The 230,686-nt window shown below is 64.2% G+C and carries 194 protein-coding genes, 1 tRNA gene and 6 pseudogenes (2 of these 201 cut by a window edge); 110 read left to right on the top strand and 91 right to left on the bottom strand.

Annotated features, from left to right (window positions below):
* Window positions 1-472, bottom strand: the beginning of a protein-coding gene (locus VF716_RS10005; RefSeq protein ID WP_440552627.1) for an HD-GYP domain-containing protein. It extends 746 nt beyond the left edge of the window; the window shows 472 of its 1,218 coding nt (coding positions 1-472); its start codon is at window positions 470-472; the stop codon falls past the left edge of the window.
* Between the two features lie 204 nt (window positions 473-676).
* Here VF716_RS10005 and VF716_RS10000 point away from each other — a divergent pair, with 204 nt between their 5' ends.
* Both VF716_RS10000 and VF716_RS09995 read left to right on the top strand, forming a co-directional pair.
* Window positions 677-2,440 (top strand): sensor histidine kinase, encoded by a 1,764-nt coding sequence (locus VF716_RS10000; RefSeq protein ID WP_434757610.1) that lies wholly within the window; start codon window positions 677-679, stop codon window positions 2,438-2,440.
* A gap of 31 nt (window positions 2,441-2,471) precedes the next feature.
* Entirely contained in the window at window positions 2,472-3,815 is a 1,344-nt protein-coding gene (locus tag VF716_RS09995; RefSeq protein ID WP_108241262.1) for a sigma-54-dependent transcriptional regulator, read from the top strand.
* Window positions 3,816-3,943: 128 nt separating this feature from the next.
* Here the strand turns inward: VF716_RS09995 and VF716_RS09990 are convergent, their stop codons facing one another.
* From VF716_RS09990 to VF716_RS09980, 3 genes are all read right to left on the bottom strand, one after another.
* Window positions 3,944-5,185, bottom strand: coding sequence for an RNA polymerase sigma factor (locus VF716_RS09990; protein ID WP_014595457.1), 1,242 nt, complete (start codon window positions 5,183-5,185; stop codon window positions 3,944-3,946).
* A 2-nt stretch (window positions 5,186-5,187) separates the two neighbouring features.
* The gene (locus VF716_RS09985) at window positions 5,188-5,544 is read right to left on the bottom strand and encodes a YciI family protein (RefSeq protein ID WP_011911395.1); all 357 of its coding nucleotides are present in this window, start codon (window positions 5,542-5,544) and stop codon (window positions 5,188-5,190) included.
* 85 nt (window positions 5,545-5,629) lie between these two features.
* Window positions 5,630-6,091, bottom strand: coding sequence for a YybH family protein (locus tag VF716_RS09980; protein WP_125460254.1), 462 nt, complete (start codon window positions 6,089-6,091; stop codon window positions 5,630-5,632).
* A 293-nt stretch (window positions 6,092-6,384) separates the two neighbouring features.
* Between VF716_RS09980 and VF716_RS09975 the strand changes: the two genes are divergently transcribed.
* Genes VF716_RS09975 through VF716_RS09965 form a run of 3 tightly spaced genes read left to right on the top strand, consistent with a single transcriptional unit; the run spans window position 6,385 to window position 9,970 of the window.
* On the top strand, window positions 6,385-8,625 hold the full coding sequence (locus VF716_RS09975; protein ID WP_440552624.1) for a TonB-dependent receptor: 2,241 nt from the start codon (window positions 6,385-6,387) through the stop codon (window positions 8,623-8,625).
* Window positions 8,625-9,752 (top strand): PepSY-associated TM helix domain-containing protein, encoded by a 1,128-nt coding sequence (locus tag VF716_RS09970; protein ID WP_017245917.1) that lies wholly within the window; start codon window positions 8,625-8,627, stop codon window positions 9,750-9,752. The genes VF716_RS09975 and VF716_RS09970 overlap by 1 nt, the downstream gene beginning before the upstream one ends.
* Window positions 9,749-9,970 (top strand): hypothetical protein, encoded by a 222-nt coding sequence (locus VF716_RS09965; protein ID WP_037005031.1) that lies wholly within the window; start codon window positions 9,749-9,751, stop codon window positions 9,968-9,970. The genes VF716_RS09970 and VF716_RS09965 overlap by 4 nt, the downstream gene beginning before the upstream one ends.
* Here the strand turns inward: VF716_RS09965 and VF716_RS09960 are convergent.
* A complete protein-coding gene (locus VF716_RS09960; RefSeq protein ID WP_440552622.1) occupies window positions 9,933-12,719 on the bottom strand; it encodes a response regulator in 2,787 nt (928 codons plus the stop codon). The two genes, VF716_RS09965 and VF716_RS09960, sit on opposite strands and share 38 nt — an antisense overlap.
* Window positions 12,716-13,873 (bottom strand): acyl-CoA dehydrogenase family protein, encoded by a 1,158-nt coding sequence (locus VF716_RS09955; RefSeq protein WP_019407411.1) that lies wholly within the window; start codon window positions 13,871-13,873, stop codon window positions 12,716-12,718. Before VF716_RS09955 ends, VF716_RS09960 begins: the two co-directional genes overlap by 4 nt.
* 158 nt (window positions 13,874-14,031) lie before the next feature.
* Here VF716_RS09955 and VF716_RS09950 point away from each other — a divergent pair, with 158 nt between their 5' ends.
* Window positions 14,032-15,195, top strand: coding sequence for a lactonase family protein (locus VF716_RS09950; protein WP_440552620.1), 1,164 nt, complete (start codon window positions 14,032-14,034; stop codon window positions 15,193-15,195).
* Window positions 15,196-15,310: 115 nt separating this feature from the next.
* Here the strand turns inward: VF716_RS09950 and VF716_RS09945 are convergent, their stop codons facing one another.
* The gene (locus VF716_RS09945; RefSeq protein WP_440552619.1) at window positions 15,311-15,526 is read right to left on the bottom strand and encodes a hypothetical protein; all 216 of its coding nucleotides are present in this window, start codon (window positions 15,524-15,526) and stop codon (window positions 15,311-15,313) included.
* 187 nt (window positions 15,527-15,713) lie between these two features.
* Here VF716_RS09945 and VF716_RS09940 point away from each other — a divergent pair, with 187 nt between their 5' ends.
* Both VF716_RS09940 and VF716_RS09935 read left to right on the top strand, forming a co-directional pair.
* A complete protein-coding gene (locus VF716_RS09940) occupies window positions 15,714-17,135 on the top strand; it encodes an iron-containing redox enzyme family protein (RefSeq protein WP_440552617.1) in 1,422 nt (473 codons plus the stop codon).
* 23 nt (window positions 17,136-17,158) lie between these two features.
* Window positions 17,159-18,106, top strand: coding sequence for a methyltransferase (locus tag VF716_RS09935; RefSeq protein ID WP_440552615.1), 948 nt, complete (start codon window positions 17,159-17,161; stop codon window positions 18,104-18,106).
* Between the two features lie 70 nt (window positions 18,107-18,176).
* Here the strand turns inward: VF716_RS09935 and VF716_RS09930 are convergent, their stop codons facing one another.
* From VF716_RS09930 to VF716_RS09915, 4 genes are all read right to left on the bottom strand, one after another.
* Window positions 18,177-19,109 (bottom strand): AEC family transporter, encoded by a 933-nt coding sequence (locus VF716_RS09930; RefSeq protein WP_061373710.1) that lies wholly within the window; start codon window positions 19,107-19,109, stop codon window positions 18,177-18,179.
* A 118-nt stretch (window positions 19,110-19,227) separates the two neighbouring features.
* Complete coding sequence (locus VF716_RS09925; RefSeq protein ID WP_013981338.1) at window positions 19,228-19,746, bottom strand: hypothetical protein; 519 nt, start codon at window positions 19,744-19,746, stop codon at window positions 19,228-19,230.
* 59 nt (window positions 19,747-19,805) lie between these two features.
* Window positions 19,806-20,978, bottom strand: a complete 1,173-nt coding sequence (locus VF716_RS09920) for a zinc-dependent alcohol dehydrogenase (RefSeq protein ID WP_011911384.1) — start codon at window positions 20,976-20,978, stop codon at window positions 19,806-19,808.
* 183 nt (window positions 20,979-21,161) lie between these two features.
* Window positions 21,162-22,022, bottom strand: coding sequence for an NAD-dependent epimerase/dehydratase family protein (locus VF716_RS09915; protein ID WP_011911383.1), 861 nt, complete (start codon window positions 22,020-22,022; stop codon window positions 21,162-21,164).
* A gap of 131 nt (window positions 22,023-22,153) precedes the next feature.
* Between VF716_RS09915 and VF716_RS09910 the strand changes: the two genes are divergently transcribed.
* The 3 genes from VF716_RS09910 to VF716_RS09900 all read left to right on the top strand — a co-directional run bounded on the left by VF716_RS09910 (window position 22,154) and on the right by VF716_RS09900 (window position 26,630).
* Window positions 22,154-23,074 (top strand): hydrogen peroxide-inducible genes activator, encoded by a 921-nt coding sequence (locus tag VF716_RS09910; protein WP_013981335.1) that lies wholly within the window; start codon window positions 22,154-22,156, stop codon window positions 23,072-23,074.
* A 4-nt stretch (window positions 23,075-23,078) separates the two neighbouring features.
* A complete protein-coding gene (gene recG, locus VF716_RS09905) occupies window positions 23,079-25,151 on the top strand; it encodes an ATP-dependent DNA helicase RecG (protein ID WP_213918413.1) in 2,073 nt (690 codons plus the stop codon).
* A 75-nt stretch (window positions 25,152-25,226) separates the two neighbouring features.
* The gene (locus tag VF716_RS09900; protein ID WP_011911380.1) at window positions 25,227-26,630 is read left to right on the top strand and encodes an aminoacyl-tRNA deacylase and HDOD domain-containing protein; all 1,404 of its coding nucleotides are present in this window, start codon (window positions 25,227-25,229) and stop codon (window positions 26,628-26,630) included.
* Between the two features lie 37 nt (window positions 26,631-26,667).
* Here the strand turns inward: VF716_RS09900 and VF716_RS09895 are convergent, their stop codons facing one another.
* From VF716_RS09895 to VF716_RS09850, 10 genes are all read right to left on the bottom strand, one after another.
* Window positions 26,668-27,186, bottom strand: coding sequence for a type II secretion system protein M (locus VF716_RS09895; protein WP_019407387.1), 519 nt, complete (start codon window positions 27,184-27,186; stop codon window positions 26,668-26,670).
* A complete protein-coding gene (gene gspL / locus VF716_RS09890; RefSeq protein ID WP_095460378.1) occupies window positions 27,186-28,316 on the bottom strand; it encodes a type II secretion system protein GspL in 1,131 nt (376 codons plus the stop codon). The genes VF716_RS09895 and gspL overlap by 1 nt, the downstream gene beginning before the upstream one ends.
* Before the next feature lie 2 nt (window positions 28,317-28,318).
* Window positions 28,319-29,308, bottom strand: a complete 990-nt coding sequence (gene gspK, locus VF716_RS09885) for a type II secretion system minor pseudopilin GspK (protein WP_440552610.1) — start codon at window positions 29,306-29,308, stop codon at window positions 28,319-28,321.
* Complete coding sequence (gspJ, locus tag VF716_RS09880; RefSeq protein ID WP_045158146.1) at window positions 29,305-30,018, bottom strand: type II secretion system minor pseudopilin GspJ; 714 nt, start codon at window positions 30,016-30,018, stop codon at window positions 29,305-29,307. The genes gspK and gspJ overlap by 4 nt, the downstream gene beginning before the upstream one ends.
* Entirely contained in the window at window positions 30,018-30,434 is a 417-nt protein-coding gene (gene gspI / locus VF716_RS09875; RefSeq protein WP_108241249.1) for a type II secretion system minor pseudopilin GspI, read from the bottom strand. Before gspI ends, gspJ begins: the two co-directional genes overlap by 1 nt.
* Window positions 30,431-31,000: a type II secretion system minor pseudopilin GspH gene (gene gspH, locus VF716_RS09870; protein WP_108241248.1), complete on the bottom strand. Its 570-nt coding sequence runs from the start codon at window positions 30,998-31,000 to the stop codon at window positions 30,431-30,433. Before gspH ends, gspI begins: the two co-directional genes overlap by 4 nt.
* A 3-nt stretch (window positions 31,001-31,003) precedes the next feature.
* Entirely contained in the window at window positions 31,004-31,444 is a 441-nt protein-coding gene (gene gspG / locus VF716_RS09865) for a type II secretion system major pseudopilin GspG (RefSeq protein WP_011911373.1), read from the bottom strand.
* 5 nt (window positions 31,445-31,449) lie between these two features.
* The gene (gene xcpS / locus VF716_RS09860; RefSeq protein WP_017245880.1) at window positions 31,450-32,664 is read right to left on the bottom strand and encodes a GspF family T2SS innner membrane protein variant XcpS; all 1,215 of its coding nucleotides are present in this window, start codon (window positions 32,662-32,664) and stop codon (window positions 31,450-31,452) included.
* Between the two features lie 150 nt (window positions 32,665-32,814).
* Entirely contained in the window at window positions 32,815-34,329 is a 1,515-nt protein-coding gene (gene gspE, locus VF716_RS09855) for a type II secretion system ATPase GspE (protein ID WP_197861183.1), read from the bottom strand.
* Window positions 34,330-34,687: 358 nt separating this feature from the next.
* A complete protein-coding gene (locus VF716_RS09850; RefSeq protein ID WP_157786446.1) occupies window positions 34,688-34,855 on the bottom strand; it encodes a hypothetical protein in 168 nt (55 codons plus the stop codon).
* On the opposite strand from VF716_RS09850, the gene VF716_RS09845 reads away from it, so the two are divergent.
* The 3 genes from VF716_RS09845 to VF716_RS09835 are packed head-to-tail and all read left to right on the top strand — an operon-like array spanning window position 34,848 to window position 37,740.
* Window positions 34,848-35,969, top strand: coding sequence for a Re/Si-specific NAD(P)(+) transhydrogenase subunit alpha (locus VF716_RS09845; protein WP_014595403.1), 1,122 nt, complete (start codon window positions 34,848-34,850; stop codon window positions 35,967-35,969). The two genes, VF716_RS09850 and VF716_RS09845, sit on opposite strands and share 8 nt — an antisense overlap.
* 13 nt (window positions 35,970-35,982) lie before the next feature.
* Window positions 35,983-36,300: an NAD(P) transhydrogenase subunit alpha gene (locus VF716_RS09840; protein ID WP_003284152.1), complete on the top strand. Its 318-nt coding sequence runs from the start codon at window positions 35,983-35,985 to the stop codon at window positions 36,298-36,300.
* Between the two features lie 3 nt (window positions 36,301-36,303).
* On the top strand, window positions 36,304-37,740 hold the full coding sequence (locus VF716_RS09835; protein ID WP_020308015.1) for an NAD(P)(+) transhydrogenase (Re/Si-specific) subunit beta: 1,437 nt from the start codon (window positions 36,304-36,306) through the stop codon (window positions 37,738-37,740).
* Window positions 37,741-37,809: 69 nt separating this feature from the next.
* Here VF716_RS09835 and VF716_RS09830 read toward each other — a convergent pair whose 3' ends face one another.
* Both VF716_RS09830 and VF716_RS09825 read right to left on the bottom strand, forming a co-directional pair.
* On the bottom strand, window positions 37,810-38,400 hold the full coding sequence (locus tag VF716_RS09830; protein ID WP_011911368.1) for an NAD(P)H-dependent oxidoreductase: 591 nt from the start codon (window positions 38,398-38,400) through the stop codon (window positions 37,810-37,812).
* Between the two features lie 121 nt (window positions 38,401-38,521).
* The gene (locus VF716_RS09825) at window positions 38,522-39,511 is read right to left on the bottom strand and encodes a bile acid:sodium symporter family protein (RefSeq protein ID WP_011911367.1); all 990 of its coding nucleotides are present in this window, start codon (window positions 39,509-39,511) and stop codon (window positions 38,522-38,524) included.
* 88 nt (window positions 39,512-39,599) lie between these two features.
* Here VF716_RS09825 and VF716_RS09820 point away from each other — a divergent pair, with 88 nt between their 5' ends.
* From VF716_RS09820 to VF716_RS09795, 6 genes are all read left to right on the top strand, one after another.
* Window positions 39,600-40,400 (top strand): AraC family transcriptional regulator, encoded by an 801-nt coding sequence (locus VF716_RS09820; protein WP_026012600.1) that lies wholly within the window; start codon window positions 39,600-39,602, stop codon window positions 40,398-40,400.
* A gap of 153 nt (window positions 40,401-40,553) precedes the next feature.
* Window positions 40,554-40,754 (top strand): DUF1127 domain-containing protein, encoded by a 201-nt coding sequence (locus VF716_RS09815; RefSeq protein WP_013981321.1) that lies wholly within the window; start codon window positions 40,554-40,556, stop codon window positions 40,752-40,754.
* A gap of 106 nt (window positions 40,755-40,860) precedes the next feature.
* Window positions 40,861-41,178: a DUF2388 domain-containing protein gene (locus tag VF716_RS09810; RefSeq protein ID WP_011911365.1), complete on the top strand. Its 318-nt coding sequence runs from the start codon at window positions 40,861-40,863 to the stop codon at window positions 41,176-41,178.
* A gap of 108 nt (window positions 41,179-41,286) precedes the next feature.
* On the top strand, window positions 41,287-41,583 hold the full coding sequence (locus VF716_RS09805; protein WP_011911364.1) for a DUF2388 domain-containing protein: 297 nt from the start codon (window positions 41,287-41,289) through the stop codon (window positions 41,581-41,583).
* Between the two features lie 42 nt (window positions 41,584-41,625).
* Window positions 41,626-41,946, top strand: a complete 321-nt coding sequence (locus VF716_RS09800; protein WP_013981319.1) for a DUF2388 domain-containing protein — start codon at window positions 41,626-41,628, stop codon at window positions 41,944-41,946.
* Complete coding sequence (locus tag VF716_RS09795; RefSeq protein WP_440552603.1) at window positions 41,943-43,895, top strand: DUF7844 domain-containing protein; 1,953 nt, start codon at window positions 41,943-41,945, stop codon at window positions 43,893-43,895. The genes VF716_RS09800 and VF716_RS09795 overlap by 4 nt, the downstream gene beginning before the upstream one ends.
* A gap of 501 nt (window positions 43,896-44,396) precedes the next feature.
* On the opposite strand, the gene VF716_RS09790 is transcribed toward VF716_RS09795, so the two are convergent.
* The 7 genes from VF716_RS09790 to polA form a co-directional block, all read right to left on the bottom strand.
* The gene (locus tag VF716_RS09790; protein WP_125921071.1) at window positions 44,397-45,170 is read right to left on the bottom strand and encodes a hypothetical protein; all 774 of its coding nucleotides are present in this window, start codon (window positions 45,168-45,170) and stop codon (window positions 44,397-44,399) included.
* A gap of 90 nt (window positions 45,171-45,260) precedes the next feature.
* Window positions 45,261-46,019, bottom strand: coding sequence for a hypothetical protein (locus tag VF716_RS09785; RefSeq protein ID WP_125870888.1), 759 nt, complete (start codon window positions 46,017-46,019; stop codon window positions 45,261-45,263).
* Window positions 46,020-46,037: 18 nt separating this feature from the next.
* Entirely contained in the window at window positions 46,038-49,475 is a 3,438-nt protein-coding gene (locus tag VF716_RS09780; RefSeq protein ID WP_125870887.1) for a T6SS effector BTH_I2691 family protein, read from the bottom strand.
* A gap of 14 nt (window positions 49,476-49,489) precedes the next feature.
* The gene (locus VF716_RS09775) at window positions 49,490-50,338 is read right to left on the bottom strand and encodes a DUF4123 domain-containing protein (RefSeq protein WP_020308023.1); all 849 of its coding nucleotides are present in this window, start codon (window positions 50,336-50,338) and stop codon (window positions 49,490-49,492) included.
* A complete protein-coding gene (gene tssI / locus VF716_RS09770; protein WP_125921072.1) occupies window positions 50,335-52,374 on the bottom strand; it encodes a type VI secretion system Vgr family protein in 2,040 nt (679 codons plus the stop codon). The genes VF716_RS09775 and tssI (VF716_RS09770) overlap by 4 nt, the downstream gene beginning before the upstream one ends.
* A gap of 184 nt (window positions 52,375-52,558) precedes the next feature.
* Complete coding sequence (locus tag VF716_RS09765) at window positions 52,559-53,077, bottom strand: Hcp family type VI secretion system effector (protein ID WP_003286458.1); 519 nt, start codon at window positions 53,075-53,077, stop codon at window positions 52,559-52,561.
* Window positions 53,078-53,604: 527 nt separating this feature from the next.
* On the bottom strand, window positions 53,605-56,349 hold the full coding sequence (gene polA, locus VF716_RS09760; protein WP_125850970.1) for a DNA polymerase I: 2,745 nt from the start codon (window positions 56,347-56,349) through the stop codon (window positions 53,605-53,607).
* Window positions 56,350-56,425: 76 nt separating this feature from the next.
* Between polA and VF716_RS09755 the strand changes: the two genes are divergently transcribed.
* The 3 genes from VF716_RS09755 to ppnN all read left to right on the top strand — a co-directional run bounded on the left by VF716_RS09755 (window position 56,426) and on the right by ppnN (window position 59,303).
* On the top strand, window positions 56,426-56,710 hold the full coding sequence (locus VF716_RS09755) for a DUF2782 domain-containing protein (RefSeq protein WP_013981312.1): 285 nt from the start codon (window positions 56,426-56,428) through the stop codon (window positions 56,708-56,710).
* Window positions 56,711-56,734: 24 nt separating this feature from the next.
* Entirely contained in the window at window positions 56,735-57,688 is a 954-nt protein-coding gene (locus VF716_RS09750) for a homoserine kinase (protein ID WP_011911359.1), read from the top strand.
* Between the two features lie 241 nt (window positions 57,689-57,929).
* A complete protein-coding gene (gene ppnN, locus VF716_RS09745; RefSeq protein WP_111481798.1) occupies window positions 57,930-59,303 on the top strand; it encodes a nucleotide 5'-monophosphate nucleosidase PpnN in 1,374 nt (457 codons plus the stop codon).
* Between the two features lie 74 nt (window positions 59,304-59,377).
* Here the strand turns inward: ppnN and VF716_RS09740 are convergent, their stop codons facing one another.
* From VF716_RS09740 to VF716_RS09720, 5 genes are all read right to left on the bottom strand, one after another.
* A complete protein-coding gene (locus VF716_RS09740; RefSeq protein WP_011911357.1) occupies window positions 59,378-60,085 on the bottom strand; it encodes a TSCPD domain-containing protein in 708 nt (235 codons plus the stop codon).
* A gap of 58 nt (window positions 60,086-60,143) precedes the next feature.
* Entirely contained in the window at window positions 60,144-62,294 is a 2,151-nt protein-coding gene (locus tag VF716_RS09735; RefSeq protein WP_111481799.1) for an adenosylcobalamin-dependent ribonucleoside-diphosphate reductase, read from the bottom strand.
* Between the two features lie 181 nt (window positions 62,295-62,475).
* On the bottom strand, window positions 62,476-62,631 hold the full coding sequence (gene rpmG, locus VF716_RS09730) for a 50S ribosomal protein L33 (protein WP_003284185.1): 156 nt from the start codon (window positions 62,629-62,631) through the stop codon (window positions 62,476-62,478).
* A gap of 11 nt (window positions 62,632-62,642) precedes the next feature.
* Window positions 62,643-62,879 (bottom strand): 50S ribosomal protein L28, encoded by a 237-nt coding sequence (gene rpmB, locus VF716_RS09725; RefSeq protein ID WP_003242523.1) that lies wholly within the window; start codon window positions 62,877-62,879, stop codon window positions 62,643-62,645.
* Window positions 62,880-63,175: 296 nt separating this feature from the next.
* Window positions 63,176-64,795, bottom strand: a complete 1,620-nt coding sequence (locus VF716_RS09720; RefSeq protein WP_125875796.1) for an AMP-binding protein — start codon at window positions 64,793-64,795, stop codon at window positions 63,176-63,178.
* A 169-nt stretch (window positions 64,796-64,964) separates the two neighbouring features.
* Here VF716_RS09720 and VF716_RS09715 point away from each other — a divergent pair, with 169 nt between their 5' ends.
* Entirely contained in the window at window positions 64,965-65,750 is a 786-nt protein-coding gene (locus VF716_RS09715) for an IclR family transcriptional regulator (RefSeq protein ID WP_049341657.1), read from the top strand.
* 13 nt (window positions 65,751-65,763) lie between these two features.
* Here VF716_RS09715 and VF716_RS09710 read toward each other — a convergent pair whose 3' ends face one another.
* Window positions 65,764-66,342 carry a TetR/AcrR family transcriptional regulator gene (locus VF716_RS09710; protein WP_014595393.1) on the bottom strand — a complete coding sequence of 193 codons (579 nt, stop codon included), beginning with the start codon at window positions 66,340-66,342 and terminating at the stop codon, window positions 65,764-65,766.
* Window positions 66,343-66,440: 98 nt separating this feature from the next.
* Here VF716_RS09710 and VF716_RS09705 point away from each other — a divergent pair, with 98 nt between their 5' ends.
* Window positions 66,441-67,325, top strand: coding sequence for an alpha/beta hydrolase family protein (locus VF716_RS09705; RefSeq protein ID WP_053527745.1), 885 nt, complete (start codon window positions 66,441-66,443; stop codon window positions 67,323-67,325).
* A 141-nt stretch (window positions 67,326-67,466) separates the two neighbouring features.
* Entirely contained in the window at window positions 67,467-68,825 is a 1,359-nt protein-coding gene (locus tag VF716_RS09700) for a spinster family MFS transporter (protein ID WP_011911351.1), read from the top strand.
* A 166-nt stretch (window positions 68,826-68,991) separates the two neighbouring features.
* Here VF716_RS09700 and VF716_RS09695 read toward each other — a convergent pair whose 3' ends face one another.
* The 5 genes and pseudogenes from VF716_RS09695 to gabD all read right to left on the bottom strand — a co-directional run bounded on the left by VF716_RS09695 (window position 68,992) and on the right by gabD (window position 76,523).
* Window positions 68,992-70,134: an acyl-CoA dehydrogenase family protein gene (locus tag VF716_RS09695; RefSeq protein ID WP_020309044.1), complete on the bottom strand. Its 1,143-nt coding sequence runs from the start codon at window positions 70,132-70,134 to the stop codon at window positions 68,992-68,994.
* Between the two features lie 12 nt (window positions 70,135-70,146).
* Window positions 70,147-71,343, bottom strand: coding sequence for an acyl-CoA dehydrogenase family protein (locus VF716_RS09690; protein ID WP_197861210.1), 1,197 nt, complete (start codon window positions 71,341-71,343; stop codon window positions 70,147-70,149).
* 43 nt (window positions 71,344-71,386) lie between these two features.
* The gene (locus VF716_RS09685) at window positions 71,387-73,492 is read right to left on the bottom strand and encodes a 3-hydroxyacyl-CoA dehydrogenase NAD-binding domain-containing protein (RefSeq protein ID WP_197861209.1); all 2,106 of its coding nucleotides are present in this window, start codon (window positions 73,490-73,492) and stop codon (window positions 71,387-71,389) included.
* Window positions 73,493-73,714: 222 nt separating this feature from the next.
* Window positions 73,715-74,925 (bottom strand): annotated as a pseudogene (locus tag VF716_RS09680) (HDOD domain-containing protein).
* A gap of 149 nt (window positions 74,926-75,074) precedes the next feature.
* Window positions 75,075-76,523, bottom strand: a complete 1,449-nt coding sequence (gene gabD / locus VF716_RS09675) for an NADP-dependent succinate-semialdehyde dehydrogenase (RefSeq protein ID WP_017245864.1) — start codon at window positions 76,521-76,523, stop codon at window positions 75,075-75,077.
* A 312-nt stretch (window positions 76,524-76,835) separates the two neighbouring features.
* Between gabD and VF716_RS09670 the strand changes: the two genes are divergently transcribed.
* Window positions 76,836-77,288 (top strand): c-type cytochrome, encoded by a 453-nt coding sequence (locus VF716_RS09670; protein WP_017245863.1) that lies wholly within the window; start codon window positions 76,836-76,838, stop codon window positions 77,286-77,288.
* A 37-nt stretch (window positions 77,289-77,325) separates the two neighbouring features.
* On the opposite strand, the gene VF716_RS09665 is transcribed toward VF716_RS09670, so the two are convergent.
* Window positions 77,326-78,027, bottom strand: coding sequence for a cytochrome b/b6 domain-containing protein (locus VF716_RS09665; RefSeq protein WP_017245862.1), 702 nt, complete (start codon window positions 78,025-78,027; stop codon window positions 77,326-77,328).
* Between the two features lie 264 nt (window positions 78,028-78,291).
* Between VF716_RS09665 and VF716_RS09660 the strand changes: the two genes are divergently transcribed.
* From VF716_RS09660 to VF716_RS09650, 3 genes are all read left to right on the top strand, one after another.
* Window positions 78,292-78,368: transfer RNA gene (locus tag VF716_RS09660), tRNA-Arg, on the top strand.
* Between the two features lie 670 nt (window positions 78,369-79,038).
* Entirely contained in the window at window positions 79,039-80,004 is a 966-nt protein-coding gene (locus VF716_RS09655) for a hypothetical protein (RefSeq protein WP_440552596.1), read from the top strand.
* 125 nt (window positions 80,005-80,129) lie between these two features.
* Window positions 80,130-81,995, top strand: coding sequence for a polysaccharide deacetylase family protein (locus VF716_RS09650; protein ID WP_043884803.1), 1,866 nt, complete (start codon window positions 80,130-80,132; stop codon window positions 81,993-81,995).
* 363 nt (window positions 81,996-82,358) lie between these two features.
* Here VF716_RS09650 and VF716_RS09645 read toward each other — a convergent pair whose 3' ends face one another.
* From VF716_RS09645 to VF716_RS09630, 4 genes and pseudogenes are all read right to left on the bottom strand, one after another.
* Entirely contained in the window at window positions 82,359-82,865 is a 507-nt protein-coding gene (locus VF716_RS09645; RefSeq protein ID WP_196456986.1) for an acyloxyacyl hydrolase, read from the bottom strand.
* A 27-nt stretch (window positions 82,866-82,892) separates the two neighbouring features.
* A pseudogene (locus VF716_RS09640) lies at window positions 82,893-83,999 on the bottom strand (efflux transporter outer membrane subunit); the annotation flags it as partial.
* Window positions 83,963-84,106 (bottom strand): annotated as a pseudogene (locus VF716_RS09635) (RES domain-containing protein); the annotation flags it as partial. The pseudogenes VF716_RS09635 and VF716_RS09640, both read right to left, overlap by 37 nt.
* Window positions 84,103-84,573 carry an antitoxin Xre/MbcA/ParS toxin-binding domain-containing protein gene (locus VF716_RS09630; RefSeq protein WP_037045105.1) on the bottom strand — a complete coding sequence of 157 codons (471 nt, stop codon included), beginning with the start codon at window positions 84,571-84,573 and terminating at the stop codon, window positions 84,103-84,105. The gene VF716_RS09630 and the pseudogene VF716_RS09635, both read right to left, overlap by 4 nt.
* A gap of 323 nt (window positions 84,574-84,896) precedes the next feature.
* Here VF716_RS09630 and VF716_RS09625 point away from each other — a divergent pair, with 323 nt between their 5' ends.
* The 32 genes from VF716_RS09625 (at window position 84,897) to dctM (ending at window position 124,520) form a co-directional block, all read left to right on the top strand.
* Window positions 84,897-85,142 carry a hypothetical protein gene (locus tag VF716_RS09625; protein WP_037045104.1) on the top strand — a complete coding sequence of 82 codons (246 nt, stop codon included), beginning with the start codon at window positions 84,897-84,899 and terminating at the stop codon, window positions 85,140-85,142.
* A gap of 899 nt (window positions 85,143-86,041) precedes the next feature.
* The gene (locus tag VF716_RS09620) at window positions 86,042-86,143 is read left to right on the top strand and encodes a type VI secretion protein (RefSeq protein WP_419185018.1); all 102 of its coding nucleotides are present in this window, start codon (window positions 86,042-86,044) and stop codon (window positions 86,141-86,143) included.
* Window positions 86,144-86,163: 20 nt separating this feature from the next.
* A complete protein-coding gene (tagH, locus tag VF716_RS09615; RefSeq protein ID WP_256069313.1) occupies window positions 86,164-87,360 on the top strand; it encodes a type VI secretion system-associated FHA domain protein TagH in 1,197 nt (398 codons plus the stop codon).
* Between the two features lie 4 nt (window positions 87,361-87,364).
* Window positions 87,365-87,847, top strand: coding sequence for a type VI secretion system lipoprotein TssJ (gene tssJ, locus VF716_RS09610; RefSeq protein WP_014595380.1), 483 nt, complete (start codon window positions 87,365-87,367; stop codon window positions 87,845-87,847).
* 2 nt (window positions 87,848-87,849) lie between these two features.
* Complete coding sequence (gene tssK / locus VF716_RS09605; protein WP_197861507.1) at window positions 87,850-89,181, top strand: type VI secretion system baseplate subunit TssK; 1,332 nt, start codon at window positions 87,850-87,852, stop codon at window positions 89,179-89,181.
* A 5-nt stretch (window positions 89,182-89,186) separates the two neighbouring features.
* Window positions 89,187-90,068, top strand: coding sequence for a type IVB secretion system protein IcmH/DotU (icmH, locus tag VF716_RS09600; RefSeq protein WP_440552591.1), 882 nt, complete (start codon window positions 89,187-89,189; stop codon window positions 90,066-90,068).
* 1 nt (window position 90,069) lies between these two features.
* Window positions 90,070-93,609: a type VI secretion system membrane subunit TssM gene (tssM, locus tag VF716_RS09595; protein ID WP_440552589.1), complete on the top strand. Its 3,540-nt coding sequence runs from the start codon at window positions 90,070-90,072 to the stop codon at window positions 93,607-93,609.
* Window positions 93,609-94,340: a PP2C family protein-serine/threonine phosphatase gene (locus tag VF716_RS09590; RefSeq protein WP_020309032.1), complete on the top strand. Its 732-nt coding sequence runs from the start codon at window positions 93,609-93,611 to the stop codon at window positions 94,338-94,340. Before tssM ends, VF716_RS09590 begins: the two co-directional genes overlap by 1 nt.
* Complete coding sequence (locus VF716_RS09585; protein WP_020309031.1) at window positions 94,337-95,308, top strand: serine/threonine-protein kinase; 972 nt, start codon at window positions 94,337-94,339, stop codon at window positions 95,306-95,308. The genes VF716_RS09590 and VF716_RS09585 overlap by 4 nt, the downstream gene beginning before the upstream one ends.
* 21 nt (window positions 95,309-95,329) lie before the next feature.
* Complete coding sequence (gene tssI, locus VF716_RS09580; protein ID WP_440552587.1) at window positions 95,330-97,357, top strand: type VI secretion system tip protein TssI/VgrG; 2,028 nt, start codon at window positions 95,330-95,332, stop codon at window positions 97,355-97,357.
* A gap of 48 nt (window positions 97,358-97,405) precedes the next feature.
* Window positions 97,406-99,724, top strand: coding sequence for a hypothetical protein (locus VF716_RS09575; RefSeq protein WP_427755665.1), 2,319 nt, complete (start codon window positions 97,406-97,408; stop codon window positions 99,722-99,724).
* A complete protein-coding gene (locus VF716_RS09570) occupies window positions 99,721-100,581 on the top strand; it encodes an XAC2610-related protein (RefSeq protein ID WP_125912527.1) in 861 nt (286 codons plus the stop codon). Before VF716_RS09575 ends, VF716_RS09570 begins: the two co-directional genes overlap by 4 nt.
* 169 nt (window positions 100,582-100,750) lie before the next feature.
* Window positions 100,751-101,050, top strand: coding sequence for a hypothetical protein (locus VF716_RS09565; RefSeq protein ID WP_185749836.1), 300 nt, complete (start codon window positions 100,751-100,753; stop codon window positions 101,048-101,050).
* Entirely contained in the window at window positions 101,047-101,808 is a 762-nt protein-coding gene (locus VF716_RS09560; RefSeq protein ID WP_020309182.1) for a hypothetical protein, read from the top strand. Before VF716_RS09565 ends, VF716_RS09560 begins: the two co-directional genes overlap by 4 nt.
* Before the next feature lie 584 nt (window positions 101,809-102,392).
* Window positions 102,393-104,264 carry a di-heme-cytochrome C peroxidase gene (locus VF716_RS09555; RefSeq protein ID WP_440552585.1) on the top strand — a complete coding sequence of 624 codons (1,872 nt, stop codon included), beginning with the start codon at window positions 102,393-102,395 and terminating at the stop codon, window positions 104,262-104,264.
* A 27-nt stretch (window positions 104,265-104,291) separates the two neighbouring features.
* Window positions 104,292-105,428 (top strand): catalase family protein, encoded by a 1,137-nt coding sequence (locus VF716_RS09550; RefSeq protein ID WP_019407368.1) that lies wholly within the window; start codon window positions 104,292-104,294, stop codon window positions 105,426-105,428.
* Between the two features lie 144 nt (window positions 105,429-105,572).
* The gene (locus VF716_RS09545) at window positions 105,573-106,721 is read left to right on the top strand and encodes an ABC transporter permease (RefSeq protein ID WP_125871966.1); all 1,149 of its coding nucleotides are present in this window, start codon (window positions 105,573-105,575) and stop codon (window positions 106,719-106,721) included.
* Complete coding sequence (locus VF716_RS09540; protein WP_020309178.1) at window positions 106,718-107,503, top strand: ABC transporter ATP-binding protein; 786 nt, start codon at window positions 106,718-106,720, stop codon at window positions 107,501-107,503. The genes VF716_RS09545 and VF716_RS09540 overlap by 4 nt, the downstream gene beginning before the upstream one ends.
* Window positions 107,504-107,505: 2 nt before the next feature.
* The gene (locus VF716_RS09535) at window positions 107,506-108,444 is read left to right on the top strand and encodes an MlaD family protein (RefSeq protein ID WP_020309177.1); all 939 of its coding nucleotides are present in this window, start codon (window positions 107,506-107,508) and stop codon (window positions 108,442-108,444) included.
* Window positions 108,441-109,067: an ABC-type transport auxiliary lipoprotein family protein gene (locus VF716_RS09530; protein WP_003282446.1), complete on the top strand. Its 627-nt coding sequence runs from the start codon at window positions 108,441-108,443 to the stop codon at window positions 109,065-109,067. Before VF716_RS09535 ends, VF716_RS09530 begins: the two co-directional genes overlap by 4 nt.
* 116 nt (window positions 109,068-109,183) lie before the next feature.
* Window positions 109,184-110,260 (top strand): HlyD family secretion protein, encoded by a 1,077-nt coding sequence (locus VF716_RS09525; protein ID WP_020309175.1) that lies wholly within the window; start codon window positions 109,184-109,186, stop codon window positions 110,258-110,260.
* Window positions 110,257-113,001, top strand: a complete 2,745-nt coding sequence (gene rbbA, locus VF716_RS09520) for a ribosome-associated ATPase/putative transporter RbbA (protein ID WP_108241237.1) — start codon at window positions 110,257-110,259, stop codon at window positions 112,999-113,001. Before VF716_RS09525 ends, rbbA begins: the two co-directional genes overlap by 4 nt.
* A 1-nt stretch (window position 113,002) precedes the next feature.
* Window positions 113,003-114,118 (top strand): ABC transporter permease, encoded by a 1,116-nt coding sequence (locus VF716_RS09515; RefSeq protein WP_111481808.1) that lies wholly within the window; start codon window positions 113,003-113,005, stop codon window positions 114,116-114,118.
* Window positions 114,119-114,313: 195 nt separating this feature from the next.
* Window positions 114,314-115,384, top strand: coding sequence for a dTDP-glucose 4,6-dehydratase (gene rfbB / locus VF716_RS09510; protein WP_111481809.1), 1,071 nt, complete (start codon window positions 114,314-114,316; stop codon window positions 115,382-115,384).
* A complete protein-coding gene (rfbA, locus tag VF716_RS09505) occupies window positions 115,381-116,253 on the top strand; it encodes a glucose-1-phosphate thymidylyltransferase RfbA (protein WP_440552580.1) in 873 nt (290 codons plus the stop codon). Before rfbB ends, rfbA begins: the two co-directional genes overlap by 4 nt.
* Window positions 116,250-116,795: a dTDP-4-dehydrorhamnose 3,5-epimerase gene (rfbC, locus tag VF716_RS09500; protein ID WP_014595362.1), complete on the top strand. Its 546-nt coding sequence runs from the start codon at window positions 116,250-116,252 to the stop codon at window positions 116,793-116,795. Before rfbA ends, rfbC begins: the two co-directional genes overlap by 4 nt.
* Window positions 116,792-117,706 (top strand): dTDP-4-dehydrorhamnose reductase, encoded by a 915-nt coding sequence (gene rfbD, locus VF716_RS09495; RefSeq protein ID WP_440552579.1) that lies wholly within the window; start codon window positions 116,792-116,794, stop codon window positions 117,704-117,706. The genes rfbC and rfbD overlap by 4 nt, the downstream gene beginning before the upstream one ends.
* A gap of 105 nt (window positions 117,707-117,811) precedes the next feature.
* Window positions 117,812-119,617, top strand: coding sequence for a sensor histidine kinase (locus VF716_RS09490; protein ID WP_011911330.1), 1,806 nt, complete (start codon window positions 117,812-117,814; stop codon window positions 119,615-119,617).
* Window positions 119,614-121,032 (top strand): sigma-54-dependent transcriptional regulator, encoded by a 1,419-nt coding sequence (locus VF716_RS09485; RefSeq protein ID WP_440552577.1) that lies wholly within the window; start codon window positions 119,614-119,616, stop codon window positions 121,030-121,032. The genes VF716_RS09490 and VF716_RS09485 overlap by 4 nt, the downstream gene beginning before the upstream one ends.
* 320 nt (window positions 121,033-121,352) lie before the next feature.
* Window positions 121,353-122,348, top strand: coding sequence for a C4-dicarboxylate TRAP substrate-binding protein DctP (dctP, locus tag VF716_RS09480; RefSeq protein WP_020309161.1), 996 nt, complete (start codon window positions 121,353-121,355; stop codon window positions 122,346-122,348).
* 265 nt (window positions 122,349-122,613) lie between these two features.
* Window positions 122,614-123,243 (top strand): TRAP transporter small permease, encoded by a 630-nt coding sequence (locus tag VF716_RS09475; protein WP_011911327.1) that lies wholly within the window; start codon window positions 122,614-122,616, stop codon window positions 123,241-123,243.
* A complete protein-coding gene (dctM, locus tag VF716_RS09470; protein WP_011911326.1) occupies window positions 123,240-124,520 on the top strand; it encodes a C4-dicarboxylate TRAP transporter large permease protein DctM in 1,281 nt (426 codons plus the stop codon). Before VF716_RS09475 ends, dctM begins: the two co-directional genes overlap by 4 nt.
* Before the next feature lie 81 nt (window positions 124,521-124,601).
* On the opposite strand, the gene VF716_RS09465 is transcribed toward dctM, so the two are convergent.
* The gene (locus VF716_RS09465; RefSeq protein WP_014595358.1) at window positions 124,602-125,210 is read right to left on the bottom strand and encodes a 2OG-Fe(II) oxygenase; all 609 of its coding nucleotides are present in this window, start codon (window positions 125,208-125,210) and stop codon (window positions 124,602-124,604) included.
* A 155-nt stretch (window positions 125,211-125,365) separates the two neighbouring features.
* Here VF716_RS09465 and VF716_RS09460 point away from each other — a divergent pair, with 155 nt between their 5' ends.
* Window positions 125,366-126,130 carry a DUF2059 domain-containing protein gene (locus tag VF716_RS09460; protein WP_125460276.1) on the top strand — a complete coding sequence of 255 codons (765 nt, stop codon included), beginning with the start codon at window positions 125,366-125,368 and terminating at the stop codon, window positions 126,128-126,130.
* A gap of 13 nt (window positions 126,131-126,143) precedes the next feature.
* On the opposite strand, the gene VF716_RS09455 is transcribed toward VF716_RS09460, so the two are convergent.
* Window positions 126,144-127,082, bottom strand: coding sequence for an alpha/beta hydrolase (locus VF716_RS09455; RefSeq protein ID WP_279642499.1), 939 nt, complete (start codon window positions 127,080-127,082; stop codon window positions 126,144-126,146).
* A gap of 85 nt (window positions 127,083-127,167) precedes the next feature.
* On the opposite strand from VF716_RS09455, the gene VF716_RS09450 reads away from it, so the two are divergent.
* A complete protein-coding gene (locus VF716_RS09450) occupies window positions 127,168-127,737 on the top strand; it encodes a DUF6436 domain-containing protein (protein ID WP_013981236.1) in 570 nt (189 codons plus the stop codon).
* Window positions 127,738-127,821: 84 nt separating this feature from the next.
* Here the strand turns inward: VF716_RS09450 and VF716_RS09445 are convergent, their stop codons facing one another.
* The 4 genes from VF716_RS09445 to VF716_RS09430 all read right to left on the bottom strand — a co-directional run bounded on the left by VF716_RS09445 (window position 127,822) and on the right by VF716_RS09430 (window position 131,998).
* Window positions 127,822-128,724: an ABC transporter permease subunit gene (locus tag VF716_RS09445; protein ID WP_011911321.1), complete on the bottom strand. Its 903-nt coding sequence runs from the start codon at window positions 128,722-128,724 to the stop codon at window positions 127,822-127,824.
* The gene (locus VF716_RS09440; protein WP_169917855.1) at window positions 128,721-129,602 is read right to left on the bottom strand and encodes an ABC transporter permease subunit; all 882 of its coding nucleotides are present in this window, start codon (window positions 129,600-129,602) and stop codon (window positions 128,721-128,723) included. Before VF716_RS09440 ends, VF716_RS09445 begins: the two co-directional genes overlap by 4 nt.
* 11 nt (window positions 129,603-129,613) lie before the next feature.
* A complete protein-coding gene (potA, locus tag VF716_RS09435; RefSeq protein WP_011911319.1) occupies window positions 129,614-130,765 on the bottom strand; it encodes a polyamine ABC transporter ATP-binding protein in 1,152 nt (383 codons plus the stop codon).
* 147 nt (window positions 130,766-130,912) lie between these two features.
* Window positions 130,913-131,998 (bottom strand): polyamine ABC transporter substrate-binding protein, encoded by a 1,086-nt coding sequence (locus VF716_RS09430; RefSeq protein WP_011911318.1) that lies wholly within the window; start codon window positions 131,996-131,998, stop codon window positions 130,913-130,915.
* 3 nt (window positions 131,999-132,001) lie between these two features.
* On the opposite strand from VF716_RS09430, the gene VF716_RS09425 reads away from it, so the two are divergent.
* Entirely contained in the window at window positions 132,002-132,292 is a 291-nt protein-coding gene (locus VF716_RS09425; RefSeq protein ID WP_236082320.1) for a hypothetical protein, read from the top strand.
* Here VF716_RS09425 and VF716_RS09420 read toward each other — a convergent pair.
* The 4 genes from VF716_RS09420 to VF716_RS09405 form a co-directional block, all read right to left on the bottom strand.
* Complete coding sequence (locus VF716_RS09420) at window positions 132,276-133,373, bottom strand: polyamine ABC transporter substrate-binding protein (RefSeq protein WP_011911317.1); 1,098 nt, start codon at window positions 133,371-133,373, stop codon at window positions 132,276-132,278. The two genes, VF716_RS09425 and VF716_RS09420, sit on opposite strands and share 17 nt — an antisense overlap.
* A 216-nt stretch (window positions 133,374-133,589) precedes the next feature.
* On the bottom strand, window positions 133,590-134,948 hold the full coding sequence (locus VF716_RS09415) for an aspartate aminotransferase family protein (RefSeq protein WP_125851197.1): 1,359 nt from the start codon (window positions 134,946-134,948) through the stop codon (window positions 133,590-133,592).
* Between the two features lie 67 nt (window positions 134,949-135,015).
* Window positions 135,016-136,374: a glutamine synthetase family protein gene (locus tag VF716_RS09410; protein WP_011911315.1), complete on the bottom strand. Its 1,359-nt coding sequence runs from the start codon at window positions 136,372-136,374 to the stop codon at window positions 135,016-135,018.
* 42 nt (window positions 136,375-136,416) lie between these two features.
* Entirely contained in the window at window positions 136,417-137,163 is a 747-nt protein-coding gene (locus VF716_RS09405) for a gamma-glutamyl-gamma-aminobutyrate hydrolase family protein (RefSeq protein ID WP_017245996.1), read from the bottom strand.
* 240 nt (window positions 137,164-137,403) lie between these two features.
* Between VF716_RS09405 and VF716_RS09400 the strand changes: the two genes are divergently transcribed.
* The 5 genes from VF716_RS09400 to VF716_RS09380 all read left to right on the top strand — a co-directional run bounded on the left by VF716_RS09400 (window position 137,404) and on the right by VF716_RS09380 (window position 142,166).
* Entirely contained in the window at window positions 137,404-138,777 is a 1,374-nt protein-coding gene (locus VF716_RS09400) for a glutamine synthetase family protein (RefSeq protein ID WP_011911313.1), read from the top strand.
* A 74-nt stretch (window positions 138,778-138,851) separates the two neighbouring features.
* The gene (locus tag VF716_RS09395; protein WP_011911312.1) at window positions 138,852-139,502 is read left to right on the top strand and encodes a TetR/AcrR family transcriptional regulator; all 651 of its coding nucleotides are present in this window, start codon (window positions 138,852-138,854) and stop codon (window positions 139,500-139,502) included.
* A 124-nt stretch (window positions 139,503-139,626) separates the two neighbouring features.
* Window positions 139,627-140,508 (top strand): N-carbamoylputrescine amidase, encoded by an 882-nt coding sequence (gene aguB, locus VF716_RS09390; protein ID WP_125851199.1) that lies wholly within the window; start codon window positions 139,627-139,629, stop codon window positions 140,506-140,508.
* A gap of 100 nt (window positions 140,509-140,608) precedes the next feature.
* Entirely contained in the window at window positions 140,609-141,715 is a 1,107-nt protein-coding gene (gene aguA / locus VF716_RS09385; RefSeq protein WP_095460359.1) for an agmatine deiminase, read from the top strand.
* 46 nt (window positions 141,716-141,761) lie between these two features.
* Window positions 141,762-142,166 (top strand): VOC family protein, encoded by a 405-nt coding sequence (locus VF716_RS09380; protein ID WP_061374479.1) that lies wholly within the window; start codon window positions 141,762-141,764, stop codon window positions 142,164-142,166.
* A 21-nt stretch (window positions 142,167-142,187) separates the two neighbouring features.
* Here VF716_RS09380 and VF716_RS09375 read toward each other — a convergent pair whose 3' ends face one another.
* Window positions 142,188-143,186 (bottom strand): GGDEF domain-containing protein, encoded by a 999-nt coding sequence (locus VF716_RS09375; RefSeq protein WP_013981226.1) that lies wholly within the window; start codon window positions 143,184-143,186, stop codon window positions 142,188-142,190.
* Window positions 143,187-143,314: 128 nt separating this feature from the next.
* The gene (gene desA / locus VF716_RS09370) at window positions 143,315-144,505 is read right to left on the bottom strand and encodes a delta-9 fatty acid desaturase DesA (RefSeq protein ID WP_013981225.1); all 1,191 of its coding nucleotides are present in this window, start codon (window positions 144,503-144,505) and stop codon (window positions 143,315-143,317) included.
* A 304-nt stretch (window positions 144,506-144,809) separates the two neighbouring features.
* On the opposite strand from desA, the gene VF716_RS09365 reads away from it, so the two are divergent.
* The 11 genes and pseudogenes from VF716_RS09365 to VF716_RS09315 all read left to right on the top strand — a co-directional run bounded on the left by VF716_RS09365 (window position 144,810) and on the right by VF716_RS09315 (window position 159,752).
* A complete protein-coding gene (locus tag VF716_RS09365; protein ID WP_218650911.1) occupies window positions 144,810-147,782 on the top strand; it encodes a PAS domain S-box protein in 2,973 nt (990 codons plus the stop codon).
* 50 nt (window positions 147,783-147,832) lie between these two features.
* Complete coding sequence (locus VF716_RS09360) at window positions 147,833-148,219, top strand: response regulator (RefSeq protein ID WP_218650910.1); 387 nt, start codon at window positions 147,833-147,835, stop codon at window positions 148,217-148,219.
* 76 nt (window positions 148,220-148,295) lie between these two features.
* Window positions 148,296-148,706 (top strand): annotated as a pseudogene (locus VF716_RS09355) (GAF domain-containing protein); the annotation flags it as partial.
* A 64-nt stretch (window positions 148,707-148,770) separates the two neighbouring features.
* Window positions 148,771-150,695: pseudogene (locus tag VF716_RS09350) on the top strand (PAS domain-containing sensor histidine kinase).
* A complete protein-coding gene (locus tag VF716_RS09345; RefSeq protein WP_003282388.1) occupies window positions 150,692-151,081 on the top strand; it encodes a response regulator in 390 nt (129 codons plus the stop codon). Before VF716_RS09350 ends, VF716_RS09345 begins: the two are co-directional and overlap by 4 nt.
* Complete coding sequence (locus VF716_RS09340) at window positions 151,074-152,714, top strand: diguanylate cyclase (protein WP_440552569.1); 1,641 nt, start codon at window positions 151,074-151,076, stop codon at window positions 152,712-152,714. The genes VF716_RS09345 and VF716_RS09340 overlap by 8 nt, the downstream gene beginning before the upstream one ends.
* 127 nt (window positions 152,715-152,841) lie before the next feature.
* Window positions 152,842-155,719 (top strand): annotated as a pseudogene (locus VF716_RS09335) (CHASE3 domain-containing protein).
* The gene (locus VF716_RS09330) at window positions 155,716-156,105 is read left to right on the top strand and encodes a response regulator transcription factor (RefSeq protein ID WP_011911301.1); all 390 of its coding nucleotides are present in this window, start codon (window positions 155,716-155,718) and stop codon (window positions 156,103-156,105) included. The pseudogene VF716_RS09335 and the gene VF716_RS09330 overlap by 4 nt, the downstream one beginning before the upstream one ends.
* Window positions 156,102-157,238, top strand: a complete 1,137-nt coding sequence (locus VF716_RS09325; protein ID WP_218650906.1) for a YaiO family outer membrane beta-barrel protein — start codon at window positions 156,102-156,104, stop codon at window positions 157,236-157,238. Before VF716_RS09330 ends, VF716_RS09325 begins: the two co-directional genes overlap by 4 nt.
* Window positions 157,228-158,352, top strand: a complete 1,125-nt coding sequence (locus VF716_RS09320) for a HEAT repeat domain-containing protein (protein WP_017245987.1) — start codon at window positions 157,228-157,230, stop codon at window positions 158,350-158,352. The genes VF716_RS09325 and VF716_RS09320 overlap by 11 nt, the downstream gene beginning before the upstream one ends.
* Complete coding sequence (locus VF716_RS09315) at window positions 158,349-159,752, top strand: glycosyltransferase family 2 protein (protein WP_218650905.1); 1,404 nt, start codon at window positions 158,349-158,351, stop codon at window positions 159,750-159,752. Before VF716_RS09320 ends, VF716_RS09315 begins: the two co-directional genes overlap by 4 nt.
* Window positions 159,753-159,853: 101 nt before the next feature.
* Here VF716_RS09315 and VF716_RS09310 read toward each other — a convergent pair whose 3' ends face one another.
* Entirely contained in the window at window positions 159,854-161,347 is a 1,494-nt protein-coding gene (locus tag VF716_RS09310) for an aldehyde dehydrogenase (RefSeq protein ID WP_218650904.1), read from the bottom strand.
* 186 nt (window positions 161,348-161,533) lie between these two features.
* Between VF716_RS09310 and VF716_RS09305 the strand changes: the two genes are divergently transcribed.
* Window positions 161,534-162,853 (top strand): aspartate aminotransferase family protein, encoded by a 1,320-nt coding sequence (locus VF716_RS09305; protein WP_125851209.1) that lies wholly within the window; start codon window positions 161,534-161,536, stop codon window positions 162,851-162,853.
* Window positions 162,854-162,991: 138 nt separating this feature from the next.
* Here the strand turns inward: VF716_RS09305 and znuA are convergent, their stop codons facing one another.
* On the bottom strand, window positions 162,992-163,975 hold the full coding sequence (gene znuA, locus VF716_RS09300; protein WP_440552566.1) for a zinc ABC transporter substrate-binding protein ZnuA: 984 nt from the start codon (window positions 163,973-163,975) through the stop codon (window positions 162,992-162,994).
* A 64-nt stretch (window positions 163,976-164,039) separates the two neighbouring features.
* Here znuA and zur point away from each other — a divergent pair, with 64 nt between their 5' ends.
* The 4 genes from zur to VF716_RS09280 are packed head-to-tail and all read left to right on the top strand — an operon-like array spanning window position 164,040 to window position 166,599.
* Window positions 164,040-164,525 carry a zinc uptake transcriptional repressor Zur gene (gene zur, locus VF716_RS09295; protein WP_045159565.1) on the top strand — a complete coding sequence of 162 codons (486 nt, stop codon included), beginning with the start codon at window positions 164,040-164,042 and terminating at the stop codon, window positions 164,523-164,525.
* Complete coding sequence (gene znuC, locus VF716_RS09290) at window positions 164,522-165,292, top strand: zinc ABC transporter ATP-binding protein ZnuC (protein ID WP_013981213.1); 771 nt, start codon at window positions 164,522-164,524, stop codon at window positions 165,290-165,292. Before zur ends, znuC begins: the two co-directional genes overlap by 4 nt.
* Window positions 165,293-165,304: 12 nt before the next feature.
* Window positions 165,305-166,090, top strand: coding sequence for a zinc ABC transporter permease subunit ZnuB (znuB, locus tag VF716_RS09285; RefSeq protein WP_014595334.1), 786 nt, complete (start codon window positions 165,305-165,307; stop codon window positions 166,088-166,090).
* Window positions 166,087-166,599 (top strand): YgjP-like metallopeptidase domain-containing protein, encoded by a 513-nt coding sequence (locus tag VF716_RS09280; protein WP_440552564.1) that lies wholly within the window; start codon window positions 166,087-166,089, stop codon window positions 166,597-166,599. Before znuB ends, VF716_RS09280 begins: the two co-directional genes overlap by 4 nt.
* A 42-nt stretch (window positions 166,600-166,641) precedes the next feature.
* Here VF716_RS09280 and VF716_RS09275 read toward each other — a convergent pair whose 3' ends face one another.
* The gene (locus tag VF716_RS09275) at window positions 166,642-168,126 is read right to left on the bottom strand and encodes a DASS family sodium-coupled anion symporter (protein ID WP_440552562.1); all 1,485 of its coding nucleotides are present in this window, start codon (window positions 168,124-168,126) and stop codon (window positions 166,642-166,644) included.
* Between the two features lie 201 nt (window positions 168,127-168,327).
* Window positions 168,328-170,502: a catalase HPII gene (gene katE / locus VF716_RS09270; RefSeq protein ID WP_440552676.1), complete on the bottom strand. Its 2,175-nt coding sequence runs from the start codon at window positions 170,500-170,502 to the stop codon at window positions 168,328-168,330.
* A gap of 225 nt (window positions 170,503-170,727) precedes the next feature.
* On the opposite strand from katE, the gene VF716_RS09265 reads away from it, so the two are divergent.
* The 3 genes from VF716_RS09265 to VF716_RS09255 are packed head-to-tail and all read left to right on the top strand — an operon-like array spanning window position 170,728 to window position 173,244.
* Window positions 170,728-171,735, top strand: coding sequence for a methionine ABC transporter ATP-binding protein (locus VF716_RS09265; RefSeq protein WP_013981209.1), 1,008 nt, complete (start codon window positions 170,728-170,730; stop codon window positions 171,733-171,735).
* A complete protein-coding gene (locus VF716_RS09260; RefSeq protein ID WP_011911288.1) occupies window positions 171,735-172,412 on the top strand; it encodes a methionine ABC transporter permease in 678 nt (225 codons plus the stop codon). Before VF716_RS09265 ends, VF716_RS09260 begins: the two co-directional genes overlap by 1 nt.
* Window positions 172,413-172,470: 58 nt before the next feature.
* Entirely contained in the window at window positions 172,471-173,244 is a 774-nt protein-coding gene (locus VF716_RS09255; RefSeq protein WP_019407339.1) for a MetQ/NlpA family ABC transporter substrate-binding protein, read from the top strand.
* A 112-nt stretch (window positions 173,245-173,356) separates the two neighbouring features.
* Here VF716_RS09255 and VF716_RS09250 read toward each other — a convergent pair whose 3' ends face one another.
* Together VF716_RS09250 and treS are read right to left on the bottom strand one after the other, a co-directional pair.
* On the bottom strand, window positions 173,357-173,962 hold the full coding sequence (locus VF716_RS09250; RefSeq protein ID WP_125856675.1) for an eCIS core domain-containing protein: 606 nt from the start codon (window positions 173,960-173,962) through the stop codon (window positions 173,357-173,359).
* A gap of 83 nt (window positions 173,963-174,045) precedes the next feature.
* Window positions 174,046-176,115 carry a maltose alpha-D-glucosyltransferase gene (gene treS / locus VF716_RS09245; protein WP_125856676.1) on the bottom strand — a complete coding sequence of 690 codons (2,070 nt, stop codon included), beginning with the start codon at window positions 176,113-176,115 and terminating at the stop codon, window positions 174,046-174,048.
* 165 nt (window positions 176,116-176,280) lie between these two features.
* On the opposite strand from treS, the gene VF716_RS09240 reads away from it, so the two are divergent.
* Entirely contained in the window at window positions 176,281-177,984 is a 1,704-nt protein-coding gene (locus tag VF716_RS09240; protein ID WP_045159562.1) for an alpha/beta hydrolase, read from the top strand.
* On the opposite strand, the gene VF716_RS09235 is transcribed toward VF716_RS09240, so the two are convergent.
* From VF716_RS09235 to pbpG, 4 genes are all read right to left on the bottom strand, one after another.
* On the bottom strand, window positions 177,963-179,480 hold the full coding sequence (locus VF716_RS09235; protein WP_440552558.1) for a PepSY domain-containing protein: 1,518 nt from the start codon (window positions 179,478-179,480) through the stop codon (window positions 177,963-177,965). The genes VF716_RS09240 and VF716_RS09235 overlap by 22 nt on opposite strands.
* Before the next feature lie 5 nt (window positions 179,481-179,485).
* A complete protein-coding gene (locus tag VF716_RS09230; RefSeq protein WP_440552556.1) occupies window positions 179,486-181,525 on the bottom strand; it encodes a TonB-dependent receptor in 2,040 nt (679 codons plus the stop codon).
* Between the two features lie 123 nt (window positions 181,526-181,648).
* Window positions 181,649-182,044, bottom strand: coding sequence for a DUF2946 domain-containing protein (locus tag VF716_RS09225; RefSeq protein ID WP_125873005.1), 396 nt, complete (start codon window positions 182,042-182,044; stop codon window positions 181,649-181,651).
* A 144-nt stretch (window positions 182,045-182,188) separates the two neighbouring features.
* Window positions 182,189-183,127, bottom strand: coding sequence for a D-alanyl-D-alanine endopeptidase (gene pbpG / locus VF716_RS09220; RefSeq protein WP_013981200.1), 939 nt, complete (start codon window positions 183,125-183,127; stop codon window positions 182,189-182,191).
* Between the two features lie 260 nt (window positions 183,128-183,387).
* On the opposite strand from pbpG, the gene VF716_RS09215 reads away from it, so the two are divergent.
* Both VF716_RS09215 and VF716_RS09210 read left to right on the top strand, forming a co-directional pair.
* On the top strand, window positions 183,388-183,693 hold the full coding sequence (locus VF716_RS09215; RefSeq protein ID WP_011911280.1) for a DUF883 family protein: 306 nt from the start codon (window positions 183,388-183,390) through the stop codon (window positions 183,691-183,693).
* 6 nt (window positions 183,694-183,699) lie between these two features.
* The gene (locus VF716_RS09210) at window positions 183,700-184,311 is read left to right on the top strand and encodes an NAD(P)-dependent oxidoreductase (protein ID WP_014595322.1); all 612 of its coding nucleotides are present in this window, start codon (window positions 183,700-183,702) and stop codon (window positions 184,309-184,311) included.
* 90 nt (window positions 184,312-184,401) lie between these two features.
* On the opposite strand, the gene aroE is transcribed toward VF716_RS09210, so the two are convergent.
* Both aroE and hemF read right to left on the bottom strand, forming a co-directional pair.
* Window positions 184,402-185,214: a shikimate dehydrogenase gene (gene aroE, locus VF716_RS09205; protein ID WP_440552553.1), complete on the bottom strand. Its 813-nt coding sequence runs from the start codon at window positions 185,212-185,214 to the stop codon at window positions 184,402-184,404.
* An 89-nt stretch (window positions 185,215-185,303) separates the two neighbouring features.
* Window positions 185,304-186,224, bottom strand: a complete 921-nt coding sequence (gene hemF, locus VF716_RS09200) for an oxygen-dependent coproporphyrinogen oxidase (RefSeq protein ID WP_011911277.1) — start codon at window positions 186,222-186,224, stop codon at window positions 185,304-185,306.
* A gap of 154 nt (window positions 186,225-186,378) precedes the next feature.
* On the opposite strand from hemF, the gene VF716_RS09195 reads away from it, so the two are divergent.
* Window positions 186,379-187,356 (top strand): NADPH:quinone reductase, encoded by a 978-nt coding sequence (locus VF716_RS09195; RefSeq protein ID WP_440552551.1) that lies wholly within the window; start codon window positions 186,379-186,381, stop codon window positions 187,354-187,356.
* A gap of 54 nt (window positions 187,357-187,410) precedes the next feature.
* Here the strand turns inward: VF716_RS09195 and VF716_RS09190 are convergent, their stop codons facing one another.
* From VF716_RS09190 to VF716_RS09180, 3 genes are all read right to left on the bottom strand, one after another.
* Window positions 187,411-187,968 (bottom strand): L-threonylcarbamoyladenylate synthase, encoded by a 558-nt coding sequence (locus VF716_RS09190; RefSeq protein ID WP_017245970.1) that lies wholly within the window; start codon window positions 187,966-187,968, stop codon window positions 187,411-187,413.
* A gap of 137 nt (window positions 187,969-188,105) precedes the next feature.
* On the bottom strand, window positions 188,106-189,203 hold the full coding sequence (dprA, locus tag VF716_RS09185; RefSeq protein ID WP_095460348.1) for a DNA-processing protein DprA: 1,098 nt from the start codon (window positions 189,201-189,203) through the stop codon (window positions 188,106-188,108).
* A gap of 86 nt (window positions 189,204-189,289) precedes the next feature.
* Window positions 189,290-190,315 carry a LysM peptidoglycan-binding domain-containing protein gene (locus tag VF716_RS09180; protein ID WP_013981193.1) on the bottom strand — a complete coding sequence of 342 codons (1,026 nt, stop codon included), beginning with the start codon at window positions 190,313-190,315 and terminating at the stop codon, window positions 189,290-189,292.
* 147 nt (window positions 190,316-190,462) lie between these two features.
* On the opposite strand from VF716_RS09180, the gene def reads away from it, so the two are divergent.
* From def to VF716_RS09135, 9 genes are all read left to right on the top strand, one after another.
* The gene (gene def / locus VF716_RS09175) at window positions 190,463-190,969 is read left to right on the top strand and encodes a peptide deformylase (RefSeq protein WP_011911272.1); all 507 of its coding nucleotides are present in this window, start codon (window positions 190,463-190,465) and stop codon (window positions 190,967-190,969) included.
* Window positions 190,970-191,021: 52 nt separating this feature from the next.
* Window positions 191,022-191,966, top strand: a complete 945-nt coding sequence (fmt, locus tag VF716_RS09170; RefSeq protein ID WP_427757083.1) for a methionyl-tRNA formyltransferase — start codon at window positions 191,022-191,024, stop codon at window positions 191,964-191,966.
* Window positions 191,963-193,285, top strand: coding sequence for a 16S rRNA (cytosine(967)-C(5))-methyltransferase RsmB (gene rsmB / locus VF716_RS09165; RefSeq protein ID WP_011911270.1), 1,323 nt, complete (start codon window positions 191,963-191,965; stop codon window positions 193,283-193,285). Before fmt ends, rsmB begins: the two co-directional genes overlap by 4 nt.
* Before the next feature lie 74 nt (window positions 193,286-193,359).
* Window positions 193,360-194,733 carry a Trk system potassium transporter TrkA gene (gene trkA, locus VF716_RS09160; protein WP_011911269.1) on the top strand — a complete coding sequence of 458 codons (1,374 nt, stop codon included), beginning with the start codon at window positions 193,360-193,362 and terminating at the stop codon, window positions 194,731-194,733.
* A gap of 339 nt (window positions 194,734-195,072) precedes the next feature.
* Window positions 195,073-195,930 (top strand): ectoine/hydroxyectoine ABC transporter substrate-binding protein EhuB, encoded by an 858-nt coding sequence (gene ehuB, locus VF716_RS09155; protein ID WP_440552546.1) that lies wholly within the window; start codon window positions 195,073-195,075, stop codon window positions 195,928-195,930.
* Window positions 195,931-196,051: 121 nt separating this feature from the next.
* Complete coding sequence (gene ehuC, locus VF716_RS09150; protein ID WP_125871017.1) at window positions 196,052-196,711, top strand: ectoine/hydroxyectoine ABC transporter permease subunit EhuC; 660 nt, start codon at window positions 196,052-196,054, stop codon at window positions 196,709-196,711.
* Complete coding sequence (gene ehuD / locus VF716_RS09145; RefSeq protein ID WP_102839122.1) at window positions 196,708-197,367, top strand: ectoine/hydroxyectoine ABC transporter permease subunit EhuD; 660 nt, start codon at window positions 196,708-196,710, stop codon at window positions 197,365-197,367. The genes ehuC and ehuD overlap by 4 nt, the downstream gene beginning before the upstream one ends.
* Entirely contained in the window at window positions 197,364-198,200 is an 837-nt protein-coding gene (gene ehuA, locus VF716_RS09140) for an ectoine/hydroxyectoine ABC transporter ATP-binding protein EhuA (RefSeq protein WP_440552544.1), read from the top strand. Before ehuD ends, ehuA begins: the two co-directional genes overlap by 4 nt.
* 147 nt (window positions 198,201-198,347) lie before the next feature.
* Window positions 198,348-198,665 (top strand): tetratricopeptide repeat protein, encoded by a 318-nt coding sequence (locus VF716_RS09135; protein WP_013981188.1) that lies wholly within the window; start codon window positions 198,348-198,350, stop codon window positions 198,663-198,665.
* A gap of 7 nt (window positions 198,666-198,672) precedes the next feature.
* Here the strand turns inward: VF716_RS09135 and VF716_RS09130 are convergent, their stop codons facing one another.
* From VF716_RS09130 to VF716_RS09120, 3 genes are all read right to left on the bottom strand, one after another.
* Window positions 198,673-198,939, bottom strand: a complete 267-nt coding sequence (locus VF716_RS09130) for a PilZ domain-containing protein (protein WP_014595314.1) — start codon at window positions 198,937-198,939, stop codon at window positions 198,673-198,675.
* Window positions 198,940-198,973: 34 nt separating this feature from the next.
* Window positions 198,974-199,861, bottom strand: coding sequence for a lysophospholipid acyltransferase (locus tag VF716_RS09125; protein WP_125460308.1), 888 nt, complete (start codon window positions 199,859-199,861; stop codon window positions 198,974-198,976).
* Between the two features lie 99 nt (window positions 199,862-199,960).
* Window positions 199,961-200,518, bottom strand: a complete 558-nt coding sequence (locus VF716_RS09120; RefSeq protein ID WP_048328015.1) for a DNA-3-methyladenine glycosylase I — start codon at window positions 200,516-200,518, stop codon at window positions 199,961-199,963.
* Window positions 200,519-200,625: 107 nt separating this feature from the next.
* Here VF716_RS09120 and glyQ point away from each other — a divergent pair, with 107 nt between their 5' ends.
* From glyQ to VF716_RS09095, 5 genes are read left to right on the top strand one after another with little or no spacing between them, the layout of a single operon-like run.
* Window positions 200,626-201,573, top strand: coding sequence for a glycine--tRNA ligase subunit alpha (gene glyQ / locus VF716_RS09115; protein ID WP_003284253.1), 948 nt, complete (start codon window positions 200,626-200,628; stop codon window positions 201,571-201,573).
* Complete coding sequence (gene glyS, locus VF716_RS09110) at window positions 201,570-203,624, top strand: glycine--tRNA ligase subunit beta (RefSeq protein ID WP_440552541.1); 2,055 nt, start codon at window positions 201,570-201,572, stop codon at window positions 203,622-203,624. Before glyQ ends, glyS begins: the two co-directional genes overlap by 4 nt.
* 4 nt (window positions 203,625-203,628) lie before the next feature.
* Window positions 203,629-204,171 (top strand): D-glycero-beta-D-manno-heptose 1,7-bisphosphate 7-phosphatase, encoded by a 543-nt coding sequence (gene gmhB, locus VF716_RS09105; RefSeq protein WP_440552674.1) that lies wholly within the window; start codon window positions 203,629-203,631, stop codon window positions 204,169-204,171.
* Window positions 204,168-204,917 (top strand): lysophospholipid acyltransferase family protein, encoded by a 750-nt coding sequence (locus tag VF716_RS09100; RefSeq protein WP_106442579.1) that lies wholly within the window; start codon window positions 204,168-204,170, stop codon window positions 204,915-204,917. The genes gmhB and VF716_RS09100 overlap by 4 nt, the downstream gene beginning before the upstream one ends.
* Window positions 204,918-204,964: 47 nt before the next feature.
* Window positions 204,965-206,335 carry a GGDEF domain-containing protein gene (locus VF716_RS09095; protein ID WP_014595308.1) on the top strand — a complete coding sequence of 457 codons (1,371 nt, stop codon included), beginning with the start codon at window positions 204,965-204,967 and terminating at the stop codon, window positions 206,333-206,335.
* A gap of 73 nt (window positions 206,336-206,408) precedes the next feature.
* Here the strand turns inward: VF716_RS09095 and ahpF are convergent, their stop codons facing one another.
* From ahpF to VF716_RS09065, 6 genes are all read right to left on the bottom strand, one after another.
* Window positions 206,409-207,971: an alkyl hydroperoxide reductase subunit F gene (ahpF, locus tag VF716_RS09090; RefSeq protein WP_279640683.1), complete on the bottom strand. Its 1,563-nt coding sequence runs from the start codon at window positions 207,969-207,971 to the stop codon at window positions 206,409-206,411.
* Window positions 207,972-208,506: 535 nt separating this feature from the next.
* A complete protein-coding gene (locus VF716_RS09085) occupies window positions 208,507-210,894 on the bottom strand; it encodes a TOTE conflict system archaeo-eukaryotic primase domain-containing protein (RefSeq protein ID WP_020308336.1) in 2,388 nt (795 codons plus the stop codon).
* 44 nt (window positions 210,895-210,938) lie between these two features.
* Window positions 210,939-211,226 (bottom strand): type II toxin-antitoxin system RelE family toxin, encoded by a 288-nt coding sequence (locus VF716_RS09080; protein WP_014818489.1) that lies wholly within the window; start codon window positions 211,224-211,226, stop codon window positions 210,939-210,941.
* Window positions 211,216-211,455 carry a type II toxin-antitoxin system RelB/DinJ family antitoxin gene (locus VF716_RS09075; RefSeq protein WP_003284884.1) on the bottom strand — a complete coding sequence of 80 codons (240 nt, stop codon included), beginning with the start codon at window positions 211,453-211,455 and terminating at the stop codon, window positions 211,216-211,218. The genes VF716_RS09080 and VF716_RS09075 overlap by 11 nt, the downstream gene beginning before the upstream one ends.
* A gap of 455 nt (window positions 211,456-211,910) precedes the next feature.
* Entirely contained in the window at window positions 211,911-212,705 is a 795-nt protein-coding gene (locus VF716_RS09070) for an NYN domain-containing protein (protein WP_014818488.1), read from the bottom strand.
* Window positions 212,702-212,896, bottom strand: a complete 195-nt coding sequence (locus tag VF716_RS09065) for a hypothetical protein (RefSeq protein ID WP_193748144.1) — start codon at window positions 212,894-212,896, stop codon at window positions 212,702-212,704. Before VF716_RS09065 ends, VF716_RS09070 begins: the two co-directional genes overlap by 4 nt.
* A gap of 72 nt (window positions 212,897-212,968) precedes the next feature.
* On the opposite strand from VF716_RS09065, the gene VF716_RS09060 reads away from it, so the two are divergent.
* From VF716_RS09060 to VF716_RS09050, 3 genes are all read left to right on the top strand, one after another.
* Window positions 212,969-213,331: a histone-like nucleoid-structuring protein, MvaT/MvaU family gene (locus VF716_RS09060; RefSeq protein WP_020308339.1), complete on the top strand. Its 363-nt coding sequence runs from the start codon at window positions 212,969-212,971 to the stop codon at window positions 213,329-213,331.
* A 107-nt stretch (window positions 213,332-213,438) separates the two neighbouring features.
* Window positions 213,439-213,606 (top strand): hypothetical protein, encoded by a 168-nt coding sequence (locus VF716_RS09055; RefSeq protein ID WP_170915849.1) that lies wholly within the window; start codon window positions 213,439-213,441, stop codon window positions 213,604-213,606.
* A gap of 81 nt (window positions 213,607-213,687) precedes the next feature.
* Entirely contained in the window at window positions 213,688-213,990 is a 303-nt protein-coding gene (locus VF716_RS09050) for a hypothetical protein (protein WP_020308341.1), read from the top strand.
* A 67-nt stretch (window positions 213,991-214,057) separates the two neighbouring features.
* On the opposite strand, the gene VF716_RS09045 is transcribed toward VF716_RS09050, so the two are convergent.
* From VF716_RS09045 to dnaA, 9 genes are all read right to left on the bottom strand, one after another.
* Window positions 214,058-216,898: an ATP-binding protein gene (locus VF716_RS09045; protein ID WP_279640682.1), complete on the bottom strand. Its 2,841-nt coding sequence runs from the start codon at window positions 216,896-216,898 to the stop codon at window positions 214,058-214,060.
* 136 nt (window positions 216,899-217,034) lie between these two features.
* Window positions 217,035-217,691: an AbiU2 domain-containing protein gene (locus VF716_RS09040; protein WP_213918361.1), complete on the bottom strand. Its 657-nt coding sequence runs from the start codon at window positions 217,689-217,691 to the stop codon at window positions 217,035-217,037.
* A gap of 11 nt (window positions 217,692-217,702) precedes the next feature.
* Window positions 217,703-220,600: a DUF1156 domain-containing protein gene (locus tag VF716_RS09035; protein WP_213918362.1), complete on the bottom strand. Its 2,898-nt coding sequence runs from the start codon at window positions 220,598-220,600 to the stop codon at window positions 217,703-217,705.
* A gap of 10 nt (window positions 220,601-220,610) precedes the next feature.
* Complete coding sequence (locus VF716_RS09030) at window positions 220,611-221,231, bottom strand: NYN domain-containing protein (RefSeq protein ID WP_213918364.1); 621 nt, start codon at window positions 221,229-221,231, stop codon at window positions 220,611-220,613.
* Between the two features lie 157 nt (window positions 221,232-221,388).
* Window positions 221,389-224,925 (bottom strand): helicase-related protein, encoded by a 3,537-nt coding sequence (locus tag VF716_RS09025; protein WP_213918366.1) that lies wholly within the window; start codon window positions 224,923-224,925, stop codon window positions 221,389-221,391.
* Window positions 224,926-225,200: 275 nt separating this feature from the next.
* The gene (gyrB, locus tag VF716_RS09020) at window positions 225,201-227,615 is read right to left on the bottom strand and encodes a DNA topoisomerase (ATP-hydrolyzing) subunit B (protein ID WP_013981175.1); all 2,415 of its coding nucleotides are present in this window, start codon (window positions 227,613-227,615) and stop codon (window positions 225,201-225,203) included.
* Window positions 227,612-228,724 (bottom strand): DNA replication/repair protein RecF, encoded by a 1,113-nt coding sequence (gene recF / locus VF716_RS09015; protein ID WP_049325718.1) that lies wholly within the window; start codon window positions 228,722-228,724, stop codon window positions 227,612-227,614. Before recF ends, gyrB begins: the two co-directional genes overlap by 4 nt.
* 9 nt (window positions 228,725-228,733) lie before the next feature.
* Complete coding sequence (gene dnaN / locus VF716_RS09010) at window positions 228,734-229,837, bottom strand: DNA polymerase III subunit beta (RefSeq protein ID WP_011911253.1); 1,104 nt, start codon at window positions 229,835-229,837, stop codon at window positions 228,734-228,736.
* Between the two features lie 33 nt (window positions 229,838-229,870).
* On the bottom strand, window positions 229,871-230,686 hold the 3' portion of the coding sequence (dnaA, locus tag VF716_RS09005; protein WP_049325719.1) for a chromosomal replication initiator protein DnaA. The gene runs 645 nt beyond the window's last position; only the last 816 of its 1,461 coding nucleotides appear in the window; the start codon falls outside the window, past its right edge — the gene reads right to left on this strand; it ends in the stop codon at window positions 229,871-229,873.

Below are 230,686 nucleotides of genomic sequence, written 5' to 3'. Positions count from 1 at the left end.
TCAGGCGCGCCAGGCTCAGCAGCGCCGAACCGTTGCGCGCCAGCGAGGCGGATATCTGCTCCACCAGGGGCTGGCACTGTTGCGGATCGACGGCTTTGCCCAGACGAGCCTCGTTGAACATCGAGGTCACCTGCTCCTTGGAGCGCTTGAGCAGCCGGCTCGCGCGCTGCAACTCGTCATCCACGCTGCACTGCTGCGTCGAGGTGGTGGCGTCCGACGGCAGGCTGGAGGGCTCCGGTGGTTGCACCAGCGGTGGCGCATCGGCGGCGGCCGGCGTTGCCGTTTCGACATCCACGCCCTTCTCCACGTCGATCCACAGCGCCTTGACGCCACTGCCGCGCAGCGTCTGCAGGTCGGCGGGATCGGTCAGCAGGAACTTGCTGCGCCAGAACGGATGGTCGAACCAGCTGCCCTCCAGAGCGTGTACGTACATGCCGAAGCGAAGCTGACTGACAAGGATTTTTCTGAGCAAGGCGCACCTCGATTCGTGAGCGGCGCTGGTAGCCGCGCAAGCGTTCCATGCTCGCCACTACAAGAACTCCCCACAGTATATGTGTGATGGCACTTTGCCTCTACATGTCTGGATCAAGACTTTGGTGTCGATCGGCTCGCCGGTCGGTCCACAGGGACGACGGCTTTCGCTTACCATCGTCGCGTCCTTTCGCGAGCGTCGCCAATGCCTGTCATCTCCAACCGCAGCCGCGTCAGCCTGATCGTGGCGTTGATCCTCGTCGGTCTGCTGCTCAGCATGTACTGGGCCGGGCGGCTGGCCGAGCAGCGCGCCTGGGCCGAGCGCGGGCAAGAATCGCAGGGGCAGCTGGAGCTCTATGCGCAGGCCATCCACACCCAGGTCGAGCGCTTCCGATCGGTGCCGGCGTTGCTGGCGCTGGACAGCGACATCCAGGCATTACTCGCCGACCCGGGCAACCGCCAGCTGCGCGGCCAGCTCAACCAGCGGCTTGAGCAGCAGAACCACGCCGCGGGCTCCTCGGTGCTGTACCTGCTGGATCGTAACGGCGAGACCATCGCAGCCAGCAACTGGCGTGACTGGAGCAGCTTCGTCGGCAACAACTATGCCTTTCGCCCCTATTTCCGCGACGCCGTGGCCAATGGCAGCGGGCGTTACTTCGCGGTCGGCGTGACCACCGGCATTCCCGGCTATTTCCTTTCAAGTTCGGTGAAGAACACTGCCGGCGAGCTGCTCGGCGTACTGGTGGTCAAGCTCGAACTGGAGGACATGCAGCGCGACTGGGTCGGCCAGCCGGGTATCCTGCTGATCGCCGACTCGCTGGACATCGTCATCCTCACCAACCGCCCGGCCTGGCGCTTTCGCTACCTGCGCCCGCTGAGCGACGAGGTGCGCAGCCGGTTGGTGGATGTGCGCCGCTATGCCGAGCAGACCCTGCAGCCGCTGCAGAGCAGCCGGGTGCAGCAGCTCGACGAGGGCAGCGAGCGCCGCCTGGTGGACGGCCCGGATGGGCGCCGCGAGTACCTCTGGCAGCGCCTGGCGTTGCCCGAGGAAGACTGGACCCTGCACCTGCTGCATGACCCGCAGTCGATCGCCGCCAGTGTGCGCAGCTATCGTCTGGCCGCGGCCGGCGTATGGATGACGCTGGCGTTCCTGTTGCTCTACCTGGCACAGCGACGCAAGACCCGCCGCCTCGAACTGCGCAGCCGCAGTGAGCTGGAGCGCCTGGTGCAGGAACGCACCCGCGAGCTGCACACCGCCCAGGACGAGCTGGTGCATGCTGCGCGCATGGCGGCACTGGGGCAGATGTCCGCCGCGCTGGCCCACGAAATCAACCAGCCGCTTACCGCCCTGCGCATGCAGCTGGCCAGCCTGCGCCTGCTGCTCGACAACGGCCGCGAGGGCGAAGTGCGCGAAGGGCTCGGGCACGTGGAAGGCCTGCTCGAGCGCATGGCCGCGCTGACTGGCCATCTGAAGACCTTTGCCCGCAAGAGCCCTGCCGGCCTGCAACAGCACCTGGCGCTGGCCGATGTGCTGGAACAGGCGCTGCAGCTGCTGTCGCCGCGCATTCGCAGCGAGCAGGTGGAGGTATTCCGCCAGGTGCCGGCCGAGGCCACGGTGCGTGGCGATGCGATCCGCCTGGAGCAGGTGCTGATCAATCTGCTGCACAACGCGCTGGACGCCATGGCCGAGCGACCGCAACGGCGCCTGCGCATCCTCTGTCGGCGCGTCGGCGACGCCTGGCAGCTCAGCGTTGCCGACAATGGCGGCGGCATTGCCAGCGAGCATCTGGATCAGGTGTTCGAGCCCTTCTTCACCACCAAGCCGGTCGGTCAGGGCCTGGGCCTGGGCCTGGCGGTGTCCTACGGCATCGTGCGCGACATGGGCGGCACCCTGGAGGTGAGCAACGACGAACAGGGCGCGGTGTTCACCCTGACGCTGCCGGCTGCCGAAGTGCACGCCGCCGAGTAAACTGCGGCGACGCGAGCGCGAGGAGCTGGCAATGAGCGGGCAGGTAATCTTCATCGATGACGAGGCGGCGATCCGTCAGGCCGTGCAGCAATGGCTGGAGCTCTCCGGCTTCCAGGTGCGCACCTTTTCCCGCGCGCGGGAAGCGCTGTCGGTACTGGATCGCGACTTTCCCGGTGTGCTGATCAGCGACGTGCGCATGCCAGACCTCGACGGCCTCGGCCTGCTCGAACGGCTGATCGAACTGGATGTCGACCTGCCGGTGATCATGGTCACCGGCCACGGTGACGTGCCCATGGCCGTGCAGGCGCTGCGTCAGGGCGCCTACGACTTCATCGAGAAGCCCTTCACCCCCGAGCGCCTGCTGGACAGCGTGCGCCGCGCGATGGACAAGCGCCGGCTGGTCTGCGAGAACCGTCAGCTGCGCGAGCAGTTCGCCCGCAAGGGGCGTATCGAATCGCAGCTGCTGGGCGTGTCCCGCGCCATGGATAACCTGCGACGCCAGGTGCTTGAGCTGGCCGGGACCGACGTCAACGTGCTGATCCGCGGCGAAACCGGCAGCGGCAAGGAGCAGGTGGCGCGCTGCCTGCACGACTTCAGCCCGCGCGCCGGCGGGCCGTTCGTGGCGCTGAACTGCGCGGCGATCCCGGAAACCATCTTCGAGAGCGAGCTGTTCGGCCATGAAAGCGGCGCCTTCACCGGCGCCCAGGGCAAGCGCATCGGCCGCATCGAACACGCCGCCGGCGGCACGCTGTTCCTCGACGAGATCGAAAGCATGCCGCTGGCACAGCAGGTCAAGCTGCTGCGCGTGCTGCAGGAGAAGACCCTGGAGCGGTTGGGCTCCAACCGCAGCATCGAGGTCGACCTGCGGGTGATCAGCGCGGCCAAGCCGGATTTGCTGGAAGAGGTGCGTGGCGGGCGCTTCCGTGAGGACCTGCTGTACCGGCTGAACGTCGCCGAGCTGCATATCCCGCCGCTGCGCGAGAGGCGCGAGGACATTCCGCTGCTATTCGAACACTTCGCCAGCCAGGCCGCCCAGCGCCACGGCCGTGCCGCGCCACCGGTGACGCCCGGCGAACTGGCGCAGCTGCTCGCCCACGACTGGCCGGGCAACGTGCGCGAACTGATCAACGCCGCCGAACGCCACGCCCTCGGCCTCAGCGCGCCGGCCCCGGCGAGCAGCGGCGGACAGTCGCTGGCCGAGCAGATGGAAGCCTTCGAGGCGCAGTGCCTGCACAATGCGTTGCAGCAATGCAAAGGCAACATTGCCGAGGTGATGACCCTGCTGCAGCTGCCGCGCCGAACCCTCAACGAAAAGATGCAGCGCCACGGCTTGAGCCGCAGTGACTATTTGCCGGCCGGAAGTTGCGACAACTGATCACGGCGCCGCCCTCGTCGCCTCTGCAAACCGTCGCAGCGCGACGCCATGTAGCATAGGTCGTCAGCTCCGAATGGGAGCCTTGCGGGCGTTGAGCGCACGCATCCGCAAGCGTCGAGCCCGTCGAGTCAACTGTCCAGCCCATCCAGCTGCCTCTGCAGAAAACGGCGCTCCGGCTCCAGCTGCACCAGCCGCAAGGCGCTGCGGTACGCCTCGCGAGCCTCGTCGAGGCGCGCCAGCTGGCGCAGCAGGTCGGCGCGGGTGGCGTGGCTGAGGTGATAGTCCTGCAGGTGCCCCTGGGCCAACAGCGCATCCACCAGCAGTAATCCCGCTTCGGCGCCGTCGCGCATGGCTACGGCCACCGCGCGGTTCAGCTCCACCACGGCTGACGGGCTGAACTGCAGCAACACATCGTAGAGCCGCACGATCTGCGTCCAGTCCGTCTGCGCGGCGCTCGGCGCCTCGGCATGCACGGCAACGATGGCTGCCTGCAATGCGTAGGGGCCGAAGGCACGCGTGCTCAGGGCACGCTGCACCAGCAATGCGCCTTCGGCGATCTGCTGCCGATCCCACAGGCTGCGATCCTGCTCGTCCAGCCGCACCAGCTCGCCGGAGGCATCCGTGCGTGCGGCGCGCCGGGCATCATGCAGCAGCATCAGCGCCAGCAGCCCGGCGACCTCCACGTCGGGCAGCAGCTCGTAGAGCAGGCGACCCAGCCGAATGGCCTCGGCGCAGAGGTCGGCGCGGGTCAACGATGCCCCGGCCGATGCCGAATACCCTTCGTTGAACACCAGGTAGATCACCCGCAGCACGCTCTCCAGGCGTGCCGGCAGTTCCGCGCGCTCCGGCACCCGATAGGGCAGCTGGGCATCGCGGATCTTCGCCTTGGCTCGCACGATGCGCTGGGCGATGGTGCTGGGCGGCGCCAGAAAGGCCCGGGCGATCTCCTCGGTGGTCAGATCGCAGACCTCACGCAGGGTCAGCGCCACGCGACCATCGGCCGGCAAGGCCGGATGGCAGCAGGTGAAGATCAGCCGCAGACGGTCGTCTTCCATCTCGTCCACCTCCGCCGCCTCGGCTGCGTCTTCCAGCTGCTCGGCCAGCAACCGCAGCGAGGCATCGAAGCGCGCCCGCCGGCGCAGGGCATCGATGGCCTTGAAGCGACCGGTGGACACCAGCCAGGCGCGCGGGTTGTCCGGGACGCCATCGCGTGGCCATTGCTGCAGCGCGGCGGCGAAGGCGTCTTGCAGTGCTTCCTCGGCACGATCGAAATCACCCAGCAGGCGGATCAGCGTGGCCAGGACCCGACGCGATTCGCGGCGGTAGACCGCCTCGACCTGCGCCGCCGCAATGGCTCCAGTGAGCGGCATGCTCAGCGCTGCGGCAGCTGGCGCAAAGGCCGGACCTCGACACAACCGAGGCTGGCTGGCGGAATCTTCGCCGCGATGGCCTCTGCCTCCCGCTGGTCAGCCGCCTCGATCAGGTAGAAGCCGGCCAGCTGCTCGCGGGTTTCGGCAAAAGGACCATCGACCACCGAAGTGATGCCATCGCGCACGCGCACCGTGCGAGCCGTACGCACCGACTGCAGCGGTTCCCCGGCGAGCATATGCCCGCTGGCACGCAGCTCCTCGCCACAGCTCAGGCAGCGCGCAACCAGCGCCTGCCACTGTTCATCGGTCAGCGCATCCACGCGCTGCTCGTCGTAATAGATCAGACACAGGTATTTCATGGCGAGGCTCCGGCTGCTGGGGACGCAGAAAAGCTAGCAGCCGGGAGCAAAGCCTGCCCGATCGAACGACGAAGCTCCGCAGCGCTCAACCGGCCTGCTGCGCCGCCGGAGGTGTCGACGACATGCATACCTGGCCGGTCTCCATGTCGAAGGGCATCGAGAAGTGCTCGTGAATCACTTTCCATTCGCCGTCGCGCCGCGCCCAGACCCGCGTGCCGCGCATCCACGCTGTCTGCATCTCGCCTTCGGCGTTCGGCCCGCCGCAATGGGTGAGCATGCGGCTACAGGCCAACTCGCCGCCGACGTCCACGTGCAGCTCGTGAGTCTCGAAGAAGCCTTCGCCCTGGCAGAACTCGAAGCAGCGCTGCCAGTGCGCGCGGTACTCGGCCACGCCCTTGAACTGCAACGCGCCCACAGCATCGAAGGCGACCACCTCCGGCGCGTACTGCGCCATGATCCGGTCGAGATCCTTGGCGCCAATGGCCTGCTCGAAGTCTTCGTGCAGCTGGCGAATGGCGGTTTCATCCTGGCGGGTTTCGGTGCTCATGTCCGTCTCCTGTGATCGGGTTGAACGGGTGGGTTCAGCCAGTAGTCGTTCGGCGCGCACATGGATCGACAGGCCGGGCGAATCTTTTTTTTTCAGAAGACCGACAGGCGACGGGCCGCGGGCCAGACGCCTTGGCATACCTAGCGCGCCGCCATGACACGGCACCGCCAAGCGGAATACAGTTGCGAATTGTTATCCTTTATATACGATAGTGGCTCTCAGATGGCACAGGCTCGCATCGCCAGCCGAGCCGTCCTCCGCCACCTACAGTTCAATGCCCGGTCAGGTCCGTCATGCCCACTCTTCGCTTCTCGCGTAAAACCGCACTGCTGCCCGTTTGCCTTGCCGCCAGCTTCGCTGGCTCGCCGCTCATGGCCCAGGAACAACTCGAAGAGGGAGCACAGAGCAGTGCGGCCGAGCCGGTCGAGCTGCAATCGGTGGAGATCACCGCCAGCGCCGACGCCTCTGCAGACGGGCTGACCCAACCCTACGCCGGCGAACAGGTCGCCCGCGGCGGGCGCGTGGGTATTCTCGGCAACCAGGACTATATGGAGACGCCGTTCACCTCAACCGCATACACCTCCAAGCTGATTCAAGATCAGCAGGCGCGTAGCGTGTCGGACATCGTACAGAACGATCCGTCGGTGCGTGTGGCACGGGGCTTCGGCAACATGCAGGAGCTGTACGTCGTGCGCGGCTTCACGCTGTTTTCCGACGATATTTCATACAACGGGCTTTACGGCTTGCTGCCGCGTCAGTACGTAGCGGCCGAATTCATTGAGCGCGCCGAAGTCTTCCGTGGCGCCAGCGCCTTTCTTAATGGTGCGGCACCGGGAGGCTCAGGTGTTGGCGGCATGATCAACCTCGTACCCAAGCGTGCTCCGAATGAGCCGCTCACGAGACTGACAGTGGGTGCCGAAAATGGCGGTCAAGGTTCGGCAGCCGTCGATCTGGGCCGCCGCTTCGGTGAAGAGGAGCGCTTCGGCTTGCGTCTTAACGCTGCCAAGCATGCCGGCGAGACGTCAGTCGACAACGAAGACCGTACTCTGGATATGTTCGCCCTCGGCCTCGACTATCAGGGCGACAACTTCCGCCTATCTGCTGATATCGGTCATCAATACCACTTCATAGATGCGCCTCGCCCCAGCGTGAGCATCGCCACCGGTATACCGCTACCAAGCGCACCAGCCGCCAAAGATAACTTTGCTCAGCCATGGACGTTCTCCAAGGAAATGCAGACGTTTGGCACCGTCCGGGGCGAATATGACTTTTCTGACTCGGTCACGGGCTGGCTAGCCGTAGGCGCGCGCCGCGGAGAGGAAGAAAACCGCTTGGCCAACCCGACTTACGTCGGCGCCGACACCACGACTGCATATCGCTTCGATAACCGACGCAAGGAAGAAATATCTACAGGTGAAATTGGCCTGCGCGGCCGTGCATTGACCGGGCAGGTCTCACATCAATGGGTAATGTCTGCCGCGACCTTTCGGGCCGAGGAACGCAATGCGTTCGGTGGATCAGCTTACGACAACCTTTTGGCCGGTAGCCTCGATAACCCGTATGACGTCCCTATCCCCGACTTGCTGCCGAAAAACATCAACGGTTCGTTTTCCGATCCCAATGTGATTGGCCGCACCTCCACTCAGAGTCTGGCGATCGCAGACACGCTTGGGTTCATGGAAGATCGGCTACTTGTAACCCTGGGCGCACGTCGACAAGGGATCGAGACCAAGAACTACTCTGCAGCGACTGGAGATCGCGATTCACGAATCAACCGCTACGAGACCACTCCAGTTGGTGGTGTGCTCTACAAGCTGACCGATGACGTATCGATCTATGCCAACTACATCGAAGGACTCGCCAAAGGTGACACCGCCCCATGGACCACCAGGCGGCCAGACGGAACGATCGAGGCAGTTAGCAACGCCGGGCAGACGCTGGCACCACACATCGCCAAGCAAACCGAGATCGGCTTGAAGTACGACAGCATCAACCTGGGCGGCAGCCTGGCGGTGTTCCGCACCGAACGCCCTATCGGCGTAGTGACCGACTCCGTCTTCCGCGAAGGAGGCGATCAGATCAATCGCGGGATCGAACTGTTGCTGTTCGGCGAACCGGCCTCCGGGATCCGTCTGCTGGGCGGCGTCACCCTCCTCGATACCGAGCTGAGCGACACCAACAATGGCGATTACGACGGTAACCACGCTATCGGAGTGCCTAAGACCCAAGCCAACGTTGGCGGAGAATGGGATGTGCCCGGGTTTGCCGGCCTCACGCTGACCAGTCGCGTCGTCTATACCGGCAGCCAGTACACCGATATCGACAATGACCGGGAAATCCCGTCCTGGACTCGTCTGGACCTCGGCGCGCGCTACGGGATGAAAGTGCAGGACCGCGACGTGACGCTCCGCGCCCGTCTCGACAACGCCACTGGCCGTGACTACTGGGCCTCTGCCGGCGGCTATCCGGGCGCCAACTACCTCGTCCTCGGCGCCCCGCGCACGCTGTCGGTCAGCGCCACGGTCGACTTCTGATGCAGGCAGCCACGCTTCGTCGCTGGGGCTGGGTCCACAAGTGGTCCAGTCTGGTCTGCACGCTGTTTATCCTGATGCTGTGCCTGACCGGCCTGCCGTTGATCTTCTCGCATGAGATCGATCACCTGACCGGCAACGAGATCGAGGCGCCGGCGATGCCCGAAGGCACGCCGCGCGCTCCGGTCGATCAGGTGGCCGCCAAGGCGGTCGAGGCCTATCCGGGGCTGGTGCCGCTGTATTTCTTCGCCGAAGAAGACGATCCGGATGTCTGGTACGTCAAACTCGATACCCGCGTCGACACCGATGAAAGCGGGTCGACGCTGATCCTCTCCGACGCCCGCACGGCCGAGGTACTGGGCGCGCCGAACTTCGACGAGGGGTTCATGAGCGTCATGTACCGCCTGCACGTCGACCTCTACGCGGGGCTGGCGGGCAAGCTGTTCCTCGGCTTCATGGGCCTGCTGCTGATGGTGGCGATCATCTCCGGCGTGGTGCTCTACGCGCCCTTCATGCGCAAGCTGCGCTTCGGCGAAGTGCGTCAGGAACGCACCGCCCGCACCCGCTGGCTGGACCTGCACAACCTGCTTGGCATCGTCACTCTGGTCTGGGCGCTGGCGGTGGGCTTCACCGGGGTGATCAACACCTGGGCGGACCTGATCTTCCAGGCCTGGCAGGCCGAACAGGTCGCCGCCCTGCAGGCCGGCAAGACCCGCGTGTTGCTGCCGAAGGACGCCAGTGATGCACCGGCCGCGGACGGCTCGCTGCAGACCGCGGTGGATCGCGTGCTGGCCGCCGCGCCGGGCATGGCGGTGGCAATGATCGCCTACCCCGGTACCCTGCGCGCCACGCCGGAGCATGTCGCGGTGATGCTGCACGGCGACACGCCGCTAACCTCGCGCCTGAGCCAGGCGCTGCTGGTCGACCCCGCCAACGGCGAGGTGCTGGAGGCCAGCGCGCGGCCCTGGTACGTCACCGCGCTGCAGCTGTCCGAGCCGCTGCACTTCGGCGACTACGGCGGCCTGCCGCTGAAGGTGCTCTGGGCGCTGCTGGATATTCTCACCATCGTCGTGCTGGGCAGCGGCCTGTACCTCTGGCTCAAGCGCGGCGCGACCGAGGTGCGGACATGATGCGCATCTGGTTGTGGCCGGTGGTGATCGCCGTGTTGTCCGCCGCCGGACTGATCGCCGGCCTGGTTTCCGAAGGCGCCGGCGACTGGCTGAGCTGGCTGGCCCTGGCAGCACCGGTCGCCGTCGGCGTGCATGGCCTGACCCGCTGCGGCGCCCGGGCTCAGGCGCGCAGCAACGATTTCAGGGGCGCAGCACCTCGGCGAGCTGATCGAAGCTGAACGGCTTGGGTAACGAACGCGCCGGCAGGCGGCTGTCGATACGGCCCTCGCCGGAGACGAAGACCAGTCGCAGCCACGGCTGGGTCTTCAGCGCCTCGGCTGCGAATTCCGGGCCCGAGCGACCGGGCAGGTTGACGTCCAGCAGCAGCTGGTCGAAACGCTGCTCGTGCAGCGCCTTTGCCGCCGTTTCCGCGTCCGGATAGCCGCGCACGCCGTAACCCAGCTCCTCGACCATCTCGCAGGTCAGCGTCAGCAGCTGCGGCTGGTCCTCCACGACCATCACCCACTGCCGCGGCGCGGTCTTGTCGTCCCCAAGCTGGGCACCCAGCAGCTGACGCACCTTGCGCGCCAGGTCTTCCTGCCGGTAGGGCTTGCTCAGCAGCTCCACGCCCGGGTCCAGGCGCCCGCCATGAACCACCGCATTGCGCGTGTAGCCGGACGTGAACAGCACCGCGACGTCCGGCTGCAGCAGCCGTGCCTGGCGCGCCAGTTCGGTGCTGCTCAGCGGCCCGGGCATGACCACATCGGTGAACAGCAGGTCGATACCGATGCCGCTCTGCAGGATGCTCAGGGCGCTCTGCGCATCGTTGGCACGCAACACCGAATAGCCGAGACCAGTGAGCAGTTCGATCACCGTGGCCTGTACGGGCAGGTCGTCCTCCACCACCAGAATGGTTTCGCTGCCGCCCACCACCGGGCCGACGGTGGCTGGCAGCGCCTGTACTTCGGGCTGCTCGGTACGCGGCAGGTAGAGCTTGACCGTGGTACCCGAGCCCGGCTCGCTGTAGAGGCGGATATGCCCGCCACTCTGCTTGGCGAAACCGTAAGCCATGCTCAGGCCCAGGCCGGTACCGTGGCCTTCCGGCTTGGTGGTGAAAAAGGGTTCGAAGGCCTGCTCGATGATCTCGGCAGGCATGCCGATGCCAGTGTCGGACACCGCCAGCAGCACGTACTGACCGGGCGTCACATCGGCCTGGGTGCCCGCATAGAGTTCGTCGAGCATGGCGTTGCCCAATTCCAGGGTCAGCTTGCCGCCCTCGGGCATGGCATCGCGGGCATTGATCGCCAGGTTGAGCACCACCTGCTCGAGCTGATGCGGATCGACCATGGTGGTCCACAGGCCGCCGGCGACCACGGTTTCGATCTCGATGTGCTCGCCGATGGCCTGGCGCAGCAGCTCGTCGAGATCGCGCAATAGCCGGCCAAGGTTGGTCGGTTGCGGCCGCAGCGGCTGGCGACGGGCAAAGGCCAGCAGCTGGCGCGCCAGCTTGGCACCGCGTTCGACTGCCGAGCTGGCAGCATCGACGCGCTTGGCCGCGCTGCGGTGCTCCTCCACCAGCGGCTGCAGCAACTGCAGATTGCCGGCGATTACCTGCAGCACGTTGTTGAAATCATGGGCCACGCCGCCCGTGAGCTTGCCGATGGCCTCGAGCTTCTGCGACTGGTACAACGCCTGCCGGCTCAGCTCCAGTTCGCGAGTGCGTTCCTCGACCAGTTCCTGCAGCCGCTCGCTGGAGCGCTGCAAGGCCTGCTGCGCCAGCACCTGGGCGGTGACGTCATGACCCTGGCAGAAAATACCGGTGACCCGCTCGTCCTCGCTGAATACCGGCTGGAAAACGAAGTTGAGGTAGCGTCGCTCGGCCTTGCCACCGGTCTGCGGGCGCACGCGCACGGCGAGGTCACGGCCGAGATAGGGCCGCCCGGTAACGTAGACCTGCTGCAGCAGCTCGGACAGCGCACGGCTCTCCAGCTGCGGAAAGGCCTTGAATGCCGGGCGGCCGAGCAGTTCGCGGGCACCAACCAGCTGATGGAAGGCGCGGTTGGCGATCTTCAGTTCGTGGCGCGGCCCTTCGGTGATGGCGATGAAGCCCGGTGCCTGGTCGAACAGCCGCTGCAGATGCGCGCGCTCCTCGTCGAGTCGGCGCCCGTGCAGCTCGCTGGCGCGGCGCTCGGCCACCAGTGCCGACACATCGCGCAGGGTCAGGGCAGCGCCCACCACGGCACCATCCGCCGCACAGACCGCGGCCACGACGATCTCCAGGGCGCGGCCGCTGACGGCGTCCTCGTGCTGCAGCGTCTGCGTCGTGTCGCAGTCCAGCGCGCGTGCCAGCGCCTGGCCCAGCTCCGGGCTCCAGAACGGCAGACCACTCGCGGTACGACCCAGCACCTCGGCGCGCGCAAGGCCGAACAGCTCGGCCGCGCCGGCACTCCAGTAGAGCACCGCGCCGGCCCGGTCGAGGCCGACGATCGCATCGCGCGCGGCATCGATGAAGTGATGCAGATAGAGCTCCGCCGTTGGCAGCGGCCGCCTGCTCGACTGACTGCCGTGCACCGTGGCATTGGCCCGGTCCAGCGTGGTCCGCAGACGCGCCCGTCGCCGCACGCTGGCCAGCGCCTGATCGAGCTGCTGCTGTGGATTGGCACCCAGGTTGACGATGGACCAGTGGGGTCCAAGCAAGGGCGCCGGGCCCTGCGCGCGGTGCAGCGCGTCGGCTTCGCCATCCTCGCTGAGAAAGAGGATCTGCGCGGTTTTCCAGTGGTTGCGCAGCTGTCGCGCCAGGGTCACCGGGCGCGGCAGGGCGGCCGCCAACAGCACCAGCGCCGGCTGTTCGTCGTCCGGCGGCAATGCACCTGCATCCAGACGGCTCAGCTGCAGGCCGTGCGCCGCCGCCCACCGGGCGACCTGCTCATGCAGGCCGCTGTCATCGGCCTCCAGCAGCGCGACCCGATCGAGCAGCAGGGCGCTCATAGCAGCGGCACCCCCAGCAGACTGCGGCCTGTCCAGAGTTTGAGCAGACCGGTGGTGGGCGTCATCACGTGGCCGGCGCGGGCATCCCGCAGCAGCCGGGCAGCACGGCTGTTTTCCCGATAGGCCGCGCCACCGCAAAGCGTCATCGCCTCGTTGGCCAGCTGCACTGCGGTTTCCGCCGCATCCGCCTTGCACGCCAGGATGAACGACAGCGCCTCGGGATGCGCGCCATCGCCGCGCCGTGCCGCTTCGCGCACCAGCGCGCGGCTCTTGACCAGGGCGGTCCAGAGTTCGCCGTACCGCACCTGCAGGCTTTCCACGTCGCGCAGGGCCTCGCCGGAATGGCTGTAGCGGCGCGAACGCAGATGCACACTCGCCTCGTCCAGCGCCGCCTGGGCGATACCCAGGTAGGTGCCGGCCATGGCCATGAGAAAGAACGGTGCCACCACCTCGAAGACATACCAGACCTGGTCGCCAGGCTCGCCCAGCAGGTTGCGCGCCGGCACCCGTACCCGATCGAGCTGCAGCGGTCGCGACGAGTTGCCGCGCATGCCGAAACCGGCCCAGGCATCCAGCCAGTGCATACCCTCCCCGCCCTTGTCGACGATCAGGCAGCTGAAATCCCCGGCTTCGGCGCCGGCCGCCACGGTGGATACCACGTAGGAATCGGCATGCCCGCCATTGGTGACGAACTGCTTGGTGCCCTCGACGATGAAATCCTCGCCATTGGCATCCAGGCGGGTCTCCGGCAGATAGAAATGCGCACCGGTGCCCTGCTCGGACAGCGCCAGGGTGGTGACATGCCGGCCCGCGGCAATTTCCTTCAGGTAGTGCTCGCGCTGATGGTCGGTGGCCTTGGCGGCGATCACCGCAGTGGCCACGCAATGCATGCCATAGCACAAGGCAGAGGACGGACAGGCACGGGCAATGGCTTCGGTGAGCACGCACAGGCCCAGCAGTCCCTGACCCAGCCCGCCCTGATCCACCGGAACCTGCAGGCCGAGCAGGCCGGCCTCGGCGAGCGCGCGCATGGAATGGGCCGGCCAGCGACACTCGGCGTCGACCTCGGCGGCCAGGGGCGCGATGACATTTTCTGCCAGATCGGTGGCGATGCTCTGCAATTCGACCAGCTGAACGGGGAGCAAATGGTCCATGAGTCTTCCTGGAATCTTGGGGAGGCCGGCATCCACCCAGCCGAATATCTGACCGTTTTGGTCGGATCTTGTTCGAACGCGGCGGCTCCATGTGGGGAGCGCCACGTGAGATTGGCGGTCATAGTGGCATGACTTCTTCGACAAAGGGCAAGCGACCCATGCGCCTTCGACTCGCACTGGCTCTGCTGGCCGGGGCATTGCTGGCCAATGGCGCCCAGGCCGAGAGCAACGACATGCATATCCTGATCGGCAGCTACACGCATGACAGCGACAGCCCCGGCGTGCTGCGCCTGCGCTTCGACCCCTCGCAGGGACGGCTCGAGCCGGAGCCGCTGCAGGCGCTGACGAGCCACAACCCCTCCTGGCTGGTGCTGGACGAGCGACGCGGGCGGCTCTATGCCACCCATGAGAACGGCCCGGCCCATGCCGATCCGGTCGGTCGCGTCGGCGCCTGGCAGCGCGACGCCAAGGGCGACTACCAGCCCATCGGCCAGGCCATCAGCCTCGGCGATGAGCCCACCCACGCCAGCCTGAGCGCCGATGGCCGCTACCTGTTCGTCAGCAACTATGGCTCGCGACCCAACCCCGGCGGCAGCCTGGCGGTGCTGCCGCTGGACGAGGATGGCCGCCCCTTGCCGGTCACGCAGATCGCTGCGCATCAGGCCAGCGGCGTGCACCCCGAACGCCAGGCATCGCCTCACGTGCATTCGGCGGTGCCCAGCCCGGACGGCACGCGCCTTCTGGTCAGCGACCTGGGCGCCGACCGGGTGTTCGTCTACCGCTACGACCCGAGCCATGCCGAACGCCCGCTGCGGCCGGATGAGCCAGCCAGCATCGAGCTGCCCGCGGGCAGCGGCCCGCGCCATCTGGTGTTCCATCCCAATGGCAAACACGCCTACCTCGCCCTTGAACTGAGCGCCCAGGTGGCTGGCTTCGATTACACCAATGGCACCTTGACCCGCCGGCAACTGCTGGACCTCAAAGAGGCCGATAGCGAAGTGCGTCATTCACCCGGCGCGATCCACACCTCGGCCGATGGCCGCTTTCTCTATGTCAGCGACCGCGGCGACTACAACCACATCATCGTCTTCGCCATCGAGGCCGACGGCACGCTGCGCGAAATCCAGCGCCGCCCGAGCGAAGGCCGCGAACCGCGGGAGTTCGCCATCACGCCGGACGGTCGCTTCATGCTGATAGCCAATCAGCTTAGCGATGCGCTGGTGGTGATCCGCCGCGACCCGGAGAGCGGGAAGCTCGGCGAGACGTTGCAGACCCTGGCGGTCGGGCGGCCTTCGGATATCAAGCTGCTCACGCCGAACTGATCCGCGCCATTTCAGGACAGCCAGCAGGCGACCCGATCGCGCCGTGAATTAAGCCGATGGCGGCATCAACGCCCGGCAAATGCGTCGAGCGTGACGTCGATCACTCCGCGCGCGTTCAGCGCTCCGGCTGCTCGCCATCGGGCAGTGCCTCTTCGTCGCTCACCTCCTCGGCCATACCCGACGGCACGTTGTAGGCGCCGCCCGGCACGTCGCTTTCGCTACCGCCGGCGACATCGCCATGAGTGGTGGTGGTTTCGGGATTCTGTTCGTGGGCATCGCCGCTCTGATCGATGGACTCGATGCTCTCGCGGCCCGGTTCGCTCTGGCTCATCAGCGGTTCCTCGTTCGTCGCCGCACCCCGGCCGATCCGGAGCGCCATGGTTTTTAGGATGGCGGGGCCGGCAGAAGGTGCAGGGCCGTAAGGCCATTTCTGGACCAATGGCCGCTCGGCGGCGCAGCTGAACTAATCCAGTGGCGGGGCAGCCAAAACTCAACTGGAACTGCCATAGAACAGAATCATGCAACTGACTTCCCGCAGCCTGCCGATCACCCCTGCCATCACCCCGGAGCCGGATCAGCCGTCACGGGCGCTGTATTTCGCCCTCGTCCGCGAGGTCGACGAGCACGCGCGGGAGAACGCCGCCGATTACCTGCGCACGCAGCTCGAAGCGGCCGCTGCCCTGCCCTGCGACCTGCCGGCGGACCCCGCCGATCTGGACGCCTGGGTGCTGCAGCGTACCGAGGCGGTCGGCCATCAGTACCAGGCCTACCTGGAACAGCGCCGGGCCGGCGGGCCGCGCCGCTATTTCCCGAGCAAGGCCCATGCGCTGCACTTTCTGCGTGGCGTGGCGCCGACCAAGCTGGTGGACGGTGCCTGGCTCTACGGCCTGTTGCAGCGGTGGGACGATGTGCGTTTCACCGCGCTGATCCAGACCTACCTGGAGGAGCTCGGCGACGGGCTGCCGGAGAAGAACCACGTGGTGCTCTACCGCAAGCTGCTGGCGAGTCAGGGTTGCGACGACTGGCAGGAGCTGGACGACGAACACTTCGTCCAGGGTGCCATCCAGCTGGCGCTGGCCGAGCACGCCGAGCAGTTCCTGCCGGAAATCATCGGCTTCAATCTCGGTTACGAGCAGCTGCCACTGCACCTGCTGATCACCTCCTATGAGCTGACCGAACTGGGCGTCGACCCCTACTACTTCACCCTGCACGTCACCGTCGACAACGCCGACAACGGCCACGCGAAGAAAGCCGTGCAAGGTCTGCTGGATGCCTGGCCGCAGGTGGGCGACAGCGCCGAGTTCTATCGCCGCGTGCGCGATGGCTATCGCCTCAACGACCTGGGCGCCAGCACCGTCTCGGTGATCGGCAACTTCGACCTCGGCCGCGAGGTGCAGCGCATCTTCGAGAAGAAGGCCGCGGTCGGCCAGTTCGTCCATTCCGACTACTGCCGCTTCGAAGGCCGCACGGTCAACCAGTGGCTCGGTGACGACGTCGAGCAGTTCCTCGCGGTGCTGGACAAGCGCGGCTGGATCAAGCGCGGCCACGACCCGCAGGAAAGTCGTTTCTGGCAACTCATCGTCGGCGAACAGGCGCCCATGTTCGGAGTGTTCAGCGCCTACGAACAGCAGATGATCCATGACTGGATCGCCGCCGACTGGCAGGCCGAGGGCAAGCGCAGCCCGCGCGGTGCGCTGCTGCAACGCCAGGCGGCGTTCAACGCACGGCGCGCCGCGCCTGCGCCGGCCATGCCGCAACCCGCCGAGCACGCCAGTGGCAACGATTTTGATGAGGAGTTGCAGCTGCTGGAGCAGCAAGTCGCCCGTCTGCCCGACCGCGCCGCGCGCATGCGCCTGCTGCTGCCACTGCTGGCACCGCAGCGCCACCATAGCGCCGCCGGCCTGCTGGCCACGCGGCTGTTCAACGGACTGTTCAACTGACGAGATCGATCAAGGAAAGCACCATGACCATGGAAACTGCGCAGGACCGCGCATTGCTGCACCTGGGCCAGGCCCTGCGCGATCGCGGCTATCACTTCATCACGCCCACCCCGCTGACCCACGAACGGGTCAACCAGCGCCCGGAGAACGCGCTGGCCGACGACCTGCACGGGGTGTTCGGCTGGAGCCGGCCCTTCCAGCACGAGCTGTTGCCGGGCGCGTTGTTCAGTCTGATGGACCAGGCGCAGGTACTGGAAGCCTGCGGTTCGCGCTGGCGCTCGAAGGTGCGGCTGTCGAGCCTCGACGGCCAGCTGTTCCTGCACTCGGCATTTCCCACCAGCGCCAGCGACGCGGTGTTCTTCGGCCCGGATACCTACCGTTTCGCCAACGCCATCCGCTGCCATCTGAACCAGCACACCGGGATGATCCGCCGCGCGGTGGACATTGGCTGCGGCTCCGGCGCCGGGGCGATTCTCACCGCGCTGGCGCGGCCGCAGGCCGAGGTACTGGCGGTGGACATCAACCCCGAGGCGCTGCGCCTGACGCACATCAACGCGGCGCTGGCCGGTGCCGACAACCTGCGCGCCCTGCACAGCGACCTGCTGAGCGCGGTGGACGGCGAGTTCGACCTGATCCTGGCCAACCCGCCCTATCTGATCGACGCCGACCAGCGCGCCTATCGCCACGGCGGTGGACCGCTGGGCGCCGGGCTGTCGCTGGCGATCCTCGATGCGGCGCTGCAGCGCCTGGCGCCGGGCGGCACGCTGCTGCTGTATACCGGCGTGGCAATGCTGGACAACCAGGACCCCTTCCTCGCCGAGGTGCGCCGGCGCCTGCAGGGCGGCGCCTTCAGCTGGACCTATCGCGAAGTGGACCCGGACGTGTTCGGCGAGGAGCTGCTCGGCGGCGCCTACATCAAATGCGACCGCATCGCCGCCGTGGTGCTGGAAGTGACGCGACCAGCGTGCTGACAGCAGGGCGAAGGGTGGCCCGTGGATAACCCCGCCAGGCTTATCCACGCAACAAGCAAACGCACGCAGTTCAGACCGGCAACAGCAGCAGGATCAGCGACAGGGTCAGCAGCGAGCCGAGCGTCGAGTACAGCACCACCCGCGATACCCGCGAGCCCTCGCGGCCATAGAACTCGGCAAGCATGTACGGCCCGGTGCCGGTCGGTAGCGCACTCAGCAGCAGCGCCGAATAGGCCCACAGGGTCGGTAGTTCGAACACCTGAAACGCCAGGTACCAGGTGATCAGCGGCTGTACCACCAGCTTCAACCCCACCAGCGGCCAGACGCCCTGCACCCGACCGGCCGGCTGCGGCTGGGCGAGGAACAGGCCCAGCGAGACCAGCGCGCAGGGCGCCGCCGCTGCGCCCAACAACTTGAGCAGGGTGGCCAGCGGCACCGGCAGCTGTAGACCGCTGGCAGCCCATAGCGCGCCGAGCATGGGCGCGATCACCAGGGGGTTGCGCACCAGCGCCCCGCTCACCTTGCCCAGCGTGCGCAGCAGGCCCTGGCCTGCGTGCAGCCCGGTCTCCACGCAGGCCAGGGCGATGGCGAACAGCACGCAGACGACAATGATCGAAGCGACCATCGCCGGCTGCAGTGCCTCGTCGCCGAGCACCAGCATGCATAGCGGAATCCCGACATAGCCGGTATTGGCATAGGACGCGCCCAGCGCATCCAGGCTGGCATCGACCAGCGGCTGCTTCTGCAGCAGGCGATACGCAAGAGTGAAGGCGAACACGCCGAGGCAGCCGATGGCGAAGGCGGCGATGAACCCCGGTTGCCAGAGCTGCTCCCAGGTGGAGGTGGCGACGACGCTGAACAGCAGCGCCGGCAGGCCCAGCCAGACCACGAAACGGTTGAGTTCCGAAGCGCCGGTCGGCCCCATGCGCCCACTGCGGCGGCACAGGTAGCCGAGCAGGATCAGGGCGAAGACGGGCAGGACAACGTTGATGACCGAAGACATGGGCTCTCATCTGAAGCGTCGTCGCTGAGCCCAGCGGGCGGACGACCGGAACGGCCGGCCACCTTAACAAAAACTTCGCCGAACCGAGAGCGCAGGCGCCCCGGCTCGGCGCAGTACGTCAGTGCAGCGAGGGCGAGTAGCCGTTGGGTTCGGCGCGGGCCGCAGCGAATTCCGCCTCGACGCAGCCGCGAGCCTGCTGCGTGCCTGCGGGAAAACCGCTGCGATCGCTGTAGTCCCACTCGACCGCTGGCACCCGTTCGGCATCCAGACCCTTGGCGCAGCTCAGGTCCAGTGCGGTGATGCCGGCCACCGCCCCGGCGGCAATGGCCGCATTAGCCGGCTCGTTGCCGTGTTCGATGCTCCAGCCGAGGCCGGCCAGGTCCAGCGCGTCACCGCCGATACGGCCGTAGATCCAGGGCTTGGGATCATCCGCCAGCAGAATGCCGACGCCGGTGGCGATTTCGCGCAGACCGCAGGCACGGATCACTCCATCGCTGCCGGGCATGCCGATGAAACGCGCGACCTGACGCGGCGCCACCAGCTGGACGACGCCCAGGCCGATGCTGAACCAGCCCAGTCCCCGCGCCAGCGAGCGCGCCGAATGGTTGGGCCGGGTGACTTGACGTGGAATGCTCATAAGACTCCTCGCTCGATATCGTGGCTCGGCCGATCCCTACTGCAGGATCGGCGACCGGTTCATGGCTTCAGGACCACCTTGATGCAGCCGTCATGCTTGTCGCGGAAGGTCTTGTACATCTCCGGGCCCTGCTCGAGGCTGACGCTGTGGGTGATGACGAAGCTCGGATCGATCTGCCCCTCCTGGATGCGGTTGAGCAGGTCGTCGGTCCAGCGGTTGACATGGGTCTGGCCCATGCGGAAGGTCAGGCCCTTGTTCATCGCGGCACCGAACGGAATCTTGTCGATCAGCCCGCCGTAGACGCCGGGAATCGAGATGATCCCGGCCGGGCGGCAGACGTAGATCATTTCGCGCAGCACGTGCGGCCGGTCGCTCTCGAGCATCAGCGCCTGCTTGGCGCGGTCGTACATCGAATCGATCGAACGCGCCGCGTGCGCCTCCATGCCCACCGAGTCGATGCACTTCTCCGGACCCTTGCCGCGGGTCAGCTCCTTGAGCCGCTCGAGCACGCTTTCCTCGTCGAAGTTGATGGTGATGGCGCCGCCGGCGCGGGCCATGGACAGCCGCTCGGGCACGTTGTCGATGCAGATGACCTGCTCGGCGCCCATCATGATCGCGCTGCGGATGGCGAACTGGCCGACCGGGCCGGCGCCCCATATCGCCACCGTGTCGGTGGGCTGGATATCGCACTGCGCCGCGGCCTGCCAGCCGGTGGGCAGGATGTCGCCGAGAAACAGCACCTGCTCGTCGGTCAGGCCATTGGGGATCACCACCGGGCCGACATCGGCGTAGGGCACGCGCACATACTCGGCCTGGCCGCCGGCATAGCCGCCGGTGAGATGGGTATAACCATAGAGCCCGGCGGTGGTATGGCCGAACACCTTGTCGGCGATGTCCTTGTTGCGGTTGGTACGCTCGCAGACCGAGAAATTGCCGCGCCGACACTGGTCGCATTCGCCGCAGACGATGGTGAAGGGCACCACCACGCGGTCGCCGACCTTCAGCTTCTTGTTCGCCGAGCCGACCTCCATCACTTCGCCCATGAACTCGTGGCCCATGATGTCGCCGTGCTGCATGCCGGGCATGAAGCCGTCGTACAGGTGCAGGTCGGAGCCGCAGATGGCGCAGGAACTGACCTTGATGATGGCGTCGCGCGGGTCCTCGATGGAGGGATCGGGGACGTGGTTGTCGCAGCGGATGTCGTGCTTGCCGTGCCAGCGAAGGGCTCTCATGGACAATCTCCTGTCGGGTTTCGGAAACGCCGTCTCGGTGATTCTCCTTCTGCCTCGCTGTTGCTCCTCTGTCGGTGCGGCGTGCTGTCAAGGTTTTAGTAAGCAGCGCCGCACGAGAGTGCCCGGTTACCGACGGGATGCATGCCCGCCGCACCGCCAGAACACGAGCGCAACGGCGGCTGACTAGTGCCGATTGCGCCCGAGCGAGGCATAGCCGTCGCGGTAACTGGCGAACCTCGGCTTCCAGCCCAGCGCGCGGGCGCGGGCATTGCTGCAGCGCTTGCTGCCGGCGCGTCGGGTCATGCTCTGCTCGGCCCAGTGGGTGACACCCAGCCGCTCGCGCAGCCAGTCGACCACCTCGTGCAGCGGCGCCGGCTCGTCGTCGACCCCCAGGTAGCAGGACTGCAACGCGGTGCCGCTGGCGTCCGCCTGCAGCAGGAAGGAAAGAAGCGCGGCGGCATCGTCGCGGTGAATGCGGTTGCTGTACTGCGGCGGATCGCGCTCGACCCGCAGGCCGGCACGCACCTGGTTCTGCAGCCAGGGGCGACTCGGGTCGTACAGCCCGCCCATGCGCACGCAGGTGGCCGGCAGGCCGCAGCCGAGGGCCAGTTGCTCGGCCTCGAGCATGACCTGCCCGGTGAAGCCGGTCGGCTCGGTGGGCGAATCCTCGTCGATCCATTCGCCGTCGCGCTGGGCATAGACGCCGGTGCTGGAAACGAACAGCAGACGGCGCGGCTGCTGTTCGTGCTGTCGCAGCCAGCGAAGCACGTTGCGCAGCCCCTCGACATAGGCCTGGCGATAGCCGGCCTCATCATGCTCGGTGGCGGATGCGGCATACACCAGATAATCCAGCCCGCCGTTGGGCCAGCAGCGCGGACAGGTGGGATCGGTCAGGTCGCCCTTGACCGGCAGGATCGGCACCGGCAGCTCGGCGGCGTTGCGCCGCAGACCGTACACCCGCCAGCCGTCACGGCCGAGCTGCAGGCCCAGACGACTGCCCACGTCGCCGCAACCGGCGATCAATACGCTAAGGCGCTTGCCCATCTTCTGCTCCCTCAGTGGTACCCGAACGCGGGCCGTATGCATTGGAGTGTACCGGCTTTCCACGCATGCCACTGGTTGGTTAAGGGCTACGCAAAAGGCTATGCTTGCCGGCAATCTGATGGATGCTGACTATGACTCTGACCGAACTGCGCTACATCGTCACCCTCGCCCAGGAACAGCACTTCGGCCGTGCCGCCGAGCGCTGCCACGTCAGTCAGCCGACCCTTTCGGTTGGCGTGAAGAAGCTCGAGGACGAGCTGGGTGTACTGATCTTCGAACGCACCAAGAGCGCCGTGCGCCTGACCCCCGTGGGCGAAGGCATCGTCACCCAGGCGCAGAAGGTGCTGGAGCAGGCGCAGAGCATTCGCGAGCTGGCCCAGGTCGGCAAGAACCAGCTGGCCGCACCGCTCAAGGTCGGTGCCATCTATACCGTCGGCCCCTACATGTTCCCGCACCTGATCCCGCAGCTGCACCGCGTGGCGCCGGACATGCCGCTGTACATCGAAGAGAACTTCACCCACGTCCTGCGCGACAAGCTGCGCACCGGCGAGCTGGACGCGATCATCATCGCGCTGCCGTTCCAGGAAGCCGATGTGCTGACCAAGCCGCTGTATGACGAGCCGTTCTACGTGCTGATGCCCGCCGACCATCCCTGGACCGCCAAGGAAACCATCGACGCGGAGATGCTCAACGACAAGAGCCTGCTGCTGCTCGGCGAGGGGCACTGCTTCCGCGACCAGGTGCTCGAGGCCTGCCCGACCGTGCGCAAGGGCGAAGCGGCCAGCCATACCACGGTGGAATCCAGCTCGCTGGAAACCATCCGCCACATGGTCGCCTCGGGCCTGGGTGTGTCGATCCTGCCGTTGTCGGCGGTAGAGAGCCATCACTACTCCCCCGGCGTGCTGGAGATCCGCCCGCTGACGCCGCCGGTGCCGTTCCGCACCGTGGCGATCGCCTGGCGTGCCAGCTTCCCGCGGCCCAAGGCCATCGAGATCCTCGCCGACTCGATCCGCCTGTGTTCGGTAGGCAAGCCGCCGTCGGCGAAAGCCTGAGGCCATGAGCGAACTGGCGACCATTCCGGTCACCGCACTCAAGGGCGTCGGCGCCGCGCTGGCAGAAAAGCTGGCCAGGGTCGGCCTGGAAACCCTGCAGGACGTGCTTTTCCACCTGCCGCTGCGCTACCAGGACCGCACCCGCGTGGTGCCCATCGGCTCGCTGAGACCGGGGCAGGACGCGGTGATCGAAGGCATCGTCGCCGGCGCGGATATCGTCATGGGCCGTCGGCGCAGCCTGCTGGTGCGCCTGCAGGACGGCAGCGGCACGCTGAGCCTGCGCTTCTATCACTTCAGTCAGGCGCAAAAGGAAGCGATGAAGCGCGGCACCCAGCTGCGCTGCTACGGCGAAGCCCGTCCCGGGGCCTCGGGACTGGAGATCTACCATCCCGAATACCGCGCGCTGACCGGCGAGCCGGCGCCGGTGGAACAGACCCTGACGCCGATCTACCCGACCACCGAGGGCCTGACCCAACAGCGCCTGCGCAACCTCAGCGAGCAGGCGCTGAGCCGACTCGGCCCGCACAGTCTGCCGGACTGGCTGCCGGCGGAGCTGGCCCGCGAGTACCGGCTCGGCCCGCTGGATCAGGCCCTGCGCTACCTGCACCGGCCGCCACCGGACGCCGATCTGGAGGAGCTCGCCGAGGGCCGCCACTGGGCCCAGCATCGCCTGGCCTTCGAAGAGCTGCTGACCCATCAGCTGTCGCTGCAGCGCCTGCGCGAGCGGGTACGCGCCCAGCAGGCACCACAACTGCCGCCGGCGAAAAGGCTGCCGCAGCGCTTTCTCGCCAACCTCGGCTTCAGCCCCACTGGCGCGCAGCAGCGCGTCGGCGCCGAGATCGCCTATGACCTGGCCCAGGACGAACCCATGCTGCGCCTGGTGCAGGGCGACGTCGGTGCCGGCAAGACCGTGGTCGCCGCCCTTGCTGCGCTGCAGGCATTGGAAGCCGGCTATCAGGTGGCGCTGATGGCGCCCACGGAAATCCTCGCCGAGCAGCACTTTCTCAACTTCAGCAAGTGGCTGGAACCGCTTGGCATCGAGGTCGCCTGGCTGGCCGGCAAGCTCAAGGGCAAGGCCCGCGCCGCGGCGCTGGAGCAGATCGCCGGCGGCTGCCCGATGGTGGTCGGCACCCATGCGCTGTTCCAGGACGAGGTGGTCTTCAAGCGCCTGGCCCTGGTGATCATCGACGAGCAGCACCGCTTCGGCGTGCAGCAGCGCCTGGCCCTGCGCCAGAAGGGCATCGACGGCCGGCTCTGCCCGCATCAGCTGATCATGACCGCCACGCCTATTCCTCGCACCCTGGCGATGAGCGCCTATGCCGACCTCGATACCTCGATCCTCGACGAGCTGCCGCCGGGACGTACGCCGGTGAACACCCTGGTGATCGCCGACAGCCGGCGCCTGGAAGTCATCGAGCGGGTGCGCATCGCCTGCAACGAGGGCCGCCAGGCCTACTGGGTATGCACGCTGATCGAGGAATCCGAGGAACTCACCTGCCAGGCCGCGGAAACCACGTTCGAGGACCTTTCCGCAGCGCTCATCGGGCTGCGCGTGGGGCTGATCCACGGGCGCATGAAGCCGGCCGAGAAGGCCGCGGTGATGGAGCAGTTCAAGCGCGGCGAACTGCAGCTGCTGGTGGCCACCACCGTCATCGAGGTGGGCGTCGACGTGCCCAACGCCAGCCTGATGATCATCGAGAACCCCGAACGCCTGGGCCTGGCGCAGCTGCACCAGCTGCGCGGGCGGGTCGGCCGCGGCAGCGCGGCGAGCCACTGCGTGCTGCTCTACCACCCGCCGCTGTCGCAGCTGGGCCGCGAACGCCTGGCGATCATGCGCGAAACCTGCGACGGCTTCCTGATTGCCGAAAAGGACCTGGAGCTGCGCGGCCCCGGCGAGATGCTCGGTACTCGTCAGACCGGCCTCCTGCAGTTCAAGGTCGCCGACCTGATGCGCGACGCCGAGCTGCTACCGGCGGTGCGCGACGCCGCCCAGACACTGCTGGCACGCTGGCCGCAGCACGTCAGCCCACTGCTCGAGCGCTGGCTGCGTCACGGCCAGGAATACGGCCAGGTATGACAACCATCCGTCGCCGCAGCGTCCACGCGTGACGGCTTCGCTATACTCCGGCAGGTCACTACAACAGGTCCGCTTATGAATACTGCTGTCGACACCGAAAGCTGCTCCGAACTGCCCCTGCTGATCACCAAGCTGTTGAAAGACCTCGGTGTGGACTACCAGATCCAGCGCGACCGCCCCAATATTCCGGCGGCCCAGCGGGTCCAGGCAGTGCTGCTGGATGACAGCATCGGCGCCATGCTGGTGCTGTTCCCCCAGGACCATCTGCTCGATCTCACCCGCCTGACCGAGCTCACCGGCCGCGAGCTGGCGGCGGTCAAGCCGGAGCGACTGGCGCGCATGCTCGCCAAGCACGAGCTGAGCCGCCTGCCCGGCCTGCCGCCGCTGACCAGCTCGCCCTGCCTGTACGAAGAACGCCTGCTGCAGCAGCCGCGGCTGCTGGTCGAGTCCGGTCAGCCCGGCCTGCTGGTGGAAGTCGCCGGCGCCGACTTCAAGCGCCTGCTGAGCAAGGCCAGCGCCGGCAACTTCGCCGTGCCGCTGAGCGACATCCGGCCGAACCTGGACCGCCCGCACGACGACCGTGCGGAAATCACTCAGGCCGTGCAGAGCTTCACTGCGCGGCGCATCCAGAAGCGTCTGGAAGAAACCATCGAGATTCCGCCGCTGCCGCATACGGCGCAAAAGATCATCAAGCTGCGAGTCAACCCGGAAGCCACGGTCGACGACATCACCGGCGTGGTGGAAACCGACCCGGCACTGGCGGCGCAGGTGATCAGCTGGGCCGCCTCGCCCTACTACGCCGCGCCCGGGCGCATCCGCTCGGTGGAAGACGCCATTGTCCGCGTGCTCGGCTTCGACCTGGTGATCAACCTCGCCCTCGGCCTGGCGCTGGGCAAGACCATCAGCCTGCCGAACGACAAGCCGCAGGACGCCACGCCCTACTGGCAACAGGCGATCTACACCGCCGCGGTGATCGAAGGGCTGACCCGCGCCATCCCCCGCGAGCAGCGTCCAGAGCCGGGCCTGAGCTACCTCGCCGGGCTGCTGCACAACTTCGGCTATCTGGTGCTGGCGCACGTCTTCCCGCCGCATTTCTCGCTGATCTGCCGCCACCTGGAAGCCAACCCGCACCTTTCGCACGGCCATGTCGAGCAGCATCTGCTGGGCATCACCCGCGAACAGATCGGCGCCTGGCTGATGCGCCTGTGGGGCATGCCCGAAGAACTGGCGGCCGCCCTGCGCTTCCAGAACGACCCGGGCTATGACGGCGAGGATGCGGCCTATCCGAACCTGGTCTGCCTGGCGGTGCGCATGCTGCGCAACCGCGGTATCGGCAGCGGGCCGGACGCCGAGGTGCCGCAGCAGCTGTTCGATCGCCTGGGTATCACCCGCGAGAAGGCCAACGACGCCATCGCCAAGGTGCTCGCCGCCGAAGCCGCACTACGCGCGCTGGCCATGCAGTTCAACCCCTCGCACTGACCGGCTACCCGCGCGCAGGCGCCGCTGCCCCGCGGCCTCAACCGTTGCCGGCACGAAAGCTCACCCGCGCGTTGACCAGCCCCTCGCCGGCGCGCTCCAGGCTGACCTCGGTGACGCTCACCCCCTGCCCCTGCAGGGTGTCGAACCAGCGCAGCAGCAAGGCATAGGAGGCCCCGGGCAGGCTCACCTGCAGGCTGCCGTCGCTGCCGTTGTCGAAGCTTTCGATGGACAGGTTGCCCTGCTGCGCGCTTTCGGTGATCACGCCCTGCAGCTGCTCGGGCGCCAGTTCGACCTGATTGCTGCGCTCCATCTGCCGCGCCAGTTCGGTGTTCTGCTCCATGTAGGCGTGCAGCTCGCGCTGCGCCTGATAGTAGTCGCGCGCCGCGGCCGCCTGGCGCTGCGCCGGCAGCCACAGCCAGAGGTAGAACAGCACGGCGAGCAGAAAGGCGCCGAGCAGGCTCAGCGAGGTGCGCTCGCGCGGCGCCAGGCGTTGCCAGCGCTGCCACAGCGGCGAGTCGGCAAGACGTACGGCCAGTTGCTGCTTGAGATTCATCATCAGCCTCCGATCACCACGCGCGCACTGACGCCATCACCTTCGCGGCTAGCCGAGCCCAGCTGCACACTCTGCCCCGCATCGCCCAGGCGCCGGCGCAGGGTTTCCAGGGTGGCGAAGTCCATCGCCTGCACCTGCAGCGCCAGATCACCGCGGTCCTGGTTGTAGTCGAGCTGGCCGATGGTCACCGGAATGCCGTCTTCCAGTGCCGCGGCGGCGTGATCGAGCAGGCGCAGAAAGCCCGCCTGTCCACCGCTGCCGCGAGCCAGATGATCATCGAACTGGGCGCGCATGTTGACGATGCGGATGTCCTCCGGGAACAGCTCGCGATACAGCGCCAGGCTGGCCTCGGCGTAGGCGTCGCCCTGGCGCTGGAAGTACCAGGCCTGGCCCAGGTTGAAGCCCAGCTGCACCAGCAGGATCAGCCCGGCGACGGCGAACAGCGGTTTCCAGTAACCGAGGCCGGTATTGCCGACCTCCACCGCGAAATCACCCTGGGCGAGGTTGAGTGCCGCCGCACGCTGCGCGGCGAGAAAGGCATAGGGGTCGTCCAGCTGGCGATAGTCGTCCAGTGCCAGCGGCGGCTCGGCCACGTTGCCCTGGGCGTGCCAGGGTGCCGGGCAGAGCGTGGCGAGCTGCGGCCAGTCCACGGCGGCGAAGGCCAGCCGGGTCTCGCCTTCGCCACCGAGCAGGCCGCGCTCGCCGATGAATAGCAGCTGCGTCGCCTCGCGCGGCAACAGGTCGGCGTCGACATGGATCGCCACGATCATCAGCCCCAGTTCGCGCAACTGCTCCAGCCAGCCGGCCAGCAGCTGGCGGCGGATCGCCACGACGCGCTGGCGGCCATCCGGGAGCGTCTCGCCCACGGCCAGATGCAGCTCGTCGACGTTCTCGGCCAGCAGTTCCTCGGCGGCATAGGCCAGCGCCTGCTGCATCCAGCGCGCCTTGCGGGTCGGCAGGCTGATGGCGAAGAAGCTGCAGACCTCCGTCGGCAGGATCAGGCTGATGGCGCCGGCCGCGCTGCAGTCGCCCAGCGCTTGCCAGCGCCCGGGCTCGTCCTTGGGCAGCCAGTACACGCGGGTCTCGGCGTCGAGCCGGGCCGGGCAATCGGCGGGCAGGAAAAGGCAATCCATGGTTAGGGTCTGCTCCGGTTCGGTGAGGCCAGCCGGGCGGGCTGACCGAGGTTTCGCGCGAGCACGCGGACGCTGCCGTCCTGCTCGCGTTGCAGCAGGCTGACCAGCGCCAGCCGGCGGTCGCCCAGGCGCACTTCGCTGGTGGCCTGGAAGAATTGACTGCCAACCGCCAGCGCAGTGCCCTGCAGCGTGGTTCCGGCCATGGCCGGCTGCGCGAGGAAGGCGGCGCTGTTGCGAAACGGCGCGCTGCGCCGCAGCTCGACCAGCGACTCGGCGGCACCCAGGCTGAGGTTGTCGCTGAGGCTGGAGAGCACCATCGCGCTGGCGGTGTTGACGTTCAGTGGCACGCCACTCGGCAGCACGGCCACGTAGGGCGCCAGACGCTGGAAATCTTCCTCGCGCATGTCCAGCAGCAGGCGCAGCTCGGAGAGGTCGTGGAGCCGGCGTCCGGCGCTGCGATACGGCGGGTCGAGGCTGAGGTAGGCGTTGTCTTCGGCGCCCAGCTCGCCACTGGGCTGCTGGTCGGGGTCGAGCCAGTCGAGCAGGCGCTCCGGATAGGGCGCGCTGATCTGCAGGCGCAGCAGCAGCCGGCGGAACTGCTCGACGGCGGCGGGATTGGGCTGCTGATCGCGCAGCAGGTCGTTGAGGTTGAAGCGTCCGGCCAGATCCTCGATGCGCACCAGAATCTCGCCCTGATCGATCTCGAACGCCGGCAGCGGCTGGGCCCAGGGTTCCAGCAAATGATCGACGGCCGCTGCCTCACCACCGGGGCCCGGGTCAGCACCGGCGGCGGACCGCAGGTCACGGGCCAGGATGGCCTGCGCCAGCGCCTCGCCGCCCAGCGCGTAATGCCAGGCCTGACGCGCCTGCAACTGATTGCTGGTAGCGCGGATGCTCAGCTGCTGGCGCGCCACCATTGCCGCGCTGACCACGGTGACGATGGCCACCACCAGCAGCACGGTGACCAGCGCCACGCCGCGCTGGCGACTCATTGTGGCAGCTCCCCTTCGAACGGCTCGGGCACACCCTCGGCGCCGGGCAATGCCTGCTGCATCGTCTGCTCGGCGGCATCGGGCAGGCGCAGCAGACGGGTGATGCGGCCGTAGCGGGCGTGATCGACACTCAGCTCCACGGCGACCGGCAGGCGTTCGGCGGCGTTCTCCGGGCTGCCGCGGCCGAAATCGAACGGCGGCCATTCCTCGTGCCACACGGCCTCCTCGTCGAGGTAGCGCAGCTGCAGGCCCTGGACGTTGTCCAGCACGCGCTGCACGCGCGGTTCGCTGTCGATGTCGCGGTCCAGCACCACCCAGTAGACGCGCTCGAGGTTGTCGCCGGCCAGTCGCCAGCGCACCCGCTGCAGATTGGCACGGCGCAGGCCGGTGGGGTTGCGCCAGCCGGCGCGGGTCAACTCCAGTACCGGCGCGCCATCCTCACCACCCAGCTGGCCGATCAAGGCACTGCGCTCGTCGCCGAAACCGTCGCGGATCGGCCGCCCGACCACCTGCTGCAGGTCACGTTCGAAGGCCCACACCGCCCGGCTCAGCTCACGCAGCTGCAGTTCCTGCGCACGCACCGCCTCGTCGCTCTGCAACACCGCTTCGAGCATGCGATAGGTGCCCAGCCCCAGCAGCGCGAACAGGGCGATGGCGATCAGCAGTTCCAGCAGGGTGAAGCCGGCGTCGGCGCGCATGCGATCGATCATCAGGGCGCGGCTCCCGGCTCGACGCCGATGAAGCCGGTCAGGCTGGTGACCGCGCGCTCGGCCGGCGAGCCGCTGCGAGCGCGCGGTGTCTGCAGCGCGACCCAGACGGTGACGCGCAGCAGGCCCGGGTCGGCGCTGGCCTCGACTTCGCTGAGGGTCTGCCACTGGCGGCCGCCGAACTCCAGTTCCCGTGTCTCGCGGCCGATGGCAGGCGGAACCTGTTGCAACTGCAGTTCGCTGATGCGGTTGTCGGCGATCCAGCCGGCCAGGGTCAGTTCTTCCAGGCGTCCGGCATTGCTCAGGCTGCGCCCGGCGGCGGTGAGCACCACCGCCGAAACGCTGGCAAAGATTGCCAGCGCCACCAGCACTTCGAGCAGGGTGAAACCGCGGCCGGCCCTGGCCAGAGATGCTCTCATCGCCTGTCTCCGAGCGGCTCGGCCTCGGGCAGGCGGAAGCCGTCGCTGGCGATCAGCCAGGCGTCGCCGCCCGGCTTGCGCTCGGACAGGCGCAGACTGAACGGCGACAGCTCGCCGCTGGACAGTATCAGCAACTGAGGCTCCAGTTGCGGTGCGCGCCGTTCAGTCCGCTCGCCCTCGCGCGACAGCCCTGCACGGTCGTCCTCACGCCGGGTCGGCGCCACCAGTTCAAGCGGCGTGCCGTCCAGTTCCAGATCCAGACGCATCCACGCCGGCACCTTGTGCGTCTTGCGCCGCTCGACCTCCAACCAGCGCATGGCCGTCTCGTCATAGCGCAGCACGCGATACCCCTCGCTGTTGATCAGCAGACCGTACTCGCGGCTGTCGAGCACCGCCTCGTCGCTCATCACGCCGATCAGCGCCGCCAGCCGCCGCGCCTCGTCACGCAGTTCGCGCGAGGTACTGGAGCCACCGACGCTGAGCACCGCCACGCTGACCAGAATGCCCAGCAGGACGATCACCACCAGCAGCTCGATCAGCGTGAAGGCGCGGGCGCGCTGCCGCATCGGTTACAGGTCCCAGTTCCCGATATCGGCGTTGAGATCGCTGCCGCCGGGCTTGCCGTCGGCACCGAAGGAATACAGGTCGAACTGACCCTGGGTGCCCGGCGACAGGTACTGGTAGTCGTTGCCCCATGGGTCCTTCGGCAGACGCTTGAGGTAACCGTCGCGGTTCCAGTTCTTCGGCTGCGGGTTGCCGGAAGGCTTCTTCACCAATGCATCCAGCCCCTGCTGGGTGCTCGGGTAGGCGAAATTGTCCAGCTTGTACATGTCCAGCGCGGCGGCGATGGCCTTGATGTCGCCCTTGGCCACGGTGACCTTGGCCTGGTCCGGCCGGCTCATCACCTGCGGCACCACCAGCGCGGCGAGGATACCGAGGATGACCACCACCACCATGATCTCGATAAGGGTGAAACCGCCCTGGGTGCGGCGCTGCAGTCTTGTTGTCATGGTCGTTAACCCACCAGTTGGTTGAGAGAGAGGATCGGCATCAGGATGGCCAGCACGATGACCAGCACCACCGCCCCCATGAACACCAGCATGAACGGCTCGAACAGGCCGACCAGCAGAGACACCTGGGCGGCCAGGTCGTTCTCCTGATTGCGCGCGGTTCGCGCCAGCATCTGATCCAGCTCACCGGATTTCTCCCCGCTGGCGATCATGTGCAGCATCATCGGCGGAAATTCCCCGGTGGCATCCAGCGCACGGGTCAGGCTGCTGCCCTCGCGCACCTTCTGCGCCGCCTCGACCACCCGCTCGCGGATGCGCAGGTTGGCGATCACCGCAGCGGCGATGGACAGCGCTTCCACCAGCGGCACGCCGCTGCGCGTCAGGATCGCCAGGGTGGAGGCGAAGCGCGCGGTATTGGTCGCCCGGCTCAGCCGACCGATCAGCGGTATCCGCAGGATGAACGCATGCCAGCGCAGGCGCAGCGCCGGGTCGCGCAGGGCCGCACGCATGGCCAGGAAGGCGCCGATAAGGCCGAGCACGATCAGCCAGCCCCAGTTCTTCACCACGTCGCTGGTGGCGATCAGGCCGCGGGTCAGCGCCGGCAGTTCCTGCCCGGTGTTGACGAATACCTTGACCACGTCCGGCACCACGTAGCCGAGCAGCAGCACGACGATGGCGAGCGAGGCGACCATCAGGATCACCGGATAGAGCAGCGCCAGCTGGATCTTCTGCCGCGATTGCTGACGCTGGTCGGTGTAGTCGGCCAGCTGGTCGAGCACCAGCCCGAGATGGCCGGCGTGCTCCCCGGCCGCCACGGTGGCGCGGTAAAGCTCGGGAAAGGCCGACGGATATTCGCGCAGTGCCGCGGCCAGGCTGTGGCCTTCCATCACCCGCGCGCGCACCGCCAGCAGCATCGACTTGATCTTCGCCGAGGTGGACTGCGCGGCCGCCGCGCGCAGCGCTTCCTCGATGGGCAGCGCGGCCTGCACCAGCGTCGCCAGCTGCCGGGTGACCAATGCCAGATCACGCGCCGACAGGCCGCGGCCGAAACTGAAGCCGCCACGGCTGACGTCTTCCTTGGACTTGGCCTGCTTCACCTCCAGCGGCGCCCACTGCTTCTCGCGCAGCAACTGCCGCGCCTGACGCGGGCTGTCGGCCTCGATCAGGCCCTTCTGCTCACGGCCACGGGGGTCGAGGGCGAGGTATTCGAAGGCAGCCATCAGGCGGTCTCCAACAGCGGCGATCCGCGCTCGAGAGCGCCTCTACACAGATACCGCACAGCCGAGGGAGCGGCCGCGAATGGCGCCACCATGCGACGTCGGTCAGGCTGCGGATGCCTCTGCAGGCGCGTCGGAAGCAACCTCATCCCCTCACTCCTCACGCGTCACCCTCAGCACTTCCTCGATGGTGGTCACCCCCTCGCGCACCTTGCGCAGCCCGTCCTCGCGGATGCTCGGGCCCAGTACCCGGGCATGGCGCAGCATGTCCTGCTCGCTGGCACGGGTGTGCACCATGGTGCGCAGGGTGTCGTCGAACAGCACCAGCTCATAGATGCCGGTACGCCCGCGGTAACCGAGGCCACGGCATTGCTCGCAGCCTTCGGCGTGGTACAGCGTCGGCGCCTCGGCTGGGCTGACGCCGAGCAGCTCGCACTCGGCGGCATCGGCGATGTAGGCGCGTTTGCAGTCATTACACAGCACCCGCACGAGGCGCTGGGCCAGCACGCCGAGCAGCGACGAGGAGATCAGAAACGGCTCGACGCCCATGTCCACTAGGCGCGTGACGGCGCCGATGGCGCTGTTGGTGTGCAGCGTGGAGAGCACCAGGTGACCGGTGAGCGAGGCCTGCACGGCCATGTCGGCGGTTTCCTGGTCGCGGATCTCGCCGACCATCACTACGTCCGGGTCCTGACGCAGGATGGCACGCAGGCCGCGGGCGAAGGTCATGTCGACCTTGGTGTTGACCTGGGTCTGACCGATGCCCTCGAGGTGGTACTCGATGGGGTCCTCGACGGTGAGGATGTTGCGGGTACGGTCGTTGAGGGTGGTCAGCGCGGCATACAGCGTGGTGGTCTTGCCCGAACCGGTGGGCCCGGTGACCAGGATGATGCCGTGGGGCTTCTTCACCGCCTGCTCCAGCTGGCGGCGGTCCTGCTCGTTCATGCCGAGATGACGCAGGGTCAGGCGCCCGGCCTGCTTGTCCAGCAGGCGCAGTACCACCCGCTCGCCATTGGCCGAGGGCAGCGTGGACACGCGGATGTCCACCTCGCGACCGCCGACCCGCAGCGAAATACGCCCGTCCTGCGGAATGCGCTTCTCGGCGATGTCCAGCTTGGCCATGACCTTGATCCGCGAGACCAGCAGCGCCGCCAGCTCGCGCTTGGGCTGCACCACTTCGCGGAGGATGCCGTCGACGCGAAAGCGGATCACCAGGCGCTTTTCGAAGGTTTCGATATGGATATCCGAGGCGTTCTCGGCAATTGCCTCGCCGAGGATCGCGTTGATCAGACGAATGATCGGCGCGTCGTCCTCCTGCTCCAGCAGGTCCTCGGTTTCCTGGATCTGGTCGGCCAGACTGGCCAGGTCGAGGTCGTTGCCCAGCCCCTCGACCATCAGCATCGCCGCCGACGAATCATGCTGGTACGCCGCACCGAGCGCCTGGTCGAAATCCGCCTGGGCCAGCCACTGCATGGGCAAGCGCATGCCGACCACCCGCTGCGCCTCCTGCACCGCCGTCAGTGCGGCGCCCTCGCGCAGGCCGAGGCGCAGCTCGCCGCCGCGCTCGAGCAGCAGCACGCCGTGGCGACGAGCGAAGGCGAACGGCAGGCGGCGTTGCGCGGGCTGCTCGAGCAGCGTGGTCACGTCGTTTACATCGAGTTCGGGCATCGTGAGCTCCACCGGCGATACGCAACGACCCGACGTCGCCGCGCTCGAAACACTCCAATCGGGTCCAACCAGCCTAGTTGGACTACAAGGATTGGATGACATTTCAACGTGCGTGCGTTTTTCCTGATTAGCCGACTTAACCCGGCACCAAGGTCGCAGACGCCCGGCACCGCTGACGAATACCACGTCAATGGCGCGTCATTCATGATGCGGCCGCTTCGTCTGCCTGACAGAGGCTGACCAAGGCTGCGCAGAGCCAAACAGGACGCAATCTGCAGCGAAGCGCGGAAAACAGGCAGTCATCCTGCGACCGATGCGTCAAATACAATCGTTTGATTGAAACAGTTGTTTGATTTTTTCAGGGCTTGCAGAATGCCGCGCCGGGCAGTTCGTTTTCGGGCCGTCCGGCCTGCTCCATCCGGTCCAACCCCGTCCGCCAGAGCAGCGGGTGGGTGAAAAACACGTCGGTGCGCGGTCCGCCGCAGCACCGGTCATGATCACGCAGGAGAACAACAACAATGCACATCGGTGTTCCTCTCGAAACCCACTCCGGGGAAACGCGCGTCGCCGCGACCCCGGAAACCGTCAAGAAACTGATCGGCCAAGGGCACCGGGTGACGCTGCAAAGCGGCGCCGGGTTGCTTTCCAGCGTGCCGGACAGCGCCTATGAAGCGGTCGGCGCGACCATCGGCGATGCGGCCGCGGCATTTGCCGCCGAGCTGGTGCTGAAGGTCAATGCGCCGGACGAGGCCGAACTGGCGCAGATGCAGTCCGGCAGCGTGCTGCTGGGCATGCTCAACCCGTTCGACAATGACTGCATCGCGCGCATGGCTGCCCGCGGTATCACCGCCTTCGCCCTGGAGGCCGCGCCGCGTACGTCCCGTGCACAGAGCCTGGACGTGCTCTCGTCGCAGGCCAACATCGCCGGCTACAAGGCGGTGCTGGTCGGTGCCCATCACTACCCGCGCTTCATGCCGATGCTGATGACCGCCGCCGGTACGGTGAAGGCCGCGCGCGTGCTGATCCTCGGCGCCGGCGTCGCCGGGCTGCAGGCCATCGCCACGGCCAAGCGCCTGGGTGCGGTGGTCGAGGCTTCGGACGTGCGCCCGGCGGTGAAGGAGCAGATCGAATCGCTCGGCGCCAAGTTCGTCGACGTGCCGCTGGAGACCGACGAGGAGCGCGAATGCGCCGAAGGCGTCGGCGGCTATGCGCGGCCGATGCCGGCCTCGTGGATGGCGCGTCAGGCGCAGGCGGTGCACGAGCGCGCGCTGCAGTCGGACATCGTCATCACCACCGCGCTGATCCCGGGCCGCAAGGCGCCGACACTGCTGCAGGAAGCCACCGTCGAGCAGATGAAGCCCGGCTCGGTGATCGTCGACCTGGCGGCCGGGCATGGCGGTAACTGCCCGCTGACCGAGATCGACCAGGTGGTGGTGCGCCACGGCGTGACCATCGTCGGCCACGCCAACCTGGCGACGCTGGTGCCGGCCGACGCCTCGGCGCTGTACGCCCGCAACCTGCTGGATTTCCTCAAGCTGGTCATCGACAAGGACGGCCAGTTCCAGCTCAACCTCGAAGACGACATCGTCGCCGCGTGCCTGATGTGCCGCGACGGCCAGGTCGTGCGGACCAACGGTTAAGGGAGACGCGAACATGGATCTGATTTCGGACGGCATCTACAACCTGATCATCTTCGTGCTGGCGATCTACGTCGGCTACCACGTGGTCTGGAACGTCACCCCGGCCCTGCACACGCCGCTGATGGCGGTCACCAACGCGATCTCGGCAATCGTCATCGTCGGCGCCATGCTGGCCGCCGCGCTCACCGTTACCCCGCTGGGCAAGGCCATGGGCACGCTCGCCGTGGCGCTGGCCGCGGTCAACGTGTTCGGGGGCTTCCTGGTCACCCGTCGCATGCTGGAAATGTTCAAGAAGAAGGACCGCAGCGCGGCCAAGGCGGAGGGCAAGTAAGCCATGAGCATGAACCTGATCACCCTGCTCTATCTGGTCGCCTCGGTGTGCTTCATCCAGGCGCTGAAGGGCCTCTCCCACCCCACCACCTCACGCCGCGGCAACCTGTTCGGCATGATCGGCATGGGCATCGCGGTGCTCACCACCGTGGGCCTGATCTTCAAGCTCGGCAGCGAGCTGGCCACCGCCGGCATCGGCTACGTGATCGTCGGTCTGCTGATCGGCGGCAGCGTCGGCACCGTCATGGCCAAGCGCGTCGAGATGACCAAGATGCCCGAGCTGGTCGCCTTCATGCACAGCATGATCGGCCTGGCCGCGGTGTTCATCGCCATCGCGGCGGTGGTCGAGCCGCAGTCGCTGGGCATCGTCGAGCACATGGGCTACGCCATTCCGGTGGGCAACCGCCTGGAGCTGTTCCTCGGTGCGGCCATCGGCGCCATCACCTTCTCCGGTTCGGTGATCGCCTTCGGCAAGCTGTCCGGCAAGTACAAGTTCCGCCTGTTCCAGGGCGCTCCGGTGGTGTTCAAGGGCCAGCACATGGTCAACCTGGCCGTGGGCCTGGCGATCGTCGGCCTGGGCCTGGTCTACACCTTCACCGGCAACCTCGGCGCCTTCGCCATCCTGGTGGCGCTGGCCTTCGTCATCGGCGTGCTGATCATCATCCCCATCGGCGGTGCGGACATGCCGGTGGTGGTGTCGATGCTCAACTCGTATTCGGGCTGGGCGGCCGCCGGTATCGGCTTCTCGCTGAACAACTCGATGCTGATCATCGCCGGTTCGCTGGTAGGCTCGAGCGGCGCGATCCTCTCGTACATCATGTGCAAGGCGATGAACCGCTCGTTTTTCAATGTGATCCTCGGCGGCTTTGGCGCCGACGCGGATGCCGGCGGCCCGGCGGGCGCACAGCTGGAGCGCAACGTGAAGTCCGGTTCGGCCGACGACGCCGCCTTCCTGCTGACCAACGCCGACACCGTGATCATCGTGCCCGGCTACGGCCTGGCGGTGGCCCGCGCGCAGCATGCGCTGATGGAGCTGGCCGAGAAGCTGACGCACATGGGCGTGACCGTGAAGTACGCGATCCACCCGGTCGCCGGCCGCATGCCGGGGCACATGAACGTGCTGCTGGCCGAAGCCGAGGTGCCCTACGAGCAGGTCTTCGAGATGGAGGACATCAACTCCGAGTTCGGCCAGGCCGACGTGGTGCTGGTGCTCGGCGCCAACGACGTGGTCAACCCGGCGGCCAAGAACGATCCGAAGTCGCCGATCGCCGGCATGCCGATCCTCGAGGCGTACAAGGCCAAGACGGTCATCGTCAACAAGCGCTCCATGGCCAGCGGCTACGCCGGCCTGGACAACGAGCTGTTCTACATGGACAAGACCATGATGGTCTTCGGCGACGCCAAGAAGGTCGTCGAGGACATGGTCAAGGCCGTGGACTGATCGCCTCGTACTGAAACGAAAAACCCCTCCCGGCCATGCCGCGAGGGGTTTTTCTTTGCCGGTCGAAGGTCAGACGCTGAAGCCGAACACCTCACCCAGGTGCCGGCGATAGCGCTCGACATCCGCCTCGACCTGCGGCCGCTTCATCACGTCGACACACAGGAAGGTCGGCAGACCCTGCATGCCGAGAAACTCGTTGGCCTTGTGAAACGGCAGGTAGACGGAATCCACGCCCTTGCCGGCGAAGAAATCGCTGGGGTCGTCGAAGGCCTGCTGCGGCGCATTCCAGGTGGCGGAGATCATGTAGCGTTTGCCCTGAAGCAGACCGCCGCTGCCGTACTTCTGCGAGGCGTCGGAGCGGGTGCGGCCGTCGTTGGCGTAAAGACTGCCGTGGCCGGCGGTGAACACCTCGTCCAGGTATTTCTTCACCGTCCAGGGTGCGCCCATCCACCAGCCGGGCATCTGATAGATCAGCGCGTCGGCCCAGAGGATCTTTTCGACCTCCTGCTGCACGTCGTAACCGGCATCGATCTCGGTGGTGCGCACCTCGAAGCCGGCAGCCATGAGGGTTTCGATGGCTGCCTGGTGCAGCGTTGCGTTGTACTGGCCGGCGGAATGGGCGAAGGCCTTGCCGCCGTTGAGTAGCAGAATCTTCTTCATGGGAACGCCTCAGCAACAGAATGGCGCGCAGCTTAGCCACGCCTGCGCACCGCACCCAGCCCCTGACAGGCAAATCATCTTTGCTCACCGGTCACGAATCTGTCACTGATTTGCTTCGGGTTCAGCCGGCTTTTGCGACCGTTGCTGTCTCCGGTCGCGATGCATAGCGCTGCGCTAGTACCGCGCAGACCATCAGCTGGATCTGGTGGAACAGCATCAACGGCAGGATCAGCGTGCCCAGCGCGCCGCCGGCGAACAGCACCTGCGCCATGGGGATGCCGGTGGCGAGGCTCTTCTTCGAGCCGGCGAAGAGGATGGTGATGCGGTCTTCCAGGTCGAAGCCCAGCCAGCGGGCGATCAACCAGGTGCTGAGCAACGCCAGCGCCAGCAGCAGACAGCAGGCCAGCACCAGGCCCAGCAGCTGCGGCAGCGGCACCTGCTGCCAGATGCCCTCGACCACCGCATGGCTGAAGGCGGTATAGACCACCAGCAGGATGGAACTCTGATCGACGTTCTTCAGCCAGCCCTTGTTGCGCGCCACCCAGTCACCAATCCAGCGCCGCGCGATCTGCCCGGCTATGAACGGCAGCAGCAGCTGCACGACGATCTTGCCGATGGCATCCAGCGTCGAGCCGCCTTCGCCCTGGGCGCCCATCAGCAGCAGCACCAGCAGCGGCGTGAGGAAGATGCCAATGAGGCTCGAAGCCGCCGCGCTGCATACCGCCGCCGGGATATTGCCGCGCGCCAGCGATGTGAAGGCGATGGCCGACTGCACCGTGGCCGGCAGCGCGCATAGGTAGAGCATGCCCAGGTAGAGCTCGGCGCCGATCATCGGCGTCAGCAGCGGGCGCAGCGCCAGGCCGAGCAGCGGGAACAGCACGAACGTGCAGCTGAAAACCAAAAGATGCAGGCGCCAGTGCCCCATGCCGGCGAGAATCGCGCTGCCCGACAGCTTGGCGCCATGCATGAAGAACAGCAGGCCAATGGCCAGATTGGTGATCCACTCGAACACCACCACGCCCTGCCCGCGCGCCGGCAGCAGCGTGGCGATGGCCACTGCGCCGAGCAGCGCGAGGGTGAAATTGTCCGGTAGCAGGCGGGGTCTGGCCATGGGTGCTCCTGATGCGTGTGGCTTGCAGCGAATGGCTCTGGAGTCTACTGTCGGCTTGAACATCCGACTAACGCCATTGGCCAGACAAATGTCGAGAAAAGGACAGGCCAGCCTCGCCCAGCGCAGCATCCCGGTCATGGATGCGCTGCCGCGACCGCTGTTCGCACGCAGTGAATCCCTCGCCGAACGGACCACCACACCGCGCCACAGCCATCCCTGGGCACAGCTGTCCTACGCCATCAGCGGCGTGCTGCGCGTGCATACCGAGCGCGGGCGTTTTCTCGCCCCGCCGCAGCGCGCCATCCTGATTCCGCCGGGCCTGCTGCATGAGGTAATCAGTTCGCCGCAGACCGAGATGCGCAGCCTGTACATCGACCAGCGCGCCATGCCCTGGGCGCCTGCGCATTGCCAGGTGCTGGCGGTGAGTCCGTTGCTGCGCGAACTGATCCGAGCATTCGGCACGCTGCCGGTGGACTACGACGAACAGGGCGCAGATGGCCGTCTGGCCGCCGTCATCCTCGACCAGTTACGCGCCGCCCCGGAGCTCGGCTACTCGCTGCCCTGGCCCGATGACGTACGCCTGCGCGGCATCTGCGAGGCACTGTATGAACAGCCGGACCTGTCCTTCAGCCTGGCGCAGTGGAGCGAGCAACTGCACATATCCGAGAAGACCCTGACCCGCCAGTTCCAGCGCGACACCGGCCTCAGCTTCCGCGCCTGGCGCCAGCGTTTGCGCCTGCTCAGCGCGCTGCCGTTGCTGGAGCGGGGCCAACCGGTCACCGACGTCGCTCTGGCCTGCGGCTACGACTCCACTTCGGCGTTCATCGCCGCATTCGGCCAACAGTTCGGCACTACGCCGGGTGCGCTGGCGAGGTCGCCGCGCCCGTAAGCGAACAGTTGCTCGTCGCGCGAGCAGTACAGTTACGCTCGCCATCAAACTGCACCGGCACAATTGACTTCCCCTGTGGCTGTAACAGCCGCTGGCCGCGCGCGATCCTGTCTGCCCATAACCCGCACCCGCTTGCCGGGAAGGAACGCGCTCATGGACCGCTCGCTGACCCGTCCATATCAGGCCACCCTCCATAGCCGCAGCTGGCAGCAACTGTTGCGGCTGCTGCAGCGCTGGCAACGCAACTACCGTACCCGCCAGCAACTGGCGCAGCTCGATGACCGCCAGCTCGCCGATGTCGGCATCAGTCACAGCGAGCGCGCCGCCGAACTGGACAAGCCGTTCTGGCGCTGAAGCGGTTCGCGCTCTAGAGTCTGTCGCCTAGCCTGACCGGCACTGCCCTGGCGGCGGAACGCAACGCCCATGGCACGGTCTAGAGCCTCATTACTGGAGATCTGCCATGTCCCGAATCCTGCTTCCCTTCCTCGCCGCCGGCCTGCTGCTGAGTGGCGCTGCTTCGGCGGCCAGCTTCACCGCCACCACCGACGTGGTGGTCGGAGGCCTGATCAATACCGTCGATGCCACCTCGGACCTCACTTCATCCCTGCGTGACGACAAGCTGGTGCTCGACGCCCGTGACGACGCCGCACGCTTTGTCGCCAGCCGTGGCGATCTGCGCGGCGCCCATCTCGAGGCGGCGCTGCAGCACATTCGCAGCCAGCAGCCGCAATTGCAGGCCAGCGATCTGCAGCTGGCCGAGGCGATACTCGCCCTTTGACGAGCCCGGCAGCGGACGCTGCCGAAACCTGCGGATGCAACCGGGCACTGGCTCTGGGGCAGGCGTTTCGCTAGCCTTGGCGCCGTTTTTCCCGGCTACAGGTTGCCCATGCGTTCGTTTTCCATCGCCCTTCTGCTGTTCGGCTGCAGCGCCGGCTCCGCCATGGCGTTCGATGTCACCACCGCCGCCGTCGTGCGTACCAGCTACGTCAGCAGCCAGCTCACCAGCGCTCCCTTCGACAACAAGCTGATCGCCGAGGCCCGTGAAGATGCGGCGGGCTTCGTAGCCAGCGAGGGGCAGCTCGTTGCGGCACGCCTGCAGGCCGCCCTGTCGCGTCTGCGCCAGGAACATCCGGAGCTTGCCGCCAGCGACCTGGAACTGGCCGAAGCCATCCTCGTCCAATAACCGCACCGCCTGCCGGTGCCCAGACCCGTGAGAGATTCATCGATGAACAAGCTATTGCTCGCCGCCCCGCTGGCGCTGGCCGTCGCCGCGGGCGCAGCCCAGGCGCAGACCCTCGTGGCCACCAGCAACATCGTCGTGCGTGCCCTGGACCGCAGCATCAACTTCACCTCCGACGTGACCAGCCGCATCAGTGACATGAAGGTCGTCGTCGAGGCCCGCGAAGACGCCGCCAGCTTCGTCGCCAGCGCCGGCGAGATCCGCGGTGCCCATCTGGAAGCGGCGATCGGCACCCTGCGCAGCGAGTTCCCCGCGGCGCGCAACGCCAGCGATCTGCAACTGGCCGAAGCCATCCTCGCGCTGTGACCCGCCTCGGCGCCTGGCTGCTGGCGAGCGGCCTGAGCCTGGCCAGCATCGCGGCTCATGCCGAGCTGCGCCTGGTTCTCGACTCACGCACGCTGGACGCCGAGCAACGCGCCGCCAGCCAGGCGCTGCTGGACGAAGCCATGGCCGCACTGCCCCCGCGCCTGGTGCAGAGCCTCGATCGCGAGGTGCGCGTGCAATGGCGCGACAACCTGCCGGAACAGGCCTATGGCCGCGCCGGCGGCAAGCGCCTGGAACTCAACCGCCGCTTGCTGCCGGCGCTCACCGACGGCAGCGCTGCCGAGGAAAAGACCAATCGTCCCCACGGCACGGTACGCCGCGAGCTGCTCGCCACCGTCATTCATGAAGTGGCGCATCTGTACGATCGCGCGCGCCTGTGGTCGCCGGATCAACACCTGCTGCAGGGCCATTGCCGTCAGCGCGCCAGCAATCTCGGGCAGATCGGCCTGCCGGACGACTGCCGCGGGCAGACCGACCGCCGCTTCACCCTCAGCGATGACCCGCGCCTGCTCGACCTGGCCGGCTGGCCGCAACGGGTCGGCAAGCGCGGCCTGCGCGAACAGGACAACGCGCAGCTGGCGCGCAGTCCCGACCCGTACGAGCTGACCAGCCCGCTGGAGTTCGTCGCGGTGAACCTCGAGTACTTCCTGCTCGACCCCAGCTACGCCTGCCGCCGCCCATCCCTGCACCGCTATTTCAGCGAGCACTTCGGCTGGGCACCGGAGCCTGCGGACTGCACGCCGGGCTACCCCTTCCTCAACGCCGGTCGCGAGTTCGGCCGCACGCCCCTGCTGAGCCTTGACCCTGCGCGTGTCTACGAGGTCGACTACCTGTTCGCCGAAGCCAACGACGCCTGGGTAAGCCGCTGGGGCCATAGCATGCTGCGCCTGGTCATCTGCGCGCCCGGCCGCGAGCCCGGCCCCGCTTGTCGACTGGATCTGGACCACCATCTGGTGTTGTCCTTCCGCGCCTTCGTCGATGACGTTCAGCTCTCCAGCTGGGACGGCCTCACCGGCGTCTACCCCTCGCGGCTGTTCATTCTGCCGCTGGGCCAGGTGATCGACGAATACACCAAGGTGGAGCTGCGCGGGCTGGCCTCGGTGCCCTTGAGACTGCACCCCGAAGAGATTCGCCAGCTGGTCGAGCGCAGCGCCGAACTGCACTGGAGCTACGACGGCGACTACTACTTCCTGTCCAACAACTGCGCGGTGGAAACCCTGAAACTGCTGCGCAGCGGCACGGCACGCAGTGATCTGGTCGCACTGGACAGCATCATGCCCAACGGGCTGCTGGAAGTGCTGATCCACCGCGGCCTGGCCGACGCCAGCGTGCTCGACGACGCCCGCGAGGCGCTGCGCCTGGGCTACCGCTTCGACTCCTACCGCGACCGCTACCAGGCCATGTTCGCCGTGCTCAAGGAACGCCTGGGCCTACCACAGCACAGTGTCGAGCAGTGGCTCGAGCTCGACGCGGCCGAACGCCAGCCATGGATCGACCGCGCCGACCTGCGTGCCGCCGCCGCCCTGCTGCTGGTCGAACAGGCCGCCCTGCGCCGCCAGCTGCTCCTGGCCCAGGACGAGCTGAAGAACCGCTACCTCGGCGGCCGCGGCCGCGACGCCAGCCTGAACAAGGCTGACGGCGCGCTGCAGGAAATCCTCGCCAGCAGCGGCTACCTCAGCCGCCCGGCCGAACTGCTCGACGGCGACGGCTACGGCCTGCCCCAAACCCGCGAATGGACCCGCCTGGAACGCGAAAGCGAACAACGCCAACTGCACCTGAATCAGCTGACCGAAGAGCTGGACCAGGAAGTCCGGGTGCTGCTGGGCGATGAGCGCCGCGAGGAACTCGAAGCGATCGAAGTGAACCTGGCGCAGATCGGCGAGCGACTGCGCGGGTTGCACAAGGCTGGGGGTGGGTTGGAGTTGCCGTGAGAAGTGACTCTGCAATGGTAATACGATTAGCCAAGGTCGTTCTCGCACCCAGGGAGTGATTGAGTGCTTCGTGAAGAAAGCAAAAGCACTGTTTTATTCTGAATCTAGAATTGCAGCACTGAGACGCTCTCTTCTTTTAGGGGGGAGCTCTTTTAGCCGTTCTCGGATGAGAGCGACGTGTTTCTCGAAGTTGCGTTTTGTCCGAGAAAATATAGACCGGCGAATCCACATATTCATTTGAGTGCGGGCTGAGCCAAAGCGCCTCAAGGCAAATTATCTTCTCAGGTCAGTCCAAAGTTATATCTTTAAACTCGTCCCATTGATACTCATACGTGTGGTAGCTTGTGTGTAACTCTTGGAATTGCTTTGAGTTAGCTAAGCCTAGAGCAAGCCCATGCCACCAGGCCCGACGAGCGCTACCCAAAGGCCGATGGGTCAAGTGCGACTATAGATAGGTGCTTTGTAAAAATGGAGCCATATCGGTATTGGATCCTATTGATTTTAAAACTGTAAGACCTCTATTTTTTCGCGACTGTGAGGAGTGCCTGTATTTTTTGAAAGTATGATTTCAGCAGTGGTTTCAAAATTTTTTTTGTGACAGAAAATATATGTCCACCATGGTAGTTTCTTGTTGATGTTCTCGTTAATCCACTCGTATTCCAGGCTGATCAGGTGACGTGATTTGTCTATGTAGATATGTTTTATTTCAACCCAGGCAAATACATTGTGTCTGTAGAGGGTGTGCATTTCTTGGAAATGCTTTGAATTAGCTAGACCTAGATAAAGCAAGCCCATGCCACCAGGCCCGACGAGCGCTACCCAAAAGGTCGATGGGTCAAGTGCAACAACGAATATCACGGCGATAGCGGCGATACCTGTCAGCCATTTCAAAGCGATCATCCAGCCTTTACTTGGTGCTTTCCACTCGCAGACTTCTATGCCTGTTTCGGTCAGGCGATAAACAAATTTTGTTTTTTGATGAGTTGTGCCATATAGAGCTAAAAAGAAAACAGAAAGAAACATTGCGCTCCAGGACAGTTTTTCAATCAAAGGAGAGTTATCATTCTTGAAAAACATCAAATAGCAGGCGCCTAAGGCTATGCTCATCATGAACCAAAACATGCCATTGGCTATTGTTGTGTTATAAGGCCTTGCCTTGATTTCCCATTCCAACAGTGCGTTTTGATTGGCGCACTTCCAGTTGTGGTGGTCTGGAAGTTCGATGGACTGGTTCCAGGGTAGAGCCTGTAGGAATCTGTTCAAGGTACTGCTCATAAGCAATCATTCACTCGTATGTGGCATCTGCAGGGTGGCGTAAGCACGTATTTTGTGAAGAGAGCAAAATAGTAGGGTTGGGCTTGGCGGCTAGAATTGCAGCACTGAGACGCTCTCTTCTTTTAGGGGGAGTTCTTTTAGCTGCTCACGGATGAGGGTAACGTGTTTGTCGAAGTTGCGTTTGTCCGAGAAAATGTAGAACGGCCAATCCACATATTCATTCGAGTGCGGGCTAAGCCAAGGTGCCTCAAGGCAAATTATCTTCTTAGATCGATCCAATGTGATATTTTTGAACTCGCTCCATTGATATTCATACGTATGGTAGCTTGTATGTAATTCTTGGAATTGCTTTGAGTTAGCTAGGCCTAGATAAAGCAAGCCTATTCCGCCGGGCCCGGCGAGTGCTATCCAAAAGGCCGATGGGTCAAGTGCAATAACGAATAGAACGGCGATAGCGGCAATAACCGTCAGCCATTTCAAAGCGATCATCCAGCCTTTACTTGGCGCTTTCCACTCGCAGACCTCTATGCTTGTTTCGGTTAGGCGATAAGCGAATTTTGTTTTTTGATGAGTTGTGCCGTAAATGGCCGTCATGGTTAATATGTAAAAAGGTATTCCTATTGCTATGGGTTTTGAAGAATTAGGGTTAAATATCTCGCCCATCCACCCAAAAAATATAGTAGTGAATAGGAAGAGGCAAATAAACATGCTATTGGCAACTGCTGTATTATAAGGCCTTGCCTTGATTTTCCACTCTAGGAACGCATGTTGATTGGCGTGCTTCCACTGATGTTGCTCTGGAAGTTCGATGGACTGGTTCCAGGGAAGAGCCTGGATAAGTTTGTTCAAGGTACTGCCCATAAATAATTATTTACTCGTATGTGGCACCTGTAAGGAGAGCAGGCGGGTGCTTTGTGAAGAGAGCACCATATCGTTATTGGGTTCCTTGCTGAACGCATCGCTTTTCAGATCCGCCTCGGAGGACGAGGTGCCTATATCCACGCGGAACATGTAGCCCTGGCCGTTGGCGCTTTCCAGAATTTGCTCCGGGTAACGAACTTCCAGTTCCAGCACGGGGGGGCGCTGGTAGGCGATCCAGGTTTGCCAAAGACGGTGCTGTGTGCCCTCGGGGTAGAGGGTGTCACCAGGCAGCGGCCCGTTCGGGCGCTGTGCGGGGGGCTGGCCAAATTGTTCGATGGGCGCCCAGTGGCCTTCGAGGAACTGGTCATAGAACTTGTCTGCCATGCCTTGCATCAGGCTGTCGGAGAACCAGCCGCTGTCGACCATGGCCGGTTGCAGTTTTACGGCTGTTCCCTCCAGCTTGGATGGTAGTAAGAGCTGTAGCCAGAACCCGGTATAGATACGCGGGCCACGCCCGTAGTAAGGCAAGGTGGAGGCGCGAGCCGCCAGGCTGGGGCGCAGACAGATTTCCGTCAGGGTGCGCAGTTCCTTCTTGTGATCTTCGTCACTGTGCGTCCAGGTAGGAGATTTGCCCCAACTGCTGCGATACAGCCAGAGCCGTAAACCCTCACGTTTGTATTGGTTGGCGACCATGCTGGCGATCAGGTAGATCACGCCAAGTAACGCGATGATGATGGTCACCGGGTTGGACATGACCCAGGCAAAGCCGAACCAGAAGCCCAAAGCGCTGCCTACTAATTGCACGCCGGCCACTGCTGTCATTCCCATCAAGGCATACATTTTCACGTTCAATGCAGTTTCTTCGGCTTTACTCGTGGCCTTATCCACATCCTTTGAAACCTGCCAAGCTTCTACCCCCGCAGCGATAGCACCGAATGCGGCCATACCCATGGTGCGCAAAACTAGCTGTCGAGCCAAGACTGAAAACTCTGTGCTTCCAGCTTTCAGCCAAGTACTGGCCCCTGCTTTTGCTAGCTGTGTTGTTCGTGTTCTGAGGGTTCCCTGCATGTTCGCCCACTTGTTCCACGCCGGCACCGTCCAGAGCGCCATCAGTGCGTTGGCGGTATAGGCGGCATTGGCGCCGATCGTGCGCAGCTCATCCTCACTGAAAATGCCGTCATTGCGTGCTTTGTCCAGGCTATTGATGAAATTCCAAATATTCAGCCCTGCGACCAGCACCGGCAAGCTGCCGCCGAGCTCTTGGTTTATCCACTGACGGCTGCGGGCTGCATAGCCTGCCGAATTTTTTGCTTTGAGCTGCAACTGATCAAGCAGTTCTGATTGGCCCAGTGTCGCGAGCCACATGTTCACTTGGCGGGTTTGTACCTTGGTTATCTTGGATTCGGTGACGACACTACCGATTACCTCGTTAGGCCTTTGCAGGTTCAGTGTCTCGCGCTTTTGTTCCAGTCCGAGCAACTGTATGCGCGCCGAGCGTTTGTCGGGGCCTTTACCGGGTAGAGAAAGAGTACGCTGCAGGCCCTTGATGTTTTTCTCGAGCTGGGCAACCTGCATTTGCCATTTACGGTTCTTCTTCGCGAACTCGGGGTCAAGAATCAAGCGGGTTTGCGTCGATATTTCCGTGGACACCAAAACCTGGGTGACGCTGAAAGCAAAGATTCGAACCGTGGGTACGAATTTCTCGCTCAAGGCAGGTAGCAAAACAAAAGCCATCAGGTTCCAGCTGTCCTTGGCTTTTTGCCCCACTACGTTGCGCAGGGTCTCGAAGGCACGCTTGCCTGGCTCGGAAAGGCTCTTGTACAGGTTGCTAGCCTGTACGCTCGGCAGGTCAAGTACCGATTTCACCTCGTTGGCTCGGCTGACTTCACTGGTGGTGTCGGAGAGTCCGCCGTGGGCTTGCCCACTACCGTCGCTCTGCCGCCCCAGATTGTCGATGGTGCCGTAGGTGGTGAAGTTCGTAGAGATTTGCTCAATCAGCGTGGAAAGCTCCGTGCTGAAATTGAACAGCGCCAGGCCTGCCAGCGTGGAGGGGTTGCCGTACTGCTTACAGAGCCATTGCTGACCCGTGTCGCTCGCGCCCAACTGCTCATATAGATTGGCCATGGTGTCCAGCAGATCTGTCGATTGCTGCGGGTGGCAGGGGTCATAGAAAACCTCTTCTGCTTTCGGGCTGAGGTTCTTAAGCCAGTCGAGCAGGTCGCTTTCGCTGCGTTGGATGTGGGTATTCAAGCGATCCTTTTCATTGGCTCGCTCCTGGAGGTAAGTCCAGACCTCATCGAAGCGAACATCCTCGCGCCAGATCTTTTTCTGCTGCCATTCTTCTACCAGCGCGCGCCATTCCGGCCCCGACGGTAAGGTGCCCCAGTTTGTGCGGAACTGCTTTTGGGCCTGCTGTACTTGAAGGAATTTGAGAGTCAGGGTCGCGTCACTGCCGCTGTGATTGAGTAGCTGAGCTTCGCTATCGAGCAGGCTATGAGCCTCCTTGATGAAAGCTTGTTTGCGGCTTGGGTTGGCTGACACCGACTTGGGGATCAAAGGATCTAGGTTGACACCGCAAAGGCGTTGAACGTTCTCGGCGCTATTGAGCTTGTTGGCATGCTGTTTTTCTGCTGCTGCCAGCTCCAGCCAGCGGCCCTGTAAATTCATGGCCAGGTCGTCGACGATGGCCATAGGGTCGTCCAGGGCAACGAAGAGGACGCTGTCCTGATCGGGTACGCTGCCGAGTATTAGGGCCTGGTCGATCGACTGTTTGCAGGGGCGGGACGAATCGTCTTTGTTCGTCGCTACCAGGCAGCTCTTGAAGGTTGGGGCTTCTCCTCCGGCCAGGATATCGGCGACCGCACTGCCTATTTCACGGATCGGTGCGGCATGTGCTGCCTGCATCTGGGTGCAGTATTGCGGCAGGTTAAGCGCGCGCATCCAGCGCTTTTGCTCCTGGGGGTTGCTGCGCATTTTTTCGCACAGCCGCCAGGTCCACTGCATGGGGGAGTAGGCGAGGAGCAGGCGGCTGCGTTTCGGGTATAGCAGGTAGGGTTTGCTGTCACCGGGGTTGTTTCGCCCATCCTTGCCCAGTTGCGCATTACCCCACTGATGGCGGATGAATTGGTGGCCCTTGACCTGATACTCGTGAAGCGTGCGATCCGTTTCATCCCACACGTATAGCCAGCCGTCGCGCAGTTGACGCAGGGTGTAGCTGCGCGTCTTGAGCTTTGGTAGATGGCCGGCGTTCCAGCCCTTGGGTAACGGGTTTGGACCTTGTGCACTGCCGCGAGCCGGTGACTCGTCTATCGCATAGCGAACGGGGTGGATGGCAATTTCACCCGCTTTCAGCGGGCACTGACCATTCGCAGTGGCCGGCTTGTTTTCAAAGGCCTGGTTGCGCTTGGCTTGTTGCAAGGTTTTGTCGGACGTTGTCGTGCTCATGGAGATCCGTTCCTTTAGCCGGCAAGGCAGTCTTCATCCAGGGCCTGGATACGTTGTTCTGGCGCTAGCTTCTGGGCGTCTGGTGTCCTGGCTAGCCAGGCCTGGTAGGGGCTGTCGGAGCGCATAGCGAAGTCGTTGCCCCAGCAGGCGCAGCGCTCGAGCCAGATCGCAATGCTCCGCTCGTTGACCAGTCCCCAGGCCTCGGCGTCGAGTAGGCGTTGTTCCAGCCATTGGCCTCGTTCCTGTTCGCCAAGCCCTGTGAGAGCTTGTGGGTAATCTGCGACCATCCAGTCGTATAGCCTTTCCTTGAAGCTGCGCCGATAGGCCTGTTCAAGCGCCTGAACCTGATCATTGGCGAGATGGTTGAGCTTGCCTTCCAATCTGGGGCTGTTTGGCTGTGGGCGATAGGACTGCCATTCGACTGCCTGCGAGGGGGCCCAACTGGGCGGGTTCAAGGGTACTAGCCATTCGCTTATGGGTCCCAGGAGGCTTTGATAAGCGGATGGGGGGTAGCTGCTTAGCCAGTAAGCGGTCACCAGTGGATCTGCGAAGCGAAAGAGGCTGTAGCTACCCAGATTGTCCGTGATAGTGATGAACTGGCTCAGGTGGTCGGCGACATCGTTCAGCGTTGCCGAACTTTGTAGTTTGCTGGCCTGACGCTGAAGAGAGGGGCTGCTTCGCCATTCACTCAGTAAGGATGCATGGCTGTCCAGCCCAACTAGAATTGGACCGAGCTCTTTGACGCCATCCCAGCGGGTGCCGTTGTAGAGAGGAATGACATCAATAGAGTCGCCTGCCCCATAAAGCCATTGCAGAGCGTCCTGACGAAGCACTCCATCCACGAGCAGGAAGTCACGACTCATGCTTCGGCTTCCTGGTTGACTCTCTCGCAGATTTCGCACCGTGGCGTCGCTCGTAACAGCGCCTGCCGCTGAGCAGGTTCCAGCAGCATGCCCGCCTTATCCGTATCCGCAGCCTTTACCTTGCCCGGCAATATCGGCGCCGCGGCCGATCCCTTTCCCGGACTTCCACCCGAGTTCATCCTGACCAAAGGCCCGACCATGGTGATGCCGCTGGCATCGAGTTTGATAAAACTGCCACCAGCCTTGAAGGTCAGCTCGCTGCCGGCTTCGAGCACCACCTTGAGGCCACTGGAAAGGTGAATTTCATTGCCCGCCTCTATGAACTGCCCGGTGCCGATCTTCAGGTGTTGGGTGTTACCCACGGTGAGGTGGTCGTTGGCGCGGATTTCGGTCTTGCGGTCGGCGTGGGTGGTGCGGTGTTCTTCGGCGCGGAATTCGCTGTAGCTGTTGGCTTCCACCGTGTCGTGGCGCTCGTGGCCGACGCGGATCGTCTGGTCGTGCTCGATGTTTTCGTCCCAGTCGCGCTGGGCGTGAATGTAGATCTGTTCGGCGCCCTTGCGGTCTTCGATGCGCAATTCGTTGTAGCCACCACCACCCGGACTGCTCAGGGTCTTGAACACCGTGCGGGTCTTGTTCGCTGGCAGGTCGTAGGGGACCTGATGCTCCTTGTGGTACAGGCAGCCGGTCACCAGCGGTTGATCGGGATCGCCTTCGAGGAAGGTCACCAGCACTTCCATGCCGACCCGCGGGATGGCGATGCCTCCATAGCGGTCACCCGCCCAGCTGGAGCTGACGCGCAGCCAGCAGCTGGTCTTGTCATCGGCCTGGCCTTCGCGGTCCCAGTGAAACTGGATTTTTACGCGGCCGTACTCGTCGCAGTGGATCTCTTCGCCAGCGGGGCCGGTAATCACGGCGGTCTGGCTGCCGAGCACCTTCGGTTTCGGATGGCGAAGCGCCGGGCGGAAGGGGATGGCCCAGGGGGTGGCGCTGAAGCGGTTGCGGTAGCCCTGGACGAAGCCGTCACCGCTACCGACATGACTGGTGACGGACTCCTCCAACACCTGCGGCTGTTTTCCTTCGTGCAGCACTTCGGTAAGTAGCCAGAGCTGGTTCCAGTCGCTGCGTGGGTGTTCGGTGAGCGGGAGGAAATGCCCGCTTACCAGCCTCGGCTGGTCGCTTTCTCCTTCGGCCAGTTCGTAGTCGTGGCGGTGGCGCTCCAGGGCGCGCTGCGACAGGTGCTTGCCGCGGGCGCGCTCGGTGAAGCGGCCGGGGTAGTCGTAGTCCTCGAGATCCGGCTGGAAATCGCTGTGGAACGCGGCCTCCATGGTCAGACGTGGCTTCTCGAAATCGTAATCGCGACGCGTGACCCGGCTGGTACGGGTTTCCAGGCGCAGGCCGAAGCGCTTGATCACCGGTTGGTCGGCGACCAGGCCGCTGTCCTGCTGATAGGCGGTGGCCGCGAGCCTGGGGAAGACGGTCTGGTCATCGCCGAAGACCAGCACATGACCGCTCGCACCGTGCTGGAAGTGATAGTGGATGCCCTCTTCCTCGCACAGGCGCTGGATGAAGTGCAGGTCGGTTTCGTCGTACTGCACGCAGTACTCGCGCGGCGGGTAGACCACCGGGCCGAGCCCGAAGCGGTAGGCATCGGCTTGGATACCATGCTCTTCGAGCACCTGGGCGATGATCTGCGGCACCGTCAGGTGCTGGAAGACGCGCTGGTTGGTGCGATGGGCGAGGTAGGCCAGTTGCGGCACGAGCGTGAGGCGATAGCGGGTCAGGCGCTTACCGGATTCACCCTGGGCCGCCTGATGCACCAGCCCATGAACACCGCTGCCATCCGGCGCGAAGGCGAGGAAGGCCGGGCGATGCAGCAGGCTTTCCAGATCCAGGTCGGGGCGCTCGCTGACCAGTTCCAGGTCGAAGCGATAGGGCTGGCTGATGGCTTCACGGCCGCGGAATTCGAGCACCTTGAAGTCGTGCTCGATGCCTTCGAGGGAAAGCGTGAAGTGGGCCTGGTTGGCTGGGGCGAACATCCATGTTCCTCCTGTTCAGTCCATGTATCAGCGCATGGGCGCTTGCGGAGCCCCGTTTAACACAGGCCGTCCGCTCTAGAATGCGTGGTTCGCGCATTCCGGAGCGACGTTGACGGAATCTGTTCAGTGCTTCGCAAAAAAGCGTTCGGCCAGGCGAGCCTGGCCGAAGCGGGACCGCGGCGAATCAGCCGGCGATCGGGGTGCGCCAGTCATCGGAGCCGGAGGTGCCGGATACCTCGTGGGTCCAGACGATCTTGCGATAGGTGAAGTACACGTCTTCCAGATGGGTGAAGTGCGACATGTTCGGGTCTTGGCAGTTGGGCATGCGCGACTGCACGTCGACGATCACCGCATCTTCCAGCTCGATGGTGAAGTAGTGTTCCTGAGTACCGGTGGACGAGGTGCGATACCACTCCAGACGGCACTTGTTCAGGCGCTCGCCGGACGTCAGTGCGTTGAAGATCAGCGGCGACGACTTGTCGAACACCTTGGTGATCATCAGAGGCTTGTGCACGCGCTGGCCAGTCGGCTGGCCGGACTGCGGGTCACGCGGAATGATGACCTGATGCTGGAAGGCCTGCACCAGGATCTGGTCCTCATGGCCTTCCTGGAAAATGTTGCCAACCGAGTCCTCGGTGAAGGTGCCAGCGGTGATCAGGCCTTGCTTGGTGCCTTCGAGGGACAGATACGCGGGTGTTGGCATGGGTGCTCTCCTTGTCTGAAATGAGTGCCGAATGGCCATTTCATAACAACAAGCACCGTGCCATTTACGAAAAACTCTTATTTTTCAATAAGATATAGAGAAATAGCATACGCATTAAACAGCAGGCGTGATGCCCAGCACAGAAAGCTGTGCAAGAACCTGCGCAGCCGCGGCAACAACTTGCGCAACGCCGCCCCAACGCTGGCAGATCGCGCTGCGAACAGCTTACTCACAAGGTTATCCACAGAACACCTGCGCAAGAACTTGCGCAGGCCCATTACTGCTGCTCAGCGTCTTTCCACTTTTCTCCAGGCAAAAAAAACCTCGAACTTCATTGGGGGAGGGGGAAGTTCGAGGTCGAATCCGGACCGCTAGGGCGGGGTCCAGAGATCTGCCAACACTTAACACAACAAGGAGCATCGAAGGGCTTTGACACCCTTCGCATGCTCTGACCGGAGCGTTGCGCCGTAAGTTCAACGCGAACGAAAAAAAATTTCGTCGACTACCGACATTTTTCGGCAGCTCGATCAGTGCGCCTCGTCCCAGTTGTTGCCAACGCCCGCCTCGACCAGCAGCGGCACGTCCAGCTGGGCGGCCCCGCTCATGAGCGGGCAGATGGCTTCGCGGACCTGCTCGACCAGGTCTTCGCGCACTTCCAGCACCAATTCATCGTGGACCTGCAGGATCACCCGCGCATCCAGCCCGCTGTCCTGCAGCCAGCCGTCCACGGCGATCATGGCGCGCTTGATGATGTCCGCTGCGGTGCCCTGCATCGGCGCGTTGATCGCGGTGCGCTCGGCGCCCTTGCGCATGGCGCCGTTCTTCGAATTGATCTCCGGCAGGTACAGCCGCCGACCGAACAGTGTCTCGACATAGCCCTGCTCCGCGGCCTGGGTGCGGGTGCGCTCCATGTAGGCGAGCACGCCGGGGTAGCGGGCGAAATAGCGGTCGATGTACTCCTGCGCTTCCTTGCGGCCGACGTCGATCTGCTTGGCCAGGCCGAAGGCGCTCATACCGTAGATAAGGCCGAAGTTGATGGCCTTGGCGCTGCGGCGCTGGTCGTTGCTGACCTGCTCCAGCGGTACGCCGAACACCTCGGCGGCCGTGGCGCGGTGCACGTCCAGGTCGTTCTGGAACGCGTGCAAGAGGCCGGCATCCTGAGCCAGGTGGGCCATGATGCGCAGCTCGATCTGCGAGTAGTCCGCCGCCAGTAGCTTGTAGCCCGGCGCCGCGACGAAGGCCTGGCGAATGCGCCGCCCCTCGGCGGTGCGGATCGGGATGTTCTGCAGGTTCGGGTCGCTGGAGGACAGCCGGCCGGTGGCGGTCACCGCCTGGTGGTAGCTGGTGTGGATGCGCCCGGTGCGCGGGTTGATCTGCTGCGGCAGCTTATCGGTGTAGGTGCCCTTGAGCTTGCTCAGGCTGCGGTGCTGCATGATGACCTTTGGCAGCGGGTAATCCTGCTCGGCCAGTTCGGCCAGCACGCTCTCGGCCGTTGACGGCTGGCCGCCGGCGGTCTTGGAGATCACCGGGCAGCCGAGCTTGTCGTAGAGAATCGCGCAGAGCTGCTTGGGCGAGCCGAGGTTGAACTCCTCGCCAGCGATGTCGAACGCCTCGCGTTCCAGCTGCACCAGCTTGTCGCCCAGCTCGACGCTCTGCTGGCCAAGCAACTGTGCATCGACCAGCGCGCCGTTGCGCTCGATGCGCGCCAGCACCGGCACCAGCGGCATCTCGATCTCGGTCAGCACCTTGAGCAGCGATGGCGTCTGCTCCAGCTTGCCGAGCAGGGTCTGGTGCAGGCGCAGGGTGACGTCGGCGTCCTCGGCGGCATACGGGCCGGCCTGCTCGATGGCGATCTGGTCGAAGGTCAGCTGCTTGGCGCCCTTGCCGGCAATGTCTTCGAAGCGGATGGTGCCGCGGCCGAGGTACTTGAGCGCCAGACTGTCCATGTCGTGGCGAGTGGCGGTGGCGTCCAGCACGTAGGATTCGAGCATGGTGTCGAAAGCCATGCCGCGCATCTCGATGCCGTAGTGCATCAGCACGTTCATGTCGTATTTGCCGTGCTGGCAGATCTTGGTCTTGGCCGGATCTTCCAGCAGCGGCTTGAGCGCGCCGAGCACGGCATCCAGCTCGAGCTGCTGCGGAACGCCCATGTAGGAATGGCGCAGCGGCACGTAAGCCGCCTGGCCCGGCTCTACGGCGAAAGACACGCCGACCAGCTCGGCGCGCTGCGCATCAAGGCTGGTGGTTTCGGTATCGAAGGCAAAACATTCGGCCGCCTTCAGACGCGCCAGCCAGCGCTCGAAATCGGCCTGCTCCAGCAGGGTCTCGTACTGGGCCTCGGCCTGGATCGAACAGCCTTCTGGCTGCACCTCGCAGTTCTCCCCCGCCGCCTTGGCCTCGCGCAGCAGCTCGTCCAGCCACTGCTTGAACTCCAGCTCGCGATAAAGGGCGATCAGCGCCTCGCGGTGCGGTTCACCGGGCATCAGGTCACCGACCTCGACGTCCAGCGCCACGTCGATCTTGATCGTAGCCAGCTCGTAGGACATGAAGGCGGCATCGCGATGCTCCTCCAGCTTGGCGCCCAACGACTTGGCACCGCGAATAGGCAGCCCGGCGACCTGGTCGAGGTGCTCGTAGAGCCCCTTGAGCCCGCCCGGGATGCCGTTGAGCAGGCCACATGCCGTCTTCTCGCCCACGCCTGGCACGCCAGGAATGTTGTCGACCTTGTCGCCCATCAGCGCGAGGAAGTCGATGATCAGTTCCGGGCCGACGCCGAACTTGGCCTTCACGCCCTCGATGTCATAGACGCTGCCGGTCATGGTGTTGACCAGGGTGACGTGCGGGCAGACCAGCTGGGCCATGTCCTTGTCGCCGGTGGAGATCACCACATCACGGCCCAGCGCCGCGCATTGCCGCGCCAGGGTGCCGATGACGTCGTCTGCCTCGACCCCTTCCACGCACAGCAGCGGCAGCCCCAGTGCACGGACGCTGGCATGCAGCGGCTCGACCTGCACGCGCAGGTCGTCGGGCATCGGCGGGCGGTGCGACTTGTAGTTCTCGAACAGCGCGTCGCGGAAGGTCGGACCCTTGGCATCGAAAACCACTGCGAACGGGCTGTCCGGATACTGCCTGCGCAGGCTAAGCAACATGTTCAGCACACCCTTGACCGCACCGGTCGGCTTGCCGGTAGAGGTGGTCAGCGGAGGCAGCGCGTGGAAGGCGCGGTACAGGTAGGACGAACCGTCCACCAGGACGAGGGGGGCTTGGCTCATGAGCGGAATCAACCTTTTCGGCGGGCCCGGAGCTAGAATGCGAAGGACCACTTATCGACAAAGGGACAAGGTTACCATGCGCGCTCTCAAACACCTGATGCTGGCCAGCCTGCTGGCATGCGCCCCTCTGGCCGGCTTCGCCCAGGAGTCGGTCGAAGGTGAGCCGGACGTAACCATCCGTCAGGAAGGCGATCGCACCGTCGAGGAATATCGCGTCAACGGCTTCCTCTACGCCGTGAAAGTCACGCCCAAGCACGGCAAGCCCTACTTCCTGGTGCGGGCGGACGGAAATGACGGCAACTTCGTGCGCTCCGACCAGCCGGACATGCTGATCCCCGCGTGGAAGATCTTCAGCTGGTAATCCAGACATCCGCCGGAGGACAACATGTCGGTATTCACGCCCCTGCAACGCGATGAACTGGAGGCCTTTCTGGCGCCCTACCGGCTCGGCCGGCTGCGCGACTTCCAGGGCATCGCCGCAGGCAGCGAGAACAGCAACTTCTTCATCAGCCTGGAGCAGGGCGAATACGTGCTGACCCTGATCGAGCGCGGCCCGCGCCAGGACCTGCCGTTCTTCATCGAACTGCTCGACGTGCTGCACCGCGCCGGCCTGCCAGTGCCCTATGCGCTGCGCACCGAACAGGGCGAGGCCCTGCGCGAGCTGGCGGAGAAGCCCGCGCTGTTGCAGCCGCGACTGCCCGGCAAGCACGTGGTCGAGCCCAACCCGCACCATTGCGCCGAAGTCGGTCGGCTGCTGGCGCGTCTGCATCTGGCCACCCGCGACCACATCCTCGAACGCGCCAGCGACCGCGGCCTGGATTGGATGCAGGAGCAGGGGCCGAGCCTGGCGCTGAGCCTGCCCGAGGATCAGCTGCCGCTGCTGCGCGACGGCCTGGCGGAAATCGCCGAGCTGCGACCGAAACTCCTCGCCCTGCCCCGCGCCAACCTGCACGCCGACCTGTTCCGCGACAACGTGCTGTTCGAAGGCAGCCACCTGACCGGGGTGATCGACTTCTACAACGCCTGCTCCGGGCCGATGCTCTACGACCTGGCAATTGCCGTGAACGACTGGTGCTCGCACCCCAACGGCGAGATCGACGGTGAACGCAGCGAGCCGCTGCTGGCGGCCTACTCGGCCCTGCGCCGATTTACCCCGGCCGAAGCCGAACTCTGGCAGCCGATGCTGCGGGTCGCCTGCGTGCGCTTCTGGTTGTCGCGGCTGATCGCGGCGCAGCGTCACGAAGGCAAGGCGGACGTGCAGGTGAAAGACCCCGGCGAATTTCATCGCCTGCTCGCCGCACGCCAGCGCCCTCAGAGTGTCTTACCTTTTGCGTTCTGACGCCGCGGCCTGAAGGGGCGAAGCCACCTGACCAGGCAGTGCCTGGTCGATGGCTCGACCAAGCGCCAACCCGCAATGCCGCGCATCACAGGTAAGATGGCGCACCTTTTTCCTGCCGTGTTCACGGCCGCTCGCCATGCGAGTGCCTCGACACGCCATGAACCGGCGACCCCGTAGTCTTGCAGCCCCCGGGCTCACCATCGCAATGCAGCCGATCCGGTGGCATTTCAGGGAACGACGAATGACCCAACGCTATGTAATCAACGCCTCGGTTAGCCCCAAGGGCAGCCTGGAAACCCTGTCCCAGCGCGAAGTGCAGCAGCTGAGTGAAGTCGGCTCGGGACGCACGCACAAACTCTTCCGCCAGTGTGCGCTGGCCATCCTCAACACCGGCACCCGCATCGATAACGCCAAGACCATTCTCGAAGCCTATGAGGACTTCGAGGTGCGCATCCTGCAGCAGGACCGCGGCGTACGCCTGGAGCTGTTCAATGCACCGGCCGACGCCTTCGTCGACGGCGAGATGATCGCCAGCACCCGCGAGATGCTATTCAGCGCGCTGCGCGACATCGTCTACACCGAGAGCGAGCTGAGCAGTGCACGCATCGACCTGGACAGCTCGCAGGGCATCACCGACTACGTCTTCCACCTGCTGCGCAATGCCCGCACGCTGCGCCCGGGTGTCGAGCCGAACATGGTGGTGTGCTGGGGCGGCCACTCGATCAGCACCGAGGAATACAAGTACAGCAAGCGCGTCGGCCATGAACTGGGGCTGCGCAGCCTGGATGTCTGCACCGGCTGCGGCCCCGGCGTGATGAAGGGTCCGATGAAGGGCGCCACCATCGGCCATGCCAAGCAGCGCCGCGTCGGCAGCCGCTACCTGGGGCTGACCGAGCCGGGCATCATCGCCGCCGAGGCGCCAAACCCGATCGTCAACGAGCTGGTGATCCTGCCGGACATCGAGAAGCGCCTGGAAGCCTTCGTCCGGGTCGGCCATGGCATCATCATCTTTCCCGGCGGGGTCGGCACCGCCGAAGAGTTCCTCTACCTGCTCGGCATCCTGCTGCACCCGGCCAATCGCGACGTGCCTTTCCCGGTCATCCTCACCGGCCCGAGCGACGCAGCGGACTATCTGCAGCAGCTGCACGATTTCGTCGGCGCCACCCTCGGCGAAGAAGCGCAGCAGCGCTATCAGATCATCTTCAACGACCCCACCGAGGTGGCGCGGCAGATGACCGAGGGCCTGCGCGAGGTGCGCCGCTTTCGCCGCGAACGCAACGACGCGTTCCATTTCAACTGGTTGTTGAAGATCGAGGAAAGCTTCCAGCGGCCCTTCGATCCCACCCACGAGGCGATGGCCAACCTGCAGCTGCGTCGCGACCTGCCGGCCCACGAGCTGGCCGCCAATCTGCGCCGGGCGTTCTCCGGCATCGTCGCCGGCAACGTCAAGGACAAGGGCATTCGCCGCATCGAGCAGTACGGCCGTTACGAGATCCATGGCGACGCGGCGATCATGCAGCCGCTGGACAAGCTTTTGCAGGCCTTCGTCGAGCAGCACCGCATGAAACTGCCGGGAGGCGTGCCGTACACGCCCTGCTATCGCGTGGTGACCTGAGCGCGCCTCGCCTCGCACCAACGAAAAAGGCCCGTGGCATCAGCCCGGGCTTTTTTATCCCACCGCGTGAGCGGTCAGCCGCATTTGGAGTTGCCGCAGTTCAGGCAGGTGGCGCAGCCATCCATCTGCACCACGGCCTGGGTGTTGCACTTGTTGCACAGCTGCGCGCCGGCCGGGAAGCCTTCGCCCGGCTCCACCGCCACCGCACCCTGGCTGGCCTCGTAGGCGGCGCGCTTCTCGGCCAGGTATTTGAGCTGGGTTTCGTCCAGCGCATGGCCTTCGAGCATGCCGATGGCGATCAGATGGCGCTCCAGCACCGCGCCGATCTCGGCAACGATCGAGGGCATGTAGACGCCACCTTTCTTCAGGTAGCCGCCACGCGGATCGAACACCGCCTTGAGCTCCTCGACGAGGAAGGTGCAGTCACCACCCTTGCGGAACACTGCGGACATGATCCGGGTAAGCGCGACGATCCACTGGAAGTGGTCCATGTTCTTCGAGTTGATGAAGATCTCGAACGGCCGGCGCTGCTCGTGCGGCGTGCCGGCGTTGAGCACGATGTCGTTCACGGTGACGTACAGCGCATGTTCGAACAGCGGCGACTTGATCTTGTAGGTCATGCCGATCAGGGTTTCCGGGCGCTGCAGGCTCTCGTCCATCTCCACCACGTTGACGGCCTTGCTCGCCGTGCCATCGCTGCCGCTGGTGGCGGTCGCGGGACGCTCGAGGGTCTCGTCGACGACCTTGAAGCCCTTGATGCGCTGGGTGATCTTTACGGTCATTGTGCAATCTCTCCTGCCGGGCCATGAACGGCCCGGCGTACAAGCGGTTCAGGCGGAATCAGTACTTGCCGTAGTAGCCTTCTTTGAGGGCGTCGAAGAGGTTGGCGGCGGTGTTCACCTCGCCGTCGTACTCGACTTCCTGGTTGCCCTTGAGCTCGACCACGCTGCCGTCTTCAAGGGTGAAGCGGTACAGGGTCTTCTCCAGGTCGGCCTCCTTGACCAGCACGCCCTGGAATGCCGCAGGGTTGAAGCGGAAGGTGGTGCAGCCCTTGAGGCCCTGGCGCCAGGCGTAGCGATAGATGTCCTTGAACGCTTCGAACGGGTAGTCGGTCGGCACGTTGGCGGTCTTGGAGATCGATGAGTCGACCCACTTCTGCGCCGCGGCCTGGATGTCCACATGCTGGGTCGGGCTGACGTCATCGGCGGTGATGAAGTAGTCCGGCAGCTTCTCGCCCGGCTCGTCGGAGCCGGGCTTGGCGCGTGCATTGATCAGCGTGCGATAGGCCAGCAGCTCGTAGCTGAACACCTCGATCTTCTCCTTGGCCTTGCGGCCCGGACGGATCAGGTTGCGCGAGTAGTGATGGGCGAAGCTCGGCTCGATGCCGTTGGAGGCGTTGTTGGCCAGGCTGAGGCTGATGGTGCCGGTGGGCGCGATGGAGCTGTGGTGGGTGAAGCGCGCGCCCTGCTCGGCCAGTGCCTCGATCAGATCGGGCGCGTATTCGGCGATCTTCTGCATATACCGCGAGTATTTGGCGTGCAGCACACGGCCGGCAATCTGGTCGCCAACCTTGTAGCCGTCCTTGGCCATCTCCGGACGCTTGCGCAGCATCTCTGCGGTAACCTCGAAGTTCTGGCTCAACAGCGGCGCCGGGCCCTTCTCCTTCGACAGCTCCAGCGCCTGCTCCCAGCCGACCAGCGCCATCTCGCGGGAAACTTCCTCGGTGAACACGCAGGCTTCCGGGCTGCCATAGCGCAGCTTGAGCAGGGTCAGGGTCGAGCCGAGACCGAGGAAGCCCATGCCATGGCGGCGCTTGCTCTCGATCTCGTGGCGCTGCTGCTCCAGCGGCAGGCCGTTGATCTCGACGACGTTGTCCAGCATGCGGGTGAAGACGCGCACCACTTCGCGGTACTTGTCCCAGTCGAAGCGCGCTTCGACGCCGAACGGGTCGATGACGAAGTGGGTCAGGTTGATCGAGCCCAGCAGGCAGGAGCCGTATGGCGGCAGCGGCTGCTCACCGCAGGGGTTGGTCGCGCGGATCGCCTCGCACCACCAGTTGTTGTTCAGCTGGTTGACCCGGTCGATGAGGATGAAGCCCGGCTCGGCGTAGTCGTAGGTGGAGACCATGATCATGTCCCACAGATGCCGAGCCTTGACCCGCCCGTAGATCTTGCAGGCCACCAGGCCATCGTCGCGCACGATATAGCCGTCATGCACCGGCCATTCGCGCCAGACCACCTGGGCATCGTCGGCCAGATCCAGCTCGGCGGCTTCCTTGGCATGCACCGGGAAGATCAGCGGCCATTCGCCGTCGGCCTCGACGGTCTGCATGAACTCGTCGGTGATCAGCAGGCTCAGGTTGAACTGACGCAGGCGGCCGTCCTCGCGCTTGGCGCGGATGAACTCGCGCACGTCCGGATGGCCGACGTCGAAGGTGCCCATCTGCGCGCCGCGGCGGCCGCCGGCCGAACTCACGGTGAAGCACATCTTGTCGAAGATATCCATGAACGACAGCGGGCCGCTGGTGTGCGCGCCGGCGCCGGAAACGAACGAGCCGCGCGGGCGCAAGGTGCTGAACTCGTAGCCGATGCCGCAGCCGGCCTTGAGCGTCAGCCCGGCCTCGTGGACCTTGCCGAGAATGTCGTCCATCGAGTCGGTGATCGAACCGGAGACGGTGCAGTTAATGGTCGAGGTGGCCGGCTTGTAGTCCTGCGCGCCGGCGTTGGAAATGATCCGCCCGGCCGGGATGGCGCCATTGCGCAGCGCCCAGAGGAAGCGCTCGTACCAGTGCTCACGCTGCTTGGCCGGTTCGACGTCGGCCAGGGCACGGGCGACTCGCTGCCAGGTGTCATCGACGGTCTGGTCGATGGGCGTGCCGTCCTTGCTGCTCAGGCGGTATTTCTGCGACCAGATGTCCTCGGAAGCCGCCTGCAGGGCGATGCTGGAAGTGCTCTTGCTGTCTGCCGCGATGGGCCCGTCCGTCTTCGCCATGCGCTGCGCATCCTCGTGCCGAAAAGTGGGAGAAAGGGAAGCTCGTACGATAGCGAATTTCCGTGGGGAGCATATGACTCTTGTCAAATTACCAGGAGCGCTGACGAACGGTGCGCCAGGCGCCGGCCCATAAACGAAAAAACCCGCCGTGAGGCGGGTTCTTCCTTCAAGGGCCGATCAATTACTTGATCTTGGCTTCCTTGTAGATCACGTGCTTGCGAACGACCGGATCGAATTTCTTGATTTCGATCTTGTCGGGGGTGGTGCGCTTGTTCTTGTCGGTGGTGTAGAAGTGGCCGGTACCGGCGCTGGACACCAAACGGATCAGGTCACGCATGATTGCTCTCCTTAAACCTTTTCGCCGCGGGCGCGCAGCTCGGCCAGAACGACGTCGATGCCACGCTTATCGATAACGCGCATGCCCTTGGCGGAGACGCGCAGACGCACGAAGCGCTTCTCGGACTCGACCCAGAAGCGATGATGCTGCAGGTTCGGCAGGAAACGACGACGGGTTTTGTTGTTCGCGTGGGAAATGTTGTTCCCGGTTACCGGACCCTTACCGGTAACTTGACAGACTCTCGACATGCCTCAGCCCTCTAAAACCACATGCCCAACCCGGCATGGGTTGGCCGCTTGAATTCACTTGTCAGTTCGGCGCTCAGCGCCACGATTCATGGGGGTCTTACCGGTCACGCTGCGAGCGAAGATACCGGGCCCCTAGAAAAGAGCGCTGCTTTATATCAGAAAGGCCCAGGAGCAACAAGCGCGGATTAATTTTTCCGCCCGGCTGCGCTGGGCTCGCCGAGCCCCGCCGGCAAGCCCGTGGGGCGCCCGCTGCAACAGCCCCGCTCGTCGCCTCGCAACATATATATAGGCAGCGATCAGCCCGCTGCCCGCGCCTCGTCACGCAGCTGACGGCGCAGCAGCTTGCCCACCGCCGTCTTCGGCAGCTCGTCGCGGATCTCGATGGCGCTCGGCAGCTTGTAGCCGGTCAGGAACTGGCGGCAATGCTCGAGCAGAGCCTGATCATCGGTTGCCTCCCGCAGGCTGACGAAGACCTTCACCGCCTCGCCCTTGCGCGCATCAGGGATCCCCACCGCCACGCATTCGCGTACCGACGGGTGCTGCATCAGCACATCCTCGATCTCGTTAGGGAACACGTTGAAGCCAGACACCAGGATCATGTCCTTCTTGCGATCGACGATCTTCACGAAACCCTCGGCATCCAGCAGCGCGATGTCACCGGTCTTGAGCCAGCCGTCCGCGGTGATGACCTTGGCCGTCTCCTCCGGTCGCTGCCAGTAGCCCTGCATCACCTGCGGGCCGCGTAACCAGAGCTCGCCGGGGCTTTCTGCCGGCACGTCATTGCCGTCGTCGTCCACGGTGCGCAGCTCGGTGTCGATCAGTGCCTGGCCGATGTAACCCTCGCGGTAGGGGCTCAGCGCGGTCCCGGTGGCTACCACCGGTGACGCCTCGGTGAGACCGAAGCCCTCGCGGATCGGCGCGCCGGTCAACACCTGCCAGCGACGCCCGACCTCACTGTTGAGCGGCGCACCGCCGGAGGTCGCCCATTTGAGGTGCGAGAAATCGATGCTGCGAAATTGCGGGTGGTTCATCAGACCGACGAACAGCGTGTTGATGCCGCTGAGCAGGCTGAATGGGTGACGCTGCATGGCGCCGATGGTTTCGTCCAGGTTGCGCCCGTCGCGAATGAACACGGTGTGCAGCCCCATGCCCACCGAGCTCAGGCAGTTCGTGGCGAAAGCCATGATGTGATACAGCGGCAACGGCGCGATGCGCACATCCTTTTCCGGCTCCAGCAGGCCCGGCTTGTCGAACAGCTCGATGGTCTGCAGCACGTTGGCCAGCAGGTTGCGGTGACTGAGCATCGCGCCCTTGGACACACCGGTGGTACCGCCGGTGTATTGCAGCAGCGCCAGCCGCTCGAGCCCGACCACGCAGTCCAGCGCCGGGCTCTGTTCACCCAGCCGCAGCGCCTGCATGAAGCGCTCTGTTGCCGGCTCCAGGCTGTCATAGACCGGCGCCTGCAGATCCTCGACGCTGGTGAGGATGATCCGTTCCAGTGCGGTGTCGGCCTGCACCGCCCGCACCAGCGGCAACAGCCGGTCGAGCACGAGAATCGCCCTGGCACCGGAGTCGCGGAACTGGTGGCGCGCTTCGGCCGCGGTGTATTGCGGATTGGTGTTGACGATCACCAGCCCCGCCTTGAGCGCGCCGAAGGTGGCGATGGGGTACTGCAACGAGTTGGGCAGCTGCAGCGCCAGGCGGTCACCGGGTTGCAGACCCGCGTGATACCGGAGGTAGCGGGCGAAGGCGTCGGCGCGGCTGCCCAGTTCGGCATAGCTGAGGCAGTCGTCGCCGCAGGAAAAGGCCAAGCGCTGCGGATGCTTCGCGCAGGCCTGAGCGAGCAGGTCATGGACGTTCTGGTAGCCGCCACGGGCCAGTTCAGCAGCCACGTAGCCTTGCACGGAAGCGGACATCGACATTCTCCAAAATGAATTATTGTTTTACTGTGCGAAACTGGATGTCGAATCCGATAGTAGTAGAACGGTTTTGCCCTCGCAATGATCGCCAATGGCCGCACTGCCCGGCGTCGGGCGATCTGCTATCGTTCGCCACCGCTGCCCACTAGCCAGACAGACCGAGACCATGAGCGACGACATCGAAGACACCGGCACACCCAAGGACCGCAAGTTCGTCGAGGCCCTGGCCCGCGGGCTGGACGTGCTGCGCGCCTTCACCCACGGCTCGGTGGTGATGGGCAACCAGGACATCGCGCGCATCACCGGGCTGCCCAAGCCCACCGTGTCGCGCATGACCTATACCCTGACCAAGCTCGGCTACCTCAGCTACTCCCAGCAGCTGGAGAAATACCAGCTCGACTCCGGCGTGCTGGCGCTGGGTTATGCCTACGTCTCCAACCTGCGCGTGCGTCAGCTGGCCAAGCCGTACATGGATGAGTTCGCCCGCCGTACCAACACCACGGTGGGTCTGACCTGCCGCGACCGGCTGTCGATGATCTACGTGGAGAACTGCCGCCCGGCCGAGGTCACCACCCTGCGTATGGACGCCGGCGTGCGTCTGCCGCTGGCCACCACCGCAGCCGGCCGCGCCTTTCTCGCCGCCACCCCGGAAAAAGAGCGTGAGCACCTGATGGCGGCGCTGGCGGCCAAATATGGAGAGGGCTGGGTGGCGATCCGCGACTCCCTGCAGGCCTCGTTCGAGGAGTTCGCCCGGCACGGCTTCTGCCTGTCACTGGGTGACTGGGACCGCAACGTGATGGCCGCCGGCGTGCCGCTGCACCTGGCCGATGGCAGCATCATGGCGTTGACCTGCGGTGCCCCGTCGTTCCAGCTCAGCGAGGAGACCCTCAAGGGCTCGCTGGCGCATCAGCTGGAGATGCTGGCCCGCGATATCGAGAGCCTGGGCGTCTAGCCTGCCCGCCTGATTAGGCCCTGACGCTGACCCAGGCGATATCCGCCAGCAGCTCGCGGCAGTCGGCCAGCGAGGTGCGCGAACGTCCGGCCAGCCAGTTGCGCGCCATGTCGTGGCAGGGGCCGATCACCACTGCCAGGAAGCAGTCGCCCGGCATGCGTCTGAATGACCCGCTTTCGCGATGCCGACGCAGGATCGCTCCGACCCGTTCGCCATGCACGCGGTTGACCTCGCGTAGCTGCTCGCCCATTTCCCCCGCCTCGACCCGCCCGCGGTTGTGCAGGACGAAACGCGCCCAGTCCGGATTCGCCACCACCCAGTCGATATAGCTGGTGACGAACAGCCGGACGCAGGCCTCGGCATCCAGCGTCTCGATCAGCCCGGCCTCGAGCAGCGCGGCGTACTCGCCAATGCCCTCCAGATACAGCGCGGCGATGATCCGCTCGCGATTGCCGAAGTGGTGATAGAGGCTGCCGATGCTGGCGCCGGAGCGATCACGAATCATCTCGATGGTCGTCGCCTCGACACCGAATTCGGTGAAACAAGCGAGCGCGGCCTGAAGGATTTCCTGCTTGCGGCTACTGCGGGCCATCCGGCCTCCCGTCTGACTAGAATATTTTTCTAGAATTATCTTCTACTGCTCGTATACTGCACCGACGTGGCAATCGCAACAGTGCGGAGAACAACAAGATGGCGACGATACAGGTTGAAGAACGCTTCATCGACAACGGCAACGGCCATGTCCTGTCCAGCTGCTGGTACCAGCCCGACCAGGAGCCAGCCGGCGTCGTGCTGATCGCCCCGGCAATGGGCGTACCGCAGCGCTTCTATACCGATTTCGCCAACTGGCTGGCCGGCCAGGGCTACCTGGCGGTGACCTTCGATTACCTGGGCATGGGGCGCTCGCGTCGGATGCCGCTGCGGCAGCTGAACGTGGACATCCTCGACTGGGGCCGTCACGACTGCAGCGCCGTGCTCGCCGCGGCGGCCGAGGTCGCCGGCGGGTTGCATCTGTACTGGATCGGACACAGCGTCGGTGCGCAGATCCTGCCACTGGTCGACGGCCACGAACGCCTGACCCGCATCGTCACCATCGCCGCCGGCAGCGGCTACTGGCGCGAGAACAGCCCGCAGATCCGCAACAAGGCCTGGCTGCTCTGGCATGGCCTGGCGCCCCTGCTGACCGCGGTGGCAGGCTACTTCCCAGGCGGTCGCATCGGCGCAGTCGGCGACCTGCCCGCCGGGGTGATTCGCCAGTGGCGACGCTGGTGTCTGCACCCGCAATACCTGGTCGGTGTCGAGGGCGAGCCCGTGCGTCAGGCCTTCGCCGCAGTGCGGACTCCGCTGACCTCACTGTCCTTCAGCGACGACGAGATGATGTCGGCGCGAAACACCGAATCCCTCCACGGGTTCTACAGCTCGGCGCCAAAGACCATGCAGCGCATCGCCCCGGCAGAAATCGGCGCCACACGCATAGGCCACTTCGGCTTCTTCCGCCGGCAATTCGCCGACAGCCTCTGGACGCGGCATCTTCTACCGGAACTGGTGGCAGACAAGCAGGGCGCTGTCGCGTAATAGACACAGATGCAGTTTCGCAGAGCGGAACATATCAAGCATATTTCGAAACATATGTGAGAGTTATTCCGCTTGCCGGATCGGAAATCTCCGACAAAAGTGAGGATGGGCAGCAGCCCCCCTCGCTAATCGGAGCTTGCCATGCACAACAACAATAACGGCTATCCCTCGAGCACCCGCGCCTGGATGACGGTCGCGATCCTGATGCTCGCCTACGTGCTGTCCTTCGTCGACCGGCAGATTCTCAACCTGCTGGTGGAGCCGATCCGCCGCGATCTGGATATCACAGACACCCACATGAGCCTGCTCATGGGCTTTTCCTTCGCAGTGTTCTACACCATCTGCGGCGTGCCCATCGGGCGCTTGGCCGACCGCAAGAGCCGCCGCGGCATCATCGCCATCGGCGTGCTGGTCTGGAGTCTGATGACCGCGCTATGCGGCACGGCCAAGACCTTCTGGCACTTTCTCGTGTTCCGCATCGGCGTCGGGGTCGGCGAGGCGGCGCTCTCGCCCTCGGCCTACTCGCTGATCGCCGACAGCTTCCCGCCGAAGCTGCGCGGTACCGCGATGAGCGTTTACTCCATGGGCATCTACATCGGCTCGGGTCTGGCGTTCCTGCTCGGCGGGCTGGTGGTCAAGTTCGCCTCGGCACAGGGCGACGTCGAACTGCCGGTGCTCGGCATGGTGCGCCCGTGGCAGCTGATCTTTCTCGTGCTCGGCGCGGCCGGTGTGCTCTTCGCCGCCGTCCTGCTGCTGATTCGCGAGCCATCGCGCAAGGGCGTCGGCGCCGGCGTCGAGGTGCCGTTGAGCGAAGTGGCCGGCTACATCCGCCAGAACCGCCGTACCGTGCTCTGCCACAACTTCGGCTTCGCCTGCCTGGCCTTCGCCGCCTATGGCAGTTCGGCATGGATTCCGACCTTCTTTATCCGCACCTACGGCTGGTCGGCCAGCGACGTCGGCGTGCTCTACGGCTCGGTCGTCGCGGTGGCCGGCTCGATCGGCATCATCGCCGGCGGGCGACTGTCGGACCTGCTGCACCGGCGCGGTTATCGCGACGCGCCACTGCGCGTGGGCATCATCTCCGCCGCCCTGACCCTGCCGCTCAATCTCGCCTACCTGGCCGGCACCGGCGAACTGGCGCTGGCGCTGATCGCCCTGCATGTCTTCACCATCGCCATGCCCTTCGGCGTGGGCCCGGCGGCGATCCAGGAGATCATGCCCAACTCCATGCGCGGCCAGGCGTCGGCGGTATACCTGTTCGTCATCACCATGGTCGGCCTGGGCATCGGCCCGACCGCGGTGGCGCTGGGTACCGATTTCGTCTTCGGCGACGACAACGCCCTGCGCTATTCGCTGCTGATCGTCACCGGCATCGCCCTTGTCGGTGCGATGATCCTGCTCGGCATGGGGCTCAAGCACTACCGCGGCAGCCTGGATCGCTTGCAGGAATGGAAGCCGCAGAGCGCAGCGGGGAGCGACGCGCAGCCCAAACCGGTCTGATCCGACATGCCCCTGGAGTGGATTACGCCTTATCGATCCACCCAGGGACACCGACCCGACCCCGCCCACACTCCACCCTCGGAACTCTCGAACCTCGCACAACCATCGGGCCATAAAAAAAACCCGCTCCTGAGAGCGGGTTTTTTACATGCTGCAGGCGGGGCGATCAGGCCACCTGCATCAGCTTCGCATAGGCCTTCAGGTGGTGGTCATCGTCACCGAACTGGTGGGCGATCATCACCAGCCGCTTGGCGTGATGGGCAAGGTTGTATTCCCAGGTCATGCCGATGCCACCGTGCAGCTGGATGGCTTCCTCCGCCACCTTGCGCGCCGCGCGGGCGCAGATGTATTTGGCGGCGGCGATGATACGGCTACGCTCGTCGTTGTCTTCGCCATCGGCAAAGGTCGCGGCGAGGATCGCCATGCTGGTGGCCTGCTCCAGCTCGGTCTGCATGTCCACCATGCGGTGCTGCAGGACCTGGAACTTGCCGATCGGCACGCCGAACTGCTTGCGCGTCTTCAGGTAATCGAGGGTCAGCTTGCAGGCCTCATCCATGCTGCCGAGGGCATCGGCGCACTGCGCGGCGATGGCGCGGCCCTGCTGGTAGCGCATCGCGGGCAAGGCACTACCCAGCTCGCCAAGCAGCGCCTCGGCACCCACCTGCACGTTGTCGAGGAACAAGTCGCAGCCCTTACGCCCATCGATGGTCGGGTAGACGCGACGGCTGACGCCCTGGGCGCTCGGATCGATAAGGAACAGGCTGACGCCCGTTTCGTCGCGACTGTCGCCGGCGCTGCGCGCCGACACGATGATCTGCCCGGCGCTGTGCCCGCCGATGACCACAGCCTTGCGTCCGGAGAGCCGATAGCCGCCGTCGACCGCCTCCGCTTTAGTCTGTACGTCGTGGAGGTTGTAGTGGCTCTGCGGCTCGTCGAACGCGACCGCCAGTTGCAGCGAACCGGCGGCGACCTGCGGCAGCAGGTCCTGCTTCTGCGCGTCGGAACCGAGCTGGTTGATCAGGCCACCCGCGAGGATCACCGATTGCAGATACGGCTCCAGCGTCAGGCCGCGGCCCAGCTCGGTCATGACCAGCATGGTTTCCACGCCGCTACCACCAAAGCCGCCGATGTCCTCGGAGAACGGCACCGCGGTCAGGCCCAGTTCGCCCAGCTGCGACCAGAATTCGGCGGAAAAGCCCAGCTCGGACTCGCTGAACTTCTCGCGCTGTTCGAACGGATAGGCGTCGCGCACCAGGCGCGCCGCGGTGTCTTGCAGCATCTGCTGCTCTTCGGTCAGTTTGAAGTCCATGGCGTTGTCCCCTTACAGCTCGAGAATCATCTTCGAGACGATGTTCTTCTGGATTTCGTTGGAGCCGCCGAAGATCGACAGCTTGCGCATGTTGAAGTAATCGCCGGCCAGCGACGCGCTGTAGTCGGCGTGCAAGAGCTCGCCTTCGTAGTCCAGCTGCAGCTCCTCTTCGAGGAACGGCAACGCGTAGGGGCCGATGACCTTGCGCAAGAGGTGAGTGATCGCCTGACGGATCTCGGTGCCCTTGATCTTGAGGATCGACGACTCGGCGCCGGGTACGCCGCCCTCTTTCGCCGCCGCGAGGATGCGCAGGGTGCTCATCTCGATGGCCATCAGCTGCATCTCGACCTCGGCGACCTGAGCGCGGAACAGCGGGTCTTCGAGCATCGGCTTGCCGTCGCAGACTTCCTTCATGGCGATGCGCTTGAGGTGCGCCAGCACCGCCTTGGACGAGCCGATGCCGGCCAGGCCCGTGCGCTCGTGGGTCAGCAGGTACTTGGCGCAGGTCCAACCCTGGTTTTCCTCGCCGACAAGGTTTTCCACCGGCACGCGGACATTGTCGAAGAAGACCTCGTTGACCTCGTGGTCGCCGTCTAAGGTGATGATCGGCCGCACACTGATGCCCGGGCTCTTCATGTCGATCAGCAGGAAGCTGATGCCGCGCTGCTGCTGGGCCTCGGGGTCGGTGCGCACCAGGCAGAAGATCATGTTGGCGTGCTGACCAAGGGTGGTCCAGGTCTTCTGGCCGTTGACCACGTAGTGGTCGCCGTCACGCACGGCGCGGGTCTTGAGGCTGGCGAGGTCGGAGCCGGCACCGGGCTCGGAATAGCCCTGGCACCACCAGTCTTCGCCGGACAGGATGCGTGGCAGGTAATGGTCGATCTGCTGCTGGGTGCCAAACTTGATGATCACCGGGGCGACCATGTTGACGCCGAAGGGCACGGTACGCGGTGCGCCGAAGGCGGAGCACTCCTCGTCGAAGATGTGCTTTTCCACCGGGCCCCAGGTGGTGCCGCCCAGCTCCACCGGCCAGCCCGGCGCATACCAGCCGCGCTTGACCAGGATCTGCTGCCAGCGCTGGTGATCTTCCTTGGACATGTGCTTGCCGAGCTTGACCTTGGTGGCGATGTCCGCCGGCAGCTCGCTTTTCAGAAAGGCGCGTACTTCATCGCGGAAGGCGAGCTCTTCGGCCGTGTAGTTGACGTTCATGGGAAGGTCCTCATGGTGCGTTCGGAATGCAGGTCGGCGGGGCTCACTGCCCGGCCTGCCATTCGGTAAAGGTGCGGCCTTCGGCGGCCAGTTTTTCCAGCAGCGGCGCCGGCTTCCACCAGTCGCCGCAACGCGCGTGCAGTTCTTTTACTCGCGCCAGCACCTTGTCCAGGCCGACGCTGTCGGCGTAGTACATCGGCCCGCCGCGGAAGGCCGGGAAGCCGTAGCCGTTGAGGTAGATGACGTCGATGTCGCTGGAGCGCTGGGCAATGCCTTCCTCGAGAATCTTCGCGCCCTCGTTGACCAGCGCGAAGATGCAGCGCTCGACGATGTACTGCTCGTCCAGCGCCTTTCGCTCGATGCCCTTTTCCCGCGACGCGGCTTCCAGCATGGGCGCGAGGTCGGGGTTCTCCTGCGGCGTGCGGTTGCCGGGTTCGTAGCGGTAGTAGCCGGCGCCGGTCTTCTGCCCGAGCATGCCGGCGGCGCAGAGCTTGTCCGAGACGGTGGGGAAATCCAGGTGCGCCGGCAGCGTCGCGCGCTGGCGCTTGCGGATCGCCTGGCCGATGTCGAGACCGGACAGATCGCGCATGGCGAACGGTCCCATGGCCATGCCGAAGTTGCGCAGCGCACCATCGACCTGCTGCGGCGTGGCACCTTCCTCCAGGAGGAATTCCGCCTCGCGGCCGTACTGGAAGACCATGCGGTTGCCGACGAAGCCGTCGCAAACGCCGACCACCACCGAGACCTTCTTCAGCTGCTTGCCGATCGCCATGGCGGTGGCGAGCACTTCATTGCTGGTCTTCTCGCCGCGCACCACTTCCAGCAGGCGCATGACGTTGGCTGGGCTGAAGAAATGCAGGCCGACCACGTCCTCGGGACGTTTGGTGAAGGCGGCGATGGCATTCAGGTCCAGCGACGAGGTGTTGGAGGCGAGAATCGCACCCGGCTTGCACACGGCGTCCAGTTGCTCGAAGACCTGCTGCTTGACGCCCATCTCTTCGAACACGGCCTCGACCACCACGTCGGCATCAGCCAGGGCGCCGTAGTCGGTGACGCCAGCGATCAGCGCGAGGCGCTGCTCCATCGCATCCTCGGTCAGGCTGCCGCGCTTGACGCTCGCCGCGTAGGTTTCGCGGGCACGCTGCAGGCCGCGTTGCAACGCCTCGTCATTGATTTCCAGCAGCTTCACCGGCACCCCGGCATTGGCGAAGCTCAAGGCGATGCCGACGCCCATGGTGCCGCCGCCGATCACCGCGGCGGTCCTGATCGGACGGGGTTTGACGTCGGATGGCAGGTCGTCGATCTTGCCGGCCTGACGCTCGGCGAAGAACGAATGGATCAGCGCGCCGCGCTGCGGCGAATTCAGGCACTCGGTGAACAGCTCGCGCTCGCGCTTGAGGCCTTCGGCCAGCGGCAGCCTGGTGGCGGCTTCCACCGCAGCAATGCAGCGCAGCGGCGAGAACAGCCCCGGCATGCGCTTGGCCACCTCGGCGTGCTTGGCGCGAATCAGCGCCTCGTTGTCGGCGCCCTCAAGGCCTCTGGTCTGCTCGCCAGTGCGTCGCGGTGCGCGGCCTTCATCGACCATACGACGGGCATAGGCCAGGCCAGCGTTCACCAGATCACCCTCGAACAGCTCGTCGACGATGCTGTGCTCGACCGCCTCGGCGGCACTGATCGGCGTGCCGCTGACGATCATCTCCAGCGCCTTCTCGACGCCGGCCAGACGCGGTAGCCGCTGGGTGCCGCCGGCGCCCGGCAACAAACCCAGCTTCACTTCCGGCAGGCCGACCTTGGCGTCCTTGCGCGCGATGCGGTAATGACAACCCAGCGCCACTTCCAGCCCGCCGCCGAGCGCGGTGCCATGAATGACTGCGACGCTCGGCTTGCTGCAGCCTTCGATGACCTCAATCACCTCCGGCAGGCTCGGCGCCTGCGGCGGCTTGCCGAACTCCTTGATGTCAGCGCCGGCGATAAAGGTGTTGCCCTCGCACACCAGCGCCACGGCGCGCACCTGCTGGTCCGCTTCGGCACGCTGAAAGGCCTTCAGCAGCCCCTCGCGCACCGACTGGCCGAGAGCGTTGACCGGTGGATTGTTGACCGTGATCAGCGCGATATCGCCCTGAACTTCGAGCCGTACGACATCTGTCATGACTGGCCTCCGCTGTGTGAAATGCTGATTGGAATTGTAATTTCACGGAATCATGTTTCGCACTGCAGAATAAATGACTCATTTCCGCGTGTCGATAGCACCACACGGCCAGCGCATTCGAGCGAAAAGAAGGCGCAGAGCCGCGCCAGACAAGGGATGGTGCGCGACCCAGGGGCGATCGGTCGCGGCTATCAATACAGGGAATGTCGGATCAGACGCAGGTTAGCCCGCGACGGCATGGCGAGGCGCGCGCGCCAGCAGATCAGGATCGATGCGCAGCAGGCGCACCGTCCGCTCGCCGGCCAGACTGGCCGGCTCGGCATCGGCGGGCAGTTCGATCAGCAGCCGCGTCAGGTTGAGCGCCAGCGCTTCGCGGCGCAGTACACCGGCACCCAGCGCGTAGTAGGCGCTGATCACCTGGCGCAGCTCCAGTGGCAGCGCCCACTGCGCCCGCAGCGCCGAGCCGAAGCCGGCTGCACGCTCACGCAGGCAGCGCTGCAGCTGCGCCTCATCCAGCGCGCCGCCGCTGTCGAGCCATTCTTGCAGGCTGCGCAGGAGCGCCAGCTCGCCGATGTTCTGCAGCAACCCGGCGCTGAAACAGAGCTCGACATCCAACTTCAGCTGGCGTGCCAACCAGCTCGCCAGACGCGCCGTGCGCAGGGCCTGGGCGCTGAGCTGCGCCGCCAGCTCGGCGAGACGCGGCTCGACCAGCCGGGCGTTGTGCTGCAGAGCCAGCTCGGTCACCAGTTGCAGACTGCGCGCCAAGCCCAGCTGCCGTTGCGCCTGCGCCAGGCTCAGACAGGACTTCGGCGGCTGTGTTGCGCTGCTGGCGACGCTGATCAGCCGCGCCGTCACCTGCGGATCGCGAGCCAGCAGCTCCTCGAGCTGGGCATAGTCCTGATCGCCGCCCTGCAGGCGTTGCAGTGCACTCAGCACGGTCTCCAGCAGCGGCGCGCCGCGATTGTGCGGACGCATGCGTTCGAGAAAGCTGTCGAGGTCATCGACCACGGCGCGGCGCGGCGCGGCGCGCCGGCGTGACCCGCCGAACGCGGCAGCAGCTTGTCCAGGCGCTCGCGCAGGTCAGCCAGATCGTAGGGTTTGCCGAGATAGGCGGCCGGTGCGAGCGGCAGCACGGTGCGCACGCTGGCGGTATCGGTACGGGCACTGATCAGCACGCAGGGCAGGCGCTGGGTCGGACCATGGCGACGCAGCTCGCGCAGGAGCTGCCGACCATCAAGCCCGTCCAGTTCGCCATCGACGATCAGCAGGCTGGGCACCTGGCGCTGGCACGCCGCCAGGGCAGCATGGCCATCGGCTGCCGGTTGCACGCGCATGCCGGGACGTAGCTCGCGTACCAGCTGACAAAGCTGGTCCGCCCGCCACGGTTCGTTGTAGGCGACCAGTACGAAGGAGACTTGGGCCGAGACGCTCACTGCATTACTCGCTGAACAGGTCACTACAGCCTGGCCAGATGGCCAGGGCGACGACTGCTCCGCAAGAAATGGGCACGCCGCTGGGGGCGCGATTCTGACCGCAGGAGAACGCGACAGCCAGCCCCTGAGACCGACTGTCGCAGGGGGCGTCAGATGCCCATGCAGAGGTACTTGATTTCCAGGTAGTCCTCGATGCCGTACTTGGAGCCCTCACGGCCCAGGCCGGACGACTTGACCCCTCCGAACGGCGCCACCTCGGTGGAGATCAGCCCGGTGTTGATGCCGACCATGCCGTACTCCAGCGCCTCGGCGACGCGGAACACCCGGCCCAGATCGCGAGCATAGAAATAGGACGCCAGACCGAACTCGGTGTCATTGGCCTTGGCGATCGCTTCGGCCTCGTCCTTGAAGCGGAACAGCGGCGCCAGCGGGCCGAAGGTTTCCTCCTTGGCCACCTTGGCACTGTCCGGCACGTCCACCAGCACGGTGGGCTCGAAATAACTGCCACCCATCTGGTGCGCCTGGCCACCGGCTACCAGCCTTGCGCCCTGGGCGACGGCATCCTCGATGTGCTCACGGACCTTGGCGGCGGCGCGATCATCGATCAGCGGGCCAATGTCAGTGCCCTCCTCCAGGCCGTTGCCAACCCGCAGCTTGGCCACCGCCGCCTGGAATTTCTCGGCAAAGGCGTCGTAAACGCCGTCCTGCACGTAGATGCGGTTGACGCACACACAGGTCTGCCCGGCGTTGCGGTACTTGGACTGCATGGCGCCCTTCACCGCCTCGTCCAGGTCGGCGTCATCGAAGACGATAAATGGCGCGTTGCCGCCCAGCTCCAGGGACACCTTCTTGATCCCCGGCGCGCACTGCTCCATCAGCTTGGCGCCCACTTCGGTGGAGCCGGTGAAGGAAATCTTGCGGACCTTGGGGTTGGCGGTCAGCTCGTTGCCAATGTCACCGGCCGAGCCGGTGACGACGCTGAGCACGCCCTTGGGAATCCCGGCGCGCTCGGCCAGCTCGACCATCGCCAGCGCCGAGAACGGCGTCTGCGAGGCGGGCTTGATCACCATGGTGCAACCAGCCGCCAGCGCCGGGCCGGCCTTGCGGGTGATCATCGCCGCCGGGAAATTCCACGGGGTGATCGCCGCGGTCACGCCGATCGGCTGCTTGATGACGAGGATGCGCTTGTCCTTCTGGTGACCGGGGATGGTGTCGCCGTAGATGCGCTTGGCTTCCTCGGCGAACCACTCGATGAAGGACGCCGCATAGGCGATCTCGCCCTTGGCTTCGGCCAACGGCTTGCCCTGCTCCAGCGTCATCAGCCGACCCAGGTCGTCCTGATTCTCCATCAGCAGCTCGAACCAGCGACGCAACTTCTGCGAGCGCTCCTTGGCGGTCAGATCACGCCAGGCCGGCAGCGCCCGCTCGGCGGCATCGATGGCGCGGCGGGTTTCGGCGGCGCCCATCTTCGGCACCGTACCGAGAATCTCGCCGGTGGCCGGGTTGTTCACGCTGATGGTCTGGCCACTGTCGGCATCGACCCAGGCGCCATCGATATAGGCCTGCTGGCGGAACAGCGCGGTGTCTTTGAGTTGCATGGCAGTCTCCTCGGGCATCGTAGCGGCAGGCCCGCTGCGGAAAGTTTGGCGAACGCGACGATCATCTGAACCGTCCTTCGCCGCCCGGTTCCTGCCGCCGCATTGCACTTCGAACGACCATGCTAGGACCGCAGCCGGCCGGCCGGCAAGCTCATGGCGCTTGGCATTGTCGTGCCATTGACCAGCCTGATGCCTGCGCGGCCTGTCACGCCTTGTTACCCAAACCCGGGTACGGGTCGGGGTATAGTTGCGCGCGAGCGGCACAGCCGCCGAACAACCAAGGATCGATAAGGAGTTACCGTGAAAGCATTGATGACAGGCGCCGTGGCCGCCGTCCTGCTGGCCAGCACTGCCGTCCAGGCGCAGATGAAACCGGAAGAGATGGTCGAAACCCGCCAGGCCGGCTACCAGTTCATGTCGTGGAACATGGGCAAGATCAAGGCTCAGGTAGTCGACGGCAAGGAGCCCTACGACCAGCCCAAGGTGGCAGCCGCAGCCAATGCCATCGCCGCCATCGCCAACTCTGGCATGGGTAGCCTGTACAGCCCGGACACCACCACCGAGCAACTGGGCAAGGCCACCCGCCTAAAGCCTGAGTTCTTCCAGAACCTCGATGAGGCCGGGCAGATCGGCCGCAAGTTCACCGCCGCCGCCAACCAGCTTGCCAAGGTCGCCGCAGAAGGTGATCAGGCCGCGATCAAGAAGGCCTTCGGCGACGTCGGCGGCAGCTGCAAGTCCTGCCACGACAAGTTCCGCGCCGACTGATCGCGCGCAGCCAGCCGACACCTTCCGGTCGGCTGGCTTACCAGTCCAGGCCGGGCGCTACCGCCGCTGGCTCAGGCTTCAGCCAGTCCCCCACCGCCTGCACACCCCATACGCAAGCCGCACCCAGCGCGATCGCCAGAACCGCGGTGGGCAGCGAGCCGCCCCGCGCGTCCTGCTGCGTCGGATGCTCGCGCTCTGCCCGTCCCGCGATCATCGCCCGCACCAGTGGCCGACGCATCACCAGCGTGTAATAGATGATGGCCGCAAGGTGCATGCCGATCAGCACTAGCAGCAGCCACTTCGCCTGCCGATGCAGGCCGCTCAGCGCGCTGCCGGTTTCGCTGCTGATCAGCGCATAGAGCGGGCCTTGGAAGGCGATGTCGTCGGTCGCCATCAGCCCGCTGGCAACCTGGAAGCTCACCAGCAGCAACATGGCCAGTACCGAGAATGCGCCAAGCGGATTGTGCCCGGCTTCGCGCCAGTTGCCTTGCAGATAGTCCTTCACACCGAACGTCGCGGCGAAGATGCGCGGCCAGCGGGCGTACGTCGAACCGACGAAGCCCCAGATCAGACGGAACACCAGCAGCCCCAGCACCAGCAGGCCGAGCCGGCCATGCCAGGGCATCAGACTGCCGCCGACCCAGCCCGTGACGATGGCGGCGATCACCGCCCCGGCGAACAACCAGTGAAACAGCCGCAGCGGCGCGTCCCAGAGTTTGATATGGCCCGACATCCCCATCCCCTTGCCATCCGAACAACCACGGCCCCCGGCCGCGACACGCAAGGGTATCAGCCGAGCCCGCCGCAGGCAGCTGCGAAAAAGCCGCACCCGGGCGCATCCAGCCGGCCGCACCAGCATGGACGCCCGTCAACGACATGCGTATGATTGCCCCCCGCAACGCATCCGTAGCTCAGCTGGATAGAGTACTGCCCTCCGAAGGCAGTGATCATCGGGTTGAGAAGCTCGGAAGCTAGCGGTCAAATAGGTCTCTGCAACAAATACGCACCTGTAGCTCAGCTGGATAGAGTATTGCCCTCCGAAGGCAAGGGTCGTGGGTTCGAATCCCGCCAGGTGCGCCATATCTCCTTGATTTACAAGCCTTTTCCCTAAGGCTTCGCCGATTCGGTACCCGAATCGGTTCCTCCCGCAAAATCTCCCCCCATGCCAGCCGCTATGGCCGCGATGAGTACTGCCCTCTGCGCCATTTATCAGTGGCTTTTCGGGCTGTGCCAATCTTGTGCCTAAACCGTGCCGCCCGGCCTGTTCACATGCCGCGCCTCGGCAGCTGCGTGAGCACTAGCTCCATCGTACCCTGGCCTTATACGAGCAGGAACAATCTCAACCGGATCCAACTGTCAACCCTGGCTCACGCGGCTGCAATCGGCCAAAAGCAGTCCTTGAGAGCGATCGACCCGAAGCAGATTGTGTCCACCCGTGTAGCTGGACGGGCTGACCTATGCAGTTCGCTTGCAGCGCTGGCTGTATGCAACATACCGTTTAGCGGGGCGGGGATTGGAAGCCTCGTCTCGGCACATGATTTGCTGCCCCTCAATGTCCGCTGGCTTCTTGACGACTCGTACCCCTGAGACTTCCTAGTCACTAGTGACGGTTTTGGTTGATAACGTGAAACCGCCACTCGGTTAGATTCGCATGGTGCAAAACTATCGCTACGCGGATACCTACGCCTGTGGCGGGGCGTCCAGATCTTCCGTGGCTCATATTGTCATTCGATGCTGGAGCGCGGTTGCGATGCTCAATGAAATGCTGCGACGTGATCGTGAATCATCAGCCATGGCACCGTGGTGGGTTCTCCTTAAAGCGAAGAAGTTTCAAATGCGCCAGCTTCTAGTGTGCGGCTTGCTAAGTTGCCTGGCTTTCGCTGCGCCAGCAGAGGTTATGTCACCGGCGCAATTGCACTTTCTGGAAGTAAACGCTGCTGAACCCGAGGCTACCCAGGCCTGGAGGCGGGGCGTGTACATTTGGGATAGCCGTGCGTTGCTCAATCCTGCTACTCGAACCGACGAGCTGTCTCGCCTGGACCGCACGGGCATCCAACGTCTATATATCGGGCTGAGCGCCGAGCAATTAGCGCAACCGGAAGTTGTGCGGACGCTCGATGCGGTTGCCATAACGCTCAGAAAACGTGGCTTCGAGCCTGTGCTGCTTTTGGGTGATCCAGACTGGATGGCGCCTGAGCACCGCGCTTCGCTGATCGCCATCATTTGGAAATTGAAGTCTGTGTCGTTCTCAGCACTTCATCTGGATCTGGAAGTTGAGCAGCGTGGCTGGCCGGTTCCGGCGAAACATGTGCGTGAATGGCTGGACACGCTAAAGCATGTGGCAGCCGCTAGTCCTTGGCCTGTCGAAATATCGAGCCATTACCGCTGGTTTACTGAGGAGATGGGTGGCTTTCCTTGCGCTCCGTGTGAGCTACCTTCCATCGGTGTTAGTAAGGTGAGTTTGATGATCTACACCCGCAGTGCTGAACGCAGCGCCCAGCTCACGGAGAAAATCGCTCAGCGCTGGCCGGCCGTGCGCTTTCGACTCGCGCAGAGCATAGAGCCTCAGCTTGCGCCTGAAGAAACCTGGGGCGGCGCAGCACAGGCTCTACTTCAAGAGCAGGACAGCTTTTGGCGGGCTAGGCTGCAGCCTCTGGCTGTAGGGGGTATCGACTGGCAAGAGTGGGAATATTATCCAACCGGCCAACAACTATGAAAATCTATTGCTAATAAACGAAACAGCTACGATCCGGAAGCAGCAGGAGCCGGTTGCCGCTCTAACGTTTCCTGCCTCGCATTGCTCCAAGATGCTAATTTTCTACTTGCACCGACGAGGTCTTCGTGCCGTTCGTAAACAAGCCTGCCATCTTGGCACGTGCCATCGCCATTATAGTTCTTGTCAGTTTGCTGATAGTTGCCGTTACCGCTTTTATCGAGCGAAACACATTTGATCGCTTAGATGATCTAAACGGGCCCACTGAAGTGAGCCATATCTCTGACCAGGGGCGTTCCGACTGGAATCGCTTCGCCAGCGGAGAGCCTTCTCGTCTTGCAATCTTGTTGACCGATAAGGATTCCGCTTGGCTCGGCCTGGCGCATGGCCTCAAAAGTATCGGCGTGCCGTTCACTATTACCGATGACGTCGCCGAGGCTACTCGTCATAACGTCGTCCTCGTGTATCCGTTGCTTTCGGGACGCACCCTTGACGATGCTGGGCGCACAGCGCTGCGCCGCCACGTGGAAGCAGGACGGACTCTAATAGCCACACAAGTGCTGGGTGGCGGACTACACGATCTGTTTGGCTTCGAAACGACTTTGGAATCGCGAGCTCACCACAGTATCACCTTCGAACAAGCGCCAGCCCTTGGCTGGATCAGCGATCCCCATGAAAAGACAGTACTGCTTGGCCAGCCTGATCTGCCGACAAGTTGGATCGGCACGCAAACGTATGTGAATGCGCAGCAGGTTTTGGCCAGGTTCGAAGACGGATCCGCCGCTTTGGTCAGAGGAGACAACAAGGCAGGCGGCAGCGCATATGCGTTGGGTTTTGACCTCGGCTTTTTCATCATGCGAGCGCACAACGATCGTAATGACCAAGGCTACCGGGCCTATGCCAATGGTTATGAGCCGTCCGTCGACGTATGGCTGCGCTGGCTCAGGGCTGTCTATCGCCAGCACGAACCGCAAGCCGTCACGATTGGCTCTGTGCCACAAGGCCAACGCCTGGCTGCGGTCGTGACGTTTGATGTGGATTACGTCAAGTCGATGGGCAATCTACTTGCCTATCGGGACTTGCTCGTGCGGGAAGGAATACCGGCAACCTTTTTCCTACAAACAAAATACTACCGCGACTTTCAGGACGAAGGTTTTTTCAACGACCGTACGCTTGCTGCGATGGATGCCTTGGTGGCGGCTGGTATGGAGATAGCCAGCCACTCTGTTAGCCATTCCGACATTTACGCCTCGCTTCCGCTTGGTGATGGGAGCGAGCAATATCCGACCTATCAGCCGAGGGTTAGGGCTCTTGGCGATACGCAAGGTGCGACGGTGATGGGCGAGCTTAGGGTGAGCCGCTTTTTGTTGGAGCAACTGACCGGTCGCTCGGTGGTCTCGTTCCGTCCCGGCTATCTAGCAACACCGCCTCGCCTCCCTGAGGCTCTGGCCGCATCGGGCTATCGCTTTTCGAGTTCAGCAACTGCAGGGAACCTCACCACACACTTACCGTTTCGCACAAACACGCAACGGATGTATAGCGATGAAACGACAGTGTTTGAGTTTCCAATTGCGATTGAAGATGAGATACCGCCGATTATGGATCAGCGAGTCGAGGAGGCGGTTGAGCTGGCCGAGAAGCTTGCCCGATATGGCGCAAGTTACGTGATGCTGCTTCACCCGAATGAAGTTGACCATAAGTACCGCTTCTTGGAGCAGATCCTTCCTCGACTCAAACCATTCGCCTGGTTTGGAACCATGAGCCAGTACGGCAGCTGGTGGGCTGCACGCGATAAAGTCGAGGTCGATGTGCTGGCGCAACGCGGTCAAATTGTGCTCAACGTCCAAGCGCAAGAGCCTATTAAAGATCTGGTATTTGAGTTGCCAACTGGCCTGCGGCCGGTCTCTGGCAGCGCCATGCAAAAGCTATCCGATGGGCGATGGCTGTTCCGCGATATTCCCGCCGGCACGATTATGATTGACTTACATCACTAAAGAAGCAGGAAATCCAGGTTCGACTGCGACTGTCACCACGGGCAGGTTTTGGCCGGATAGCGCCCTTCCACCGCCGGCACCATGCGGCAGGCATTTTTCTGAGTTCGGATCTCATTGATGTGCTGCCAATTGCGACTGGACGATATTCCGTAGTCCATCAGGTTACCGCCTCTAAGTTGTAGACGAGCTCACCAGCAGTTTGCGGCGGTGCGACAGGTCACGAATGATCAGTAATTGCGGGGGAACAACACAGAGGGCAGCGCGCAGACGAAATCGCTGCGACACAACGTACTAGGTATAAGGGACAATTGCGGCAAGGTGATTACCACGTTGCGACTCCGTCCGGCGCAGAAGCCCCAGATATCAGAAGGCTTTGTTGTAGAACAATGAGTAGGATTCGATTCCGTCGTTCGGCTGCTTGATGCCGGCGTTGGAGTAATGCATGGCACGCAGGCCGACCTTGCGCTCGCCCGGCAGTTTCAGGCCGACGCCGAGGCGATCCTCGAAGTTGAACGAGGAGCCCAGCTGCTGCTCGCCGACGTCGGTCTTGGAGAAGAACGCGACGCCGATGCCGGCCTCGACGTACGGGGTGTAGCGCCAGCCACTGAACTCATAGGTGAACACCGGGCTGAACGACAGCGAGTGCGCGCCGGAATAGTCGTCGCCACCTTCCCAGTAGGTGTAGGCCGCGTCCCAGTAGCCGCTCAGCTGGCCGGTTTCGCTTTGCCACCAGCTCTTGTCCCATGCCTGCGCCAGGCTGGCGCGGAAGGTCATGTCGCCCTGCCCGGTGACGCCCAGAGCGCCCGAGACTTCAGCGGCGGCTACGGGGCCGGCGGCCAGGCCCAGCGCCAGCGCGCCGCCCAGAATCATGCGATTGATCAAAACGAACTCCTTACTTCAGTTCATGGTGAGTGTTGCGGGGCCATCAGCCCCCGCGGCCGAACGCTCGGCCGTGTCCGTCTTCCAGCCGCCACCCAGGGCGCGATACAGCTGGACTTCGCGGTTCAGCTGCAACAGATGGTCGCTGAGCAGCTGGCGCTGCGACGCGAACAGCTCGCGCTGGGCGTCGAGCACGGTGAGGTAGGTATCCACGCCCTCGTCGTAACGCTGGCGGGCCAGCTGGTAGTAGGCGCGGTTATTGTCGACCAGATCGCTCTGCGCCTGTACCTGTTCGTCGTAGGTGCCGCGCGCGGCGAGGCCGTCGGCGACCTCGCGGAAGGCGGTCTGGATGGCCTTCTCGTACGCCGCGACGTGGATGTCCTTCTGGATCTCGGCATAGTCGAGATTGGCCTTCAACCGCCCGGCGGTGAAGATCGGCAGGTTGATCCGCGGGACCAGACTCCAGGCCCCGGAACCGCCGTCGAACAGGCCGTCCAGTTCGCTGCTGGCGGTGCCGGCGCTGCCGGTCAGGCTGATGCTCGGGAAGAACGCCGCGCGTGCCGCGCCGATATTGGCGTTGGCGGCCAGCAGGCGGTGCTCCGCGGCGCGGATGTCCGGGCGACGCAGCAGCAGATCGGCCGGCAGCCCGGCGGGGAAATCGGCCAGCGTATCCATCTGCAACTTGCCGCCTGCCGGCAGATCGTTCGGAATCGCCGCGCCCAGCAGCAGGCGCAAGGCGTTGACATCCTCGGCGATGAGCCGGGTGTACAGCGCCTTCTGCGTACGCGCCTGATCGACCAGCGTGCGCGCCTGGCGCACGTCCAGTTCCGAGGCAGTGCCGGCTTCGGCACTGGCTTCGATCAGCGACAGGCTCTGCCGGTAGCTTTCCAGCGTGGCCTCGCTCAGCTCCAGCAGCGCCTGGTCGGTGCGCCAGGCGAAATAGGCGGTGGCGACGTCGCCGACCAGAGCGATGTGCACGCTGCGCTGGGCTTCTTCGCTGGCCAGGTACTGCTCCAGCGCCGCGCGGCTGAGGCTGCGGATGCGGCCGAAGGCGTCCAGCTCGTAGGATACGCCCAGCGCTACGTCGTAGCGGCTCTGGATACCCGCCTCGCCGGTCGATTCCAGCGGCCACCCAGCTTGTGGGCACCAATGCCACTGTCCCAGGTGTCCTTGTAGAGCTCGCGGTCAAGGCGCCATGCGTACCATGAGCCAGACCAGGGAAGCGGGTTCACTGATAGACCCCGTACTCGATACGCTCCAGATAATCCTCGACGGCCTGAAACCCCACCGGGTTGTCGATAACGTCCAGCGGCACGTCGCCGTCCAGATACTTGCAAGGACGCCCTAGCCATTCTTCGGCCAGCTTCTGAGTGCCGAACACATTGATCGCGTGCTCCAGCACCTTCGCGTACTGGAACGCCACAGCGCTCTGTTGGGAATTGAGGTGTGCTGGTTGCTTGCTGCCCTGGCGCTGGATCGTCCTGATGGACTTGCCCACAATGCGACTCATGATCTTCTTCGTCGAATACAAATCAGAAATCGCAAGCATGTCTTGCACGTCTTTCAGGTCGAAGCCTTTGACCGTGAGCCTGTAGACCATGACCGGACTGAGCTGGTCAGAGTCACTTTGGAAAAGATATTCCGTTGGCCTACGAGCGGCAGGTGCTGGCTTGCGGGTGCGAGTGTCGGCGGAAACCATAGCGTATTCTCCACATGCGACATATGGCATGATTGTAGCGTCATTTGGCGCGCCGTGCAGCGGATAAGTGCTTGGTGCTCTGTTCGTGGCCTGAATCGATTGTGCGCATGCCTGACGTCCCATTCCGGGTGCTCGCGCAGTTGAGCTGCTTGGGTGAGTTTTCGCCCGCCGGCAGCAGTGGCTGGATCGGCGCGTTCGTTACCACTCTCTGAGCCTACCCGCTCTTTGCTATGCTGCCAGCCTGCGCCGCAGGACTTAGTTGGCTGCGGCCTGCCGCCGCCTCCCCTTGCGGACACCTCATCCAACCGGCTTCTGGAGTCGCGATGAAACATCATCTGGTGATCGAAGACTGGGAAGGCGATGGCGCCATTCGCCTGCCCGACGACGTTCTGCAGGAAATGGGAGTTGATGTTGGAAGCACGCTCTACCTGCTTGAGGAATATGTAGGCACCACCCGTTGCCTGGTGCTCAGTAAGACTCCGCGCATTCCTGATCGCGTTGATGAACTGGCTGGCCATTGGGAGTCGTTTGGCAAAATCTCTGCCGAGATAAACGCCAATGACGAGTGAGCTGACTACCCAGCCTGCTGCCCGCGAATCCCGGTGCGTGACGCTCTGCCATTGCCTCCTGCAAGGAGCAAAGACTTTCATGCATAGACAAGGGCCGCTAGCCTCTGGCCAACCACATTCCTGGGTTGCGCAAATGTGACAGCCCAGGACAAAAAGCAGGTTTGTGCGAACTCAGGCGCAGCACGGCTGTAATTGTGCATTCCACGCGCCGATGCGAGCGGGGGCAGCGCCAAGTACCAGTGATCTATTAACCCCCCACTAAGTTACGATGATCGCTGCAGATCGCGAGCAGAACTCAGGCTCAATGAGACGACGGTAGGACGCGTCAGGGTCTGGCTAGTGGTCAAAAATCGATATCCCGGATTTCGTTTTTTGTGCCAAGGGTAACTGCCCTCGGATGTCTCTATTAGCCTTAAACTGCAAGACACAGTAAAATACGAAACCCTTGCAGTACGGCACTTAGAGGCATTTTTGAACGCTTGTCGCCAACCAAGATTTCTGTACCGCATTGGCCTCCGAAGGAGGGGTCGTGGGTTCGAATCCCGCCGGATGCGCCATATTAGATAGTCGTTTCGAGCCCCTTCGAAGCGCTCCGCAAAAGCCCGCTCGCTGCGGGCTTTTGCGTTTCTGCTGGTCCGTCCGCCTAACCGGATCGCCTGCCAGCAAACGGCCGGTCGGCGCAAGTTAAACCTGCCGCGCGGCATCACCGGGCCGCCTCAACCTGACCTCACGCTCGTTTTAGACGCATCCGTCGGGTGTTCTGTGAACCTGTTCACCGAGCTTGCGGGACAACTGAACTTCAATGCCTCGCTCAGGTCGCGCCATGCGCACCTTGCCCCCACACACGACTTCAAGGAGGAAATCGCGTGCCAGTGCGCTATTACGCCCTCGTTTCGCTCATCGCCGCCTCGCTGCTCGCCGGTTGCACCGGCAACTACAGATTCGACGATGACCACTATCGCCCGCTGGGTGATCCGCAAGCCTTGAATCGCGGCAAGTAACCGCAAGGAGCGACACGACCATGGAACTGGTCTTCGATATGGTGGGCGCCCAGCAATTCGTGCCCGGGCTGCTGACCACCAAAACCTTCAAACAGGCCGGCGGAGTGATCGGCCGCGCAGAGGGCTGCGATTGGGTGATCCCCGACCGCAAGCGCGTCCTCTCCGGACGTCATGCAGTGATCAGCTACCGCGACGGCGCCTTCTTTCTCACCGACACCAGCAGCAACGGCATCCAGCTCAAGGACAGCGGCGCCAGCCTGGTCAAAGGCCAGCCGCAACGCATCGAGCATGGCAGCGTCTACTGCCTGGGCGACTTCGAGATCCGCGCCCGGCTGATCCAGGACCCGGCGCGGTTCGAAGGCGACATTGGCCGCCCGCAACCGGCCGGCACCATCATCCCCGACGATGCCTTCCTCGACCTCGATCCCCTGGTCGCGATGGATCAACAGGAGCGCATCTACGCCGAAGTCGACGACCTCGACCTGACGCTGGTGGCACCACAACGCCAGGCCCAGCAGCGCGACTACGCCCGCATCGACACCGAAAGCCTGCCGCTGCCGGAACTGGTCATGCCACCGACTGCAGCCGAACCCAAGCGCGAACCGGAGCCTGAACGTCTGCCACCCGGCTTCTGGGAGCGCTTCGGCGAGGCACTGGGAATCGATCTCGGGGGTATGGATGAAGACCAGCGGCAAGCGCTGGCACTGAATGCTGCCCACCTGCTCAAGCAGAGCGTGGCGGGCCTGCAGCAGAGCCTGCGCACCCGCAGCGAGCTGAAAAACGAGCTGCGCCTGGCGCTGACCACCGTGCAGAGCGCCGGCAACAACCCGCTCAAGCACAGCGCCGATGCGAGCGAGGCCCTGAACGGCCTGCTGCGTGGTGGCAAACCCGGCCAGCTCAGCGCCGAACAGGCCGTCGGCCGCGCCTTTCGTGATCTGCAGGCGCATCAGGTGGCACTGCTGGCGGCCAGCCGCGCCGCCGTTCACGCGATGTTCGAACAGCTGGCGCCGGAGCAGCTGGCGCTGCGCTTCGAACGCGAAGGCCGCAAACCCCTGCTCGCCACCGCCGGCAGTCGCTGGCGTGCCTATCGCCGCCTGCATCACAGCCTCGGCCAGGATGCCGACTGGAGCGAACGCCTGTTCGCCCGCGACTTCGCGAAGACCTATGAGGAGCAGGTGCGCCTGATCGCCACGCTCGATTCAACCCATCAAGGATGATCCCATGCCTCGTCGCATCACCCTGGCCATGCTGGCCTCGCTGCTCGTGCTGGGCGGCTGCTCGGCACTGTCGCCGTACTCCAAGCTGACCAAGCTGGACCTCGAGCTGCACGGCAGCGACCGTCTCAACCCCGACCTCAACGGCCGGCCTTCGCCGATCGTGCTGCGCCTGCTGGAGCTCAAGCATCCGGTGGCGTTCGAAAACGGCGACTTCTTCGCACTCTACCAGCGGCCCAAGGAAGCACTGGCGCCGGACCTGGTGACCTCCGAGGAACTGGAACTGCGTCCCGGCGAAAGCCGTGAGCTGAAGCTCTCCGTGCAGGACGGCAGCCGCTACGTCGGCGTGCTGGCCGCCTACCGCGACCTGCCGGAAGCCAGCTGGCGCTACGTCATCGCCGTGCCGCCGCAAGAGCGCACCCGCATCGCCCTGAGCCTGGATGAGCGTGGCATCGCGCTGTTCGACCCGCTCGCCGAAGAAGGAAAATAAGCATGAGCCTGCACAAGGTTGTCTGGCAGGAAGGCATGCTGCTGCGCCCGCAGCACTTCCAGCAAAGCGATCGATACTACGATCACCAACTCAAGGCGCGCACCCAGAAGCTGAGCAGCCATGCCTGGGGATTCTTCAATTTGGAGATCGACCGCCAGTTCCTCAACATGGGCAAGCTGGTGCTCAGCCAGGCCAGCGGCATCCTCCCGGACGGGACCCTGTTCGAGCTGGGCAGCGAGCGCGAGCCTCTGGCTCTGGACATCCCGCCGAATACCGGCAGCACTCCGGTCTATCTCGCGCTGCCGCTGGTCACCGGCAACCACATCGAAACCCGCCGGCCCGAGCAGAAGGACGTGCTGGCGCGCTATACCGCCCACGAACTGGACGTCGCCGACTCCAATGCCGGCGACAGCAGCACGAGCCAGGTCAGCACCGGTCTGCCAGATTTCCGCCTGCTGCTGGGCGAGCAGCAGAGCGACCAGGCCTACGTGAAACTGCAGCTGTGTGAGGTGCTGGACACCACGCCGGACGGGGTCATCAGCCTCGACCCCGAGTTCATCCCCACCTATGTCAACTTCCAGACCTCCGCCTATCTGCTGTCCTGCCTGAAGGAAGTGATCAGCATGCTCGCCCACCGCGGCGATACCCTTGCCGAGCGAATCAGCGCCACCGGCAAGGTGGGTGGCGCCGAGGTCGGCGACTTCATGATGCTGCAGCTGATCAACCGTCACGAACCGGTGCTGCGCCACTACCTGGGCGTGGAGCAGGTGCATCCGGAGCAGATCTACCGGGATCTGCTTGGCCTGCTCGGCGAGCTGGCGACCTTCTCCAGCGAGAGCAAGCGCCCGCGCTTGGATGGCCGTTACCAGCACAGTGCTCAGGGCGCGAGCTTCCGCAAGCTGATGGACGCGATCCGCCAGGTGTTGTCGATGGTGCTCGAGCAGCACGCCATCGAGCTGCTGCTGCAGCAGCGTCAGTACGGCATCCAGGTATCGCCGCTGCATGATCACAAGCTGCTAGGCACGGCGTCCTTCGTGCTCGCCGCCAGCGCCCAGTGCGATTCGGAAACCCTGCGCACACGGCTGCCGGCGCACCTGAAGATCGGCCCGGTGGAACGCATCCGTCAGTTGGTCAACCTGCATCTGCCGGGCATCCGCCTCAACCCGCTGCCGGTGGCGCCGCGGCAGATCCCCTTCCACGCCGGCAAAACCTATTTCGCCCTGGAGCTCAGTGCCGAGGACCAGGCGCAGCTGGAGCGTTCCGGTGGCTTTGCCTTCCATGTGTCCGGTGACTTCGCCGGGCTCGAACTGAAATTCTGGGCGGTCAGGGACTGAGCGACATGATCGAGGAAATGGATTACGGACAGGACGACCGCACGGTCATCGTCAATCGAGCAGGAGACGCCCCGGCGCAGAGCCCGCTGACCGACTTCGACACCCCGCCGCGCTTCGAGCAGCTGGAGGAACGGATGATCTACGCCGCGCGCCTGCGCCCGGCGGAAACCTTCAACATCAGCCTCAACCCGCTGGTGGCCGCCGCCTCGCCGCTGCTGTCGGAAGTGGTGCGCTTCAAGCACAGCCTGGAAAGCGAAGACCTGCAGGCCCTGCACGGCCAGTTGAGCAGCGCGATCAAGCTGTTCGAGCATCGCGCGCTGCATGACGGTGCCGAAAGCAGCCAGGTGATGGCGGCGCGCTACGTGCTCTGCACTGTGCTCGACGAGGCCGTGGTGACCACGCCCTGGGGCAACGAAAGCGAATGGTCGCAGATGAGCCTGCTGTCCTCCTTCCACAACGAGACCTTCGGCGGCGAGAAGTTCTTCCAGCTGCTCGAGCGGCTGTCGCGCAACCCGGTCAAGCACCTGCCGATGCTCGAGCTGATGTACCTCTGCCTGTCGCTCGGCTTCGAGGGCAAGTATCGCGTGCTACCGCGCGGCATGCTCGAGCTGGAAGCGGTACGCGACAGCCTCTACCGACAGATTCGCCAGATGCGCGGCGATATACCGCGTGAGCTGTCGCCGCACTGGGAAGGCCTCAAGGACACCCGCCGACGTCTGGTGCGCATCGTGCCCTGGTGGATGGTGGCGCTGTTTACCCTGGTCTGTCTCGGGGTGATTTACGGCGGCTTCGCCTGGGTGCTCGGCGAACAACGCGAGGCCGTGCTGCAACCCTACCGCTCGCTGGACATGGATGCCGGCGGTTCCACCTTTTCAGGGATGAAATGAGATGAAGACGTTCTTTGGCAAGCTCGGCGCCGTGCTGCGCCGGACCTGGGTCTGGAGTCTACTGCTGGTCCTGCTGCTGGCGGTCATGGTGTGGTTCGTCGGGCCGCTGCTGGCGGTCGACGACTACCGGTTCTGGGAATCGTCGACTGCCCGCCTGCTGAGCATCAGCGTGCTGTTTCTCGGCTGGGGGCTGGCCATGGTCTTCGCCAGCTGGCGCGCCAGTGCGCGCAAAAAGCGCGACGCCGAGGACCAGGACGTTCAGGAGCAGCTGCGCCGCAACGGCCTGATCGGCGAGGAGCAGCAGGAGCTGCGCCATCGCTTCAGGCAGGCGCTGCGCACCCTGAAGACCTCCAGCCTCTACCGCGGGCGCAGCGAGAAATGGCGCAGCGAGCTGCCCTGGTACCTGTTGATCGGTCCGCAGGGTAGCGGCAAGACTAGCCTGCTGGATTTCTCCGGCCTGGACTTTCCGCTCAACCGCAGCGAACAGCAGCGCCTGACCAAAGACGTCTCCGGCACCCGCTATGCCGACTGGTACTTCGCCGATCATGCCGTGCTGATCGACACCGCCGGCCGCTACCTGACCCAGCCCGATGCAGCGGTCGACGGCAGCGCCTGGGAAACCCTGCTCGGTCTGCTGCGCAGGCGCCGCGCCCGCCCGCTCAACGGCGTACTGGTCAACCTGCCGGTGGACCAGCTGCAGGGCGGCAGTGAACTGGAGCTGGAGAACCTGGCCCGCCAGACCCGCCAGCGCCTGCACGAGATCCATCAGCGTCTGAACGTGGACGTGCCGGTCTACTTGGTGCTGAGCAAGTCCGATCGAATTCTCGGTTTCGACGAATTCTTCGAGCAGCTGTCTCGGGAGGAAAGCGACCAGGTGCTGGGTGCGAGTTTCCGCAAGGAGCAGAACGGCAGCGATGCGCAGGTGGTGCGCCAGGAATTCGAGGAGCTGCTGCGCCGGCTGAACAGCCAGGTGATCCTGCGCATGCACCAGGAACGCGATACACAGCGCCGCGGCCGAATCCTCGACTTCCCACATCAGTTGGGGCAGATCGGCGAGCGCCTGAGCCTGTTTATCGAACTCGCGTTTGCCGGCAACCGATACCAGCGTGCCAGCCAGCTGCGTGGTTTCTACCTGACCAGCGCGCCGCAGCTACGCGAAACGCTCGATCCGCTCACCGCCGGCATCGGCCGCCAGCTCGGCCTGGCCAGCAGCGCGCTGCCGACGTTCCGCAGCGGTCGCGCGCGCTTCATCAACCAGCTGCTCAGCCGGGTGATCTTCCCTGAAGCCGAACTGGCGGGCCTCGACCAACGCGAAGTACGCCGCATCGACTGGGGCCAGCGTGCCCTCTATGCCGGAGCCTTCGGCTGCCTGCTGCTGTTCGGCGGCGCTTGGGCACTTAACTTCTCTGGCAACCATGAACGCCTTGAACAGCTGCGCGACATCGCCCAGGAACTCGGCAGCGAGCGCAAGACCATCGCGGCGGGAGACGAGGCTCTGCGCACCCTCAAGGCCCTCGATGCGAGCTATGCCGCGACACAGGTCTTCCCGCCTCGGGAGGAGATTTCCTGGCTGCGCCGTGGCGGCCTCTATCAGGGCGAAGCGGTCGACCCGACGCTGCACGAGGCCTACCGCCGCGATCTCGAAAGGTTGCTGCTGCCGCGCGTCGCCCGGCAGCTGGAGGCGCAGATCCGCGCCAACCTGAATGACCGCGAACAGCTGCTCGGCAGCCTGCGCGCCTATCTAATGCTGAACCTCGCCGAACGCCGTGATGCGGCGTTTCTCAAGGACTGGCTGGCCGCCGACTGGTCGCTGCGCCATCCCGGCAATGCCGTAGCGCAGCAGGGCCTCAACACCCACTTCGCGCGCCTGCTGGAAGAATCCTTTGCTGCATACCAGCTGAACGACAATCTGGTAGCCAAGGCCCGCGCACAGCTGCGCAGCGAATCGCTGGCGGCCGTGGTGTACCGCATGCTGCGCGATCAGGCGCGCAACCTTCCCGACTACCGGCTGAACACGCAGCTCGGCCCGCAGGCGTCGCTGTTCGTCGGCGGTGACTACACCATTCCAGGCTTCTACACCCAGCGCGGCTATCACAAGCTGTTCGTCGCACAGGGCGCCGATCTGGTCAGCGAGATACTGCGCGACAACTGGGTACTGGGCGAAGGCGACAGCCTCAGCACCAAGGACCTGGGCCGCCTGCTGGTGGAAATGGAACAGCTTTACTTCCGTGACTACGCCGCGCACTGGAGCGAGGCGATTGCCCAGCTGAACATTCTCCCCGCCGGTAGTGCGGCGCAGGGCGCCGCGCAGCTCGCCGGGCTCACCGCCGCCAACTCGCCGCTGCTGCAACTGTTGCTGGAGGTGCGCGAGAACACCCGGTTCGCCGGTCTGGTCGAAGCGACTGCCGGGGCCGGCGAGCTGGCCGAAGCGGCACAAGGCGCCGGCGGCAAGCTCGGCAAGGCAGCCAAGCTGGCAACCGCCGCCGCCGAGCAAGCCCAGACCGCACTGCTGAAGAACATGCCGGACACCGCGCGCAGAACCCTGGAGCGACGCTTCGCGCCGCTGCACCAGCTGCTCGACGAGAACGGCGCGCCCGGCCCCGAGTTGAGCGCCAGTCTGCAAGCCCTCGACGCCCTGCAGCTGCAGCTCGCTTCCCTGGCCCACGCCAGCGCACCGGAACAGGCCGCCTTCGAAATGGCCAAGGCACGTATGGGCGGCCAGCGCGATGCTATCAACCAACTGCGCAGCAGCGCTGCACGGCTGCCGCAGCCGCTGGGCAAGTGGCTGGGGCTGCTGGCCGAAGACAGCTGGTCGCTGGTACTCACCGATGCCTACCATTACCTCAATCAGCGCTATCGCAACGAGCTTTACGCCAGTTACCGCGGTTCGTTGCGCGAGCGTTATCCGTTCAGCGCCCACAGCGCCAGCGATGTCGCCCTCGCCGACTTCCGCGAGTTCTTCAAGGCTCAGGGCCTGGCGGACAGTTTTTTTGAGCGCTACCTCAAGCCCTTCGTCAGCGGCAGCGCCGGCGAGTACCAGTTGCGCCGGGTTGACGGTCGCGGCTTGCCGCTGTCCGAGCAGTTCCTGGCACAGATGAGTCGGGCCCAGACCATTCGCCGCAGCTTCTTTGCCGAGAACCCCAACGAGCCGCTGATCCTGTTCAAGCTCGAGCCTTATTCGCTGGATTCGAGCCTTGGTCGCGCCGACTTCCGCTTCGGCAACCAGCAGATGGAATACCGCCACGGGCCGATCGTGCAGACCGCGTTTCGCTGGCCGGCCGAAGCCGACGACGGACGCACCAGCCTGGTGGTGGAAGAACTCGGCGGCCGTCGCGTGGGTATCGAGAAGAACACCGGGCCCTGGTCGCTGTTCCGCCTGATCGACCTGATGCAGGTCGACTACCACAGCGGCCGCGACGTGTTGATGCTCAAGGCCGATCTCGGCGGCCTGCGCACCAACTACCTGCTGCATGCGCAGCGCTCGCCGAATCCGTTCGATCTCGCGCTGCTGCGCGGCTTCAAGCTGCCGGCGACGCTGTGATGAACGCAACCGCGTGCAGCTGGCGCAGCGCCGCGCGCACCGACACCGGCAAGGTGCGTGCGCGCAACGAAGATGCCTTTCTCGACCTGCCACAGGCCGGGCTCTGGGCCGTGGCCGACGGCATGGGCGGACACCAGAACGGCGCCCTGGCCAGTCGCCTGATCATCGAGCAGCTGGCCGAGCTTTCTAGGGGCGGCGATCTGGCCGAGCGGCTGCGGGCGTTGCGGCGCTGTCTGCATGAGCTCAATCGCCGGCTCAGCCAGGAACTGACGGTCACCACCGAACGCCCCGATCCGGTGATCGGCAGCACCGTGGTCGCCCTGCTTATGGAAAGTGATCGCGCCGCGTGCATCTGGGCTGGCGACAGCCGCTGCTACCTGTGGCGTAGCGGCCGTCTCTATCAGCTGTCACGCGACCACTCGTTGCTGCAGCAACTGATTGACGAGCAGCAGCTCAGCCCCGAGCTTGCCGCCAAACACCCGGCCGCCCATGCATTGACCCGCGCCATAGGCGCCAGCGAGAAGCTGGAGCTGGATATCCTCGAATTCGCCGTATTCCCGGGCGACACGCTGCTGCTGTGCAGCGATGGGCTCTACCAGAGCATGTCCGCCGACGCGCTCGGCGCCGCACTCAGCCTGCCGTCCACGCAGCTGGCGCTGGAACGGCTGTTTCGTCAGGCACTCAAGGGCCCGGCGCGAGACAATCTCAGCGCCGTGGTGATACGCCGATGAACGCCCAGCCCGCCTGCGATCTCACTTATTTTGCACTGGCCTCCACCGCGGCCACGCCGGTGTCGGAGGCACCGAAAACGCCTGTCGGCGAGCTGCCGGAAGTCCTCGGCGGCCGCTACCGGATCGAGCGCCTGCTCGGCGTCGGCGGCATGGGTGCGGTCTATCGCGCCCGTGACCTGCTGCGCGAACAGTTCGGCGATCCGGAGCCCTACGTGGCGCTGAAGACGCTCAGCGAGGATTTTGCCGAGTACCCCGACGCCAGCGCCCTGCTCTACAGCGAATACGCGCTGACCACTCGCCTTAGCCACCGGCATGTGGTGCGCCTGTACAACTTCGACATCGACCCAGCCAGCCAGCGTGCCTTCATCACCCTGGAGCTGCTCAAGGGGCCAACCCTCGACCAGTTACTGTGCGAGCGCCCGCAGGGCATGGCCTGGAACGAACTGCAGGGCATCGCGTTACCGCTGCTTGAGGCACTGACCTATTCACACAGCCTGGGCGTGCTGCATGGCGACCTGAAACCGAGCAACGTGATGCTCGCCGATGACGGCCTGCGCCTGTTCGACTATGGGCTCGGACAACCGCTGGAAGGGCTGCTGCCCGGTTTGCCGCGCCTGTGCCGCACGCGCTTCGCCGCCTGGACGCCGCGTTATGCCGCACTGGAGCTGCTCGACGGTGGCGAGCTGACCGCCGCGGCGGATGTTTACGCCCTGGCCTGCGTGCTCTATGAACTGGCCAGTGGCAGCCACCCTTATCGCCGGCTCAGCGCCCGTCAGGCCAAAGCCATGGAGCTGGACAGCTCCCTGCAGCGCCCGCCGCAGCTGCCCCCGCATTGCTGGCCGGCGCTGCGTCTGGCGCTGGCATTCGACGAAGCGCAGCGCAGCATCGATGCAGCGGGCCTGTTGCAAGCCTTCAGCCGCCCCGCACCGAACCGTTGGCGGCGCTGGTTCGGCCACTCCCATGGATGACATCAGGACAAGGAGAGCCCAATGTTCAACGCGGCCAATAAAACCCACTTCACGCTTTCCCTCGAAGGCGTCGAGCACGACTTCAAGGTGCTCGAATTCCGGGGCCGCGAGGCCATCAGCCAGCCTTATCGCTTCGACCTGGAACTGGTCAGCGAGCGCCCCGACCTGGATCTGGAAAGCCTGCTGCATCGCCCGGCCTTCCTCGCCTTCGCGCCGGATGGCAGTGGTGTTCATGGGCTGGTGCATCAGGCCGCCCAGGGTGAATCCGGCAAGCGCCTGACCCGCTATCGCCTCACGCTCGTGCCGCAGCTGGCCTACCTCGCCCATCGCACCAACCAGCGCGTCTTCCAGCACCTGACGGTGCCGCAGATCATCGCCCAGGTGCTCGAGGAACACGGCATTCAGGCCGATGCCTACCGCTTCGGGCTTGGCCCGGTGGTCTACCCGCCGCGCGAGTACTGCGTGCAGTACGACGAAACCGACCTGCACTTCATCCAGCGCCTGTGCGAGGAAGAGGGCATCCACTATCACTTCCAGCACGGTGCGAGCGCTCATGTGCTGGTCTTCGGCGATGACCAGACCGTCTTCCCCGGGCTCGCGGCCACCGCCTATCAACAAGACAGCGGTCTGGTCGCCGACCAGCCGGTGATCAAGCGTTTCGGCCTGCGCCTGGAAACCCGTACCAGCCGGGTCACGCGTCGCGATTACGATTTCGAGAAGCCACGTCTGACCATGGAGGCCGCGTTCCACAGCGATTTCCAGCCGGATCTCGAGGACTACGACTACCCCGGCCGCTTCACCGAGCGCGCCCGCGGCAAGCACCTGTCGCAACGCGTCTTGGAGCGCCACCGCCACGATTACGAACTGGCCGAAGGCGAAAGCGACCAGCCGAGGCTGGTGAGCGGCCATTTCCTCCCGCTCACCGAACACCCGCGCAGCGACTGGAACCAGCTCTGGCTTCTTACCGAAGTGCTGCACGAAGGAAAACAGCCGCAGGTGTTGGAGGAGTCCGTCACCAGTCATGTCGATAGCGGTGACGGCTTCGTCCAGGGCTACCGCAACCACTTCAGCGCCACCCCCTGGGCCATCCCCTTCCGCCCGGCGCTTTGCCATCCGAAACCGAAGGTGCTCGGCAGCCAGACCGCCGTGGTCACCGGCCCCGCTGGCGAAGAGATCCACTGCGACGAGTACGGCCGCGTAAAAGTCCAGTTCCACTGGGACCGCCACGGCCAGGCCGATGACAAGACCAGCTGCTGGCTGCGCGTCAGCTCCAGCTGGGCGGGTGACCGCTATGGAGGCATCGCCATCCCGCGGGTCGGCATGGAAGTGCTGGTGACCTTCCTCGAAGGCGATCCCGATCAACCGCTGGTGACCGGCTGCCTGTACCACAAGGAGCATCAGGTCCCCTACGACCTGCCAGCGAACAAGACCCGCACGGTGTTCAAGACCCTGAGCAGTCCGGGTGGTGGTGGCTACAACGAATTGCGCATCGAAGACCGCAAGGGCGCCGAACAGATCTACATTCACGCCCAGCGCGACTGGGACGAAAACATCGAGCACGACCAGACGATCCGCGTCGGCCACGAGCGCCACGACACGGTGGAAGCCAACAGCTACAGCGAGCTTAAGGCTGAGGAACATCTCATCGTCGCAGGTGATCGCAAGGTGGAAATCAAACCCGACGACCACCTCACCGTCGGCCAGACCCAACACATCAAGCTCGGCACCGCCCAGCTGACCAGGGCCGGCCGCGAGATCCACCTCAAAGCCGGGCAAAAGATGGTCATCGAAGCCGGCGTCGAACTGACCCTGAAGGCCGGCGGCAGCTTCATCAAGCTCGACCCGGGCGGCATCACCGTCTCCGGCCCGCTGGCGCGAATCAACGCCGGCGGCGCACCGGGCAAAGGCTCGGGCATCAAGATCAAATCACCGGTGCGGCCGGGTATGGCTGATGGCGACAAAGCCGGGAGCTTGTTAGAGCAGGCACTGCCGGGCGAGGCGGACAGCCTGCTCCGCAAACGCAAGCGCTCGCTCAATTTCTCGGGCTAAGAACAGTGCCGGCTGCGCAGCCGGATCGAACGCAAGGAAGCATCGAACATGGCCGAAAACAAGCCGATCAATTGGGCTTACCCGTTTCCCAGCAAGGACACCAGCCACAATCCGCTGCAACTGCTTACACATATGGCCCAGGCCAAAGGCGGGTTCTACCCCACCGGCGAAAACGGCTTATGGCATGGCGGCGTGCATTTCGACGAAGGCACGGCCGCTGCATTCGACCAGTCGAGCGTGCGCTGTATCGCCGACGGAGAGGTGATTGCCTACCGTATCGATGAACGCTACCCGGTCAGCGAACTCACCGACGACATTCCGCGTGTCAAAAGAGCGCCCTATTCCACGGGGTTCGTGCTGGTCAGACACAGCCTGCAGCCGCCGCCTCTGAAGAACGCTGACGGCAGCATCGTCGAAGCGCAAACCCCTCCAAGCCTCACTCTCTACAGTCTGTACATGCACCTGCTGGATTGGGCGGGCTACCAGGCACGAGCGGACCTTCCGCGCCCCGCCTTCTGGGAAACCAAACGCTATACCGTGAATACGCAGCACGATGGCCTAAGCGTTCGCGCAGGTCCGAGTAAGCACACCACCAAGCTGTCGGAGCTGTCCAAGGGTGTCGAGATAACCATTGGCGAAACGGAAGGCGAGTTCAGCAAGCTGGTCAGCCTGATCAGCGGGACGGCACAACCCGCCCTATCAGCCGACGACGAGGGGCAACTGCCCGGCTATGTGTCCACCAGCTTGCTCAAACCGCACAGCGAGCCAGCGGAATACGACAAGGTCGTCGTTCTCGACAGCGGGTTGCCGATCAAGGCGGGTGAACTGATTGGCCATCCCGGTCTGTACCAGAACCACGACGGCGCCGCTCAGCACATGGTCCATGTCGAACTGTTCAGTTGCGACGATGTGCCCGCTTTCATCGCGCAGAGCCGCGCCTGGGCCAGCCGCTTGCCGGTCGACCAGAAAACCCTGCTCAAGGTCTATAAAGGTGCGAGCAAACTGATTCCGCACCGGGACGATATCAATGCCGAGAACCCGCCCAAACTGGACGACGATGGCAGGCTGATCGGCGTCGACCTGATCATTCCGCAGTCACTGTTGGATGGACTCCCCGCTTCGAGAAAAATCCAAGTCAAGGATGGCGCTGACAACACCATGCACTGGTGGCGGCTGGAAGGTCTGTTCGCCGACGCTAACGGCAACCCCATCGACGGCTGGCTCGCGGAGCAGGAGCTAATCACTACTCGTCACAGCCCGTGGGAGTGGGAAGGCTTCCAGTGCATCGAGGAAACCGGAACGCCCGTCGAGAAGCTCGCCTACGCCTTCAATGCCAGAGGCCTGCTGAGCGCAGATGAACAGCACAACTACCGGGCGCAGATCAGCAAGGCCGATGGAGGCCCAATCGTAACGCTCGCTCGTCTCTACGACATCGCCGATACCGATAAGGATGGCGTATTGACCAGCGCTGAAATCCAAGCAGCCCTAGCCAGGCCTTGGCACGCTCAAGTGCTTGGCCAACTCGTCGCCAAATATGAAAGCGAGTGGTTCTGGAACAAGGGCAAGTGGGATGAGCTTGATCCATTGTTAGCTGAAGAGCCCGGAAAGCCGAATCTTGTTTGGGAAGCGGAAAAGCAGCGAATCGAGAAGTTGAGTTGGTGGGAGGATCTGGCTGGGAGACACGGGACTTCTACGAGCGGAATAATGTGGAATATTTCACCAAACGGTTTCTTATCAAGCTTCGCCAACAGGGCTCTTCTGGTTTCTAGAGCAACGCTTGCGTATATCATGAACTCAGCTTCCGACGAGATACTCGATAAGTACCTTCTTCCGATCAACAATACGCTTGAAGCATTTGAAATAAATACGCCTCTTCGTATAGCACATTTTTTGTCTCAAATAGCGCATGAAACCGGAGAGCTACGGTACTCTGCGGAACTCAGCTCTGGCAAACAATACGAAGGTCGTTCAGACCTAGGCAACACCCAAGCAGGCGACGGACAAAAATTTAAGGGGCGCGGACTCTTGCAAATAACTGGGCGAAGCAATTACGAAGCCTGCGAAGCCTTTCTAAAAAACATAAAAGAATTCAAAAATCTCGATATTACAAGTTCCACTGAGCGCGCAGAGCAGCTGGCGTACAATCCAAAGCTAGCAGCACTCGCATCCGGCTACTACTGGGCTAAACTGAAATCTAACTTAAATGCAGCCGCTGACAGCGATGACTTATTTTGGGTATCAGTATACGTGAATGGATGGGCAAGGCAGGACAGGCCATTCTACCCAAACAGAAGCAAAGAACCTAACAACATGCATCACCGCGCGCAAATGCTGGAACGAGCAAAGCGAGCTTTGGGAATTTTATGAGAAAAGTTATCACTGCAGTTCTTTCATTAGCTTATTTGCATGTATGTCATGCTGAAACTGCGTCTGTAACAGAGATAATAGCCTATGAGGGCACGGTCGCTGGAAGCGGAATCTTTATGACGCTATCGGAAACTGACGGCGATATCATAGGAGGCTACCATTATAAAAAATATGGCACAGCCATACCGCTGCGAGGCTCAATTGAAAACAGCCATATAACATTAATAGAGAAGTCAACCTTAGGCGAGGCAAAGATAAGTGCCGAGCTTGACAAGCAATTAATGATAGGCACTTGGAAAGGTAGCGGGATTATCCACAGTATTCATGCCAGAGCCCTCAGCAAAAGCTACACAAATCTAATTAACGGAATAGACATTTCCAAAAATCACCCAAACACCAATATAACAATTAAATTTATAGACGGCAGAACCCAAAAACTTGAAGTAGAGACCCTAACGGATACCACATCGATCGTGTTCGAGGACTACAATTTCGACGGCCTCCCTGATTTGAGAGTACTCGAGAGCAGCGCTGATTCCAATACAACTTACATTGCATGGACTTACGAGCCAAGCAAAAAAGTATTTGAATACTCTGAGGAAATGTCAATGCTGTCGAGCCCTAAGGTCCTGCATAGCGAAAGGGCGATACTATCCTTATCTCGAGATGGCTGTTGTCGTTACATCGCCTCAAAATCAGTGGACCACGAAAAGCACTCTGCCGAATTCGAGTATGAGAAGCTTACAGGGGTTGAACGCGTAACTGATTTAAAAACAAATACAACCACAACTAGATCAATAAGCCAGAAATACTTCGAGCGAAAATATGTTACTCCCATTGGAGCTGATGGCTTATAGGCACTCCATCTTCAAAAAAAAAAAGCAGAACAAGGATTGATGGACGGAGAACATAACGATCAATCCTCTAGTTCTTCATTGATTGCGGGGACCACCTGTAGCCCGCTGTCGCTAACCATGCCCGCGGCGCGCGTCAGGTAATGACTGAAGCATCAAGATCAACCCGTCGGTGCTGCTGATCAAATGGCGATCCGCCCGCACTCTACACACCGATTTCAATTTTGTAAGCCAACCGGATAAAGCAGCCGAGCCCGAACACTCTGTGCCAATTATGATATGGGGTATGAAAGAAGGGATTTTTACAGGAAAAAAACTAAGCGACTATCTTAGTTCTGCTGAGGCAGATTATGTAGATGCTCGTAGAATAATCAACGGCTCTGATCAGCAGCAACTTATAGCCGGCTATGCAATAAAGTTTGAATCCATCCTAAGAAAACGTCCTCGGCAAAAGGAAATCTTCGCTCCATGAAACACGTACGGTTTTTAGCTCTGCTTATCCCACTAACGCTGACCACCAGCGCACACGCAAGCGCTTACACCATTTCATCCAACGATGACGGGGTGGCGGAAATCTATACAGCAGACATGGAAGCGGGCACTCTGACGATCAAGCAGGGAACGAAAACGACAATTATCACCGACATTGTTGGCCACGCAGGGCAGACAGCCACAACGTTGGTGCGGTTCAATGGTGGGCCCGCACTGAGCTATGAAAACTCTGGATCGAATACACATTTCGAAGTCTTCTATACCCTAAAGCTCAAAGATAATATCCCTCTTATCGACTGCATATACAGCAATATTCGCAACGGGCAGAATGGTGCCTCTATTCGAAAAGCTGTTTGCAACCTTAAAAAAATATTATCGAGCAATTACCAGGATACAGCTTTCCGTTACACAGACGCCTGGATTGAGGAATCCAATAAAGTGTCCCTACAATCTGTTATGGCCGAGCCTGCTGAAGCCGCTGTAACACCCCTCGGCAACCTAGGCAATGTGCTTGTTGCACTGCGCTACGACTCGATCGAAGATCTAATGTCTGCTACTCCGAAAACCATAGCGTCAGCAGCCGGAAAAACTTATGTAGTGACCACCGGTAACGCTTATTTGGTGTATGACGTCGATGGTGTTACAGCATCAGCGCTGGATGTGGAAACGGACCCTGTAGCACATTCATTGAAGCGCCTGACAGCTACAGAGCTATTGCAAGCTATTAAGAAAAACTAAACTTTCTCACCGCCTGATGCGCCCATCGATTATTCATGCTTAGACTTATACACGCCAGCGCCTATACTATTGTCGTGGTACTGGCTGCTCCTCTTACAGCAGCAACGGAACGTCCACTACCATTTTTTTACTGCAAAGCGAAATCCGGTAAAACTCTAGAGCTATACAAACAGAACAATACGATCAGTTATAAATTCGGGCATCCTGCCCGCACACCCGAGCTTGAACTGAATAGTTTAAGGTATGAGGTTACCATATTAATAGGTAACGCGACTGGCAGCGAACTGAGCAATTCTGTTACGTTCACCAATGGCGCCTACTCATATACGGTTAAATCTAGAATTAACAGAGTGGCTGATGTCCAAATACCTGAGCACGGCATACTAGTTAAGAAAAATTCAAGCTACTTAACTTACAACTCATGCATTCCAGCCTCCGTACGCGGAAACCTGCTTGACGTTGAATAATTACCTAAAGCGGCGACCACGTGTTGCCTGTGGCGCAAAACCTGCGACACCATATTGCCATCAACCCACAACCCTGCCATAAACGCGCACTCGCCATGACGCTACAAGGATGTACCGATGCGATTGCTGCGCCGAGCCCTGGGGGCTGTCTTGTTGTTGGCTGTGCTGGCCGTGGGGGTCGGGCTGTATTTTGTGGCCTACCCGAACCTTCCGGAGTATGAAGCGCCCGAAGCGCTGCATTATCTGGAGCAGTGGGACGCCACACAGCGACAGACCTACTACTACACGCCGCAGGGGACCCAGGTTAAGGGGCTGGAGTACGAATGGTTCCGTGCGCTGGAGCTGCCCTTCAGCCGGGACAAGTTCGCCACCCCCGACTACCTCGCCCGCTTCGGCTTTCTGGTCGATCCCGCGCAACAAGCCACCGCGCTGAACCCCGGCAACCTGCCGGTCGGCTTTGCCCGCCACGAGGATGATGAGACCGGTCGCGTCTATCTGGATGTGACCTGCGCGGCCTGCCACACCGGCGAGTTGCGCTACGGGGGTCAGGCCCTTCGTATCGACGGTGGCGCAGCGATGCATTCGCTGGCCTCCACCGTACCGACCCTGCGCGGTGGCGCCTTTGGCCAGGCGCTGGGCATGAGCATGGCCTTCACCTATTACAACCCGCTCAAGTTCCGTCGCTTCGCCGAGCAGGTGCTGGGCGAGCGCTACGAGCAGGACCGCGCGCAGTTGCGCCACGACTTCAAGCAGGTGCTCGACCGTCTGCTCGGCACCGCCTACAACGACTGGCACCGCGGGCTCTACCCCACCGAAGAAGGCTTCGGCCGTACCGATGCGTTCGGTCGCATCGCCAACAGCGTGTTCGGCGACGCCATCGATCCGGCGAACTACCGCGTGGCCAATGCGCCGGTGAGCTACCCGCATCTGTGGGATATCTGGAAGTTCGACTGGGTGCAGTGGAACGGCTCGGCCATGCAGCCGATGGCACGCAATATCGGCGAGGCGCTGGGTGTTGGCGCCACGCTGCGGCTGCTGCATGAGAACGGCCAGCCCGTCGCCGAGGCCGAGCGCTACGCATCGGGCGTTCGCGTACGCGACCTGCACAGGCTGGAAACCACGCTCATGCAGCTGACCCCGCCTCGCTGGCCCGAAGACGTGCTGGGCGCGATCGATCTAGAGCAGGCCAGCCTCGGTCGCCCGCTGTACAAGGAAAACTGTGCGCATTGCCACGACGCCGGGCCCAAGCCGGTCGACAAGCGTTTCGCTGCCGAACGCGACCCCGAGTGGCGCATGAAGGTGATCCCCACTTCCTTCGTCGGTACCGATCCGACCACGGCCGACAATATCGCCGACCACCGCTTCGACCTGACCCGCCTGGGCTGGACCCAGGATGAGCTGGATCGCCTGGATGTGCAGCTGTATGGCGCGTCATCCGGCCCGCTCGATCTCGCCAGCCTGTCCAGCGCCAAGGGCCTGGCCTACATCACTGCCTACGTCGAGGAACGCGCCTACCGTGAGGCAGGCATCGCAGCGCCGGAGCGCGCCAGATACGACGGCTTCGGCCTGCCGATCGGGGTGCAGGAGCTGCGCGGCTACAAGGCACGCCCGCTGGACGGTATCTGGGCGACGCCGCCCTTCCTGCACAACGGCTCGGTGCCGACACTGTTCCAGCTGCTGTCGCCGGTGGCCGAACGGCAGAAGCAGTTCTGGGTCGGCAGCCGCGAGTACGATCCGCAGCACCTGGGCATTCGCACCGAGCGCTTCGACGGCGGCTTTCTGCTGAATACCGCAATCACTGGCAACAGCAACCGCGGCCATGAATTCCGCGCCGGCTGTCGCGGCAATGGCGTGATCGGCCGGGCACTGGCGCCACACGAACGCTGGGCGCTGGTCGAGTACCTCAAGGTGCTCGGCGATCCCCGCTTCGAACCACGCCTCGAGGAACTGCCGGCGCGCCCCCACAACCCCGGCCCACGCTGCCCCTGAACTGCCCTTCGCACAAGGATCTGCCTCATGCTGACAAGACTCTGGCTCTGGATCGGCCGCCTGCTGGGCCGGCTGCTGCTTGCCATTACCGCCCTGGGCCTGGCGGGCTGGGCGATTGCCGCCGTGCACTTTCACTTCACCCATCGTGGCCCCGTCTCCAGCGAAGAGGTCGTCTCCCCGAGCGAAGCGGCCGACACCCAGGCGGTCATCGCCGACGCCATCGCCGTGGTGGAACAGCACAGCGAGAATACCCGCGTGCTGCGCGACGCCCATGCCAAGGCCCACGGTTGCGTGCGCGCCGAAGTCAGTGTGCGCGCCGACCTGCAACCCGCACTGCGCCAGGGCGTTTTCAGCGAGCCGGGCAAGACCTGGCAGGCCTGGGTAAGGCTATCCAACGGCAACGCCTACCCGCAGTTCGACCGTATCCGGGACGCCCGCGGCATGGCGATCAAGCTGCTCGACGTGCCCGGGGAAAAGCTCACGCGTGACCCGCGCCATGCCGGCGAACAGGACTTCGTGATGTTCAACCACCCGGTATTCTTCGTTCGTGACGTTGCCGAATATCGCAGCAACTTCGCCGCCCAGGCGCAGGGCAAGAAGGCACTGGCGTTCTTCCCGAGCATCGATCCGCGCAGCTGGGAGCTGCGCCACATGTTCATCGCGCTGCAGACCCTGGCGCCCGCGCCCGAGAGCCCGGTGGCCACCACTTACAGCTCCGTGGCGCCGTACAAGCTCGGCCCGCACAACATCAAGTACCGGGTTATCCCGACGCCGGAAAACTGCCCGACCTACCAACTGCCCGAGCAGAACCGCGACCTGCCGAACTTCCTGCGCAGCGCGCTCTACCAGCAGCTGTCCCTCGACCGCGCACCCGCCTGCTTCGCCCTGCAGGTGCAGCGGCAGAACACCGAGCACTACATGCCCATCGAGGACACCAGCATCGAGTGGGACGAGGCCATCGCGCCATTCGAGACGGTCGCCGACATCCGCCTGCCGCCGCAGGACTTCGACAGCCCCGAGCAGAACCTCGCCTGCGACAACCTCAGCTTCAACCCCTGGCATGCACTGCCGGAGCATCGCCCCATCGGCGGCATCAACCGGCTGCGCAAGGCAGTGTACGAGGCGATCAGCAGCTACCGGCTCGAGCGTAACGGCGCACTTTGACGCCACCGTGGTGGTCCATGGATCAGCAGCCGACGCGCGCCGCCTGTTGCCGACCACGGGCCACCCGGTCCTGTCTTTCCGGGCGGAGCCCTGCTAGCATCAATCAGGACTCCATCGCCCGACATAGGCACCCGTTTGCAGAAGATGAGCGCCACCCTGTCCTCGTGTCCCGGTTCGGTGACCCTCGATCAAGGGGCTTCGCCATTGCGGGCGCGCATCGTCGGTGACTGGACCCTCGCCCATTACGCGGCACTGCGCCGAGAGGTGCAGCGGCTCAGGGCGCGAATCGACGAGCGCAGCCAGATCGAGCTGAGCGGGCTCGGGGCGCTGGATACGGCGGGCGCCGGCCTGCTGGTGGAGCTGCTGGGCCCCGAGCGGATCGCCGCCATCGAAGCCTGGGCGCCGCAGTTGCCAGCCGAACGCCTGGCGCTGCTGCGCACAGTCGCCACCGCCCTGGACCAACCGGATGCCGCCGAGTCGCCACGCGGTTATGAATTCGGCTATGTGCTGGCGCATATCGGCCGCACGGTCGCGGCGGTGTGGAAGCAGCAGCGCGCGCTGCTCGGCTTCATTGGCCTGACCCTGCAGACGTTGCTGCTGACGCTGCCGCGGCCGCGGCGCTGGCGGCTGACCTCACTGGCCGTACATATCGAGCAGACCGGGCTGGACGCGGTGCCGATCGTCGCGCTGCTGACTTTTCTGGTCGGCGCGGTGGTGGCCTTTCTTGGCGCGACGGTGCTCGCCGACTTCGGCGCGACCATCTACACCGTCAACCTGGTGGGCTTTTCCTTCCTGCGCGAATTCGGCGTGCTGCTAGCGGCGATCCTGCTCGCCGGGCGCAGCGCCAGCGCCTTCGCCGCGCAGATCGGCTCGATGAAATCCAACGAGGAGGTCGACGCCATCCGCACCCTCGGCCTGAGCCCGATCGAGCTGCTGGTGCTGCCGCGAGTGCTGGCGATGCTGATCACGCTGCCGATCCTGACCTTCGTCGGCATGCTCAGCGGCATCGCTGGCGGGCTGGTGGTGTGCGTCCTGGCGCTGGACATCTCACCAACGATGTTCTTCAACATCATGGCGCGCGACATCGCCGTCAGCCATTTTCTGGTTGGGCTAGCCAAAGCACCGGTGTTCGCCTTCGTCATCGCGGTGATCGGTTGCCTGGAAGGCTTCAAGGTCACCGGCAGCGCCCAATCAGTTGGCGAGCACACCACTTCAAGCGTGGTCCAGGCGATCTTCATGGTGATCCTGCTGGATGCCATCGCCGCGCTGTTCTTCATGGAGATGGGCTGGTGACGGGCAACGACGCGCTGATACAGGTACGCGGACTGGTCAACCGCTTCGGCAACCAGACCGTGCACGACGGTCTCGACCTGGACATCCGTCGCGGCGAGATTCTCGGCGTGGTCGGCGGTTCGGGTACCGGCAAGTCGGTGCTGCTGCGCAGCATCGTCGGCCTGCGCCGACCAAATGCCGGCAGCGTCAGCGTGTTCGGCGAAAATCTGCTGGAACTGTCGGCCGAGCGCCGCTCGCAGGTGGAACGACGTTTCGGCGTACTGTTCCAGCGGGGCGCGCTGTTCACCTCGCTGAACCTGCAGGAGAACGTCGCGCTGCCGCTGATCGAGCACGCCGGGCTCGAGCGCCGCGACGCAGAGCACCTGGCGCGGCTGAAGCTGGCACTGGCCGGTCTCCCGGCCAATGCCGCGTGCAAGTATCCCGACGAACTGTCCGGGGGCATGGTCAAGCGCGCCGCACTAGCCCGCGCGCTGGCGCTCGACCCGGAAGTACTGTTCCTCGACGAGCCCACTGCCGGCCTCGACCCCATCGGCGCGGCCGCCTTCGACCAGCTGATCCTGACCCTGCGCGACGCGCTGGGCCTCAGCGTGTTTCTGGTAACCCACGATCTGGATACGCTCTATACCATCTGTGACCGGGTCGCCGTGCTGTCGCGCAAGCGGGTGCTGGTGGCCGATCGCCTGGAGGTGGTGGAAGCCACCGACGACGCCTGGATCCGCGACTACTTCCACGGCCCACGTGGCCGGGCGGCGCAACAAGCCGCCGACTTGCTGGAGAACTGAAAATGGAAACCCGTGCCCATCACGTGCTGATCGGTCTGTTCACCGTACTGGCGGTCGGTGGCGCCTTGCTGTTCGCCCTCTGGCTGGGCAAGTCGAGCATGGATCGCGAGTACAACTATTACGAAATCAGCTTCAATCGGGCGGTCAGCGGTCTGTCCAACGGCAGCGCGGTGGAGTACAGCGGTATCAAGGTCGGTGACGTCGAGGCACTATGGCTCGAACCGGACGACCCGCGCAAGGTGCGTGCACGCATTCGCATCTATTCCGGCACCCCAATCAAGCAGGACACCCGCGCCCGCCTGGCTCTGGCCAACATCACCGGCAGCATGATCATCCAGCTGCACAGCGGCACTCCGCAGAGTCCGCCACTGGAAGGCAAGCGCGGCGAGCCACCGCTGATCGTCGCGGACCCGTCGCCGCTGAGCGCGCTACTGGAGAACGGCGAAGACCTGATGACCAACATCAACAATCTGCTGCGCAGCGCCAACCTGATGCTCTCCGAGGACAATGCCGGGCGCATCGGCCGCACCCTGGCCAATCTCGAGCAGGCCACCAGTGTGCTGGCCGAACAGCGTGGCGACCTCAGCCAGGCGCTGACCCAGCTCAGCCAACTGGGCCAACAGACCAACACCGCGCTGGCGGAGATCACCCGGCTGACGCAGAACGCCAATGGCCTGATCGATGACGAAGGGCGCCAGCTGCTGAGCAGCGCCGGCGAATCCATGGCCGCGCTGGAGCGCGCCACGTCGCGCCTGGACGAGCTGCTGTCGAGCAACCAGGGCGCATTGAACAACGGCCTGCAGGGCTTCAGCGAGCTGGGCCCGGCGATCAACGAGCTGCGCGGCACCCTCGGCGCGCTGCGTCGCGTCACCCAGCGCCTCGAAGACAATCCCAGCGGCTTCCTGCTCGGTCGCGAAAAAATCCAGGAGTTCACCCCATGAGCCGTCTTGCGCTGATCCGCTCTTTTGCCGTGGCAACGCTGCTCGGCACGCTTTCGGCCTGCACGCTACTGCCCGAGGCCGAGCCGATTCGGGTGTTTTTGCTGCCGACCAGCGAGGCCCAGACGAACCAGGCCGCGGGCACGTTGCGCCAGGCACTGCGCATTCATACCCCGCACGCCAGCAGGATTCTCGCTGGGCCGCGTATTGCCGTGGTGCCCGATGGCAATCAGATCAGCAGCTATCAGGGTGCACGCTGGGGCGACACGGCGCCAACCCTGCTGCGTGATCGGCTGATCGAGCAGTTCAGACAAAGCGGGCAACCGACCCCAGTGAGCAATGAGGAAAGCAATCTGTTCGCCGAACTGGAGCTGTTCAGCGATTTGCGGGCATTCCAAAGCGAGTACGTCGACGGCAAACCCCACGTGCGGATTCGTCTGGACGCGCAGCTGGCATCGAGCGCAGATCAACGCATCCTCGCCAGCCGTCGCTTTGAAATCCTCCAACCGAGCGGCAGCCCGCAGCTGGAAAGCGTGGTCGAGGCGTTCGGCCACGCCAGCGACCAGCTCAGCCAACAACTGCAAGGCTGGATATTGCAGATAGCAAAAAGCCAGCCTATGCAGTGAATTGCCGCGAAATGGTCAGATAACGCAATAAGTGCGCTTTTATTGACTCAGGCTAAACGCAACCTTCATGACAATCGCTTAGCATGCGAACTATTGCTTCACGATAAGGAATGCCCATGAAAGCGCCAGCCCAGAAAAACCTCCGCCGCGCACTGTTAGGTCTCGTCGTAGTCGTGATCGTCGGTCTGCTCGCCTGGTCTGAGCTACGCACCGACGGCCTGGGCGATGGCTTCGCCAGCGGCAACGGCCGCATCGAGGCCACCGAGATCGACGTGGCGACCAAGCTCGGCGGGCGTATCCGCGAGATCAGCGTCGACGAGGGCGACTTCGTCCAGCCCGGCCAGATCATCGCGCGCATGGACACCGAAGTGCTCGAGGCCCAGCTTAACCAGGCACGGGCCCAGGTGCGCCAGGCGGAGAACGCGATCCTCACGGCACAGGCACTGGTCGCCCAGCGCGAGAGCGAAAAGGCCACCGCCGAAGCCGTGGTGCACCAGCGCCGCGCCGAACTGACGGCCGCGCAGAAGCGCTACCAGCGCACCGAGGCCCTGGTCGCGCGCAACGCCTTGCCGCGCCAGCAGCTGGACGATGACCTGGCCGCCATGCAGAGCGCCCAGGCCGCGCTGGCCGCCTCGCGCTCGCAAGTGCTGTCCGCCGAGGCCGGCATCGCCGCGGCGAAATCCCAGGTGATCGAGGCACAGTCGGCGCTGGAGGCGGCCCAGGCCAACGTCGCGCGCCTGCAGGCCGACATCAGTGACAGCGAACTGAAGACCGACCGCGTGGCACGCGTGCAGTACCGCGTGGCGCAACCGGGCGAGGTGCTTCCGGCTGGCGGCAAGCTGCTCAACCTGGTCGACCTGGCCGACGTCTATATGACGTTCTTCCTGCCCGAGCGCCTCGCCGGCCGTGTCGCCATGGGTTCGGAGGCGCGCCTGGTGATCGATGCCGTACCGCAGTATGTGATCCCGGCCAGAATCACCTATGTCGCCAGCGTGGCGCAGTTCACGCCGAAGACGGTGGAGACCGAGAGCGAGCGCGAGAAGCTGATGTTTCGGGTCAAGGCGAGGATAGCCCCGGAGCTGCTGAACAAGCGCCTGGAGCAGGTCAAGACCGGCCTGCCCGGCATGGCCTACGTCAAGCTGGACGCCGACGCCGAGTGGCCCGCCCATCTGCAGGTCAACGTCACGCCATGAACCAGCCGCTCGCGCCGGTGGCGCAGGTCGCGGGTGTCAGCCTGCAATACGGCAAGACCCGCGCACTGGACGATCTCAGCGTCGACCTGCCAGCCCGTTGCATGGTTGGCCTGATCGGCCCGGACGGCGTCGGCAAGTCCAGCCTGCTGGCGCTGATCTCCGGCGCGCGCAAGCTGCAGCAGGGCCGGGTGCGGGTGCTCGACGGCGACATGGGCGATGCCGGCCACCGTCGCGCGGTGTGCCCGCGCATCGCCTACATGCCTCAGGGCCTGGGCAAGAACCTCTACCCAACGCTGACGGTGTTCGAGAACCTCGAATTCTTTGGCCGGCTGTTCGGCCAGGCTGCCGACGAGCGCCACTGGCGCATCGCCGAGCTGACCCGCAGCACAGGGCTGGCACCCTTCGTCGAGCGCCCGGCGGGCAAGCTGTCCGGTGGCATGAAGCAGAAGCTCGGCCTCTGCTGCGCGCTGATCCACGACCCCGATCTGCTGATCCTCGACGAACCCACCACCGGCGTCGACCCGCTGTCGAGGGCGCAGTTCTGGGAGCTGATCGAGCGCATCCGCCGGGATCGCCCACAGATGAGCGTGCTGGTGGCCACCGCCTACATGGATGAGGCGCAGCGCTTCGATCACCTGGTGGCGATGGACGCCGGGCGCCTCCTCGCCACCGGCACGCCGGCCGAACTGCTGACGCGCACCGCCAGCGACAGCCTGGAAGAAGCCTTCATCCGCCTGCTGCCGAAGGAGAAGAGCAGCCGCCACCGCGCCTTGAAAATCCCGCCGCGCCAAGCCAACGACGACATCGCCATCGAAGCCCACGATCTGACCATGCGCTTCGGCGATTTCGTCGCGGTGGACAGGGTCAACCTGCGCATCGAGCGCGGCGAGATCTTTGGCTTTCTTGGCTCCAACGGCTGCGGCAAGACCACGACCATGAAGATGCTCACCGGCCTGCTGCCGGCCAGCGAGGGCCAGGCGCTGCTGTTCGGCAAGCCGGTGGACCCGCACGACCTGCAGACCCGCCAGCGCGTCGGCTACATGTCCCAGGCCTTCTCGCTGTACAGCGAACTGACCGTGTGGCAGAACCTCGACCTGCACGCCCGGCTGTTCCACCTGCCGGCCGAACGCCGGGAGCCGCGCATCCGCGAGATGCTCGAGCGTTTCGGACTGATCGACGAGGTCGACAGCCTGCCCGAGGCGTTGCCGCTGGGCGTGCGCCAGCGCCTGTCGCTGGCGGTAGCGGTGATCCATGCACCGGAGATGCTGATTCTCGACGAACCCACCTCGGGCGTCGACCCGGTGGCGCGCGACGGCTTCTGGGAACTCCTGGTGCAGCTGTCGCGCGAGGACGGCGTGACCATCTTCATCTCCACCCACTTCATGAACGAGGCGCTGCGCTGCGACCGCATCTCGCTGATGCACGCCGGCCGCGTGCTGGACAGCGACACGCCGCAGGCGCTGATGCGCAAGCGCGGCCTTCGGACCCTTGAAGAGACCTTCATCGCCTATCTAAGGGACGCCGCGGCTGAAGGCGCCGCCAGCGGCCCCGGTCCGCAGGTAACCGCGTCGGCCATCGAGCGCCCGGCCATGGTCGCCAGCAGCGCCGAGCTGGACGCCCGCTTCAGCCTGCGCCGCCTGCTCAGCTACACCCGCCGCGAAGCCATGGAGCTGCGTCGCGACCCGATCCGTGCCACCCTGGCCATGCTCGGCACCGTGCTGCTGATGCTCATCATGGGCTATGGCATCAGTCTGGACGTCGAGGATCTGACCTACGCGGTGCTCGACCATGACCAGACCACCACCAGCCAGGCCTATGCGCTGAATATCGCCGGCTCGCGCTATTTCGTCGAGAAGGCGCCGCTGGAAGGCCCCGCCGACATGGACCGGCGCCTGCGCAGCGGCGACATCAGCCTGGCCATCGAGATCCCGCCCGACTTCGGCCGTGACCTCAAGCGCGGCGCCGCCCCCCAAGTGGCGTTCTGGATCGACGGCGCCATGCCGATGCGCGCCGACACCATCAGGGGCTACGTGCAAGGCCTGCATGCCAGTTATCTGCAGGACCTGGCGCGCAGCGCCGGGGTGAGCAGCGCCGCCCTGGCCGACATCGCCATCCGCTACCGCTACAACCCGGACGTGCAGAGCCTGCCGGCCATGGTCCCGGCGATGATCCCGATCCTGCTGATGATGATCCCGGCGATGCTCACCGCCCTCGGCGTGGTGCGCGAGAAGGAGCTGGGATCGATCACCAATTTTTACGTCACCCCGGTGACCCGCCTGGAATTCCTGCTCGGCAAGCAGCTGCCCTACATCGCCCTGGGCATGGTCAACTTCGCCACCCTGGTATTGGTGGCGGTGTTCGTCTTCGGCATCCCGATCAAGGGCAGCCTGCTCACCCTGGTGATCGGCGCGCTGCTCTATGTCACCTGCGCCACCGGCCTGGGCCTGCTGATATCCTCGGTGCTCAACAGCCAGATCGCGGCGATCTTCGGCACCGCCATCGCCACCCTGCTGCCGGCGGTGCAATTCTCCGGGCTGACCAACCCCGTCTCGGCGCAGGAGGGCCTCAGTGCCTTCTTCGGCCAGATCTACCCGACCAGCCACTTCCTGATCATCAGCCGCGGCGTATTCTCCAAGGCGTTGGGCATGGCCGACCTCTACTGGTACTTCATCCCCTTGCTGCTGGCGATCCCGCTGCTGACCCTGCTCAGCGTCGCCGGTCTGCGCAAGCAGGAAAAATGACATGCGCACACTCGGCAACGCCTTCCAGCTCGGCCTCAAGGAACTGCGCAGCCTGTACCGCGATCCGGCGCTGCTGGTGCTGATCGTCTACGCCTTCACCGTGGCCATCTACTCTGCCGCCACCGCCCAGCCCGAGTCGCCGCACCGGGCCACCCTGGCGGTGGTCGACGAGGACCAATCGCAGGTCTCCCAGCGTATCCTCAACGCCTTCCAGCTGCCCTACTTCCTGCCGCCGGAACCCATCGACCTGTGGCAGATGGACAGCGGCATGGACGCTGGGCTCTATACTTTCACCCTGAACATTCCGCCGGACTTCCAGGCCGATCTGCTGGCCGGACGCAGCCCGACCATCCAGCTCAACGTCGACGCCACCCAGGTCAGCCAGGCGTTCACCGGCGCCGGGCACATCCAGCAGATCATCAACGATGAGGTCACCACGTTCGTCCAGCGCTATCGCGCCGACCCCGTGCTGCCGGTCGAGGCGGTGGTGCGCATCGCCTTCAACCCCAACCTGACGCGCGCCTGGTTCGGCGCGGTGAACGAGGTGATCAACCAGATCACCATGCTCTCGATCATCCTCACCGGCGCCGCGCTGATACGCGAGCGCGAGCACGGCACCATCGAACACCTGCTGGTGATGCCGGTGACGCCGTTCGAGATCATGCTGGCCAAGGTCTGGGCGATGGGCCTGGTGGTGCTGCTGGCCTCGGCCTTCGCCCTGCGCTTCATCGTCGAGGGCTGGCTGCAGATCCCGATCCAAGGCTCGCTGCTGCTGTTCATCGGCGGCGCCGCGCTGCACCTGTTCGCCACCACCTCGATGGGCATCTTCTTCGGCACCGTGGCACGCTCGATGCCGCAGCTGGGCCTGCTGATCATCCTCGCGCTGATGCCGCTGCAGATCCTTTCCGGCGGAATGACCCCGCGCGAGAGCATGCCTGAGTTGGTGCAGCACATCATGCTGGCGGCGCCGACCACGCACTTCATCGAGTTGGCCCAGGCGATCCTCTTCCGCGGCGCCGGCGTTTCGGTGATCTGGCCGCAGCTGCTGGCGCTGGCGGTGATCGGCGCGGTGTTCTTTGTCGGTGCGCTGTCGCGGCTGCGCGTGTCGTTGCGCTAGCCGGCAACAACGCCGCGCCGTGCGGTCCCTGCAGCACGGGGCTGGCGGCGGGCCAGCAGCCCGTGTTTACCTCTGTAACCAAGCCGTTACCCGGCCGCCGGCACCCTTCGGGAATTTTTGTATCGAAGGCCGGTCTATCGTGCCGACATGCTAAGAGCCTGATGCTCGACAGCGCGCCAAGGAAGCCCTATCACTATGCGCATTCTCGTTACTGGCGGAGCCGGATTCATCGGTTCCGCACTGATCCGTCACCTCATCCTCGATACCGGGCACAGCGTGCTCAACCTGGACAAACTGACCTATGCCGGCAACCTCGAGTCGCTGGCCAGCGTGGACGACAACCCGCGCTATCAGTTCCTCCAGGCCGACATCGCCGATCGTGAGCGGGTCAGCGAGGCGCTGCTGGACTTCCAGCCGGACGCCATCATGCATCTGGCCGCTGAGTCCCACGTCGATCGCTCCATCGATGGCCCGGCCGAGTTCGTCCAGACCAACATCGTCGGCACCTATCAGCTGCTGGAAGCTACCCGGGCGTATTGGCAGAGCCTGCCCGCCGAGCGGCGCGAGGCCTTCCGCTTCCACCATATTTCCACCGACGAGGTCTACGGCGACCTGCACGGCGTCGACGACCTGTTCACCGAGACCACCCCCTACGCGCCCAGCTCGCCCTACTCGGCCAGCAAGGCCTCGTCGGACCACCTGGTCCGCGCCTGGCAGCGTACCTACGGCCTGCCGGTGCTGATCACCAACTGCTCGAACAACTATGGGCCGTTCCACTTCCCCGAGAAGCTGATCCCGCTGGTGATTCTCAACGCGCTGGATGGCAAACCGCTGCCGGTCTACGGCGATGGCTCGCAGATTCGCGACTGGCTATTCGTCGAGGACCACGCCCGCGCACTGTTCAAGGTGGTCAGCGAGGGCAGGGTTGGCGAGACCTACAACATCGGCGGCCACAACGAGCAGAAGAACATCGATGTGGTGCGCGGCATCTGCGCGCTGCTGGAGGAGCTGGCGCCGAACAAGCCCGCCGGCCTGGCCCGCTATGAAGACCTGATCACCTTCGTCAAGGATCGCCCGGGCCACGACCTGCGCTACGCCATCGACGCCGGCAAGATCGAGCGCGAGCTCGGCTGGGTGCCGCAGGAAACCTTCCAGACCGGCCTGCGCAAGACCGTGCGGTGGTACCTGAACAACCTCGAATGGTGCCGTCGCGTCCAGGACGGCAGCTATCAACGCGAGCGCCTCGGCGCCCTGGAGAACGCATGAAAGGAATCATCCTGGCCGGAGGCTCCGGCACCCGTCTGCACCCCATCACCCTTGGCGTATCCAAGCAGCTCCTGCCGATCTACGACAAGCCGATGGCCTACTACCCGATCTCGGTGCTGATGCTCGCCGGCATCCGCGACATTCTGGTCATCTCGACACCGCAGGATCTGCCGCAGTACCAGAACCTGCTGGGCGACGGCAGCCAGTTCGGGGTCAACTTCAGTTACGCCGAACAACCTTCGCCGGACGGCCTGGCCCAGGCCTTTCTGATCGGTGAAGAGTTCATCGGCGACGATTCGGTGTGCCTGATCCTCGGCGACAACATCTTCCACGGCCAGCACTTCACCGAGAAGCTGCAGCGCGCCGCGCGTCAGGAGAAGGGCGCCACGGTGTTCGGCTACTGGGTCAAGGATCCGGAGCGCTTCGGCGTGATCGACTTCGACGCGGACGGCAAGGCGCTGTCCATCGAAGAGAAGCCGAAGAAGCCGAAGTCCAGCTACGCAGTGACCGGCCTGTACTTCTACGACAACGACGTGATCGAGATCGCCAAGTCGATCAAGCCCTCGCCGCGCGGCGAACTGGAGATCACCGACGTCAACATGGCCTACCTTGAGCGCGGCGATCTCAATGTCGAACGCTTCGGCCGTGGCTTCGCCTGGCTCGATACCGGTACCCACGACAGCCTGCTGGAAGCCTCGCAGTACGTGCAGACCATCGAGCACCGCCAGGGCCTGAAGGTCGCCTGTCTGGAGGAGATCGCCTACCAGCACAAGTGGATCGACCGCGAGCAGCTGCTGCGCCGCGCCGATGCGCTGGGCAAGACCGGCTACGGCCAGTACCTGTTCAAGCTGGCGGGTGAAGACGCATGAAGGTCGTCGAAACCAGCATTCCCGACGTACTGATCATCGAGCCCAAGGTCTTCGGCGACGAACGCGGTTTCTTCTACGAGAGCTTCAACGCGGCCGCTTTCGAAGCGGCCACGGGGCTCAAGCGTCAGTTCGTCCAGGACAACCACTCCAAGTCGCAGCGCGGCGTGCTGCGTGGCCTGCATTACCAGATCCAGCAGCCGCAGGGAAAACTGGTGCGGGTAGTGGCCGGCGAGGTATTCGACGTCGCCGTCGACCTGCGCAAGAGCTCGCCGAGCTTCGGCCGCTGGTTCGGCACCCACCTGAGCGCGCAAAACCAGCGACAACTGTGGATCCCCGAAGGCTTCGCACACGGCTTCGTGGTGCTCAGCGAAAGCGCCGAGTTCCTCTACAAGACCACCGACTACTACGCGCCTGAGCATGAGCGCAGCCTGCTGTGGAACGACCCCGAGCTCGGCATCCAATGGCCCTTCGACGAGGCGCCACAACTGTCCGCCAAGGACCAGGCCGGCAAGCTGCTGCGCGACGCGGAGCTGTTTCCATGAAAATCCTGATCACCGGCAGCAAAGGCCAGCTCGCCCGAGAACTGCAGCTCGAACTCGCCGGTGTCGGCAAACCGTTGGCCCTGGGGCACAACGCCATGGACCTGGCCGATCCCGAGCAGATCCGCCAACAGGTGCGCCTGCTGCGTCCGGACCTGATCATCAACGCGGCGGCCTACACTGCGGTCGACCCGGCGGAAACCCGCCGCGAGCAGGCCTTCGCGATCAATGCCCGCGGCCCGCAGGTGCTCGCCGAAGAAGCCGCGCGCCTCGGCGTGCCGCTGATCCATTACTCCACCGACTACGTGTTCGACGGCCGCAAGGCCGAACCCTACGACGAGCACGACGCGCCGCACCCGCTGGGCGTCTATGGCGCCAGCAAGCTGGCCGGCGAGCAGGCGATCCAGGCCGTCGGCGGCGAACACCTGATCCTGCGCACCAGCTGGGTCTACTCGCGACATGGCAAGAACTTCCTGCTGACCATGCAGCGCCTGCTGCAGGAGCGCGATGCGCTGTCGGTGGTCAGCGACGAGGTCGGTGCGCCGACCTGGGCCGCGACCATCGCCCGCGTCACCGCGGAACTGGTGCGCAAGCGCAACACCGGGCAGGCCGGGCCGAGCGGGCTGTATCACCTCACCGCCAGCGGCGAGACCTCCTGGTACGGCTTTGCCTGCAGCATCGCCGAGCGGTTGCGCCAGGAAGGACGCCTGCGTGCCGAGATCACCCCGATCCTGTCCAAGGACTACCCGACCGCGGCGCAGCGGCCGCTGAATTCGCGGCTCAACTGCGCACGGCTGCAGCAGGACTGGGGCGTCCAGCTGCCGGACTGGGAAACCGCCCTGCACGAGTGCTGCACCCGGGCCCGCGACCTCGAAGCCGACGACGCGCGCCAGCCGGTCGCCGTCGGCCGCTGAGCCGACTGCGCCTGCAGCCCGATCCATCGGGTTGCCACGAGCCGCGACGCTGAACGTCGGCTCGCGCAGCGTGCATAATGCGCCCGACATCCAGGCGCCTCATGCATGACCGCACTTCTCGCTCCCCGCCGCCCCCGCTGGCGCAATCTCGCCCTGCTGGCCCTGTTGCTGGCGCCATTGCTCTGGCCGCTGCAGCAGCTCGCCGAGCGTTACTACCGCAACGAGCTGACCGAACAGAACCGTCAGACCCTGGACCTGTACGTCGCCAACCTGCTCGGCACGCTCAACCGCTACGAGGTGCTGCCGCGCATCCTTGGTGACCTGCCCGCCCTGCGCGCCGTGCTGCAGCAGGACTCGCCCCAGGTCCGCGACAACGCCAACCGGCTGCTCAAGCGCCTGCGCAACCAGACCGGCGCCGACGTGATCTACCTGATGGCGACCGACGGCAACACCCTGGCCGCTTCCAACTGGGACGAGGAAGACAGCTTCGTCGATCGCAACTTCGCCTTCCGCCCCTACTTCCGCCAGGCCATGGAGGGACGTCTTGGGCGCTTCTTCGGCCTCGGCACCACCTCCGGCAAGCGCGGCTATTACTTCGGCGCGGCGGTGCGCGACGGCGACCAGGTGCTCGGCGTGCTGGTGGTCAAGGTCGATCTGGATCACACCGAGACGCTGTGGGGCAGCACCCCGGAGCAGCTGCTGGTGACCGACAATTTCGGCGTGGTGATCCTCACCTCGCGGCCCGACTGGCGTTTCCGCGCCACCCGCGGGCTGGGCGTGGACGAGCGCGAGCAGATCGCCTTCGATCAGCCCTACCCGACGCTCTACCCGCAGGACCTGACGCTGAATATCGACGCCTGGCTGATCCAGAGCCGCGAGCTGAAGGAGACCGGCTGGACGGTGCGCATCCTCGCGCCGGTCAGCCTGGTCGAGCGCCCCGTGCGCACCGTGGTCGCGATCGGCGCCGCCACCCTGCTGGCGCTGCTGCTCTGGCTCGGCCTGCTGATGCAGCGTCGCCGGCACTTCCTCGAACGGCTGGCGCTGGACAGCCAGGCACGCCAACAGCTGGAGCAGCGCGTGCTCGAGCGCACCCGCGACCTGGAGGCGCTGAACAGCCGGCTCAAGGTCGAGGTGCTCGAGCGCGAACAGGCCCAGCAGGAGCTGGTGCGCGCCCAGGACGAACTGCTGCAGGCCGGCAAGCTATCGGCGCTGGGCACGATGTCGGCGAGCATCAGTCACGAACTCAACCAGCCGCTGGCAGCAATCCGCAGCTATGCCGACAACGCCCGCGTACTGCTTGACCATGAGCGTGTCGACGAGGCGCGCGACAACCTGCGGCTGATCAGCGAGCTGACCGCGCGCATGGCCTCGATCATCGCCCACCTGCGCGCCTTCGCCCGTCGCGATCAGCACGCACCGGAACGGGTCGCGCTGCAGCCCGCGCTGGACGATGCGCTGGCACTGCTGGCCAAGCGCCGCCAGGCCATGGGCGTCGAGCTGATCCGCGACCTGCCGGAGGCGACGCTGTGGGTGCAGGCTGGCGAAACGCGGCTGCGGCAGATCCTCGCCAATCTCCTGGCCAACGCTCTCGACGCCCTCGGTGAACGGCCCCAGCCGCGGCGCATCTGGCTGCGCGCCGAGCTGGAGGGCGACGGCGTGCTGCTGACCCTGCGCGACAACGGTCCGGGCTTCTCCGCCGAGGCGCTGCAGCGCGCCCGCGAACCCTTCTTCACCACCAAGACCAGCACCCAGGGGCTGGGCCTCGGCCTGGCGATCTGCGATACCCTCACCCGCGCCCTGGGCGGCGAGCTGCGCATGAGCAATCATGCCGAGGGCGGCGCCCAGCTCGGTCTGTTCCTGCGTAGCGCCGAACCCGGCGTGGCCTTTCCCACCGAGGACCATTTCCAATGAGCAGCGACACCCCGATCAGCACCCAGGCCCAGGTGGTGCTGATCGACGACGATCCGCATCTGCGCCAGGCACTGAGCCAGACCCTGGACCTGGCCGGGCTCAAGGTGGCCAGCCTGGGCGACGCCCGCGACCTGGCCGCACGCCTGCCGGCGGAGTGGCAGGGGGTCATAGTCAGCGACATCCGCATGCCTGGCATCGACGGACTGGAGCTGCTGCAACAGTTACGGGCACGCGACAGCGAGCTGCCGGTGATCCTCATCACCGGTCACGGCGACATCCAGCTGGCGGTGCAGGCCATGCGCGCCGGTGCCTACGATTTCCTGGAAAAGCCCTTCCCCAGCGAGGCGCTGCTGGACAGCGTGCGGCGTGCCCTGGCGCTGCGCCAGCTGGTGCTGGACAACCGCTCCCTGCGCCTGGCCCTGGCCGACCGCCAGCAGCTGTCGGCACGCCTGCTCGGCCAGTCCCGGGCGATGCTGCGCCTGCGCGAGCAGATCGGCGCATTGGCCGGAACCCAGGCCGACGTGCTGATTCTTGGCGAGACCGGGGCCGGCAAGGAGGTGGTGGCGCGCGCGCTGCACGACCTGTCGAGCCGACGCAACGGCCCGTTCGTGGCGATCAATGCCGGTGCCCTGGCCGAGTCGGTGGTGGAGAGCGAGCTGTTCGGCCACGAGCCCGGCGCGTTCACCGGCGCGCAGAAACGCCGGATCGGCAAGTTCGAGTTCGCCAACGGCGGCACCCTGTTTCTCGACGAGATCGAGAGCATGAGCCTGGATCTGCAGGTCAAGCTGCTGCGCCTGCTGCAGGAGCGCGTGGTCGAACGCCTCGGCGGCAACCAGTCGATCGCCCTGGATATCCGTGTCATCGCCGCAACCAAGGAAGACCTGCGCGTCGCCGCCGACCAGGGCCGCTTCCGCGCCGACCTCTATTACCGGCTAAACGTCGCACCCCTGCGCATTCCTTCGCTGCGTGAACGCAGCGAGGATATCCTTCTGCTGTTTCAGCACTTCGCCGAGGCCGCCGCCCAGCGCCACGGCCTGCCGGTTCGCGAACTGCAGCCCGGGCAGCGTGCCATGCTGCTGCAGCACACCTGGCCGGGCAACGTGCGCGAGCTGCAGAACACCGCGGAGCGCTTCGCCCTCGGGCTCGGCCTGGGCCTGGAGCGGCCAGGCAGCGAGCCGAGCGCCGGCCTGGCCGGCGGCGGCAGCCTGGGCGAACAGGTCGAAGCCTTCGAGCGCGCGCTGATCGCCGCTGAACTGAACCGCCCACACGGTTCGCTGCGCAGCGTTGCCGAAGCGCTCGGCCTGCCGCGCAAGACACTGCATGACAAGCTGCGCAAGCATGGCCTGAGCTTTACCGGTGCTGGCGGAAGCTCGCCCGACGAAAACGACTGGATGGCGGACATCCGCCATCCTTGACCGCCGCCTCGGGCCTCGACTGCCAATCCCGGCCCTCCCTGCAAGGCCAACCGCGGATGGCCTGCTCACCCCGCGCAAAGGTGCGACCTAGACGCGCTTGTTGGCAATTGGCCATTCAAACCTTGATCGATTGCTGGGTAAACTCGCTGGCTTCAGGTGTCTGTGCCAGCGGTTGGCACAGGCATTGCTCCTGAAACCCGATGAACCGGATGGATCGAGTCACGATCGTGCATCGCATCCAGGCCATTGGGCCTAGACTTGCCCAGCTGGTTACTGCCGGGATGCCCCGAGGCCTCCCACTCCAACAAGAGGAAACATCAATGTTCAAACTGACTGCCAAGGCGCTGGCATGCGCCCTGTCGCTGAGCATCGCTGGTCTGGCCCACGCCGCCGACCCGATCGTCATCAAGTTCTCTCACGTGGTCGCCGAGAACACGCCGAAAGGCCAGGGCGCCCTGATGTTCAAGAAACTGGTGGAAGAGCGTCTGCCGGGCAAAGTCGAGGTTCAGGTCTACCCGAACTCCTCGCTGTTCGGTGATGGCAAGGAAATGGAAGCCCTGCTGCTGGGCGACGTGCAGCTGATCGCACCGTCGCTGGCCAAGTTCGAACACTACTCCAAGGGCGTTCAGGTCTTCGACCTGCCGTTCCTGTTCGACGACATCGCAGCAGTCGACCGCTTCCAGAAGGGCGAAGCCGGCCAGCAGCTGCTGCGTTCGATGGAAGACAAGAACATCACCGGCCTGGGCTACTGGCACAACGGCATGAAGCAGCTGTCGGCCAACAAGCCGCTGCGCGAGCCGAAGGATGCCCGCGGCCTGAAGTTCCGCGTACAGGCTTCCGCCGTACTGGACGAGCAGTTCAAGGCCCTGCGCGCCAACCCGCGCAAGATGAGCTTCGCCGAGGTCTACCAGGGCCTGCAGACCGGCGTGGTCAATGGTGCCGAGAACCCCTACTCGAACATCTACTCGCAGAAGATGCACGAAGTGCAGAAGTACATCACCGAGTCCAACCACGGTCTCTTGGACTACATGGTGATCACCAACACCAAGTTCTGGAACGGCCTGCCGAGCGACGTGCGCAGCGAGCTGGAAAGCATCCTGAACGAGGTCACCGTCGAGGTGAACAAGCAGGCCGACGACCTGAACGAGGAAGCCAAGCAGGCCATTCTCGACGCCGGCACCACCGAAATCCTGTACCTGACTCCGGAGCAGCGCGAAATGTGGCGCGAAGCCATGAAGCCGGTCTGGAAGAAGTTCGAAGGCGAAATCGGTGCCGACCTGATCAAGGCCGCCGAAGCCGCCAACCAGGCCAACTAAGCCTTTGCCGAGGGGCGGCCACCCCGCTCCTCGGCCGTACCACTCAGCGATACCCGACAGCTCAGTGAAAAAACAAAGCCGCTAGCGAAGACCAGGCCCGCACCAAGGGCAGGAAGGCCATGCCGAGGTGATCCCGGGCTGGGCCGCTTCACTGGCCACAACAAGAGTTTTTCATTGCTCTGTCTCCCAGCCTGCCCGGCTGGTTCACGGCGCACCTCCGTGCTGCCCTTTCGATACAACCGCAGTCCATCGGGAGATGCCATCCATGAACGCCCTCTGGCGCGTCTGGGACCACTTCGAGGAAGGCTTCATCGCCTTTCTGCTGGCCGCCATGACACTGGTGACCTTCGTCTACGTGATCCTCAACAACCTCTACACGCTGTTCTACGACTTGGGCGACCGCTTCGAAGGCACCGCCGACTTCTGGTTCGCCATCGGTGACTTCATCATCGGTCTGGCCCAGTCCATGACCTGGAGCACCGCGCTGACCAAGGCGCTGTTCGCCTGGCTGATCTTCTCCGGCCTGGCCTATGGCGTGCGTACCGCCGGCCATATCGGCGTCGACGCGCTGGTCAAGCTGGCGCCGCGTCATATCCAGCGTGTCATCGGCATCATCGCCTGCCTGTTCTGCCTGGGCTACGCCGGTCTGCTGACCGTGGCCAGCTTCGAGTGGATCCAGACCCTGTTCATCGCCAACATCGGCGCCGAGGACCTGGGCCACATCGGCGTCAAGCAGTGGCACATCGGCCTGATCGTGCCGTTCGGTTTCGCCATGGTGTTCATCCGTTTCGCCGAAATTTTCGTGCGCATCCTGCGCAACGAGCAGACCGGCCTCGGCCTCGCCGATGAAGCGGCCGATGCGCTCAAGCACGGCGAAGAGGAGCCCAAGCAATGACCATCCTGTTCCTGTTCGTCGCCCTCTTCGCACTGATGTTCATCGGTGTGCCGGTGGCCGTTTCCCTGGGCCTGGCCGGCTCGCTGACCATCATGATCTTCAGCCAGGACTCGGTGCGCTCGCTGGCGATCAAGCTGTTCGAGACCTCCGAGCACTACACCCTGCTGGCCATTCCGTTCTTCCTGCTGGCCGGCGCCTTCATGACCACCGGTGGCGTGGCCCGTCGCCTGATCGACTTCGCCAATGCTTGCGTCGGCCACATCCGTGGCGGCCTGGCCATCGGTGCGGTGCTGGCGTGCATGCTGTTCGCCGCACTGTCCGGTTCGTCGCCAGCCACCGTGGCTGCGGTCGGCTCCATTGCCATCGCCGGCATGGTGCGCTCCGGTTACCCGCAGGCCTTCGGCGCCGGCATCGTCTGTAACGCCGGTACCCTGGGCATCCTGATCCCGCCGTCGGTGGTCATGGTGGTCTACGCCGCCGCGACCGAGACCTCCGTGGGCAAGCTGTTCATGGCCGGTGTCGTCCCGGGCATCATGCTCGGCCTGGCGCTGATGGTGGCGATCTACATCATCGCGGTGAAGAAGAACCTGCCGGCCCTGCCGCGGGCGAGCTTCCGCGAGTGGCTGAGCGCCGCACGCAAGGCGATCTGGGGCCTGCTGCTGATGGTGATCATCCTCGGCGGTATCTACTCCGGCATGTTCACCCCGACCGAAGCGGCGGCGGTGGCGGCGGTGTATTCGGCCTTCGTCGCGCTGTTCGTCTACAAGGACATCACCCTGCGCGATTGCCCGAAAGTGCTGCTGGAGTCCGGCAAGCTGTCGATCATGCTGATGTTCATCATCGCCAACGCCATGCTGTTCGCCCACGTGCTGACCACCGAGCAGATCCCGCAGGCGATCACTGCCTGGGTGATCGAAGCCGGCCTGCAGCCGTGGATGTTCCTGCTGGTGGTGAACATCGTGCTGCTGGTCGCCGGAGCCTTCATGGAGCCGTCGGCGATCATCCTGATCCTGGCACCGATCCTGTTCCCGATCGCCGTCCAGCTGGGCATCGACCCGATCCACCTGGGCATCATCATGGTGGTGAACATGGAGATCGGATTGATCACACCACCGGTGGGGCTGAACCTGTTCGTCGCCTCGGCGGTGACGGGCATGCCGGTGACCCAGGTGATCCGCGCGGTGCTGCCATGGCTGGCACTGATGCTGAGCTTCCTGGTGATCATCACCTACGTGCCATCGATCTCCCTGGCCCTGCCGAACTGGCTGGGCATGTAGCCCGCCAGCACAGCCTTCCTGCTTTTCAGCCCGGCCTTCGCGCCGGGCTTTTTTTCGCCGGGAGAAACCTCGGGCGGGGGGTCAGACCGCCAGCGGGTCGGCCGGGCGACGACGGAACCAGCCGGTCAGTGACAGGCGATCGGCCTGGGTGACCAGCACCTCGTGGGGAAACTCGCCGGAAAGGAACACCACCAGATTGCCGGCCAACGGCGGCACGTCCAGCTGTGAACCGTCCGGCATGTGCATGCGCAGTTCGCCGGCATGGGCGGGCTGCCAGTCCGGATTCAGGTACAGCACGGCGGTTACCGAGCGGCTGTCGTCATCGCGAAAACGGTCCAGATGGGTCTGGTAGAAGGCACCCGGCGGATAGAAGGCGAAGTGGCACTCGAACTCCTCGAGTCCGAGGAACAACTCGCGGTTGAGCTGCTGGCGCAGACCATCCATGACTTCGAGATAGTCGTCGCAGACCGGCGACTGGCCGGGTTCCAGCCACTGGATATGGTCGCTGCGAATGCCTTCGCGCACCGCCTGCGCCTCGCCGCGGCCGACGCCGGCGGGGGCCAGTGCGCCCTCGGCCTCGCGCTTGCGGCACTCGTCGGCCAGCTTGTGGGTCACATCACTGGGAAGGAAAGAACTCTGCAGCGACCAGCCGCGCTCGGCCAGGTCGTCGATGATCGAAGAGAACTGCAAGGAAGTGACTCCGATGGGATACCGAACGAGTCTAGGGTCTGTTGAGACTCCGCCACAAGCAGCGATGCTGCGCCAAATGGCAGCAGCAACTCGCGCGCCTCGACAAGCACGCGTCGGGGCACGGAAAATGAACCGCCCGCCAGACAGGAGCTTCCATGCGCGCCCTCTTGACCTGTGTACTGCTGACCTTCAGCCTCGCCAGCTTCGCCGACACCTATGAAGAGCTCTACGAAACCGCCGGCTGGACCGAACAGCGGGCCAATTTCGCCGATGCCCTGACTGCCGCGCAGCAGCGCTACAAGGACACCCTGCCACCGGCGGTATTCCAGGCCCTGGTGACCAACAGCAATCGCCGCTTCGCCTCCCATGCCATCGACCAGCGGGCGCAGCGCGCGCTGCGCGAGCATCTGGCCGACCCGCAACCGGCGCTGGAATTCTTCCAGTCCCCGCTGGGGCGCAAGATCGTCTCGGCCGAGGTGCTGGCCGCACGCCGGGAACAGCTGGCGCGCCATACCGACGGCCTGCCGCGGGTGACGGCCGAAAGCAACCGGCAGCTGCTGATTCGCCATCTGGCCCAGGCCATCCCGGCCAGCGAGGCGGGTGCGGAAGTCAGCCTGGCGCTGGCCGGTGTCGCCGCCGACAGTCTCAGCCAGATGATTCCCGGCCTGTTGGGCGGCAATCAGGCGCAGAACCTGCTGAGCAGCCAGCGTCAGCGAATGATCCAGCAGATCGAGGCCGATCTGGACAATACCCTGCTCTACGTCTATCGCGAGCTGTCCGACGCGGAGCTGGAGGAGTACGTACAGTTCGCCCAGTCCGAAGCCGGCAAGGCCTATTACCAGGCCGCGCTGCAAGCCCTGCGTGCGGGCCTGGCGGTGGGCATGAGCGGCGCCGAGCTGGAGCCGCAGCAGGGTATCTGACCGCCGCGTCGGACTATTTCAGGCGCTCGCGCAGAAAGTCGAAGTAGGCCCCGCGCAGCTCCTCGCGCTCGTTCGCCAGGTGGTGCCGTGCCTCCGGCAGACGCAGCACCTCGGCACCGGCAAATTTGCGCTGCAGCACCGGCAGGTTGTACTGCCAATCCACGGTCATGTCCGCCTCACCCTGCACGATCAGCGGAGCCTGAGCACTGTCCGCGGCCCGCTCGATGCGCGGAATCCAGCGCGACAGCGCACCGACCCAGGCGGTGGGCAGGATGTCCGGCTGCAGCGGGTCCTGGGTCTGCACGAACTCGAGAAAGCCGGGGTCGCTGGAGTTTTCGCTGAAAGTCCGCGGAATCTGCTGAACGAAACGCCGCACCAGCTCGTAGCTGATGCGCGAGCGCAGCCAGGCCCGCGGGCGAACCAGCGGCGCCAGCAGGATGGTCCGCCCGAGGTCGCCGAGCGGCTCCTGATGCAGCAGATGATCCAGCGCGATGGCGCCGCCGGTGCTCTGGCCCAGTAGATGCCACGGCCGTGGCAGATCGAGCCGACGGGCCTGCTCGAAGAGTCCGGAAAGCACCGCCTGGTACTCATCGAATTCGTTGATGCTGGCGCGCGGCCCGCTGGACAGTCCATGGCCGGGCAGGTCGCAGGCGAGCACCGCAAAACCCATCTCCAGGCCCCAGTCGACCACGTGCCGGTACAACCCCATGTGATCGTAATACCCATGCAGAACCAGCAGACTGGCGTGCGGCTGCTCGGGCCACCAGGCCTGGGCGACGACATCGTAGTCGTGCACGCGAAAGCGTCCGAGACGCCGCTGCACCCTGCCCCGGTGTGGCAGGTCCAGCCCGTAGTAGGCCTGATAGTGCAGCGCCTCGGCCGAAGCCTCGGTGGCCTCGCTCAGGGCGGGCAGGCTGTTGCGCAATCGATCGGGCTGGATGAGCGTGGACATCGACTTTCTTCGGCTGGCTGGGACTCCGGATATTCAGCTCTGCAGCGCGTCATGGCAAGCTTGCGCACCCAGCCAGGAACCTGCCATGAGCGCACGTCGCAAATACCTGATCGCCGCCCTGATCGCCCTGCTCTGGGGCGCCGCCATGCTCGCCGCGTTCTGGTGGTTCGAGGCGCGCTACCTGCGCACCTTCGAGGGCGAGCGCGCCGAACTCTTCTCCGGCGACGCCCTGCGCCTACCCGCCGCGCTGCAGGGCCCGGGGCCGGTGCGCTTCGTGCATTTCTGGGACCCTGGCTGCCCGTGCAACGTCGGCAACCAGCAGCACCTGCAGGAGTTGCTGCAGCGCTTCGCCGGTCAGCCCGTGGACTTCTACGAGGTGCGCAAGCCCGGCAGCAAGGGTCGCCTGCCGCAACCGCTGGCGGCCTTGAAGCCACTCGACGGGCTCATCGGCGCCGAGCAGCTACCGGCCAGCCCGGCAGTTGGCATCTGGGACCAGAGCGGCGAACTGGTCTACATCGGCCCCTACAGCGAGGGCGCGGTGTGCACCTCGGACAACAGCTTCGTCGAGCCGATCCTCGACGCGGTCCTTGCCGGCCGCAAGGTACGCGCAACCCATTCGCTGGCGGTGGCCTGCTTCTGCGACTGGCAGCGGTGAGGCAAGGATCGCGGCCTCGCATGCTGGGCGATGGACGGGATGAGAAAGGGCGCATCAATGCGCCCTTTCTTTGTTGCTCAAACCTTAGCTATGCGCCGAGGGCGGTACCATCACCTTGCGGCTGTCGATCACCTGGCGCCAGGTGGGATTGCTGTTGCTCTCGTCCATCGCCTGCTGCATGGCGCGGATGCGACGCTTCTCGGCACGCCGGGTCAGGTACCAGGCGAGGAAGGTCGCCAGCGACACGCTGAGCAGGATCAGGCTGGCCACGGCATTGATCTCCGGCTTCACGCCCAGGCGCACGGCGGAGAAGATCTCCATCGGCAGGGTGGTCGAGCCGGGACCGGAGACGAAGCTCGCCAGTACCAGGTCGTCCAGCGACAGAGCAAAGGAGAGCATGCCGCCCGCCGCCAGCGACGGCGCGATCATCGGCATGGTGATCAGGAAGAACACCTTCCAAGGCCGCGCGCCGAGGTCCATCGCCGCTTCTTCGATGGACAGGTCCAACTCACGCAGACGCGCCATCACCACCACCGCGACGTAGGCCGAGCAGAACGTGGTGTGCGCGATCCAGATGGTCACCAGGCCGCGCTGGGCCGGCCAGCCGACCAGTTGCGCCATGGCCACGAACAGCAGCAGCAGGGACAGACCGGTGATCACCTCGGGCATCACCAGCGGCGCGGTGACCAGCCCGCCGAACAGCGTGCGGCCACGGAACACCGGGATGCGCGTCAGCACGAAGGCGGCCATGGTGCCCAGCGCCACCGCAGCGACCGCGGTGTACGCGGCGACCTCCAGCGAGCGCATCACCGCGCCCATCAGCTGCGAGTTGTCGAGCAGGCCGGTGTACCACTTCAGCGACCAGCCACCCCACACCGTCACCAGCCGCGAGGCGTTGAACGAGTAGATGACCAGGATCACCATCGGCAGGTAGATGAACAGCAGGCCAAGGACCAGGATCAGGTTGGAAAAGCTCCAGCGTTTCATAGCTTGCCCTCCAGTGCCTTAGCCTGGTTCCTGTTGAACAGGATGATCGGTACCAGCAGGATCGCCAGCATCACCACCGCCAGTGCCGAGGCCACCGGCCAGTCGCGGTTGTTGAAGAACTCCTGCCACAGCACCTTGCCGATCATCAGCGTCTCCGGGCCGCCGAGCAGCTCGGGAATGACGAACTCGCCCACCACCGGGATGAACACCAGCATGCAGCCGGCAATGATGCCGTTCTTCGACAGCGGCACGGTGATCTTCCAGAAGCTGGTGAGGTTGCGCGCGCCCAGGTCGGAGGCGGCCTCCAGCAGGCTCGGGTCGTGCTTCACCAGGTTGGCGTAGAGCGGCAGGATCATGAACGGCAGGTACGAATAGACCACACCGATGTACACCGCCACGTCGGTGTTGAGGATCTGCAACGGCCGGTCGATCAGGCCCATGCCCAGCAGCAGGCTGTTGAGCAGGCCATTGCTGCTGAGGATGCCCATCCAGGCGTAGACGCGGATCAGAATGGCGGTCCAGGTCGGCATCATGATCAGCAGCAGCAACACGGTCTGCAGATCCTTGCGCGCGCGGGCGATGGCATAGGCCATGGGGTAACCGATCACCAGGCAGAGCAGCGTGCTGAAGAAGGCGATCTTCAGCGAGCCCAGATAAGCGGCCAGGTACAGCTCGTCCTCGCTGAGGAAGATGTAGTTGCCCAGGTTGATCAGTACCTGCAGCTGCTGCTCGGCGTAACGGAAGATTTCCGTGTACGGCGGAATCGCCACGTCGGCCTCGGCGAAGCTGATCTTCAGCACGATGGCGAACGGCAGCAGGAAAAACAGGAACAGCCACAGGAAGGGCACGCCGATGACCAGTCGGCGTCCGGTATTCAAGGGCGAGCGGCTCATGCCTGCAGCACCACGCCGCTGTCATCCCACCAGTAGACGTACACCTCTTCCTCCCAGGTCGGCAGTTTCACATGGCGCTCGGCGTTGGCCATGAAGGCCTGCAGCACACCACCGGACGGTAGCTTGATGTAGTACACCGAATGACCGCCCAGATAGGCGATGTCGTGCACGACGCCCTTGGCCCAGTTGTAGCCCGGACGCTCCAGTTCCGGCAGCTCGGTGCCGATCAGCAGCTTTTCCGGGCGCAGGGCGTAGGTGATGTGCTTGTCCTGCGCACGGGTGCTGATGCCGTGGCCAACGTAGATCGGATTGTCCAGCCCGGGCGAGGCGATGATCGCGTGGTCGCCCATGTCCTCCACCAGCTCGCCCTCGAACAGGTTGACGTTGCCGATGAACTCGCAGACCAGGCGACTGGCCGGCGTCTCGTAGATGTCCATCGGGCTGCCGACCTGGGCGATCCAGCCCTGATGCATGATGGCGATGCGCTCGGCCATGGTCATGGCCTCTTCCTGGTCGTGGGTCACCATCACGCAGGTCACGCCGACGCGCTCGATGATCTGTACCAGTTCCAGTTGCATCTGCGAGCGCAGCTTCTTGTCCAAGGCGCCCATCGGCTCGTCGAGCAGCAGCAGTTTCGGGCGCTTGGCCAGCGAGCGCGCCAGGGCGACGCGCTGGCGCTGGCCACCAGAGAGCTGATGCGGTTTGCGCTTGGCGTACTGGGTCATCTGCACCAGACCGAGCATTTCCTTGACCCGCTCCTCGATCTCGGCCTTCGGCAGACCGTCCTGCTTGAGACCGAAGGCAATGTTCTGCTCAACGGTCATGTGCGGGAACAGGGCATAGGACTGGAACATCATGTTGATCGGCCGCTCGTACGGCGGCATGTCGGTGATGTCCTGGCCATCGAGGAAGATGCGCCCTTCGGTGGGTCGCTCGAAGCCCGCCAGCATGCGCAGCAGGGTCGACTTGCCCGAGCCGGAACCGCCCAGCAGCGCGAAGATCTCGCCCTGATGAATGCTCAGCGAGACGTCATCGACCGCCACCGTTTCGTCAAACTTCTTGGTGACGCGATCGATCTTCAGCAGCACCTGCTTGTTCTTGCTCTCGCCACTGAGGGCCTTCTTGTAGGCGCTGGAGGCAACGGCCATGCGCGAACTCCCGAAATGAAAAAAGTTGGCCGGCCAGAGCCGGGCTATCTATGAGTCGTTGCTGCGGGCGCGTCGTCAGACGCACCCTTCAATGTCCTTCCCGCGTCACGGCCGCCATGGGGCGCTCGACGGGTCGGGCTCCGGGGTTCACTTGCCGGATTTCACCTTGGTCCAGGTGCGGGTCATCAAACGTTGAATCTTGGGCGGCAGCTCGGCCGAGACATACAGACGGTCCAGTACTTCCTGCGGCGGATATACCGAGGCATCCTCACGGACTTCCTGATCCATCAGTTCGCTCGCCTTGAGGTTGGGGTTGGCGTAACCGACGTAGTCGCTCACCGCGGCAATCACCTCGGGGCGCAGCAGGTAGTTGATGAATGCGTGGGCTTCCTCGACGTTGCTGGCATCGGCGGGGATCGCCAGCATGTCGAACCAGAGGTTGCCGCCCTCCTTGGGAATGGCGTAGGCGATCTCGATGCCCTTGCCGGCTTCCTCGGCGCGGGCGGCGGCCTGGAACACGTCACCGGAGAACCCGGCAGCGACGCAGATATTGCCATTGGCGAGATCGGAAATGTACTTCGACGAGTGGAAATAGCGCACATGCGGACGCACGGCCAGCAGTTTCTCCTCGGCCTTCTGGTAGTCCGCGGCATTCTCGCTGTTGGGGTCCAGGCCGAGGTAGTTGAGCATGGCGGGAATCATCTCGTCCGCCGAGTCCAGAAAGGCAATGCCACAACTGGCAAGCTTCTGCGCATTTTCAGGCTCGAACAGCACCGACCAGGAGTCGATCTTGTCGACACCAAGCGCGGCCTTGACCTTTTCGACGTTGTAGCCGATGCCGTTGGTGCCCCACAGATAGGGCGCGGCATGGGCATTGCCGGGATCGTTCTTCTGCAGCTGCTTGAGCAGTGACGGATCGAGGTTTTCCCAGTTCGGCAGCTTGCTCTTGTCCAGCTGCTGGAATGCACCGGCACGGATCTGCTTGCCGAGGAAATGGTTGGAAGGCACCACCACGTCATAGCCGCTGCGGCCGGCGAGCAGCTTGCCTTCCAGGGTTTCGTTGGAATCGAAGACGTCATAGACCGGCTTGATACCGGTTTCCTTCTCGAACTCTTCCAGCGTCGTTTCGCCGATGTAATCCGACCAGTTGTAGACGTGCACCGAGGCGGCCTGGGCGGTGGCCGCACCGGCGACGGCAGCGGCGACGATCAGCGACTTGAGGGTCGAGCGCATGGGATGAGTCCTCTTCTTTTGCGGCCGCGCATGATCCCGGCGGGAAAGGCGGGCTATTTATTGGAAAAACCTCTGAAAATCAACAAATTTGAGATGACGAAAGCGGTCGGCGCGATGCATGCGCAGACGCAGGGGCTTGCGACGGGCAGCGGGGAAGTCGTTGTCATTGTTGTTCCTCGCATTGGCAGCGCCGGTGCGAACCGCACGGCACCGGCGCTGCCGGTCGATTGGCCGGCTTTCGCGACGGGCGCGAGCCCGGCGCGAAAGCCAGGCGGTATCAACGTCCGGACTTGATCTTGGTCCAGCTGCGGGTCATGGCGCGCTGGGTCTTCGGATCCAGATCGGGGAAGGTGTAGAGCTTCTGCAGCACCGCCTGGCTCGGGTAGATGCCCTCGTCGGTACGGATGGCTTCATCCAGCAGCGGAGTGGCCGCGGCGTTGCCGTTGGGGAACTGCACGTAGTTGGTGATGGAGGCCATCACGTCCGGCTTCATCAGGTAGTTGAGGAAGACGTGGGCGTTCTCGACGTTCTTCGCGTCGGCCGGCACCGCCAGCATGTCGAAGAAGCTGCCGGCACCTTCTTTCGGAATCTTGTAGCCGACGTTGACGCCGTTGGCCGCTTCCTCGGCGCGCGACTTGCCCTGATAGATGTCGCCGGAGTAGCCGATCGCCACGCAAATGTTGCCGTTGGCCAGATCCGAGATGTACTTGGACGAATGGAAGTAGGCGACGTGCGGACGGATCTGCATGAACAGGTCTTCGGCCTTCTTCAGCTCATCGGCCTTGCCGCTGTCGGTCGCGTAGCCGAGGTAATGCAGCGCCGCCGGCAGCATCTCGGTGGGCGAGTCGAGGAAGGCGACGCCACAGGACTTCAGCTTCTCGATGTTCTCCGGCTTGAACACCAGGTCCCAGGAGTCCACCGGCGCGTTGTCGCCCAGCGCGGCCTTGACCTTGTCGACGTTGTAACCGATGCCGATGGTGCCCCACATGTAGGGAATCGAGTACTGGTTGCCCGGGTCGCTCGAATCCAGCGCCTTGAGCAGGTCCTTGTCGAGGTTTTCCCAGTTCGGCAGCTTGGACTTGTCCAGCTTCTGGAACACACCGGCCTTGATCTGCTTGGCGAGGAACGGGTTGGACGGCACCACCACGTCGTAACCGGAGCTACCGGCCAGCAGCTTGGCTTCCAGCACCTCGTTGCTGTCGAAGACGTCATAGACGACCTTGATGCCGGTTTCCTTGGTGAAATTCTCCAGGGTGTCTTCGGCGATATAGTCGGACCAGTTATAGACGTGCAGCACCTTTTCCTGGGCCTGCGCAGCCCCGGCAACGGTGCCGGCCAGCGTCATGGCAAGTAGGGTCTTGGCGAAGGGATTCATCCGTGCAGCTCCTGTTTGTCATCATTAATGTCGGGGCAGTGGAACAGGCCATGTACCGCGCGGCGGCCTGGCGGTGTGCCGGCTCGACACACCCCTGGGCAGGTCTGGCCTTCAGCACGCGCGCAGTCTGGCAAGGTCGGGGCCGTCTTTTCAACAACCCGAACGCACACGGCCGGCATTCGTCAACCTTAGCCCAGCCAGCGCCGGCCGCACCGCTCAGCCCAGCACATCCTTGGCTGTCGCATCCAGACACAGACGCACCTTGCCGATCAGCTCGTCGATCTGCTCCTCGCTGATCACCAGCGGCGGCGAGATGATCATGGTGTCGCCGACCGCGCGCATCACCAGGCCGTTGCGGAAGCAGTGCTCGCGGCAGCGCATGCCCACGCCGGCATCAGCGAAGCGTTCGCGGATCTTCTTGTTCTTCACCAGCTCCAGCGCGCCGAGCAGGCCGACGCCGCGGGCTTCGCCCACCAGCGGATGCTCGACCAGTTCCTGCCAGCGGGATTGCAAATAGGGTGCCGTCTTGCTCTTCACCCGCTCGACGATCTTCTCCTCGCGCAGGATGCGGATGTTCTCCAGCGCCACCGCGGCGGCCACCGGGTGCCCCGAATAGGTGAAACCGTGATAGAACTCGCCGCCCTCGTTGAGCGTCTGCACCACTTCGTCGCGCACGATGACCCCGCCCATGGGGATGTAGCCGGACGTCAGGCCCTTGGCGATGGGCATCAGATCGGGCGCGAGACCGTAATAGTCGCTGCCGAACCACTCGCCGGTACGGCCGAAGCCGCAGATCACCTCGTCGGCGATGAAAAGGATGTCATAGCGCGCGAGGATTTCCTTGACTCGCGGCCAGTAGCTGGCCGGCGGAATGATGACGCCGCCCGCGCCCTGGATCGGCTCGGCGATAAAGGCAGCGACCTTGTCCTCGCCGACTTCGAGAATCTTCTGCTCCAGCTGATCGGCGACACGCACGCCGAACTCCTCCGGACTCATGTCACCGCCTTCGCCGTACCAGTAGGGCTGGTCGATGTGCTCGATGCCGGGAATCGGGAAGTCGCCCTGCTCGTGCATGGCCTTCATGCCGCCGAGGCTGGCACCGGCGACGGTGGAGCCGTGGTAGCCGTTCCAGCGGCCGATGATCACCTTCTTCTCCGGCTGACCCTTGACCGCCCAGTAATGGCGCACCATGCGCAGCACCGTGTCGTTGGACTCGGAGCCGGAACCGGTGAAGAACACATGGTTCATGCCGGCCGGGGCAATGTCGGCGATGGCCTTGGCCAGGGCCACGGCGGGCGGATGCGCGGTCTGGAAGAACAGGTTGTAGTAAGGCAGCTCGCGCATCTGCCGGGTCGCCGCCTCGATCAGCTCTTCGCGGCCATAACCGACGTTGACGCACCAGAGCCCGGCCATGGCGTCGAGGATCTTGTGCCCCTCGCTGTCCCACAGGTAGACGCCGGACGCCCGGGTGATGATGCGCGTGCCCTTGGCGTTGAGCGCCTTGTAGTCGGTGAAGGGCGGCAGGTGGTGGTCACGGCTCAGCGCTTGCCAGTGCAGGGTTTGCGAATCGCTCATCAGTCACCTCTTAGCCAGTATTGTGGGGTCGGCGGACCGGCAACGGGCCGGCCCACCCTGCGCTTGCTTACACCGAGAGCATCAGGAATTCCCGCTCCCAGGAGCTGATCACCCGGTGGTAGTTCTCCTGCTCGGCGCGCTTGACCGCGACGTAGCCGGTGATGAATTTCGGGCTCAGGTACTTCTCCAGCTCGCGGCAGGTTTCCATCCGCTCCAGCGCCGCTTCCAGGGTCAGCGGCAGGCGCAGGTTACGCCGCTCGTAGCCGCGGCCCTTGACCGGCTGGCTCGGTGGCAGCTGCTCGACCATGCCGATGTAGCCGCACAGCAGGCTCGCGGCGATGGCCAGGTAAGGGTTGGCGTCGGCGCCTGCCAGGCGGTTCTCGACACGGCGGTTCTGCGGATCGGAATCCGGCACGCGCAGGCCCACGGTACGGTTCTCTTCGCCCCATTCCACGTTCACGGGCGCCGAGGTATCGGGCAGGAAGCGGCGGAACGAATTGACGTTGGGCGCGAACATCGGCAGCAGCTCGGGGATGTACTTCTGCAGGCCGCCGACGTGGTGCAGGAACAGCTGGCTCATGGAGCCGTCGTCGTTGGAGAAGATGTTGCGCCCGGTGTTGAGGTCGATAACGCTCTGGTGCAGGTGCATCGCGCTGCCCGGCTCACCGGTCATCGGCTTGGCCATGAAGGTGGCAGCGACGTTGTGCTTGAGCGCCGCCTCGCGCATGGTGCGCTTGAACACCAGGATCTGGTCGGCCAGGTGCAGCGCCTCGCCGTGACGGAAGTTGATCTCCATCTGCGCGGTGCCTTCTTCGTGGATCAGGGTGTCCAGATCCAGGCCCTGCGCTTCGCACCAGTCGTACATGTCCTCGAACAGCGGGTCGAATTCGTTGGCAGCGTCGATGGAGAACGACTGACGCCCGGTCTCCTGTCTACCGGAGCGGCCGATCGGCGGCTGGAACGGCAGGTCCGGGTCCTCGCAGCGCTTGGTCAGGTAGAACTCCATCTCCGGCGCGACGATGGGCTGCCAGCCACGATCGGCATACATCTTCAGCACACGCTTGAGGATGTTGCGCGGCGACAGCTCGATAGGGTTGCCCATCTTGTCGTAGGTGTCGTGGATCACCTGCGCGGTGGGCTCGATGGCCCAAGGCACGAGGAACACCGCGTTCGGGTCGGGCCGGCAGAACATGTCGATGTCCGCCGGGTCGAGCAGCTCGTAGTAGATGTCGTCCTCGACGTAGTCACCGGTCACGGTCTGCAGCAGCACGCTTTCCGGCAGGCGCATGCCCTTCTCGTCGAGAAACTTGTTGGTCGGTGAAATCTTGCCGCGGGCGATCCCGGTCAGGTCGCTGATCAGGCATTCCACTTCGGTGATCTTGCGTTCTTTCAGCCAGCCGGTGAGCTGGTCGAGCTGGATACTCATGTTGACCTCGGGTTGCTGGAAAATGGCCGTACAGGGTCGGCCTCAGCGTTGTCGTGCGCGTGCCTGGCAGGCCTCGGCGAAGCCGCGGAACAGCGCCAGATAATGTGGATGCGATTGGACCTGCCATTCCGGATGCCATTGCACGCCAAGGGCGAAGCTCTGCGCAGCCTCGACGGAAAATGCCTCGATCAGCCCGTCGGGAGCCAGCGCCTCGATGCGCAGACCAGCGCCGAGACGCTCGACACCCTGCCCATGCACCGAATTGACCTGGATCTGCGCCGGCAGGCCAAGGCGCTCGAGCAGCCCACCAGGCTGCACGTGCAGCGCATGGCTGAGGCCGTACTGCACCTCCAGCGGATCGTCCGGGCGCTCGCGATGGTCCTGATAGGGCCCGGCTTCGTGAACCTTCTGGTGCAGGCTGCCGCCAAACGCCACGTTCATCTCCTGAAATCCTCGGCAGATGCCGAACACCGGAATGCCGGCATCCACCGCCGCGCGAATCAGCGGCAGGGTAAGGCGGTCGCGAAACGGATCGTGATGGGTGCCCGGCTCGCTCGCCGGGCCACCATAGTGATGCGGCTCGACATTGGACGGCGAGCCGGTGAACAGCAGGCCGTCGAAGCTTTCCAGCAGCGTTGCCGGATCGATCAGCTCGTCCAGCGCCGGGATCACCAGCGGCACGCCGGCGATCGCCGCGGCACGCAGGTACTTGTCGCCGGCGATATGAAAGCTGTGGTGGCCGATCTGCTTGGTACAGGCCGATACGCCGATCAGAGGCTTGCGCGACATGGGATACTCGTCGTTCGAATGGGGCATATCGGAGAGTAGTCTTGTTCATTTTTATAGACAATAGCCCGAACTTCAGCCGCGTGCGCCACGCTCGACACACACGGCAGATGCCCCAAAAAAGGCCCAGCATGGGCACTCATGGGGCGCCGGCCGGCTACTATTGACAGTGAACAGGCTTTTCGATTGACTCCCAGACAAGCATCTGATGATTGAAATTTTTAACAATTAAGGTAATTCATCATGGCCCCGCCGCGTGCCGTTCAGCTCAACGAAGCTAACGCATTTCTCAAGGAACATCCGGAGGTTCAGTACGTCGATCTGCTGATCACCGACATGAACGGAGTCGTGCGCGGCAAGCGCATCGAGCGCGCCAGCCTGCACAAGGTCTACGAGAAGGGCATCAACCTCCCCGCCTCGCTGTTCGCCCTGGATATCAACGGCATCACCGTGGAAAGCACGGGCCTTGGCATGGACATCGGCGACTCCGACCGCATCTGCTTCCCGATTCCCAATACCCTGTCCAAGGAACCCTGGCAGAAGCGCCCCACCGCGCAGCTGCTGATGACCATGCACGAGCGCGACGGCGCACCGTTCTTCGCCGACCCGCGCGAGGTGCTGCGCCAGGTGGTGAGCAAGTTCGACGAGCTGGGCCTGACCATCTGCGCCGCATTCGAGCTGGAGTTCTATCTGATCGACCAGGAGAACATCAACGGCCGGCCACAGCCGCCGCGCTCGCCGATCTCCGGCAAGCGCCCGCACTCGACCCAGGTCTATCTGATCGACGACCTGGACGAGTACGTCGACTGCCTGCAGGACATTCTCGAAGGCGCCAAGGAACAGGGCATCCCCGCCGATGCCATCGTCAAGGAAAGCGCCCCGGCGCAGTTCGAGGTCAACCTCCACCACGTCGCCGATCCGATCAAGGCATGCGACTACGCGGTGCTGCTGAAGCGGCTGATCAAGAACATCGCCTACGACCACGAGATGGACACGACCTTCATGGCCAAGCCCTACCCGGGCCAGGCCGGCAACGGTCTGCACGTGCACATCTCGCTGCTCGACAAGAATGGCAACAATATATTCGCCACCGACAATCCGCTGGACAGCCAGCCGCTGCGCCATGCCATCGGCGGCTTGCAGCAGACCATGGCGGCCTCGATGGCCTTCCTCTGCCCCAACGTGAATTCCTACCGACGTTTCGGCGCTCAGTTCTACGTGCCCAACGCGCCTTGCTGGGGCATGGACAACCGCACCGTGGCACTGCGCGTGCCGACCGACAGCCCGGACGCGGTACGCATCGAACACCGGGTCGCCGGTGCCGACGCCAACCCCTACCTGCTGCTCGCCGGCATCCTCGCCGGGGTGCACCACGGCCTGACCAACAAGATCGAGCCGGATGACCCCATCGAAGGCAATTCCTACGAGCAGGTCGAGCAGAGCCTGCCGACCAACCTGCGCGACGCCCTGCGCGAGCTGGACGACAGCGAGATCATGGCGCGCTACATCAGCCCCGATTACATCGACATCTTCGTCGCCTGCAAGGAGAGCGAACTCGCCGAGTTCGAGCATTCGATCTCGGACCTCGAGTACAACTGGTATCTGCATACCGTCTAGCCGCGAGCCGGCGTGCTGCGGAGCGACCGCCACGGCGGTTTGCATCCGCCGCCAGGCTGGCTTCAAATAGGCCGATGACCAAGCCCAGCCCCGCGACCGCCAGTCGCCGACCGCGCGCCAGCAGCCAGGCGCGCATTCGCCAGATCCTCGCCAGCGCCCGCGAACTGCTCGCTGAGCAGGGCGCCGCGACGCTATCGGTGTATGCCGTGGCCGAGCACGCCGGCATTCCCCCCTCTTCCGTCTATCATTTCTTTTCCGGTGTGCCGGCGCTGCTGGCCGCACTGACGGCGGACGTGCACGCCGCCTTCCGGGCCAGCCTGGAACGGCCCATCGAGCATGACAGCCTGGGCAGCTGGCACGACCTCTCTCGCCTGATCGAACAGCGCATGCTGGCGATCTATCAGCAGGACAGCGCCGCGCGCCAGCTGATTCTGGCGCAACACGGTCTCGGTGAAGTCACCCAGACCGACCAGCGCCTGGATCTGGAACTCGGCCAGGCCATGCAGGCGGTGTTCGAGCGGCATTTCGCCCTGCCTCCGCTGCCGCAGGACATCGATGTATTCGCCCTGGCCCTGGAACTTGGCGACCGCGTCTATGCTCGATCCATACAGCTGTACGGCAGCCTGACGCCGCGCATGGCCGAGGAAGGCATGCGGGTGTTCGATGCCTATCTCGGCCTGTACCTGCCGCCCTGGTTGCCGAAGCGGGAGCAGGCGGAACGCTGATCGATAAATATCGATAAGCGGCCGCTTCATTTGATCTCCTGAGCTGCAAGACCTCTATCAATCCGGATAACTATCGAATAAATTTGCGCCTTCGATAGCCGCCCACCAACGCCGCGAGGTTTCCATGTCCCGAGTCGTTACCGTAGCCGCCATCCAGATGGCCTGTTCCTGGGATCGCCAGGCCAACATCGCCAATGCCGACAGGCTGGTGCGCGAGGCCGCCGCCAAGGGCGCGCAGATCATCCTGATCCAGGAGCTGTTCGAGACCCCGTACTTCTGCCAGAAGCCCAATCCGCAATACCTGCAGCTGGCGACCCCGGTGGAGCAGAACCCGGCGATCCAGCATTTCCAGAAGCTCGCCGCCGAACTGCAGGTGGTGCTGCCGATCAGCTTCTTCGAGCTGGCCGGGCGGGCACGCTTCAACTCCATCGCCATCATCGATGCCGACGGCAAGTTGCTTGGCGTCTACCGCAAGAGCCACATCCCGGACGGCCCCGGCTACCACGAGAAGTACTATTTCAACCCGGGCGACACTGGCTTCAAGGTGTGGAACACCCGCTACGCCAGGATCGGCGTGGCCATCTGCTGGGACCAGTGGTTCCCCGAGACCGCCCGCAGCATGGCGCTGATGGGTGCAGAACTGCTGTTCTACCCGACCGCCATCGGCAGCGAGCCGCACGATGCGAGCATCACGTCCCGCGACCATTGGCAGCGCGTGCAACAGGGCCATGCCGGCGCCAACCTGATGCCGCTGATCGCCAGCAACCGCATCGGCCGCGAGGAGCAGGACGGCTACGACATCACCTTCTACGGCTCCTCGTTCATCGCCGACCAGTTCGGCGCCAAGGTCGAGGAGATGGATGAAACCAGCGAGGGCGTACTGGTGCACAGCTTCGACCTCGACCAGTTGGAGCACATCCGCAGCGCCTGGGGCGTGTTCCGCGATCGCCGGCCGAACCTGTACGGCTCGATCAAGACCCTCGACGGCTCGCTGCCGTCCGAGTGAGCAGCAGACCTTCATAGCTCGAAAGCGCGCCGCACTTTCCACCGCTGGACTTCGGCGGTGGAAAGGCCCGCGGCCGTTTCCACCCTTCACGGACATCGCCATGACCACCCTGACCAGCACCCCTCGCCAAGATGGTTACTACATGCCCGCCGAATGGGCGCCGCACAGCCAGACCTGGATGGTCTGGCCGCAGCGCCCGGACAACTGGCGGGACAACGCGGCGCCGGCACAGGCGGCCTTCGCCGCCGTCGCCAAGGCGATCGCCCGTTTCGAGCCGGTGACCGTCTGCGCCAGCGCCGAGCAGTACCTGGCGGCGCGCGCCGCACTGGATGACCCGCGCATCCGCGTGGTGGAAATGAGCAGCGACGACGCCTGGGTGCGTGACACCGGGCCGACCTTCGTCATCGACGACAACGGCGGCCTGCGCGGCGTCGACTGGACCTTCAATGCCTGGGGTGGCGAAGACGGCGGGCTCTACGCCGACTGGCAACGCGACGACGAGGTGGCGCGCAAGATCCTCGAGATCGAGTACTGCGATCGCTATCGCACCGAAGGTTTCGTGCTCGAGGGCGGCTCGATCCACGTCGACGGCGAAGGCACGCTGATCACCACCGAGGAGTGCCTGCTCAACCGCAACCGCAATCCGCAGCTGTCCCGCGAGCAGATCGACGCGGTCCTGCGCGAGCACCTGGCGGTCGACAGCATCATCTGGCTGCCCCACGGCCTGTTCAACGACGAAACCGACGGCCACGTCGACAACTTCTGCTGCTTCGTCCGCCCGGGCGAAGTGCTGCTGGCCTGGACCGACCACGCCAACGACCCGAACTACGCGCGCTGCCAGGCCGCCATGGCGGTGTTGCAGCGCGCACGCGACGCCAAGGGTCGCGCGCTGATCGTGCACAAGATCCCTATCCCCGGCCCGCTGCATGCGTCGGACGCCGAGTGCGCCGGTGTCGTGGCGCTGGATGGCAGCCAGCTGCGCGATCCGTCTATCCGTCTGGCTGGCAGCTACGTGAACTTCCTGATCGTCAACGGCGGCATCATCGCACCGGCCTTCGGCGATCCGCTGGACGGCGAAGCCGAGCGCATCCTGCGCGAGGTGTTCCCCGAGCACGACGTGGTCATGGTACCGGGCCGGGAGATTCTCCTGGGCGGTGGCAACATCCACTGCATCACCCAGCAGCAACCGGCGCCCTTCGTACGCTGAGGGCGAAACGACGCGCCTGGGCGCTGGCCCAGGCAGGGAGGGTCCGATGGACTTTCTGGTCAACCTGGACGTCGACGACCTGGAGCGGGGGGTGGACTTCTACAGCTCGCTGTTCGGCCTGCAGGTCGGGCGCCGACTCGGCGGGTTCGCCGTGGAGTTGCTCGGCGGGCCGGCGCCCATCTACCTACTGCACAAGGACGCCGGCAGCGCCGCGACGCCCGAGGGCAACCAGCACCGCCATTACGGACGCCACTGGACGCCGGTGCATCTGGACTTCGTCGTCGAGGATATCGAGTCCGCCACCGCAAAGGCGATCGCCCTGGGTGCGCGGCTGGAGAAGCCCATCACGACCGAAAACTGGGGCCGGCTGGCGCTGCTGGGCGACCCCTTCGGTCACGGCTTCTGCCTGATCCAGTTTCTCGGTCGCGGCTATGACGAGCGGCTCGACTAGAGCCGTCGAGCGCGATGCGGTTCAGCCGACGATGACCTGATTCTTGCCGAGGCGCTTGGCGGTGTACATCGCCGCATCGGCACGGGCGAAGACGGCGCTGAGTTCTGCGTCGCTGGCCCTCAGGTAGGTCAGGCCCAGGCTGGCGGTGACGCGGAAGCGCTCGCCGTTCTCGGCGGTGAACACCACCCGTTCGATCTCGCGCTGCAGACGCTCGGCGATCTGCTCGGCCAGGTCCGGCTGGCAACCCGGCAGCACGGCGGCGAACTCCTCGCCACCGATCCGGCCGAACAAGTCGCTCTGGCGCAGCACGGCGGCGCCGCAGCGGGCGACCTTCTGCAGCACCTGATCGCCCATCTGGTGGCCGTGGGTATCGTTGATGCGCTTGAAGTCGTCGATGTCCAGCAGCAGGAACGCCAGCGACGAGGCGAACTGCCGGGCGCGCTCGAATTCGATTCGCGCGCACTCGAAGAAGTGCCGGCGGTTGCTGCTCTGGGTCAGCACGTCGGTGGTCGCCAGGCGCTGCAGCTCGCCCTCGAGCTGCTTCTTCTCGGTAATGTCCTCGGCAATGCCGACGATGATCGGACTCTGCCCGTTCTCGCCCGGACGGCCGAGGAAGCACTTGTCGCTCAGCCAGCGCAGCTGCCCGTCACCGCGAATGATGCGGTACTCGCGGGTTTCCACGGCGCCCTCGTCGAGCACGGCGAGCATGCTCTTCTGGGCGTACTCCACGTCGTCGGGGTAGATCGCGTTGCGCCATTCGCCGTAATCGGCCAGCAGCAGGGCCGGTGAGCGGCCGAAAATACGTTCGTAGGCCGGGCTGACGTAGATCATCCGCTGCGCCTGCCAGTCGAACGCCCAGAGCACCGCATTCACACCGCCCATGAGCGTGCTGAAGAGCTGTTCGCGCTCACCCAGCCGGGCGACCTCTGCCCGCGCGTGCATCAGCGCCAGCAACGTCTGCGCATCCCCGCCCGGCGACATTCTCATTCCCGCCTCACCCTGCTTGCTCGCAAGCCGCATAGCCTTCTTCCTGAAACGACCGCTGCGCGTGGCAGCGGTACTGCATGGATTAAAGAATGCTGTTCAGAGAGGCGCCAAGGCGCAAAGTTCCGGGCGCCGCAGCGCCCGGCGAAGGAGCCGATCAGAGGTCAGGCGGGGGTGACGGACGGTCGCAGGGAATAGGTGCGCAGGTGCTCGGCGAAATCGCGCAGGGACTGGATGCCGCTGGCCTCGGCCTCGTGCACCCATTGCTTGATCGCGGCGAGCATGTCGTGGCCGTTGGCGCTGGTCTTGCTCCAGATCTGCTGCAGCGCCAGGCGCTTCTCGTAGATCACCTTGAGCGCCTGACTTTGCGCGAGCATGACATCGATATGCGCCTGCTGCTCCTGCTGCAGCAGGCTCGGCTCGCGGGTCAGCAGGCGCTTGGCACGGCGCAGCTGGTGCCGCAGCGTCGCGTCGGCTCGGCCGAGCTCCTGGCGCACCAGCGGCACGATCACCAGCTTGCGGTACTGCGCCATGATCTGGAAGCGGTTGTTGAGGATCGCCATGGCGCTGTCCATGTCCAGCTGCTGCTTGCCCTCGATGCGATGGGCGATGGGCGCGGTGCGGTTGACCTTGGCCAGGCCGAGCAGGCTGAACAGGCGAATCCAGGCCCAGCCCATGTCGAACTCCCACTTGCGTACCGAGAGCTTGGCCGAGTTGGGATAGGTGTGATGGTTGTTGTGCAGTTCCTCGCCACCGATGAGGATGCCCCAGGGCACCAGATTGGTCGCGGCGTCGCGGCATTCGAAGTTGCGATAGCCGACCGCATGGCCGAGGCCGTTGACCACGCCGGCGGCCCAGAACGGAATCCAGATCATCTGCACCGCCCACACCGTCAGGCCGAGGGCGCCGAACAGGGCCAGGTCGATGGCCAGCATCAGCACGATGCCGAGGTTGGGGAAGCGGGAATAGAGGTTGCGCTCGACCCAGTCATCCGGGCAGTTCTTGCCGTAGATGCGCAGGGTTTCCTCGTTCTTCGCCTCGGCCATGTACAGCTCGGCGCCCTTGCGCACCACCGTGGCCAGGCCCTTGTGCACCGGGCTGTGCGGGTCGTCCGGGGTTTCGCATTTGGCGTGGTGCTTGCGGTGGATGGCGGTCCACTCGCGGGTGTTCATCGCCGTGGTCAGCCACAGCCAGAAACGGAAGAAGTGCTTGAGCGCCGGGTGCAGCTCCAGCGCGCGATGCGCCGAGTAGCGATGCAGGTAGACCGTGACGCTGACGATGGTGACGTGAGTCAGCAGCAGCGTGGTCGCGATGAGCTGCCAGATCGACAGGTCGAGTAAGCCGGTATGCCACATGGTAACGGGGTGCCTCATGATGACGGTGCGCTGACGAGACCTTCGCCGGCGTTCACCTGCCTGCAGACTAACATCCGCCCATCACGAGTCCAGAACGAGGGCTGACCGACCGTCTAAAAACTGGTGCTTTTTTAGCCAGCTTCGGCTGCAATCGCTACGCTCGAGGTGGGCAGCCGAAGCGCCGACGACCGAGCGGGAAAGGCGCTATCGGCGATGCTGGCATAGAGCTATCATTGTTTCTTTTTTGCCCTGGAAAGTTGCGGCTCATGCCTATGTCGTACGTCGAGCGCAGCACCTCGCACCCATGGCCGGCCCGCGGATGAACAGCGCCGACCTCTCCACCCCCAGATGGATCTTCGGCCTCGGCAGTCTGCTGCTCGTGCTGCTGTTCGGCAGCCTCGCGTTCAATGACTACCGCGCCCGCGATGTCGCCTGGCATCTGGAGATCGAGACGCACGGCGAGCTGCAGAGCCTGGCGCTGCAGAGCGCGCAGCTCAATCAGCGGCGCCAGGCGGACATGGTCGCCACCGCCCTGGCCGGCAACGCCGAGGTGCTGCGCCAGATGCGCCTGATCGATGCCGCGCTACGTGATGGCCGCTCCCTCGACGATCCCCGCCTCGAGCGCTCGCGCCAGCGGCTGCGTGCGGCGCTGACCCCAGCCTGGCGCTCGATGCAGCGCCATCAGGCGCTGCAGCTGCAGCTATTCTGGGGCGACGCCGGGGTCACCGTACTGCGCATGCAGCAACCGGAGCGCTTCGGCGACACTCAGGCCGCACAGCGACCGATGCTGCAACGGGTACTGCGCGACGGCATCGAACAGTTCGGCCTGGAAGTCGACGCCCTCGGCGCCAGCAGCCGGGCCATCGTGCCGCTGCGCGCCGTGGACCGGCAGGACAGCGAAGTCATCGGTGCGCTGGAGGTGGGCTACAACGTATTGCCGGAACTGCCCGACCTGAGTGCGCAGCTGGCCGCCGGCCTGGCCCTTATCGTCAACCGCGAGGCGCTGCAGGCGAGCCAGACGACACCTCCCAGCGGGGTCCAGCTGAGCGAGGGCAGTGACTGGCTGCTGATCGGCCATTCGGCGACGCAGGTGCTGCACTGGGCCCAGGCGGGCGTGCTGCCGGAGCCGGGCAGCGGCAAGGGTTCGCGACTGCTCGATGCCGACGGGCGCAGCTACATACTCAACCAGATTCCCCTGCACGATGAGCAGCAGACCGAGCCGTCCACGCCACCCCTGGCGGCAGCGCTGGCCTGGCGCGACATCAGCGCCATGCAGGGCGAACACCTGCAGGCCGAACGCCGTCTGCTGATCAAGTGGGGCCTGGCCTGGCTGGTCGCCGAGGCGCTGCTGCTGGTGCTCGCGTTCCTCCTGCAACGGCGCATCAGCGTGCAACAGCAGTATCAGTTCGCCCAGCAGCAGCAGAACCGCCGACGCCAGCGCCTGCTCGACCGCGCCCAGAAAATCGCCAGTCTGCTACCGGGCATGGTGTTCCAGCTCAAGCGCTTCGCCAATGGCCGCTATGCGTTTCTCTACGCCAGCGAAGGCGCCCGCGAGCTGTACGGCATCGAGCCGCAACGGCTGCTGGAGGACGCCGCCCAGGCGCTGGTCCACGTTCACCCGCAGGACTTGCCACGCCTGCATCGCGCATTGCTGCGCCTGGCCGTGCATCCGGGCAGCGGCGCGGTCGAGTTCCGCATCCAGCATCCGCAGCGTGGCCTGCTCTGGGCCGAGGGCCGCGCCAGTGCCGAACGGCTGGCGGACGGCACAGTGCTCTGGCACGGCTTCGTCACCGAGATCACCGAGCTGATGGAAGCCACCCGCGCGCTGCAGAAGAGCGAGAGCCGTTACCGCGCCATGGTCAGCAACCTCCCGGGCGTGGTCTACCGCTGCCGCAACGATGGCCGCCGCCGCATGAGCTACCTCAGCGAGGGCATCGAGCGCCTGACCGGCTACCCGGCCAGCGATTTCGTCGGCGATCGCGTGCGCAGCTACGCCAGCCTGATTCATCCGGACGACTTGCAGCTGGCGCAACAGCACGCCGAGCAGGACACCTTCGAGGGTGTCTACCGGCTGCTCAACGCCGAAGGCCGGACCGTCTACGTCCGCGAGAAGGCCCGCGTCCTGCGCGAGCGCGACGACCCGCTCGGGTGGTGCGACGGATTCATCTGGGACGTGACCGATCAGGCCCTGGCCCGCGAAGAGATGGAGCAACGCGAACGCTACCTGAGCATGCTGATCGATAACGTGATCGACGCCATCATCATCATCGACGCGCGCGGCATCATCGAGACCTTCAACCACGCCGCCGAGCAGATCTTCGGCTACAGCAATGCCGAAGTGATCGGTCGCAACCTGTCGATGCTCATGCCCGAACCGGACCGCTCCGCTCACGACGGCTACCTGGAGCATTACGCCCGCCGCGGCACCTCGCGCGCACTGGAACAGAACCGCGAGCTCACCGCCCTGCGCCGCACCGGCGAGACCTTCACCATCGAGCTGCGCGTCTCGCAGATCAGCCACCACGGCGAATGCAAATTCATCGGCCTGGTCCGCGACATCACCGAACGCAAACGCATCGAGCGGATGAAGAGCGAGCTGGTGTCGATCGTCAGCCACGAACTGCGCACACCGCTGACCTCCATTTCCGGCGCGCTCGGCCTGATCGTCGGCGGCGCGCTGGGTGAGACAGCGCCGAACATGCGTCAGATGCTCAGCATCGCCCATCAGAACAGCCTGCGCCTGGGCCGCCTGGTGGACGATCTGCTGGACATGGACAAACTGGTCGCCGGCAAGATGACCCTTGACCTGCGCGCCCTCGCAGTGCCCGCGCAGCTGCAGCAGGCGATCGCCGCCAACCAGGGCTACGCCGCCAAGCACGATGTCACCCTGGTCCTGCAGCAGGCGCCCGACGTAGAACTGGTGGCAGACGACGACCGGTTGCAGCAGGTACTGGCCAACCTCATCTCCAATGCGGTCAAATTCTCGCCGCCGGGCGGCAGCGCCTCGCTCGGCAGCGAGTGCCGCGGCGCCTGGGTGCGAATCTGGGTGCGCGACCAGGGCCCGGGCATCGCCCCCGAATTCCACACGCGGATCTTCCAGAAATTCTCCCAGGCCGACTCTTCCGACAGCCGTCAGAAGGACGGTACCGGCCTTGGTCTGGCCATCAGCAAGGAGCTGATCGAACACATGCACGGCCGGATCGGCTTCGATTCCGAGCCGGGCGAAGGCGCCTGTTTCTGGTGCGAACTGCCGATCGCACCGGCGGTGCAAGATTAACCCTGATGCTTCCGTGAGCGCGGACGCGTACGCAATCTTCTGGAGGCACAATGGCCGAGCTCAGGCGCATCCTGCACATCGAAGACGATCCGTCGATCCAGGCGGTGACCAAACTGGCGCTGGAAGCCATCGGCGGCTACGAGGTGCTGTCCTGCTCCTCCGGGGCCCAGGCGCTGGAGGAAGTCGAAGCCTTCGCCCCCGATTTCATCCTGCTCGACGTGATGATGCCCGGTATGGACGGCCCGCAGACGCTGCTCAGGCTGCGCGAGCGAATCGACCTGGAGCGGATTCCGGTAACATTCATGACCGCCAAGGTGCAGCCGAGCGAGATCGAACACCTGCGCAAGCTCGGCGCCCGCGATGTGATCGTCAAGCCCTTCGACCCGATGCTGCTGGCCGAGCAGATTCGCAGCATCTGGCTGAGTGGCCGATACTAGGCAGAACTGCTTAAGCCCCGGTCGTGTCACGCTACCCGACCCGGACGCCCCTCACCGAACCAGCAAGGCGCCGACGATGGAGTCACCGCAACACAGCACGACGCCGATGCCATCCACCGTCCAGCCGCGCGAGCTGTCACGCCTGGCGGCGTTACTGCGCTACGAAATCCTCGACACCCCCGAAGACAGTGCATTCGATGACTTCACCGCGCTGGCCGCGCAGATGTGCGATACGCCCATCGCGCTGATCTCGCTGGTCGACGATCATCGTCAGTGGTTCAAGAGCCGCGTCGGCCTCGACGTCAGCGAGACTCCGCGGGAAATCTCCTTCTGCACCTACACCATCGCCGGCGAGGAGATCTTCGAGGTACCGGATACGCTGCAGGACCCGCGTTTTAGCAACAACCCGCTGGTGCTCGGCGATCCGCATATCCGCTTCTATGCCGGCACGCCGCTGACCTCGCCGGATGGCTACAACCTCGGCACCCTGTGCGTGATCGACCGCCAGCCACGCCGCCTCAGCGCGGAGCAGCGCGAAACCCTGGAGCGAGGTGATCCGCCTGTTCGAGCAGCATCTGCTGGCGCACCGCCACGCCGAGCAGGCGGCACTGCAACAGGCCATCCTCGACAGCGCCTCCAGCGCCGTGCTGGTGACCCGCCCCGACGGCGTGGTCACCAGCGTCAACCCGACCGCCGAGCGTCTGCTCGGCTACAGCGAACAGGCGCTGGTCGGCCATCCGTTGACCGCCGCGCTGTTCCGCCCGGAGGCGCTGCAGCGCCGGGCACTGCTGCTTTCCAGCGAATTGCAGATGCCGCTCGAGGCGGATTTCTCGGTGCTGAGCGCGCCGCTGCACCGCGGCCGGCGCGACATGTCCGAATGGCGCCTGCGCCACCAGAACGGCAACGAGGTGCCGGTGCTGCTGGGCGTGAGCGCGATCCATGACGAGCAGGAGCACCTGCGCGGCTACCTGGTCAACGCCTACGACCTGGCCTACCAGGAACAACTGCAGCTGCGCCTGCAGCAGATCGCCGCGCAGGTGCCGGGCATGCTTTTCCAGTTTCACTGGCGCGGCAACGGCAGCTCCTGCTTTCCCTACGTCAGCGAAGGGGTCGAGCAGATCTACGGCCTCAGCCCGGGGCAGCTGGCCAGCAGCTTCGCGCCCATCGTCGGGCGCGTGCACGCACTCGATCGCAGCCCCCTGCTGAGCAGCATTCGCAAGGCCGCCGCCGAGCTCACGCCGTGGCACAGCGAGCACCGCGTCGACCACCCACGCAAGGGCCTGATCTGGGTCGAGGCGCGCGCCACACCGCTGCGACAGGTCGATGGCTCGGTGCTCTGGCACGGTTTCGTCACCGACATCACCGCACGCAAGGCCGAGCAGCTGGAGCTGGACAAGCAGCAGGAAATGAACCGGCGTCTGCTCGAAGCGTTGAGCGAGGCGGTGATCGCCTGCGACGCCGAGGGCAATCTGACCCTGTTCAACGAGAAGGCCAAGCAATGGCACGGCGCCGATGCCGCGCCGGTGTCACCGGACGAATGGGCCAGCCATTACCAGCTGTACCGCGCCGATGGCGTCACGCCGCTGCAGCCGGAAGAGATCCCGCTGCGCCGCGCCCTTGGCGGCGAACACGTGATCGATCACGAGATGGTCCTGCTCAGCCAGGGCACGCCGCGCCATGTGCTGTCCAACGCCGATCCGCTGTACACCTCCGATGGCCAGCTGCTGGGCGCTGTCGCCGTGCTGCACGACATCACCGAGCGCAAGCGCATCGAGCGTCTGCAGCGCGAATTCATCTCCACGGTCAGCCACGAGCTGCGCACGCCGCTGACCTCCATCACCGGCGCGCTGGCGCTGGTCTGCTCCAATGTCATGGGCGAGGTTCCCGGGCAGATGCGCGAACTGCTGGACATCGCCCAGCAGAACAGCCAGCGCCTCGGGGCACTGATCGACGACCTGCTGGACATGGACAAGCTGCATGCCGGCAAGATGCGCTTCGACCTGCTCGAGCAGCCGCTACTGCCGCAGCTGGAGCTGGCCCTGCGCAGCAATGGCAGCTACGCCGAACGCCATGGCGTGCAGCTGCGCCTGGGCGACTGCCCGGCGGTGCAGGTGGAAATCGACGCCATGCGCCTGCAGCAGGTGCTGAGCAACCTGCTGTCGAACGCCGCAAAGTTTTCGCCGCCCGGCGAGCAGGTCGAACTGTCGGCCCGCATGCGTGACGGCCATGTGCGGGTCAGCGTCCGAGACCGGGCCCAGGGATTTCCGACGAATTCCGTGAACGGGTATTCCAGAAGTTCGCCCAGGCCGATTCGGCCGACAGCCGCCAGCAGGGCGGCACCGGCCTCGGTCTGGCGATCAGCAAGGAGCTGATCGAGCACATGGGCGGACAGATCGGCTTCGAATCCGCACCCGGCCAGGGCGCCTGCTTCTGGTTCGAGCTGCCCGTCCGGGGCGAGACCAAGGAGAGTTCGTGAACAGACAGCTCAAGCGCATCCTGCACGTCGAGGACGTTCCTTCCATTCAGGTGGTGACGCGCATCGCCCTGGAAAAGATCGGCGGCTTCGAGGTGCTCAGCTGTCCGTCCGGACAGGCGGCCCTGGACCAGGTTCAGGCGTTCGCCCCCGACCTGATCCTGCTCGATGTGATGCTGCCGCAGATGGATGGCATCGAGCTGGTCCGCCAACTCGGCGATCTGGTGGACCTGCAGCAGATTCCGGTGGTCTTTCTCACCGGCCATCTGCAGCCCGAGCGGCTGCAGGAGCTGCGCCAGCTCGGTGTGCGCCAGGTGTTGAACAAACCCTTCGACCCCCTGCAGCTGGCCTCCCAGCTGCAGCAGGTGTGGGAGGCCGAGCATGGATGAGCGTGCCCGCCTGGCGCTGCAGGAACAGCTCACCCAGCTTGAGCAGCAGTTTGGCGAACGCCTGCAGGCGGACCTGGCAGAACTGGCAACGCTCGCCCGTGACCTGCAGCAGACCCGCGCCACCGGCAGCCGCCGCCAGCTGATGCTGAGCGTGCGCGAGCGACTCCATCGCCTGGCTGGCGCGGCCGGGACCTTCGGTTTCGCCAGCCTCGGGGACAACGCCCGGCAGCTCGAACAGCGCGCCGATCGCTGGCTGGACTCGGCCAAGCCCGGCAGCCGCGCCGCCGATGCCTTCGCCGCCGCCCTGCTGCAACTGGCCAGCGAGACACCCGGGCAGGAGCGCGAAGGCGCAGCGGCGCTGCCGGTGCACCACGAAGAGCCGGCGCCGGGCTGCCGCATCTGCCTGATGAAGCGCGACCCGATCGCCGCCACCAGCATGGCGGTGACCCTGCGCAACTTCGGCTACATGGTCAGCCAGTGGCATGATTTCGCCGCCCTCGAGCAGGCCCTGGCCATCGAGCTGCCCGATGCGCTGATCGTCGGCATCGAGCATGAAGGCGAGTTCGATGCACTGGCCGCGCTGCAGCAGAGCCTGGAGCAACCCCTGCCGCTGCTGGTGATCCACGATCGCAACGACTTCGCCAGCCAGCTGGCTGCGGTGCGCGCCGGTGCCCAGGGCTTCTTCGTCCGCCCGCTGGACATCACTCAGCTGGAAAACAGCCTGGAGCGCTGCCTCGACCGCCAGCAGGGCGAGCCCTTCCGTGTGCTGATCGTCGACGACGACGCCGAGCTGGCGGCGCGCTACAGCCTGGTGCTGCGCAACGCGCAGATGCAGGTGCAGACCCTCACCGAACCGACCCGCGTGCTGGACGCCATGCGCAGCTTCAACCCCGAGGTCGTGCTGCTGGACGTCAACATGCCGGAATGCTCGGGCCCGGAGCTGGCGCAGATGATCCGCCTGCATGACGAGTGGCTGCGGGTGACGATCATCTACCTGTCGGCGGAAACCGACACCCACCGGCAGATGGCCGCCCTGCTCAAGGCCGGCGACGATTTCATCACCAAGCCGATCAGCGACAGCGCGCTGGTGGCCGGCGTCTATTCGCATGCCCAGCGTGCCCGCTCGCTGAGCACCGCGCTGGCCCGCGACAGCCTGACCGGCCTGCTCAAGCACGCCGACATTAAGGAACAGCTGGCACTGGAGGTGCAGCGCAGCAGCCGCAGCGGCAAACCGGCAAGCGTGGTGATGCTCGACCTCGACCATTTCAAGCAGGTCAACGACACCTATGGGCACGCCGCCGGCGACAACGTGATCCGCGCCCTGGCCAACCTGCTGCGCCAGCGCCTGCGTCGCATCGATAGCCTCGGCCGCTACGGCGGCGAGGAGTTCGTCGCGGTACTGCCGGAATGCAGCGCGCTGCAGGCCAGGCGCATCTTCGACGAGATCCGCGTGCGCTTCGCCGCCCTGACGTTCAATGCGGGCGACCATCAGGAGTTTCGCGTCACCTTCAGCGCCGGCATCTGCGAAACCGATGAGCACAGCGCCGCCAGCGTCCTGCTGGAGCGCGCCGACCAGGCGCTGTACCTGGCCAAGCACCAGGGCCGTAATCAGGTGCAGGTCGCCGGGCGCTGAGGGCGCTACCGTTCGTCGCGAACCGCTCCGCGTCTGTGGGGTCTGACTGTATTCGGGAGTCCCGGTGTTTCCGCTATCGCGCGGCGGCCAGGGTTCCATGCAGTCTCCCCCGCGGCAGGAGTCCGGTTTGCCCGCAAGACTCGCGATCGGTTGGCATTCAATCGCATTTCTGGCTGCGTTCGCGCTGCTCGCCGCCCTCGGCTGGCAGGGCAAGCGAACCCAGGAAACGCTGCTGCAGACCAATCGGGCCGTCAGCCATAGCCTGGAGGTCATCACCCTCGGTCCAGGCCATCCTCTCCTCCCTGCAGGACATCGAAACCGGCTCGCGCGGTTTCATCCTGACCGGCGATGCCAGCTACCTCGAACCCTACGAGCGCGGCCTGAATCAGCTGGAGGGCTATCGGCGGAGCCTGGAACAACTGGTCGAAGGCCGCAGCTATCCCGACCAGCGCTGGTTCCGCACGCTGGATGCAACCATTGCCGAACGCCTGCAGGTGGCTGCCGGCAATGTCCAGGCGCGCCGCGACGCCGGCCTGCAGGCGGCCGCCGAGCGCTTGCGCGGCGCCGGCGGCAACCTGCTGATGGATCGCCTGCGGGCGCTGCTCAACGCAGTGGAACAACAGGAGCGGCGCGAGCTGAAAGCAGCCAGCAGCGCCGTTGCCCAGACGACCGAGCGCGCCCAACGTCTGGCCCTCATCGGCAGCCTGGTGGTGGTCGCGCTGCTTCTCATCGCCTTCTGGGCGGTACACTGTAATCTGCGCATCCGCCAGCAGCTGGCCGGCGCGGCGCAGGCAGGCGAGGCTCGGCTCGGAGCGCTGCTGCAGGCCATTCCGGATTACCTCTATGCGGTGGACCACCGACAGCAGGTATCCAGCCTGGCCGCGGGAACGGCTCGCCGGGCGCCCCAGCCCGCCGCCATCGAACCCCTGCTGCACGACCTGCTCCAGCAGCACGAAGACAGCGGTCTGCGGCAGAACACCTGGTGCGAGGTGCAGACCCGGCGCACTTTCGAGGTTCGCCTGATGCCCACCGGGCTGGGCGACCACCTGGCGATCGCACGGGACATCAGCGAGCTGCAGCGCAGCCGTGACAGCCTGCACGACCAGCAGTTGTTCCTGCGCCGGGTGGTGGACACCGACGACAACCTCATCTTCGTCCGCGACGCCCATGGCCGCTTCCTGCTCTGCAACACCGCGCTTTCCGCCCTGCTCGACGTGCGACCGCAGGATATCGAGCAGCGCCACCCCGACGAGGTGGCTTCCGCTCGCCTGCTGCGACCGCTGCTGCTGGGCGACGACGAACTGGCGGCCCTGGCGAGCGGCAGCGGGGAGCTGCGCACCACCGAGGTCGCCCTGACCGACGCCCACGGCACCGAGCATTGGTTCCAGGTGGTCAAGCGACCGCTGCGCATCTCCGCGCGCACCTGCCATGTGGTCACGGTGGCGGTGGACGTCTCCCTGCGCCGGCGCATGGAGCAGATGAAGACCGAATTCATCTCCACCGTCAGCCACGAGCTACGTACCCCGCTGACCGCCATTCGCGGCGCGCTCGGCATGCTGATCGGCGGTATCGCCGGGCAGCTCAGCGACGAGGCCCGTCCGCTGCTGACCATCGCTCACAAGAACAGCGAGCGGCTGGTGCGCCTGATCAACGACATCCTCGATATCGAGAAGCTGGAAGCGGGCCGCCTGGCGTTCAACCTGGGCCGACACGACGTGCGGCCGCTCGTCCAGCAGGCGCTGTCGGACATCACGCCGTACGGGCAGGACTACGGCGTCACCCTGGAATTCCTCGACGCCCCCGAGCTGGCCTCCAGTGAAGCAACCCTCGACCCTGACCGCTTCGCTCAGGTGATGGCCAATCTACTGTCCAACGCGATCAAGCATTCCCCCGCCGGCGGACGCGTGACGGTCGACCTGCGACGCAGCGGCGAAAGGCTCGAGATCGGGGTGCAGGATCGCGGGCCCGGCATACCGGAAGCCTTCCGCTCGCGCATCTTCGAGCGCTTCGCCCAGGCCGATTCGTCCGATGCCCGTCGGCGCGGCGGTACCGGGCTGGGGCTGGCCATTACCCGCTCGCTGGTCCAGCAGATGAACGGCAAGATCGGCTTCGATTGCCAGCCGGACCAGGGCACGCGCTTCTGGCTGCAGCTGCCGCTGGAGGAACACGCCCAGCCGCTCCAGCCGCAGGCACCGGCGCAGCCACTCAGCCTCGGCTCGGCGCCGCAGCAGACGCCCCTGATTCTGATCCTCGAACCCGATTGCCACGCCGCCGAGCAGCTGGCCGAGGCGCTGCACCAGCACGGCTATGCCACGCTGATCGCCCATGCTGCCGCCGAAGCACGCGAACTGCTCGGCCAGCACCGTGTCCAGGCGCTGACCCTCAGCCCGGCACTGGACGACGAGAACAGCGTGGCCTTCCTGCAGAGCCTGCGCAGCCAACACCACTACCGCAACCTGCCGGTGCTGATCGTCAGCGTGCAGCCGCAGCGCCGGGATGAGGATGACGGCCTGCTGCGCGGCGGTGCGGTAGGCGTGATCGACTGGCTGCACAAGCCGATCGACCCTTCCCGCGTCATGGAGGTGATTCGCGCCTGCCTGCAGCTCGGCGGGTCGAAACCGCGCATCCTGCACGTGGAGGACGACGACGACCTGCGCGTACTGCTGGCCAGGCAGATCGCCATGCTCGACGTCGAACTGGCCGGCGCCGCCACCCTGCAGGAGGCGCGTCAGCTGATCAGCGCGCAGCCCTTCGATCTCGCCATCATCGACCTGATGCTGCCCGACGGCGACGGCACCGAGCTGTTCGACCAGCTGGCGCAGAGCATTCCGCCCCCACCGGTGATCATCTTTTCCGCGCTCGACACCCCGATCCAGGACAACCGCCTGGCGCTGCGCCAGCTGGTCAAGTCCCGTCACGACGGCGACGAGCTGGCCAGGCTGATCCAGCACCTGTTGCAGCACTGGCCACCGGGCCACACTCACTCTGACGAGGTTCATGCATGAGCGAATCCGCCAGCAAGCGCATCCTCATGGTGGAAGACGAAGAAGACATCGCCTTCCTCATCCGTTACATGCTCGAACGCCACGGTTTCGTCGTCGACCATGCCGCCGATGGCCGCCAGGCGCTCGATCACTTCGCCCAGGCCGCCCCACCGGACCTGACCCTGATGGACATCATGCTGCCCTATCACGACGGCCTGGAGTTGATCGAACGGTTACGGGCACAGGCCGGCTGGGAAAGCGTGCCGGTGCTGATGCTGACCGCCAAGGCACGCGAGGTGGATATCGTCCGCGCGCTGGAACTGGGCGCCGACGACTACGTGACCAAACCCTTCCAGCCGGAGGAACTGCTGGCACGCATTCGTCGCCTGCTGAGGGGGCGCCGATGAAGCGCGCGCTGCTGCTGCTTGCCCTGGCGATACCCTGCACCACGGCTTTGGCGGATATCGCCACGGCCGAGCGACAGGTGCAGGCGCAGCAACTGGACGCTGCCGAAGCGACCCTGCGCGCACACCTGGCGCAGCACCCGGAAGACGCCGACGCGCAGTTCCTGCTGGCCCGGGTGTTGAGCTGGCAGGGCCGGCCGGAACAGGCCTTGCCGATCTACCAGCGCTTGCTGCGCCAGCAGCCGGACAATGCCGACTACCTGCTCGGCGAGGGCCAGGCGCTGCTCTGGGCCGGGCGCCCGCAACGCGCGCTGGCGTCGTTGGAACGGGCCGCCAGGATCGCGCCGGACTACACCGAGGTGCAGCAGGTGATCCAGCAGGCACGCGCCGCGCTGGCCGTGCCCACCACGGCGACCGCCCCGGTACCCGTGACGACCGCCGCGACCAAGCGCCGTCACGAGCTGGAGATCTCGGCGCGTCAGGACTGGCTGGACAGCGGCTTCGACAACTGGCGCAGCCAGCGCCTGGATTACACCTCGACCCGGCCGGAAAGCCTTGGCTGGTACGGTGCGCTGCTGCGTGAGCAACGCTTCGGCGAATGGGACGAAGGCGTCGAGGCCGGCGCGGTGATTCCGCTCGACGACAACTGGACGCTGCAGCCGGAGGTCGGCTATCAGCCTTCACCCTATTTCCTGCCCGAGTGGCATGCCGATCTGCGCCTGCAACGGCGCCTGCCGGACGGCTACCTCGGTGCCGTCAGCGTTCGCCGCACCGAGTACGAGACCACCCGCGTCGACCGCCTCGCGCTGAGCGCCGAGCGTTACTGGAACGCCTGGCGCGCCGGCTACACCCTGAACGTGACCGACGTGGCCAACGCCGGCACGCCGATCGGCCACGACCTGGCGCTGGACTACTACTACCGAGGGCTGAGCTACGCCGGCCTGCGCCTGACCGTGGGCGAGGAAGAGGCGGTGGAAGAGCAGCAGCTGATCACCAGCGACGTGCGCGCCGTCAGCCTGCAGGGTCGTCACTGGTTCGACAGCCGCTGGGCGCTGAGCTGGGAAGTCGGCTATCACCAGCAGGGCAGCTACTACGACCGACAGTGGCTGCAGATCGGCCTGCGCCATGCGTTCTGACCTGCTGACCGGCTGCCCTCCCTGGCTGTGCGAGGCGCCCGCTCGGCTCTGGCTGCACGTCTGGCCGGAAGACCGCATGTTGCAGCTGGCGCTGTACTGCGCCTTCGGCCTCGGGGCGTTGACGCTGCTGGTGCTGCTGCAGGTGCTGCTGCTCGGCGAACTGTCGCGCCGGCGTGCGGTGCGCCGGCAGCAGTTCAACGAACAGTGGCGCCCCTACTTCGCCCTCTGCAGCCTCAGCGATGACGTGCCGACATCCCACGCGTCGCTGCCGCGGCGGCATCAGCTCTGGTTTCTGCTGCAGTGGAACCGCACCCAGCTGCAGTTGCGCGGCGCCGCCCGCGAGCGCATGAACCGCGCACTGGTCGCCCTGGGGATGGATCGTCAGGCGCTGCTCCTGTTACGGGGGCGGGTGCGCAGCAAGCTGATCGGCCTCACCTGCCTGCGCCATCTGGCCGACCCCACCCATTGGGACGCGGTGCAGCCGCTATTGCTCAGCCGCAACGCCATCGTCGCCCTGGCCGCCGCGCAGACGCTGGTGGCCATGGACCCGGCAAAGGCCATGCAGCTGATCCTGCCGGCGGCGGTGGAACGCCCCGACTGGGCGTTGCCGCGCCTGGTCAGCCTGTGCCAGCAGGCCGGTGAGCAGGCAGTGACCACGCCGCTACTGATCGTGCTGTCCAGCTCGCCAGACCCGCGCCGCGAGCGACTGGTCGGCCTGCTGGTGCATGGCGACCCGCGCCATGCCGCGCCCTGGGCGCGGGCACGGCTGGACCAGGGGGCGCCTGTCGAGCAGCTGCAGGTGGCGCTGCGCTGCCTCAGCGAGCTTGGCGACCCACGCGACCGCCCACGCCTGCTGCGCGCCCTCGGCCACGAGCAGGAGGGCGTGCGCCTGGCCGCCCTGCTGGCGCTGCACAAGCAGGCACGCCGGGAAGACAGCGAGCTGTTCCTGCCGCTGCTCGCCGACCGCAGCTGGTGGGTGCGCCAGGCCGCCGCCGACAGCCTGGCGACGTTGCCCGGCGCATCCCCGGACGCGCTGCAGCAGCTGCTCGAGCAGGTGCACGACCGCTACGGCAGGGACGCCCTGCGCCGGGCCATCGCGGAGGTGCGCCGGTGACGGTCGACTGGCTGTGGTGGCTGCAGGTCGCCTTCATCCTCTATTTCCTGCTGCTCAACGGCATGTACCTGCTGCTCAACCTGCTGTCGATGGGCAGCCTGATGGGTTACATCCGCCAGCGCGCGGAAACCGGCGAGCTGGCGCCTTATCTCGGCGTCGAACCGCCGGTGTCAGTGCTCATGCCGGCCTTCAACGAAGAGGCGACGATCCGCACCTCGGTGCGCTCGATGCTGCAGCTGCAGTACCCCGAATTCGAGATCGTGGTGATCAACGACGGTTCCAAGGACCGCACCCTGGCCGTGCTGATCGAGGAATTCGACCTGGTGCCGCACCCCGAGCCGTTGCGCCAGGCCGTCGCCCACCAGCCGGTGCAGGCCATCTATCGCTCGCGCCGCTACGCCAACCTGCGCGTGGTCGACAAGGCCAACGGCGGCAAGGCCGATGCGTTGAATGCCGGTATCAATGCCGCGCGCTACGGCCTGTTCTGTGGCGTCGACGCCGACTCCATCCTGCAGCGCGACAGCCTGCTGCGCGTGGTCCAGCCCTTCCTCGAGGACGAGCGCACCATTGCCGCGGGCGGCACGGTGCGCATCGCCAATGGCTCGCAAGTGCGTGGCGGCTTCCTGATTCAGGCCGGGCTGCCACGCAACTGGCTGGCGCGCTTCCAGATCGTCGAGTACCTGCGCGCCTTTCTGTTCGGCCGCCTCGGCTGGTCGCCGCTCAATGCCGTGCTGATCATCTCCGGCGCCTTCGGCCTGTTCGATCGCGAGCGGGTGATGGCGGTCGGCGGCTATCGCACCGATACGGTCGGCGAGGACATGGAGCTGGTGGTGCGGCTGCACCGTTATCACCGCGAAAAGCGCATCCCCTACCGCATCCGCTACCTGCCGGACCCGATCTGCTGGACCGAATGCCCGGAAGACCTCGGTACCCTCGGCCGGCAGCGCAGCCGCTGGCAGCGCGGCCTGGCCGAAAGCCTCGGGCGTCATGCCCGCCTGGCCTTCAGCCTGCGCGGCGGCACGCCCGGCTGGCTGGCCTGGCCGTTCATGGCGCTGTTCGAGTGGATCGGCCCGCTGATCGAACTGGTGGGCTACGGCGTCATGCTGGCGGGCTTCGCCTTCGGCGCGGTGTCCTACGCGGCGCTGGCCGCCTTCCTGCTGGTGGCGATCGGCATGGGCATTCTGCTGTCGGTCAACGGCCTGCTGCTGGAAACCATGTCCTTCCGCGTCTACAGCCGTCGACGCGACATGCTGCAGCTATTCCTGATGGCCGTGCTGGAGAACTTCGGCTACCGCCAGCTCAACACCCTCTGGCGCTGCCGCGGTCTCTGGCAGTGGTTCTCCCGGCGCAAGCACCAGTGGGGCATGATGCGCCGCAGCGGGCAGTGGGGGCAAAGCTAGCTGAACGCTCAAAAGACCGTAGGGTGGATCACGCTTCATCGATCCACCATGGCTGTGCAACAAGGTGGATGTAAAAGGCGACATCCACCCTACGGATGCCGTCAGAGCTGAATCCAGGTCGCCTTGAGTTCGGTGTACTTGTCGAAGGCATGCAGCGACTTGTCACGACCGTTGCCGGACTGCTTGAAGCCGCCGAACGGCGCGGTCATGTCGCCGCCGTCGTACTGGTTGACCCACACACTGCCGGCGCGCAGCGCCCGTGCGGTGCGGTGCGCCTTGGACAGGTCGGCGGTCCACACCGCGGCAGCGAGGCCGTAGGGCGTGTCGTTGGCGATCGCCACCGCTTCCTCGGCGCTGTCGAAGCTGATCACCGAGAGCACCGGGCCAAAGATTTCCTCCTGAGCGATCTTCATCGCATTGTCGACGCCATCGAAGATGGTCGGCTCGACGTACAGCCCGCCGGTTTCTTCCAGTGTCCGCTGGCCGCCGATCAGCACCTGCGCGCCGGCCTGGCGTCCGGAGTCGATGTAGCCCAGCACGGTGTTGAGCTGCTGGGTGTCCACCAGGGCGCCGACGTTGGTCGCCGGGTCCAGCGGGTTGCCCGGCTTCCAGCCCTTGAGCGCCTCCACCACCATGGGCAGGAAGCGCTCCTTGATCGAACGCTCCACCAGCAGCCGCGAACCGGCAGTGCAGACCTCGCCCTGATTGAAGGCGATCGCACCCGCCGCCGCCTGGGCAGCCGCCTGCAGGTCGGGCGCATCGGCGAAGACGATGTTCGGGCTCTTGCCGCCCGCCTCCAGCCAGACACGCTTCATGTTCGACTCGCCGGCGTAGATCATCAGCTGCTTGGCCACCCGCGTGGAGCCGGTAAAGACCAGCGTGTCGACGTCCATGTGCAGCGCCAGCGCCTTGCCGACGGTGTGGCCGTAGCCTGGCAGGACATTGAGCACGCCGGCCGGAATGCCGGCGTCGATCGCCAGCCGGGCGATGCGGATGGCGGTCAGCGGCGACTTCTCGGACGGCTTGAGCACCACCGAGTTGCCTGTGGCCAGTGCCGGGCCGAGCTTCCAGCAGGCCATCATCAGCGGGAAATTCCACGGCACGATGGCCGCCACCACGCCGACCGGCTCGCGGGTGACCAGGCCCAGCTGGTCGTGGGGCGTGGCCGCCACCTCGTCGTAGATCTTGTCGATCGCCTCGCCGCTCCAGCGCAGCGCCCGCGCCGCACCGGGGATGTCCACCGCCAGCGAGTCGCCGATCGGCTTGCCCATGTCGAGGGTCTCCAGCAGGGCCAGCTCCTCGCGGTTCGCTTCCAGCAGATCGGCGAAGCGAATCAGCACCGCCTTGCGCTTGGCCGGCGCCAGCTTCGCCCAGCTGCCTGCCTCGAATGCGGTACGGGCGCTGGCCACTGCACGCTCGGCATCGGCCTGGTCGCAGCTGGCGACTTGGGCCAGCACCCGCCCGTCCACCGGGCTGATGCAGTCGAACTGGCCACCCTGCGCCGCGGCGCAATACTCACCCTGGATAAAGGCGCGACCTTCGATACGCAGGTCACGGGCACGCTGTTGCCAATCGGCGAAGGTCAGGCTGGGCATGGTGCTTCCTCTCTCTCAGGTCTTCGGGTGATGGAAAATGCACCCTAAACCAGCGGCGCGGACCCTATCAATATTTTTTACGAACGGCCGGTTTTGCGCCTTGTTTTGTTCGTTTTATTAAACATAGACTCGATCGAAACGCTGCGGCGCCGTCGCAGCATAGTCGCTCGTCGCCGGAGCTCGCCCATGTCCCAGGATTTTGCCACCTCGCCCGAACACTTCTGGATGCCCTTCACCGCCAATCGCCAGTTCAAGGCCAGTCCGCGCCTGCTGGAGCGCGCCGAAGGCATGTATTACACGGCGAGCGACGGCCGCCAAGTGCTCGACGGCACGGCGGGCCTGTGGTGCTGCAATGCCGGCCACGGGCGCCGCGAGATCAGCGAGGCGGTGAGCAAGCAGATCGCCAGGATGGATTTCGCCCCGACCTTCCAGATGGGCCACCCGCTGCCCTTCGAGCTGGCGGAAAAGCTCGCCGCCATCAGCCCCGAGGGACTGAACCGGGTGTTCTTCACCAACTCCGGATCGGAATCGGCCGATACCGCGCTGAAGATCGCCCTGGCCTATCAGCGCGCCATCGGCCAGGGCAGCCGTACCCGCCTGATCGGCCGCGAGCTGGCCTATCACGGCGTCGGCTTCGGTGGCATGTCGGTGGGCGGCATGGCCAACAACCGCCGCGCCTTCGGCCCGATGCTACCCGGCGTCGATCACCTGCCGCACACCCTCGACCTGCAGCGCAACGCCTTCAGCAAGGGCCTGCCGCAGCATGGCGTGGAGCGCGCCGATGAGCTGGAGCGGCTGGTGACGCTGCATGGCGCGGAGAACATCGCCGCGGTGATCGTCGAGCCGATGTCCGGCTCGGCCGGGGTGATCCTGCCGCCGGTGGGCTATCTGCAGCGGCTGCGCGAGATCACCGCCAAGCACGGCATTCTGCTGATCTTCGATGAGGTCATCACCGGCTTCGGCCGCGTCGGCGAAGCCTTCGCCGCGCAGCGCTGGGGCGTCACGCCGGACATCCTGACCTGTGCCAAGGGCCTGACCAACGGCGCGATCCCCATGGGTGCGGTGTTCGTCGCCGATCGACTGTACGACGCCTTCATGCAGGGGCCGGAAAGCGTCATCGAGTTCTTCCACGGCTACACCTACTCCGGGCATCCGGTGGCCTGCGCCGCGGCACTGGCGACCCAGCAGATCTATCAGCAGGAAAACCTGTTCCAGAAGGCCATCGACCTGGAGCCCTACTGGCAGGAGACGCTGTTCAGCCTGCGTGACCTGCCCAACGTGATCGACATCCGCACCGTCGGGCTGGTGGCCGGCGTGCAGTTCGCCGCCCATGCCGATGGCGTCGGCAAGCGCGGTTACGAGGTGTTCCGCGAGTGTTTCGAGAACGGTCTGCTGGTGCGCGCCAGCGGCGACACCATTGCGCTGTCGCCGGCGCTGATCGTCGAGAAGGCCGAGATCGACCGGATGATGGAGCTGCTCGCCGACGGCATCCGCAAAGCCGGCTGACACAGCATTGCTGGAGGCGACCCGGCCTGTCAGATCAGGCCGGGCGTTAGTGGCCAGTGCGGTGAGTGGGTCGAGGCAAGTCCGGGTGGCCATGGGCGCCGAAATTGACCAACTGAACTCACCAGACAGGCCTCCAGATCACAGCGACTCCAGGCAGTCCGCCAGGGTGTCGCCCAAACCTTCGAGCAACTGTTCGTAGCCCTTGGCGTCCGTCGGCAGGCCGACGCCCAGCACATCCAGTTCAGCCATCTTCACCGGCAAGCCGGCGGTCAGCGTTTCAGCCAGACGCGGGCGCGCCGGCGGCTCGCTGAACACGCAGCTCGGTCCGGCTTGCTGCAGGCGCTCGCGCATAGCCGCCACATGTCGCGCGCCCGGCTGCGCTTCGCCACCGGCAGTGAACACGCCGGCATGGCGCAGCCCGTAGGCGGCCTCGAAGTAGTCATAGGCCTCATGGAAGACGAAGAACGGCTTGTTCTGCACCTTGGCGAAACGCTGCCTGAGCCGACCGTCGAGTGCCTCGACGCGCTCGGCGAAAGCGCTGCTGTTGGCCTGGTAGCGCCCGGCGTTGGCCGGATCGGCAGCAGCCAGATCCGCCGCCATGCGCTCGGCGATCACCACCGCGTTGGCCGGCAGCAGCCACAGGTGCGCATCGAGCGAACCCGGACGATGGTCGTGATCGTGCTCGTCGGCATGGGCGGCGTGGTCGTGCTCATGCCCGTCATGCGCGTCATCGTGATCGTGATCGTGATCGTGATGATCGTCCTCGGCATGTGTGTGCGCATCGCCGAAGCGCCGCAGGGTCAGCTTCGGTAGGTCCTGCACGGCCACCGTCGTCCCTTCACGAGCGCTCAGCGCGCGCGGCAGGAAGCTCTCCAGATCCGGGCCGATCCAGTAGAACAGCTCGGCATCGCGCAGACGCCGCACGTCGGACGGGCGCAGCGAATAGTGGTGCGCCGAGGCGCTGGCCGGCAGCAGCACATCGGGCTGGCCGACGCCGTCCTGCACCGCCGCGGCAATCAGCTGCAAGGGCTTGATGCTGGTCAGAACGCGCACTTCGGCCTGGGCGCAGGTGGCACCGGCGAGCAGCGCCGCCAGCAACGGGAGGGAGAAAAGACGATTCACGGGCATCACTCGAAGGGGTTGAATTGGTACATAATAACGTCTCTCCCCCAACACGTCGCCGCCCATGTCCAAGACCCCGCTGGCCTGCACGCCCCATGACCACGACCACTGCGTCAGCCACGCGCTGGCCGAAGCCGACAGCCTCTGCGCGCGCCAGGGCGTGCGCCTGACCGCGCTGCGCAAGCGCGTGCTGGAGCTGGTCTGGCAGAGCCACAAGCCGCTCGGCGCCTACGACATTCTTGCCGTGCTGAGCGAGCAGGACGGCCGACGCGCCGCGCCGCCCACCGTGTACCGCGCGCTGGATTTCCTCTTGGAGAACGGCCTGGTGCACCGCATCGCCTCGCTCAACGCCTTCATCGGCTGCAACCACCCGGAGCATCCGCATCAGGGCCAGTTCCTCATCTGTCGTCTCTGCCACACCGCCATCGAGCTGGAGCGCCCGGCCATCGCCGAGGCCATCGACAGCGCCGCGAGCAGCGTCGGCTTCTCCGTCGAAGGCCAGACCGTGGAAGTCGTCGGGCTCTGCTCGAACTGCCGGAACGCCGCATGAGCGAGGTACTGCTGCGGCTGGATGACATCCATGTGCGCTTCGCCAACCAGAACGTGCTGGAAGGCGCGCAACTGCAGGTGCATCGCGGCGAGATCGTCACCCTGATCGGCCCCAACGGGGCCGGCAAGACCACCCTGGTGCGCGCCGTGCTCGGCCTGCTCAAGCCCGACCATGGCCAGGTCTGGCGCAAGCCGCGGCTGCGCGTCGGCTACATGCCGCAGAAGCTGCACGTCGACCCCACCCTGCCCTTGTCGGTGCTGCGCTTTCTGCGCCTGGTCCCCGGCGTCGACCGCGCACGCGCCCTCGCGGCGCTGGGTGAAGTCGGTGCCGAGCATGTGATCGACAGCCCGCTGCAGAAGATCTCCGGCGGCGAAATGCAGCGCGTGCTGCTCGCCCGCGCCCTGCTGCGCGAACCGGAGCTGCTGGTGCTGGACGAACCGGTGCAGGGCGTCGACGTCGCCGGCCAGGCCGAGCTGTACCGGCTGATCGGCGTGCTGCGCGACCGCTACGGCTGCGGCGTGCTGATGGTCTCCCACGACCTGCACCTGGTGATGAGTGCCACCGATCAGGTGGTCTGCCTGAACCGCCACGTCTGCTGCTCGGGGCATCCGGAACAGGTCAGCAGCGACCCGGCCTTCGTCGAGCTGTTCGGCCAGGATGCGCGCAGCCTGGCGATCTACCACCACCAGCACGATCACAGCCACGACCTGCACGGCAGCGTGGTGATCGGCAAACCCCACGTCCACGGCCCGGACTGCAAGCACTAGACAGAGCATCAGATGCCCGATTTCCTTCTCAACGCGCTGCTCGCCGGCCTCGCCCTGGCGCTGGTCGCCGGCCCGCTCGGCTCCTTCGTCGTATGGCGGCGCATGGCCTATTTCGGCGACACCCTGTCCCACGCCGCGCTGTTCGGCGTCGCCCTCGGGCTGATGCTGGACGTCAACCTGACGCTGGCGGTGACCGTCGGCTGCGTGCTGCTCGCCCTGCTGCTGGTGACCCTGCAGCAGCGCCAGCCGCTGGCCTCCGACACCCTGCTCGGCATCCTGGCCCACAGCACGCTATCGCTCGGCCTGGTCTCGCTGAGCTTCATGAAGGATGTGCGTGTCGACCTGATGGGCTACCTGTTCGGCGACCTGCTGGCCGTCGGGCCGAGCGACCTGGCCTGGATCATCGGCGGCAGCGCACTGGTGCTGCTGATGCTGATCCCGCTGTGGCGGCCGCTGCTGGCGATCACCGTGCACGAGGAGCTGGCCAAGGTCGAAGGCCTGCCAGTGGCCGGCATCCGCCTGGCGCTGATGCTGCTGATCGCCGTGGTGATCGCCGTGGCGATGAAGATCGTCGGCGTGCTGCTGATCACCTCACTGCTGATCATTCCCGCCGCCGCCGCACAGCGCCATGCGCGCACGCCGGAACAGATGGCGCTGGGCGCGAGCATCCTGGGAATCGTCGCCGTGTGCCTGGGGCTGACGCTGTCCTGGTACGAGGACACTCCGGCCGGCCCGTCCATCGTGGTCAGCGCCGCCGCACTGTTCCTGCTCAGCTTCGCCTGGCCGAAGCGCGCATGACCGATCTCAAGTACCTGCGCGGCTACCCTGAAGCGCTGCTGACTCAGGTACGCCAGCTGATTGCAGAGGACCGTCTGGGCGATTATCTGCAGCGGCGTTACCCCGCACGGCACGAGGTGCAGAGCGACAAGGCGCTGTACGGCTACGTGCAGACGCTCAAGCAGGAGTACCTGAAAAGCACGCCGCCGATCGACAAGGTGCTCTACGACAATCGGCTGGACCTGACCCACCGGGCGCTGGGCCTGCATACCGCGGTATCACGGGTGCAGGGCGGCAAGCTCAAGGCAAAGAAGGAGATCCGCGTCGCCGCACTGTTCCGCGACGCGGCGCCGGAGTTTCTCAGGATGATCGTGGTGCACGAACTCGCCCATCTGCGTGAGAGCGAGCACAACCGTGCCTTCTACAAGCTGTGCGAACACATGCTGCCCGGCTACGGGCAGATCGAGTTCGATCTGCGCCTGTTCCTGCACTGGCGCGAGCTGGAGGCGCTACCGGGCAAGAACGCCTAGCGCATCAGTGCTGCCAGGCGTCGATCCGAAATGTTGGGCTGCTCAGATCCAACCCAGCCAGCGCCACCAGGTCATCGCGAACAACAACATGGTCAAATAACCGATCAGCGTCACCAGCACGCCGACCTTGGCGAACTGCCGGGCGCTGAAGGTTTCAGTGCCCAGGCAGACCATGTTCTGCGGTGCGTTGATTGGCAGGATGAAGCCGTAACTGACGACGAAACCGAGCAGCATGGTCATCCCCAGCCGGCTGAAGTCGCCCGGCAGGCTCAGCAACACCGAAATCAGGATCGGCAGCATCGCCGAGGTCAGCGCCGTGGCACTGGCAAAGCCCAGGTGGATCACGATGAGAAAGGCGCCAAGGATGGCGAAGATGCCCAGCGGCCCCACCACGCCAAGCCCGGTGTGGGCCACCACCTGCGCGCCGAGCCACTGTCCGGCCTGGGTCGTGAGCAATACCGTGCCGAGGCTGATCCCGACCCCGAAGACGATCACCGTACCCCAGGGCACCCGCGTCTGGACCTCCTTCCAGTTCATCACGCCGATGCGCGGCAGCATCAGGATTACCAGGCCGGCGTAGGTGGTGCTGGTGGTGTCGAAGCTGTGCAGCTTGCCCTCGGTGGCCCAGCACAGCAGCAGCCCGATGGACACGGCGAGCAGGCGCTTCTGCGCCGAGGTCATCGGCCCGAGTTCGGCGAGCGAGCGGGCCACGGCTTCCTTGCCACCGGCTATCCGCTCGGTTTCTGGCGGCAGCAGCTTGAGCACGATGAACAGCAGCACGAAGGACATCAGCACGGCCCAGGGTGCGCCGGCGATGAGCCAGTCGATCCAGCTGACCCGCTCACCCAGCAGTTTGTCCATGAAGCCCACCAGCAGCAGGTACTGTGCCGCCGCGGTCTGGATGCCGATATTCCAGATGCTGGTGCCCTGGGCAACGATGATCATCATGCCGGCGGCGAAATTCGAACGCTTGTCGATGCCGAACGCGGTGATGATGCCGAGCATGATCGGCACCACGCAGGCGGCGCGCGCCGTGGCGCTGGGCACCACCAGGCTGAGCAGGACGATGACCACCAGGGTGCCGCCGAGAATGTGCCGCGAACTGGTGCCGACCCTGGAGAGGGTCATCAGCGCAATGCGACGGTCGAGCCCGGTAAGCGTCATCGCCGCGGCGATGAACAGCGCGCCCGCGACCAGGGCCAAGGCGGGATTGGCAAAACCGGAAAGCCCCATGCCGATCGCCTTCGAGGTGCCGTAGACCACCTCGGGGTTCTCCAGCGTGGGTGCCGTGCCGACGAGAAACGCCAGCAGCGCGGTGATCATGATTGCGCTGACCTCGTAGGACACCGCTTCGGTGATCCACACCACCACTGCAAACACCAGGATGGCCAGCACCCGCTGGCCGGCCACGGGCAAATCGGCAGGCAACGGCATCAGCAGCACGCCAATCAGCGCAAGCATGGCCACCAACAGGCCGATCGGGATGCCGAGCAGCCCCTGACGGGCTGCAGTTTGGGTATCGCTCATGGTCTGGCTCCATTCGCTGACAGATACGCTTACAGCATGGGCGAGCCAGGCAGCCGCAACCATGACCTGGGTCTATTGCAGGCTCTTGCGCCGAGTTAACCAAATAAAAAAGCAGAACGCCGGCATGCGCCGGCGTTCTGTGGTCGATGGCTTACAGCCAGGTTCGAGCGGGCTGGCGCCTGCTCGAACCTGGCGCAAACCTCAGGCGGGGATGGCCTCCGCGGCGGCCTCGCGCGCCCAGACACGATGCTGACCGAGTGCCTGGGCAAAGTTGCCGAACACCCCATCCACATCATCGCCTTCCAGCAGACCAGCGTCGGGCTGCAGGCCCAGGGTCGCCAGCAGCGGACGCGCGGCGCCGAGCATGACGATAGGTTTCAGGTGCTTGTAGGCCTCCAGCACGTAGTGCTTGGCCTCGCCGGACTTGGCCATGGCCGCCGCCGCATCGGCACCGCCGGGGACGAACACGGCGTCGAACATCACCGAGGGCATGCCGTCCATCGCGGCGTCGACCGGCAGCATCTTGCCGTCCGCCGTCTTCACCGGCGCCGGCGAGGGGCCGACGATCTTGGCCAGCGCGCCCTGCTCGGCCAGCTTGGCCTTGAATGCATCGATCGCCGCACCATCGACGCCGTTGGCCACCAGAATGGCGATCTTGCGCGACTTGATATTGCCCGGTGCGTGGTTCATCAAACTCAGGGCCGGCGAGCTCTGCGGGGTCGGTACCTTCGGCGCTACGGTCGGCGCAGCGGGTGCCGGCAGGCCGAGGTTCTCGGCCACGCGGCGGGCCAGCTCCAGGTCGATGTTGGCGAGGATCTCGTTGACCTGACGCTCACGGATGAACACCCGCTCGACCTTGCCCAGCTCGAAGGTATAGGCACCGATGATGTGCTCCTTCTCCGGGCCGCTCATGCTGTTCCAGAACAGCGTGGCCTGGGAGAAGTGGTCGCCGAAGGACTCGCTGCGGTTGCGGATCTTGTGGCCTTCGACCCGCTCGGGATAGCTCTCGAAACCGCCGCCCTGAGCTGCCGGCGGGGTTTCCTTGGGCCAGCCGTTGTCGATGGAGTTGGGCTCGTAGTTGGCGCGGCCCTTGTGGATCGTCTGGCGATGGAAGGCGTCGCGCTGGTTGTTGTGGAACGGACACAGCGGACGGTTGATCGGGATTTCGTGGAAGTTCGGCCCACCGAGACGCAGCAGTTGGGTGTCGGTGTAGGAGAACAACCGGCCCTGCAGCAGCGGGTCGTTGGTGAAGTCGATGCCCGGCACGATATGGCCGATGTGGAAGGCGGCCTGCTCGGTCTCGGCGAAGAAGTTGTCCGGGTTGCGGTTGAGGGTCATCTTGCCGAGCTTCTGCACCGGCACCAGCTCCTCGGGGATGATTTTGGTCGGGTCCAGCAGGTCGAAGTCGAACTTGTGCTCGTCGGCCTCCTCGACCACCTGCACGCCCAGCTCCCACTCGAAGTAGTCGCCCATCTCGATGGACTCCCACATGTCGCGGCGGTTGAAGTCCGGGTCCTTGCCGGCGATCTTCAGCGTTTCGTCCCAGACCAGCGAGAAGGCGCCGGCCACCGGCTTCCAGTGGAATTTGACGAAGCGGCTGACGCCCTCGGCATTGATCAGGCGGAAGGTGTGCACGCCGAAGCCTTCCATCGCCCGATAGCTGCGCGGCAGGGCGCGGTCGGACATGGTCCAGAGCACCATATGCGCGGACTCAGGCGTCAGCGAGACGAAATCCCAGAAGGTATCGTGGGCCGATTGCGCCTGCGGGATCTCGTTGTGCGGCTCGGGTTTCACCGCGTGGACGAAGTCCGGAAACTTGATGGCGTCCTGGATGAAGAACACCGGCATGTTGTTGCCGACCAGGTCGAAGTTGCCCTCGTCGGTGTAGAACTTGGTGGCGAAGCCGCGCACGTCGCGCACGGTGTCCGCCGAGCCGCGCGAGCCCTGCACAGTGGAGAAGCGCACGAACACAGGCGTCTCCTTGCCTTCGGCGGCGAGGAACGAGGCCTTGGTCAGCCAGCTGTGGTCGGCGTAGCTGACGAACACGCCGTGCGCCGCGGCACCGCGGGCATGCACGATGCGCTCGGGGATGCGCTCATGGTCGAAGTGGGTGATCTTCTCGCGCATGATGAAATCTTCGAGCAGCGAGGGCCCACGGTCGCCGGCCTTGAGGGTGTTCTGGTTGTCGGCGATCTTCACGCCCTGATTGGTGCGCAGCGCCTCGCCGGTGGCGTCGCTGCGAAACGCTTCCAGCTGGTCGAGCTTGGCGTTGTGATTGGCGCGGTCGACAGTGTCGGTACCGGCCAGCTCGCTCTGTTGCGGGGTTTTGTCGGTCATGGTGGGCCTCCGTTTGCGGTGAGCGGTACCGCGAACGATCGGCCCGGAACGCGGGGCAGACACATGATCGATTCACGGCGTACCGGTTAGTGACCCCATTGATCACCGCAAGGTTGCCGCCTGCGACGATTTGCTTTGCCTATCAGCGCCATGGATTTGCTCAATCGCAGCGGCGCAGGCGAGCGACGTCGCCGGCAAACGGGTAGAATGCCGGGCTTTCGCCGATCATCCCGGCAACAAACGTCGCACCCACAAGGTTCGCCCGTGATCGAATTCCATCAAGTCCATAAAACCTATCGGACCGCCGGCCGCGATATTCCCGCGCTGCAACCGACGCAGCTGGAAATCGCCTCCGGTGAAGTGTTCGGTCTGATCGGCCATTCCGGCGCCGGCAAAAGCACGCTGCTGCGCCTGATCAACCGCCTCGAGGAGCCCTCCGGCGGACGCATCCTGGTCAACGGCGAAGACGTCACCGCGCTGGATGCCGACGGCCTGCGGCGCTTCCGCCAGCGCGTCGGGATGATCTTTCAGCACTTCAACCTGCTGATGTCCAAGACGGTGGCCGACAACGTCGCCATGCCGCTGCGCCTGGCCGGCATCCGCTCGCGCAGCGAGATCGACGCCCGCGTCGCCAGCCTGCTCGAACGCGTCGGGCTCAAGGACCATGCACGCAAGTACCCGGCACAGCTCTCCGGCGGCCAGAAGCAGCGCGTCGGCATCGCCCGCGCGCTGGCCACCGAGCCGAGCATCCTGCTCTGCGACGAGGCCACCAGCGCCCTCGATCCACAGACCACCGCCTCGGTGCTGCAACTGCTGGCCGAGATCAACCGCGAGCTGAAGCTGACCATCGTGCTGATCACCCATGAGATGGACGTGATCCGCCGTGTCTGCGACCGCGTGGCGGTGATGGACGGCGGCGCGATCGTCGAACAGGGTCCGGTGACCGAGGTGTTCCTGCATCCCAAGCATCCGACCACCCAGCGTTTCGTGCTGGAAGACGAGGCGGTGGACGAGGGCGACATGCACGATGACTTTGCCCACGTGCCGGGTCGCATCCTGCGCCTGACGTTCCAGGGCGACGCCACCTACAAGCCGCTGCTGGGCACTGTCGCCCGTGAAACCGGGGTCGACTACAGCATCCTGTCCGGGCGCATCGACCGCATCAAGGACACCCCCTACGGCCAGCTCACCCTGGCGCTGATCGGTGGTGACATGGCAGCGGCGATGAGCCGTCTGCAAGCCGCTGACGTGCATGTGGAGGTGCTGCGCTGATGGAAGCCTTGTTCAGCTCTTTGTTGGGGAACGTGGACTGGTACGAAATCTGGCTGGCCACGCTGGACACCCTGCTGATGCTCGGCGGCTCGCTGCTGTTCACCATTCTGCTCGGCCTGCCGCTGGGCGTGCTGCTGTTTCTCAGCGGTCCGCGCCAGCTGTTCGAGAACGGCCCGCTGTACGCCGCGCTGTCGTTCGTGGTCAACGTGCTGCGCTCGCTGCCGTTCATCATCCTGCTGATCGTGATGATTCCGTTCACCGTGCTGATCACCGGCACCTCGCTGGGCGTGGCCGGTGCCATCCCGCCGCTGGTGGTGGGCGCCGCGCCGTTCTTCGCGCGGCTGGTGGAGACCGCGCTGCGCGAGGTCGACCGCGGCATCATCGAGGCGACCCAGGCCATGGGCGCCACCACCCGGCAGATCATCTTCAGCGCATTGCTGCCGGAAGCGCGTCCGGGCATCATCGCCGCCATCACCGTCACCGCCATCACCCTGGTGTCCTACACCGCGATGGCCGGTGTGGTGGGTGCCGGCGGCCTTGGCGACCTGGCCATCCGCTTCGGCTACCAGCGCTTCCAGACCGACGTGATGGTGGTCACCGTGGTCCTGCTGCTGGTGCTGGTGCAGCTGCTGCAGAGCCTCGGCGACCGGCTGGTGACCCACTTTTCGCGCAAATGAACCGCAACCAGGGCGAGCGAACCTTCGCACCCCGCTCAACTCCTGAAGGAACCGAACGATGAAGAAACTGATTGCCGCCCTGGCCACCGTCGCGGCGTTTTCCGCCCAGGCCGCCGAAACCCTGACCGTGGCCGCCACCGCCGTGCCGCATGCCGAGCTGCTGGAGTTCGTCAAGCCGCAGCTGGCCGAGCAGGGCGTGACGCTGAACGTCAAGGTATTCACCGACTACGTGCAGCCGAACATTCAGGTCGCCGAGAAGCGCCTGGACGCCAACTTCTTCCAGCACCAGCCGTACCTGGATGAATTCAACAAGGGCAAGGGCACCGAGCTGGTGAGCGTCGCCGGCGTACACATCGAGCCCTTCGGTGCCTACTCGAGCAAGGTTAAGTCGCTGGACGAACTGGCCAACGGCGCCACCGTGGTCATTCCCAACGATGCCACCAATGGCGGCCGCGCACTGCTGCTGCTGGACAAGGCCGGCGTGATCGGTCTGAAGGACGGCGCCGGCATCACCGCCACGCCGAAGGACATCGCCGAGAACCCGAAGAAGATCAAGATCCGCGAACTGGAAGCCGCGACCCTGCCGCGCGTGCTGACCCAGGTCGACCTGGCGCTGATCAACACCAACTACGCGCTGGAAGCCAAGCTGAACCCGACCCAGGACGCCCTGGTGATCGAGGGCAGCGACTCGCCGTACGTGAACATCCTGGTCGCCCGTCCGGACAACAAGGACAGCGATGCCATGCAGAAACTGGCTGCCGCGCTGCACAGCGAGCAAGTGCGCCAGTTCATCGAGGAGAAGTACAAGGGCGCCGTCGTTCCGGCCTTCTGAGCCTGACCGCGCAACCCGCGTCAGAAACCCCGCCTCGGCGGGGTTTTTCGTTTTCGCCGGCGTCATTGGTGGGCTTCAGCCCACATGCAGGCAGCAGCACCGATCAGCTCGCTCAGCGCCGCGTCTGCGTCTCGCGCAGGGCCTCTTCCACCTCACGTTCCAGCGCATAGGCCGGGCGCTCCACGGCACGGAAATCCTGTGTATAGCGCCAGGCGAACTCGGCGACGCCCCAGTCCAGATATTGCTCGACGTGCTTGAGCTCATGGGCCCAGAGCGCGACGTTGTCCCGGGCATCCTCCTCATGGCGAAAGACGATGACGTCGATCAGGGTCACGGCATTGACGTCCGGGTTGCGCAGCAGGGTGTTGCCGGCATTCAGCACCACCTCGTCGCCGACGCGGTACCGCGCACTCTCCAGCACGGCAAGATCGAAATACGGCTCGAGCTGCGAGCGGATGTGCAGCGGTATCGGCTCGACGCCGCCGGCCACCAGGCGGTCGCGCGACTGCTGGATCCAGTTCTGCAGGGCCAGGGTGGCCATACGCTGCACGCGGTCGTAGACCGCCTGTGGATCGCTGGCGGCGGCGGGCATGCAGAGGCAGGCGCCGCTCAGGCAGATCGGCTGCTGCCCGGGCGGGCAAGCGGTTTGGGCCCATACGGGCAGGGCAAGCAGCACCAGCGGCAGCAGCGCAAGGCGCAAAAGCGAAGTGAACGACACGGGATGGTCTCGACGGCGAGGGCGATGCGCGCCCCAGGCGCTGCGCACTATAGCCGTGCGCCCGGAGCACGCGAAGAGGGCGCTCAGATCACCGGCGGCGCGGCGCTCACCACACGCAGGGCGAGGCCCTCGTACGGATCGAGGTTGATCTGCAACTCGCAATCGTCGCTGAGGTCACCCTCCACGCTCTCATGGATGATGTCCACCACCGCGCCGGGCGCCACGCCGGGCAGGCAGATGGTCTCGCTGATCGGCTCGGCGCCGAAGTTCAGCGCGGTGAGCTGTACGCCCCTGCCGGCAGGCAGCTCGTGAACCATCACCAGGAGTCCTGGTGCCTTTACATCGGGAATCAGGATCTGCTTGCTGGCGGCGATGTCGTAGGCCTGGCGCACGCTGAGGATGCGCTTGAGTTGGCAGGCGAAGGAGCCTGGCCGCTGCAGCTGCTCGGCCAGGCTGCCGTACAGCGAGCGGGCCTTGGGCAGGCCTTCGGCGGAGACCGACGCCTCCGGCGCCAGATCGGCGAGGTCATAGCCGCCGCGATTGATCCAGCGGGTATCACCGTCGCCCATCAGGTGCTCGACCTGCTCGGGCGCCAGCGGCAGGGCGCCGACCAGATCCCAGCCGGAAAGGGCGAACACGCCGGGCTGCATGGCATTGAACATCACCAGCAGAATGTGCAGACGCTGGATCTGCTCCACCTCGGCCGGGCCGATGGCGTTCAGGTCACGGATGTTCAGCGCCGCCGCGATGACGCTGGCGGTGGTGCAGGCCACGCCGTTGGTGACGAACTTGAGGTTGTAGGGCGCATGCTCGCCGGTCAGCCGTTCGTAGAGCTCCTCGCGGATCAGCTCGCGCAGGTGTCCGCCGGGCAGGGTCTGGCCCTTGTAGTGGTAATGGTCGTAGGCGTGCAGCGTCCAGAAGTGCACCAGCTCCAGGGTCAGCTCGTCATGGTTCTGCAGCGCATGGATCAGTGACGCCGGGTCGATGCCGAAGGCGTGCACTTCGCGCAGCATCATGCGCAGGAATTCGGTATCGCCGGTGAGCAACGCATGGTGATAGGCCGGGCGGGTGATGAAGTCGTAGGACAGATCGGCCCCGCCGTGGGACATGGCGGCGATGTCATCGATGGTCAGGTTCAGCTCCTGGAAGCTGAAGCCGCCGGCCTTGCGGATCGCCCCGGCAAGCAGCTGGTTGCCGGTGACGGACAGCGGGTGGCCCTCCGACCAGGCGGTGCCCTCGGCGCGCCGTTCCACGCCGAGGAAGCCGTTGGCGTCCAGGCGCAGCACCCGGGCGCCGGTGACGTCGATGGCATGCAGCGCATCGCCGATGATCAGCTGCTGCGCGGCGAAGGTCGGGTCGAGCCAGTTCAGCGACGGCTGACCCTCCTTGAAGTAGTGCAGATAGACCCAGCGACGCACCTTGCCGTCGACCCCGGTGACCTCGCCGGTGACGCTCCAGTCGGTGTCCTTGATGCCCGGCTCGAAGAAGATCACCCGCTGCAGCTGGCCGACGATGTAGTGCTTTTCCTTGAGCCGGTCGACCACCGGCGGCAGCAGGTTGACCGAATCACGGCCGGCCGGCACCTCGGGCAGCAGCTCCCAGTCCTCCTCGCGGATTTCCACCATGTGGTACAGCCCGGGGTAGTCGCCATAGGCCATTTCCGCGAGGCGGAAGTCGGCACCTTTGCCGGTGTGTGCCGGCACGATGTCGTCGATGACGATGGCGTTGTGCGCCGCGGCCACCCGGCTGAGCTGCAGCATCTGCTCCTCGGTCCCCAGGCTCGGGTCGATATCGAAGCTGATGCGGTCGAAGTTGCCGTCGATGGTCGGGGTGAACTCGCGTCCGCGCAGCCCACCGGAACGCTTCATCGGCCCGTTGTGGATGCCCTGCACGCCGAGTTCGGAGAGCGCACTCCAGAGGCGGTCGTCGCCGAGGGCCTCGAGTACCGTGCCGCCTTCCGGCGTGATGATGGCCGCCGGATAGGCGGTGAACCACACCGAGGCGATGGCGCTGGCATCGCGCGGGCGGGCCTGGGCATAAGGCCGCTGCCAGAGACGCGCCTGGCCGGCGTAATGACGCGACCGCTCGCGGGCCGCATGCAGCATGGACTGGCTGACCAGCCATTCGATATAGGTGTTGTCTGGGATGCTCATCGGCGATCGGTTCCGGCAGCACTAGGGAAATGTAGACGTTTGAGTCGGCCGCTCGGCCATCGTTGCATCGGATTGGCCTGCTGCGGACCATCACGGGAACCGCACGACCGGACGCGCCTCGATATGCCGAGGCGGCGACGCCGTCACCCGACCGCGGAGATCTTCATGCTGCACCTGCCCGTCCTCTATATCTGGCGCTCGCTGTCCGGTTTCGGCTTGCTGCTGGGCACGCTGTTCTTCTGCGCGGCGCTGACGCCATCGCTGCTGCCGCGCTCGACGCTGAGCCAGGGCGTGCTGGCCGGCGCGGCGCTGGCGGTAGGCTATGGCCTCGGCGTGTTCTGGCGCTGGCTGTGGCGCTATCTGGAACTGCCGGAGCGCCCGGGCTGGCAGCGCGAGCGGGTCAATCTGCTGATCGCGGTCGGCTGCCTGCTGCTGGCCGGGTATTTCCTCAGCCAGGTCGCCGGCTGGCAGAACGCGGTACGCGCGCTGATGGGCATGCCGCCGGTGAGCAGCGCGCACCTGCTCGAAGTCATTCTCACCGCGCTGGCGACCTTTCTCATCCTGCTGACGCTGGCGCGTCTGTATCGGCTGGTGTCGCGCTTCGTCTCGCGGCACGCCGACCGCGTGCTGCCACGGCGCCTGGCCAACGTGATCGGCGTGCTGGTGGCGCTGGCGCTGTTCTGGTCGCTGCTCAGCGATGTGCTGGCGGCGCGGGCACTGCGCATGCTGGACGCATCCTTCGCGCAGTACGACGCCCTGATCGAACCGGAGACGGCACCACCGGCCTCGCCGCTGAAAAGCGGCAGCCGGGCCTCGTTGCTGCGCTGGGAGGAGCTGGGCCGCACCGGCCGCGAGTTCATCGGCTCCGGCCCGTCGGCGGCGGATATCAGCGCCTTGAGCGGCCGCTCGGCGCTCGAGCCGATTCGCGTCTACGTCGGTCTGCGCGCGGCAGAGACCCCGCGCCAGCGGGCGCGTCTGGCCTTGCGCGAGCTGCAGCGCAGCGGCGCCTTCGAGCGATCGGTGCTGGTGCTGGTGACGCCCACCGGTACCGGCTGGATCGACCCGGCGGCAATGAACGCAGTGGAATACCTGCACCACGGCGATATCGCCAGCGTGGCGTTGCAGTACTCCTATCTGAACAGCCCGCTGGCGCTGCTGGTGGAGGCCGACTACGGCCGCGACGTGGCCCGCGCGCTATTCGCCGAGATCTATGGCTACTGGACCGAACTGCCGGCCGAACGCCGACCGCGCCTGTATCTGCATGGCCTGAGCCTCGGCGCGCTGCATTCGCAACGCTCCTGGGAGCTGCACGAGCTGCTCGGCGATCCCATCCACGGCGCGCTTTGGAGCGGTCCGCCGTTTCGCAGCGACCTGTGGCGCACGCTCACCGACAGCCGCGACCCGGACAGCCCCGAATGGCGTCCACGGTTCCGTGATGGCCGCTTCGTCCGCTTCATGAACCAGCAGGGCACAGCGGAGCCGGCCGATGCGCCCTGGGGGCCGATGCGCCTGCTCTACCTGCAGTACGCCAGCGATCCGATCACCTTCTTCGACCATCGCTACGCCTGGCGCCGCCCCGACTGGCTGGCCGAGCCGCGCGGGCCGGATGTATCGCCGTCGCTACGCTGGTTCCCGCTGGTAACCATGTTGCAGCTGGCGGTGGACATGGCGGTGACCACGCCGACGCCGCCCGGCTACGGCCACGTCTATGCGCCGGCCGACTATGTCGATGCCTGGCGCCTGGTCAGCAGCCCGCCCGGCTGGAATGCCGACGCGCTGCAGCGCCTCAAGCTGCAGCTGACCCACGAACAGGCCCGCGCCGGCGAGCAGGACAGCAACGAAGCCGCCTACGACAACCGCGGCGGCTGAACCGGCCGGCGCACCTGGCGACGCCGCGCCCGCGGCCTTAGCCGTCGCCAGCCCAGCAGCACGCCGCTCAGGCTGATCACCAGCGCACCCGCGCTGAAGGCCAGCAGCAGGCCGTCGCGCAGCAGCGGCCGCTGCAGCAAGGGCAGCCAGTCCCAGCTGTGCAGCAGCTTGAACGCCCAGCGCACGGCACGCCGGCGCTGATCCAGCTGTTCGATGACGGCACCGCTGTAGGGATCGACGTGCAGCCAGGTCGTGGCCGGATCGTCGAAGCGCACCCGCAGCAGCGGCAAGCGGCGCGGTAGATGGCTGTATAGGCTTGGCTCGCTGCGAGCGTAGTAATGGAAATCCTCCTGTTCCAGCCACTCGAAGTGCAGCGACTGCTCCGGCCAGGCCTCGCGGACCTGGCGCTCCAGTACCGCGCGCTCAAGGTGTTCCTGCGCAGGCCCGGCGGACGCCGCGGGCAGAATGCGCGTATCGCCCCTGGCATCGAGGCCGACCAGATAGGGCTGATTGCCGAGCATATGCCACTGCAGTTCCACCGCTTCGAAACCAGCCGCGCGGAATCGGGCCAGCGAGGAGGCCAGATCCGCATCCAGCGCTTCGGCGTTTAGCGGCGCTTGCCGCAGCGCGGCGGCATCGATGGTCGAGCGTTTCTCGAACAACCCCCAGGGCTCCATCGACAGCATACCGCTGACCAGCCAGACCAGCAGCACGACGCCGACCAGCAGCCCGCCGACGTGGTGCACACGGCTGGCGCCAGCCGGGTAGGGCGAGTGCGATCCGTTGCGGTAGCGCCCGGTGAAGCGCCAGCGCAGCAGGCCGATCAGCATGCCCAGCAGCACCAGCACCGCGCCGAGCAGGGCGCCATAGACCAGCAGCGGCGACCAGGCGGCCTTCGGCATCACCTCGCGCAATGGATAGAGCCAGTGCAGCCAGGCGCCCAGCAGGTTCCAGGCCCGCTCGTGGGCGCTGGCATCGCGCACCACCAGCCCGCTGTGGCTGGAGACGTAGAGCAGGTGCCGTTCGGCATCGTCGGCTTGGACCCGATACAGCGGGCGCTCGCGGGCCAGCGCATGGTTGCGCGTCCAGGCATCTTCTTCGACCTGATCGAGCAGGCGCACTTCAGCCCCCTGGGTGAACTGCCGCGCGCTGGCCAGCGCCTCGGCAGGACCGATGCGCTCGATGCGCCGACCGCTGCGCGCATCCACCGCCAGCAGCGGTCCGTCGCCGTAGTCCAGCAGGTAGCGCGGTGAGCCGCCGGCACCGGTCAGGCGCAGGCTGAGCGGGGTACGCGGATCGCCACTGGCGACAAGCGCCGCACCCGGCGCGATGCAGCAATCGGCACTTAGCGGCTGCAGGCGTGAAAGGTGCTCCTCTGGCGTCAGCTTGGGGTAGCCGACGAAGAGCATCACCACGCCGCTGACGATCCAGAGCAGGACGAACAGACCGAGCCCGATGCCCAGCCAGCGGTGTGCGAGGTACAGATAGCGTTTCATGCCGGTCAGAAGTCCAGGGTCACGGCCGCATACAGCGCGCGGCCATCACCCGGCGCATGCAGTGTCTCGGCGCCGTCGTACCAGACGTACTCGTAGTAGCGGTCGGTGAGGTTCTTCAGCTGCAGTTCGACGGCCAGCTGCTCGGTCAGCTGGTAGCTGGCGCCCAGGTTGAATAGTACGTAGCCGCCGTACTTGCCCTGGGTGTTCTCGCGTTCGAGGTAGTAGTCGGTCTGGCCGTTGAGCCAGGCGCTGAGCTGCAGGTCCGGCGTCGCCTGGTAGGTGCTGCCGGCCGAGTACAGCCGCTGCGGCACATGATCGATCTCCTGGCCCTGGCTGGCCGGCAGGCTAGGGTCGGCCTTTTCGATCTCGGAGAACTGCCAGGAGTGCGCCAGCCACAGATTCAGAGCGCTGGCAGGGTAGAGGTTGAGCTGGGCGTCGTAGCCCCAGCGACGGGTCTGCCCGAGGTTTTCCGATTCGCCACTGGGATCGTTGAGCCGGCGCCCCACCTCGTCCGTGGCGACCTGCTCCCAGTAGGCAACGCGCCCGTCGAGCCAGTGCACCGGGCTGAACTTGATGCCGGTTTCCCAGCCGTCATTGATCGACGGCGAGAGATCGCTGGTGCGCGGCGGAACCTTGTAGGCGGCCGCGCCGGTACCGATCTGGAAGGTCCGCCCCCAGTTGCCATACAGGCTCAGCTGCTCGATGGGGGTGTAGATCAGGCTGATCTTCGGCTGCTCGATGCTGCCGTAGTCGTTGATCGCGTAATCGTTGCCACTCAGCTCGTCGGTGAAATCACCCCGAATGCGATCGACACGGAACGCCGGGATGATCTTCAGCGATTTCACCGGCTGGATCACCGCCTGCAGGTACGCGCCGTAGCTGTCGTAGTCGAAGCGCTGGTCGCGGGTCTGGGTCACCACCCGGCGCTCGACGGTGGTGTAGCGCTCGCTGCGGTTGCGCTGCTGTTCGGTGTCCAGCCCGCCTTCGAGGGCCAGGTCATGGAGCCAGGACACGTCCGGCCGGTAGGTCAGCGAAGTGCGCGCGCCGTAGTGCTTCTCCTCGCTGGTGCGTCGCTGTTGCGGCTGGGCCTGGGAGAAACGCACCCAGCGGTCGTCATCCAGGGTGTTGATCCAGACCTTGGTCGCCCAGCTGAGGTCGCTGGCCAGCTGGCTGTCCAGATGCAGGCTGAGCTGGTTCATGCGCCGCTCACCCATGTCGCTGGCCGACAGCGCATAGGACTGGCGGGGCGAGTGCCGTGCGTCCCCACGGGACAGGTACCCCGGCTCGTCCGCTTCGGCCTCGTAGTGCCGGGCGATCAGGCCCAGGCGCCAGTCGCCGGTGTCCGGCGTGTAGAACCATTTGCCGGACAGGCTGGTGCGCTCGCTGCCGGCATGGTCGCGGTAGCCATCGCTTTTCTGTTGGCCGATGAAGTAGTTCTGCGTCCAGTTGCCGCTTTCGATGCCCTTGGCCAGCTGCAGCTCCTGCGTGTCGTAGCTGCCGTAGCGCAGCCGCGCCTTGCCGTAGTCGCCACCGATGCGCGACTGCACGGCGACGTTGCCGGCGATGTTGTACAGGCCGTAGCGCGGATCGTTGGTACCGCGCACCACCTCGATGCCGTCGATCTCCAGCGGGAACAGCATGTCCAGGTAGGGCATGTTGCCGTCGTTGCTGTTGCTCGGGATGCCGTCGATCAGCAGCTTGACCGCGTTGACCTCGCCCTCGCCATTGAAGCCACGAAAGGACAGCTTGCCGGAGCTGGTGCCCTGGCCGAACTCGGAGAGCATCACCCCCGGCGCACGGCGGAACAGCTCCCAGCTATAGAGCACCGGCTGCTGTTCGAGGATGTCGCTGCCCAGCAGGTCCACCGAGCTGACCACGCTGCTGGTCGGCAGGCTGCCGCTGGACGGGTTCGCGGTGACGGTGCTGCTGCCCAGCGACAGTGCGGTATCGGCCAGGCTTGCCGGCAGATACGTGGCGGCCAGGGCCACGGTGAGAAGACGGGGCAGCGCGAGGCGCCGCGGAGATTGCGCAGAGAGGGGATGCATCTCGCAGGTTTCCTTGTGCAACAGGCATGGCCACGGCGAGCAGCCGTCGGCAGGCGCCGACACGCTGCCGGATGGCAGGTGCGGGCGGTTCAGGCACAGCGACTAAGGGTGACGCCGAGGGCGTCAGGCGAGGGGTGAGGCGCGCGGATTCAGCGAGGGCCACTGCTGGCGCGGAGATGGCCGGTGAACCCGGGTTTCGGCGATCCGGACAGAGCCTCCCTGCACGTCCTGCGGCAGCTGCAGCGACGGTGCCGGCAGTGCGGCGAGACCGATGGACCCTGCGCAGCAGCAGCACGGCGGCATCCCGCCATGGTGGGTGCCGGAGCCATGCTCGCCGGCCGTCTCGGCGCCGTGCATGGCATGGCCCGGCGATACGCCGGCCTGCTGCATCGGGCAATGCCCGCTCCAGCCCAGCAGCCGCTTGGCGTCAGCCGGCAGCATGCCGGACAGCGGCATGCTCAGCAGGTGCATCAGCAGGGCCAGGCTGGCGAGCCAGGCAGGTAGACGGCGACGGTTCATCGACGGCTCGACGGGGCGCAGTTGCGAATGGCGTTCATGATAGGAACGACTCTCGGGGAAAAGAGTTGCGCAAACTCAAGAAAGCCCATCGATTCTCATCCGGCTCGCGGCGCGGCCCACTTCGCCGCGCCGCGAGAGCCGGGTTCAGCGGGTTTCCAGCAGGGCCTGGGCAGCATCGGCCGGCTGGCCGGCGAGCTGCCGCTGGGCCTGCTTCTGCTGCTTGTAGGCCAGGGCAGCGGCCGGTACCGGCGTAACCGTGCCGGTTTCCAGCCACTTCTTCAGGCGGTTGGCGTCAGCCATGTGGGTGTACTTGCCGAACGCGTCGAGCACCACGAAGGCCACCGGCCGCTGCTTCATGGTGGTGCTCATCACCAGGCAATGGCCGGCAGCATTGGTGAAGCCGGTCTTGCTCAACTGGATGTCCCAGTTGTTCTTGCGCACCAGGGCATTGGTATTGCGAAAGCCCAGCGTGTAGTTGGGCTTGCGGAAGGCCACGGTCTTCTCGTCGGTGGTGCTGAATTGCTGGATCAGCGGGTACTGACGGCTGGCGCGGATCAGCTTGACCAGGTCGTTGGCGCTGGAGACGTTGCGCTCGGAAAGGCCGGTGGGCTCGACGTAGTGCGTGCGGCTCATGCCCAGCGCCCGGGCCTTGGCGTTCATTGCCTGGATGAATGCCGCATAGCCGCCCGGATAGTGGTGGGCGAGGCTGGCGGCCGCGCGGTTCTCGGAGGACATCAGGGTCAGCAGCAGCATCTCTCGGCGGCTGATCTCGCTGCCGATGCGCACCCGGGAGTAAACGCCCTGCATCTCCTTGGCATCGCGGATGGTCACCGGTAGCGCCTGGTCCAGCGGCAGCTTGGCATCCAGCACCACCATGGCGGTCATCAGCTTGGTCACCGAAGCGATCGGCACGACCATGTCGGGATTGCTGGAATAGAGCACCTCGTTGGTGTTCAGGTCGACCAGCAGGGCGCTGCCCGAGGCGAGCTCCTGAACCATCGGCTTGGCCGCCTGGGCATGAATCACCGGCAACGAGGCCAGGCAGGCGAACAACAGGCTGGCCACCGTACGACGCAATTTCACGATTGGATTTCCCCGCTGGAAAAGGGCGCTGCGGCGCGGGATGCGCCGGACTAAAGCGCTCCGGAACTGTGACGCAGTATAGGGAATCGACGGGCGGCTCGCCTGTTCCCGATGAACGGTTCGTCGGATGTCGACCAGCGCGGCTGGCCGGTCCGGACACATCTTGATGTGGTCTGCTCGGCCAGCAAAGCCGGCCTCTGGCCGCACCTCTGCAACGTTTCGGGGTCAAACCCACACGCTTACCGAGGGGAGGTCCCGCCATGTTCAGCCACAAGCCCACCACCCGCGAAGAAGTCCAACGCGAGATCGACAGCCTGATGCGCGCGCTCGACGAGCTCAAGCACGACGCCGCACGTGACTCGCGCCATCGCCTCAGCGCCCTGCGTTCGCGTGCCGAATCGCTCTGGCACGACCAGCACTGGGACGAGCACTATGCCGATCTGTCCAAGCGCACCCGTGAGGCCAGCCGCGCCGCACGCGACTGTGCCAAGGAACATCCGCTGGGCACGCTGGCCCTGGCGGCCGGTGCCTTTGCCCTGATCGGCTATCTGGTCACCCGCCGCTGACCGACCATGCTCAACGCCGAAACGCCACGCCTCAAGTTCGCCCTGTACGGCGCGCATGACGATCTCGGCAGTGCGCTGCTGGTCGAGCTGCTCAGCCGGCAGCACGAGGCTGTGGCGCTATTGGACGATCTCAATTCGCTGTCTGCCCGGCCGGGCCTGCGGACCAAGCCGGGCGACCCGTTCGATCCGCTGAGCGTCAGCGAAAGCGTGGCAGGGATGGATGCGGTGATCTGCCTGTACCACACGCCGCGCCTGCCCAGCACCGATGCCATCACCGGCGAGTCCGCCCGGCGCGATTTCTACCAGGCGGTGGAAGCGCTGCTGCTCGGGCTTGAGCGTGTCGGCGTCGAGCGGCTGCTGTTGATCGCCGACTTCCCGGCCATCGAGCGACAGCCGGAGGTCGAGGCCGCCTTGCAGCGGCTGGCCGCGCATCCGCTCAAGTGGACGCTGGTGGATGCGCCCCCGGCCGGCAACCAGCTGACCATCGAGACGTTGGCCGAAGCCGCCGGCAAGGGCGAAACCAATCCCTTTCACGAGCTGCAGCGCATCGCTGCCGGTATCGTGGACGAGCTGGAGCGCCCGCAGCACCTGCATCAACGCATCCATTTTCGTAGCTAGCCCTTTCTGGTCGTCTGGGCGCGGCTTATGGATGTCTGCGCGCGTCGGCCAGCCAATGGCCAGCGGGCATTTGGCCGGCCAAGAGCCCTCTCAGCCCAGCTGGCGCCGTAGCTCGGCCAGTACCGGCGCGGTATCCGGGCGCACGCCGCGCCAGAGTTCGAAGGCTTCCGCCGCCTGCTCCACCAGCATGCCGAGACCGTCGCGGGTGGTTGCACCCAGCGCCGCGGCCCAGCGGCAGAAGGGCGTCGGCTCAGCGCTGTACATCATGTCGTAGCAGAAGGAGCGGCCGGCAACGATCAGGCTGTGGGCCAAGGGCGGCAGCTCGCCACCGAGGCTGGCCGACGTGCCGTTGACGATCAGGTCGACCGGTTCGGCAAGCTCGGCGAAGCCGCTCGCCGACAGCGAACCGAGCTCGGCGAACTCCTGCACCAGCTGTTCGGCCCGGCTCGCGGTGCGATTGGCGATGACCAGCGCCGCCGGCCGGTGCGCCAGCAGCGGCTCCAGTACGCCACGCACGGCACCCCCGGCGCCCAGCAGCAGGATGCGGCGGCCGCTCAGGGTCACGCCGGCATTGAGCAGGTCGGCGACCAGCCCGGCGCCATCGGTGTTGTCGCCCAGCAGGCGACCATCCTCCAGCTTCTTCAGGGTATTCACCGCACCGGCGCGGCGCGCACGCTCGGTCAGCTCGTCGGCCATGCGATAGGCCTGCTCCTTGAACGGCACGGTCACGTTGGCACCCAGGCCTTCGCGAAAGAAGTCACGCGCGAACGCGGGGAAGTCATCCAGCGGCGCCAGCAGCGGCTCATAGCTCAGCGCCTGGCCGGTCTGTGCGGCGAACAGCGCATGAATCTGCGGTGACTTGCTGTGGCCGATGGGGTTGCCGAAGACGCCGTAGCGGTCCATCCAATACCTCTGTTTCAAATTCGGGCTGCAGACCCGGTGCGAGACGCATCGACTCCAGCGCCGAAACTCGGGCCGGATGCCGTCTTCGTTCAGGCGGGCGCGGCGGCCAGCCAGTCGCGGTCCTGCAGGAAATACTCGGTCAGCCGCGCTTCCGGCGAGCCCGGCTCGGGGCGCTTGTCATAGCCCCAGGCAACCTGGGGCGGCAGCGACATCAGGATCGATTCGGTGCGTCCACCCGATTGCAGGCCGAACAGGGTGCCGCGGTCGTAGACCAGGTTGTACTCGACGTAGCGGCCGCGGCGCAGCAGCTGGAACTGCCGCTCGCGCTCGCCGAACGGGGTGGCCTTGCGCCGCTGCACGATGGGCAGATAGGCCTGGAGATAGGCATCGCCGACCGCACGCATGAAGGCGAAGCTGGTGTCGAAATCCCACTGGTTCAAGTCGTCGAAGAACAGTCCGCCAACGCCGCGCGGTTCGTTGCGGTGCTTGATGTGGAAATAGCGGTCGCACCACTCCTTGTAGCGCGGATAGACCTCGGCGCCGAACGGCGCGCAGGCATCCCGCGCGACCCGGTGCCAGTGCACGCAGTCTTCTTCGGCGCCGTAGTAGGGCGTCAGGTCGAAGCCGCCGCCGAACCACCAGACCGGTTCCTCGCCGTCCTTCTCGGCGATGAAGAAGCGCACATTGGCATGGGAGGTGGGCACGTAGGGGTTGTGCGGGTGGATCACCAGCGACACACCCAGCGCCTCGAAGCTGCGACCGGCCAGTTCAGGCCGATGGGCACTGGCCGATGGCGGCAGGCTGTCGCCGTGCACATGGGAGAAGTTCACCCCGCCTTTCTCGATCAGCGCGCCGTTCTCGATCACCCGCGTCCGGCCGCCACCGCCACCAGGCCGCGTCCAGGCATCCTCGACGAAGCGGGCACCGCCGTCTTCGACCTCCAGGGCGGCGCAGATTCGATCCTGCAAATCCAGCAGATAGGCTTTGACGGCTTCGGTCCTGTCGTTCACGAAATCACCTTGCGAATGACCGCACGCAGCCAGCGGCGCGTGGCTGAGCGGTGCTTGAAAAACGGGGTCGGCCGGCAAGCATAACATCAGGCCGATTGACGAACGCAGCCCCGGCAGGTTCGATAGGCGCTCTTTCAATGACCAGGAGCCAGACATGTCCCAGCGCATCCAATTCAGCCAGCACGGCGGTCCCGAAGTCCTGGAACAGGTCGATGTGCCCCTCAGCGCGCCGGCTGCCGGCGAGGTGCGCGTCCGCAACCACGCCATCGGCCTGAACTTCATCGACACCTATTTCCGTAGCGGCCTGTACCAGCCGCCAAGCCTGCCGTCCGGTCTGGGCACCGAGGGTGCCGGGGTGGTCGATGCGGTGGGCGAGGGCGTGCAGCATCTGCTGCCCGGTGATCGTGTCGCCTATGCCACCGGTCCGCTGGGTGCCTACGCGGAGTATCACACGCTGCCGGCTCGCCACCTGGTCAAGCTGCCGGACTCCATCAGCTACGAACAGGCTGCCACGGTCATGCTCAAGGGCCTGACCTGTCAGTATCTGCTGCGTCAGACTCACGCGCTGCAGGCCGGCGAGACCGTGCTGTTCCATGCCGCGGCCGGCGGCGTTGGCTCGATTGCCTGTCAGTGGGCGCATGCGCTCGGCGCTCGGCTGATCGGCGTGGTCGGCTCGGCGGAGAAGGCCGCACGCGCCAAGGCGCTCGGCGCCTGGGCGACCATCGACCGTAGCTGCGAAGACGTGGTGCAGCGCGTACTGGAGCTGACCGAAGGCAAGAAGTGCCCGGTGGTCTACGACTCGGTGGGCAAGAACAGCTGGGAGATATCCCTCGATTGCGTCGCTCCGCGCGGGCTGCTGGTGAGCTTCGGCAATGCGTCGGGTGCCGTCACCGGAGTCAACCTCGGCGTGCTGGCGCAAAAGGGTTCGCTGTTCGTCACCCGCCCGACCCTGGCTGGCTATGCCGACACCCCGGAGCGCCTGCAGGCCATGGCCGACGAGCTGTTCGAGATGATCGGCAGCGGCAAGGTCAAGGTCGAGATCGGCCAGCGCTACGCACTCGGCGATGCCGCCGAAGCGCAGCGCAAACTGGCAGCGGGGGAGACCACCGGATCGACCATTCTGCTGCCCTGAACACGGTGGCGGCTGCCGCTGCTGGGCAGCCGCGCCGCCATCGATTCGCCCGGGTCAGGCCGGACGAATCACCTCGCCGCTGCGCAGGTCACGGATGACGCTGGGATTGCGCCGGCCGCCCAGCGCACCGTTGAACACGGCGTCTAGCTGCTGCGGGAAATACTGTTCCACCCGCAGCCGCGAACGCGCTGCGGGCCGCCCGGCCGGGTTGGCCGAGGTCGACACCAGCGGCCCGGTCAGCGCGCAGAGGCGCTTGACCAGCGGGTGGTCGGTGACGCGCAGGGCCACGCTGTCATGCCGTCCGGTGATCCACTCGGGCAAGCGGCCGCGGTGCGGTACCAGCCAGGTGTTGGGCCCCGGCCAGGTCCCTGCCAGGCGATCCAGCCAGCGCTCCGGCAGGTCGTCCAGCAGGAAGTCGAACTGTTCCACGGTGTCCGCGATCAGGATCAGGCCCTTCTCCACGGGTCGCTCCTTGAGCGCCAGCAGGCGCATCACCGCGTCTTCGTCCCACGGGTCGCAGCCCACACCCCAGACCGCTTCGGTCGGATAGGCGATCACCCCGCCAGCCCGGACCACCCGCGCCACCTGCTGCACACGCCAATCGCCAATCATGCCGACCTCTGCCTGGATGAAAAGCCGGCAGTGTACCCAAGGCGCCAGCCGTCGAGCAGGGGGCGATCGGGCCGATTCGCAACAGCCTGCAACAGTGAGCCGTTAAGCCTGGCACCGTCGCATCCAGGCGATGCCGGCTAGCGCATCAGCACCGACCAGAGTCCGTTGTCGCAGCTGACCTGACCCTCGATCTCCAGCTCGGTCAGTTGCGCCAGCACCTGACCCAGCGGCTGATCGAGCGCGGCAGCCAGCGCCTCGCTGCTGCGCGACGCCGCCAGCAGTTCGCGCAGCAATGGGTGATCCGTTTGCGGCGGCTTCGGCGCTTCAGGAGCCAGCGGCGCAAGGCGCTGCCAGCCGCGCAGGGCCTGCAGGACATCCTCTACCGACTCCACCAGCGCCGCGCCCTGGCGGATCAGCTGATGGCAGCCGCGTGCGCCAGGATGATGGATCGAACCGGGAATCGCATAGACTTCGCGGCCTTGCTCGGCGGCCAGACGCGCGGTGATCAGCGAACCGCTGGACGGACTCGCCTCGACCACCAGCACGCCCAGCGAAAGGCCGCTGATGATGCGGTTGCGGCGCGGAAAGTTGCTCGCTTGTGGCGGGCAGTCCAGCGGCAATTCGGACACCAGCGCACCGCCATGTTCGACGATCTGCTTGGCCAGGCTGAGATGGCGCTGCGGATACAGCCGTTCGATGCCGGTGCCGAGCACCGCGACGGTCTTGCCGTTTGCATCCAGCGCACCCTGATGTGCAGCGCCGTCGATTCCCAGCGCCAGTCCACTGGTGATGACGAAACCCGCGCCGGCCAAGCTGCGGGAAAACGCGCGGGCATTGTCCAGGCCGTTTCGCGAGGCGCGGCGGCTGCCGACTACCGCCAGCTGCGGCCGTTCGAGCAAGGTCGGATCGCCAGCGACGAACAGCAGAGGCGGGGCATCCGGCAGCTCCGCCAGCAGGGCGGGATAGGCCGGATCGTCCCAGCAGATCACATGTCGACCTGGGGCTTGCAGCCAGGCCAGGGCGGCACTGGCCCGCTCGCGAACCTCGCTGCTGCGACGCGGTTCGGCGCAGCTGACCGGCAGACCCAGGGAGCGCCAGGCGCTGGCCGGCGCACTGAGGGCCGACGCCGCATCGGGGAACGCACTGAGCAACCGCTGCAGGCGCCGCGGACCGAGTTCCGGCAACAGATGAAGACGCAGCCGGGCTTCAAGCTCGGCGGGGGAAATGGCAGGCATGGAAGACACTCCTTGTCTCCTGGCACCGCATCCTTGCGGTGTTATCGCAGCATGAAAAAGCCCCGCATTCGCGGGGCTTTCTTAGTTCAGGGGTTGCGGACCTTGTCCTTCACCGACAGCGAGCGAGTGGCCTGCAGCACCAGGCCGTAGCTGAGCTTGTCGTAGGTGCGGAACACCATCAGCAGACCGGAGCGCTCGTCCGGGATCTTCACGTTCTCGCCGGTCACGCGATCGCGCACGGTTTCGCCGGTCTTGTACACCGCCAGCACGTTGCCGTCCTGCAGACCGTCACGAGCACCTTTGTTCAGCGTGACCACATCGAACTGGCCGATCTGGGTGACGCCGCGCGGCACATCCAGAATCACGCCTTCGACCTGGGTGGACGGGGCGCTCGGCATAAAGGTGGAGTTGACCGCGCGCTCCTCGCCCGGGAACAGGCGATCACCGATGCGCGCTTCCTGGGTGGTCCGGGTCAGTTGCATGGTGGCGATGTCGCCTTCGATCTCGACGATCTCGACGGAGCCGACATCGTCGGCGTTGATGCCGAGGAATTCACCGGTGTCCGGGTCGACGTAGGTCTTGCCCTGGCGGAAGATGCCGTAGGCCGGCATGTTCGCTTCGAACGCGCCGCGACCATAGATGCGATCGCCGGCGCCGCTGATCACGCGCTCGGCATTGCCGGCGACGATGTAGGGAGCGCCCTGGAACTGCTCGGCGGTGTCGATGATGCGGTTGCTCAGCAGGAAGCTGTTGATCGCTTCCAGCGGGATGGTCGGGATGGCCTCGGCCATCGGCGTGGTGCGTACGGTCGGCGACAACTTGATGGTGCCGCGCGAGGTACCGCGGTCTAGCACCAGTCGCGGCTGGCCGTCGACATAGACCAGGCTCAGGGTGTCGCCGGGATAGATCAGGTGAGGGTTGGCGATCTGCGGGTTGGCATGCCACAGCTCCGGCCATTTCCACGGCTCGCGCAGGAAGCGGCCGGAAATGCCCCAGAGTGTGTCGCCCTTCACCACGGTATACCGCTCCGGATGATTGTCCTTGAGCTGCACCGCGGCCTGGGCGAGCCCGCCGACCGCCACCAGCAGCAGGGCGAGTAGTGATTTCCTCATGTGGTGAATCCCTTTATTATGTGCCTTCACGTGAAGCGCCCTAGCGCCGCGGACCCATTTGGAACGCGGCATTAAGCCGTTTTCCATGCTGCTCGGCATCTTAGCAGCGGCTTTTGACTTTATTCCATAAGTGCATCACAAACGCATATGGCCATTCTGAACATCCTTGAATTTCCCGATCCGCGGCTGCGCACCATCGCCAAACCGGTGGACGTGGTCGATGACGGCATCCGTCAGCTGGTCGACGACATGTTCGAAACCATGTACGAAGCGCCGGGCATCGGCCTGGCCGCGACGCAGGTCAATGTGCACAAGCGCGTGGTGGTGATGGACCTGTCCGAGGACCGCTCCGAACCGCGGGTTTTCATCAACCCGGAATTCGAACCGCTCACCGACCAGATGGACCAGTACCAGGAAGGCTGCCTGTCGGTACCCGGCTTCTACGAGAACGTCGATCGTCCGCAGAAGGTGCGCATCAAGGCGCTGGACCGCGACGGCAAGCCCTACGAGCTGATCGCCGAAGGACTGCTGGCGGTGTGTATCCAGCACGAGTGCGATCACCTCAACGGCAAGCTGTTCGTCGACTACCTGTCCAGCCTCAAGCGCGACCGGATCAAGAAGAAGCTGGAAAAGATCCACCGCCAGCAGGCTTGATTCCCGAACCTCAAAGGCTTGCTACGGCAAGCCTTTTTCTTAGCGAGTCCCCATGACCCAGCCCTTGCGCATCGTTTTCGCCGGCACTCCGGAATTCGCCGCCCAGCACCTGCAGGCCCTGCTCGATGCGGGCAAATCGATCGTTGCGGTCTATACCCAGCCGGACCGCCCGGCCGGGCGCGGCCAGAAGCTGATGCCCAGCCCGGTCAAGCAGCTCGCCATGCAACACGACATTCCGGTGCTGCAACCGCAGACGCTGCGTGATCCGGCGGCTCAGGCGGAGCTGGCCGCGCTGCAGGCTGACCTGATGGTGGTCGTGGCCTATGGTCTGATCCTGCCGCAGGCGGTGCTCGACCTGCCGCGCCTGGGCTGTATCAACAGCCATGCCTCGCTGCTGCCCCGCTGGCGTGGTGCCGCGCCGATCCAGCGCGCCATCGAAGCCGGCGACAGCGAGTCCGGGGTCACGGTGATGCAGATGGAAGCGGGCCTGGATACCGGTACGATGCTGCTCAAGGTCAACACACCGATCAGTGACGAAGACACCGGCGGCTCGCTGCACGACCGTCTCGCCTTGCTCGGCGCGCACGCCGTGGTAAAGGCCGTCGACGCCCTGGCCGCCGGCACCCTGACGCCCGAAGTGCAGGACGACAGCCTGGCCACCTATGCGCACAAGCTGAGCAAGGACGAGGCGCGCATCGACTGGACCCGCCCGGCAGTCGAGCTGGAGCGGCTGATTCGCGCCTTCAACCCCTGGCCGATCTGCCACAGCACGCTGAACGGCGAAACGCTGAAGATTCACGCCGCACGCCTCGGCGAAGGCCGCGGCGTGCCCGGCCTTATCCTCGACGCGAGCAAGGCAGGGCTGACCGTTGCCTGCGGTGAAGGCGCGCTGTCGCTGACTCGCCTGCAATTGCCCGGTGGCAAGCCGCTTGGCTTCGGCGACCTGTATAACAGCCGCCGTGAGCAGTTCGCCCCCGGCCTGGTTCTCGGCCAATGAATCCGCGCCTGGCGGCGGCCCGTGCGCTGAGCGTCGTGCTGTCGGGCAAGGCGTCTCTGGGTAGCAGCCTGCCCGAGGTGCTCGGCAAGGTGGACGCCCGTGATCGCGGGCTGACCCAAGAACTGGCCTTTGGTACCGCGCGCTGGCAGCCGCGCCTGGCGGGGCTGGCCAACAAACTGTTGCAGAAGCCGTTCAAGGCCGCCGACCGCGATGTCGAAGCATTGCTGCTGGTCGGCCTCTATCAGCTGCTGCATACCCGTATTCCGGCCCATGCCGCCATCGGCGAAACCGTCGGCTGCGTGGACAAGCTGAAGAAGCCCTGGGCCAAGGGGCTGCTCAATGCCGTGCTGCGCCGCGCCCAGCGCGAAGGTGAAGCACTGCTGGCCGAACTGGAACACGATCCGGTGATTCGCGTGGCCCACCCGCGCTGGCTGCAGAAGGCCCTCAAGGCACACTGGCCCGAACACTGGGAAGCCATCTGCGCGGCGAACAATGCGCATCCGCCGATGATGCTGCGGGTCAACCGCCGTCAGACCAGTCGAGACGTCTACCTGACCGAGCTGCAAACCGCCGGTATCGACGCCTTCCCCTGCGAATTCAGCGAAGACGGCATCCGACTCGCCAGCCCCTGCGATGTGCAGCAGCTGCCCGGCTTCGCCGAAGGACGGGTCAGCGTGCAGGACGAAGCCGCGCAGCTGGCCGCCGGGCTGCTCGATCTGGCGCCCGGCCAGCGCGTGCTGGACGCCTGCTGCGCTCCGGGCGGCAAGACCTGCCACCTGCTCGAGCGCGAGCCGCAGCTGGCCGGGCTGGTTGCGCTGGACCTCGAGCCCAAGCGTCTGGCGCGGGTACGGGAGAATCTCGAGCGTCTGCAGCTCGATGCCGAGCTGCTCGCCGCCGATGCGCGCGCCACCGCGCAGTGGTGGGATGGCAAACCGTTCCAGCGCATCCTGCTCGACGCACCCTGCTCGGCCACCGGCGTGATCCGCCGCCATCCGGACATCAAGCTGACCCGCCAGGCCGAGGACATCGCTCCACTGGCCGCACTGCAGGGCGAGATGCTCGATGCACTGTGGCCGACCCTGGAAGTCGGCGGCGTGCTGCTCTATGCCACCTGCTCGGTGCTGCCGACCGAGAACCGTGAGGTGATCGGTGCCTTTCTCGCACGCACCCCCGGCGCGCGCGAACTGGACCTGCCGGCCGGCTTCGGCCTGACGCAGCCCCACGGTCGCCAGCTGCTGCCGCAGCAGGACGGCCACGACGGCTTCTACTATGCCAAGCTGATCAAGATCGCAGCTCAACCGCGTGGCCATCATCAGTAAGCCGAACCCGGGCCGGCCAGGCTCGACCCCAACATGGACGCGGCAGCGGATGGCTGCCGCTCAGGAGTGACCGCGTGAAGATCATCATCCTCGGTGCCGGTCAGGTCGGCGGCACCCTCGCCGAACACCTCGCCAGCGAAGCCAACGACATCACCGTGGTGGACACCGACGGCGATCGCCTACGCGATCTCGGCGACCGCCTGGACATCCGCACCATTCAGGGCCGCGGCTCGTTTCCCACCGTGCTGCGCCAGGCCGGCGCCGACGACGCCGACATGCTGGTGGCGGTGACCAACAGCGACGAAACCAACATGGTCGCCTGCCAGGTCGCCTACACGCTGTTTCACACGCCGACCAAGATCGCCCGAGTGCGCGAGGCGGCCTATCTGGTGCGCTCGGGTCTGTTCAACAACGAAGCCATTCCGGTGGACGTGCTGATCAGCCCGGAACAGGTGGTTACCAATTACATCAAACGCCTGATCGAGCATCCCGGCTCGCTGCAGGTGATCGACTTCGCCGGCGGCAAGGCGCAGCTGGTGGCGGTACGCGCCTATTACGGCGGCCCGCTGGTGGGGCAGGAGCTGCGCCAGCTGCGTCGTCACATGCCCAACGTCGACACCCGCGTGGCGGCCATCTTCCGCCGCAACCACGCGATCCTGCCGCAGGGCGACACGGTCATCGAGGCCGATGACGAGGTGTTCTTCATCGCTGCCCGCGGCCACATCCGCGCCGTGATGAGCGAGATGCGCCGGCTCGACGAGAACTACAAGCGCATCGTCATCGCCGGTGGCGGGCACATCGGCGAGCGGCTGGCGGAGGCCATCGAGAGCCGCTACCAGGTCAAGATCATCGAGATGAACCCGGCACGCTGCCGCTACCTCTCCGATACCCTGGACAGCACCATCATCCTGCAGGGCAGCGCTTCGGACCGCGATCTGCTGGTGGAAGAGAACATCAACGAGGCGGACGTGTTCCTCGCCCTGACCAACGACGACGAGGCCAACATCATGTCCTCGCTGCTGGCCAAGCGGCTCGGTGCGCGCAAGGTGATGTGCATCATCAACAACCCGGCCTACGTCGACCTGGTGCAGGGCGGCGAAATCGACATCGCCATCAGCCCGCAGCTAGCCACCATCGGCACCCTGCTGACCCACGTGCGCCGCGGCGATATCGTCAGTGCACACTCGCTGCGCCGCGGCGCGGCCGAAGCGATCGAGGTGATCGCCCACGGCGACCCGCGCTCGAGCAAGGTGGTGGGTCGCGCCATCGAGCAGATTGCGCTGCCGCCAGGCACCACCATCGGCGCAGTGATCCGCGACGACCAGGTACTGATCGCGCACGATGACACCCGAATTGAGTCCGGCGACCACGTCATCCTGTTCCTGGTGGACAAGAAGCACATTCGCGACGTGGAGCGCCTGTTCCAGGCCGGTCTGACCTTCTTCTGAAGCACGCCGCTTTTACCCGAACGGCCCGCCTTATGGTGGGCCGTTTTGTTTTCTCAATCAGAAAAACCGCAGCTCCGTTTCGGCGGGTTTTCCATCATCCCCTTCGATTGCGTCAGATCGCGCCAGATGGGCTCAGATTTCCATTTTATGGCCAGCTTTTGTACCCTCCAGAATGACCGCTCCGTCAGGGCTTCGATTGAAGAAAGCTATGACCGCCGTAACGTTCACGGCACCTTGTCGCTTCGCAAGCGTCCTTTACTACGGTCAACGCAGTTACCACTCCTAGACAAATAACGATCCGATTCCTCGGGTCTCTACAAGGAACAGGAGAAACTCCCAATGAGGAACAGCCCCATCACGACAAGCCCCCGCCGGCTGCTGATCGCCTGTGCCGCCCTGGCCAGCATCGGTTTCGCCAGCGTCACCCAGGCCGATACCCTGGAAAAGATCAAGGACAGCAACAGCGTACGCATCGGCTACGCCAACGAGACGCCGTTCGCCTATACCGCGCTGGATGGCAGCGTCACCGGCGAATCGCCGGAAATCGTGCGCAAGGTCTTCGAGCGCATGGAGATCGACACCATCAAGCCGGTACTGACCGAGTGGGGCTCGCTGATCCCCGGTTTGCGTGCCGGTCGCTTCGACCTCATCGCCGCCGGCATGTACATCACCCCCGAACGCTGCAAGCAGGTGCTGTTCACCGACCCGCACTACCGCCTGCTCGACACCCTGCTGGTGGCCGAGGGCAACCCGAAGAATCTGCGCAGCTACGAGGACATCGCCGGCAATCCCGAGGTGAAGATCGCCATCATGTCCGGCACGGTGAACCTCGGTTATGCGCGCAAGGCCGGCATCAAGGATTCGCAGATCCTCCAGGTGCCCGATACCACCTCGCAGCTGCAGGCGGTGCGCAGCGGCCGCGCCGACGCCGCCATCGGCACCCAGCTGACCATGCGCGGGCTTGCGCAGAAGGCCGGTGACGATGTCGAAGCCATCGATGACTTCCAGGACGATCCGTCGCGGGCCGGCTATGGCGCGCTGGCATTCCGTCCGCAGGACGAAGCGCTAAGGGATGCGGTCAACGCCGAGTTGAAGAAATGGCTGGGCAGCGACGAGCACCTCGAGACCATCGAGCCGTTCGGTTTCGATCGCTCCAATCTGACCGACAAGACCGCCGCCGAGCTCTGCGGCGCCTGAAGCCCGTCGGGGCGGCTGGTTGGCGCGGCTGACCCGCTGTCCCGCCTGTGAACGCTGACCAAGGCTTCGTAGCACGCTGCGCAGCCTCGGTCAGCGCTCCGGAAAACCGGATAGCGCCATCATGATCGAACTGCTTCCTCTGCTCTGGCAGGGTGCCTGGGTCACCGTGAAGGTGACGTTCTTTGGCTCCCTGCTGGCCATTGCCTGCGCGCTGATTGCCGCGCTGGCCCGACTCTCGCCACTGGCGCCATTGCGCTGGCTGGCCATCGCTTACATTGAGGTATTTCGCGGCTCATCGCTGCTGGTGCAGCTGTTCTGGCTGTACTTCGTGCTGCCGATGCCGCCGTTCAACATCGCCATGAGCGCCTTCGCCGTGGCGGTGGTCGGCCTTGGGTTGAACATCGGCGCCTACGGGGCCGAGGTGCTGCGCGGCGCCATCCGCTCGGTGCACCAGGGCCAGCATGAGGCCTGTCAGGCGCTGAACATGACGCCGCTGACGCGCATGCGCCGAATCATCCTGCCGCAGGCACTGCTCGCGGCGATTCCGCCCGGCACCAACCTGCTGATCGAATTACTGAAGAACACCTCGCTGGTATCGCTGATCACCCTGTCGGATCTGGCCTTCCGTTCCCGTCAGCTGGATCAGGCGACGCTGATGACGCTGGAGATATTCGGCCTGGCGCTGGTCATCTATTTCATCCTGGCACAGGCGATCAACTTCGGCATGCGCCAGCTGGAGCGTCGCCTGGCCCGCGGACGGATGCGTGGAGGCCTGTCATGAACTTCTTCGACTGGCAGTTCGCCCGCGAGATCCTGCCGCGTCTGCTGGACGCCTCGCTGACCACCATTGGCATTGCCCTGGCCGGTTTCGCCATTGCCGTGGTGCTCGGCCTGTTTCTCGCCATCGCCCGCCGCAGCCGCCAACGCTGGCTGTCATGGCCGATCACCGGGCTGATCGAGTTCATTCGCAGCACCCCGCTGCTGATCCAGGTGTACTTCCTGTTCTACGTCTTCCCCAACTATGGCCTCAATCTCAGCGCCATGCAGGCGGGGATCATCGGCATTGCGCTGCATTACGCCTGCTACACCGCCGAGGTCTACCGCGCCGGTCTGGATGCGGTGCCGCGCTCGCAGTGGGAAGCCGTCACCGCGCTGAACATGAAGCCCTGGACCGCCTACCGCGATGTGATCCTGCCGCAGGCGCTGCGCCCGGTACTGCCGGCGCTGGGCAACTACCTGATCTCGATCCTCAAGGACACGCCGGTGCTTTCGGCGATCACCGTGGTGGAAATCATGCAGCGGGCCAAGAACATCGGTTCCGAAAGTTTCCGCTACCTGGAGCCGATCACCATGGTCGGCGTGTTCTTCCTCATTCTCAGCCTCGGCCTCGCCTGGTGCGTGCGCCGCCTGGAAAACCGCATGGAGCTGGCCCGATGAATACGCCAATGCCTGCCACAGAACAACCGAACACCGCTCACGAACCAGCCGAGGCAGCGCAACCGATGGTGCGCTTCGCCGGCGTGAGCAAGCACTACGGCGAGCTGACCGTGCTCGATGGGCTCGATCTGGAGATTCGCGAGGGCGAGAAGGTCGCGATCATAGGCCCCAGCGGCTCGGGCAAGTCGACGCTGCTGCGGGTGCTGATGACCCTGGAAGGGATCGACGACGGGCTGATCGAGGTGGACGGCGAACCCCTGACCCACATGCCTGATGGCCATGGTCGTCTGGTGCCGGCCAATGCCCGCCATCTGCGTCGGGTGCGCGGCAAGGTCGGCATGGTGTTCCAGAGCTTCAACCTGTTTCCGCACATGAACGCGCTGCAGAACGTCATGGAGGCACCGGTGCAGGTGCTCGGGCTGAGCAAGGCCGAAGCCCGCAAAAGGGCAGAGGAGTTGCTGGCAATGGTCGGCCTGGAGGACAAGCTGGAGCACTTCCCGGCGCAGCTCTCCGGCGGACAGCAACAGCGCGTGGCCATCGCCCGCGCACTGGCGATGCGGCCGAAAGTGATGCTTTTCGACGAGGTGACTTCGGCGCTCGACCCGGAGCTTTGCGGCGAGGTGCTGAATGTGATCCGCCGTCTCGGCGACGCGCATAACCTGACCATGCTCATGGTCACCCACCAGATGGGGTTCGCCCGTGAGTTCGCCGATCGAGTGTGCTTCTTCCACCAGGGTCGGATCCACGAGCAGGGCAGCCCGGACGCGCTGTTCAACAACCCGCAGGAAGAGCGCACTCGGGAGTTTCTCAGCGCAGTCAACGAAGCCCATTGAGATGCCACGCGGCTGTCACGCGGCGCGCTCAAGATTGCGCGCACCCGCTAAGACCAATGGCGTATGCTGACCATCTTGCCGGGCAGTCGCTTTGCACTACAGTGGAGGGGACTCCCTGGGCGCCCGTGCTCCAATCAAGGTCCGATCATGCTCGAATCGCTGGAAAAGATGCTCTCTCAAGGCATGGACAATCCGATGCTGCGCTTCGGACTCGGCAAGGGCTACCTGGATGCCGGTCAGCCGGGCAGGGCGGCGCAGCACCTGCGCCGCTGCGTGGAGCTCGATCCGAAGTACTCGGCGGCGTGGAAGCTGCTGGGCAAGGCGCTGCAGGCCGATGGCGACAAGCAGGGCGCCCACGAGGCCTGGGAAAGCGGCATCGCCGCAGCGAACGCTCGCGGCGACAAGCAGGCGGAAAAGGAAATGAGCGTCTTTCTGCGTCGGCTCGACCGCCTTACACCTGACTGAGCGCCGCTCAGTCCTCGCGCAGGAACTGCAGGCCGATCCCCTCGGCATCGACCCGCATCACCACCATCCGCAGTTCCGGCGCTGGAATCGGCAGGTCCTGAACCTGACCGGTCACCTCGTCGCCAGGCTGCAGCACCACCAACTCCGGATGCCGCACATAGACGCCACCATCGGACAGGTCGCGGGTATGGGCGAACACCTCGCCGAAGGCCGGATGGGTGATGCGGATACGGCACTTCATGTTGGTACGTGGATGCTGACGCTGGTTGCGCATGGGTTCGTCCTTGTTGGTTCTTGTTCTGGCCTGATCAGTACCAGCGCTTTTCGCCGGCGGGGCGCTTCTTGAAGCGCTTCATCGTCCACATGTACTGGCTGGGGTAGGCCCGCACGTACTTCTCGATCATCGCGCTCATGGCCGCCACGCCGGTTTCGGCGTCCTCGCTATACATCCCTTCGGGCGCCGCCTCGAGGATCACCTTGTAGCCCGAACCGTCCTCCAGGCGCAACGCGTGAAGAAAAACGCCGACCGCCTTGCCGCCGGCGAGCATGCCGGGCACGAACTTGCTGGTCAGCGCCTGGGTGGCGAAGAAAGGCACGAATAGCCCGCTGCCTTCGCTCGGTTCCGGATCGGCCGGGATGCCAACCGCACCACCACGACGGACTTCCTTGATCACGCTGAGGATGCCTTCCCGGGTCGAGGGCGCGACCCGGTTGCCCAGCTGCACGCGCTGCTGCTGCAGCAACTCGTCCACCGCCTTCAGCTTCGGCGGCCGGTAGAAGATGATCGGCTTGCACTGCGCGCAGTAGAAATGGTTCAGCACTTCCCAGTTTCCCAGGTGGCTGGTGATACCGACCACCCCCTTGCCAGACGCCAGCGCCGCCTGCAGCACCTCGAGGCCTTCGACTTCGCGAATCAGCCCGAGGGTCTTCTCAGCCGGCCAGATCCAGGCGCAGGCGCTTTCGGTGAAGGCCATGCCGGTCTGCCGCAGCGTCTTTCCGAGCAGCACATCCAGTTCGGCGGCACTCAGCTCGGGAAAGCACTTGTGCAGGTTGATCCGCGCCACCTCGCGCGAGCGGTTCGGCAGCTTCCACATCAGCCAGCCGATCACCGAACCCAGCCCCTGCACCATGCGCCAGGGCAACCGGGCGAAGAGTCGCAGGGAACCGACGACCAGGGCACCTTTGAGCTTTTCCACACCGCACTCCGAAATTTTCAGGTCGCCTAGTCTACCTGCATCGGGCGGCGGCGTTCAGGCGCGACGCTAGCAATGGCGCATATCTTGGTGGCATACGACTCAATCGCCGCCGACCAGCGCGGCATGCCGTTCGCAATCGATCAGATGGTCCATCACCATGCCGCAAGCCTGCATGTAGGCATAGCAGATGGTCGGGCCGACAAAGCTGAAGCCGGCTTTTTTCAGCGCGCGGCTCATGGCCTCGGCCTCGGGCGAGACCGCCGGCACCTGATCCAGGCGCTCGAAGCGATTGATCTTCGGTTCGCCGCCGACGAAAGACCAGACGAACCCCGCCGGATCCTCCAGCTGCAACCAGGCACGCGCGTTGCTGCGCGCCGCCTCGAGCTTGCGCCGGTTGCGGATGATGCCGGGATCCTGCATGCGCTCGTCGATCTCGGCATCGCTCATGCGCGCCAGGCGCTCGGCATCGAAGCCGAACAGCACCTGCCGGTAGCGCTCGCGCTTGCGCAGTACGGTGATCCAGGAAAGCCCCGCCTGAAAGGCCTCGAGCAAGAGGAATTCGAACAGCACCTGCGGATCGCGGGCCGGTACGCCCCATTCGCGATCGTGGTAGTCGATGTACAGCGGATCCGTGCCGCACCAGGCGCAACGTGGCATGTGGTCTCCTTGCGCAGGGCTCGTCCGATGGCCGAAACCATCGCAAGCGCAGCCATGCGGGGGGTATACTTCGAGGCTTTCTGTCGAAGCCCAGCACAGGTGAAATTTTGAGCCAGACTACGCCTGCCGTGCGCACCTTCCAAGACCTGATCCTCGCCCTGCAAAGCTACTGGGCCGAGCAGGGTTGCGTGGTCCTGCAGCCCTATGACATGGAAATGGGCGCCGGTACATTCCACACCGCCACCTTCCTGCGCGCCATCGGTCCCGAGACCTGGAACGCCGCCTACGTCCAGCCTTCGCGCCGCCCGGCCGACGGCCGTTACGGCGAGAACCCCAACCGCCTGCAGCACTACTACCAGTTCCAGGTCGTGCTCAAGCCCAACCCGGACAACATCCAGGACCTGTACCTGGAGTCGCTGCGCCGCATCGGCGTCGACACCTCGGTGCACGACGTGCGCTTCGTGGAGGACAACTGGGAATCGCCGACCCTCGGCGCCTGGGGTCTGGGCTGGGAAGTCTGGCTCAACGGCATGGAAGTCACCCAGTTCACCTACTTCCAGCAGGTCGGCGGCGTCGAGTGCTACCCGGTCACCGGTGAAATCACCTATGGCCTCGAGCGCCTGGCCATGTACCTGCAGGGTGTCGACTCGGTCTACGACCTGATCTGGGCCGACGGTCCGTTCGGCACCGTGACCTATGGCGATGTGTTCCACCAGAACGAGGTGGAGCAGTCGACCTACAACTTCGAGCACGCCAATGTGCCGAAGCTGTTCGAACTCTTCGATTTCTACGAGAGCGAAGCCAACCGGCTGATGGCCGCCGAGCTGCCGCTGCCGGCCTACGAGATGGTGGTCAAGGCCTCGCACACCTTCAACCTGCTCGATGCCCGTCGCGCCATTTCGGTCACCGCGCGCCAGCAGTACATCCTGCGCGTGCGCAGCCTGGCCCGTTCGATCGCCCAGAGCTACCTGCTGGCCCGCGCCAAACTCGGCTTCCCCATGGCCACCCCCGAACTGCGTGACGAAGTGCTGGCCAAGCTGGAGGCTGCAGAATGAGTGCACTGGATTTCCTCGTCGAACTGGGTACCGAAGAACTGCCACCGAAGGCGCTCGCCAAGCTGGCCGAAGCCTTCTGCGCCGGTATCGAGAAGGGCCTGAAGGACGCCGGCCTGGGCTTTGCCAAGGCCCAGGCCTACGCCGCACCGCGTCGCCTGGCCGTGCTGGTCGAGCAGCTGGCCACCCAGCAGCCGGACCGCAGCATCAACCTCGACGGCCCGCCGATGCAGGCCGCCTTCGACGCCCACGGTGAGCCGACCCAGGCTGCCCTGGGTTTCGCCCGCAAGTGTGGCGTGGATCTGGCCGAGATCGATCGCAGCGGGCCGAAGCTCAAGTTCAGCCGCACCATCGAGGGCCAGCCTGCCGCCCAGCTGCTGCCAGGCATCGTCGAGGCCTCGCTGAACGATCTGCCGATCCCCAAGCGCATGCGCTGGGCTGCACGCAAGGAAGAGTTCGTCCGCCCGACCCAGTGGTTGGTGATGCTGTTCGGTGAGCAGGTGATCGATTGCGAGATCCTCGCCCAGCGCGCCGGTCGCGAATCCCGCGGCCACCGCTTCCATAGCCCAGGTCAGGTGCACATTTCCAAGCCGTCCAGCTATCTGGAAGACCTGCGTGGCGCCCATGTGATCGCCGACTTCGCCGAGCGTCGTGAACTGATTGCCAAGCGCGTCGAGCAGCTGGCTGCCGAGCAGAACGGCACGGCCATCGTGCCGTCGGCGCTGCTCGATGAAGTGACCGCGCTGGTCGAGTGGCCGGTGCCGCTGGTCTGCTCGTTCGAGGAACGCTTCCTCGAAGTGCCTCAGGAAGCGCTGATCACCACCATGCAGGACAACCAGAAGTACTTCTGCCTGCTGGACGCCAACGGCAAGCTGCTGCCGCGCTTCATCACCGTGGCCAACATCGAATCGAAGGACCCGGCGCAGATCGTCGCCGGCAACGAGAAGGTCGTGCGTCCGCGCCTGACCGACGCCGAGTTCTTCTTCAAGCAGGACAAGAAGCAGAAGCTCGACAGCTTCAACGATCGCCTGAAAAACGTGGTGTTCCAGGCCCAGCTCGGCACCGTGTATGACAAGGCCGAGCGCGTCTCGCGCCTGGCCGGGCTGATCGCCGAACGTACCGGTGGCGACAAGCAGCGCGCCGCGCGCGCCGGCCTGCTCTGCAAGTGCGACCTGGCCACCGAAATGGTTGGCGAGTTCCCGGAAATGCAAGGCATCGCCGGCTACTACTACGCGCTCAACGACGGTGAGCCGGAAGACGTGGCGCTGGCATTGAACGAGCAGTACATGCCGCGCGGCGCGGGCGGCGAACTGCCGAGCACACTCACTGGCGCGGCCGTGGCCGTGGCCGACAAGCTCGACACCCTGGTCGGGATCTTCGGTATCGGCATGCTACCGACCGGCTCCAAGGACCCCTACGCCCTGCGCCGTGCCGCCCTCGGCGTGCTGCGCATCCTCATCGAGAAGCAACTGGATCTGGATTTGGTCGAAGCGGTGAACTTCGCCATTGGCCAGTTCGGTACGCAGGTCAAGTCAGCCGGGCTCGCCGATCAGGTGCTGGAGTTCATCTTCGACCGCCTGCGTGCGCGCTACGAGGACGAGGGTGTCGACGTTGCTGCCTACCTCTCGGTGCGTGCCGTGCAGCCCGGTTCGGCGCTGGACTTCGATCAGCGCGTGCAGGCGGTGCAGGCCTTCCGCACATTGCCGGAAGCCGAGGCGCTGGCCGCGGCGAACAAGCGCGTCTCCAACCTGCTGGCCAAGTTCGAGGCCAAGCTGCCGGAAGCGGTCGAGCCGCGCTGGTTCGACAACGCCACCGAGTTCTCGCTGTATTCGGCGATCCAGCAGGCCGAACAGGCCGTGCAGCCGCTGGCCGCCGCACGCCAGTACCGTGAGGCTCTGGAGCGTCTGGCGCACCTGCGTGGTCCGGTGGATGCCTTCTTCGAGGCGGTGCTGGTGAACGCCGAAGACGCTTCGGTACGCGCCAACCGTTACGCCTTGCTGGCCCGGCTGAGAGGATTGTTCCTTGGCGTTGCCGATATTTCCGCACTTGGCTAAGCCCGTGAAGCTGATCGTGCTGGACCGCGACGGAGTGATCAACGAGGACTCCGACGAGTACGTCAAGTCGGTGGACGAGTGGATTCCCATCCCGGGCTCGCTGCAGGCGATCGCACGGCTGTGCAAGGCCGGCTGGACGGTGGCGGTGGCCACCAACCAGTCCGGCGTGTCGCGCGGCAAGTTCGACCTGAGCACCCTCGGCGACATGCATTTCAAGATGCAGCAGCTGGTGATGGGGCAGGGCGGGCGCATCGACCTGATCGTGCATTGCCCGCACGGCCCGGACGATGGTTGCGACTGCCGCAAGCCCAAGCCCGGGATGTTTCGCACCATCGCCGAGCACTTCGGCCTGGCCGATCTCAAGGGCGTTCCGGTGGTGGGTGACAGCCATCGCGATCTGCATGCCGGCATGCTGCTGGGCGGCGTCCCCTACCTGGTCAGGACCGGCAAGGGCCTGCGCACTCTGGAAGGTACGCTGCCGCCGGGTACGCAGGTATTCGATGACCTGGCCGCCGTAGTCGATCATCTACTCGAGAGTTCTCGATGAGCCTCCTGTTTCCCCTCCGCATCGTGCTGTTCTATTTCCTGCTGGCCTTCACCGCCTTCGTCTGGTGCCTGGTGAGTCTGGTGTTCGCGCCCTTCATGGCGTTTCGCGCCCGCTATCGCTTCGTGGTGCAGAACTGGTGCCGCTGCGCCATCTGGCTGGGCAAGACGCTGGTCGGCCTGCGCTACGAAGTGCATGGAGCGGAGAACGTACCGGCGCGTCCCTGCGTGATCCTGGCCAAGCACCAGAGCACCTGGGAGACCTTCTTTCTTTCGGCCTACTTCGAGCCGCTGACCCAGGTGCTCAAGCGCGAGTTGCTGCGGGTGCCGTTCTTCGGCTGGGCGATCATGCTGCTCAAGCCCATCGCCATCGACCGCGACAACCCAAAGGCGGCGCTGCGCCAGGTCGCCAAGCAGGGTCACGAGCGACTGGAGCAGGGCGCCTGGGTGCTGATCTTTCCGGAAGGTACCCGTGTACCGGTCGGCCAGCCGGCCAAGTTCTCCCGCAGCGGCGCGGCGCTGGCAGTCAATGCCGGACTGCCGGTGCTGCCGATCGCCCACAACGCCGGCTTGTTCTGGCCCAAGGCAGGGTGGGGCAAGCGCCCCGGCACCATCCAGGTGGTCATCGGCCCGCCGATGATGGCCGAGAGCGAAGGCCCGCGCGCTGTCGCCGAACTCAACCAGCGCGCCGAAGACTGGGTCAACGCGCAAGTCAGTCAGCTCGAAGTAGAGGGTCGTCCGACCCACTGATCAACGCCGGGGCCGGCAGGGACGCCCGCCCAACCTAGCGAGTCCCTATGCAGCAAATACCCAACCATCAGCTGGTCGCCGAGTGGCTGCGCCTGCTGGACGGCTATCCGGCCGAAGCCGCCGCCGCTCTGCAGGCGGTGACCGCCGAGAAGAGCCAGGAACTGGCCGAGCACTTCTATTCGCAGATGCTCGCCGATCCCCATTCGGCCAGCTTCCTGTCCCACGATCAGGTGAAGAACCGCCTCGGCAAATCGATGCAGAAGTGGATCGTGACGGTCTGTTCATCGACGGCCCACAGCGACCTTAATGCCGTGATCGACCTGCAGCGCAAGGTCGGCGACATCCACGCGCGTATCGAGATACCGGTCAGCCTGGTGCTGCGCGGCTCCCGCTCGCTCAAGGGTCGCCTGCGCCAGTTGCTGGAACAACGCGAGCTCGCCGAGCCGATCAGGCGCAAGGCCGCGCGCATGGGGGCCGACCTGATCGACCTGGCGGTGGAGATCATCTGCTTCGCCTATTCCCAGTCCCATGACCGCAACTCGCGAGCCGAGGAAGCCTATCGGCTGTTCTCCGTGTCGCAGAACATCGGTGTCGAGAAGGAGCGCCAGCGCGCGGCACTGCTGGACTGGGAGAACCAGCTGATGTTCGACCTGGCCATCGGCAACCTCACCGGCACGCTGCCGCAGCTGGCCGGCTCCGAGTTCGGCCTGTGGTTCCGCCACAAGGCTTCCCATGCCTTCCAGGGCTCGCCGGAGAGCGCGAGCATCCTCGACTACATCACGCAGATCGATGAAGAGCTCAAGGTCATCGCCACGCTGGACGATGCCGCCGGACGCCTGGGCAAGCTGCATCAGATCCGCGAGCAGACGCGCTCGATCAAGTTTCTGCTCGACAGCCTGTTCGAGCAGGCCAACGATCTGGAGGCTGGCCGTGATGTCCTGACGCGTCTGCTCAATCGAAAATTCCTGCCGGTGGTGATGGCCAAGGAAGTGCTCTACGCGCGCCAGTCGAACAACACCTTCGGTGTGCTCGCCATCGATGTCGATCACTTCAAACGGATCAACGACACCCATGGCCACGACGCCGGCGACCAGATTCTTCAGCAGGTCGGCGCGCTTCTGGCGAGCAACACCCGCGGCGGCGACTATGCGTTCCGCCTGGGGGGCGAAGAGTTCCTGCTGGTGCTGGTGGACATCGATACCAACAAGGCGCTGGCGGCTGCCGAGAAACTGCGCGAACGCATCGCCCGCGAGCACTTCCGCCTGTCCAGCGGCGAGGTGCTGCAGGTGACGGTCAGCATCGGTATGGCGGTGCACGACGGTCACCCCGACTACGAACGCCTACTGCAACAGGCCGACCAGGCGCTCTATCAGGCCAAGCACGGCGGGCGCAATCGCTGCGTGCTATACGCCGGCTGAAGCAACGCCGACCGTGAACGCGAAAAAGGGGAGCAACCTCAGGGTTGCTCCCCTTTTTGTTTGCCGAGCCCGATCAGGCCGGCGCGGAGGTGCGGATCAGGTGATCGAAGGCACTCAGCGAGGCCTTGGCGCCTTCGCCGACGGCGATCACGATCTGCTTGTACGGCACCGTGGTCACGTCACCGGCGGCGAACACACCGGGGATGCTGGTCTGGCCCTTGGCGTCGACGATGATCTCGCCGAAACGCGACAGCTCCAGGGTGCCCTTGAGCCATTCGCTGTTGGGCAGCAGGCCGATCTGCACGAAGATGCCTTCCAGCTCGACGCTGTGCATTTCTTCGCTGCTGCGGTCCTTGTAGACCAGGCCGGTGACCTTCTGGCCGTCGCCCTTGACCTCGGTGGTCTGCGCCATCTTCAGCACGCGGACGTTGGGCAGGCTGTTGAGCTTGCGCTGCAGCACGGCGTCGGCACGCAGGTCTTCGCCGAACTCGAGCAGGGTCACGTGGGCGACGATGCCGGCCAGGTCGATGGCCGCTTCCACGCCGGAGTTGCCACCGCCGATCACCGCCACGCGCTTGCCCTTGAACAGCGGGCCGTCGCAGTGCGGGCAGTAGGCGACGCCACGGCCGCGGTATTCCTGCTCGCCCGGCACGTTCATTTCGCGCCAGCGCGCGCCGGTGGCGAGGATCAGGGTCTTGGCCTTGAGCTCGCCGCCATTGTCGAACCTGACGCGGTGCAGGCCGTCTTCGCCGGCCGGGATCAGCTGGCTGGCGCGCTGCAGGTTCATGATGTCGACCTCGTACTCGCGCACGTGCTCTTCCAGCGCGCGGGCCAGTTTCGGGCCTTCGGTTTCCTTCACCGAGATGAAGTTCTCGATGGCCATGGTGTCCAGCACCTGACCGCCGAAGCGCTCGGCCGCGACGCCGGTGCGGATGCCCTTGCGCGCGGCGTAGATGGCCGCTGCGGCGCCGGCCGGGCCGCCGCCCACCACCAGCACGTCGAAGGCGTCCTTGGCCTTGAGCTTCTCGGCATCACGGGCGCTGGAACCGGTGTCGAGCTTGGCGAGGATCTCTTGCTCGCTCATGCGGCCCTGGGTGAACAGCTCGCCGTTGAGGTAGATGCTCGGCACCGACATGATCTGCCGCGCTTCGACTTCGTCCTGGAACAGCGCGCCGTCGATGGCCACGTGCTTGATGTTCGGGTTGAGCACGGCCATCAGGTTCAGCGCCTGGACCACGTCCGGGCAGTTCTGGCAGGACAGCGAGAAGTAGGTTTCGAAGCGGTAGTCGCCGTCGAGTGCCTTGATCTGCTCAATGACTTCCGGTGCGGTCTTCGACGGGTGCCCGCCGACCTGCAGCAGGGCCAGCACCAGCGAGGTGAATTCGTGGCCCATGGGGATGCCGGCGAAACGCAGGCTGATGTTGCCGCCGATGCGGTTGAGCGAGAACGACGGCTTGCGCGCATCGTCGCCGTCGGTCTTCAAGGTGATCTTGTCGCTGAGGCCAGCGATGTCCTGCAGCAGGCTCAGCAGCTCCCGGGATTTCTCGCCGTCATCGAGGGACGCGACGATCTCGAAGGGCTGGGTGACCTTCTCCAGGTAGGCTTTCAACTGGGTCTTGAGATTGGAATCCAACATTGGCGACATACCCCGTCAAAGTGTATTAGCCCTTAGGGCTCTTAAGATGAATGACTCGAATGAGGCAAACTCTACTCCGCAGTAGGTATATTCCGAAATTGATTAAAACAGTCGCGCCGATTCGATCTGTCTATGCTGAAAACGAAAACCCCGGCCGAGGCCGGGGTTCCTTTTGCATCACACTGGATCTACACGCACCGCATGTCGAGGGGCGACAAAGGTGTCATTCACCGCTCTATATAAATCAATAACTTACACGCGAAATGGGCACAATTATTGGCATGATTGAGCCACATTAAATGACATTTTCTGTCGAAATGACCGCAATTAGTGTCATTTTCCGCAAGCCCCTGAATCGAGCCGCGTGCAGCACTACATTTCGGTAAGACAGCCGACGTGGTGGAGGCAGGCCTCAAGCCACGGCTTGGATTGACAACCTGTCAATGCAGCCCAGATTACGGCGAATCCACCGCATAGGAAACAGCCACTTTCCACCTCCGACGGACGGAAAGCTTGGTGGCGGTTTAAGGGCTCATTAGCCCTTTGCCAACAGCTCCATTGAGCTGGACGAATCAGCAAATCGATAGCCCATCGCCTTGTAACCCGCTTGGCGCTTGCTCCACATACGCAGCAAAGCAGGATGTCCGGCATCAATGAAGTCGATGATGCGCACATCAGCCTTACTCGCATGTTCCCGGTGCAGGCGGCCCGCATACTGCTGGAGAGTGCCCTTCCAGGAAACCGGCATGGCCAATACCAAAGTATCCAATGCCGGATGGTCGAACCCCTCTCCGACCAGTTTCCCAGTCGCCAGGATCACCCGTGGTGCATCGGGTGGCAGTGCTTCCAACTCGCCGATTAGGGCAGTGCGCTGCTTCTTGGACAACCGCCCATGCAGCGTAAATAGATTCTCGACCCGGCCAACCAGCTGCTCCTCAATGGCACTGAGGTGATCCGTTCGCTCTGTCAGCACCAGGATCTTCCGGCCTTGGTCAAAAGCCTCTCCGACCTCGACAACAACCTTGGCTGTTCGCTCCGTGTCGTTGCACACCTGCAAGAAAACATCCTGGATGCCTGCTCCTTCAGGCATGACGATTGGTCGTGACAACCACTGAGGAGTCACGGCCAAATCAGTAGGAGCACTCTCGGGCCGGCTCGCGGTATGCCGAATGGGCCCGCACTGCATGAAGATAATCGGCTGCTTACCATCACGACGTATGGGTGTAGCAGTCAGCCCCACCACATATTTAGCCCCAGTAGCCTTGAGGAGGGCCTCGAACGAAAAGGCTGACAGGTGGTGGCACTCATCTACGATGATTAGCCCGTAGTTTTTCACCTGCTCGCTGACTTCGCCCTGCCGCGACAAGGACTGCATTACGGCAATATCGATGATGCCTGTCGGCTTGGTCTTACCACCGCCGATGGTGCCGACTTTCGTTTTGTCTGCACCCAGAAACGCCTGCAACCGCTCCTTCCACTGCTGGAGCAACTCCGTCCGGTGCACCAGCACCAGCGTGTTCACACCACGCCGGGCAATCAGCGCGGCAGCCGTGACGGTTTTTCCAAAAGCAGTGGGCGCACAGAGGACGCCGGTGTCGTGCGCCAACATGCCTTCGAGAGCAGCCTCTTGATCCGGGCGTAGCGTGCCCGCAAAGTGGACATCGATGGGCTCTCCAGCGAAGCGCTCATCGTGCAGCACCAGCTCAATCCCGTTGTCATGCAGCAATGCCCGCACGTCATCCAGGCAGCCACGGGGCAAGGCAATATGCTGGGGAAAGTTTTCCGCGCAACCAATGATCCGGGGCTTGTTCCACACAGGCAGACGCATGGCCTGTGCCTTGTAGAATTCGGGGTTCTGAAAGGCCGCCAAGCGGATGAGCTTGTTGACCAATGGCTGGGGCAGTTCGGACTTGTCGAAATAGATCTGGTTGGCCAGGGTAACGTTCACTGACTCGGGTAACGGACAAGCCAACTTCTGAGTCTTTTCCGCTGTGCGCTGCCAGGGTTTCGACTCCTCGTCATCCGCTACTGCGGTGACATCCAACGGATGCCGACCTCCAGTGGCCAGCAGGGTTTTCGGCGCAATATCCTGCACGGGCATAGGCTGAATGCTGGCCAGAAATGCCCATTGGTCGGGATAGGCCACCAACGTCTCATCGGCAAAAACACTGCCGTTGAGCGCGCGAGCTCGCTTCTGCAAGGGCAAGGCAATCAAGTTACCAAAGCCGCCTTTGGGCATGCTGTCCTGATTTGGAAACAGTCGGTCATACGAGCTCAGCGTCAGTTGCCGGGTGCGCTCGCAGGTATGACTGATGATCGCGGAGCCGAGCAGGCGCGCCTCATAGGCGGGGACATTACGCTCGAAGAAAATCCAGGCATGCGCCCCGTTACCGGAGCGGGAAATCTCCAGGGCCACCGGCACACCCAACTCGCGGCAAGACTGAGCGAACGCCATGACATCCGCGCGCCAATCGGCCTCGTCAAAATCCACTGCCAGGAAGTAGCAGGTGTCGTCTGGCAGCAACGGGTAAACGCCGATAACAATCTCTCCCGCCAGATGCTTGTAGAGCACCTGATCAGTCAGCGGCAGGAGTTGGCGGAACGAGCAGTCTCCGCACTTGATCCGTGGCTTCTCACACACGCCTGGACGCCATTCATTGGCGCACGCCGGTGAGTAGCCCGATTTACCGGCCTTGCTTTCCCAGCGCACGGGAAACACATCGGCACGGCCCCGAAACAGTCGCCTGAACAACGCCAACTTGGCATCCGTGTCGAGACTCGAACTTATCAGTGGAGGCGGGCTAGTCGGTTCAACTAGCGGCGGCTCGTCAGGCAAGCGCCACTCAACACCATGCGCGTCCAACAGCGCGATCAATCGCGCATTTTCGGCCCGTAGATGCTCAAGCAGATCATCACCACTCATCGTGCCGAGACCACCTTTCAGTCATAGGGGAACAGCTGAGCCCACTATTTAAGACGCTCGGCTGCCTTGCGATAGGCCTGCTCGCGCTCACGGCGATCAACCGCGACCACAAACACCACCACCTCGTGGTCAAGCACCTGGTACACCAGGCGATAACCACTGCTGCGCAGCTTGATCTTGTAGCAGTCCGGCAGCGAATGGAGCCGATTGGCTTCAATGCGCGGATTCAGCAACACCTCAGCGAGCTTTTTCTTCAGCTGCTGGCGAACGGTATCACCCAGTTTTTGCCATTCCTTCAGTGCCCGCGCATCAAACTCAAGGCTATAGATCATCCAACGCAACCTTCACGCGCTGCGGAGCGGCCAGGCGTTCACGAACCGTAGCGATTAACGCTTCATCTTCCTCGGTCATCAGCACCGGGCGAAATGGCAGCTGTCCGCGCTCGGCTACATACTGCAAGGCCTGGCGCATCAGCTCAGAGGGGGTGACGCCAAGCTTTTCCAGCTCCTGATAAGCACGCGCCTTAAGCTCGTCGTCGATGCGGATATTGATGGACGCCATGGTGCGGCCCTCACTGTAATGACATTCGTATTTACAGTGACAGGGTAGCCGTCGTTTGGCAAGCGGGTTGGCACCCCCGCCAGTAACACACCGACCAAGTGCCTCCTGACTGCGGCACCACACCCCAGGTGCCCGGTAGCCACATAATGCTGAAGTGGTCGCCAGCACCCTGTCCGCAGCGGGGCACTATTGAACATAGCGCCCGTTATACGCACCCCACATGCCCGACCCATTTTTCAGGAAACAAAAAACCCGCCGAAGCGGGTTCTTTCCTGACCATCCAACATCCTGTCGATGCGTCCTAGCAATGGCCAATCATCCTTGATGCCGAGCACATCCGTTGCTCAGTGGATGGGGCCAGATTAGTGCTCACAAGGCCATGCAGGAAGCGGCCAACAACGTCAGGCCATGTAAGCCATTCGCTATAGCAGCTATATGTGGTCTCAGCGAAAAGGTTAGGCCACTGAAGTAGCAGATCGCCTCTTGTACCTAATCTGAGGGTGATTGTTAACTCGCTTCATCTCGAAAAGATCGATGGCCGCAAAAAGGTCTACCAAACGTGGATAACCGTAGTTCCGGGCATCGAACGAAGCCTGATTACCGATCCGACTACCCACCGTTGCCAAAGAGGCCCAGCCATCTTCGCTCTCTGCATATGCGACCGCGTTGCGAAGCAGATTCATTAGCTTGGTATCACCTTTGAGTTCCTTGCAGGTTTTTCTCTCGGGAGCAGGCACGAGCCCTGAGTCTTCAACTGCCAAGCTTTTTTCCAGATGCGTGATCAGAGCACCGACCTGGTCATCCGTCAGCTCTGGTTGATCAACATACAGAAATCGTGAGCACGCATTCACGAAAGGCTCAGGCGTTTTGCGTTCACCAAAACCCACGACCTGCTTGCCTTCGGCCCGCAGTCGCATGACTAGTGGGGTGAAATCGCAGTCGGACGAAACCAAGCAGAAGACATCGACGGGCTTATTGAACAGCACATCCATGGCATCAACAGCCATGGCCATGTCCGTCGCGTTCTTACCTTTAACCAGATCGAACTGCTGAATCGGCTGAATTGCATGCTCATGCAGCACTTTGCCCCATGGATCCAGGCATGGGTTCTTCCAGTTGCCATAGGCTCGGCGAATGGACACCGAACCGTAGGAAGCGAGCTCAGCGAGAACGTCCCCTATCTTGCGGCTTGGCGCATTGTCCGCATCAATGAACATGGCGACATTCAGGTTTTGCGGCTGAGCACTCATACGAAACTCCCTGTAGTTGAATCCATCATGCCGAAAGCGCCCTTACTACCAATACTGCGGAACAATTCAGCCGCCTGCTTCTTGGCCTCAGCCTCTTCAGCAGAACTGATGGGCTCCAGTTCTACGCCCTCATCCCCAGCGACATAGAGCGGGCCACCTTGATCATCGTCGTACGCTTGATCGGCGTACATCCCGCCGTCGTGGTAGGCCCTCATCGAGCTTTTCCGCAGGTCGCGACCGAGCATCTCTGATCGGGGGAATTTATGTCCAAACTCGCTGAATACCGCGCTCTCGAAAAATCCCTGCAAGAGCAACTGGCTCAACTTGATGCCTTGAAGAACGACGAAGCCCTGAAGCATGAGATGGCTTTCGAAGACAAACTGCGCAGCTTGATGGCCGAATACGGAAAATCCCTGAAGGACATCATCACGATCCTGGATCCACAAGCTCGCACCTCCCAGGCTAAACCGGTAACCACCAGCGGTCGCCGCGCTCGCCAAACCAAGGTCTATCGCAACCCCAACAACGGTGAGATCGTCGAGACCAAAGGCGGCAATCATAAGATCCTGAAACAGTGGAAAGAGCAGTACGGGGCTGAAGCTGTTGAAGGCTGGCTTCAACACTGATCTGCGGCTCCAGGGCCTACCTTAACCGAGATAGGCCCCACACAGTGCCACTAGGCGCTGCATACAGAATGACCTGTAAGGTCGTCTTTGTCTCGGGAAACCATTAAATGATCACCCTCGATCTCAACAGGAACGACGCAGAAGCACTCCTGCACCACTGCAAAGAATTCAAACCCCAGAGCGGCGACCAGCGCCATGACTCTCGGCTAGAGGATGCGCTGGCAGAGTTGGCTGAAGCTATTGAGGCCCACTTCGCTGAGGACAGCCGCACCTAGCCATCAAACCAGGAGCTGCTGATCTTTGTTTACCGTAAGCAGAATAAGCCCTGCCCCAGACTCGCCATTACCGCTATTCGAATGAAACTGCTCAACACCTACGACGACCGCGATGAAGCGGAAGCAGCCGCTGAACGGATCACCGGAGAAAAACGCCTGGCAAGTGAGCGCGACTCAACCGTCGTGATCTACAACCTGTTCGGCATGCCCACTTGGGGGAATTTCCACAGACTGGGAATGTACAACCTCGGTGAACTGAAGCTGCTGCTGGATCGACGCGCAGCCTGGCAACCTGCCGACCAGGCCCGACATGCTGAGATCATGAGTACGCTCAACATCGTGGCCAAGAACTTCCAGATCGAAATTCCTCCTCACTGGCTCTGATCCCTGATGCAAAAAGCCCCGCTGCTCACCGCAAACGGGGCTTTTCACTCTCTCAAGTTGGTGTGTCCTACTCGAACTCCGCCGAACTGAATTTCAAGACGTTGCAGTTCTCCTTAACGGCGCGCTGCAATCCATCATCGAAGCCAGCCTTGCTGGTCGCCTGAATCTCAACAGAGATCTTCACATCCACACCCAGCTTGGCGGTGAACTGCTGTACGACCTCGTCAACAAGCAGCGCAAAGTCCATTTTTGCCTTCACAGGATCTAAGCTGGTGGACGCATAGAACTGTGTGGCCAAGGCTTTGCTGATCTCTTCAACCGGATCATTTGAGCCACTGCTCCCGCCCTGTGGCTCAGGCTCAGCGCCACCATCTCCCTTCAAGTCCGGCTTATGAGCATCGCTCTCTTCCTGAGTTTTGCGTCTGGCCAGCTCAGCCTCTTCCTTCTCCTTCCGAAGCTTTTCGGCATAGGCAGCAGCTGTTGACGGTTCAATGATCTCGCAAGCATCCAGGGTAACCAGGGCGGACTTGGCGAAGACAAAGCCCAGGTAGCGATCACCATCCTTACCTTGGGCAACGCCGAAGAAATCACCGCTCTCCAAGCCAACACTCAAGGTGTTAAGAAATACAGTGCTGTCACGCAGTCGGGGGAGATACAAGTAGCAGCAACTCTTCTGCCACACCTCCTGAGCAACCACTTCCTTGGTCTCATCCTTCCAGAACCAAGTCTTCAACATGTTGGCGAGGTGGTAGGGCGCCCACTCGGTGATCAACAGCTCATTCTCTTTGAGCACCCGCTCAATTTCCTGAGTCAGGTTGGCTGCACCTGGATTGACCGGGAAATGCTCCCACTGAATGTCTGACAAACCACGACCTGCCACAGCTGTCTGGACGGGTGCCAGCAACCACTTATAGGTTTCGCGGATCATGCGCTTGAGCGCTTCCTTGGCCTGATCGAGGCTGGCTGTGGCGTTTCTCGCCATCAGGTTATCCAGGGTGATGCGGTTGTCCTTGTAGTCGTTGACGATGGACTCCCATGCCAACATGGTGCGCACCTGATCCTTCAGTCGGCTGACGTTGTCCTGTTCAGCGGCCAAGAAAATCAGTCGATTCTGCTTACCACGAGGCTGGTCGCCACGGTTCTTCAGGATCTCGCCGGCCTTCACAATGGCTTGGCTTGTACCACTTTTGCTGTACCCCGCATCCGGCGACAGCACCACCAAACGCAGCTGCCAGTCATCCGGTACATCCACGCTGTCGGTAAACACATGGATGCCACCAAACAACCCACCGGCAAAGCTCTCCTGGGCCCGCTTGCGAATAGCAGGGAAGACATCTTCCTTGTCCTTGTAGCGCTTCTTGCGCTCCTCCATTTCACGACGCAGGTTCGGGCGCGTATCGAACCAGTAGTGGTTATTGGAGTTGTTCAGGTAATGCAGCTTGTCCAGCAGGCTGCGCAGAGCATCCTTGAACAAACCAACCTGTTGACCTGGTTGTACAGTGCCCAGCATGATTCGCATCAGCTCGATACCACGCAGTACCTGACCTGAAGTAGTCGGAGCGCTACCAAGGAAAATGGTACGTGCAGTACGACGACAGGCTTGCACACTACCGAGGCGGGCATTGTGATTTTCGATAGCAACGGTCTCGGCGCGCGGGCCGTCGATATCACGCTCCATCACCGGATCCCAACCAGGCGGCAGGTAGTAGGTGACCTCGTTACGTGAATCAGGATCGGCCAACGGCAGACTGCCCGGCATGATCAGCGGATCGTTGTTACCGTCCTTCCACAAGCTGAAGATCATCTTGGCCATCATCTTCAGCACGCCACGGGTACGCTGGAAATTCTCCAGCGTTGACCAGTCCTCGTACAGGCGATCAAAGACTTCAGGGTGGATCGGGTAGGCGTGTAGCAGGCGCTCGTAGTAACGGCTTTCCTGAGTTTCCGCAGGGAACTCAGCGCTGTTCGCAATGTAGTAATCGGCGAACGTACGGCACACCTTCTCAGCGGCCAGGCGATCCGAGATATTGCTAAACAGCCTGCGCCGAACAATTTCGAAAGCTTCTTCTGTACCAACCGGCTTCCACAGGGCCTGTACACGACCGAAGTAATGGGACAGCGACTCCAGAGCACGAACACCACGCTGACTGCCCGCTTCTTTTTCTGACTCCGGCAGCGAAGCCAGCATCACCGCAGTGGGAACCGCTTTCAGGGCTTCAGTTAGTGCTTGGATGCAGCTCAAGTTGGAATCGAAGGTGCCACCGCTGAGAGCCTTACCTTCTTCGAACTGACGAATATAGGCCACCAGCTCGTCAACCAGGATGACGCAGGGGGAATGGAGCTTCAGCACCTGCTCTAGAACATCTTTACCTGGAGAGGTGCCGGACTGATCTGCATTGGCCACCAGTGCATAACCCTCCTCGCCGCCCAGCTGCCAAGCCAGATCACCCCACAGGGTGTGAACCTGAACGGAGCCATGCTGAACCGGCTGATTTGGCGAAGCCTTGATCCCATCGAGCACGGCAATACGTGCACGCGGCAATTCGCTAACCCCAGCCTTGTCGATAATATTGGGGATGCCAGGCATTTCACTGGCAGGCACCTTGCCGCTGGCCAAGTGATAAACCGCCAGCATGGTGTGGGTCTTACCGCCACCGAATGCGGTTTGCAGCTGAATGACGGGATCGCCACCTTTGCCCGCCAAGCGCTTAACCACAGAGTCCAGCAGCAACGCCATACCCTCGGTGATGAAGGTGCGCTCGAAGAACAGCGTCGGGTTCTGGTACTCGGGCGAAGCCGTACCGGTGTGCACTCGGGTGATGTCAGCAGCGAATTCAGCCTGAACGAACGTGCCTTTGCGCACATCTTCATGGGGCTCGGCGATCTCACGCCATGGTTTCAGAGTCATTCCTTTTATCCTCTACAGCCGAAGCATGTGACAACAGTCCGCTGCTCACATGCCTACAGACGCGCTCAAAGGCGCGGTGAAGTTGATTTTCCAGAACATATCGGGTTGTTCGCTGAGCAGACTGACCGAAGGGAGATTAACCATGCCTCACTTTCCCCCAGGCCTGCTGCAAACATTCATGTTCAGGCAGCAACTCGAAAAACTGCTCACCACCTAAGATCATATTGTTCAGTACGTTGACTTCGGCCTGCACGCACACTGTCAGGCCTTCATGCAGATAGCTTGTGTGGCGTAGCTTCGGATTTACAGCCTGTTGAAACGCCAGTAACCCATCTACCAGTTGCCTGAGCCCCCTGATGTCTTCAGCCGTCAGCGGAATGTTCACCGAGTGATCCACCGTAAGCTGCCGCACCAAGTCGTTATGGCTCAGGTACTTATCGCGAACCTGCTTGAGTCCAGAGCCATCCCAAACCCCGCGAACAGTCGCCTCATCAGCGCTCAAGTTCGACTCCAACGCAACCAAACGCGACAAACTCAGATTCTGCTGGTGACCGCCTTTCCCGCTCGATGCCGGATCCATCAAGCGGGCTACTCGCATCAACAACGACTCGACATAAACCGTCTGCGTCAATCCAAACAGTAATGGTGCATCCTGACCTAGCCTGCTCCAACCCTCACTGTGTGGCTGGAAATAAAGGCTGTTGGCGACCTCCCATACCACCTGGATACCGGTAATTTCCTTCGTGATGAGACTCCAGAGTTCATCGACTGTCACCTCATGTGCAGCAGCCATGTCTGATCTCCTCAAATATCCAGAGCACCCTGGCTACCAACATGCCCAGCTTCTTGGCTAGCTTGTTCGATACCGGCCCAAGCGCCTTGTAGTTCGTTGTAGGCACGGGCCTCTTCGGCCCATCCTTGGCGCTCGCACAAGGTGTAGAGGCGGTACATCAGCGCGTTCAGACTGGCTGTCTTATCAGGCATACGGGCCAGCAGGGAACCCGCAGCGGATTCGCCATCCTGGTTGAGAGCGCGTATCAACTGATGAAGGCCTTCCCACACAGCCAAGCGGCTATCGTTTTCCGGAGACCAATCCCGAGGCATTTCGGCCCACTTCAGTAGCCGTAAATCACCACCTGCACTGTCCACTACACCGGTTTCGATCAAACCACCAACGCTAGTGCCCTTGGCTCGCGCCAAAACGTCGGCATCGCCATACCTACCTTCGGCCCAGCCATGCTGCTCGAACCAGGCCAAGCAGAACTGGGTGTCATGATCGAAATCATCCTCACCGATAAAGCGGTTGATCAGTTGCAGCGCCGTCCGCACGCTCATCGGCTTACCGTTGGCTTCAATTACGGCGCTGTACTTGCTGAACACCTCCATACCAGGGCCAATAATGGCCTGGGACAGATCCACTGGAGCAACCGGAGAGTTGATGCCGCCACGAGTCATGTCTGCCAGCGCATCTGGCAGGGTGCTATTAAGTTCACGAATAAAATCGCGACGAGAAATAGTTGGTGCGTCTGTAGCACGAGGCCGGCAGACCAGTACGATGCTGGAGGCCAGCGCGTTGGTGCCAGAGCTGATCATGCGGTTGCTCAGCTCTGTTCGCATTGGCCAAGTTCCGGTTAAAGCAAAACCTGCCTTGAGCACAGCAGCAAGGAAGGTTTCCCAGCCGGTGCTAGATGTGCCAGCTTCAGCCTTAGTCTCGGCCTGCTTGAAGGCGTAGTAGATAGTTACCGGAAAAGCTGGATGAGCCTGCTCCGCCAGGTTGTGCATGGCGGCAGTCATACCATCAAGAAAGAATACTTCAGCCTTATCCTTGCTGCCATGTCGATACGGGGTAGCCACCAACTCCTCGGTTTTGGGCACAGCCAAAGTAGCGTAAAGGCTTGGAAAAATCGGGCGCAGTGAGCGGCGCAGCCAAACATAGAAGAAGTCGGAAAGATCGGCATAGCCGATATTGTCGTAGTACGGCGGATCAGTAGATATTAGTTTGGCTGCGCTTACGGTCTGTCGTTGAGCATCGGCCTGCACCACAAAACCATGTTTTTTAGCTGGTAGTTCAACAATAGCCTTGACCATATTTCCGAGGCTAATGATGTAGTCACCGGCTGCCTCACCAAAGACATTGTTCTCTGCAAAGTCCCACAGCATTGGAATTGCTTGTCGGCCAAACAAATTCCGAACCTGCGTTTTGGTAACCTCCCAGCGGCATAAAGCATTACAGATATCTGTCAAACGGCTCAAGGCAATGGCTAGGTACATACCCACAGCCTGAGCATAAGCCGTAGCCCCAACACCGCCTTGATCCACCCCCAATCCATCATCGGCCATTCCGGCAACTAAAGCATCCTCGCGCACGCGGATAGTGGCTTGCTGCACCAGGTCGGAGAAGGTGGTCAGCGCAACAAGCTGGCGGGGAGTGAACAGATCGCCATAAGTGTTCAGGCCATAGGCTGGTGGCGAAAACCAGCGCGGGTTGGCCGGCATCTCCACTTCCGGCTTCCACTCTGGTTGCGCCTGCTGCGCAATAGAAACCTGCTCTACCGTAGGCTCCAAATAAACTCGGCCACGCGTGCCTTCGGCGACAATTGCCATCAGCCGCTCGCCCATGCGCCCAGCCTTGGCCTCGCTATAGATATACTTCGGTTCTATCGGCGTATCGGACAGCAGGCACTGAAAATTCGCACCGCGTGACAGTTTTGTACCGTTCTTTGCAGATGCCGGCGGTGTCCCCTGTTTGATGGTAAATCGATAGCTGCCACCATCTACTATAGGCTCAACATAGGCCTCTTTTCCCTCCTTACTGGATAGGATAAAAGTAGAGGCCAGAGGTACCTCAGCATGACTGAATGCTGGGTTAGGACTTCTTACCGTGCGAGCCCATAGCCAAGTGATCACCTTGAGCTTTTCGCCCAGATAGGCCTTCAGATCCGGGCGTCCAGAGACCATCTCAGCAGTAACTTCGATATGCGGATACAGGTGACCAATACGCAGCTGTGCCTGCTCGCGCATCCAGGCGCCATAGCGACGCACATCTTCGGCAAGTCCCTTGGCACCCGACCAGTCTTCAAAAGCATCACGGGTTGCGCGTTTCTTACTGCCCTTGCCGGCATCGATTTCCGGCCCGACCGGCGCGCGACCGGCAAACTTCGGCGGAATTTCGATCATCGCCTTATTGATGGTTACCGCCACCGGGTTAAGGTCGGACGCGTAACTTTCCAGGCCCAGCCGCTGTGCCTCAAGCGGTAATGCGCCGCCACCAGCAAAGGGATCATGAAAGCCAGGCAGTTTTTCCGGATTGAACAGCTCAGCAGCCTGCGGATGACCTTTATTGAGCTCACAGGTCTCGCGCCAACTCTTCCAGATTTCAGCCCGCGCTCGTTCCAAAACCTCCTCGTTATTGGTGTTCTCCCACTGCACCAACTCTTCGATGATTTTGAACAGCCGCTCGCGCTCGGCGGCAGCCTTTTCCTTGTTCACCCCACGGCCTAGATGACGTTCAAATCCGGGGTCATTGACCATCTGCGCAAAAATCACGGCTCGTGCTGCGGCCAAAGGACGACGCGCCCACCACAAGTGCAAAGTGCTGGGGTGGCCATGGCGGATGGATTTTTCACGAGCCGCAGCCACATTGATGGCATCAAGTGGCAGGGCCACCTCAATCAGCTTCTTGGGGGTTTTAATGGGATACATCGAAAATTCCTTATTTCCAGTGGGTTGGGCGATGCAGGGCAAAGCCACTGGAAGTCATCACAGTATTTGGCAATTGGTTTTGACGTAGCTTGTCTTCACCAATGGAGAGGTAGCCATTGGCTGCTTTCTTGAGCTGCGCGGATTGGCGATTGGGCGGGAAGACCACAATCAACCGCTTGTTCGGGAAGCGCTTGCGTACCTGCTGGATAGGTGTAGTCAGATCGCTGTCGCCAGAGATAACAAAGGCAGTATCGAAGCGATCTTCATAGGCATCCGCGAGCATTTCAGCGGCGATGTTCACGTCGGTCATTTTCTCTTCGTATACCTTCCAGGAAGCCCCACAGCTTTTGCAGCGCTGGGTTTTCTCCAGGTAATGACCTTTGTGAACGGTCAAATTGGATTGCGCAGCCAGCGCATCGATATAGGTCGTCTGGCGCTTGGCATCATCTGCATTGCGACCGTTTGTCCGAATGCGGGCCGTGAAATAGTGCGTTGCCACCAGCTGCTGGTCTGGCCTGAGCAGAGCAGTTGCCATGGCTGGCAAATCAAGCCAGTAGTACTTCTTGAATTGACTATCCTTCAACCCAAAGTAAAGATTGAAGCCGTCCACATAGGCAATAACACGCTGCATTACGAGGCTCCCAAGCCAGTGGTTCGCTTGACAGCCAGGTCACGCGTTACCATAATCCGCGCACTAACCCCGCCAGCGATAGCATCGCTGGCCCGACGCCCCGGTAGCGAAAGCTCTGGGGCGTCTCTCTTTGTGCGCTGTGAAAAATTACTGCTGCTCAAAGGCTGGCCTCTGGTTGAATGGCGCGGCCAAGCAGCTCTTGCAGATCGTAGTTAACGCTGGCTACACCGAACTCAGGCTCGGTCTTGAACGGGTGCTTGATGTAGTAGGGGCCATCGACCTGATCACCGTCCACCAAGACGATGGCGAGGATGAATTTCTCGCCCTGGTTGAAGCTGGAGAAGATCTCGTTCTTGGTCACTGTGACGGTAGTGGCACCCTTGGCCCGCCCCTTGACCTCGATATGACGATCATCGCGCAGGGCATTGTCCGGCCCAACAGGCGGACGGGCTGTGATATCCCAGCCGCACTTCTGTGCCGACACATCAAAAATCTCATGGCCCATGGCCTTCTCAGCAGCAATGACTGCGTTCATTGCTGCCCATTCAATGCGCGAACGGGCTTCGGCATCGGCACAGAAGGTAGTTTCGCCTTTACGCTGTGCCAGTAAGCCAGCCGGAATGACCAAGGCACCACCCAGGACAACTGGGGTGCTCGATACCACATTCTTCATCGCCTCCAACTCACTCTTGCGCTGGCTGAGGCGAGCGGTAAGTTCATCTACACGGCGACGGGCATTTTCTGGCTGCATACGCGGCTGTTTACCCGCGCTGACATCCTCGCTGAGCTTGATAAAGCGATCCGACCAGTAGTTGATCTCCTTCACCAGGCGCTCATTCACTGCCCCAAGAATCTTATCCGCCTGGCGCTCAAGTCGAACCTTAACCTCTTGGTAATGCTGCGGAACCAAATGTTCGGAAGCATGATGCAGCGCCAGAGCTTCAAGATTTTGGGTAATCCATGGAGCTGACAACACATCACCAATCAACTGGCGATCCGCATTCTCGATGGGTAGCAGGTCTAGGTGAGGTGCCCAGCCAGCGTTGATAGTGTTGCCATGCTGATCGATCTCGACAAACTGCAAACGGCGGGAAACGGTTTTGGCCTGAGCAGTGTTCTGAGACAGGTTCTCCCGAACACTGTGGTCAATCATGAACAGCACCTTGGGTTGAATGCCGTCGTCATTAGGGTCAACGAGAATCGCGCCTTGCTTGAGCTTGCTGCGATGTGCCGAGAGGATCAGGTCGGTGCTGGCCATCATCAACGGATGACCAGGGTGAATCAGATCGGCCATGGGTTTGCCATGTAGCCGTACATGCTGCTTTTCAAAGCAGATTCGCTCGTACTGCTTCAACACGGGCGTACGGCTCTCGCCGATCACGCGATCTCGTTCACGTAGGCCTGCCGGCACATGACGAATCTCGTAGCGACCGGACTCACGAGGGCGCATTTCACCACCCAGCGAGGTGAAAGCCTCGGTGAAGAAGGCGCGGATGAAGTAAGGCTGAAGCTTGCGTGCCTCGGCCTTCTCCATTTCCTCTTTCACTGCGTAGAGGTCAGCCAGGCTCATGTGCTGCTCGACCAAAGCGTTGCGGCGCAAGATTTCCTTCAAGTGGTCGGTATCCAAAGCCCCATCAATGACCTGAGTGAGCTTGGCACGGGTCTCCGGCGCATCACCGTAGCGGATGGCCTCGATCAACAAATCCTTCAGCGAGATATTGTCAAACGCCTCGCCCAGTACATCGAAGACTTTGCCGCCTAGGGCTTGCTTCTCGATCTCCAGCTTTTCGAAAAGCTTCTGGAACACTTCACCCTCTCGGGTCTCATTGGCAACGATGTTCCACAAGTGGCAGACCTCTGTCTGGCCAATGCGGTGGATACGACCAAAGCGCTGTTCAAGACGATTTGGGTTCCAGGGGAGGTCGTAATTGACCATCAGGTTGGCGTTCTGCAAGTTCACGCCTTCGCCCGCTGCGTCGGTGGCAATCAGCACCAGGACATTGGGGTTGTTGCGGAACTCCTCCTGAATCTTGCGCCGTTCATCGCGGTTAGTACCCCCATGGATGGTCACGACAGCCTCGGGCTTGCCCAGCATGTTCCCAATTCGAGCAACCAGGTAATTCAGGGTATCGCGGTGCTCGGTGAAGATGATCAGCTTGCGGCGGCTGCCACTGCTGGTGAACATCTCAGGCTTATCCTGCAACAAGCAGGAGAGCTGCTCCCACTTCTTGTCCTTGCCCGACTGAACCACCGAAAGCGCCTTCGCCTCCAGAGCCTTCAGTGACCAGATCTCAGCCTCAAGCTCGGGAATGGTTTCCGCAGCTGTGGCCTGGTCTACGACCTGTTCCGAATACAGCTCGTACTCATCAGCACTGAGCTCCTCGTCCAGCTCGTCGAAGCTATCGGGAAGCTCAATCTGCTTCTTCACATGGTATTCGCCCAGCGTGCTGGCCACTCCCTGGCCACGAGCCAGCAGCTTGGTCTCTTCCAGGCGATTTTCCATGCGTTTACGACGCCGCTGGAGCGACTGGTAGATCGCTTCAGGGCTGGAGGCAAGACGACGCTGAAGCTGCGTCAGGGCGAAGCCTACGGTGCCCTTGCGCTTACCATCGAGCTGGTCAGCCCGATTCATTTCGTTGCGCACGTACTCGGTGACTTCGTGGTACAGCGCGGCTTCAAGGTCAGACAACTCGTAGTTGGCTGTATAGGCACGGCGCTCGGGGAAAAGGGGAGTGCCGTCGAACTTCAGCAACTCCTCTTTCACCATACGGCGCATCATGTCGGAGACATCGACCTTATGCGCCCCCTCGCGGAATTTGCCGTAGAAGCGGTCTCCATCCAACAGCGAAAGCCAGATCTGAAAGTCCTCTTCCTTGCCGTTGTGTGGTGTGGCGGTCATCAACAGGAAGTGACGGGTGATGGAACCGAGCAGCTCACCTAGTTCGAAGCGCTTGGTCTTATTCACCTTGCTGCCGAAATAGTTGGCGGAGAGCTTGTGGGCTTCGTCGACGATGATCAGATCCCACTCAGTGTTCTTGAGCTTCTGCTGGAACTCTTCACTGCGGGACAACTGATCGAGGCGTGCGATCAGCAGATTGGTCTCCTCGAAGTAGTTGCCCGAGGCGCATTGCTCCTGCTTCTCACGGCTGAAGACCTCGAACTTCACGCCGAACTTTTCCAAAAGTTCATCCTGCCACTGCTCGGTCAGGGAGCCAGGTGACACCACCAGGATTCGCTTGGCATCCGAACGCATCAGGAGTTCGCGGATCAGCAGTCCAGCCATAATGGTCTTGCCTGCGCCAGGATCGTCAGCCAGAACAAAGCGAAGCGGCTGGCGAGGCAGCATGGACTCATAAACAGCAGAAATCTGATGGGGGAGAGGATCTACGTTGGACGTGTGCACCGCCATCATCGGATCGAACAGGTGCGCCAGATTGATCCGATAGGCTTCCAATCCAAGCTTAAAATCAGCACCCGGAGCATCAAACGACCAAGGCCTGCCAGCCTGAGCAAGCTCTAGGCGCACCTCGTCCGAGCGGAACAGCATCTGCTCGCCTAGGCGACCCTGGCTGTCCTTGAAGTAGACGGTAATGGCATTGTCGCCAACAGGCTCGACCGTGACGACACGCACGATCTCATCCGCCTGGATCCCCCTAACCTGTGCGTCTTTCTTGATGTCTTCGAGCTTGAGCATTCTTTGATCCTGTTCGTCCTTGGCCGATGCACGCACATCCCAATTGCTGGAGATATTAACAGGGCTAACAGTGCAAATGGCGCCGAAACGCGCGCACCAAAAATCCGCTTTTTTCTCTGTTTGACCTACACCGATGTACTCGCATCAGCACAAATAAAAACCCCGCAAGCCCAGAGACTGCGGGGTTTCAGGTCAGCTAGCCGTTGCCGGTTAACTTTGCAGATGTCGGCTAACTTTGCAGAAAATGCCGATTAACTTCAACGACCTCCACCGCATCAGAAGTCCAGATTCGAGACCGCCAGTGCGTTGGTTTCGATGAACTCCCGGCGGGGTTCCACTGCATCGCCCATCAGCGTGTTGAAGATCTGGTCCGCCGCGATGGCGTCTTCGATCGTCACCTTGAGCATGCGCCGGACGTTCGGGTCCATGGTGGTTTCCCACAGTTGGTCCGGGTTCATCTCGCCGAGACCCTTGTAGCGCTGAACGCTGTGCCGACGAGTGCCCTCGTTCATCAGCCAGTCCAGCGCTTCCTTGAAGCTGGCGACCGGCTTCTTGCGCTCGCCACGCTGCACGTAGGCGCCTTCTTCCAGCAGGCTGTTGAGCTTCTCGCCCAGCGCGGTCACCGTGCGGTAATCGTTGCTGCCGAAGAAATCACGGTTGAAGGTGATGTAGCTGGCCAGGCCGTGAGAGCTGATCTCCACCTCAGGGAGCCACAGGTGGCGTTCCTTGTCCTCGCGCAGGCTGAGGTTGTAGACCAGCCCGGACCGCTCGCCGCCCTTGAGCCGCGCGCTGTACTGCTCGAGCCAGGCCTGCATCGCGGAGTGGTCAGCCAGCTGCTCGAGCGTAACCCGAGGCAGATAGATGAAGTGCTCGGTCAGCTCCAGTGGGTACAGCCGCGACAGGCGCTGCAGAGTCTTCATCACCGTACGGTAGTCGTTGACCAGCCTTTCCAGCGCTTCGCCGGCCAGGCCTGGGGCGTCCTCGTTGACGTGCAGGCTGGCCTCTTCAAGGGCCGACTGGGTGAGGTATTCCTCCATCGCCTCGTCGTCCTTGATGTACTGCTCCTGCTTGCCGCGCTTGACCTTGTACAGCGGCGGTTGCGCGATATACACGTAGCCACGCTCGATCAGCTCGGGCAACTGGCGGAAGAAGAAGGTCAGCAGCAGGGTGCGGATGTGCGAACCGTCGACGTCAGCATCGGTCATGATGATGATGTTGTGGTACCGCAGCTTGTCGATGTTGTATTCCTCGCGGCCGATGCCGCAACCCAGCGCGGTGATCAGCGTGCCGACTTCCTGGGACGAGAGCATCTTGTCGAAGCGTGCCTTCTCGACGTTGAGGATCTTGCCCTTGAGCGGGAGGATCGCCTGGGTCTTGCGGTTGCGGCCCTGCTTGGCCGAGCCACCCGCGGAGTCACCCTCCACGATGTACAGTTCGGACAGCGCAGGATCCTTCTCCTGACAGTCGGCAAGCTTGCCCGGCAGGCCGGCGATATCCAGCGCGCCTTTGCGCCGGGTCATTTCCCGTGCCTTGCGCGCAGCCTCACGGGCGCGGGCAGCGTCGATCATCTTGCCGACTACCGCCTTCGCCTCGTTTGGATGCTCCAGCAGGAAGTCGGCGAAGTACTTGCCCATCTCCTGTTCCACCGCGGTCTTCACCTCGGAGGAAACCAGCTTGTCCTTGGTCTGCGAACTGAACTTCGGATCCGGCACCTTGACCGAGATGATCGCGGTCAGACCTTCACGCGCGTCGTCACCGGTGGTGGCGATCTTGTGCTTCTTCGCCAGGCCTTCCTGCTCGATGTAGTTGTTCAGGTTACGCGTCAGTGCGGAGCGGAAGCCGGCCAGGTGAGTGCCGCCGTCACGCTGGGGAATGTTGTTGGTAAAGCAGAGGATGTTCTCATTGAAGCTGTCGTTCCACTGCAGCGCGACTTCGACGCCGACGCCATCGTCACGCTGGACGTTGAAGTGGAACACCTGATTCACCGCGGTCTTGTTGGTGTTCAGGTAGGCGACGAAGGCGCTGAGGCCGCCTTCGTACTTGAACAGTTCTTCCTTGGCCGTGCGCTCGTCGCGCAGAACGATACCCACCCCGGAGTTGAGAAAGGACAGTTCGCGAAGACGCTTGGCCAGAATGTCCCAACTGAAATGGATGTTCTGGAAAGTCTCGGCGGAGGGTTTGAAATGGATCTGCGTGCCCGACGTATCGGTCTCGCCCACGGCCGCGAGCGGCGCTTGCGGGACACCATGGCGATAGAGCTGTTCCCACACCTTGCCTTCGCGGCGGATGGTCAGCAGCAGCTCCTCGGACAATGCATTCACCACCGAGACACCCACGCCGTGCAGGCCACCGGATACCTTGTAGGAGTTGTCGTCGAACTTACCGCCTGCGTGCAGCACGGTCATGATGACCTCGGCTGCCGATACGCCTTCTTCGTGAATATCCACCGGAATGCCGCGGCCGTTGTCGCGCACGGTGATGGATTCATCGGTATGGATGGTGATGGAAATATCGCTGCAGTAGCCGGCCAGCGCTTCGTCAATCGAGTTATCGACGACTTCGAAGACCATGTGGTGCAGGCCGGTGCCGTCATCGGTGTCGCCGATATACATGCCAGGGCGCTTACGCACGGCATCAAGACCTTTCAGTACCTTGATGCTCGAAGAGTCGTACGTGTGGTTCTCACTCATGCCTTCACTCCCGAGGGGCCGTGGAGCTGGGTGATTTGCCCATGTTCCACGTGAAACATTGAGACTGGTGTCAGTTCACCCCAGCCTTCTTGCAAAACGGTTGAATCAACGCAGGTAATAAACACCTGACAGTTCAGCTGTTCGAGCAACCTGCACAACGCCAGTCGGTGCTGCGCATCCAGCTCCGAGGGCAGGTCGTCGACCAGATAAATGCATTGCCCCCGCTTGGCCTCGCTAACGAGATGACCTTGGGCAATGCGCAACGCACACACCACCAGCTTCTGTTGCCCACGCGACAACACTTCAGCCGCGTTATGACTGCCAACCTTGAGTCGGAGATCCGCGCGCTGCGGGCCAGATTGCGTATGGCCCATTGCGCGATCGCGCTCCAGTGACGAAGCCAGTACATCGACCAGTGGCCGATCCTTGTCCCAACCGCGGTAATAGCTCAGCGTCAGGCCATCCAGGTCCAACAGCGCCTTGAGCGTGGTCTCGAAGACCGGTTTCAGCGCTTGGATGTAAGCCCGGCGATAACCATCGATCTCGTCGCTGGCCAGGCTCAGTTCCCGGCTCCAGGCAGCGTCCGAAGCGCCGTCCAGTGTACCATGCCGGAGCCATGAGTTCCGTTGCCGCAGGGCCTGCTGCAGGCGCTGCCAGGCACTCATGAATCGATGTTCCACGTGGAACACCCCCCAATCGAGGAACTGCCTGCGCAGTTTGGGAGCGCCCTCAAGCAAGCGGAAACTGTCAGGGTTGATCAGCTGCAGCGGCAGCGTGTCAGCCAACTCGGCGGCAGAGCGAACGCTCTGCCCATCGATACGAATTCGGACTTCGCCACTGCGATCTCTGGAGACGCCCAGGGCTCGACTGTGCTGGTCCGGAAGCTCGACCTGGCCAAATACCGTGCAAGTCGGTTGATCGTACGTGATCACCGGATTCAGTCGAATACTGCGAAAGGAACGTGCGAGGCCGAGCAGATGGATGGCTTCCAGCAGGCTCGTCTTGCCGCTGCCGTTGTCGCCGAAGAGGATGTTTATGCGCGGGGAGGGGGTCAGCGTCACCGGGTGCAGATTGCGAACCCCGGTGACGGAGAGACGGCTGAGGGACATTAAGCGGGGTTACAGACGCATCGGCATCACGACGTAGGCGGAATCGTCGTTATCGAACTCCTGCACCAGCGCGCTGCTGTTGGCGTCGGAGAGAATCAGCCGCACCTGCTCGGTAGTCATCACGCCAAGGACATCCAGCAGATAGCTGACGTTGAAACCGATCTCCAGCGAACCGCCGTTGTAGTCGACGGCGACTTCTTCCTCGGCTTCCTCCTGCTCCGGGTTGTTGGCCTGGATCTTCAACAGGCCGCTTTCCAGCTGCAGCCGAATGCCGCGGTACTTTTCGTTGGAGAGGATCGCGGTGCGACTGAACGCCTCGCGCAGCAGCTGGCGATCACCGACCACCAGCTTGTCACCGCCCCGCGGCAGCACGCGCTCGTAGTCGGGGAACTTGCCATCCACCAACTTGGAGGTGAAGGTGAACTCGCCGGTGGTGGCGCGAATGTGATGCTGACCCAGCACGATGCTGACCTCGGCATCCTGGTCGTTGAGCAGACGAGCCAGTTCCAGAATACCCTTGCGCGGAACGATCACCTGGTGGCGATCGGGCTGTTCGATGCCGGCCTGCATCGAACACATGGCCAGGCGATGGCCATCGGTGGCGACGGCACGCAACATGCCGCTGGACACTTCGATCAGCATGCCGTTGAGGTAATAGCGCACGTCCTGCTGGGCCATGGCGAATGCGCTGCGCTCGATGAGCTTGCGCAGCTTGCCCTGCGCGACGGTGAATGACAGCGAGCCCGGACCTTCTTCCACGGTAGGGAAATCGTTGGCCGGCAGGGTCGACAGCGTGAAGCGGCTGCGCCCCGACTTGATGACGACCTTCTGGTCATCCAGGCGAATGCTGATCAGCGCATCGCTCGGCAGGCTCTTGCAGATGTCCATGAGCTTGCGCGCCGGCACGGTGATCTCGCCAGGCTCGGCGGCATCTTCCAGCGCGACACGGCCCACCAGTTCGACTTCCAAGTCGGTACCGGTCAGCGACAGCTGCTGCCCCTGTACGACGAGAAGAACGTTGGACAGCACCGGCAAGGTCTGACGGCGCTCGACGACGCCAGCAACCAGCTGCAGGGGTTTCAACAGGGCTTCGCGCTGAATGGAAAAATGCATGGTCTGGTCCCTTGCCTATAGATTGGGTCGCACTCAGGTTGTCAAAGTTCGCAGCAAATTCTTGTAGTCTTCGCGTATGTCCGCATCCGTTTCCCGCAATTCGGCGATCTTACGGCAGGCGTGCAGCACCGTGGTGTGATCCCGACCGCCGAACGCGTCGCCGATCTCCGGCAGGCTGTGGTTGGTCAATTCCTTGGAGAGGGCCATGGCCACTTGCCGAGGACGCGCGACCGAACGGGAACGCCGCTTGGACAGCAGATCGGAAATCTTGATCTTGTAGTACTCGGCCACGGTGCGCTGAATATTGTCGACGCTGACCAGTTTATCCTGCAACGCCAGCAGGTCTTTCAGCGACTCACGGATCAGCTCGATGGTAATGTCGCGGCCCATGAAGTGGGCATGAGCGATCACGCGCTTCAGCGCACCCTCGAGTTCGCGGACATTGGAGCGAACACGCTGGGCGATGAAGAACGCCGCATCATGGGGCAGGTCCACCTTGGCCTGATCCGCCTTCTTCATCAGGATCGCCACGCGAGTCTCCAGTTCGGGCGGCTCGACCGCTACGGTCAACCCCCAGCCGAAACGCGACTTAAGGCGCTCCTCGAGTCCATCGATCTCCTTCGGATAGCGGTCACTGGTAAGGATGACCTGCTGGCCGCCTTCGAGCAGCGCATTGAAGGTATGGAAGAACTCTTCCTGAGAGCGCTCCTTCTTCGCGAAGAACTGGATGTCATCGATCAGCAGCGCATCCACCGAACGATAGAAGCGCTTGAACTCGTTGATGGCGTTGAGCTGCAGGGCCTTGACCATGTCGGCGACGAAACGCTCCGAATGCAGGTACACCACCTT

It is taken from the genome of Stutzerimonas sp. Brlt_14 (assembly GCF_051948915.1).
GTDB lineage: Bacteria > Pseudomonadota > Gammaproteobacteria > Pseudomonadales > Pseudomonadaceae > Stutzerimonas > Stutzerimonas stutzeri.
This window is presented reverse-complemented; position numbering and strand designations above follow the sequence as displayed.

Coding starts and splice junctions, on each gene's coding strand:
- VF716_RS10000 (WP_434757610.1), top strand. CDS start 677: ATGCCTGTCATCTCCAACCGCAGCCGCGTCAGCCTGATCGTGGCGTTG.
- VF716_RS09995 (WP_108241262.1), top strand. CDS start 2,472: ATGAGCGGGCAGGTAATCTTCATCGATGACGAGGCGGCGATCCGTCAG.
- VF716_RS09990 (WP_014595457.1), bottom strand. CDS start 5,185: ATGCCGCTCACTGGAGCCATTGCGGCGGCGCAGGTCGAGGCGGTCTAC.
- VF716_RS09985 (WP_011911395.1), bottom strand. CDS start 5,544: ATGAAATACCTGTGTCTGATCTATTACGACGAGCAGCGCGTGGATGCG.
- VF716_RS09980 (WP_125460254.1), bottom strand. CDS start 6,091: ATGAGCACCGAAACCCGCCAGGATGAAACCGCCATTCGCCAGCTGCAC.
- VF716_RS09975 (WP_440552624.1), top strand. CDS start 6,385: ATGCCCACTCTTCGCTTCTCGCGTAAAACCGCACTGCTGCCCGTTTGC.
- VF716_RS09970 (WP_017245917.1), top strand. CDS start 8,625: ATGCAGGCAGCCACGCTTCGTCGCTGGGGCTGGGTCCACAAGTGGTCC.
- VF716_RS09965 (WP_037005031.1), top strand. CDS start 9,749: ATGATGCGCATCTGGTTGTGGCCGGTGGTGATCGCCGTGTTGTCCGCC.
- VF716_RS09960 (WP_440552622.1), bottom strand. CDS start 12,719: ATGAGCGCCCTGCTGCTCGATCGGGTCGCGCTGCTGGAGGCCGATGAC.
- VF716_RS09955 (WP_019407411.1), bottom strand. CDS start 13,873: ATGGACCATTTGCTCCCCGTTCAGCTGGTCGAATTGCAGAGCATCGCC.
- VF716_RS09950 (WP_440552620.1), top strand. CDS start 14,032: ATGCGCCTTCGACTCGCACTGGCTCTGCTGGCCGGGGCATTGCTGGCC.
- VF716_RS09945 (WP_440552619.1), bottom strand. CDS start 15,526: ATGAGCCAGAGCGAACCGGGCCGCGAGAGCATCGAGTCCATCGATCAG.
- VF716_RS09940 (WP_440552617.1), top strand. CDS start 15,714: ATGCAACTGACTTCCCGCAGCCTGCCGATCACCCCTGCCATCACCCCG.
- VF716_RS09935 (WP_440552615.1), top strand. CDS start 17,159: ATGACCATGGAAACTGCGCAGGACCGCGCATTGCTGCACCTGGGCCAG.
- VF716_RS09930 (WP_061373710.1), bottom strand. CDS start 19,109: ATGTCTTCGGTCATCAACGTTGTCCTGCCCGTCTTCGCCCTGATCCTG.
- VF716_RS09925 (WP_013981338.1), bottom strand. CDS start 19,746: ATGAGCATTCCACGTCAAGTCACCCGGCCCAACCATTCGGCGCGCTCG.
- VF716_RS09920 (WP_011911384.1), bottom strand. CDS start 20,978: ATGAGAGCCCTTCGCTGGCACGGCAAGCACGACATCCGCTGCGACAAC.
- VF716_RS09915 (WP_011911383.1), bottom strand. CDS start 22,022: ATGGGCAAGCGCCTTAGCGTATTGATCGCCGGTTGCGGCGACGTGGGC.
- VF716_RS09910 (WP_013981335.1), top strand. CDS start 22,154: ATGACTCTGACCGAACTGCGCTACATCGTCACCCTCGCCCAGGAACAG.
- recG (WP_213918413.1), top strand. CDS start 23,079: ATGAGCGAACTGGCGACCATTCCGGTCACCGCACTCAAGGGCGTCGGC.
- VF716_RS09900 (WP_011911380.1), top strand. CDS start 25,227: ATGAATACTGCTGTCGACACCGAAAGCTGCTCCGAACTGCCCCTGCTG.
- VF716_RS09895 (WP_019407387.1), bottom strand. CDS start 27,186: ATGATGAATCTCAAGCAGCAACTGGCCGTACGTCTTGCCGACTCGCCG.
- gspL (WP_095460378.1), bottom strand. CDS start 28,316: ATGGATTGCCTTTTCCTGCCCGCCGATTGCCCGGCCCGGCTCGACGCC.
- gspK (WP_440552610.1), bottom strand. CDS start 29,308: ATGAGTCGCCAGCGCGGCGTGGCGCTGGTCACCGTGCTGCTGGTGGTG.
- gspJ (WP_045158146.1), bottom strand. CDS start 30,018: ATGATCGATCGCATGCGCGCCGACGCCGGCTTCACCCTGCTGGAACTG.
- gspI (WP_108241249.1), bottom strand. CDS start 30,434: ATGAGAGCATCTCTGGCCAGGGCCGGCCGCGGTTTCACCCTGCTCGAA.
- gspH (WP_108241248.1), bottom strand. CDS start 31,000: ATGCGGCAGCGCGCCCGCGCCTTCACGCTGATCGAGCTGCTGGTGGTG.
- gspG (WP_011911373.1), bottom strand. CDS start 31,444: ATGACAACAAGACTGCAGCGCCGCACCCAGGGCGGTTTCACCCTTATC.
- xcpS (WP_017245880.1), bottom strand. CDS start 32,664: ATGGCTGCCTTCGAATACCTCGCCCTCGACCCCCGTGGCCGTGAGCAG.
- gspE (WP_197861183.1), bottom strand. CDS start 34,329: ATGCCCGAACTCGATGTAAACGACGTGACCACGCTGCTCGAGCAGCCC.
- VF716_RS09845 (WP_014595403.1), top strand. CDS start 34,848: ATGCACATCGGTGTTCCTCTCGAAACCCACTCCGGGGAAACGCGCGTC.
- VF716_RS09850 (WP_157786446.1), bottom strand. CDS start 34,855: ATGTGCATTGTTGTTGTTCTCCTGCGTGATCATGACCGGTGCTGCGGC.
- VF716_RS09840 (WP_003284152.1), top strand. CDS start 35,983: ATGGATCTGATTTCGGACGGCATCTACAACCTGATCATCTTCGTGCTG.
- VF716_RS09835 (WP_020308015.1), top strand. CDS start 36,304: ATGAGCATGAACCTGATCACCCTGCTCTATCTGGTCGCCTCGGTGTGC.
- VF716_RS09830 (WP_011911368.1), bottom strand. CDS start 38,400: ATGAAGAAGATTCTGCTACTCAACGGCGGCAAGGCCTTCGCCCATTCC.
- VF716_RS09825 (WP_011911367.1), bottom strand. CDS start 39,511: ATGGCCAGACCCCGCCTGCTACCGGACAATTTCACCCTCGCGCTGCTC.
- VF716_RS09820 (WP_026012600.1), top strand. CDS start 39,600: ATGTCGAGAAAAGGACAGGCCAGCCTCGCCCAGCGCAGCATCCCGGTC.
- VF716_RS09815 (WP_013981321.1), top strand. CDS start 40,554: ATGGACCGCTCGCTGACCCGTCCATATCAGGCCACCCTCCATAGCCGC.
- VF716_RS09810 (WP_011911365.1), top strand. CDS start 40,861: ATGTCCCGAATCCTGCTTCCCTTCCTCGCCGCCGGCCTGCTGCTGAGT.
- VF716_RS09805 (WP_011911364.1), top strand. CDS start 41,287: ATGCGTTCGTTTTCCATCGCCCTTCTGCTGTTCGGCTGCAGCGCCGGC.
- VF716_RS09800 (WP_013981319.1), top strand. CDS start 41,626: ATGAACAAGCTATTGCTCGCCGCCCCGCTGGCGCTGGCCGTCGCCGCG.
- VF716_RS09790 (WP_125921071.1), bottom strand. CDS start 45,170: ATGAGCAGTACCTTGAACAGATTCCTACAGGCTCTACCCTGGAACCAG.
- VF716_RS09780 (WP_125870887.1), bottom strand. CDS start 49,475: ATGAGCACGACAACGTCCGACAAAACCTTGCAACAAGCCAAGCGCAAC.
- VF716_RS09775 (WP_020308023.1), bottom strand. CDS start 50,338: ATGAGTCGTGACTTCCTGCTCGTGGATGGAGTGCTTCGTCAGGACGCT.
- tssI (WP_125921072.1), bottom strand. CDS start 52,374: ATGTTCGCCCCAGCCAACCAGGCCCACTTCACGCTTTCCCTCGAAGGC.
- VF716_RS09765 (WP_003286458.1), bottom strand. CDS start 53,077: ATGCCAACACCCGCGTATCTGTCCCTCGAAGGCACCAAGCAAGGCCTG.
- polA (WP_125850970.1), bottom strand. CDS start 56,349: ATGAGCCAAGCCCCCCTCGTCCTGGTGGACGGTTCGTCCTACCTGTAC.
- VF716_RS09755 (WP_013981312.1), top strand. CDS start 56,426: ATGCGCGCTCTCAAACACCTGATGCTGGCCAGCCTGCTGGCATGCGCC.
- VF716_RS09750 (WP_011911359.1), top strand. CDS start 56,735: ATGTCGGTATTCACGCCCCTGCAACGCGATGAACTGGAGGCCTTTCTG.
- ppnN (WP_111481798.1), top strand. CDS start 57,930: ATGACCCAACGCTATGTAATCAACGCCTCGGTTAGCCCCAAGGGCAGC.
- VF716_RS09740 (WP_011911357.1), bottom strand. CDS start 60,085: ATGACCGTAAAGATCACCCAGCGCATCAAGGGCTTCAAGGTCGTCGAC.
- VF716_RS09735 (WP_111481799.1), bottom strand. CDS start 62,294: ATGGCGAAGACGGACGGGCCCATCGCGGCAGACAGCAAGAGCACTTCC.
- rpmG (WP_003284185.1), bottom strand. CDS start 62,631: ATGCGTGACCTGATCCGTTTGGTGTCCAGCGCCGGTACCGGCCACTTC.
- rpmB (WP_003242523.1), bottom strand. CDS start 62,879: ATGTCGAGAGTCTGTCAAGTTACCGGTAAGGGTCCGGTAACCGGGAAC.
- VF716_RS09720 (WP_125875796.1), bottom strand. CDS start 64,795: ATGTCCGCTTCCGTGCAAGGCTACGTGGCTGCTGAACTGGCCCGTGGC.
- VF716_RS09715 (WP_049341657.1), top strand. CDS start 64,965: ATGAGCGACGACATCGAAGACACCGGCACACCCAAGGACCGCAAGTTC.
- VF716_RS09710 (WP_014595393.1), bottom strand. CDS start 66,342: ATGGCCCGCAGTAGCCGCAAGCAGGAAATCCTTCAGGCCGCGCTCGCT.
- VF716_RS09705 (WP_053527745.1), top strand. CDS start 66,441: ATGGCGACGATACAGGTTGAAGAACGCTTCATCGACAACGGCAACGGC.
- VF716_RS09700 (WP_011911351.1), top strand. CDS start 67,467: ATGCACAACAACAATAACGGCTATCCCTCGAGCACCCGCGCCTGGATG.
- VF716_RS09695 (WP_020309044.1), bottom strand. CDS start 70,134: ATGGACTTCAAACTGACCGAAGAGCAGCAGATGCTGCAAGACACCGCG.
- VF716_RS09690 (WP_197861210.1), bottom strand. CDS start 71,343: ATGAACGTCAACTACACGGCCGAAGAGCTCGCCTTCCGCGATGAAGTA.
- VF716_RS09685 (WP_197861209.1), bottom strand. CDS start 73,492: ATGACAGATGTCGTACGGCTCGAAGTTCAGGGCGATATCGCGCTGATC.
- gabD (WP_017245864.1), bottom strand. CDS start 76,523: ATGCAACTCAAAGACACCGCGCTGTTCCGCCAGCAGGCCTATATCGAT.
- VF716_RS09670 (WP_017245863.1), top strand. CDS start 76,836: ATGACAGGCGCCGTGGCCGCCGTCCTGCTGGCCAGCACTGCCGTCCAG.
- VF716_RS09665 (WP_017245862.1), bottom strand. CDS start 78,027: ATGGGGATGTCGGGCCATATCAAACTCTGGGACGCGCCGCTGCGGCTG.
- VF716_RS09655 (WP_440552596.1), top strand. CDS start 79,039: ATGCTCAATGAAATGCTGCGACGTGATCGTGAATCATCAGCCATGGCA.
- VF716_RS09645 (WP_196456986.1), bottom strand. CDS start 82,865: ATGATTCTGGGCGGCGCGCTGGCGCTGGGCCTGGCCGCCGGCCCCGTA.
- VF716_RS09630 (WP_037045105.1), bottom strand. CDS start 84,573: ATGGTTTCCGCCGACACTCGCACCCGCAAGCCAGCACCTGCCGCTCGT.
- VF716_RS09625 (WP_037045104.1), top strand. CDS start 84,897: ATGAAACATCATCTGGTGATCGAAGACTGGGAAGGCGATGGCGCCATT.
- tagH (WP_256069313.1), top strand. CDS start 86,164: ATGGAACTGGTCTTCGATATGGTGGGCGCCCAGCAATTCGTGCCCGGG.
- tssJ (WP_014595380.1), top strand. CDS start 87,365: ATGCCTCGTCGCATCACCCTGGCCATGCTGGCCTCGCTGCTCGTGCTG.
- tssK (WP_197861507.1), top strand. CDS start 87,850: ATGAGCCTGCACAAGGTTGTCTGGCAGGAAGGCATGCTGCTGCGCCCG.
- icmH (WP_440552591.1), top strand. CDS start 89,187: ATGATCGAGGAAATGGATTACGGACAGGACGACCGCACGGTCATCGTC.
- tssM (WP_440552589.1), top strand. CDS start 90,070: ATGAAGACGTTCTTTGGCAAGCTCGGCGCCGTGCTGCGCCGGACCTGG.
- VF716_RS09590 (WP_020309032.1), top strand. CDS start 93,609: ATGAACGCAACCGCGTGCAGCTGGCGCAGCGCCGCGCGCACCGACACC.
- VF716_RS09585 (WP_020309031.1), top strand. CDS start 94,337: ATGAACGCCCAGCCCGCCTGCGATCTCACTTATTTTGCACTGGCCTCC.
- tssI (WP_440552587.1), top strand. CDS start 95,330: ATGTTCAACGCGGCCAATAAAACCCACTTCACGCTTTCCCTCGAAGGC.
- VF716_RS09575 (WP_427755665.1), top strand. CDS start 97,406: ATGGCCGAAAACAAGCCGATCAATTGGGCTTACCCGTTTCCCAGCAAG.
- VF716_RS09570 (WP_125912527.1), top strand. CDS start 99,721: ATGAGAAAAGTTATCACTGCAGTTCTTTCATTAGCTTATTTGCATGTA.
- VF716_RS09560 (WP_020309182.1), top strand. CDS start 101,047: ATGAAACACGTACGGTTTTTAGCTCTGCTTATCCCACTAACGCTGACC.
- VF716_RS09555 (WP_440552585.1), top strand. CDS start 102,393: ATGCGATTGCTGCGCCGAGCCCTGGGGGCTGTCTTGTTGTTGGCTGTG.
- VF716_RS09550 (WP_019407368.1), top strand. CDS start 104,292: ATGCTGACAAGACTCTGGCTCTGGATCGGCCGCCTGCTGGGCCGGCTG.
- VF716_RS09545 (WP_125871966.1), top strand. CDS start 105,573: ATGAGCGCCACCCTGTCCTCGTGTCCCGGTTCGGTGACCCTCGATCAA.
- VF716_RS09535 (WP_020309177.1), top strand. CDS start 107,506: ATGGAAACCCGTGCCCATCACGTGCTGATCGGTCTGTTCACCGTACTG.
- VF716_RS09530 (WP_003282446.1), top strand. CDS start 108,441: ATGAGCCGTCTTGCGCTGATCCGCTCTTTTGCCGTGGCAACGCTGCTC.
- VF716_RS09525 (WP_020309175.1), top strand. CDS start 109,184: ATGAAAGCGCCAGCCCAGAAAAACCTCCGCCGCGCACTGTTAGGTCTC.
- rbbA (WP_108241237.1), top strand. CDS start 110,257: ATGAACCAGCCGCTCGCGCCGGTGGCGCAGGTCGCGGGTGTCAGCCTG.
- VF716_RS09515 (WP_111481808.1), top strand. CDS start 113,003: ATGCGCACACTCGGCAACGCCTTCCAGCTCGGCCTCAAGGAACTGCGC.
- rfbB (WP_111481809.1), top strand. CDS start 114,314: ATGCGCATTCTCGTTACTGGCGGAGCCGGATTCATCGGTTCCGCACTG.
- rfbA (WP_440552580.1), top strand. CDS start 115,381: ATGAAAGGAATCATCCTGGCCGGAGGCTCCGGCACCCGTCTGCACCCC.
- rfbC (WP_014595362.1), top strand. CDS start 116,250: ATGAAGGTCGTCGAAACCAGCATTCCCGACGTACTGATCATCGAGCCC.
- rfbD (WP_440552579.1), top strand. CDS start 116,792: ATGAAAATCCTGATCACCGGCAGCAAAGGCCAGCTCGCCCGAGAACTG.
- VF716_RS09490 (WP_011911330.1), top strand. CDS start 117,812: ATGACCGCACTTCTCGCTCCCCGCCGCCCCCGCTGGCGCAATCTCGCC.
- VF716_RS09485 (WP_440552577.1), top strand. CDS start 119,614: ATGAGCAGCGACACCCCGATCAGCACCCAGGCCCAGGTGGTGCTGATC.
- dctP (WP_020309161.1), top strand. CDS start 121,353: ATGTTCAAACTGACTGCCAAGGCGCTGGCATGCGCCCTGTCGCTGAGC.
- VF716_RS09475 (WP_011911327.1), top strand. CDS start 122,614: ATGAACGCCCTCTGGCGCGTCTGGGACCACTTCGAGGAAGGCTTCATC.
- dctM (WP_011911326.1), top strand. CDS start 123,240: ATGACCATCCTGTTCCTGTTCGTCGCCCTCTTCGCACTGATGTTCATC.
- VF716_RS09460 (WP_125460276.1), top strand. CDS start 125,366: ATGCGCGCCCTCTTGACCTGTGTACTGCTGACCTTCAGCCTCGCCAGC.
- VF716_RS09455 (WP_279642499.1), bottom strand. CDS start 127,082: ATGTCCACGCTCATCCAGCCCGATCGATTGCGCAACAGCCTGCCCGCC.
- VF716_RS09450 (WP_013981236.1), top strand. CDS start 127,168: ATGAGCGCACGTCGCAAATACCTGATCGCCGCCCTGATCGCCCTGCTC.
- VF716_RS09445 (WP_011911321.1), bottom strand. CDS start 128,724: ATGAAACGCTGGAGCTTTTCCAACCTGATCCTGGTCCTTGGCCTGCTG.
- potA (WP_011911319.1), bottom strand. CDS start 130,765: ATGGCCGTTGCCTCCAGCGCCTACAAGAAGGCCCTCAGTGGCGAGAGC.
- VF716_RS09430 (WP_011911318.1), bottom strand. CDS start 131,998: ATGCGCTCGACCCTCAAGTCGCTGATCGTCGCCGCTGCCGTCGCCGGT.
- VF716_RS09425 (WP_236082320.1), top strand. CDS start 132,002: ATGAGTCCTCTTCTTTTGCGGCCGCGCATGATCCCGGCGGGAAAGGCG.
- VF716_RS09420 (WP_011911317.1), bottom strand. CDS start 133,373: ATGAATCCCTTCGCCAAGACCCTACTTGCCATGACGCTGGCCGGCACC.
- VF716_RS09415 (WP_125851197.1), bottom strand. CDS start 134,948: ATGAGCGATTCGCAAACCCTGCACTGGCAAGCGCTGAGCCGTGACCAC.
- VF716_RS09410 (WP_011911315.1), bottom strand. CDS start 136,374: ATGAGTATCCAGCTCGACCAGCTCACCGGCTGGCTGAAAGAACGCAAG.
- VF716_RS09405 (WP_017245996.1), bottom strand. CDS start 137,163: ATGTCGCGCAAGCCTCTGATCGGCGTATCGGCCTGTACCAAGCAGATC.
- VF716_RS09400 (WP_011911313.1), top strand. CDS start 137,404: ATGGCCCCGCCGCGTGCCGTTCAGCTCAACGAAGCTAACGCATTTCTC.
- VF716_RS09395 (WP_011911312.1), top strand. CDS start 138,852: ATGACCAAGCCCAGCCCCGCGACCGCCAGTCGCCGACCGCGCGCCAGC.
- aguB (WP_125851199.1), top strand. CDS start 139,627: ATGTCCCGAGTCGTTACCGTAGCCGCCATCCAGATGGCCTGTTCCTGG.
- aguA (WP_095460359.1), top strand. CDS start 140,609: ATGACCACCCTGACCAGCACCCCTCGCCAAGATGGTTACTACATGCCC.
- VF716_RS09380 (WP_061374479.1), top strand. CDS start 141,762: ATGGACTTTCTGGTCAACCTGGACGTCGACGACCTGGAGCGGGGGGTG.
- VF716_RS09375 (WP_013981226.1), bottom strand. CDS start 143,186: ATGCGGCTTGCGAGCAAGCAGGGTGAGGCGGGAATGAGAATGTCGCCG.
- desA (WP_013981225.1), bottom strand. CDS start 144,505: ATGTGGCATACCGGCTTACTCGACCTGTCGATCTGGCAGCTCATCGCG.
- VF716_RS09365 (WP_218650911.1), top strand. CDS start 144,810: ATGGCCGGCCCGCGGATGAACAGCGCCGACCTCTCCACCCCCAGATGG.
- VF716_RS09360 (WP_218650910.1), top strand. CDS start 147,833: ATGGCCGAGCTCAGGCGCATCCTGCACATCGAAGACGATCCGTCGATC.
- VF716_RS09340 (WP_440552569.1), top strand. CDS start 151,074: ATGGATGAGCGTGCCCGCCTGGCGCTGCAGGAACAGCTCACCCAGCTT.
- VF716_RS09330 (WP_011911301.1), top strand. CDS start 155,716: ATGAGCGAATCCGCCAGCAAGCGCATCCTCATGGTGGAAGACGAAGAA.
- VF716_RS09325 (WP_218650906.1), top strand. CDS start 156,102: ATGAAGCGCGCGCTGCTGCTGCTTGCCCTGGCGATACCCTGCACCACG.
- VF716_RS09320 (WP_017245987.1), top strand. CDS start 157,228: ATGCGTTCTGACCTGCTGACCGGCTGCCCTCCCTGGCTGTGCGAGGCG.
- VF716_RS09310 (WP_218650904.1), bottom strand. CDS start 161,347: ATGCCCAGCCTGACCTTCGCCGATTGGCAACAGCGTGCCCGTGACCTG.
- VF716_RS09305 (WP_125851209.1), top strand. CDS start 161,534: ATGTCCCAGGATTTTGCCACCTCGCCCGAACACTTCTGGATGCCCTTC.
- zur (WP_045159565.1), top strand. CDS start 164,040: ATGTCCAAGACCCCGCTGGCCTGCACGCCCCATGACCACGACCACTGC.
- znuC (WP_013981213.1), top strand. CDS start 164,522: ATGAGCGAGGTACTGCTGCGGCTGGATGACATCCATGTGCGCTTCGCC.
- znuB (WP_014595334.1), top strand. CDS start 165,305: ATGCCCGATTTCCTTCTCAACGCGCTGCTCGCCGGCCTCGCCCTGGCG.
- VF716_RS09280 (WP_440552564.1), top strand. CDS start 166,087: ATGACCGATCTCAAGTACCTGCGCGGCTACCCTGAAGCGCTGCTGACT.
- VF716_RS09275 (WP_440552562.1), bottom strand. CDS start 168,126: ATGAGCGATACCCAAACTGCAGCCCGTCAGGGGCTGCTCGGCATCCCG.
- VF716_RS09260 (WP_011911288.1), top strand. CDS start 171,735: ATGGAAGCCTTGTTCAGCTCTTTGTTGGGGAACGTGGACTGGTACGAA.
- VF716_RS09255 (WP_019407339.1), top strand. CDS start 172,471: ATGAAGAAACTGATTGCCGCCCTGGCCACCGTCGCGGCGTTTTCCGCC.
- treS (WP_125856676.1), bottom strand. CDS start 176,115: ATGAGCATCCCAGACAACACCTATATCGAATGGCTGGTCAGCCAGTCC.
- VF716_RS09240 (WP_045159562.1), top strand. CDS start 176,281: ATGCTGCACCTGCCCGTCCTCTATATCTGGCGCTCGCTGTCCGGTTTC.
- VF716_RS09235 (WP_440552558.1), bottom strand. CDS start 179,480: ATGAAACGCTATCTGTACCTCGCACACCGCTGGCTGGGCATCGGGCTC.
- VF716_RS09230 (WP_440552556.1), bottom strand. CDS start 181,525: ATGCATCCCCTCTCTGCGCAATCTCCGCGGCGCCTCGCGCTGCCCCGT.
- VF716_RS09225 (WP_125873005.1), bottom strand. CDS start 182,044: ATGAACCGTCGCCGTCTACCTGCCTGGCTCGCCAGCCTGGCCCTGCTG.
- VF716_RS09215 (WP_011911280.1), top strand. CDS start 183,388: ATGTTCAGCCACAAGCCCACCACCCGCGAAGAAGTCCAACGCGAGATC.
- VF716_RS09210 (WP_014595322.1), top strand. CDS start 183,700: ATGCTCAACGCCGAAACGCCACGCCTCAAGTTCGCCCTGTACGGCGCG.
- aroE (WP_440552553.1), bottom strand. CDS start 185,214: ATGGACCGCTACGGCGTCTTCGGCAACCCCATCGGCCACAGCAAGTCA.
- VF716_RS09195 (WP_440552551.1), top strand. CDS start 186,379: ATGTCCCAGCGCATCCAATTCAGCCAGCACGGCGGTCCCGAAGTCCTG.
- VF716_RS09190 (WP_017245970.1), bottom strand. CDS start 187,968: ATGATTGGCGATTGGCGTGTGCAGCAGGTGGCGCGGGTGGTCCGGGCT.
- dprA (WP_095460348.1), bottom strand. CDS start 189,203: ATGCCTGCCATTTCCCCCGCCGAGCTTGAAGCCCGGCTGCGTCTTCAT.
- VF716_RS09180 (WP_013981193.1), bottom strand. CDS start 190,315: ATGAGGAAATCACTACTCGCCCTGCTGCTGGTGGCGGTCGGCGGGCTC.
- def (WP_011911272.1), top strand. CDS start 190,463: ATGGCCATTCTGAACATCCTTGAATTTCCCGATCCGCGGCTGCGCACC.
- fmt (WP_427757083.1), top strand. CDS start 191,022: ATGACCCAGCCCTTGCGCATCGTTTTCGCCGGCACTCCGGAATTCGCC.
- rsmB (WP_011911270.1), top strand. CDS start 191,963: ATGAATCCGCGCCTGGCGGCGGCCCGTGCGCTGAGCGTCGTGCTGTCG.
- ehuB (WP_440552546.1), top strand. CDS start 195,073: ATGAGGAACAGCCCCATCACGACAAGCCCCCGCCGGCTGCTGATCGCC.
- ehuC (WP_125871017.1), top strand. CDS start 196,052: ATGATCGAACTGCTTCCTCTGCTCTGGCAGGGTGCCTGGGTCACCGTG.
- ehuD (WP_102839122.1), top strand. CDS start 196,708: ATGAACTTCTTCGACTGGCAGTTCGCCCGCGAGATCCTGCCGCGTCTG.
- ehuA (WP_440552544.1), top strand. CDS start 197,364: ATGAATACGCCAATGCCTGCCACAGAACAACCGAACACCGCTCACGAA.
- VF716_RS09135 (WP_013981188.1), top strand. CDS start 198,348: ATGCTCGAATCGCTGGAAAAGATGCTCTCTCAAGGCATGGACAATCCG.
- VF716_RS09130 (WP_014595314.1), bottom strand. CDS start 198,939: ATGCGCAACCAGCGTCAGCATCCACGTACCAACATGAAGTGCCGTATC.
- VF716_RS09120 (WP_048328015.1), bottom strand. CDS start 200,518: ATGCCACGTTGCGCCTGGTGCGGCACGGATCCGCTGTACATCGACTAC.
- glyS (WP_440552541.1), top strand. CDS start 201,570: ATGAGTGCACTGGATTTCCTCGTCGAACTGGGTACCGAAGAACTGCCA.
- VF716_RS09100 (WP_106442579.1), top strand. CDS start 204,168: ATGAGCCTCCTGTTTCCCCTCCGCATCGTGCTGTTCTATTTCCTGCTG.
- VF716_RS09095 (WP_014595308.1), top strand. CDS start 204,965: ATGCAGCAAATACCCAACCATCAGCTGGTCGCCGAGTGGCTGCGCCTG.
- ahpF (WP_279640683.1), bottom strand. CDS start 207,971: ATGTTGGATTCCAATCTCAAGACCCAGTTGAAAGCCTACCTGGAGAAG.
- VF716_RS09085 (WP_020308336.1), bottom strand. CDS start 210,894: ATGAGTGGTGATGATCTGCTTGAGCATCTACGGGCCGAAAATGCGCGA.
- VF716_RS09080 (WP_014818489.1), bottom strand. CDS start 211,226: ATGATCTATAGCCTTGAGTTTGATGCGCGGGCACTGAAGGAATGGCAA.
- VF716_RS09075 (WP_003284884.1), bottom strand. CDS start 211,455: ATGGCGTCCATCAATATCCGCATCGACGACGAGCTTAAGGCGCGTGCT.
- VF716_RS09070 (WP_014818488.1), bottom strand. CDS start 212,705: ATGAGTGCTCAGCCGCAAAACCTGAATGTCGCCATGTTCATTGATGCG.
- VF716_RS09065 (WP_193748144.1), bottom strand. CDS start 212,896: ATGTACGCCGATCAAGCGTACGACGATGATCAAGGTGGCCCGCTCTAT.
- VF716_RS09060 (WP_020308339.1), top strand. CDS start 212,969: ATGTCCAAACTCGCTGAATACCGCGCTCTCGAAAAATCCCTGCAAGAG.
- VF716_RS09055 (WP_170915849.1), top strand. CDS start 213,439: ATGATCACCCTCGATCTCAACAGGAACGACGCAGAAGCACTCCTGCAC.
- VF716_RS09050 (WP_020308341.1), top strand. CDS start 213,688: ATGAAACTGCTCAACACCTACGACGACCGCGATGAAGCGGAAGCAGCC.
- VF716_RS09045 (WP_279640682.1), bottom strand. CDS start 216,898: ATGACTCTGAAACCATGGCGTGAGATCGCCGAGCCCCATGAAGATGTG.
- VF716_RS09040 (WP_213918361.1), bottom strand. CDS start 217,691: ATGGCTGCTGCACATGAGGTGACAGTCGATGAACTCTGGAGTCTCATC.
- VF716_RS09035 (WP_213918362.1), bottom strand. CDS start 220,600: ATGTATCCCATTAAAACCCCCAAGAAGCTGATTGAGGTGGCCCTGCCA.
- VF716_RS09030 (WP_213918364.1), bottom strand. CDS start 221,231: ATGCAGCGTGTTATTGCCTATGTGGACGGCTTCAATCTTTACTTTGGG.
- VF716_RS09025 (WP_213918366.1), bottom strand. CDS start 224,925: ATGCTCAAGCTCGAAGACATCAAGAAAGACGCACAGGTTAGGGGGATC.
- gyrB (WP_013981175.1), bottom strand. CDS start 227,615: ATGAGTGAGAACCACACGTACGACTCTTCGAGCATCAAGGTACTGAAA.
- recF (WP_049325718.1), bottom strand. CDS start 228,724: ATGTCCCTCAGCCGTCTCTCCGTCACCGGGGTTCGCAATCTGCACCCG.
- dnaN (WP_011911253.1), bottom strand. CDS start 229,837: ATGCATTTTTCCATTCAGCGCGAAGCCCTGTTGAAACCCCTGCAGCTG.